Origin of the sequence: Hwangdonia sp., from assembly GCF_048381975.1 — a bacterium.
GTDB classification, from domain to species: domain Bacteria; phylum Bacteroidota; class Bacteroidia; order Flavobacteriales; family Flavobacteriaceae; genus Hwangdonia; species Hwangdonia seohaensis.
In genome coordinates this window covers 57672-288357 of the sequence record NZ_JBLWYT010000001.1, presented here as the reverse complement: position 1 = coordinate 288357, position 230686 = coordinate 57672, and the positions used below count along the sequence as shown (strand labels likewise).

General features: G+C 37.0%; 209 protein-coding genes and 1 pseudogene (2 of these 210 only partly in view). 106 read left to right on the top strand and 104 right to left on the bottom strand.

The window, feature by feature from the left end; genetic code table 11:
• Nucleotides 1-1928: the 3' portion of a penicillin-binding protein 1A gene (locus ACN5J7_RS01255; RefSeq protein ID WP_418602349.1), read on the top strand. Its footprint begins 427 nt before the window's first position; 1928 of the gene's 2355 nt are visible here — the last part of the coding sequence; its start codon lies off the left edge, out of view; it ends in the stop codon at nucleotides 1926-1928.
• Here ACN5J7_RS01255 and bioA read toward each other — a convergent pair.
• From bioA to ACN5J7_RS01235, 4 genes are all read right to left on the bottom strand, one after another.
• Nucleotides 1925-3190: an adenosylmethionine--8-amino-7-oxononanoate transaminase gene (gene bioA, locus ACN5J7_RS01250; RefSeq protein ID WP_418602348.1), complete on the bottom strand. Its 1266-nt coding sequence runs from the start codon at nucleotides 3188-3190 to the stop codon at nucleotides 1925-1927. The genes ACN5J7_RS01255 and bioA overlap by 4 nt on opposite strands.
• A gap of 84 nt (nucleotides 3191-3274) precedes the next feature.
• Nucleotides 3275-3889, bottom strand: a complete 615-nt coding sequence (gene bioD, locus ACN5J7_RS01245) for a dethiobiotin synthase (protein ID WP_418602347.1) — start codon at nucleotides 3887-3889, stop codon at nucleotides 3275-3277.
• A 51-nt stretch (nucleotides 3890-3940) separates the two neighbouring features.
• On the bottom strand, nucleotides 3941-4354 hold the full coding sequence (locus ACN5J7_RS01240) for a DUF2007 domain-containing protein (protein WP_418602346.1): 414 nt from the start codon (nucleotides 4352-4354) through the stop codon (nucleotides 3941-3943).
• The gene (locus tag ACN5J7_RS01235) at nucleotides 4351-5487 is read right to left on the bottom strand and encodes an aminotransferase class I/II-fold pyridoxal phosphate-dependent enzyme (protein WP_418602345.1); all 1137 of its coding nucleotides are present in this window, start codon (nucleotides 5485-5487) and stop codon (nucleotides 4351-4353) included. Before ACN5J7_RS01235 ends, ACN5J7_RS01240 begins: the two co-directional genes overlap by 4 nt.
• A 182-nt stretch (nucleotides 5488-5669) precedes the next feature.
• Between ACN5J7_RS01235 and ACN5J7_RS01230 the strand changes: the two genes are divergently transcribed.
• The 5 genes and pseudogenes from ACN5J7_RS01230 to ACN5J7_RS01210 all read left to right on the top strand — a co-directional run bounded on the left by ACN5J7_RS01230 (nucleotide 5670) and on the right by ACN5J7_RS01210 (nucleotide 7737).
• A complete protein-coding gene (locus tag ACN5J7_RS01230; RefSeq protein WP_311936940.1) occupies nucleotides 5670-6194 on the top strand; it encodes a DUF2975 domain-containing protein in 525 nt (174 codons plus the stop codon).
• A gap of 3 nt (nucleotides 6195-6197) precedes the next feature.
• A complete protein-coding gene (locus tag ACN5J7_RS01225) occupies nucleotides 6198-6404 on the top strand; it encodes a helix-turn-helix transcriptional regulator (RefSeq protein WP_311936938.1) in 207 nt (68 codons plus the stop codon).
• A complete protein-coding gene (locus ACN5J7_RS01220; RefSeq protein ID WP_418602344.1) occupies nucleotides 6391-6945 on the top strand; it encodes an N-acetyltransferase family protein in 555 nt (184 codons plus the stop codon). The genes ACN5J7_RS01225 and ACN5J7_RS01220 overlap by 14 nt, the downstream gene beginning before the upstream one ends.
• A gap of 33 nt (nucleotides 6946-6978) precedes the next feature.
• Nucleotides 6979-7116: pseudogene (locus ACN5J7_RS01215) on the top strand (SOS mutagenesis and repair protein UmuC); the annotation flags it as partial.
• A 180-nt stretch (nucleotides 7117-7296) separates the two neighbouring features.
• A complete protein-coding gene (locus ACN5J7_RS01210; RefSeq protein ID WP_418602826.1) occupies nucleotides 7297-7737 on the top strand; it encodes a LexA family protein in 441 nt (146 codons plus the stop codon).
• 106 nt (nucleotides 7738-7843) lie between these two features.
• On the opposite strand, the gene ACN5J7_RS01205 is transcribed toward ACN5J7_RS01210, so the two are convergent.
• The 7 genes from ACN5J7_RS01205 to ACN5J7_RS01175 form a co-directional block, all read right to left on the bottom strand.
• Nucleotides 7844-8137 carry a F0F1 ATP synthase subunit epsilon gene (locus ACN5J7_RS01205; protein WP_311936934.1) on the bottom strand — a complete coding sequence of 98 codons (294 nt, stop codon included), beginning with the start codon at nucleotides 8135-8137 and terminating at the stop codon, nucleotides 7844-7846.
• 68 nt (nucleotides 8138-8205) lie between these two features.
• Entirely contained in the window at nucleotides 8206-9714 is a 1509-nt protein-coding gene (gene atpD, locus ACN5J7_RS01200) for a F0F1 ATP synthase subunit beta (protein ID WP_311936932.1), read from the bottom strand.
• A 178-nt stretch (nucleotides 9715-9892) separates the two neighbouring features.
• A complete protein-coding gene (locus ACN5J7_RS01195; RefSeq protein WP_418602343.1) occupies nucleotides 9893-11485 on the bottom strand; it encodes a G-D-S-L family lipolytic protein in 1593 nt (530 codons plus the stop codon).
• 13 nt (nucleotides 11486-11498) lie between these two features.
• Nucleotides 11499-14285, bottom strand: a complete 2787-nt coding sequence (locus ACN5J7_RS01190; protein ID WP_418602342.1) for a TonB-dependent receptor — start codon at nucleotides 14283-14285, stop codon at nucleotides 11499-11501.
• A 215-nt stretch (nucleotides 14286-14500) separates the two neighbouring features.
• The gene (glmS, locus tag ACN5J7_RS01185; protein ID WP_418602341.1) at nucleotides 14501-16348 is read right to left on the bottom strand and encodes a glutamine--fructose-6-phosphate transaminase (isomerizing); all 1848 of its coding nucleotides are present in this window, start codon (nucleotides 16346-16348) and stop codon (nucleotides 14501-14503) included.
• Between the two features lie 156 nt (nucleotides 16349-16504).
• A complete protein-coding gene (locus ACN5J7_RS01180) occupies nucleotides 16505-18172 on the bottom strand; it encodes a DUF4270 domain-containing protein (protein ID WP_418602340.1) in 1668 nt (555 codons plus the stop codon).
• Nucleotides 18173-18230: 58 nt separating this feature from the next.
• On the bottom strand, nucleotides 18231-19040 hold the full coding sequence (locus ACN5J7_RS01175; RefSeq protein WP_418602339.1) for a glycogen/starch synthase: 810 nt from the start codon (nucleotides 19038-19040) through the stop codon (nucleotides 18231-18233).
• Nucleotides 19041-19184: 144 nt separating this feature from the next.
• Here ACN5J7_RS01175 and panC point away from each other — a divergent pair, with 144 nt between their 5' ends.
• The 10 genes from panC (at nucleotide 19185) to ACN5J7_RS01125 (ending at nucleotide 35229) form a co-directional block, all read left to right on the top strand.
• Nucleotides 19185-20036, top strand: coding sequence for a pantoate--beta-alanine ligase (gene panC / locus ACN5J7_RS01170; protein WP_418602338.1), 852 nt, complete (start codon nucleotides 19185-19187; stop codon nucleotides 20034-20036).
• A 13-nt stretch (nucleotides 20037-20049) separates the two neighbouring features.
• Nucleotides 20050-20400 carry an aspartate 1-decarboxylase gene (panD, locus tag ACN5J7_RS01165; RefSeq protein WP_072400238.1) on the top strand — a complete coding sequence of 117 codons (351 nt, stop codon included), beginning with the start codon at nucleotides 20050-20052 and terminating at the stop codon, nucleotides 20398-20400.
• 3 nt (nucleotides 20401-20403) lie between these two features.
• A complete protein-coding gene (locus ACN5J7_RS01160; protein WP_418602337.1) occupies nucleotides 20404-21372 on the top strand; it encodes a lysylphosphatidylglycerol synthase transmembrane domain-containing protein in 969 nt (322 codons plus the stop codon).
• 91 nt (nucleotides 21373-21463) lie between these two features.
• Entirely contained in the window at nucleotides 21464-22615 is a 1152-nt protein-coding gene (locus ACN5J7_RS01155; RefSeq protein WP_418602336.1) for an alpha/beta hydrolase, read from the top strand.
• A 90-nt stretch (nucleotides 22616-22705) separates the two neighbouring features.
• Entirely contained in the window at nucleotides 22706-24064 is a 1359-nt protein-coding gene (radA, locus tag ACN5J7_RS01150; protein ID WP_418602335.1) for a DNA repair protein RadA, read from the top strand.
• 328 nt (nucleotides 24065-24392) lie between these two features.
• Nucleotides 24393-28661, top strand: coding sequence for a LamG-like jellyroll fold domain-containing protein (locus ACN5J7_RS01145; RefSeq protein ID WP_418602334.1), 4269 nt, complete (start codon nucleotides 24393-24395; stop codon nucleotides 28659-28661).
• A 110-nt stretch (nucleotides 28662-28771) separates the two neighbouring features.
• Nucleotides 28772-32176 carry an isoleucine--tRNA ligase gene (ileS, locus tag ACN5J7_RS01140; protein ID WP_418602333.1) on the top strand — a complete coding sequence of 1135 codons (3405 nt, stop codon included), beginning with the start codon at nucleotides 28772-28774 and terminating at the stop codon, nucleotides 32174-32176.
• Between the two features lie 4 nt (nucleotides 32177-32180).
• On the top strand, nucleotides 32181-32561 hold the full coding sequence (locus ACN5J7_RS01135; protein ID WP_311936899.1) for a TraR/DksA family transcriptional regulator: 381 nt from the start codon (nucleotides 32181-32183) through the stop codon (nucleotides 32559-32561).
• Between the two features lie 75 nt (nucleotides 32562-32636).
• Nucleotides 32637-33263 carry a lipoprotein signal peptidase gene (locus ACN5J7_RS01130; RefSeq protein WP_418602332.1) on the top strand — a complete coding sequence of 209 codons (627 nt, stop codon included), beginning with the start codon at nucleotides 32637-32639 and terminating at the stop codon, nucleotides 33261-33263.
• Nucleotides 33264-33342: 79 nt separating this feature from the next.
• On the top strand, nucleotides 33343-35229 hold the full coding sequence (locus ACN5J7_RS01125) for a hypothetical protein (protein WP_418602331.1): 1887 nt from the start codon (nucleotides 33343-33345) through the stop codon (nucleotides 35227-35229).
• Here the strand turns inward: ACN5J7_RS01125 and ACN5J7_RS01120 are convergent.
• The 4 genes from ACN5J7_RS01120 to ACN5J7_RS01105 are packed head-to-tail and all read right to left on the bottom strand — an operon-like array spanning nucleotide 35226 to nucleotide 38120.
• Nucleotides 35226-35789 (bottom strand): 5-formyltetrahydrofolate cyclo-ligase, encoded by a 564-nt coding sequence (locus tag ACN5J7_RS01120; RefSeq protein WP_311936890.1) that lies wholly within the window; start codon nucleotides 35787-35789, stop codon nucleotides 35226-35228. The two genes, ACN5J7_RS01125 and ACN5J7_RS01120, sit on opposite strands and share 4 nt — an antisense overlap.
• A 32-nt stretch (nucleotides 35790-35821) precedes the next feature.
• A complete protein-coding gene (locus tag ACN5J7_RS01115; protein WP_418602330.1) occupies nucleotides 35822-36793 on the bottom strand; it encodes a succinylglutamate desuccinylase/aspartoacylase family protein in 972 nt (323 codons plus the stop codon).
• Between the two features lie 27 nt (nucleotides 36794-36820).
• Nucleotides 36821-37696 carry a 30S ribosomal protein S6--L-glutamate ligase gene (rimK, locus tag ACN5J7_RS01110; RefSeq protein ID WP_418602329.1) on the bottom strand — a complete coding sequence of 292 codons (876 nt, stop codon included), beginning with the start codon at nucleotides 37694-37696 and terminating at the stop codon, nucleotides 36821-36823.
• A gap of 1 nt (nucleotide 37697) precedes the next feature.
• Nucleotides 37698-38120, bottom strand: coding sequence for an ATP-dependent zinc protease (locus tag ACN5J7_RS01105; RefSeq protein WP_418602328.1), 423 nt, complete (start codon nucleotides 38118-38120; stop codon nucleotides 37698-37700).
• A gap of 323 nt (nucleotides 38121-38443) precedes the next feature.
• Here ACN5J7_RS01105 and uvrC point away from each other — a divergent pair, with 323 nt between their 5' ends.
• From uvrC to ACN5J7_RS01035, 14 genes are all read left to right on the top strand, one after another.
• The gene (gene uvrC, locus ACN5J7_RS01100; protein ID WP_418602327.1) at nucleotides 38444-40237 is read left to right on the top strand and encodes an excinuclease ABC subunit UvrC; all 1794 of its coding nucleotides are present in this window, start codon (nucleotides 38444-38446) and stop codon (nucleotides 40235-40237) included.
• Nucleotides 40227-40673 carry a hypothetical protein gene (locus ACN5J7_RS01095; RefSeq protein ID WP_418602326.1) on the top strand — a complete coding sequence of 149 codons (447 nt, stop codon included), beginning with the start codon at nucleotides 40227-40229 and terminating at the stop codon, nucleotides 40671-40673. The genes uvrC and ACN5J7_RS01095 overlap by 11 nt, the downstream gene beginning before the upstream one ends.
• Nucleotides 40674-40767: 94 nt before the next feature.
• A complete protein-coding gene (locus ACN5J7_RS01090; RefSeq protein WP_418602325.1) occupies nucleotides 40768-41046 on the top strand; it encodes a hypothetical protein in 279 nt (92 codons plus the stop codon).
• A gap of 76 nt (nucleotides 41047-41122) precedes the next feature.
• The gene (locus ACN5J7_RS01085; RefSeq protein WP_418602324.1) at nucleotides 41123-43360 is read left to right on the top strand and encodes a patatin-like phospholipase family protein; all 2238 of its coding nucleotides are present in this window, start codon (nucleotides 41123-41125) and stop codon (nucleotides 43358-43360) included.
• A 205-nt stretch (nucleotides 43361-43565) separates the two neighbouring features.
• On the top strand, nucleotides 43566-44720 hold the full coding sequence (locus ACN5J7_RS01080; RefSeq protein WP_418602323.1) for a homogentisate 1,2-dioxygenase: 1155 nt from the start codon (nucleotides 43566-43568) through the stop codon (nucleotides 44718-44720).
• A 269-nt stretch (nucleotides 44721-44989) separates the two neighbouring features.
• Complete coding sequence (gene hppD, locus ACN5J7_RS01075) at nucleotides 44990-46147, top strand: 4-hydroxyphenylpyruvate dioxygenase (protein WP_418602322.1); 1158 nt, start codon at nucleotides 44990-44992, stop codon at nucleotides 46145-46147.
• A gap of 383 nt (nucleotides 46148-46530) precedes the next feature.
• Entirely contained in the window at nucleotides 46531-47313 is a 783-nt protein-coding gene (locus ACN5J7_RS01070; RefSeq protein WP_418602321.1) for a DUF3108 domain-containing protein, read from the top strand.
• Between the two features lie 4 nt (nucleotides 47314-47317).
• Nucleotides 47318-48238 (top strand): tryptophan 2,3-dioxygenase family protein, encoded by a 921-nt coding sequence (locus ACN5J7_RS01065; protein ID WP_418602824.1) that lies wholly within the window; start codon nucleotides 47318-47320, stop codon nucleotides 48236-48238.
• A 26-nt stretch (nucleotides 48239-48264) separates the two neighbouring features.
• The gene (locus ACN5J7_RS01060) at nucleotides 48265-49521 is read left to right on the top strand and encodes a peptidoglycan DD-metalloendopeptidase family protein (RefSeq protein WP_418602320.1); all 1257 of its coding nucleotides are present in this window, start codon (nucleotides 48265-48267) and stop codon (nucleotides 49519-49521) included.
• A 1-nt stretch (nucleotide 49522) separates the two neighbouring features.
• A complete protein-coding gene (pgi, locus tag ACN5J7_RS01055) occupies nucleotides 49523-51142 on the top strand; it encodes a glucose-6-phosphate isomerase (RefSeq protein ID WP_418602319.1) in 1620 nt (539 codons plus the stop codon).
• A 166-nt stretch (nucleotides 51143-51308) separates the two neighbouring features.
• Nucleotides 51309-53849, top strand: a complete 2541-nt coding sequence (locus ACN5J7_RS01050) for a TonB-dependent receptor (RefSeq protein WP_311936844.1) — start codon at nucleotides 51309-51311, stop codon at nucleotides 53847-53849.
• A 12-nt stretch (nucleotides 53850-53861) separates the two neighbouring features.
• Complete coding sequence (locus ACN5J7_RS01045) at nucleotides 53862-54971, top strand: hypothetical protein (RefSeq protein WP_418602318.1); 1110 nt, start codon at nucleotides 53862-53864, stop codon at nucleotides 54969-54971.
• A gap of 82 nt (nucleotides 54972-55053) precedes the next feature.
• Nucleotides 55054-56409 (top strand): Ig-like domain-containing protein, encoded by a 1356-nt coding sequence (locus tag ACN5J7_RS01040; protein ID WP_418602317.1) that lies wholly within the window; start codon nucleotides 55054-55056, stop codon nucleotides 56407-56409.
• 97 nt (nucleotides 56410-56506) lie between these two features.
• On the top strand, nucleotides 56507-56944 hold the full coding sequence (locus ACN5J7_RS01035) for a hypothetical protein (RefSeq protein ID WP_418602316.1): 438 nt from the start codon (nucleotides 56507-56509) through the stop codon (nucleotides 56942-56944).
• Nucleotides 56945-57020: 76 nt separating this feature from the next.
• On the opposite strand, the gene ACN5J7_RS01030 is transcribed toward ACN5J7_RS01035, so the two are convergent.
• A complete protein-coding gene (locus ACN5J7_RS01030) occupies nucleotides 57021-58073 on the bottom strand; it encodes an endonuclease/exonuclease/phosphatase family protein (RefSeq protein WP_418602315.1) in 1053 nt (350 codons plus the stop codon).
• A gap of 120 nt (nucleotides 58074-58193) precedes the next feature.
• Here ACN5J7_RS01030 and ACN5J7_RS01025 point away from each other — a divergent pair, with 120 nt between their 5' ends.
• The 3 genes from ACN5J7_RS01025 to ACN5J7_RS01015 are packed head-to-tail and all read left to right on the top strand — an operon-like array spanning nucleotide 58194 to nucleotide 62876.
• The gene (locus ACN5J7_RS01025) at nucleotides 58194-60998 is read left to right on the top strand and encodes a carboxypeptidase regulatory-like domain-containing protein (protein WP_418602313.1); all 2805 of its coding nucleotides are present in this window, start codon (nucleotides 58194-58196) and stop codon (nucleotides 60996-60998) included.
• 11 nt (nucleotides 60999-61009) lie between these two features.
• Nucleotides 61010-62455 carry a DUF5689 domain-containing protein gene (locus tag ACN5J7_RS01020; RefSeq protein WP_418602312.1) on the top strand — a complete coding sequence of 482 codons (1446 nt, stop codon included), beginning with the start codon at nucleotides 61010-61012 and terminating at the stop codon, nucleotides 62453-62455.
• A gap of 43 nt (nucleotides 62456-62498) precedes the next feature.
• The gene (locus tag ACN5J7_RS01015) at nucleotides 62499-62876 is read left to right on the top strand and encodes a hypothetical protein (protein WP_418602311.1); all 378 of its coding nucleotides are present in this window, start codon (nucleotides 62499-62501) and stop codon (nucleotides 62874-62876) included.
• A 12-nt stretch (nucleotides 62877-62888) separates the two neighbouring features.
• On the opposite strand, the gene ACN5J7_RS01010 is transcribed toward ACN5J7_RS01015, so the two are convergent.
• Both ACN5J7_RS01010 and ACN5J7_RS01005 read right to left on the bottom strand, forming a co-directional pair.
• Entirely contained in the window at nucleotides 62889-63548 is a 660-nt protein-coding gene (locus ACN5J7_RS01010; RefSeq protein WP_418602310.1) for a helix-turn-helix domain-containing protein, read from the bottom strand.
• Between the two features lie 130 nt (nucleotides 63549-63678).
• Nucleotides 63679-64647, bottom strand: coding sequence for an endonuclease (locus tag ACN5J7_RS01005; protein WP_418602309.1), 969 nt, complete (start codon nucleotides 64645-64647; stop codon nucleotides 63679-63681).
• Nucleotides 64648-64697: 50 nt separating this feature from the next.
• On the opposite strand from ACN5J7_RS01005, the gene hflX reads away from it, so the two are divergent.
• Together hflX and ACN5J7_RS00995 are read left to right on the top strand one after the other, a co-directional pair.
• Nucleotides 64698-65912, top strand: coding sequence for a GTPase HflX (hflX, locus tag ACN5J7_RS01000; protein ID WP_418602308.1), 1215 nt, complete (start codon nucleotides 64698-64700; stop codon nucleotides 65910-65912).
• Nucleotides 65913-65927: 15 nt separating this feature from the next.
• Nucleotides 65928-68183, top strand: coding sequence for a penicillin-binding protein 1A (locus tag ACN5J7_RS00995; protein WP_418602307.1), 2256 nt, complete (start codon nucleotides 65928-65930; stop codon nucleotides 68181-68183).
• A gap of 79 nt (nucleotides 68184-68262) precedes the next feature.
• On the opposite strand, the gene ACN5J7_RS00990 is transcribed toward ACN5J7_RS00995, so the two are convergent.
• The 23 genes from ACN5J7_RS00990 to ACN5J7_RS00880 form a co-directional block, all read right to left on the bottom strand.
• Nucleotides 68263-68418: a hypothetical protein gene (locus ACN5J7_RS00990; RefSeq protein ID WP_311936809.1), complete on the bottom strand. Its 156-nt coding sequence runs from the start codon at nucleotides 68416-68418 to the stop codon at nucleotides 68263-68265.
• A 44-nt stretch (nucleotides 68419-68462) separates the two neighbouring features.
• Nucleotides 68463-69713, bottom strand: coding sequence for a YaiO family outer membrane beta-barrel protein (locus ACN5J7_RS00985; protein ID WP_418602306.1), 1251 nt, complete (start codon nucleotides 69711-69713; stop codon nucleotides 68463-68465).
• 15 nt (nucleotides 69714-69728) lie between these two features.
• Nucleotides 69729-72149, bottom strand: a complete 2421-nt coding sequence (locus ACN5J7_RS00980) for a sulfatase-like hydrolase/transferase (protein ID WP_418602304.1) — start codon at nucleotides 72147-72149, stop codon at nucleotides 69729-69731.
• A gap of 35 nt (nucleotides 72150-72184) precedes the next feature.
• Nucleotides 72185-73612, bottom strand: coding sequence for a glycosyltransferase family 2 protein (locus ACN5J7_RS00975; RefSeq protein WP_418602303.1), 1428 nt, complete (start codon nucleotides 73610-73612; stop codon nucleotides 72185-72187).
• A complete protein-coding gene (locus ACN5J7_RS00970; RefSeq protein ID WP_418602302.1) occupies nucleotides 73605-74708 on the bottom strand; it encodes a HEAT repeat domain-containing protein in 1104 nt (367 codons plus the stop codon). Before ACN5J7_RS00970 ends, ACN5J7_RS00975 begins: the two co-directional genes overlap by 8 nt.
• Before the next feature lie 3 nt (nucleotides 74709-74711).
• Nucleotides 74712-75077 (bottom strand): response regulator, encoded by a 366-nt coding sequence (locus ACN5J7_RS00965; protein WP_311936796.1) that lies wholly within the window; start codon nucleotides 75075-75077, stop codon nucleotides 74712-74714.
• 213 nt (nucleotides 75078-75290) lie between these two features.
• Nucleotides 75291-76220, bottom strand: a complete 930-nt coding sequence (locus ACN5J7_RS00960) for a DUF3078 domain-containing protein (protein WP_311936794.1) — start codon at nucleotides 76218-76220, stop codon at nucleotides 75291-75293.
• 77 nt (nucleotides 76221-76297) lie between these two features.
• Nucleotides 76298-76804: a DUF2480 family protein gene (locus tag ACN5J7_RS00955; protein WP_418602300.1), complete on the bottom strand. Its 507-nt coding sequence runs from the start codon at nucleotides 76802-76804 to the stop codon at nucleotides 76298-76300.
• Between the two features lie 62 nt (nucleotides 76805-76866).
• Entirely contained in the window at nucleotides 76867-77193 is a 327-nt protein-coding gene (locus ACN5J7_RS00950; RefSeq protein ID WP_311936788.1) for a DUF59 domain-containing protein, read from the bottom strand.
• 117 nt (nucleotides 77194-77310) lie between these two features.
• Nucleotides 77311-77733, bottom strand: a complete 423-nt coding sequence (locus ACN5J7_RS00945; protein ID WP_418602298.1) for a SufE family protein — start codon at nucleotides 77731-77733, stop codon at nucleotides 77311-77313.
• Between the two features lie 38 nt (nucleotides 77734-77771).
• On the bottom strand, nucleotides 77772-78200 hold the full coding sequence (locus ACN5J7_RS00940) for a hypothetical protein (RefSeq protein ID WP_418602296.1): 429 nt from the start codon (nucleotides 78198-78200) through the stop codon (nucleotides 77772-77774).
• Nucleotides 78201-78281: 81 nt separating this feature from the next.
• Complete coding sequence (locus ACN5J7_RS00935; RefSeq protein ID WP_311936779.1) at nucleotides 78282-79349, bottom strand: zinc metalloprotease; 1068 nt, start codon at nucleotides 79347-79349, stop codon at nucleotides 78282-78284.
• Between the two features lie 168 nt (nucleotides 79350-79517).
• Nucleotides 79518-80732, bottom strand: coding sequence for an aminotransferase class V-fold PLP-dependent enzyme (locus ACN5J7_RS00930; RefSeq protein WP_418602295.1), 1215 nt, complete (start codon nucleotides 80730-80732; stop codon nucleotides 79518-79520).
• Between the two features lie 139 nt (nucleotides 80733-80871).
• Nucleotides 80872-82185, bottom strand: a complete 1314-nt coding sequence (sufD, locus tag ACN5J7_RS00925; RefSeq protein WP_418602294.1) for a Fe-S cluster assembly protein SufD — start codon at nucleotides 82183-82185, stop codon at nucleotides 80872-80874.
• A gap of 77 nt (nucleotides 82186-82262) precedes the next feature.
• Nucleotides 82263-83015 carry a Fe-S cluster assembly ATPase SufC gene (gene sufC, locus ACN5J7_RS00920; RefSeq protein ID WP_311936771.1) on the bottom strand — a complete coding sequence of 251 codons (753 nt, stop codon included), beginning with the start codon at nucleotides 83013-83015 and terminating at the stop codon, nucleotides 82263-82265.
• Nucleotides 83016-83017: 2 nt separating this feature from the next.
• Nucleotides 83018-83440: a hypothetical protein gene (locus ACN5J7_RS00915; protein ID WP_311936768.1), complete on the bottom strand. Its 423-nt coding sequence runs from the start codon at nucleotides 83438-83440 to the stop codon at nucleotides 83018-83020.
• Between the two features lie 82 nt (nucleotides 83441-83522).
• Nucleotides 83523-84971 carry a Fe-S cluster assembly protein SufB gene (gene sufB / locus ACN5J7_RS00910; RefSeq protein WP_311936765.1) on the bottom strand — a complete coding sequence of 483 codons (1449 nt, stop codon included), beginning with the start codon at nucleotides 84969-84971 and terminating at the stop codon, nucleotides 83523-83525.
• Nucleotides 84972-85005: 34 nt separating this feature from the next.
• Complete coding sequence (locus ACN5J7_RS00905; protein WP_418602293.1) at nucleotides 85006-85401, bottom strand: four helix bundle protein; 396 nt, start codon at nucleotides 85399-85401, stop codon at nucleotides 85006-85008.
• Nucleotides 85402-85434: 33 nt separating this feature from the next.
• Nucleotides 85435-85764, bottom strand: coding sequence for an iron-sulfur cluster assembly accessory protein (locus ACN5J7_RS00900; RefSeq protein WP_311936759.1), 330 nt, complete (start codon nucleotides 85762-85764; stop codon nucleotides 85435-85437).
• Nucleotides 85765-85903: 139 nt separating this feature from the next.
• Nucleotides 85904-86950: a cytochrome-c peroxidase gene (locus tag ACN5J7_RS00895; RefSeq protein ID WP_418602292.1), complete on the bottom strand. Its 1047-nt coding sequence runs from the start codon at nucleotides 86948-86950 to the stop codon at nucleotides 85904-85906.
• Between the two features lie 25 nt (nucleotides 86951-86975).
• A complete protein-coding gene (locus ACN5J7_RS00890; RefSeq protein ID WP_418602291.1) occupies nucleotides 86976-87743 on the bottom strand; it encodes an MbnP family protein in 768 nt (255 codons plus the stop codon).
• 59 nt (nucleotides 87744-87802) lie between these two features.
• Complete coding sequence (locus tag ACN5J7_RS00885; RefSeq protein WP_418602290.1) at nucleotides 87803-89110, bottom strand: hypothetical protein; 1308 nt, start codon at nucleotides 89108-89110, stop codon at nucleotides 87803-87805.
• A gap of 45 nt (nucleotides 89111-89155) precedes the next feature.
• Nucleotides 89156-90541 (bottom strand): choice-of-anchor B family protein, encoded by a 1386-nt coding sequence (locus tag ACN5J7_RS00880; protein ID WP_418602289.1) that lies wholly within the window; start codon nucleotides 90539-90541, stop codon nucleotides 89156-89158.
• A 292-nt stretch (nucleotides 90542-90833) separates the two neighbouring features.
• Here ACN5J7_RS00880 and thiL point away from each other — a divergent pair, with 292 nt between their 5' ends.
• Nucleotides 90834-91880 (top strand): thiamine-phosphate kinase, encoded by a 1047-nt coding sequence (gene thiL / locus ACN5J7_RS00875; protein WP_418602288.1) that lies wholly within the window; start codon nucleotides 90834-90836, stop codon nucleotides 91878-91880.
• Here thiL and ACN5J7_RS00870 read toward each other — a convergent pair.
• The 3 genes from ACN5J7_RS00870 to ACN5J7_RS00860 all read right to left on the bottom strand — a co-directional run bounded on the left by ACN5J7_RS00870 (nucleotide 91870) and on the right by ACN5J7_RS00860 (nucleotide 93304).
• Complete coding sequence (locus ACN5J7_RS00870; RefSeq protein ID WP_311936740.1) at nucleotides 91870-92118, bottom strand: hypothetical protein; 249 nt, start codon at nucleotides 92116-92118, stop codon at nucleotides 91870-91872. The genes thiL and ACN5J7_RS00870 overlap by 11 nt on opposite strands.
• 81 nt (nucleotides 92119-92199) lie before the next feature.
• Complete coding sequence (locus ACN5J7_RS00865) at nucleotides 92200-92466, bottom strand: hypothetical protein (RefSeq protein WP_311936737.1); 267 nt, start codon at nucleotides 92464-92466, stop codon at nucleotides 92200-92202.
• A 61-nt stretch (nucleotides 92467-92527) separates the two neighbouring features.
• Nucleotides 92528-93304 carry an alpha/beta hydrolase gene (locus ACN5J7_RS00860; RefSeq protein WP_311936734.1) on the bottom strand — a complete coding sequence of 259 codons (777 nt, stop codon included), beginning with the start codon at nucleotides 93302-93304 and terminating at the stop codon, nucleotides 92528-92530.
• Nucleotides 93305-93338: 34 nt separating this feature from the next.
• Here ACN5J7_RS00860 and brnQ point away from each other — a divergent pair, with 34 nt between their 5' ends.
• The 4 genes from brnQ (at nucleotide 93339) to ACN5J7_RS00840 (ending at nucleotide 96823) form a co-directional block, all read left to right on the top strand.
• Nucleotides 93339-94625, top strand: a complete 1287-nt coding sequence (gene brnQ / locus ACN5J7_RS00855) for a branched-chain amino acid transport system II carrier protein (protein WP_418602286.1) — start codon at nucleotides 93339-93341, stop codon at nucleotides 94623-94625.
• A gap of 8 nt (nucleotides 94626-94633) precedes the next feature.
• Entirely contained in the window at nucleotides 94634-95476 is an 843-nt protein-coding gene (locus tag ACN5J7_RS00850; protein WP_418602285.1) for a helix-turn-helix domain-containing protein, read from the top strand.
• 353 nt (nucleotides 95477-95829) lie between these two features.
• Nucleotides 95830-96390, top strand: a complete 561-nt coding sequence (locus ACN5J7_RS00845) for a carboxymuconolactone decarboxylase family protein (RefSeq protein WP_418602284.1) — start codon at nucleotides 95830-95832, stop codon at nucleotides 96388-96390.
• Nucleotides 96391-96436: 46 nt separating this feature from the next.
• A complete protein-coding gene (locus ACN5J7_RS00840; protein ID WP_418602283.1) occupies nucleotides 96437-96823 on the top strand; it encodes a cupredoxin domain-containing protein in 387 nt (128 codons plus the stop codon).
• 60 nt (nucleotides 96824-96883) lie between these two features.
• Here ACN5J7_RS00840 and ACN5J7_RS00835 read toward each other — a convergent pair whose 3' ends face one another.
• Nucleotides 96884-97540 carry a hypothetical protein gene (locus tag ACN5J7_RS00835; RefSeq protein ID WP_418602282.1) on the bottom strand — a complete coding sequence of 219 codons (657 nt, stop codon included), beginning with the start codon at nucleotides 97538-97540 and terminating at the stop codon, nucleotides 96884-96886.
• A gap of 190 nt (nucleotides 97541-97730) precedes the next feature.
• On the opposite strand from ACN5J7_RS00835, the gene ACN5J7_RS00830 reads away from it, so the two are divergent.
• The gene (locus ACN5J7_RS00830; RefSeq protein ID WP_418602281.1) at nucleotides 97731-99053 is read left to right on the top strand and encodes an aspartate kinase; all 1323 of its coding nucleotides are present in this window, start codon (nucleotides 97731-97733) and stop codon (nucleotides 99051-99053) included.
• Between the two features lie 152 nt (nucleotides 99054-99205).
• Here the strand turns inward: ACN5J7_RS00830 and ACN5J7_RS00825 are convergent, their stop codons facing one another.
• On the bottom strand, nucleotides 99206-100498 hold the full coding sequence (locus tag ACN5J7_RS00825; protein ID WP_311936710.1) for an aminopeptidase P family protein: 1293 nt from the start codon (nucleotides 100496-100498) through the stop codon (nucleotides 99206-99208).
• A gap of 168 nt (nucleotides 100499-100666) precedes the next feature.
• On the opposite strand from ACN5J7_RS00825, the gene ACN5J7_RS00820 reads away from it, so the two are divergent.
• From ACN5J7_RS00820 to ACN5J7_RS00795, 6 genes are all read left to right on the top strand, one after another.
• Entirely contained in the window at nucleotides 100667-102538 is a 1872-nt protein-coding gene (locus tag ACN5J7_RS00820) for a T9SS type A sorting domain-containing protein (RefSeq protein ID WP_418602280.1), read from the top strand.
• A gap of 85 nt (nucleotides 102539-102623) precedes the next feature.
• Nucleotides 102624-104399, top strand: a complete 1776-nt coding sequence (locus tag ACN5J7_RS00815; protein WP_418602279.1) for a T9SS type A sorting domain-containing protein — start codon at nucleotides 102624-102626, stop codon at nucleotides 104397-104399.
• A gap of 160 nt (nucleotides 104400-104559) precedes the next feature.
• Nucleotides 104560-107403 carry a WD40/YVTN/BNR-like repeat-containing protein gene (locus tag ACN5J7_RS00810; RefSeq protein WP_418602278.1) on the top strand — a complete coding sequence of 948 codons (2844 nt, stop codon included), beginning with the start codon at nucleotides 104560-104562 and terminating at the stop codon, nucleotides 107401-107403.
• A 109-nt stretch (nucleotides 107404-107512) separates the two neighbouring features.
• The gene (locus ACN5J7_RS00805; RefSeq protein ID WP_418602277.1) at nucleotides 107513-108199 is read left to right on the top strand and encodes a succinate dehydrogenase cytochrome b subunit; all 687 of its coding nucleotides are present in this window, start codon (nucleotides 107513-107515) and stop codon (nucleotides 108197-108199) included.
• A gap of 2 nt (nucleotides 108200-108201) precedes the next feature.
• A complete protein-coding gene (locus ACN5J7_RS00800) occupies nucleotides 108202-110217 on the top strand; it encodes a fumarate reductase/succinate dehydrogenase flavoprotein subunit (RefSeq protein WP_311936695.1) in 2016 nt (671 codons plus the stop codon).
• A gap of 10 nt (nucleotides 110218-110227) precedes the next feature.
• Nucleotides 110228-110968, top strand: coding sequence for a succinate dehydrogenase/fumarate reductase iron-sulfur subunit (locus ACN5J7_RS00795; protein ID WP_311936692.1), 741 nt, complete (start codon nucleotides 110228-110230; stop codon nucleotides 110966-110968).
• Nucleotides 110969-111056: 88 nt separating this feature from the next.
• On the opposite strand, the gene ACN5J7_RS00790 is transcribed toward ACN5J7_RS00795, so the two are convergent.
• On the bottom strand, nucleotides 111057-114479 hold the full coding sequence (locus tag ACN5J7_RS00790) for a hypothetical protein (protein WP_418602276.1): 3423 nt from the start codon (nucleotides 114477-114479) through the stop codon (nucleotides 111057-111059).
• A gap of 121 nt (nucleotides 114480-114600) precedes the next feature.
• On the opposite strand from ACN5J7_RS00790, the gene ACN5J7_RS00785 reads away from it, so the two are divergent.
• From ACN5J7_RS00785 to ACN5J7_RS00760, 6 genes are all read left to right on the top strand, one after another.
• Nucleotides 114601-115362 (top strand): exodeoxyribonuclease III, encoded by a 762-nt coding sequence (locus ACN5J7_RS00785; protein WP_418602275.1) that lies wholly within the window; start codon nucleotides 114601-114603, stop codon nucleotides 115360-115362.
• Nucleotides 115363-115394: 32 nt separating this feature from the next.
• The gene (locus ACN5J7_RS00780; protein WP_418602274.1) at nucleotides 115395-116354 is read left to right on the top strand and encodes an OmpA family protein; all 960 of its coding nucleotides are present in this window, start codon (nucleotides 115395-115397) and stop codon (nucleotides 116352-116354) included.
• Nucleotides 116355-116621: 267 nt separating this feature from the next.
• Complete coding sequence (locus ACN5J7_RS00775) at nucleotides 116622-117659, top strand: aldo/keto reductase (RefSeq protein ID WP_418602273.1); 1038 nt, start codon at nucleotides 116622-116624, stop codon at nucleotides 117657-117659.
• 258 nt (nucleotides 117660-117917) lie between these two features.
• Nucleotides 117918-118154 carry a FeoA family protein gene (locus ACN5J7_RS00770; protein WP_311936677.1) on the top strand — a complete coding sequence of 79 codons (237 nt, stop codon included), beginning with the start codon at nucleotides 117918-117920 and terminating at the stop codon, nucleotides 118152-118154.
• Nucleotides 118147-120246 carry a ferrous iron transport protein B gene (feoB, locus tag ACN5J7_RS00765; RefSeq protein WP_418602272.1) on the top strand — a complete coding sequence of 700 codons (2100 nt, stop codon included), beginning with the start codon at nucleotides 118147-118149 and terminating at the stop codon, nucleotides 120244-120246. Before ACN5J7_RS00770 ends, feoB begins: the two co-directional genes overlap by 8 nt.
• Before the next feature lie 64 nt (nucleotides 120247-120310).
• Complete coding sequence (locus ACN5J7_RS00760) at nucleotides 120311-120451, top strand: FeoB-associated Cys-rich membrane protein (RefSeq protein ID WP_311936672.1); 141 nt, start codon at nucleotides 120311-120313, stop codon at nucleotides 120449-120451.
• Nucleotide 120452: 1 nt separating this feature from the next.
• Here ACN5J7_RS00760 and ACN5J7_RS00755 read toward each other — a convergent pair whose 3' ends face one another.
• Complete coding sequence (locus ACN5J7_RS00755) at nucleotides 120453-122480, bottom strand: S9 family peptidase (protein ID WP_418602271.1); 2028 nt, start codon at nucleotides 122478-122480, stop codon at nucleotides 120453-120455.
• Between the two features lie 121 nt (nucleotides 122481-122601).
• On the opposite strand from ACN5J7_RS00755, the gene ACN5J7_RS00750 reads away from it, so the two are divergent.
• The 7 genes from ACN5J7_RS00750 to ACN5J7_RS00720 all read left to right on the top strand — a co-directional run bounded on the left by ACN5J7_RS00750 (nucleotide 122602) and on the right by ACN5J7_RS00720 (nucleotide 128956).
• The gene (locus ACN5J7_RS00750) at nucleotides 122602-123261 is read left to right on the top strand and encodes a metal-dependent transcriptional regulator (RefSeq protein WP_311936668.1); all 660 of its coding nucleotides are present in this window, start codon (nucleotides 122602-122604) and stop codon (nucleotides 123259-123261) included.
• The gene (locus ACN5J7_RS00745) at nucleotides 123248-124051 is read left to right on the top strand and encodes a transporter (RefSeq protein WP_418602270.1); all 804 of its coding nucleotides are present in this window, start codon (nucleotides 123248-123250) and stop codon (nucleotides 124049-124051) included. Before ACN5J7_RS00750 ends, ACN5J7_RS00745 begins: the two co-directional genes overlap by 14 nt.
• Nucleotides 124052-124094: 43 nt before the next feature.
• The gene (locus ACN5J7_RS00740) at nucleotides 124095-125006 is read left to right on the top strand and encodes a metal ABC transporter solute-binding protein, Zn/Mn family (protein ID WP_418602269.1); all 912 of its coding nucleotides are present in this window, start codon (nucleotides 124095-124097) and stop codon (nucleotides 125004-125006) included.
• A gap of 46 nt (nucleotides 125007-125052) precedes the next feature.
• Nucleotides 125053-125850 carry a metal ABC transporter ATP-binding protein gene (locus ACN5J7_RS00735; protein ID WP_418602268.1) on the top strand — a complete coding sequence of 266 codons (798 nt, stop codon included), beginning with the start codon at nucleotides 125053-125055 and terminating at the stop codon, nucleotides 125848-125850.
• Nucleotides 125851-126231: 381 nt separating this feature from the next.
• A complete protein-coding gene (locus ACN5J7_RS00730) occupies nucleotides 126232-127353 on the top strand; it encodes a metal ABC transporter permease (protein WP_418602267.1) in 1122 nt (373 codons plus the stop codon).
• The gene (locus ACN5J7_RS00725; protein WP_311936654.1) at nucleotides 127346-128506 is read left to right on the top strand and encodes a metal ABC transporter permease; all 1161 of its coding nucleotides are present in this window, start codon (nucleotides 127346-127348) and stop codon (nucleotides 128504-128506) included. Before ACN5J7_RS00730 ends, ACN5J7_RS00725 begins: the two co-directional genes overlap by 8 nt.
• 90 nt (nucleotides 128507-128596) lie before the next feature.
• Nucleotides 128597-128956 carry a YraN family protein gene (locus ACN5J7_RS00720; protein ID WP_418602266.1) on the top strand — a complete coding sequence of 120 codons (360 nt, stop codon included), beginning with the start codon at nucleotides 128597-128599 and terminating at the stop codon, nucleotides 128954-128956.
• A 102-nt stretch (nucleotides 128957-129058) separates the two neighbouring features.
• Here the strand turns inward: ACN5J7_RS00720 and ACN5J7_RS00715 are convergent, their stop codons facing one another.
• The 7 genes from ACN5J7_RS00715 to ACN5J7_RS00685 all read right to left on the bottom strand — a co-directional run bounded on the left by ACN5J7_RS00715 (nucleotide 129059) and on the right by ACN5J7_RS00685 (nucleotide 138448).
• On the bottom strand, nucleotides 129059-130387 hold the full coding sequence (locus tag ACN5J7_RS00715; RefSeq protein ID WP_418602265.1) for a TlpA family protein disulfide reductase: 1329 nt from the start codon (nucleotides 130385-130387) through the stop codon (nucleotides 129059-129061).
• A 31-nt stretch (nucleotides 130388-130418) separates the two neighbouring features.
• Complete coding sequence (gene mfd / locus ACN5J7_RS00710) at nucleotides 130419-133835, bottom strand: transcription-repair coupling factor (RefSeq protein ID WP_418602264.1); 3417 nt, start codon at nucleotides 133833-133835, stop codon at nucleotides 130419-130421.
• Nucleotides 133836-134153: 318 nt separating this feature from the next.
• Nucleotides 134154-135596 carry a pyruvate kinase gene (gene pyk / locus ACN5J7_RS00705; RefSeq protein WP_418602263.1) on the bottom strand — a complete coding sequence of 481 codons (1443 nt, stop codon included), beginning with the start codon at nucleotides 135594-135596 and terminating at the stop codon, nucleotides 134154-134156.
• The gene (locus ACN5J7_RS00700) at nucleotides 135596-136084 is read right to left on the bottom strand and encodes an IPExxxVDY family protein (RefSeq protein ID WP_418602262.1); all 489 of its coding nucleotides are present in this window, start codon (nucleotides 136082-136084) and stop codon (nucleotides 135596-135598) included. Before ACN5J7_RS00700 ends, pyk begins: the two co-directional genes overlap by 1 nt.
• A gap of 119 nt (nucleotides 136085-136203) precedes the next feature.
• Nucleotides 136204-136944: a ribonuclease III gene (gene rnc, locus ACN5J7_RS00695; RefSeq protein ID WP_311936637.1), complete on the bottom strand. Its 741-nt coding sequence runs from the start codon at nucleotides 136942-136944 to the stop codon at nucleotides 136204-136206.
• A gap of 7 nt (nucleotides 136945-136951) precedes the next feature.
• Nucleotides 136952-138202 (bottom strand): beta-ketoacyl-ACP synthase II, encoded by a 1251-nt coding sequence (fabF, locus tag ACN5J7_RS00690; protein ID WP_311936634.1) that lies wholly within the window; start codon nucleotides 138200-138202, stop codon nucleotides 136952-136954.
• A gap of 12 nt (nucleotides 138203-138214) precedes the next feature.
• Nucleotides 138215-138448, bottom strand: a complete 234-nt coding sequence (locus ACN5J7_RS00685; protein ID WP_007647141.1) for an acyl carrier protein — start codon at nucleotides 138446-138448, stop codon at nucleotides 138215-138217.
• A gap of 274 nt (nucleotides 138449-138722) precedes the next feature.
• On the opposite strand from ACN5J7_RS00685, the gene ACN5J7_RS00680 reads away from it, so the two are divergent.
• The 7 genes from ACN5J7_RS00680 (at nucleotide 138723) to ACN5J7_RS00650 (ending at nucleotide 144162) form a co-directional block, all read left to right on the top strand.
• Nucleotides 138723-139289: a phosphoribosylglycinamide formyltransferase gene (locus tag ACN5J7_RS00680; RefSeq protein ID WP_418602261.1), complete on the top strand. Its 567-nt coding sequence runs from the start codon at nucleotides 138723-138725 to the stop codon at nucleotides 139287-139289.
• The gene (locus ACN5J7_RS00675; RefSeq protein ID WP_311936597.1) at nucleotides 139282-139605 is read left to right on the top strand and encodes a hypothetical protein; all 324 of its coding nucleotides are present in this window, start codon (nucleotides 139282-139284) and stop codon (nucleotides 139603-139605) included. The genes ACN5J7_RS00680 and ACN5J7_RS00675 overlap by 8 nt, the downstream gene beginning before the upstream one ends.
• Before the next feature lie 29 nt (nucleotides 139606-139634).
• Entirely contained in the window at nucleotides 139635-140276 is a 642-nt protein-coding gene (locus ACN5J7_RS00670) for a viroplasmin family protein (RefSeq protein WP_418602260.1), read from the top strand.
• 60 nt (nucleotides 140277-140336) lie between these two features.
• The gene (locus tag ACN5J7_RS00665) at nucleotides 140337-140654 is read left to right on the top strand and encodes an AAA family ATPase (RefSeq protein ID WP_418602259.1); all 318 of its coding nucleotides are present in this window, start codon (nucleotides 140337-140339) and stop codon (nucleotides 140652-140654) included.
• A 38-nt stretch (nucleotides 140655-140692) separates the two neighbouring features.
• Entirely contained in the window at nucleotides 140693-141136 is a 444-nt protein-coding gene (locus ACN5J7_RS00660) for an AAA family ATPase (RefSeq protein ID WP_418602258.1), read from the top strand.
• A 76-nt stretch (nucleotides 141137-141212) separates the two neighbouring features.
• Nucleotides 141213-142139, top strand: coding sequence for a PfkB family carbohydrate kinase (locus ACN5J7_RS00655; RefSeq protein WP_418602257.1), 927 nt, complete (start codon nucleotides 141213-141215; stop codon nucleotides 142137-142139).
• Between the two features lie 124 nt (nucleotides 142140-142263).
• On the top strand, nucleotides 142264-144162 hold the full coding sequence (locus tag ACN5J7_RS00650; protein ID WP_418602256.1) for an amidophosphoribosyltransferase: 1899 nt from the start codon (nucleotides 142264-142266) through the stop codon (nucleotides 144160-144162).
• A 634-nt stretch (nucleotides 144163-144796) separates the two neighbouring features.
• On the opposite strand, the gene ACN5J7_RS00645 is transcribed toward ACN5J7_RS00650, so the two are convergent.
• On the bottom strand, nucleotides 144797-145798 hold the full coding sequence (locus tag ACN5J7_RS00645; RefSeq protein WP_418602822.1) for an NAD(P)H-dependent glycerol-3-phosphate dehydrogenase: 1002 nt from the start codon (nucleotides 145796-145798) through the stop codon (nucleotides 144797-144799).
• Between the two features lie 131 nt (nucleotides 145799-145929).
• Here ACN5J7_RS00645 and ACN5J7_RS00640 point away from each other — a divergent pair, with 131 nt between their 5' ends.
• On the top strand, nucleotides 145930-146865 hold the full coding sequence (locus ACN5J7_RS00640) for a nicotinic acid mononucleotide adenyltransferase (RefSeq protein ID WP_311936584.1): 936 nt from the start codon (nucleotides 145930-145932) through the stop codon (nucleotides 146863-146865).
• Nucleotides 146866-147191: 326 nt separating this feature from the next.
• Entirely contained in the window at nucleotides 147192-147677 is a 486-nt protein-coding gene (lysM, locus tag ACN5J7_RS00635) for a peptidoglycan-binding protein LysM (protein WP_311936581.1), read from the top strand.
• A gap of 115 nt (nucleotides 147678-147792) precedes the next feature.
• On the opposite strand, the gene ACN5J7_RS00630 is transcribed toward lysM, so the two are convergent.
• The 3 genes from ACN5J7_RS00630 to metG form a co-directional block, all read right to left on the bottom strand.
• Nucleotides 147793-148497 (bottom strand): OmpA family protein, encoded by a 705-nt coding sequence (locus ACN5J7_RS00630; protein ID WP_311936578.1) that lies wholly within the window; start codon nucleotides 148495-148497, stop codon nucleotides 147793-147795.
• Between the two features lie 53 nt (nucleotides 148498-148550).
• A complete protein-coding gene (locus tag ACN5J7_RS00625) occupies nucleotides 148551-149021 on the bottom strand; it encodes a lipocalin family protein (protein ID WP_418602255.1) in 471 nt (156 codons plus the stop codon).
• A gap of 191 nt (nucleotides 149022-149212) precedes the next feature.
• Nucleotides 149213-151297 carry a methionine--tRNA ligase gene (metG, locus tag ACN5J7_RS00620; protein ID WP_418602254.1) on the bottom strand — a complete coding sequence of 695 codons (2085 nt, stop codon included), beginning with the start codon at nucleotides 151295-151297 and terminating at the stop codon, nucleotides 149213-149215.
• Between the two features lie 244 nt (nucleotides 151298-151541).
• Here metG and ACN5J7_RS00615 point away from each other — a divergent pair, with 244 nt between their 5' ends.
• The 3 genes from ACN5J7_RS00615 to ACN5J7_RS00605 all read left to right on the top strand — a co-directional run bounded on the left by ACN5J7_RS00615 (nucleotide 151542) and on the right by ACN5J7_RS00605 (nucleotide 153919).
• Entirely contained in the window at nucleotides 151542-152171 is a 630-nt protein-coding gene (locus ACN5J7_RS00615) for a hypothetical protein (protein WP_311936574.1), read from the top strand.
• Nucleotides 152172-152174: 3 nt separating this feature from the next.
• Nucleotides 152175-153161, top strand: a complete 987-nt coding sequence (locus ACN5J7_RS00610; RefSeq protein ID WP_418602253.1) for a S66 peptidase family protein — start codon at nucleotides 152175-152177, stop codon at nucleotides 153159-153161.
• Nucleotides 153162-153535: 374 nt separating this feature from the next.
• A complete protein-coding gene (locus tag ACN5J7_RS00605; RefSeq protein ID WP_418602252.1) occupies nucleotides 153536-153919 on the top strand; it encodes a GreA/GreB family elongation factor in 384 nt (127 codons plus the stop codon).
• 237 nt (nucleotides 153920-154156) lie between these two features.
• Here ACN5J7_RS00605 and ACN5J7_RS00600 read toward each other — a convergent pair whose 3' ends face one another.
• Complete coding sequence (locus ACN5J7_RS00600) at nucleotides 154157-154933, bottom strand: TerB family tellurite resistance protein (protein ID WP_418602251.1); 777 nt, start codon at nucleotides 154931-154933, stop codon at nucleotides 154157-154159.
• A 280-nt stretch (nucleotides 154934-155213) separates the two neighbouring features.
• Here ACN5J7_RS00600 and ACN5J7_RS00595 point away from each other — a divergent pair, with 280 nt between their 5' ends.
• The 3 genes from ACN5J7_RS00595 (at nucleotide 155214) to ACN5J7_RS00585 (ending at nucleotide 158864) form a co-directional block, all read left to right on the top strand.
• Nucleotides 155214-155624 (top strand): BrxA/BrxB family bacilliredoxin, encoded by a 411-nt coding sequence (locus ACN5J7_RS00595; RefSeq protein ID WP_311936565.1) that lies wholly within the window; start codon nucleotides 155214-155216, stop codon nucleotides 155622-155624.
• 143 nt (nucleotides 155625-155767) lie between these two features.
• Nucleotides 155768-157888: a Tex family protein gene (locus tag ACN5J7_RS00590; protein WP_418602250.1), complete on the top strand. Its 2121-nt coding sequence runs from the start codon at nucleotides 155768-155770 to the stop codon at nucleotides 157886-157888.
• Between the two features lie 106 nt (nucleotides 157889-157994).
• On the top strand, nucleotides 157995-158864 hold the full coding sequence (locus ACN5J7_RS00585; protein WP_418602249.1) for a DMT family transporter: 870 nt from the start codon (nucleotides 157995-157997) through the stop codon (nucleotides 158862-158864).
• Between the two features lie 147 nt (nucleotides 158865-159011).
• Here ACN5J7_RS00585 and ACN5J7_RS00580 read toward each other — a convergent pair whose 3' ends face one another.
• The 3 genes from ACN5J7_RS00580 to ACN5J7_RS00570 all read right to left on the bottom strand — a co-directional run bounded on the left by ACN5J7_RS00580 (nucleotide 159012) and on the right by ACN5J7_RS00570 (nucleotide 161255).
• Nucleotides 159012-159443 carry a TerB family tellurite resistance protein gene (locus ACN5J7_RS00580; RefSeq protein ID WP_311936556.1) on the bottom strand — a complete coding sequence of 144 codons (432 nt, stop codon included), beginning with the start codon at nucleotides 159441-159443 and terminating at the stop codon, nucleotides 159012-159014.
• Nucleotides 159444-159709: 266 nt separating this feature from the next.
• Nucleotides 159710-160354: a porin family protein gene (locus tag ACN5J7_RS00575; RefSeq protein WP_418602248.1), complete on the bottom strand. Its 645-nt coding sequence runs from the start codon at nucleotides 160352-160354 to the stop codon at nucleotides 159710-159712.
• A 118-nt stretch (nucleotides 160355-160472) separates the two neighbouring features.
• The gene (locus ACN5J7_RS00570; RefSeq protein ID WP_418602247.1) at nucleotides 160473-161255 is read right to left on the bottom strand and encodes a hypothetical protein; all 783 of its coding nucleotides are present in this window, start codon (nucleotides 161253-161255) and stop codon (nucleotides 160473-160475) included.
• A gap of 241 nt (nucleotides 161256-161496) precedes the next feature.
• On the opposite strand from ACN5J7_RS00570, the gene ACN5J7_RS00565 reads away from it, so the two are divergent.
• Together ACN5J7_RS00565 and ACN5J7_RS00560 are read left to right on the top strand one after the other, a co-directional pair.
• Nucleotides 161497-161967 carry an Lrp/AsnC ligand binding domain-containing protein gene (locus ACN5J7_RS00565; RefSeq protein WP_311936547.1) on the top strand — a complete coding sequence of 157 codons (471 nt, stop codon included), beginning with the start codon at nucleotides 161497-161499 and terminating at the stop codon, nucleotides 161965-161967.
• Between the two features lie 33 nt (nucleotides 161968-162000).
• On the top strand, nucleotides 162001-162603 hold the full coding sequence (locus ACN5J7_RS00560; protein WP_418602820.1) for a DUF3575 domain-containing protein: 603 nt from the start codon (nucleotides 162001-162003) through the stop codon (nucleotides 162601-162603).
• Between the two features lie 79 nt (nucleotides 162604-162682).
• On the opposite strand, the gene ACN5J7_RS00555 is transcribed toward ACN5J7_RS00560, so the two are convergent.
• Nucleotides 162683-164209 (bottom strand): CotH kinase family protein, encoded by a 1527-nt coding sequence (locus ACN5J7_RS00555; RefSeq protein ID WP_418602246.1) that lies wholly within the window; start codon nucleotides 164207-164209, stop codon nucleotides 162683-162685.
• A 94-nt stretch (nucleotides 164210-164303) separates the two neighbouring features.
• Nucleotides 164304-165845: a glycine--tRNA ligase gene (locus ACN5J7_RS00550; RefSeq protein ID WP_418602245.1), complete on the bottom strand. Its 1542-nt coding sequence runs from the start codon at nucleotides 165843-165845 to the stop codon at nucleotides 164304-164306.
• Between the two features lie 129 nt (nucleotides 165846-165974).
• On the opposite strand from ACN5J7_RS00550, the gene ACN5J7_RS00545 reads away from it, so the two are divergent.
• Entirely contained in the window at nucleotides 165975-166655 is a 681-nt protein-coding gene (locus tag ACN5J7_RS00545) for a ComF family protein (RefSeq protein WP_311936538.1), read from the top strand.
• Between the two features lie 190 nt (nucleotides 166656-166845).
• Nucleotides 166846-168456 (top strand): Ig-like domain-containing protein, encoded by a 1611-nt coding sequence (locus ACN5J7_RS00540; RefSeq protein WP_311936535.1) that lies wholly within the window; start codon nucleotides 166846-166848, stop codon nucleotides 168454-168456.
• On the opposite strand, the gene ACN5J7_RS00535 is transcribed toward ACN5J7_RS00540, so the two are convergent.
• The 3 genes from ACN5J7_RS00535 to ACN5J7_RS00525 form a co-directional block, all read right to left on the bottom strand.
• Nucleotides 168443-169222: an amidohydrolase gene (locus tag ACN5J7_RS00535; RefSeq protein WP_418602818.1), complete on the bottom strand. Its 780-nt coding sequence runs from the start codon at nucleotides 169220-169222 to the stop codon at nucleotides 168443-168445. The genes ACN5J7_RS00540 and ACN5J7_RS00535 overlap by 14 nt on opposite strands.
• 5 nt (nucleotides 169223-169227) lie before the next feature.
• A complete protein-coding gene (locus ACN5J7_RS00530) occupies nucleotides 169228-169704 on the bottom strand; it encodes a hypothetical protein (protein ID WP_311936532.1) in 477 nt (158 codons plus the stop codon).
• A gap of 63 nt (nucleotides 169705-169767) precedes the next feature.
• On the bottom strand, nucleotides 169768-170910 hold the full coding sequence (locus tag ACN5J7_RS00525; protein ID WP_418602244.1) for a methionine aminotransferase: 1143 nt from the start codon (nucleotides 170908-170910) through the stop codon (nucleotides 169768-169770).
• 78 nt (nucleotides 170911-170988) lie between these two features.
• Here ACN5J7_RS00525 and ACN5J7_RS00520 point away from each other — a divergent pair, with 78 nt between their 5' ends.
• Nucleotides 170989-173076, top strand: a complete 2088-nt coding sequence (locus ACN5J7_RS00520; RefSeq protein WP_418602243.1) for a S46 family peptidase — start codon at nucleotides 170989-170991, stop codon at nucleotides 173074-173076.
• Nucleotides 173077-173203: 127 nt separating this feature from the next.
• Here the strand turns inward: ACN5J7_RS00520 and ACN5J7_RS00515 are convergent, their stop codons facing one another.
• Nucleotides 173204-173899: a LytR/AlgR family response regulator transcription factor gene (locus ACN5J7_RS00515; RefSeq protein ID WP_418602242.1), complete on the bottom strand. Its 696-nt coding sequence runs from the start codon at nucleotides 173897-173899 to the stop codon at nucleotides 173204-173206.
• A gap of 37 nt (nucleotides 173900-173936) precedes the next feature.
• Nucleotides 173937-174908 carry a sensor histidine kinase gene (locus tag ACN5J7_RS00510; protein WP_418602241.1) on the bottom strand — a complete coding sequence of 324 codons (972 nt, stop codon included), beginning with the start codon at nucleotides 174906-174908 and terminating at the stop codon, nucleotides 173937-173939.
• A gap of 182 nt (nucleotides 174909-175090) precedes the next feature.
• Here ACN5J7_RS00510 and ACN5J7_RS00505 point away from each other — a divergent pair, with 182 nt between their 5' ends.
• Nucleotides 175091-175978 carry a thioredoxin family protein gene (locus ACN5J7_RS00505; RefSeq protein WP_418602240.1) on the top strand — a complete coding sequence of 296 codons (888 nt, stop codon included), beginning with the start codon at nucleotides 175091-175093 and terminating at the stop codon, nucleotides 175976-175978.
• Nucleotides 175979-176033: 55 nt separating this feature from the next.
• Here the strand turns inward: ACN5J7_RS00505 and ACN5J7_RS00500 are convergent, their stop codons facing one another.
• The 4 genes from ACN5J7_RS00500 to ACN5J7_RS00485 form a co-directional block, all read right to left on the bottom strand.
• The gene (locus ACN5J7_RS00500; protein WP_418602239.1) at nucleotides 176034-177803 is read right to left on the bottom strand and encodes a MutS-related protein; all 1770 of its coding nucleotides are present in this window, start codon (nucleotides 177801-177803) and stop codon (nucleotides 176034-176036) included.
• 145 nt (nucleotides 177804-177948) lie between these two features.
• Nucleotides 177949-178647, bottom strand: coding sequence for a zinc metallopeptidase (locus tag ACN5J7_RS00495; protein WP_418602238.1), 699 nt, complete (start codon nucleotides 178645-178647; stop codon nucleotides 177949-177951).
• A 98-nt stretch (nucleotides 178648-178745) separates the two neighbouring features.
• Nucleotides 178746-179000 carry a SemiSWEET transporter gene (locus ACN5J7_RS00490; protein WP_311936508.1) on the bottom strand — a complete coding sequence of 85 codons (255 nt, stop codon included), beginning with the start codon at nucleotides 178998-179000 and terminating at the stop codon, nucleotides 178746-178748.
• A 363-nt stretch (nucleotides 179001-179363) separates the two neighbouring features.
• A complete protein-coding gene (locus ACN5J7_RS00485; protein ID WP_418602237.1) occupies nucleotides 179364-182342 on the bottom strand; it encodes a leucine--tRNA ligase in 2979 nt (992 codons plus the stop codon).
• Between the two features lie 371 nt (nucleotides 182343-182713).
• Between ACN5J7_RS00485 and ACN5J7_RS00480 the strand changes: the two genes are divergently transcribed.
• From ACN5J7_RS00480 to ACN5J7_RS00460, 5 genes are all read left to right on the top strand, one after another.
• Nucleotides 182714-183592 (top strand): cell division protein FtsX, encoded by an 879-nt coding sequence (locus tag ACN5J7_RS00480; RefSeq protein ID WP_418602236.1) that lies wholly within the window; start codon nucleotides 182714-182716, stop codon nucleotides 183590-183592.
• Between the two features lie 73 nt (nucleotides 183593-183665).
• Nucleotides 183666-183932, top strand: a complete 267-nt coding sequence (locus ACN5J7_RS00475; protein WP_311936499.1) for a DUF3098 domain-containing protein — start codon at nucleotides 183666-183668, stop codon at nucleotides 183930-183932.
• Between the two features lie 51 nt (nucleotides 183933-183983).
• Nucleotides 183984-184781: an undecaprenyl-diphosphate phosphatase gene (locus tag ACN5J7_RS00470; RefSeq protein ID WP_418602235.1), complete on the top strand. Its 798-nt coding sequence runs from the start codon at nucleotides 183984-183986 to the stop codon at nucleotides 184779-184781.
• 1 nt (nucleotide 184782) lies between these two features.
• A complete protein-coding gene (gene truB, locus ACN5J7_RS00465; RefSeq protein ID WP_311936493.1) occupies nucleotides 184783-185499 on the top strand; it encodes a tRNA pseudouridine(55) synthase TruB in 717 nt (238 codons plus the stop codon).
• Nucleotides 185500-185540: 41 nt separating this feature from the next.
• Entirely contained in the window at nucleotides 185541-186269 is a 729-nt protein-coding gene (locus ACN5J7_RS00460; protein ID WP_418602234.1) for an energy transducer TonB family protein, read from the top strand.
• Here the strand turns inward: ACN5J7_RS00460 and ACN5J7_RS00455 are convergent.
• The gene (locus tag ACN5J7_RS00455) at nucleotides 186253-186870 is read right to left on the bottom strand and encodes a thioredoxin family protein (protein WP_418602233.1); all 618 of its coding nucleotides are present in this window, start codon (nucleotides 186868-186870) and stop codon (nucleotides 186253-186255) included. The two genes, ACN5J7_RS00460 and ACN5J7_RS00455, sit on opposite strands and share 17 nt — an antisense overlap.
• Nucleotides 186871-187001: 131 nt before the next feature.
• Between ACN5J7_RS00455 and ACN5J7_RS00450 the strand changes: the two genes are divergently transcribed.
• Entirely contained in the window at nucleotides 187002-187565 is a 564-nt protein-coding gene (locus ACN5J7_RS00450) for a DNA-3-methyladenine glycosylase I (protein ID WP_311936477.1), read from the top strand.
• Here the strand turns inward: ACN5J7_RS00450 and ACN5J7_RS00445 are convergent.
• A complete protein-coding gene (locus ACN5J7_RS00445) occupies nucleotides 187546-187701 on the bottom strand; it encodes a winged helix-turn-helix transcriptional regulator (protein WP_376717811.1) in 156 nt (51 codons plus the stop codon). The two genes, ACN5J7_RS00450 and ACN5J7_RS00445, sit on opposite strands and share 20 nt — an antisense overlap.
• A 64-nt stretch (nucleotides 187702-187765) precedes the next feature.
• Here ACN5J7_RS00445 and ACN5J7_RS00440 point away from each other — a divergent pair, with 64 nt between their 5' ends.
• Nucleotides 187766-188068, top strand: a complete 303-nt coding sequence (locus tag ACN5J7_RS00440; protein ID WP_311936471.1) for a monooxygenase — start codon at nucleotides 187766-187768, stop codon at nucleotides 188066-188068.
• A 334-nt stretch (nucleotides 188069-188402) separates the two neighbouring features.
• Here the strand turns inward: ACN5J7_RS00440 and ACN5J7_RS00435 are convergent, their stop codons facing one another.
• The 7 genes from ACN5J7_RS00435 to ACN5J7_RS00405 all read right to left on the bottom strand — a co-directional run bounded on the left by ACN5J7_RS00435 (nucleotide 188403) and on the right by ACN5J7_RS00405 (nucleotide 192470).
• Nucleotides 188403-188861 (bottom strand): YHS domain-containing (seleno)protein, encoded by a 459-nt coding sequence (locus ACN5J7_RS00435; RefSeq protein ID WP_418602232.1) that lies wholly within the window; start codon nucleotides 188859-188861, stop codon nucleotides 188403-188405.
• 12 nt (nucleotides 188862-188873) lie between these two features.
• On the bottom strand, nucleotides 188874-189260 hold the full coding sequence (locus tag ACN5J7_RS00430) for an SPW repeat domain-containing protein (RefSeq protein ID WP_418602230.1): 387 nt from the start codon (nucleotides 189258-189260) through the stop codon (nucleotides 188874-188876).
• Between the two features lie 12 nt (nucleotides 189261-189272).
• The gene (locus ACN5J7_RS00425) at nucleotides 189273-189626 is read right to left on the bottom strand and encodes a SnoaL-like domain-containing protein (protein WP_418602229.1); all 354 of its coding nucleotides are present in this window, start codon (nucleotides 189624-189626) and stop codon (nucleotides 189273-189275) included.
• Between the two features lie 112 nt (nucleotides 189627-189738).
• Nucleotides 189739-190314 (bottom strand): Crp/Fnr family transcriptional regulator, encoded by a 576-nt coding sequence (locus ACN5J7_RS00420; protein ID WP_418602228.1) that lies wholly within the window; start codon nucleotides 190312-190314, stop codon nucleotides 189739-189741.
• Between the two features lie 134 nt (nucleotides 190315-190448).
• Entirely contained in the window at nucleotides 190449-191078 is a 630-nt protein-coding gene (aat, locus tag ACN5J7_RS00415) for a leucyl/phenylalanyl-tRNA--protein transferase (RefSeq protein WP_418602227.1), read from the bottom strand.
• Between the two features lie 92 nt (nucleotides 191079-191170).
• Entirely contained in the window at nucleotides 191171-191548 is a 378-nt protein-coding gene (locus tag ACN5J7_RS00410) for a DUF3127 domain-containing protein (protein WP_311936441.1), read from the bottom strand.
• Nucleotides 191549-191600: 52 nt separating this feature from the next.
• Nucleotides 191601-192470, bottom strand: coding sequence for a flavin reductase family protein (locus ACN5J7_RS00405; protein ID WP_418602226.1), 870 nt, complete (start codon nucleotides 192468-192470; stop codon nucleotides 191601-191603).
• A gap of 210 nt (nucleotides 192471-192680) precedes the next feature.
• Between ACN5J7_RS00405 and ACN5J7_RS00400 the strand changes: the two genes are divergently transcribed.
• Together ACN5J7_RS00400 and ACN5J7_RS00395 are read left to right on the top strand one after the other, a co-directional pair.
• Nucleotides 192681-193838: a sensor histidine kinase gene (locus ACN5J7_RS00400; protein ID WP_418602225.1), complete on the top strand. Its 1158-nt coding sequence runs from the start codon at nucleotides 192681-192683 to the stop codon at nucleotides 193836-193838.
• Between the two features lie 13 nt (nucleotides 193839-193851).
• Nucleotides 193852-194202 (top strand): hypothetical protein, encoded by a 351-nt coding sequence (locus tag ACN5J7_RS00395; protein WP_311936428.1) that lies wholly within the window; start codon nucleotides 193852-193854, stop codon nucleotides 194200-194202.
• On the opposite strand, the gene ACN5J7_RS00390 is transcribed toward ACN5J7_RS00395, so the two are convergent.
• Entirely contained in the window at nucleotides 194197-194586 is a 390-nt protein-coding gene (locus ACN5J7_RS00390) for an HIT family protein (RefSeq protein ID WP_418602224.1), read from the bottom strand. The two genes, ACN5J7_RS00395 and ACN5J7_RS00390, sit on opposite strands and share 6 nt — an antisense overlap.
• Nucleotides 194587-194709: 123 nt before the next feature.
• Nucleotides 194710-195183 carry a transcription elongation factor GreA gene (gene greA / locus ACN5J7_RS00385; protein WP_311936421.1) on the bottom strand — a complete coding sequence of 158 codons (474 nt, stop codon included), beginning with the start codon at nucleotides 195181-195183 and terminating at the stop codon, nucleotides 194710-194712.
• Nucleotides 195184-195378: 195 nt separating this feature from the next.
• Here greA and ACN5J7_RS00380 point away from each other — a divergent pair, with 195 nt between their 5' ends.
• Nucleotides 195379-195804 carry a hypothetical protein gene (locus ACN5J7_RS00380; RefSeq protein ID WP_418602223.1) on the top strand — a complete coding sequence of 142 codons (426 nt, stop codon included), beginning with the start codon at nucleotides 195379-195381 and terminating at the stop codon, nucleotides 195802-195804.
• Nucleotides 195805-195855: 51 nt separating this feature from the next.
• Here the strand turns inward: ACN5J7_RS00380 and ACN5J7_RS00375 are convergent, their stop codons facing one another.
• From ACN5J7_RS00375 to ACN5J7_RS00340, 8 genes are all read right to left on the bottom strand, one after another.
• On the bottom strand, nucleotides 195856-198045 hold the full coding sequence (locus tag ACN5J7_RS00375) for a TonB-dependent receptor (protein WP_418602222.1): 2190 nt from the start codon (nucleotides 198043-198045) through the stop codon (nucleotides 195856-195858).
• A 415-nt stretch (nucleotides 198046-198460) separates the two neighbouring features.
• Nucleotides 198461-198868 (bottom strand): alternative ribosome rescue aminoacyl-tRNA hydrolase ArfB, encoded by a 408-nt coding sequence (gene arfB / locus ACN5J7_RS00370; RefSeq protein ID WP_311936408.1) that lies wholly within the window; start codon nucleotides 198866-198868, stop codon nucleotides 198461-198463.
• Complete coding sequence (locus ACN5J7_RS00365) at nucleotides 198865-200418, bottom strand: DUF4301 family protein (protein WP_418602221.1); 1554 nt, start codon at nucleotides 200416-200418, stop codon at nucleotides 198865-198867. Before ACN5J7_RS00365 ends, arfB begins: the two co-directional genes overlap by 4 nt.
• Complete coding sequence (locus ACN5J7_RS00360; protein WP_418602220.1) at nucleotides 200418-200987, bottom strand: AAA family ATPase; 570 nt, start codon at nucleotides 200985-200987, stop codon at nucleotides 200418-200420. Before ACN5J7_RS00360 ends, ACN5J7_RS00365 begins: the two co-directional genes overlap by 1 nt.
• Nucleotides 200948-201580, bottom strand: coding sequence for a nicotinamide riboside transporter PnuC (gene pnuC, locus ACN5J7_RS00355; RefSeq protein ID WP_418602219.1), 633 nt, complete (start codon nucleotides 201578-201580; stop codon nucleotides 200948-200950). Before pnuC ends, ACN5J7_RS00360 begins: the two co-directional genes overlap by 40 nt.
• A complete protein-coding gene (locus ACN5J7_RS00350; RefSeq protein ID WP_418602218.1) occupies nucleotides 201564-201824 on the bottom strand; it encodes a thiamine-binding protein in 261 nt (86 codons plus the stop codon). Before ACN5J7_RS00350 ends, pnuC begins: the two co-directional genes overlap by 17 nt.
• A 102-nt stretch (nucleotides 201825-201926) precedes the next feature.
• Nucleotides 201927-202658 carry a geranylgeranylglyceryl/heptaprenylglyceryl phosphate synthase gene (locus ACN5J7_RS00345; protein ID WP_418602216.1) on the bottom strand — a complete coding sequence of 244 codons (732 nt, stop codon included), beginning with the start codon at nucleotides 202656-202658 and terminating at the stop codon, nucleotides 201927-201929.
• Between the two features lie 108 nt (nucleotides 202659-202766).
• On the bottom strand, nucleotides 202767-203390 hold the full coding sequence (locus ACN5J7_RS00340; protein WP_311936385.1) for a 4'-phosphopantetheinyl transferase family protein: 624 nt from the start codon (nucleotides 203388-203390) through the stop codon (nucleotides 202767-202769).
• A 132-nt stretch (nucleotides 203391-203522) separates the two neighbouring features.
• On the opposite strand from ACN5J7_RS00340, the gene ahcY reads away from it, so the two are divergent.
• Nucleotides 203523-204839, top strand: coding sequence for an adenosylhomocysteinase (ahcY, locus tag ACN5J7_RS00335; RefSeq protein ID WP_311936381.1), 1317 nt, complete (start codon nucleotides 203523-203525; stop codon nucleotides 204837-204839).
• A gap of 324 nt (nucleotides 204840-205163) precedes the next feature.
• The gene (locus tag ACN5J7_RS00330) at nucleotides 205164-205709 is read left to right on the top strand and encodes a very short patch repair endonuclease (protein WP_382301401.1); all 546 of its coding nucleotides are present in this window, start codon (nucleotides 205164-205166) and stop codon (nucleotides 205707-205709) included.
• A 10-nt stretch (nucleotides 205710-205719) separates the two neighbouring features.
• Here the strand turns inward: ACN5J7_RS00330 and ACN5J7_RS00325 are convergent, their stop codons facing one another.
• A complete protein-coding gene (locus ACN5J7_RS00325) occupies nucleotides 205720-205989 on the bottom strand; it encodes a hypothetical protein (protein ID WP_311936373.1) in 270 nt (89 codons plus the stop codon).
• Between the two features lie 80 nt (nucleotides 205990-206069).
• On the opposite strand from ACN5J7_RS00325, the gene ACN5J7_RS00320 reads away from it, so the two are divergent.
• Nucleotides 206070-206543, top strand: coding sequence for a DUF1569 domain-containing protein (locus ACN5J7_RS00320; RefSeq protein WP_418602215.1), 474 nt, complete (start codon nucleotides 206070-206072; stop codon nucleotides 206541-206543).
• Between the two features lie 76 nt (nucleotides 206544-206619).
• Here the strand turns inward: ACN5J7_RS00320 and rpmA are convergent, their stop codons facing one another.
• The 3 genes from rpmA to ACN5J7_RS00305 form a co-directional block, all read right to left on the bottom strand.
• Entirely contained in the window at nucleotides 206620-206880 is a 261-nt protein-coding gene (rpmA, locus tag ACN5J7_RS00315; protein ID WP_311936367.1) for a 50S ribosomal protein L27, read from the bottom strand.
• Between the two features lie 42 nt (nucleotides 206881-206922).
• Nucleotides 206923-207594, bottom strand: a complete 672-nt coding sequence (rplU, locus tag ACN5J7_RS00310) for a 50S ribosomal protein L21 (protein WP_311936365.1) — start codon at nucleotides 207592-207594, stop codon at nucleotides 206923-206925.
• A 75-nt stretch (nucleotides 207595-207669) separates the two neighbouring features.
• The gene (locus ACN5J7_RS00305) at nucleotides 207670-208122 is read right to left on the bottom strand and encodes a DUF4199 domain-containing protein (protein WP_418602214.1); all 453 of its coding nucleotides are present in this window, start codon (nucleotides 208120-208122) and stop codon (nucleotides 207670-207672) included.
• Between the two features lie 434 nt (nucleotides 208123-208556).
• On the opposite strand from ACN5J7_RS00305, the gene ACN5J7_RS00300 reads away from it, so the two are divergent.
• A complete protein-coding gene (locus tag ACN5J7_RS00300; protein WP_418602213.1) occupies nucleotides 208557-209057 on the top strand; it encodes a heavy-metal-associated domain-containing protein in 501 nt (166 codons plus the stop codon).
• 60 nt (nucleotides 209058-209117) lie between these two features.
• On the opposite strand, the gene gldD is transcribed toward ACN5J7_RS00300, so the two are convergent.
• The 4 genes from gldD to mutY form a co-directional block, all read right to left on the bottom strand.
• Nucleotides 209118-209699, bottom strand: coding sequence for a gliding motility lipoprotein GldD (gene gldD, locus ACN5J7_RS00295; RefSeq protein WP_418602212.1), 582 nt, complete (start codon nucleotides 209697-209699; stop codon nucleotides 209118-209120).
• Nucleotides 209699-211003: a gliding motility-associated protein GldE gene (locus tag ACN5J7_RS00290; protein WP_418602211.1), complete on the bottom strand. Its 1305-nt coding sequence runs from the start codon at nucleotides 211001-211003 to the stop codon at nucleotides 209699-209701. Before ACN5J7_RS00290 ends, gldD begins: the two co-directional genes overlap by 1 nt.
• Before the next feature lie 59 nt (nucleotides 211004-211062).
• A complete protein-coding gene (locus ACN5J7_RS00285; protein ID WP_418602210.1) occupies nucleotides 211063-211515 on the bottom strand; it encodes a single-stranded DNA-binding protein in 453 nt (150 codons plus the stop codon).
• Between the two features lie 90 nt (nucleotides 211516-211605).
• The gene (gene mutY, locus ACN5J7_RS00280; protein WP_311936344.1) at nucleotides 211606-212646 is read right to left on the bottom strand and encodes an A/G-specific adenine glycosylase; all 1041 of its coding nucleotides are present in this window, start codon (nucleotides 212644-212646) and stop codon (nucleotides 211606-211608) included.
• A 139-nt stretch (nucleotides 212647-212785) separates the two neighbouring features.
• On the opposite strand from mutY, the gene ACN5J7_RS00275 reads away from it, so the two are divergent.
• The 9 genes from ACN5J7_RS00275 to ACN5J7_RS00235 all read left to right on the top strand — a co-directional run bounded on the left by ACN5J7_RS00275 (nucleotide 212786) and on the right by ACN5J7_RS00235 (nucleotide 222901).
• The gene (locus ACN5J7_RS00275; protein ID WP_109681930.1) at nucleotides 212786-213076 is read left to right on the top strand and encodes an HU family DNA-binding protein; all 291 of its coding nucleotides are present in this window, start codon (nucleotides 212786-212788) and stop codon (nucleotides 213074-213076) included.
• 411 nt (nucleotides 213077-213487) lie between these two features.
• Entirely contained in the window at nucleotides 213488-215035 is a 1548-nt protein-coding gene (locus tag ACN5J7_RS00270) for an Rne/Rng family ribonuclease (RefSeq protein ID WP_418602209.1), read from the top strand.
• Nucleotides 215036-215536: 501 nt separating this feature from the next.
• Entirely contained in the window at nucleotides 215537-215821 is a 285-nt protein-coding gene (locus tag ACN5J7_RS00265) for a hypothetical protein (protein ID WP_418602208.1), read from the top strand.
• Nucleotides 215822-215993: 172 nt separating this feature from the next.
• Nucleotides 215994-217157, top strand: a complete 1164-nt coding sequence (locus tag ACN5J7_RS00260; protein WP_418602207.1) for a beta-ketoacyl synthase N-terminal-like domain-containing protein — start codon at nucleotides 215994-215996, stop codon at nucleotides 217155-217157.
• Between the two features lie 31 nt (nucleotides 217158-217188).
• Nucleotides 217189-218289 (top strand): serine hydrolase, encoded by a 1101-nt coding sequence (locus ACN5J7_RS00255; protein ID WP_418602206.1) that lies wholly within the window; start codon nucleotides 217189-217191, stop codon nucleotides 218287-218289.
• 182 nt (nucleotides 218290-218471) lie between these two features.
• Entirely contained in the window at nucleotides 218472-219092 is a 621-nt protein-coding gene (locus ACN5J7_RS00250) for a hypothetical protein (RefSeq protein ID WP_418602205.1), read from the top strand.
• Nucleotides 219061-220503: a flotillin family protein gene (locus ACN5J7_RS00245; protein ID WP_311936326.1), complete on the top strand. Its 1443-nt coding sequence runs from the start codon at nucleotides 219061-219063 to the stop codon at nucleotides 220501-220503. The genes ACN5J7_RS00250 and ACN5J7_RS00245 overlap by 32 nt, the downstream gene beginning before the upstream one ends.
• A 57-nt stretch (nucleotides 220504-220560) precedes the next feature.
• Complete coding sequence (gene bioB / locus ACN5J7_RS00240) at nucleotides 220561-221658, top strand: biotin synthase BioB (RefSeq protein ID WP_418602204.1); 1098 nt, start codon at nucleotides 220561-220563, stop codon at nucleotides 221656-221658.
• A gap of 373 nt (nucleotides 221659-222031) precedes the next feature.
• Nucleotides 222032-222901, top strand: a complete 870-nt coding sequence (locus tag ACN5J7_RS00235) for a cupin-like domain-containing protein (protein ID WP_418602203.1) — start codon at nucleotides 222032-222034, stop codon at nucleotides 222899-222901.
• Here ACN5J7_RS00235 and ACN5J7_RS00230 read toward each other — a convergent pair.
• Nucleotides 222894-223367, bottom strand: a complete 474-nt coding sequence (locus ACN5J7_RS00230; RefSeq protein ID WP_418602201.1) for a regulatory protein RecX — start codon at nucleotides 223365-223367, stop codon at nucleotides 222894-222896. The two genes, ACN5J7_RS00235 and ACN5J7_RS00230, sit on opposite strands and share 8 nt — an antisense overlap.
• Before the next feature lie 64 nt (nucleotides 223368-223431).
• Here ACN5J7_RS00230 and ACN5J7_RS00225 point away from each other — a divergent pair, with 64 nt between their 5' ends.
• Entirely contained in the window at nucleotides 223432-225786 is a 2355-nt protein-coding gene (locus ACN5J7_RS00225) for a T9SS sorting signal type C domain-containing protein (protein WP_418602200.1), read from the top strand.
• 191 nt (nucleotides 225787-225977) lie between these two features.
• The gene (locus ACN5J7_RS00220; protein WP_418602199.1) at nucleotides 225978-227888 is read left to right on the top strand and encodes a T9SS sorting signal type C domain-containing protein; all 1911 of its coding nucleotides are present in this window, start codon (nucleotides 225978-225980) and stop codon (nucleotides 227886-227888) included.
• Between the two features lie 141 nt (nucleotides 227889-228029).
• Here the strand turns inward: ACN5J7_RS00220 and ACN5J7_RS00215 are convergent, their stop codons facing one another.
• Nucleotides 228030-230441 carry a TonB-dependent receptor plug domain-containing protein gene (locus ACN5J7_RS00215; protein WP_418602198.1) on the bottom strand — a complete coding sequence of 804 codons (2412 nt, stop codon included), beginning with the start codon at nucleotides 230439-230441 and terminating at the stop codon, nucleotides 228030-228032.
• A gap of 3 nt (nucleotides 230442-230444) precedes the next feature.
• On the bottom strand, nucleotides 230445-230686 hold the end of the coding sequence (recO, locus tag ACN5J7_RS00210; protein WP_418602197.1) for a DNA repair protein RecO. Its footprint extends 478 nt past the window's final position; the window shows 242 of its 720 coding nt (coding positions 479-720); the start codon falls outside the window, past its right edge; it ends in the stop codon at nucleotides 230445-230447.

Sequence of the window (230686 nt, the reverse complement as noted above, 5' to 3'; positions counted from 1 at the left end):
TTGTGGGCGTTAGAACCAACAATATATTTGAAACTATAACCCAAAAAATAAAAGAATGGGTTATTGCCATTAAATTAGAACGACAATATACCAAAGAAGAAATTATAGCACAGTATTTTAATGTTTACGATTTTGGTAACAATGGCGATGGCATACGCAGTGCCTCCAGAATATACTTTAATAAAGAACCCAAAAATTTGGATATTAAAGAAGCCGCTATGTTGGTGGGTATGTTTAAAAACTCTTCCTTTTATAATCCAATACCAAGCAGAAATCCAGTTGGCGTAAAAAACAGACGTAATGTTGTTTTGCTTCAAATGGAAAAATACGGATATATTAATGAACAGGTTAAAGACTCCTTACAGAAAACCGAACTGGATTTAGACTTTACCCCGGAATCGCATCGCGAAGGCCTTGCTACTTATTTTAGAGGATACCTTGCTGGTTTTATGAAAGATTGGATAAAAAACAATCCAAAACCAGACGGCACCAATTGGAATTTATACAACGATGGCTTAAAAATTTATACCACCATCGACTCGCGTATGCAAAAGTATGCTGAAGATGCGGTACAGCAACACATGCCTAAGTTGCAAGCAGAGTTTTTCCATCAAAACACGCCCGATAGAAACCCAACGGCACCGTTTCTGGATTTAACCAATGGCGCCATTGATACTTTAATGCAGCGTTCAATGAAACAATCCGAACGTTGGCGACACATGAAATACGACTTAAAAAAACCGGACAAAGAGATAGAAGACTCATTTTACAAACCGGTACAAATGACTGTTTTTGAATGGAAAAACGGCAAACCTTCAGAGCGGGATACCATTATGAAACCTATCGATTCCATGCGTTATTACAAATCGTTTTTAAGAACCGGCATGATGTCCATGAATCCGCAAACCGGTCATGTAAAAGCTTGGGTTGGCGGCATGAATTACAGGCACTTTCAGTACGATATGGTTAAGCAAGGTAAGCGTCAAATAGGCTCTACGTTTAAACCTTTGGTTTATGCTACGGCAGTAGATCAGTTGCACTTATCGCCCTGCGACGAGCTTCCAGACACACCGTTTTGTATTGAAGCCAACAAGCACGGCAACCCAGAAGAATGGTGCCCAAAAAACTCCAATCTTAATTATGGCGGTACGCGAACATTAAAAAATGCGTTGGCTAATTCTGTAAATACCATTACAGCTAGATTAATCGATAAGGTTGGTCCGCAAACCGTTATCGATTTAGCACGAAAATTAGGCATAGAATCTGATATTCCTCCGGTGCCATCCATTGCCTTAGGGACACCCGATTTAAGCGTTTACGAAATGGTTGGTGCTTACGCCACTTTTGCCAATAAAGGCGTGTACACCAAACCTGTTATGGTAACCACTATTGAAGATAAAAACGGCACCATTTTATATCAATTTTCACCTGAAACCAACGATGTATTAAGTGCAGAAACAGCTTATGTAACGGTAAAACTTATGGAAGGTGTAACACAATCTGGTTCGGGCGTTCGCTTACGTACAAAAGGCGCCGACGCTAACAGAGCAGACTATAGAGAAGTGGTTACGGGCTACCCTTACGAGTTTACAAATCCTATTGCCGGAAAAACAGGAACCACACAAAACCAAAGTGATGGCTGGTTTATGGGCATGGTACCAAATTTGGTTACTGGCGTTTGGGTTGGTGGCGAAGAAAGAGCAGTCCATTTTAAAAGCATTACTTACGGTCAAGGTGCGGCCATGGCGTTGCCTATTTGGGGCTTGTACATGAAAAGCTGTTATGCCGATGAAAGCTTAAATATCTCTAAAGAAGATTTTGAGGAACCAGCAAACCTTTCAATATTAGTTGATTGCTCTAAAGCCAATGAAAAAACCGTTATTGATGATGATAAAGATGAAATACCTGATGATTTAGATTTTAACTAAATCATTTCTAATGCATCCTCAATAACTTGATAGACTTTTTCCAATTGTTTTTTGGTGATTACATAAGGCGCTTGAATGTAAATGGTGCTTCCTAAGGGACGTAAAAACACGCCATTGTCCATAAAAAATTTAAAAAGCTTATCGCGTAAATTACCGTAGCGTTCCATTTCTATGTTCAAATCGAGGGCAAAAATAACGCCTAATTGTCGTGTGGATTTTACTTTAGGATGCGTTTTTATACGACTCTCAAATGCCTGGTGCGAAGCGTTAATAGCTTGAATTTGTTTTTGAATATCATCGGATTGCAACAATTCCACACACGCCAAAGCTGCGGTACAGGCCAGCGGATTTGCTGAATACGTATGCCCGTGAAACAAGCCTTTGCTCATATCGTCACTATAAAAAGCCTCATAAATATTTTGCGTACACGTGGTTAAAGCCATGGGCAATAACCCGCCGGTTAAAGCTTTGCTCAAACACATAATATCTGGTTTGGTTTCCATATAAAGCGACGCAAAATGTTTACCCGTTTTTCCGAAGCCCGTCATCACCTCGTCGGCAACGGTAATGATATTTTGGTTTTTGCAGAATTCAAGAATCTCATTTAACCCCTCGGCGTTGTGCATTTTCATGGCCGCTGCACCTTGTACCAAAGGTTCGTAAACAAATCCAGCGACTTTATTATTAGATACTATGTCTCGCAACATTTTTAAAATGGCATCGTGATTTTTTCCATTTGGGACAGGAATACGTTTTACGTTTAAAAAGAAATCCTCAAAAGGTCCGTTGTAAATCGATAAACCGGAAACGCTCATCGCGCCAAAAGTATCGCCGTGGAATCCGTCTTCAAAAGCAATTAAGGTATTGCGCTTTTCGCCTTTGTTAAAATGGTATTGTAACGCCATTTTAATACCGATTTCAACAGCCGTTGAACCATTGTCGCTAAAGAATATCTTGTTCTGGTTTTCAGGGAGTATTTTAATAAGGGCTTCGGATAATTTTATAGCGGGCTCGTGTGTGAATCCGCTAAAAACCACTTGGTCCAATTGTTGCATTTGTGCCGAAACCCGACTGGTTATATACGCGTTGCAATGCCCATACATACAGGTGTACCAAGAGGCAATAGCATCGATATACGCGTTGCCATCCTCATCGGTTAAAATACAGCCTTTTGCTTTGGTTATGGCAATGGTTTCCGGGTGTAATTTGTGCTGTGTTAAGGGGTGCCACAGGTGTTTTTTATCGCGTTCTTTTAAATTCATTTTTTTTGTCATTCTCGCAAAGGCGGGAATCTATTTTTTAACTTTTAGTTGCATAGTGGATTCCTGCTTTCGCAGGAATGACAGCTACAAGTTATCTTTAAACAATTCAGCATATTCCTTTACTACATTTTTATCAAAATAAGGCTCTTCATCTATACGCCCAATAACAGGGACATTTGTCATTTTTTTAATGATGCTTTCTGTTGATTTGTGTTCGTTTCCGCTAAAAACCAAAAAAACATCGAAGCCTTTTTGTTTTAAAGCATTAATGGTTAAAAGCGTGTGGTTAATGCTTCCTAAATAATGCCTTGAAACCACTATAACCTTATAATTAGGTTTTATTAAATCGAAAACCGTTTGTGTATTATTTAAAGGCACAAACAACCCGCCAGCGCCTTCAATAACCAAATGGTTACTTGTTTTTGGAACTTTAATTTCTTTAATATCAATAGTAATATTGTCAATTTCTGCAGCTGCGTGCGGACTCATTGGCGTTTCCAACGCATAAGCATTGGGGTGGAACTTGGATTTGGAATTCGACACCAATCGTTCCACTTTATCCGTATCGCCATGGTCCAATTCGCCTGCTTGAACAGGTTTCCAGTAATCGGCTTCCAAAGCTTCAGTAATTATTGCCGATACTATGGTTTTACCAACTTCGGTTGAAATTCCTGTTATAAAATATGTGTTGTTTTTCATTGAATATTTTAACAATAAACCGCTCCCGAACTTTCGGTAACGGCTAAAAAATCATTTTAAATCGAATTCAGTATTACAATCTTCACATTTATATTTATGTTTTGCGTGTAAAGGCAGTGCACCGAAAAGAAACCCAAAGATAAAGGCAAAAAAGGATTTTAGGTCTTTTATTGTAGAAAACAGCTCTATTCTTTCACTTTTGCAATTCGGGCAGTTTAAGGTGTTGCCTTCGTCATCAACCGAATACTTGTGTATGGCATTCAAAATATGTTGTGCTTTCATAGCTTGGGTGGACAGCACTTTTAATTTAACGCCACCAATGGCATTGCTAACCAGCGGGTCGGTATCGATGGTAAGATTATCGGATAAAAAAACTTGAATGCCTTCGGCTTCTAATCTGCCCTTTATAATTTGGGCTTCAGAAGAATACTGAAATCTGGCTATGGTTTTAAAGGTCTCGCTCATATATTTACAAATGTAGTTAAGAGCCGTAATACTTTCGATATTTCGTTTTCCGAATTATCACTATGCAAACAAAAGCGTAAGCGCTCTTCGCCTTTTGCGACTGTTGGCGACAAAATGGGTTTTACATTAAAACCGTTTTCTTGAAGTTTTTTTGCCATTGATTTCACTTTTTCATTACCTGAAATAATGCAGCAATGTATTGCAGAATTGCTTTCAATAAAATGATTTTGAAGTTTGTTTTCAACAATTTCTTTTTTAAAATGCTGAATGTTTTGATGCAACTTTTCTATGTTTTTCGTAGAAACCAACGCATTATAAGCCGAATGAACAGTAGCGAGCGTGTGTGGTGGCAAAGCTGTTGTGTAAATAAAACTGCGGGCAAAATTGACTAAATATTGTTTTAAAACAGCCCTTCCTAAAATAGCGGCACCGTGACAACCCATGGCTTTTCCAAAAGTTACCAAACGTGCAAAAACGTATTCTTCTAAGTTTAATTGTTGAATTAAACCAACGCCGTATGTGCCAAAAACACCAATAGCATGGGCTTCATCAACCACCAAAAAGGCTTTGTGTTTTTTGCTTAATTGGCACATGGCAACCAAATCCGGGGCATCGCCATCCATAGAGAAAACAGACTCCGTAACAATGTATGCGTTGCCTTTATACTGAACGCGTTCCAACATCTCATCCAAGGCTTTCACATTATTGTGCTTAAATTTATAAGCTTTTGCATTGGAAAGTAAAACACCATCGCGAATGGAAGCGTGTATAAATTCGTCGTAAAAAATAACATCATCGCGTTGCGGCACACTGCTAAAAAAGCCAAGGTTGGCATCGTAACCCGAATTGAAAATCAATGCCGATTCGCTATTATGGAAATCGGCAACCAAGGATTCTACAATGTTATAAAATGAATGATTGCCCGAAAGCAAACGCGAACCCGTTGATCCATTTTGCTTCATATTATGCCCAATTAAAAGGTTGTGCGTAGCGTTAAAAATAGATTCGGATTTGGCAAACCCTAAATAATCGTTTGATGAAAAATCTACCAAACCATTGCTTGAATCAAGTTGACGTAAGGCATTATTCGCTTTGCGCTCTTCGAGTTTTTGATGTAATTTTTGAGGTAGCATTAATCAAAGATAGTCAAGACCTGTCAGGTTTTCAAAACCTGATAGGTCTAATTTCAAAAATAAGTTTTTAACACAATATTATTGTTTATCGATAATTTTTATATATTTGTTATTGTTAAACGATAATATTTCTACCTAAGGCGACTTGAAATGCAGTCGTAAAACGAATTAACCATATAATTATGAAAGACAATACGCAAACTTTAACCATCGTTACCTGGGCTGTTTTAATTTCAGCAGTTTCAATATTACTTAATGATTTACGCGAGTTTGATTTTAACCAATTTGAAACGTTTCAAAATTGGGTAAAATCAGCAGATAAAAATGAATCTTGGTTTACTTCAAAAAATGCAATCCAATGGAGTTATTACGCGATTAGTGCAGGATTGTTTTTTTGGAAGGCGTATCTTATTTATGGTTTTTCTTATTTTTTATCGATTCTGAAAGAAATTGAAAACGGAAACTACTTTAGCGATAATAATATTAAGTACTTTAAAAAGATAGGTAACATTTTTATTTTATATACCATCAATATTTTGGTATTGCGATTTCTTTTAGCCGCGATTGGCAAATCTACTTTTAACTTTTTTAACGAACTTAAAGCGGAATTCACCTTTTTAATCCCAGCAGGATTGGCTTTTTATCTTCTTGCCGAAATTTTTAAACGAGGAAAACTAGCTGAAGAAGAAAACGAATTAACCATATAACCCATGCCAATAATAGTAAATCTCGACATCATGCTCGAAAAACGAAAAATGAAAAGCAAGGAGCTGGCGGAAATTATTGGTATTACCACGGCAAACTTATCGATATTAAAATCCGGTAAAGCCAAAGCTGTTAGATTTTCCACACTCGAAGCCATTTGTAAAGCACTCGATTGTCAACCTAGTGATATTTTAGAATATGTTGAAGACTGACATAACATACCATAGAGCATCAACTGCTGAAGACTTACATCAAATTTTAAATCTTCAAAAAAAGAATCTATACGATGCCATTTCTAAAGATAGTAAAGAAAAAGAGGGCTTTTTAACTGTAAAACACGATTTTGAACTACTAAAAAAAATGAACGATGCCTGTCCACATTTCATTGCAAAATATAACGCTAAAGTGGTGGGCTACGCCCTTTCAATGGTAAGGGAATTTAGAGACCAAATTCCGGTACTCATACCCATGTTTACCGAAATAGACAAAGCTATCAACGAACAAAACCGTCCATTAAATTATATGGTAATGGGGCAAGTGTGCGTCGATAAAGAAGCAAGAGGCCAAGGGGTTTTTAGGGGATTATATCAATATATGGCGCAAGAGTTAAAACACAAGTTCGACGCCATTATTACCGAAGTAGACATTAAAAACAAACGCTCATCTTATGCCCATAAGGCCATTGGCTTTAAGGTGTTAAAAAACTACACATCCAACGGTCAGTTTTGGGAAATTATTAGTTTAAACACTTAAAAACCGAGCACTATTTCCAGTATCTTTACAGCTATGTTTGCACTTGTAGATTGTAATAATTTCTATGCTTCTTGCGAACGTGTTTTTAACCCTAATTTACAAGGAAAACCAGTTGCTATTCTCTCCAATAACGATGGTTGTAAAATAAAGCCCACTAAAAGGTCAAAATCTTATAAATAAAAACTAAATTTAAACAAAATAAATAATTTTATTTGGGCGTTACCACAACCCTTCGACTGCGCTCAGGGCAAGTGGTCGGGCTTTCCGCTATATCTTTTGCGAAAAAGCAAAAGGATGCCGCATCAATCCCTAACGCAAACCAACGTGTCAATTAAAAAAACAGATAAACAAATGCAGCTTCACAAATCCAACACACTAACCTTATTTGCGCCAAAAACCCATAACAATTCTGGAGCACATTTTTTCGATGCTGGCATTTCAGCAGGCTTTCCTTCGCCAACCGAAGATGTTAAAGAACAGCGCCTATCCTTAGACCGGGAACTCGTAAAAAATAAAGAAGCCACTTTTTTTGCTCGGGTAAGCGGGCAATCTATGATAGGGGCCGGACTGGACGATAACGATTTACTGGTTATAGACAGAAGCTTAGAGCCTACGCATAACAAAATAGCGGTATGCTTTCTCGATGGTGAGTTTACCGTAAAACGTTTAAAAGTTAATGCAGAAGGTATTTGGTTACAGCCCGAAAATCCTAACTACCCCATTATAAAAATCACAAGTGATAATAATTTCGTTATTTGGGGCATTGTTACCAATGTTATTAAAAAGGTATAAGTTCTCGATACCATTTCAAACTCGTTTGAAATCACTCGAACAGACAGGAAACAAAAAACGCTTCAGAAATTCTGAAGCGTTTTTTTATAAAATATGTGTTTTGTAATTAATCTGCCAATACAATCACTTTATTATCCTTCATCTCCAAAGTACCGGATTTTATCTTTAAAGTCAGTACTTTTTGGTCGTCATTATGAGGCGTTACCTCGGCGTGAAGCTCATCAAATACCAAATGACTTTGTGTATGGGTTTTAATTTTAATAGTACCTTCTTTTAACAAAGAGACTATAGGCGCGTGGTCTTTTAGCATTTCAAACTCACCATTTATCCCAGGAACAACTACAGAATCAACTTCACTACTAAATAAAGTGGCTTCGGGTGATACAATTTCTAAATACATCTTTTTAAGTCTTCAGTTTGCAGTCTTCAGTCTTCAGTCTCTGCGGACTGTGGACTGTGGACTAAATTTTACGCTTCAGCTAACATTTTCTCACCAGCTTCAATAGCTTCTTCAATAGTTCCTTTAAGGTTAAACGCTGCTTCTGGTAAGTGGTCTAATTCACCATCCATAATCATGTTAAATCCTTTAATGGTTTCTTTAATATCAACCAATACTCCAGGAATACCGGTAAACTGTTCTGCTACGTGGAACGGTTGCGATAAGAAACGTTGTACACGCCTTGCTCTACCTACAGCCATTTTATCTTCTTCAGACAATTCTTCCATACCAAGAATGGCAATAATATCTTGTAATTCTTTATAACGTTGCAATAACTCTTTTACACGTTGTGCACAATCGTAATGCTCTTTTCCTAAAATATCGGCCGTAAGAATTCTTGAAGTAGAATCCAATGGATCTACCGCAGGATAAATACCTAGCTCAGCAATTTTACGAGATAGTACGGTTGTTGCATCTAAGTGGGCAAAAGTTGTTGCAGGTGCAGGATCGGTTAAATCATCCGCAGGTACGTAAACCGCTTGTACCGATGTAATAGACCCTCTTTTTGTTGAAGTAATACGCTCTTGCATCGCACCCATTTCGGTTGCTAATGTTGGTTGGTAACCTACCGCAGAAGGCATACGACCTAATAATGCAGATACCTCAGAACCAGCTTGTGTAAAACGGAAAATGTTATCTACGAAGAAAAGTACGTCTTTCCCCTGGCCTTCGCCAGCCCCATCACGGAAATACTCAGCAATGGTTAATCCTGAAAGTGCCACACGAGCACGTGCTCCAGGAGGCTCATTCATTTGCCCGAATACGAAAGTTGCTTTTGATTCTTTCATTTTAGATTTATCAACTTTAGATAAATCCCATCCGCCTTCTTCCATAGAATGCATAAAATCGTCACCATAACGGATAATTCCTGATTCTAACATTTCACGAAGTAAATCATTCCCTTCACGAGTTCTTTCACCAACTCCTGCGAATACTGAAAGTCCACCGTGTCCTTTTGCAATATTGTTAATCAACTCCTGAATCAATACCGTTTTACCTACTCCGGCACCACCAAATAAACCAATTTTACCACCTTTTGCATAAGGCTCAATTAAATCGATTACTTTAATACCTGTAAATAAAACTTCGGTAGATGTTGATAAATCTTCAAATTTTGGTGCCTCTCTGTGGATTGGCAAACCAGCTTCTCCAGCTTTAGGCAAATCTCCAAGGCCATCAATAGCATCTCCAATTACATTAAATAAACGGCCATAAACATCATCGCCAATTGGCATTTGAATAGGTGCGCCAGTAGCAGTAACCTCTGTTCCTCTACTCAACCCATCCGAAGAATCCATAGCAATAGTACGCACCGTATCTTCTCCGATGTGAGACTGTACTTCTAGTACTAAAATAGAACCGTCGGTTTTTTTAATTTCTAATGAATCATAAATTTTTGGAAGTTCAGCACCAGCTCCGAATTCAACATCGATAACTGGACCTACTATCTGTGCAACTTTACCTGTAACTTTAGACATTACTTATGTGTTTAATATTATGCGTTTTAATTCTATGAAAACACTCTGAGTTTTCGCGTGCAAAGATATATTTTTTAATTTAGAATGAAAGTCGTTTTTGAAGCTTTTTTACATAAAAAAACACCTTCATTCCGAAGTTCGAGAAGAAGGTGTTTTAAGAATGTATTATTTTTAATATTTATTGAAGTGTTGGATGGTAATTAGTTGGATAATCGCCAGCATTTACCAAGTTTCCTGAAGCTTCAAAATTTGATCCAAATGCAGCATCAATAACTTTTAAAATCTCATTTGCCATTACCGCATATCCCCTTGCTGTTAAGTGAATACCGTCCAGCCCCACAGCACCACCAGTTACTAAATTGGTAGTTAAAGTAAAATCCCCAGACGAAAAACCAGTTGTTGAAGCTTCACCTAAAATACTATTTAAATCAACCAAAGCAACATTTTCATTGGCATTTGCAATCGCAGCTATTGTTGCATTATAAGCATCAGTGGCGTTTTTTATTTCGGCAAGTTCGTCACTATCCAAAGCATCTCCGTCATCAATACCGTTAACAGCCCCAATAACTAAAGCACCCTGTTGTGGCGTTGGTGTACCGCCAGCTTGTAACAAGCCCAATACTTGAAGCACTTCATTTGATAAAGCAACAGACCCATAACCTTGAGCCAATGCATCTTGATCTATAGTTAAAACGAGCAATTCATCTTCAGTCATTTGTCTAAACCCTAATGGGTTTGTTTGTGTAACAGGTACGTCTATAATCCACCTGTTTTTCCCTTCACTGAAAGGTATGGCGTATTGGCTAGCAATAGCCTGTGCCTGTGCTGGTGGTACCATTTGTGCAATTAATACTTGAGTAAATATTCCTGCAACTGCTTGAAAAAAGCCAGTTAATTGGCCTGCTGTTGCAGCATCTATCTCCAACGCATTATTGGGTACGGTTGTAAAATGAGGTAAATCGGTAACATAAGGAACGTTAGTAACAATGCCTTTTGCTCCACCAGAGGTTAAGGTTGATACTAGAAACCCGAATGTTTGATCGAAACCAACTCCAGGAGGACCAGCTGAAGGCGTAATGGTATTTGAACCATCGCCACCAGAAGTTGCATAGCCCAATACATCGTTACCACCAATTTCTGATAAGGTAAAAAATGTTGGGTTTTGTGCCATCGCATCACCTAATATAGTGGCCGTTGGACTTGATGCCATTCTGATAAAATACGGATTGGCCAACCCTAAATTTAGGTTTCCAAGGTTTCCGTAGCCATCAAATAATAAATGAAAACTTTTAGCACCTGGAACTCCCATATTATTAAAAGGACCCGTTGGATTATTAATCAATAAGTCTGTGGTAGAGGTCACTGGACCTATTACAGAGGATAAGGGAACCGGACCGGCGCCACCAAAAACTAATCTTGGACCAACTGATGACCCAGGGAGTTGAACCCCTCCAACAGCAATTCCACCAATATTGTCATTCATTAGGGGTTGCGTAAAAGCGCCTCCTCCTATATTTGAAAATTGTTGAGCTAAAATATTGGGAAATGAGTTTTCTTGAGACGCCTTAAATAAGGCACTATCTGTAAAGCCAGCGGTAAATGAAGCTCCTATAGCCACATAATTTGAAAAATCTGCTGATCCAGCTGTAAGTGCTGGCAATTCTACAACAACTTCTGGTTCTTCACTGGTTCCTTTAAGAACATCTTCAGGTTCGTTACATGCTGAAAACCCAATTAGGATTATTAATAGCCATATATATTTAGTATTCATAATAGTTTTCATTTTATAAGTTGTTAATTGTCCATGATAGATAATACATCGACCCTATATTTCCGGTTCCAAATGCCGTATAGTATTCGTCACCCAAAAGGTTTGTTGCCCCCGCTTTAAAAGTAGATTTAAAGCTTGGAACTTTAAGATTGATTTGAGCATCAACTACGTGAAATTCTGGCACTAAACCATTACCAAAAGTGGCTTCCCAGAAATAATCATCACTAAATCTATAAGCTATGTTGAATCCAAAGTTTTTAAACAATTCCGTATTTCCAAAAGACGCTTTGAACTTATGTTCTGGCGTGTTGAAATTGGTAGCGAAATTAGGATACTTCTCTTGATCAAAATCCAATTTAGCATAAGTATAACTACCACTTATATCAAAATTCCCAAATACTTTTGTAGATAAACCAATGGAAGCTCCGTAAGAGTTAACCTTTGCTTCAGAATTTGTGTATGCACTGTAACCTTGAAAATCTCCATTAGCTATAGCCGCTACCGATAATCCGCCATCTCCGGCAACCCCGTAATAAGGAGAAGCAACGCGTTGTTGAGAAATAAAATCTTCATAACTATTGTAGTACATACTAAAATCTACAATAAACTTATCAAGTTTACCTCTATACCCTGCTTCTGCAGACGTTACTTTTTCAGGTTTTATTAAATCTGGATTTGCTACCTGTAATAATGTAGGATCACCTGTAGCTCCAAATGCCTCTAATGAACTCGCTGTATATGAATTGGTATATGGAGCGGCTCCTGTTTGTGTAATAGTTGCTGGTTGCCCTAACAATTGACCTTGACCACTAACATCTAAAGGCCTTGACCATCGTTCTAAATTTGAAGGAGCTGAACCTACTAAAAAGCCTTGGCCAGAATCTAATCCAATAAATAAATCTTGAGTTGTTGGGTTTCTAAATCCTGTTTGCACAGATGTTCTAATATTATGGTTTCTATTTATAGTTAAACCTGCTGATATTCTTGGTGAAACAAACCCGTCAAAAAATTCAGATTTATCATAACGAGCAGATCCCGTTAGTTTAAGCTCTAAAGACTCATTTAGTTCGAAGCTCTTTTGAATTTGAGTATAAACACCAAATTCCGAGTAGTCTATTGGACCAGCGGCATCAGTATAGATCGTACCCCCAGAGTTTAAACTGTAGCTTCTGTAAGAACCACCAACTTGAATTTCAGCAAAGTCAATTAAATGGCTTAAATTATAGTTTCCATCAGCGTGGTAATATTTTGAAGCATCTTGAAATTTAGAACCCGTTATTAAGTTAGGGTCATTGATACTTCTATTAAATGCCGCTTTATATTGTGGAGTTCCAGGTTCAAAACGACCAGATTCAGCTTGTGCTCTTGCTGCTAAATGAGCTTGGTCGTTAGTTGCCCCTCCAAGGGTTGCTTGAACATATGCTCCTGTATATTCACCGAAATAGGTAACATGGTCTTTCCATTCATTTAAAATCTGGATACCTGTTACCGTCATATCGTACGAATCACCAGCTTTATCAGAAACCACATAGCCTCTTAAAAAGAAATGGTCATTTTTAACTTCTAGCTTATGTTGCTGTTGGAAAAAACCATCAATATTATATCTGTTTAATCCTTGGTAAATTGTTGTACCTGTTCCTACCTTTCCAACATACTGAATTTCAAAATCATCCTCCCAAGGTCTAAAATATAAACCCCAGTCCGCTTTAACACTTTCAGCGTTATAATCGGTTAAATCACTTTCATTATACCCAATTCTACTTACTTCTTCCGATGGCACTAGTGCACTTGCACCAGCCGGCAATAAACCTAAGCCTTCCATGGTTATCGCGACACTATGGATGTTTCTTTTAAAATCATCACCATATACGTTGACACCGTTATAACTTAAATTGGAAGCCCTTGTCCCACCTTGAGAATCTTTATCTTCTAAACTATTTGCTGCCCAATCCGTTCCTTTTAAGTATCCAAAATTAACTTTAGCAGCAAATTTGTTGCTAAACTTATGTGCAGCACGAATACTTAAATCGGTATATTCGTTATCTCCTGCCGCTTCTTGAGAGGTGATTCCTTTTTTAAATGAAGTGCTTATACCTGCATGGTCAAAAGGATTTTTACTTCGCATAAACAAAATACCGTTAAAGGCATTTGCACCGTATAATGCCGATGATGCACCTGGAAGCAACTCCACACTTAAAACATCGGTCTCCGTCATACCCACTAAATTTCCTATAGGGAAGTTTAAGGCTGGAGTTGAGTTGTCCATACCATCAACCAATTGCATAAAACGGTTGTTGGCAAATGTTGCAAAACCTCTTGTGTTAACCGATTTAAACGTTAAACTGTTGGTGTTCACATCAACGCCTTTTAGGTTTTCAAGTCCATCATAAAAATCCGCGGAAGCGGTATTCTTAATTTCCTTCAATCCGAAACGCTCAACAGTTACGGGCGATTCAAAAATTCGCTCAGGTGTTCTGGATGCCGAAATTACAACTTCATCTAATGCTGTACCTTCGTTAAGAACAAAGTTAAGTACTTGATTGTTTGTGGTCACTTCGATAGTAACGGTTTCAAAACCAATCATACTAGCTTGCACAGAAAAAGGCGGATTTTGGCCGACACTTAAGTTGAAAGCACCATCAAAATCTGTTACCGTTCCTGTGGAAGTACCTGTAACAATAATGTTTGCTCCTGGAAGTGGTTGGCCGCTGTCATCAACGACTGTTCCAGAAATTGATGTTGTTTGAGAATAAGTCAATCCACAAAACAACAACAGTAAAAAGGGGAGAATAGTTTTCATGTATAAGAGTTAGTTTAATTTATTGTTTAGCAATATAAATATATATAACATTATTACAATATAAAAACATAAAAAAATTATGCGCGCATAGTAGTTTTTAACAAAAATCACTTTAAATTTTTGAATAATACGTTATAAATTGGGTGTTTATTTGAGAATGAAAGAGAATATCTCCCGTGCAATTTATAAATTAATAATTTGCACGAGAAGCATTTTTACTCTACCGTAACAGATTTTGCTAAGTTACGTGGTTGGTCTACATTACAATTGCGCATTACAGCTATATGATACGATAAAAGTTGTAATGGTATAGTAGTTAATAAAGGTGAAAAAGCTTCCTCGCAATCTGGAATCTCAATAACATGATCGGCAATTTCCTTTACGGCAGTGTCTCCTTCGGTTACAACCGCAATGATTTTACCTTTTCTTGATTTTATTTCCTGAATATTACTCACTACTTTTTCGTAATGCCCCTTACTTGTTGCAATAACAATTACTGGCATCCTATCGTCAATTAAAGCAATAGGGCCGTGTTTCATTTCTGCTGCAGGATAGCCTTCAGCATGAATATAAGAGATTTCCTTTAGCTTCAAAGCACCTTCCAACGCTACGGGAAAATTATAGCCTCTACCTAAATACAAACAATTGGTTGATAGTAAATATTGTCTGGCAATGTCTTTTACGTGTTCGTCTACCTTTAATAATTGTTCTACTTTTTGCGGGATCAATTCCAATTCCTGTAAATACATTCTAAAAGTTGAACTTGACATCGTGCCTTTGGCTCTAGCCAAACGTAATGCAATTAAGGTTAAAACGGTAATTTGTGTTGTAAATGCTTTGGTTGAAGCCACGCCAATTTCCGGTCCTGCGTGTGTATAAGCACCAGCATGGGTTTCTCTGGCAATAGACGAACCTACCACATTACAAACCCCAAAAACAAAAGCTCCTTTGGATTTTGCAAGTTTTATGGCTGCCAACGTATCGGCAGTTTCACCAGATTGCGAAATGGCAATGACCACATCATTATCGGTTATTACGGGGTTTCTATAACGGAATTCTGAAGCGTATTCAACTTCAACAGGGATTCTAGAAAATTCTTCAAAAATATATTCGGCCACTAAACCCGCATGCCACGACGTGCCGCAGGCCACAATAATAATACGATTGGCATTTAAAAACTTTTTCATGTTATCTTCAACACCGGCCATTTTTATAATAGCCTCGTCTCTTAATAACCTGCCTCTATAAGTGTCTCTAATGGCTCGAGGTTGTTCGTGTATTTCCTTAAGCATAAAATGCTCGTAACCGCCTTTTTCTATTTGCTCAAGATTCATTTGAAGCTCTTGTACATAGGGAACCACTAACGAATCGTCTTTTATTTTTCTAACTTTTATGCCCTTCCCCAATCTAATAATTGCCATTTCTTCATCTTCTAAATAAATAGCATTTTTAGTGTATTCTAAAAAAGGCGAAGCATCACTTGCAATAAAAAACTCATCTTCGCCAATTCCCACGGCCAACGGGCTTCCTAAGCGGGCAATAACCACTTCACCGGGTTTGGTTTTATCGAAAACAGCAATGGCATAAGCGCCTATTACCTGATTTAATGCAATTTGTACGGCTTTACCAAGCTTTACGTTTTCGTTCTTTTTTACGTCTTCAATTAAATTAATTAAGACTTCGGTATCTGTATCTGATTGAAAGGTGTAACCTCTGGAAATCAACTCTTTTTTTAGCGCATCATAATTCTCAATGATACCATTGTGAATGATGGCCAATTCGCCTGAATTTGAAGCGTGGGGATGCGAGTTTACATCGTTAGGCACACCATGGGTTGCCCATCTGGTATGACCAATACCTAAACTACCGTTTTTGGTAATTTCTTTTTCCGATCGCTCTTCTAAGTCCGATACTTTTCCCTTGGTTTTCGAAATTTTAAGGTCGGTGCCATCAAACAAAGCAATACCGGCGCTATCGTAGCCACGGTACTCTAAGCGTTTAAGCCCTTCAATAATAATGGGGTAAGCTTCTCGATGTCCTATATATCCAACAATTCCACACATAAGTAATTTGGGTTTTAATTAACGTGGAGCAAATATGTAAAAAAAATATCAACAAATGCTAAAATAGTACATGAAGTTGATATTTTTTACGATAAAATCCATCGAAACTTAAAAAATTATGTGTTTCTATATAAAATAAGGATTTATAAAATGAATTTATAAATTAGGTTCTGTAAAAAATATTTCAAGTTTTATTTTTCTGTTTTCCGGTACGTTTTGATGATTCCCGTATAAAATAGTACCTCTAGGCGCTAACAAAACAGTTGATGGAACCTCAGTTACTTCATCTGCACTTTCTAAAATTTTAGAAAGGCTTGTTAAATTAACATTTGTAGATAACGTTAGCCCTAGCTTCGTGTTAGTTGAATCTTTTAGTAGAATATTATTAAGATGCTCGGTAAGGCGTATTTTGTATTTTGAAACACCATTATCATCAGTTATGCGTTGCCCCAGGTTAATAATTTTAGAGTTTGCCGGATCTGAAGTGTCTTCAGTCGGGTCGAACACATAATCAATGGTTGGCGCATTGTTTTTTATATCGTAAGCGTAAATTCTATCGTATTTATGATAATCAGGGTTCCCGCCATTCGGCATGGTTTCGTCTTCATAAATAACCAAATGCGCTTCATTGATTATTTTTTTTAACGGATAATTACCATTTACCTTTGGCAAATAATTGCCGTTTTCATCCAATTTCCTATAGGTTTTTTTAAAGCAATCCAGCGCTGTTTCAGGTGTACCATCGCAATCTACCATACCATTAAATAAATCAACAACGGCCATAGAACCTTCTGTTCCTTTTAAATACAACCTTTCGTCGCCATCGATTTTGTTTCCATTAGCCAAAGCAATGTTGAAATCATTTACAAAAGTGTTCAGTCTAATACCGGTAAGGTTTATGGTAAAAGTATCTTGTAATCGGTCGCCATCAATTGTAGAATCTTTTGAATAATAGATTACAATATTGGCGTTTGCCATATTAAAAAACACCATGTTACCACTACCGTTTATAGCCTCCGCTTTAAAGTACAGGCCTCTAAAGTAATCTTTAAAATTATTCGCATTACTTAAAACCGGGTCGTCTTGTTTATCAATAATTGTTGTTTTCCAATAATCTTTATCTAAATGCACTCTTAAAGCAGGAGTTTGTCTATCAAAGACATCTTGATCACCTTCAGTTGTTTTTAAAACAATGGTTTGGCTACTCGGAACATACTGGTCTTGTTCGTAAATGACATCGGTTTTATGGTCTTCAAAATTTATAACACCATTGCCGTCAAGAGCCGAATTCATGGTGCTACTTGCATTGGAATAATACCTTTGGGTTTCGTTAAATCCTGAATTTGGATTGAAATCCCTTAAAAAATAATTGTTCCTGTAAACCGTTAATTTTATTGGCGCGCCACCATATAAAGAATCTTTAATGGTGTACACTTCGTTTCCATTTTCGTCTGGCGAATCGGCACTTACTTTACTAAAATAAGGCACTTTTAAAACAACAGAATCTATTGCTGGATTGTCGCCAAAATTAGGATTGGAAACAGATGGTGTTACTTGCGTTATAATGCTCGCTGTAGTTAAACCGTAGGCAGGATCATTAAAAACACCAAACAAGTTTGATGACAAGTTGTTTATTTGTAAAGAATCCAGTTTTTTATTGTAAGCTAAAATCTGGAGATTTAAATTATTGGTGTTGAAATTAGCGTTGTCTTTTCCTAAAACATCACTTTCAATAGTATTAAAATCTTTATCGCAGGCAATAAACAATGCCATAACTAATAGAAATATACTGGAAAATTTAAGGGCTTTAAATATGTTTTTCATGTGCTTGTTTACAAAATGCCAAAATGGGCTTTCATGTTTTTTTTAGATGATATCCAGATTAAATACAAACTTTCGTATTAAAAAACTCTGTATAAGCTTCGCCAAATTCATCTTTACTTTTGAATTCTAAAATAGGTTTGTCCGATGCTTCTAAATACGTATTTAAATCTTTAGGTATATTTTCAGACCCTATAATCAAGGCATCGGAATTATCAATAGCAACCTTCATTAAGTTGTTGTATGATGGATCTTTAAGCGTTTTAATAGCCTCTTCATCAATATTATCAAACTTAATTTTATTAATCATATCTTTGTTTAACGCGCCATCAAAACTTTGATTGTACACCGAGGTAACAATTTTACTTTCGTTAAATAAAGGCTCGTCTTTGTAATATTGCTTTAAATAAAGGGGTAGTAACGACGCCAACCAACCATGAACATGGATAACATCGGGCGACCAGTTTAGTTTTTTAACCGTCTCAATAACACCTTTTGCAAAGAAAATAGCGCGTTCGTCGTTATCGGAAAACAAATCACCATTTTCATCGGTAAGTGTGGCTTTACGCTTAAAATATTCGTCGTTATCGATAAAATAAACTTGAATACGCTCTTTTGGAATTGAAGCTACTTTAATAATAAGTGGCATATCCAAATCGTTAATAACCAAGTTGATTCCTGATAGTCTTATAACTTCGTGCAATTGATGCCTTCTTTCATTAATATTGCCGTATCGAGGCATAAAAATTCTTATTTGCCCCCCTTGTTGATTTACCAATCTTGGCGCTTCAAAAGACATGGACGAAATTTCCGTCTCAGGTAAATAAGGCACTACTTCAGATGATACGTATAATATCCTCTTATCTTTCATATGTTAGTTTTTTGCTGTCTTTTTATAGCTATGTAATTGAATAGCTTTTTGAGAATTCAAAATAAAAAACACGCAAAAGTACAAAATTTTATGCGAATTGGCAGTAAAATATTAAGTTTGCAAGCGTTAATTTTTTATTAAATAATGAAGGTTTTTTCACAAAAAGTGCTAATTGCAGCAGCAATTGATAAATTAAAAGCAAAACAGCTTACGGTAGGTTTGGTGCCAACCATGGGCGCATTACACCACGGGCATTTGGCCTTGGTTAAAAAAGCTTTAAATGAGAACGATACCGTAGTGGTTAGTATTTTTGTGAATCCCACGCAGTTTGATAATAACGACGATTTAGTAAAATACCCCAGAACCTTAGAGGGCGATGTGGCCTTGTTAAAAACCGTATCAGAAAACAAGATTTTAGTTTATGCGCCAACCGTTGATGATATTTACGAAGGCCATACCATCTCGAATAAATTCGATTTTGATGGTTTGGAGTTTGAAATGGAAGGTAAATTCAGAACAGGTCATTTTGATGGCGTTGGCACCGTTGTAAAACGCTTTTTCGATATTGTAAAACCGCATCGGGCTTATTTTGGAGAAAAAGATTTTCAGCAATTGGCCATCATCAAAAAACTGGTTGAAAAGCATCATATTCCTGTTAAAATTATTGGTTGCCCCATCCATAGGGAAGCTAACGGGTTAGCCATGAGTTCGCGCAACACCCGACTAAAACCCGAATATAAAAAAGCTGCGCCTTTTATCTATAAAACCTTAAAAACTGCCAAAGAAAAATTTGGCACAAAAAGTGCTAATAAAATAACGGAATGGGTTGAAAAAGAGTTTGCTAAACACGATTTATTAAAACTAGAGTATTTTATTATTGCAGACACCAAAACCTTAAAACCAGTAAAAAGAAAATCAAACCAAAAAGCATATAGAGCGTTTATAGCGGTATATGCAGATGATATTAGACTTATAGATAATATCGCATTAAATTAATTATCTTTGCCGCATGCAAATTCAAGTAGTAAAATCTAAAATCCACAGAGTTAAATGCACGGGTGCAGAACTCAACTATATAGGCAGTATCACTATTGACGAAGACTTAATGGATGCCGCCAACATTATACAGGGCGAAAAAGTCCAAATTGTAAATAACGACAATGGCGAACGCTTGGAAACCTATTGTATTCCCGGTCCGCGTAATAGTGGCGAAATTACTTTAAACGGAGCGGCCGCTAGAAAAGTATCGGTTGGCGACACCCTTATTTTAATCACTTATGCCTTTATGGATATTGAAAAAGCAAAAGTGTTTAAACCATCGCTTGTGTTTCCAGACGAAGCCACAAACTTGTTAAAATAAACTTTGAATCAAAAGACAAAAAACATACTAAAAACAGCACTCCCATTATTATTGGGAGTTTTTTTGGTCTGGTTTGCGCTGTCTAAAGTTTCGGTTGAGGAATTATTGGTATACGCCAAAAATGCCGATTATACTTGGATAGTTTTGGGCATGTTTTTAGGACTTTTAAGTCATTTGTCGCGCGCTTACCGTTGGCGTTTTCAATTAGAGCCTATGGGCTACAATATTAAATTGGGCAATAGCATTATGGCGGTTTTTGTTACCTATTTAATTAATTATACCATTCCCAGAGCCGGCGAAGTCGCCAGAGCATCACTACTCACAAATTACGAAGGGGTGCCTTTCGAAAAAGGTTTTGGCACCATAGTAGCCGAACGTATTGCTGATATGATTGTCATGTTGGGTATAATTACACTGACACTTTTTCTTGAATTCGATTTTATCTATAATTTTTTAATCGAAAAATTCAATCCCGTTAAAATTGCCATTGCATTCATTGGGCTTATTGTTTTAATGCTTGTATTTTTTAGATATATAAAAAGAAGCAACTCTAAAATCGCATTGAAAATCAAAGCCTTTGTAAACGGACTAATTGAAGGTGCGCTAAGCATTTTTAAAATGGAAAAAAAGTGGGCCTTTATTTTTCACACCTTGTTTATTTGGGGCATGTACGTGTTGATGTTTTACGTTACTTCTTTTGCACTCGAAGAAACCAGTAACATTCCTCTTGCAGCCATATTAATTGGTTTTATAGCGGCAAGTTTTAGTATCGCGGCAACCAATGGCGGCATTGGTTCGTATCCGTTGGCTATTTACGCGGCGTTTTCAATTTTCGGCATTGCCGAAGAGCCAAGTATCGCATTCGGTTGGATTATGTGGGCATCCCAAACCCTTATGATTATTGTTTTTGGCGGTCTATCATTAATTTATCTGCCTATTTATAACAGAAAGAAATCGTTAAACGATAATTAACATTTTCAGTCTTATAAAACCTGTTTAAACACTTTTTTTTAGTTTTAACATATTTCATACCTTGCCCCTATTAAATCTCAAATCATTTGAAATGAAACATCCAATCATTTTTTTATTAGCATTATTCTGCATTACAAATACTATTGATGCCCAAGTAAAATACGAAACCTTTGAGTCTTCAAAACTAGGAGAAACCCGAGAACTGAAAATTCAACTACCAAGAGGTTATAATTCCAACGAAGACAAAAAATATCCGCTGTTTATCGTTTTAGATGGCGATTATTTATTTGAAGCCGTGGCAGGAAACGTTGATTATTACTCGTATTGGGAGGACATGCCCGAAGCTATCGTGGTTGGCATCAATCAACTCGAAAAACGATTTGACGACTGTATGTATTCCGAGCAAAACTCGTTGCCCATAGAAACCGGTGCTGCTTTTTTCGAGTTTGTTGGTATAGAACTCATTCCGTACATAGAAAAAACATACCGAACCGAAAATTTTAGAGTGGCCGTTGGGCACGGAGAAACTGCAAATTTTATCAATTACTTTTTACTGAAACAGCAACCGTTGTTTCAAGGTTATGTGGTTATCAGTCCGGAATTAGCGCCAAATATGCTCGATTATATTCCAGAGCAATTGGGCAAATTAGAATCTAAAATTTTCTATTATTTGGCCAATACGAAAAACGACTCGAAGTCCATTAAAAAAATGACCGAGGCTTTAAATACCGATATTTCAGCTTTAGAAACCAAAAACATCTTTTATAATTTCGATAGCTTTGAAAGCGGTTCGCATTACTCTGTGCCGGCACACGCTTTGCCAAAAGCCATGGAAAGTATTTTTTATGTGTTCCAGCCTATTAGCATAAAGGAATACAAAGAAGTTATATTGGAATTGGACGGCTCCCCGGTTGAGTATCTCCAGGAAAAATACAAAATGATTAATGAGTTATTCGGCATTGAAAAACAGATTCTTATTAACGACTTTAAAGCCATTTCTGCAGCCATAGAAAAGAATGAAAATTTTGAATATTACGAAGCCTTAGGAAAAATGGCCCGTAAAGAATATCCCGATACTTTATTAGGAAATTACTATTTGGCACGTTTTTACGAAGAAACCGGTGAACCCAAAAAAGCTATGCGCACCTATCAATCGGCTTATATGTTAGATGAAATTGCAGGCATTACCAAAGATTTAATGATTGAAAAAGCAGACTTAATAAAGGCAGATTTCGGTTACTAAAAAACAAGGTGTAAACTGGATATTTAATTAACTATTATTTAATCAAAACCTTTAATAACTCCATAATTTTTCAACCCAATAACTTAAACAATGGCTAAAGTTAAAACTACTTTTTTTTGTCAGAGCTGCGGCATTCAATTCGCAAAATGGCAAGGGCAATGTACAGCTTGTAAAGCTTGGAACACTATTGTTGAAGAAGTTATTCAAAAACCAGAAAAAAGCGATTGGAAATCGCCAACCACAATTGTAAAACGTGCATCTGTTCCCTTACGGATTAACGAAATAGACACCTCTAAAGAAGCGCGACTCGATACCTTTGATACCGAATTCAATCGTGTTTTGGGTGGCGGTATTGTTCCCGGATCTTTAACCCTTTTAGGGGGCGAACCCGGAATTGGAAAAAGTACATTATTGCTTCAAATTTCATTAAAATTACCGTATAAAACCTTATATGTTTCGGGTGAAGAAAGCCAGAAACAAATAAAAATGCGTGCAGAACGCATCAATCCGAACAACAACAATTGTTACATTTTAACCGAAACGAAGACTCAAAATATTTTCAAACAAATAGAAGCTTTAGAGCCCGATATAGTTATAATTGACTCTATACAGACTTTACATAGCGATTATATTGAATCCTCGTCGGGTAGCATTTCGCAAATAAAAGAATGCACAACCGAACTGATTAAATTTGCCAAAGAAACCGCAACGCCCGTTTTGTTGATTGGTCATATTACAAAAGACGGCCATATTGCCGGCCCAAAAATATTGGAACATATGGTCGATACCGTTTTACAATTTGAAGGCGACCGCAATCATGTTTTCAGAATTTTACGCGCCAATAAAAACCGCTTCGGCTCAACAAACGAATTGGGTATTTACGAAATGCAAGGTTCTGGTTTGCGCGAAGTTTCCAACCCATCCGAAATATTAATCTCCAAAAAAGACGAAGAACTTTCCGGAAACGCCATTGCCGCCACTTTAGAAGGTATGCGCCCGTTAATGATTGAAGTGCAAGCCTTGGTAAGCACTGCAGTTTACGGGACACCACAGCGAAGCGCCACGGGTTTTAATGCGAAAAGACTAAATATGTTGTTGGCCGTTTTGGAAAAACGTGCAGGTTTCAGGCTTGGTGCAAAAGATGTGTTTTTAAATATTACCGGAGGCATTACGGTTGATGATCCCGCGATAGATTTGGCGGTTGTCGCTTCTATTTTATCATCAAATGAAGATGAAGCCTTGCAAAAAGATTTTTGCTTTGCAGCCGAGGTTGGTTTGTCTGGAGAAATTAGGCCCGTACAACGTGTGGAACAGCGTATCTTAGAGGCCGAAAAACTTGGGTTTTCAACTATATTTGTATCGAAATACAATAAAATTTCACTTAAAAACACCCAAATTAAAATTCAATTGATTTCCAAAATTGAAGATGTAGTTGATGTTTTATTATAGCCAAAAAGCTATTTTGTTAAAAATCATTCACATCTTAAAATAACCGTTTATCTGATAATTTTGTATTTCATCTACTTTTTTATTGCTTTTATCGATTTTTTCTCCTATAATTGCAATATTATTTTGTACCAATACATAGGTGCTTAAAAGTTAATTATTCTTCCCTCACCGTAGTTCAAATACGTTTTATTTTAAGCGATAACCAATAAAAAATGAAGTTGAATGCATTTCATCGATTTCATTAAACAGAAATTTTAAGAGTTTTAACGAATAAAAAACATAACCATTTGATTATAAATTAATTTTGCATTGCCCAAATCTATTATTTATGAAAACAAAATTACTTTTAAGCTTACTATTGGTATGTATTAGTTTAACCCTAGGGTATGGACAAACAAATGCACCAAGCATTCAAACAGGTGTTAGTTTTCAGTGGAGTGACACTCAAAACGCTTCAACAGACCCTGCTACCATTAAAAGCGTTACGGTAAACAATAACGTTTATCTTAATTATGGATTGCCAACGGGCTATCAAATGACCCAATTAGGACCTAATGGGCATTCAGCAAATAACATTAGATTAAATGGTGGATACACCGAAACTACGAGTGCAAGTTTAACATGGAATTTGTCCGCACTTGCTTCATTTCAAGATTTAAATCTAAACCACTATTTTGAAGCCAATGGAAACGGGCGCAATATTTGTGATGACTACACCACCGAACAAACTACAACGGCGCAAAGACAAACCTTAACCTATGGAACAGGAATTTTTGCGAGTTCCAGCGGTGTTATTGCCGTTACAGAGCGAAATGCAAACAACTGTTATCATTTAGAGCTTTTTGGTATTCCGGCAGGTGGCGGTGCAGAACAATCTTTAGGAGAAACTTTTGTTAACCAAACCTCAACAAGATGGGGTTTTGGTGGCACAGGAACGAGTGGCAATATGGGCACACCCGGAGCAGTTAACCCACCTCCTTCGGGCTCGGATTATTGGTTAAGCGACCGTGTACTTGAAAATAACGGAACAGTTGGGATTGCCTTGTTTTATCTAGATGATATTGCTCCGAATGGTTCAATTATTACTAAGGCGCAATTAACAGCGTCTACAAATGATCATGCCGATGGTAAATTATTCATTTTGACCCTTGATGACGAAGATGAAGATGGATATAGCGATGTAGACGATTTAGATGATGATAACGATGGCATTAAAGATACTGATGAGTCTGGAGGGATTGACCCTTCAGCAGATGCCGACACTGATGGTATTCCAAATTATAAAGATCCAGATTTTTGCACCTTAAATGCTTATGGTGTTTGTTCAAATTTGGATGCTGATTCTGACGGAATTCCAAATCACCTAGACTTAGATAGCGATAACGACGGCATAACCGATGTGAGGGAATCTGGTGGCACCGATTTAAACAACGACGGTATTGCCGATGGCTCAATAGGGTTAACACCAACAACAAACGGCATACCAAGTTCTGCTGGCACAGGAACAACCCCCATTAATACGGATGGCGATGTTAATGGTTCCGGTAATCGATATTTAATTTATGATTTTTTAGATATCGATTCAGATAATGATGGTATTCCAGATAATGTAGAAGCACAACCTACCATTGGCTATGTGGCACCAAGTGGCACTTATTCCAGTACAGGAATTGATGTTAGTTATGGTTTAGGCATTATGGTTGAAGACACTGATGGTGATGGGATTCCAGATTATATTGATTTAGACTCTGATAATGACGGCATACTAGATGAAGCAGAAAACGGTTTGCCAATTCCAACTACTGATCAAGATAAAGATGCTGATGGCTTAATAAACCCCTTTGAAACAACAAATATTGATGACCCTATTTGGGATGTAAATGAGGACATAGAAGACCCTACCGATCTATCAATATTACCGGATGCAGATGGCGACTTAAACTCCGGTGGCGATTTAGATTATCGGGATATGTTCAGCACTAATCCGCCTGCTATAGCTTCTATAGATTTTGATGGGGTCGACGATTATTTATCAAGAGCATCCTTTATAGATGGTTTAGGTACGGTTACCATAATGGCTTGGGTAAAGTCTGATGCCGGCAATTCAACCAACATGGTTATTGCAGGCGAAGACACTGGCTGTAAACTATGGCTCGAAAACGGCAACATACCTAAATTTACGGTAAAAACTGCAGGCAATTCAGAAGCCTCTGTAAGTTGTACCGCTATTAATTTTAATGAATGGCATCATATCACAGGAATTTATAATAGTACCTCTGGCACCATCACCATTTATGTAGATGGAGAATTATTAAGCTCTAGCAATGTAGGAAGCACGGGGGCAGTCATTGAAACTACGAGCGATTCCAATGGAAATTTTGAAGTTGGCAGACTCTCAAGCAACCTAAGCAACAAGCTATACTTTAAAGGTGATATTGACGAATTGAGGGTGTTTAATACAGCATTAACAAGCGAGCAAGTAAGAAAAATGGTGTATCAAGAAATTGAAAAAAATACAGTCACCAATAATGTAAAAGGTGTCATTGCGAAAAAAGATATTGAAGACACCACTTCAGGAGCTAAAGTACCATGGGCAAACTTAATAGCCTATTATCCAATGACGGATATTAAAATGGGCACAACCTCGGATTATTCCAGTAATAATGAAAAGCTTTATTTAAACTATATCACTTCCGTACAAGACCAAACGGCGCCCATACCTTATCAAACAGCGTCTAATGGTGCATGGACATCTCAATCTACATGGTTGCATGGCGGTGTGTGGGATATTGAAAATACAGCAAACAATAAAGATTGGAGTATTGTAAAAATAGGTAGCGATGTGTCTGCTAGCCATACCATAAAAACAGTTGGACTCGTTGTTGATTCGGGGTATTCATTAACAGTTCAAAGTGATAATTTAGTACAAAACTCCTGGTATTTGGAGTTAAACGGAACACTTGATTTAGAAGGCGACTCGCAATTAATTCAAACCCAACATAGCGATTTAGTAACCTCTGCCGTTGGTAAAATTTTAAGAAGGCAAGAAGGAACATCCAGCTTGTACAGATACAATTATTGGGCATCGCCGGTGGGAGCCATAGGCGCAACAACCTTAAGCAATAATAATGCAACCACAAACAATACAAATAACAGCGCTTACACCCTTAACACGCTAAAAGATGAAATGGGAATCAACTTCTCTTTCACGTCCAGTCACCATGAGGTTGGTAAAATAAGCACCTATTGGCTATATACCTATATTAACGGATTAACTTATTGGGATTGGGCGGTTTTAGACACTAATACACCCATTGAGCCAGGAGTGGGCTATACGCAAAAAGGCACCGGAAATGCTGGCTTAGAACAGCAATATACTTTTGATGGAAAACCAAACAACGGTACCATTTTAGTAAACGTTACCGATAAAGGAGGCGCAGGCTCGGAACCATCGGTCTCAAAAACCGAATATCTTTTAGGAAACCCTTATCCATCGGCATTGGATATCCATAAATTTATAGATGACAATGCAGGTGTTATTGATGGCACCTTGCAGCTATGGCAGCAATGGGCTGGCAATTCTCATCAGCTCAGGGATTACGAAGGCGGTTATGCTCAAGTAAATAAAACAGGATCAATTCGAGCCTACCAATTTGTAGGTATTGAAGGCGCAACTAATGGTTCGCAAGACGGTACGTTAACACCGTCTAGGTATTTGCCCGTAGGTCAAGGATTTATAACCGAAATTGTTGGAAACGGTAATGTGGAGTTTAATAACTCGCAGCGTGTATTTATAAAAGAATCAGATGCCGATGGCACTTATAACAACGGATCTTCGTTTTTCAAAAATGGAAATGACAAAACGAAAAACAAAGATGCTTCAGCAAAAAACAATGAGCAAAATGAATTTAAAAAGATTCGTTTGGAGCTAAACGCGGTATCGGGTCCTGCAACAAGAAGGGAATTGCTCTTAGGGTTTAGCAACACCACCACGGATGGATTCGATTATGGCTATGAAGCTGAATGTACAGATTCCAATAACAACGATTTGAATCTAGACTTCGAAGGTAAAAACATGAACATTCAAGCGTATAGCGACATTACCGACGATAAGATAGTGGCCCTAAACTTTAAATCTTCTGACACGAATACCTTCGAAATTAAAATGACGGAAACCGAAGGTATCGATGACACTCAAGACATCTATCTCAGGGATAATTTAACAGGCACATACTTCGATTTAACCAAAAATAAAGCGTACAGCTTTACATCGGAGCAAGGAAAATTCAATAAAAGATTTGAAATAGTATTTCAATCCGAACAAAAAAGCCTGAGCGTTGAAGAAAACAAACACAGTGCGAACTTTGTGTACTACCAAAACAATACAAATACACTGTTTGCAAAAAAACTGAGCGCTCCGGTAACTAGGTTAGCTGTAATTAACATGAAAGGACAAACCGTTTTCGAGATTAAAAATGTTTCTCAAACCACTTTAAACAACGGACTTAAATTAGCTAATTTGTCTACAGGGACCTATGTAGTTTGTTTAAGAACAGAGGACCATCAGGTAATTACCAAAAAAATTATATTTCACTAGTTTTGGAGTAAATAAAAATGAATGGGCCAAAACCTAGGTTTTGGCTTTTTTTTATAATAAAAATTATATATAATTCCTTAAATTCGCATCCTTATAAGAATCCATAGTAAATGAGCGCTAAATTTCCTGAATATAAAGGACTTGACTTACCAAATGTAGCTAACGAGATACTACAATATTGGCAAGAAAATAACATCTTCGAAAAAAGTGTAACCACCAGAGAAGGCAACAAACCGTATGTGTTTTACGAAGGGCCGCCATCGGCAAACGGTCTACCGGGAGTGCATCACGTTTTAGCACGCGCTATCAAAGATATTTTTCCGCGTTACAAAACCATGAAGGGTTACCAAGTAAAGCGTAAAGCAGGTTGGGATACACACGGTTTACCTATTGAATTGGGTGTTGAAAAAGAATTAGGGATAACAAAAGAAGATATTGGCAAAACCATTTCGGTTGAAGATTACAATGCCGCTTGCCGTAAAGCGGTAATGCGTTACACCGATGTGTGGAACGACCTAACCGAAAAAATGGGCTATTGGGTAGATATGGACGACCCCTACATTACCTACGAGCCAAAATACATGGAGTCGGTTTGGTGGTTGTTAAAACAGATTTACAACAAATCGTTGCTTTATAAAGGCTATACCATTCAGCCCTATTCACCAAAAGCCGGAACAGGATTAAGCTCGCATGAGTTAAATCAACCCGGAACCTATCAAGATGTTACCGATACTACGGTTGTTGCTCAATTTAAAGCCAATCAAGAATCGTTACCTGATTTTTTAAAAAACAACGGTGATGTTCACTTTTTAGCTTGGACCACCACACCGTGGACCTTGCCAAGTAATACGGCATTAACCGTTGGTTCAAAAATTGATTATGTGTTGGTTGAAACCTACAATCAATATACATTTGAGCCCATAAATGTTATTGTAGCAAAGCCATTGGTTGCCAAACAATTTGCAGGAAAGTTTAAGCAAGTTGAAGAAAAATCAGAAATAGAGGCTTATAAAAAGGAAGACAAAAAGATTCCTTATAGAGTAATTGCCGAGTGCAAAGGAAAAGATTTAGTAGGTATCACTTACGAGCAACTTTTACCGTTTGCATTGCCAAACGACAATCCTGAAAATGCCTTTAGAGTTATTGCTGGCGATTTCGTAACCACTGAAGATGGTACCGGAATAGTACATACCGCACCAACTTTTGGAGCCGATGATGCTTTGGTTGCAAAACTAGCCACACCAGAAGTACCGCCCATGTTGGTAAAAGATGAAAATGGCAACTTAGTACCATTGGTTGATTTACAAGGCCGTTTCCGTCCAGAAATGGGCGAATATGCCGGTAAATATGTGAAAAACGAATATTATAATGATGGTGAAGCTCCAGAACGTTCGGTAGATGTGGAGTTGGCCATTCAATTAAAAACAGAAAACAAAGCCTTTAAGGTTGAAAAATACAAACACAGTTACCCCAACTGTTGGCGTACCGATAAACCCATTTTATACTATCCGTTAGATTCTTGGTTTATAAAGGTAACCGATGTTAAAGATCGTATGTACGAGCTTAACGAAACCATCAACTGGAAACCCAAAAGTACGGGCGAAGGACGTTTTGGAAATTGGTTGGCCAATGCCAACGATTGGAATTTATCGCGATCGCGTTATTGGGGTATTCCGCTTCCTATTTGGAGGACTGAAGATGGCAAAGAAGAAATCTGTATCGGTTCGGTTGAAGAGTTGAAAGCCGAAATGGAACGTGCCGTACAGGCAGGCATCATGGAGGCCGATATCTTCCAAAGTTTCGAAGTTGGAAATAATTCCGAAGACAACTACGCAAAAATCGATTTGCACAAAAATATTGTTGATGACATTGTTTTAGTTTCTAAAAGCGGGCAAAAAATGCTCCGCGAAAGCGATTTAATCGATGTGTGGTTCGACTCCGGAAGCATGCCTTATGCACAGTGGCACTACCCCTTTGAAAATAACGGTTTAATTGATAAAGGAACTACATTCCCCGCCGATTTTATAGCCGAAGGTGTCGATCAAACCCGTGGATGGTTTTATACATTACACGCCATAGCGACAATGGTTTTCGATTCTGTGGCATACAAAAACGTGGTATCCAACGGATTGGTATTGGATAAGAACGGACAAAAAATGTCCAAACGTTTAGGGAATGCCATCGACCCGTTTGAAACTTTAGGAAATTACGGTGCCGATGCGACGCGTTGGTATATGATTAGTAACGCCAATCCATGGGATAATTTAAAATTCGATTTAGAAGGTATTGAAGAAGTAAAGCGCAAGTTTTTCGGAACGCTTTACAATACGTACTCATTCTTTCAATTGTATACAAATTTGGATAATTTCACCTATTCTGAAGCCGACATTCCTTTAGCTGAACGCCCAGAAATAGACCGTTGGATTTTATCCGAATTGCATTCCCTTATCAAAAAAGTGGATGCGTTTTATGCCGATTACGAGCCCACTAAAGCAGCAAGGGCCATATCTAACTTTACGCAAGATTATGTAAGCAATTGGTTTGTGCGTTTAAGCCGAAGACGTTTCTGGAAAGGCGATTACCGACAAGATAAAATTTCAGCCTACCAAACGCTTTATACCTGCATGGAAACCATTGCAAAATTAGGTGCGCCTATTGCTCCGTTTTTTATGGATAGGTTGTATCTGGATTTGAATGCGGTGACTAAAAAAGAATCATTTGAAAGCGTGCATTTGGCTGAATTCCCAAAATTTGACTCAAATTTTGTAGATAAAAGCTTAGAGCGCAAAATGGAAGCTGCCCAAACAATATCTTCATTGGTATTATCGTTAAGAGCCAAGGAGAAGATTAAAGTGCGTCAGCCACTTCAAAAAATAATGATTCCTGTTGTTAGCGCACAACAAAAACAAGAAATCTTAGCCGTTTCAGAATTAATAAAACACGAAGTAAACGTTAAGGAGATTGAGCTTTTAGACGATGCTTCAGAGATATTGGTTAAGCAAATAAAACCTAATTTTAAAACCTTAGGACCTCGTTTTGGAAAAGACATGAAAGCCATTGCCAATGCCGTAATTAAGTTTACTGCAGAAGATATTAACAAAATGGAACAAAATGGTAATTTAGATGTTGCAGTTAACGGAAAATTGATTACTTTAGAACGGGCAGATGTAGAAATTATCTCGCAAGATATTGAAGGTTGGTTGGTTGCAAACGAAGGCGCATTAACAGTAGCTTTGGATGTAACGCTAACCGAAGATTTAAAAAGAGAAGGGGTCGCCAGAGAGTTGATAAACCGTATACAAAATTTACGTAAAGATTCTGGCTTTGAAGTCACCGATCGCATAGATGTAACGCTTCAAAAAGATATTAATATTGAAAACGCTGTAAAACATAATATAGAATATATCAAAACAGAAACCTTAACCGAGAAATTAGAAATTATGGACCGATTAGATAATGGTATAGAAATTGCCTTTGATGATGTAAATACCAAATTATTTATTCAAAAACATTAAGACCATGAGTACAGACACAGTAAGATATTCAGACAAAGATTTAGCCGAATTCAAAACGCTAATTTTAGAAAAAATAGAAAAAGCTAAGCACGATTTAGAACTTATTAAAAGTGCTTACATGAACGACCACAACAACGGTACTGAGGATACATCGCCGCAATTTAAAGCTTTTGATGAAGGCAGTAATGTAATGAGTAAAGAATCGAACTCGCAATTAGCCATTCGTCAAGAAAAATTTATCCGCGATTTAAGAAATGCATTAATACGCATTGAAAACAAAACCTATGGTGTTTGTCGTGTTACCAAAAAACTAATTAACAAAGAGCGCTTAAAGTTAGTGCCACACGCCACATTAAGCATTGAGGCTAAAAACATGCAACAATAATCAAGTTAAAAAACATAATTTAAAACGTCTCTCCCGACAACTATCGGGATTGAGACGTTTTTTATTAAAAACCTCATGTCGCGAAAAAAATCCATTCTACTGATACTAATTATTTTGCTCATCGACCAGGTTAGTAAAATTTATATAAAAACCCATTTTGCACTTCAAGACCATATTGAAGTTTTTAGCTGGTTTAAAATTTATTTTATTGAAAACGATGGAATGGCCTGGGGCACAAAAATAAGTGATTTTGCATCGTTTATGGACGATAGAACAGCCAAAGTAGCCTTAACTCTGTTTAGGATTGTAGCCATTTTTGGCATAGGGTATTGGCTGTACGACGTAATAAAAAAACAAAGCCCCAAAGTGTTGATATTAGCCATTGCTCTCATTTTCGCAGGCGCCATGGGCAACATTATCGATTCGGTTTTTTATGGTGTTTTGTTTGACGACAGCTACGGTCAAGTCGCTACGTTTTTACCCGAAGCAGGTGGTTACGATTCTTTTTTACACGGTAAAGTAGTCGACATGCTGTACTTCCCCATTTGGAAAGGCTACTTACCAGAATGGATGCCTTTTTGGGGCGGCGATTATTTCACGTTTTTCGAACCTGTTTTTAACATCGCCGATATGGCCATAAGCACAGGTTTTATAATGCTTATTGTGTTTAATAAAAAGGCGTTTCAGAAAAAGGAAGTTTAATCCTGTTTTTTTTTAAGTAAGTATTTTTCTACCTCAAACGGATTTGCTATATTTAAATTTTCTACCAAACCCTCAATTAATGAAAATTAAGTATTTGCTATTAATACCATGCTTATTATTTGTTTCACAAGCAGCTTTCTCTCAAAACACCTTCAATATTATTTTTAATGCCAATGATAGGGATCAGGAATGTAAGGCCTGTATTCATGCGTTTCGTCAAAAACCCAAAGAGGTCAGGTATTCGATTAAAAGAGAAAACGACGATCTTTATTTTGAAATAAACGATAAAAACTGGTTTAATTCGGTATTTAAAAATGTCGGCGATGGCCTTGCAGTAGATGTTGTGTCGAAAGACAGATACGCTTGTCAGGTTCAGTCTATAGACAATTACCAAATCAAAGGGCTTTTGCTTGAGCCCGTTTATGCCGAAGCATTAAAAAGGGGCTTAACAATTAACACAGAAAACATATTTAGGGTAAAGGTTGGTAAAATTCCTAAAAAACTCCTTAAACACGATTTAGAATACAACATCCTGTTTTTGGGCAATAAAAACCTGTGTCGGTATTATGTAACTTACGATTTGGATTACTATTCGTGGGATTTACTAGATATGGGTATGTACTTGGATTTTTTAACCTACGGTACCAAACAAATAAGGGCATCAGCTAAAGAAGGCTATGCGATTAGAAATAAAACTTTAAAATTTGTAATTCCCTTCAAAAAAAATAAAGCAAGTTATTCCCAAGCCGATATAAAACCCATTTACGATTCGTTAAGAATAACAGATTTCGATATTAAGTCTTTAAATATCAAGGCTTACTCTTCCATAGAAGGGATTTCGAAACGAAATGTCGAATTGCAAGAACAACGTGCAAATAGCATCGTTGCCGCATTGCAAACCTTTCAAAAACCAACCATTAAAACCGTTGTTTCTGCTTCGGAAAACTGGGTGGAATTTTTTAACGATATTGACGGAACCCCATATGAGAATTTAAAAACGCTGACTAAAAACGACGTAAGGAAAAAAATAGCAGGAACGGTATCGAGGGAAATGGAATATCTTTTAAAGAACCACCGAAAGGCCGTTGTTGAATTAGAACTGGAAAAGAAAGAAAAAAACATTGGCAAGTCTGCCAATACGCTGTTAACGGAATTTAATCGGGCCATTACCGAAAATAAAGTTGATCAAGCAAAAACAATTCAAAATTCAATTTTCGAAAAGATTAAATCAAATGAAACCACGCCGGCCATTTTACAGAAAATGGATATCCCAAAACAGGCTAAATACGCTAAATTGATTAATAAAAATGCGGCCTATAAATATATGTTAAATGAAAGACAGGCATTAATTGTTTACAACGAATTGCTCGATCTTGAAAAACTAGCGCCTAACGATAAAGAGATAAAGTACAACATCGCTGCAATTGAAATAATACTATGGCGGCACAAGGCTATTGATATTGATGAATCTGAATTGGTAAAAAACATAAATGCCTTGAAAAAACACGGCATACACAGGTCGCTAATTTCAAGAATGATGGCAAATTTCCATATTGTTATAGCCGAAAAATTAATGAAAAACAGGGATTTTGACAACAAAGACAAATCGGTTGATTATGTAAATAAAAGATATAAAAAGTTTCCGTTGTCCGATTACGATTATTTGAGTTTAGCTCAGTTTTTCAGCATTTATGGTAACTCTAATTTGGCTGTTAAGTTATTGGAAAGAAAAGCCAGAACCATTGATATTGATGAAGATTTACTATTCTATTATTTAAACCTAACCTTAATTGACGAAAGCTTAACAAACGACCCCAATTACCGAACCATAATGCTTAATGCGATAAATATGAATAAAACGCGTTTTTGCAAGTTGTTCAATGCTGTTGAAAATGGCGGTGTAACCTTCCAGTTATTGGATAATGAATATTTAAGAAATACCTATTGCGAGAATTGCAATGACTAAAACGTGTAAATGGTATCTGGCGTAACGCAGTAATCCAGTTTAATATCGCCTTGGTAAATCCCTTCAATGTTCTCTTCAACACTAAAAAGGGACAAACCAATTTTAATGGTTTCCGGTTTGCAGTTGGCCAAAAAATTATCGTAAAATCCTTTGCCGTAGCCTACCCGATTGCCTTGTTTATCAAATGCCAAAAGCGGTACAAAAACCACATCTATTTTTTTATCGTCAATTTCTATGCCATCAACAGGTTCGGGGATACCCCAAGCGCTTTTCTTAATTACCGTATTGTCGGTCAATAAATAATTGATTAAAGACGTGTCTTTAAATTTACATTTAGAGATGACAATGTTTTTGTCTTTCCCGGAAAGAATGTTTAAAATATAATCGGTGTTAATCTCTTTCAGCTCTTTAATCGATAAAAATATATGGTAGAAAGTGTGTTCCCAAATAGGCAAACTTAAAGTTTGGTTGGCAATAGCCATACTAAAATCGTCTATCTGTTTAAGCGATAAATCTTCGCGAAGCGCTTTATACTTTTTACGTAATGCTGGTTTGTCCATACTTGATTAATTTGAATTGAGAGCTGGCTCTTTTAACGTTTCAATTTTGTGGTAATATGAAAAAGTGCATCGCCTTGGTACACCACTGGCGATTGGTTTACATTAATAATATACCCTGTATGGTCAGCTTTTACAAAATAATTCATCTTGCCGTAAGGGTCGGTTATATTACCTAACAAATCACCTTTGTCTACTTTCGCATTTATTTTAACGGACGCCTTAAACATGCCTGAAAATTTAGCCCGAATCCATTTGCTTTCCTCAATAAAAACACAATCTTTTTTTGGTGTAGACACTTTAAACTTCGAACTTAACATGCCCAAATGATGCAGCACCCTTTTGGCACCGTTAACACCGGAATTGGTTACAATATCATCAATATAAAAAGACTTTCCGCCTTCAAAAAGCAACAAAGGCTTACCCAGTTTATAACAGGTATTTCTAAACGATTTATTTAGGTTTTTTGAGTACAGCACAAAGGGCGCGCCAAAAACCTTTGCCAATCCATTAAGCTGTTTATTGGCCTTTGCGATACGCAATTGCGGGGCATTAAAACGTCCCGAACCACCTGTATGAAAGTCCATAACATAATCTACATGCGGTACAATTTCCGTTATTAGTTTGTGGGCCACACGACTTGCCAACGACCCGTTTTTAGACCCCGGAAACACTCGGTTTAAATCACGGCCATCGGGGAATTCCCGTTTTAAATTTATAAACCCAAAAATATTAATGATGGGCATACAAATAATGGTTCCGGACTTTGGTTTGTTAATGCCTTTGGCAATTAACTGCCTTACAATTTCAACGCCATTTACTTCGTCGCCATGTATGCCAGCAGTAAATAAAACCGTTGGCCCCGGCTTTTTTGAGCGCTCAATAATAATGGGCACATTTACAGGCGATGAGGTGTGCAAATTGGCAACCACAAAATTCACTTCTTTGCGCTCTCCAGGTTTAATAGGTTTGCCTAAAATGGTAAGTATATTGGTTTCGGTACTCATATTACAAATATCATTTATTAAATGAAATTAGCGTCTGTTTCGTTCAATAAAAGTAATAATAGCTTTGGCAATATTCCGTCCGGTAGCGCCTTCAATACCTTCTAAACCCGGTGTTGAATTCACTTCTAAAAGCAATGGCCCACGTGCCGATTGCAACATATCAACCCCACAAACCGGAAGCTTTAAAGCCTTAGAGGCATTCATGGCTAATTTAAGCTCGTCGTGGTCCAGTTTTATAATATTTGCCGATCCGCCACGGTGCAAATTAGACCTAAACTCGCCTTCCTTTCCTTGGCGTTTCATCGCGCCAACCACTTGTCCGTCAACCAACAAAACCCTTATATCGGCACCTTTGGCCTCTTTAATAAATTCCTGAACAATAACACGGGCCTGCAAGCCATTAAAGGCTTCCAAAACCGATTCGGCCGCATTTTTGGTTTCGGCCAATACCACACCCAAACCCTGTGTGCCTTCCAGTAATTTTATAATTACGGGCGTACCGCCAACATGTTCTATAACTTCTTCCACATCGCGCGAGTAATTGGTAAAAACGGTTTTTGGCATACCAATTCCCGCTTTACTTAAGCGTTGTAAACTTCGCAGTTTATCCCTAGAGCGCTGTATGGCATCAGAGGTTACAATAGTAAACACACCCATTTCCTCAAATTGTCGCACCACAGCGCACCCATAAAAGGTTACCGAAGCTCCAATTCTTGGTATTATCGCATCTACATAATCCAAATATCTGTCCCTATAATATATGGTCGGTTTTTCGCGCTCTATTATAATATCGCATTTCAAAGGGTCAATCACTTCAACTTTATGCCCGCGCTTTTCACCTTCTTCAACCAAACGTTGGGTCGAGTATAAATGCACATTTCTAGAGAGTATTACTATATTCATTCTACTTTTTTAAATTAAAGGACACATTTTCAACATCCACATCCACCAAAAATTTGCGTTTTAAAAACTGTCTCCCAATAAGCACCGGAAATTTCATATCCTCGCGCGTGCTTAAAGTTAAGTTAATCTTATAAGACTTTCCAAAAAATATAACTTCCGACTTTATTTTATACCTATTTTCCTTAAAACCATTACTACTTTTTACGTTGGTGCGCCAAAACTCATTAAACACAATTTCGGTTTTACCAAAGTTTTTGTGCACCTCGCTGTTAAAAATACATCGCAAGCTTTCGCCCTCTTCAATAATCTCAGAGCAATGTATCGCCGATGTGTAAGCACCGGTATCAATTTTTACATCAATATGGTTCAAGCCCAGTTTCGGGAAATCCACAATATCAATACGTCCTATAACTTTTTTGGTCATTTTTTTATTTATAATTTGGGCGTTACCTAAAGGTCGGGCTTTCCGTTTCAAGTCCGCGCTCGTGCCTCGCTGTGGGCTTTCCTCTGCAATCCCTAACGCGGGTTAGTCCGCGGTTTTCAGTGCTCAATCGCAAGTTAAAACCTTGTTTGTCATCGTAATAACTTCAATCAACTATCAACCGTCTTTTGTTGTTTAAGTTTTTTAAAAAGTGGCGCAAGGTAGTAAATTAGTTATTCCAAAAAACCATTTTACATTAAAAGTTTAACACATTTATATAATTGTATTTTCAGTCCTAAAAAATTAAAATAATTACCTTTGGGAAAATGAGTAAACCTACACTAGACATACAATTAAAAACCTTACCAAATGCTCCCGGTGTGTATCAATATTTTGATGCCGATGGCACCATTATTTACGTAGGAAAGGCTAAAAACCTAAAAAAGAGGGTCAGTTCCTATTTTACCAAAACACACGACAATGGCAAAACCAGAGTACTGGTAAAAAAAATAGCCAACATAAAACACATTGTGGTCGATACCGAAACCGATGCTTTATTACTCGAAAACAACCTGATTAAAAAACACAAACCACGCTACAATGTGCTGCTGAAAGACGACAAATCGTACCCGTGGATCTGCATAAAAAAAGAGCGATTTCCCAGGGTGTTTTCTACCCGACGCGTTTTTAAAGACGGTGGCGAATATTTTGGCCCCTACACCAGCATGAAAACCGTTTCAACACTGTTGGATTTAATAAAAGGCCTCTATAATTTACGCACGTGCAACTATCATTTATCCGAAGAAAAAATACAAGCCGGCAAATATAAAGTCTGTTTAGAATACCACTTGGGAAACTGTAAAGGCGCTTGCGAAGGTTTGGAAACCGAAGCCGAATACAACGAAAACATTAAAGCCATTCGGGAAATTTTAAAAGGAAATTTTAAAGATTCATTACAGCAATTTCGAGTGCAAATGAAACAATTTGCTAATAAAATGCAATTTGAAGACGCCCAAAAAATAAAGGAAAAAATAGAGGTACTGGAAAATTACCAAGCAAAATCCACCATTGTAAATCCAAAAATAAGCAATGTTGATGTGTTTTCCATAATGAGCGACGAGAGTTATGGTTATATCAATTTTTTGCAACTGTCTTATGGCTCCATTATCCGGTCGCACACCTTGGAAATTAAAAAGAAATTAGACGAAACCGACCAACAGCTTTTAGAATTGGCCATTACCGAAATACGGCAACGTTTCCATTCAAAATCAAAAGAAATCTATGTGCCCTTTAAAGTAAATTTGGGCGACGCTGTTAAAGTTACCGTCCCTAAATTGGGCGATAAAAAACATATTTTAGACTTATCGTTGCGCAACGCCAAGTATTTTAGAATGGAGCGTTTTAAACAAGATAAAATTGTAGACCCCGATAGGCACGTAAACCGCATTATGGCACAAATGAAAGCCGATTTAAGGCTTTCTGTAGAACCGCGGCACATTGAGTGTTTCGATAATAGCAACATACAAGGCACGCATCCGGTGGCTGCCTGTGTGGTTTTTAAAAACGGAAAACCCAGCAAAAAAGATTACCGCCATTTTAATATAAAAACCGTTGAAGGACCAGACGATTTTGCATCGATGGAAGAAGTGGTGTATCGGCGGTACAAACGCTTGTTGGACGAAAACCAACCCTTGCCACAGCTTATTATTATTGATGGCGGAAAAGGGCAACTTTCTTCGTCATTAAAAAGTTTGGATGCTTTAAATTTAAGAGAAAAAATAGCGATTATCGGTATTGCCAAACGTTTGGAAGAATTATTCTATCCAGACGATCCAATTCCCTTATATTTAGATAAAAAAAGCGAAACCCTAAAAATTATACAGCAATTGCGTAACGAAGCGCACCGTTTTGGTATCGAGCATCATAGAAATAAACGCAGTAAAACAGCGTTAAATACAGAGCTTGAAACCATTGCTGGCATTGGCGAAAAAACGGTTGTGGAATTATTAAGGCATTTTAAATCGGCCAAACGCGTTTCCAATGCCAAATTGGATGAGTTGGAAGCTGTGGTTGGGGTGTCGCGTGCGGAAAAGATTTATAATTATTATCATGGGAAGTGAGAGCGTTTTTGATATGAAAAGCTTAATAAAAAAAACATTAATAATATTTTGCTTACTTACTTTTTTAGTAAGTTGCTTTCAAGTTGAAACAACTAATCCTGATAAAGCTTATTCATATTGGGCTGGGGCAAAGCCTCCAAAGGACATTCAACTTATAAACGGAGAATATTATCAATCTCCTCATTTTACTCTCGAATATGAACTTTTTTTAGAATTTAAAGCAACAGAAGAATGGAGGCAAGAATTCATTAATTACAATGACTTAAAAATTGATATTCAGAATGAAGACTGGTCGAGATTTACAAAACTGCCTGAATGGTTTAAACCGAATGGCAATTATAAAGTTTACAGTAGAAATGATGAGTATGACCGGTCAAGATATTTTATTGAGCCTAAAAGTGGAATATGTTATATTTATGAAACTGTTGGAATGTAATGAGCTAACTATTTCTAATAAATTAAAATGGCAATTTTGAACCCCAAAGAAGCGCTCTTTTGCAACGAGGAATATTTATTTTAGTTGAAGAAATATGAGAAAAAGAGTAATTAAAATATTAATAGTAGTAATTGGTTTATTCACAATCGGGTTTATCTATATAAACTCATCCTTTTTTATAGAAAAGCAAGAATGGAAATATGCTGAAGGTACTCATATTGGAGACTGGTTAAACAAAAGTAATATGGAAATTAACGATAGAATAATTTATTCTTTCCAAAGAAAAGCAAAAATAGTTTTCTCGACTGGCTCAAGTCTTGTAATTGAAAATATCGAAACAAAAGAAAGGGGAATTTATATTAATAAAAGTTAAGCAAATAATAAAACTATAAATATGAAACCGCGTAATGTTTCAAACATTAAAAAAGTAGTAATACTAAAACAACAACTTGAACAATAAAACAATCATATTAGCCCTATTTCTAATCGCGTCACTTTCCGCGAAAGCGCAAGCTCGAGCCACCCAAAAACACGATGTAAAAGTCGGTTTGGTATTAAGTGGCGGTGGCGCAAAAGGGTTGGCGCATATTGGCGTGCTTAAGGTTATTGATAGTTTGGGCGTTAAAATAGATTATGTTGCCGGCACAAGTATGGGCGCTATTATTGGGGCCTTGTACGCTTCGGGATATTCTGGAAACCAATTGGATTCCATCTTTAAAAAGGTAGATTTCGATAAAATTATAAGCGACGATTTACCAAGGTCGTCCAAAGCCTTTTACGAGCGCAATAACTCCGAAAGATACGCCATAACGCTGCCGTTTAATAAGCTGAAAATTAAATTGCCGTCGGCACTTTCAAGAGGTCAAAACACTTACAGTTTACTGTCTAAATTAACATTGCACGTAAGCGAAATTGAAGATTTCAGCAAGCTGCCCATTCCGTTTTTCTGTATTGGCACCAATGTGGAAACCGGCGAATCGGTGATGTTGGATCGCGGCAACTTAACCCAATCTATAATGGCGAGTGGCGCGTTTCCGTCGTTATTTCAGCCTGTAATTATCAACAATCAAGTGCTTATTGATGGCGGCGTTGCCAATAATTATCCCATTGACGAACTCAAGGCAAAAGGCATGGATATTATCATTGGTGTTGATGTACAAGACGGATTGGCCAATAGAGAAGAGCTTACCTCGGCACCCGAAGTATTGTTGCAAATCAACAACTTTAGGACCATAAAAGACATGAGAATAAAGGCTGAAAAAACCGATATTTATATAAAACCCGATATTACGGATTTTACCGTTGTATCTTTTAGCGAAGGTGAAAAAATTATAAAACGGGGCATAACGGCAGCTTATGGCAAAATCCATGCGTTGAAGGATTTATCGAAATACGATGAAAACAAACCGAAGTTTAAAGTGAATTTACACACCCAAGATTCTATCAGAATTAATTCGGTAACCCTAAACGGAAACGATAAATATACACGGGCTTATGTTTTAGGTAAGCTGAGGCTGAGATTGAATGAAAAGATAGCTTTTAAAGAATTTTATAAAGGCGTTAACAACCTGGTGGCAACCAACAACTTTGATGCGTTTCAATACCAATTCAACAAATCTCAATATAGCGATGGGTACGATTTAACGGCAACCGTTAACGAAACCAACATTACCACCTTTTTAAAATTAGGGCTGCATTATGACGATTTATACAAAAGCGCAGCGCTAGTAAACGTGACCAAAAAAAGGTTTCTTTTTGATAACGATATCGCGTCTTTAGATTTGGTTTTTGGAGACAACGTGCGCTATAATTTCGAGTATTTAATCGATAAAGGATTTTATTGGAGTATTGGTGTGCGGTCTCGCTTTAATCAATTTCATAAAAACGTAAACGCCCAATTGTTTTTTGATGATAATGAAATTGCAACAACGGGATTAAATAAAATAGATATCGATTTTCAAGATCAAACCAATCAATTTTATTTGCAAACCCTAATAAAAAAAGATTTCGCCTTTAGTGTTGGCGCAGAGCATAAACGTTTGGAGATAAAATCCGAAACAGTTCTCACCAATAATAGCGAATTTGTGTTTGAAAACACCGATTATTTTAGCGCTTTTGGCACCTTAAAACTGGACACTTACGACCATAAATACTTCCCCAAGCGCGGTGTGCATTTTAATGGCGACTTACACATGTATTTATTAGCTTCAAGTTTTAACGGCGAGTTTGACGATTTCTCAATGGCCAAAGCAGATATGGGCTACGCCTTTAGTGTATCGGATAAATTAGCGATTAATTTAAAAACAAGCGGCGGTTTTAAAATAGGCGATAAATCTACACAATCCTTAAATTTTGCCCTTGGTGGTTACGGCAATAATTTGGTTAATAATTTTATTCCGTTTGTAGGTTACGATTTTGTGGCTTTAACTGGCAATAGCTACGTGAAGGCTCATTTAACGGCCGATTACGAAATATTTAAAAACCAGCATATTACTTTAGAAGGCAATTGGGCAAATGTTGATGACGATATTTTCGATACCGGCGAATGGTTTACACTACCCGACTATCGCGGCTATGCGTTGGGCTATGCTCTTGATACTTTAATCGGTCCCATTCAAGCAAAATTCAGCTACTCGCCCGAAGCCAAACAAAGCGTTTGGTTTTTTAACGTAGGGTTTTGGTTTTAGTAAGTGATTGTTTTTTACGATATTTGTAACATGATAGCACCATTTTGGGCAGATTTATTACAGTTTCTACACTACCTCATCAAGAGAAATCCTGAGTGAGAGCGCATTGTCATTCCTGCGAAGGCAGGAATCTTTTTAAATTCATTATCTTTATTTGAGTTTTAGTTATAAAGCCTTACAACTTTTCATTTTTAATATTTAAATTATGCCTTTTTATCATAAACTAGGAAACATTCCGCATAAACGTCATATTCAATTCAAAAAACCAGATGGTAGTTTGTATTACGAACAGCTCTTTGGCACCATTGGATTCGATGGCATGTACACAAATAGCTACCACGAACAGCGCCCCACACAAGTAAAAGAAATAAAAAAACAATACAGTGTCGCCCCAAAAATAGCGTTAAAGAACAATCTAAAATCATATCGTCTAAAAGGCTTTCAAGTAAAACCGGAAAATGATTTTTTAGAAAGCCGAAAAACCGTGCTAATCAATAGCGATTGTGCCATCATTTTGGCGGCTCCAAAACAATCCACACAAGATTATTTTTATAAAAACACCGATGCCGACGAATTGATTTTTATCCACAAAGGCACCGGTAAATTACGCACCATGTTGGGCAATCTCGATTTTAAATATGGCGATTACTTGTTGATTCCACGTGGCATTATTTACAAAATAGATTTCGACACTGAGGATAACAGACTGTTTATTGTCGAGTCCCGCCGTCCCATTTACACCCCAAAACGCTACCGCAATTGGTTTGGACAATTATTGGAGCACGCACCATTTTGCGAGCGCGACATCAGGCAGCCCCAAGAATTGGAAACCAATAATGAAAACGGCGACTTTTTAATCAAAGTAAAAAAACAAGACGATATTATTGAAATGGTTTACGCATCGCACCCCTTCGATGTGGTGGGTTACGATGGCTATAATTACCCGTATGCCTTTTCAATACACGATTTCGAACCCATCACGGGGCGTATCCATCAACCGCCTCCGGTGCATCAAACCTTTGAGACCGACGCCTTTGTGGTGTGCAGTTTTGTGCCGCGTTTGTACGATTACCACCCGCTGTCCATTCCGGCGCCTTACAACCACAGCAATATCGATAGCGACGAGGTGCTGTATTACGTTGACGGCGATTTTATGAGCCGAAACGATGTCGAGGCAGGCCATATCTCATTGCATCCCGCAGGCATTCCGCACGGGCCGCACCCCGGAGCCGCAGAACGCAGTATCGGCAAAACAAAAACCGACGAGCTGGCCGTTATGGTCGATACCTTTAAACCCCTAATGGTAACCGAAGAGGCCATGAAAATAGCCGATGAAAGCTACCACAAATCATGGCTGTAAACCAGCCTCCCCTAACACCTCCAAAGGAGGGGGACTAACAGCTAAAAAAATCATATTATTACTTGTTGTATAGTCAAAACGTTCATTAAAATAATTATTAGAAGCTATTTCCTGCTTTCACTACTCGCTGTTTCGTGCCTCAACGAGCTCAAACATGCCGTTCAATCAGGGCTAAGCCTATTTGCAAAGGCAATAGCTTCATAAAACAAAACACTCAATTACCCGAATTGGGTTTCTCCCCGTTTGGGGAGATTAAGAGGGGCTTCGTTATGAAAAACATAAAATCAGTAAACTACGGTTTAGAAAAAATATTTGGAGGCGCACAAGATTTCTTGCCGCTTTTAGGAACAGACTATGTAGAATTCTACGTAGGCAACGCCAAACAGGCAGCGCACTTTTATAAAACCGCATTTGGGTTTCAATCGTATGCCTATAAAGGTTTGGAAACCGGCTCGAAAGATACGGTAAGCTATGTGCTAAAGCAAGATAAAATACGCTTGGTTTTAACCACGCCATTAAACAGTAAATCCAAAATAAACGATCATATTGTAAAACATGGCGATGGCGTAAAAGTAATAGCCCTTTGGGTAGACGATGCTAGAAAATCTTACCAAGAAACCACAAGTCGCGGTGCAAAATCGTACATGGAACCAATCGTTGAAAAAGACGAGCACGGTGAAGTGGTTCGTGCAGGCATTTACACCTATGGCGAAACCGTGCACATATTTGTGGAGCGCAAAAACTATAACGGTACGTTTTTACCGGGGTTCCGCGAATGGAAATCAGATTACAACCCCACACCGGTGGGCTTAAAATATATTGACCATATGGTTGGAAATGTAGGTTGGGGACAAATGAATACTTGGGTAAAGTGGTACGAAGACGTTATGGGGTTCGAAAACTTTTTATCGTTTGATGATAAACAAATCCATACCGAATATTCCGCACTAATGAGTAAAGTGATGAGTAATGGCAACGGACGTATAAAATTTCCCATTAACGAACCGGCAAAGGGAAAAAAGAAATCGCAAATAGAAGAATATCTCGATTTTTACGAAGGCGCCGGTGTACAACATATTGCCGTAGCGACAGATGATATAATCAGTACGGTATCTCAATTGAGAGCAAGAGGTATTGAGTTTTTATCAACGCCACCAGAAGCTTATTACAAAGCTGTTCCGGGGCGTTTGGAAGAACACAGCCATGAGTTAAGAGAAGATATTGAAACCCTTAAAGGCTTAGGCATTATGATTGATGCCGATGAGGAAGGCTATTTATTGCAAATATTCACAAAACCTGTGGAAGACAGACCCACGCTATTTTTTGAAATTATTCAACGTATGGGCGCACGCGGATTTGGCGCAGGAAACTTTAAAGCCCTTTTTGAATCTATTGAACGCGAACAAGCCAATAGAGGTACGCTTTAAAAAGCAAATTGCACGTTTACAACTCCAGTAAACGTGCAGTTATCAACTAAACTAATTCAAATAAAACCTATAATATTTCAATAGGTAATCCCTACTAATAAATATTCAGTACTTAAATTATTTCACATTTTCAAGCATATAATTTAAGCTAGCACTTCACAACCTATAAAAACCTAGATTTTAATTAATTATACCCTTTCATCGAAAAAGAAATAAAATGTGAGCATAATTTTTAGCTCGATGTAACAAAAAAACGTTAAGAGCTTCTTATAATAACAGGCTGTGTAAAGAATTTTTATATTTTTGGAACAGTAATTGTAATTTCTTGCATACAACAATAAATGTAAACTCTAAGAGTTACAATATCTATCACCCAATAAAGCATGAAAAAAACACTACTTATAGTACTCGCATTTGGCACAATACAAATGGCTTTTTCCCAACAGGAGTCTGCGTTTGGTGATGGCGAATGGTTTAAATTCAGAATGAGTTACAGCAACTGGCTGAAAGCTGGAGAGGCCACACTTACCGTTAAAGACTCCAAATTAAACAACAAAGATGTTTACCATGTGGTTGGAAAAGGGAAAACCACGGGTATGATAAAGTGGTTTTTTAAAGTGAAGGACCGCTATGAAAGCTACTTCGATAAACACACCCTTTTGCCTTACAGGTTTATTAGAGATATAGATGAAGGCGGGCATACCAAAGATATTGAAATTGACTTCGACCAAAAAAACAATAAAGCCCACGTAAACGATAAAAAACACAACAAAAAAACAGTTTGGAACACCAAGCCTAATATACAGGACATGGTGTCAACCTATTACTATTTGCGCAACAACATCGATGTGAGCAAGTTAAAAATAGGCGATGAGTTTAAAATTGACATGTTTTTTGATGAAGAAACCTACGGGTTTAAATTACAGTATTTGGGCGAAGAAACCATCAGTACCAATTTTGGTAAAATTGAAGCCCTAAAATTTAGGCCTTATGTTATGGCAGGTCGCGTTTTTAAAGAAGAAGAAAGTTTAACACTTTGGGTGTCGAAAGACAAAAATAAAGTACCTTTGCGCATTAAAGCAGATTTAGCCGTAGGGTCTTTAAGAGCAGACCTTGAGGCTTTTAAAGGCTTAAAACATCCATTCCAAATAGTTGTTGAAAATTAAATAGATTTTGAGTACAGATATTACCAACCAGCTTAAAGAAAAATACGAGGCGATTGACCAAGATTTAGAGGTTCATCTTGAAGGTCTTTTATATAGCAAACCCATAAACTATTGGGACTATATTCAAACCGATGCCTTATTGAATTTACAAGTACAGCGCACCACCTTGCCAGACGAGATGGTGTTTATCATGTACCATCAAATAAACGAGCTGTTGTTTAAAATGATACTTGGCGAGATTGAACAAGTGGCAAAACACGACGCTGTTGATGCCGAATTGTTCACCTCGAAACTAATGCGTATTAGTCGTTATTTTGATATGCTCACATCGTCTTTTACTATTATGAAGGATGGAATGGACGTCGATCAGTACAATAAATTCAGAAAAACATTAACCCCGGCAAGCGGATTTCAAAGTGCGCAATACCGAAAAATTGAGTTTGCTTCAACAGAGCTCATCAATCTTATAGACAACAGGTTTAGGGATTCTATCGACAGAAACACCTCTTACGAACATGCCTTCGAACATTTGTATTGGCAAGCCGCCGGAAAAGATTATAAAACAGGAAAAAAAAGCTATACTTTAACAGCTTTTGAAGAACGATATAAAGAAGAGTTTATTAGATTTACCAAATTTTACAACACAAACAATTTATTATCAAAATTTAGAAAACTTCCAGAAGCAGTTCAAGCTGATAAAAGCTTAATAAAAGCCATGCGTCACTACGATTATACAGTAAACATAAAATGGGTGATGGCGCATTACAACACCGCAAACCACTATTTAAACATAGGCGGTAAAACAGCCGAAGCTACGGGCGGAAGTGAATGGGTGAAATACATGCACCCGAAATATCAAAGAAGAATATTTTTTCCAGAATTATGGACCGAAAAAGAATTACGAGAATGGGGAACAAATGTTTAGTATGGGCTTTACTAGCCCTAACCTTTATGGCTTGCAAAAAAGACAAACCCGAGCCAACACCAGTTTTACAAGAAGAAGTTGCTATAGTTGAGAAACCAAAGGAAGTTTATGAATTTGGCTTTAATTTAAACGACTATACAGTTAAAAGAGACACCATAAAAAAGGGAGATACTTTTGGAGTTATTTTAGAGCAAAACAACATAGGCTACCCAAAAATATTTCATATTGCTGAAAAAGCAAAAGATACTTTTGATATTCGTAGACTCCAAGTGGGTAAACCGTATACCATGTTGTTTTCCAAAGACTCTTTAGAGGTTCCAGAGAGTTTTATTTATCAACCCACAAAAGAGGAATATGTGGTTATAAACTTCAAGGATTCCATTCACGCTTTTAAAAGCCGGAAACCCATCACTTATGTTGAAAAAACATTGTCTGGCGTTATTACAAGTAGCATTTCTGAAACTTTGGACGAAAAAGGGATAAGCGCAGTGTTAACCAATAAATTAGCGGACGATATTTATGCTTGGACGATCGATTTTAGGAGACTTCAGAAAGGCGACCGTTTTAAGGTAATTTATACTGATAAGTATATTGACGATTCTATATACGGCGGCATACACGACGTAAAAGCAGCTTATTTTGAGCATAATAAAGAACCTTTTTACGCTTTTCAATTTGAAACAGATTCAACCAAGGGCATCATAGATTACTTTAATCATGAAGCTAAAAATTTACGAAGGGCTTTCTTAAAATCACCTATTAAATTTGGCAGATTATCTTCTCGATATAATTTAAAGCGAAGAATTGCATATTATGGCTATAAAATAAGACCACATAGAGGCACTGATTTTGCTGCCCCTGTTGGAACCCCCATAATGGCGACTGCCAATGGAACCGTTACGGCTTCAACACGAAGAGGTGGTAATGGTAAATATGTAAAAATAAGACATAATGCCACCTACGAAACCCAATATTTGCATATGAGCAAACGCTTAGTTAAAGTAGGGCAGTTTGTAAAACAAGGCGATATTATTGGAAGAGTAGGTATGACAGGTAATACCGGCGGACCTCACGTGTGTTATCGCTTCTGGAAAAACGGAAAGGAAGTCGATCCTTTTAAGCAAAAACTTCCGGAGGCAAAACCCATTTCGGATTCATTAAAATTTCAATTTTTAGAATATATCAAACCTATAAAATATAAATTGGACAATATTCAATTTGAACCGGAAATTCCTGAAAATCAAGACCCGGAACAAACTATAATTACTCCAGCAAATTCATAATATGTCACTACCAGCTATAAACCCAACCGCAACCAATTCTTGGAAAAAACTACAAGAACATTACAACAAAATCAATCGTGTTCACATGAAAGATTTGTTCGCTCAAGACAGCGACCGAGCCAATAAATTCACCATTAAATGGGATGATTTTTACGTTGATTTTTCTAAAAACAGAATTACCGAAGAGACGTTTAAATACTTGTTGGAGTTGGCTGATGATGTTAAATTAAAAGACGCTATTGCAAGTCAGTTTTCAGGTGAGAAAATAAATCAAACCGAGGGACGTGCCGTTTTACATACCGCATTGCGCGCTCCAAAAAATGCCCAGTTTTATGTTGATGGCGTTAACGTTATGCCCGAAATTCACCAAGTAAAACAAAAAATTGAAGGGTTTACCAACGAAGTTGTAAATGGCAACAGAAAAGGCTTTACAGGCAAACCATTTACCGATATTGTAAATATTGGTATTGGCGGCTCGGACTTGGGACCAGCTATGGTTGTGGAATCTTTGCAGTATTATAAAAATCACCTAACCACACATTTTGTTAGCAATGTTGATGGCGATCACGTCAACGAGGTCATTAAAAAACTAAACCCGGAAACCACACTTTTTGTGGTGGTTTCAAAAACATTTACCACCCAAGAAACCTTATCAAATGCAAACACCATTAAAGATTGGTTTCTAAATACAGCAAATCAAGATGCCATTGCAAAACACTTTGTTGCCGTATCTACAAATATTGAAAGCGTTAAGAGTTTTGGAATTGACGAGAACAATATTTTCCCCATGTGGGATTGGGTTGGTGGCCGTTTTTCGCTGTGGAGTGCCGTTGGTTTAAGCATCAGTTTAGCCGTGGGTTATAATAATTTTGACAGTTTGTTAAAAGGCGCCCATAAAATGGATAACCACTTTAAAACCGAGGATTTTAAAACCAACATTCCAGTGGTTTTGGCCTTGATAAGTATTTGGTACAACAATTTTTTTAAAGCTGAAAGTGAAGCTGTAATAGGCTACTCGCAATACCTAAACCAATTTGCAACCTATTTGCAGCAAGGCATTATGGAAAGCAACGGGAAAAGTGTAGATAGAAACGGAGATGCAATAGATTACGAAACAGGGACTTTAATTTGGGGCGAACCGGGAACCAATTCGCAGCACGCCTTTTTTCAACTCATTCATCAAGGCACAAAATTAATTCCTGCAGATTTTATTGGGTTTTTAAAATCGTTACACGGCAATCAAGATCACCAAGACAAATTAACGTCTAATTTTTTAGCGCAAACCGAAGCCCTTTTAAACGGAAAAACCAAAGACGAAGTTATTGCTGAAGGCACTGATGCATCCATAATCCCATTCAAAATATTTAAAGGCAATAAACCGACAAATACCATTTTTATAAACAAGCTAACACCCGAAAGTTTAGGGAAATTAATTGCAATGTACGAGCATAAAATATTTGTGCAAGGCATTATTTGGAATATTTTTAGCTACGACCAGTTTGGGGTTGAATTAGGCAAGCAATTGGCCAGTAAAATATTAATAGAATTTGGTGCAAGTGCAATTGGCAATCACGATTCTTCCACAAGCAACCTATTGAATTATTACAAGAATTTATCTTAATTTATTGCGATATCATTAAAATCAACATCAAAAAGGTAAATATTGTTAATATTTGCCTTTTTTTGTTTATAACTAAATGTTAAGTTTGTTAACATTTAGTTAATATTAATTGCTTAATTATATGTATTTTTGCGTCGACTAATTTCAAAATAATTAATTTAAAATTATGAAAAAAACTTCTCAATTTTTATTGCTGACTGTAGCGTTTTTATTTTCTACAGTAATTATGGCACAAAGTACTTTAACCGGTTCGGTTTTAGAAGCAGGAAGCAATATACCACTTCCAGGAGCTAATATTATCGAAAAAGGTACTACCAATGGTGTAACATCAGACTTTGATGGAAACTTTACACTTAAAACACAAGCTTCTTCTGGCGAAATTGTAATCACTTTTGTTGGTTACAGCTCGAAAACCTTATCTTTTTCTGGAGATGCCGATCTTGGAAAAATCTTCCTGGAATCTAGTCAAGTAGGTCTTGAAGAAATACAAATTATTGCTTCTGTGGCTGTTGATAGAAAAACGCCAGTAGCCGTATCAACTGTAAAAGCAGCCGATATAGAGCTAAAATTAGGAACACAAGAATTTCCTGAGATTTTAAAATCAACTCCAGGCGTATATGCAACCAAAGCAGGTGGTGGTTATGGTGACGGTAGAATTAATGTACGTGGTTTTAAATCTGAAAACGTAGCCGTTATGATTAATGGTGTACCAATTAACGATATGGAAAACGGTCGTGTATTTTGGTCTAACTGGGCTGGATTAGCCGATGCAACAAGATCTATGCAAGTACAAAGAGGTCTTGGAGCTTCAAAGGTTGCCGTGCCATCAATTGGTGGAACTATTAATATCTTATCTAAAACTACCGATGCAGAGGCAGGTGGAAATGTTTCTACTACTCTAGCAAACGACGGGTATTTAAAATACGGATTAACGTATTCTACAGGATTAAACGAGAACGGTTTTGCTGCTACAGTATCTGCTGCCAAAACTTCTGGAGATGGTTATGTAGATGGCACCGAATTTACTGGAGTTTCTTATTTTCTTAACCTTTCAAAACAATTCAACGAAAGCCACACCTTATCATTTACAGCTATTGGTGCGAAACAACGTCATGGTCAAAGACAAAATCGCCACACTATAGAAACCTATAGAAGTAGTGAAAGAGGTATTAAATACAACTCTGATTGGGGTTATAAAAATGGACAAGTAACCCATATTGAAGATAACTTTTACCACAAACCTCAAATTTCATTAAATCACTATTGGACACTAAGTGATAGAACAAGTGTGTCAACCGCATTATATGGCTCATGGGGCTCTGGTGGTGGTGGTGGAACCGCAGGATCGGATAGAAGTAAATTTTCTAGTGACGATTATAAAATTGGAAACTTTGGACCCGTGGATTTAGATCGTATTGTTGATGAGAATATTGAAAATGGCGCTCTTGGTTCTACTACATTCTTAAGAGCATCGCGTAACGATCACAACTGGTACGGGCTTTTATCTACATTAAAAACAGACTTATCTGATAATACCGTTTTATTAACCGGATTAGATTGGAGAAGCTATAAAGGTATTCACTTTAGAGAAGTTACCGATTTATTAGGCGGGCAGTATGCGACTGATGACAGCGATGTGAACGACCCAAATAAAGTACTTCAAGTTGGCGATAAATTCTCATATTTTAATGATGGTATCGTAGGCTGGTTAGGTGCTTTCGGACAAGTAGAGCACGATATTAATGAGAACTTTAATACCTTCGTTTCTTTATCTGTTTCAAATACATCTTACAAAAGAGTTGACTATTTTAACTACTTAGATAGCGACCCATTACAAGAAACAGATCGTTATAATTTCTTAGGCTATAGTATTAAAGGTGGTGCTAACTACAGGTTAGACGATAAACATAATGTGTTTGCCAACGTTGGTTATTTTGAAAAAGCACCAGGTTTCGATAGTGTGTTTTTACAATTTGATAACGAGCATATCAATGAAGATGCAGCAAATCAAAAAATTACAAGTTTCGAGTTGGGTTATGGTTATAGAGGCGACAAGCTTTCTGCAAACGTAAACTTATACTCTACAAGATGGAATGATAGAAGTGAAACAGCTTCGTTCCAACAACCAGACGGATCGTTTTTGGCAGCAAACATTTTAGGTGTAAACGCGCTTCATAATGGTATTGAACTTGATTTTGTTTACAAGGCTTCTTCAAAAGTAAAATTCACAGGTATGGCATCTTTTGGAGATTGGAGATGGGATAGCAATGTAGAAAACGTTGATATTATTGACGAAGAACAAAATGTTGTAGACACGGTTAATTTATTTATAAAAGATTTACACGTAGGTGATGCAGCACAAACAACTATGGCTTTGGGTATGAATTATAGCTTATCGCCAGAAACCACATTGTTATTAGATTACATCTATTATGATAATTTATATGCAGATTTTGATCCGAGTGATAGAGGAACTCCTGGACCTGAAACATGGGTAGTACCAAGTGTGGGGTTATTTGATATGGTATTAAAACACGATTTCGATTTAGGTCCTTTTAGAGGAACTTTAACAGGAAGAATTAACAACCTATTTGATACAGAATATATTTCTGATGCTAACGATGGTACAAATTCAGACGCAGATACTGCACTAGTTTGGTTTGGTAACGGAAGAACCTTTAGTGTTGGGGCAAAATTTAATTTTTAAAAAACTTTGAAAATGAAAAAAATAATTTATTTAATGGTAGTATTAGGAGTAACCCTTACGGGTTGTAATCCTATGGAAGACATCTATAACGACATAGATGCAACAGTAGACCCTATAGTTGGTGATGCTGTTATAACCTTATCGGACGAGGACTATGATGAGCTTGAATTGAATTTTGGGAATTTTAATTCTGTAGATGATGCAAAATCAATGTTGCCTAGCTTTTTATCAGATAAATATCCAGTATGGGGAGCAGGCTCTACGGCTTTGGTAACTTTTAAATGGTACAATCCCATTGAAACTTACGAAGCAGCTGTTTACGAATTATCGGATGCAGAACATAATGCCATTACCGGTACAACTTACGGTAACTTTGATGAAAGTGGGCACATCTATGATTATTTAGACGCTACGTATCCAAATCCAGAAGAAGGCGACTTTGTTTCTTTAAGATATCGTTTTTATAACGGAGGTGAAATGACATTAACCGATGGTTTTGCTTTTGAAAATGGATCTTGGGTAAAATTCACAGGGTTTACTGAAGACCAATATAATGCCATGGGTGAAGGCTTTCCTAACTTTTCTAGTGAAGATGAGGCCAACCAAAAAATTCCAATTGCATTATTAGACGTCTATAAATTCAACCCAAAGAGTGCTGGAGATATCGTTTTATCAATGTATGAATTATATGTTGGTGGCGGTGTAACAGAAAGTTATACAGCGGCCTATATTTTTGATGGTGAAGCATTTTCGGCTTACAACAATGTAGCAGAAGAAACAGTGCAATTTGGACATGATGGAACAACCTGGGTTCCAGACAATACCATTAAGTACACATTCACTAGTGCTGATGTTGATTTTATTTCCAATGCCCTTATGGCAACATATCCTGGACCTGCAGATAATGTTGGCTTCTTTGGAAGTTTTGACAGAAGAGAAAGCAGTAGCAATTACTGGAGTGATGCCATGCTTTTAGAAGCATTTAACTTACTGTTGGATAACAAACACCCTAGTGCCGAAGAAGGACAAAAATACGTGCTTACTTACATTATTTATAACGGCTCTACAACTAACGAAACAAAAAGCGTTATTAAAACTGGAGGCGTTTGGGTTTATCAATAATATTGTATATTGTTAAAGAAAAAAAACCATCTCAATCGAGGTGGTTTTTTTTCCTCAAAAAATTAATACATTTATTAATATTATGAAAAAAATCTGTTTATTATTACTTGTTGTCTTAGCCTTTTCCAATTGTAGCTCAAGTGGCAACGATGCGCCACCACCAACCCCAACACCAACTGATGATGGTAAGCCCGTAGCTGTGAACGACACAGCAACAACTGTGGAAGATGCCAAACTAATTATAGGCAACCTTTTGGATAACGATACCGTAGTTGATAATGCAAGAATAACCTCTTTTGATACCGCATCAACAAACGGCGGAACTATTGAAGACAATAGAGACGGAACCTATACCTACACACCGGCAAATAATTTTGTAGGCACCGATACCTTTACTTATACACTTTGTGACGATGATGATCCTAAAAACTGTTCTACCGCAACCGTTACAATAACGGTAACCGACGAAGGCAATCCCACAGCAGAAGACGATGCCATTAATGTCCTGGAAAATAGCACGAAAATAATTTCAACGCTTTTGGATAACGATGTCGTTATCGATGGTGCAGTATTAACTTCTGTTGATAACACCTCAACGCAAGGTACGGTGGTTTTAAATACCGATGGCACCATTAGCTATACACCTCCAACCGATTTTACTGGTTCAGATAGTTTTGTGTATACCATTTGTGATGACGATACACCAACTAATTCTTGCGATTCGGCAACCGTTACCATTACGGTACTTGCCGCTATAAACTTTAACATTCCTGCAGAACTGGTAGACTACTATTCTGGAGTAATATTTTCGGAAGACACCGATTTAATGTTTACGGAATTAGATGAACTAACAAAAGAAAAGCATACCACAATACTGTCTTATGGCCAAAGACACCAATATTTATACAATGCCGATGAAGACGAAAACAATGCGGATAATGTTATTTTGATGTACTCCGGGGAAAGCAGATATTGGGAAGAATATACCTCGGGAACAAATTCATATTCGCCGCAAACTTTTAATACCGAACATATTTATCCACAGTCTAGACTTGAAGCCAATGATGCCGTAACTGATTTGCATCATTTAAGAGCCTGCGATGCAACTGTAAATAGCAATAGACTTAATTATCCTTTTACAGACGGAACCGGTTCTTACGCATTGGGAACAGAAGAATGGTTTCCTGGTGATGACTGGAAAGGGGATGTCGCCCGTATGGTTATGTACCTAAATATAAGATATGGTGAAACTTTTGAAAAGGTAGGCACTCTGGAATTATTTATTAAATGGAACATTGAAGATCCGGTCTCGACGTTCGAAGAGCAGCGAAATAACATTATTTATGCCGCTCAAGGCAACAGAAATCCATTTATAGACAACCCGTATTTGGCAACACTGGTTTGGGGTGGCAATGATGCCGAAAACAAGTGGAATTAAAAACCCATAAACTCTAAAAAAACCGCTACCAACAAAGCGGTTTTTTTAGGTCTTTTATTATTACTTTTGCTATAATCAAATTTCAAAAAATTAAATTATGTATACTACGCTTTTAAATTTGCACTCCTATTGGGCTTATCTTGTTTTATTGGTTTTAATTATTGCTGCGGTTAATGCCCTATTTAAAACATTCGGTGATAAAGAATATACAGCCATAGATTTCAGAATATCGCTTTTTACATTAATCGTATCCCATATTCAATTATTAATTGGATTGATACTCTATTTTGTATCGCCAAGATTTGAATTATGGAGCGAATTGGGAGGTAAAGTTATGAGCAATTCCGTAGCACGCTTATTCCTTGTTGAGCATCCTTTTGTAAATATTATAGCAGTTGCTTTAATTACCATAGGCTATTCCAAACATAAAAAGAAACTAACATCGGCTTCTAAATTAAAAACAATAGCTGTTTTTTATACCATTGCCCTCGTGTTATTTTTATCAAGAATTCCGTGGAATACGTGGATGGGTTAAACACAAAAACAACCATTATATTACAAAACCTGACAGATTTTAAACCCTTGTCAGGTTTTCTGTTTTATGAAGATTTTTAATCTGCAACTTCTTTGATTATATATACATAAACAGGAAAGTGATCGCTAAAACCGTCGGTAAACGTCCCATTGGAAAAACTTCTTTTCGGATACCCTTTATATTGCCCACGGTTATTTATCAAATAATTTTTATTGAAAATGCCCGCTTTATAAAATCGGAATGACGAATAATCTTTTTCCAACAAAGGTTTGGTCATCAAAATTTGATCGAACAAACTCCATGTATCTCGGTACGCATTCGAACCCAATCCTTTTTTATAAAACCCTTCAAACGGATTATAAATCCCTTTTAACCCTACTTTTTTTCTGTCTTTTTTAGCTTTCAAAATACCTTTAACACTTTCGTTGGTTGGGTTGTCGTTTAAATCGCCCATAATAAATATTTTAGCATAAGGATTTATGGCTTGTACCGAATCTATTAAATGCTTACTCAATTTTGCGGCTGCAACTCGTTTGGGTCTGCTTCTCGCCTCCCCGCCTCGTCTAGATGGCCAATGGTTTACAATAACATGAATCACATCGCCATCTAAATTACCGGTTACTAAAAGTTGGTCTCTGGTATAAACCCGTTGTTTACCGGTATCGTCATAAATTTTTAGTGCATGGCTACTTGTATGCGTGGGTGTAAATATTTTTTTTTGAAACAATAAAGCCACATCAATGCCTCGTGTATCTGGCGAGTTGTAATGCACAATACCGTAATCTTTTTCAAGTAATAACGAATCGTTTACCACATCTTCAAGCACTTCTCTGTTTTCAACCTCAGAAACTCCAATAATTGCGGGGGCGTTATTTGCAATATCAGCACCAATATCTGCAATTACTCGGGCCATATTTTTTACTTTCTTTTTATAAATGGCAGAACGATTGGTTTTTAGTTCCATCATCGGGCTAAATTCATCAAATTTATTCGGGTCGTTTATAGTGTCAAATAAATTTTCTAAATTGTAGAAGGCTACAGTGTGGATTTTGAATTTTTTTTCTTGAGCATTTGCAGTCCAAATAAGCCCAAAAAATAAAATAGAAATGCTAAGTTTAATAATACTCATTTTTAATAACAAACTAACGGATTGCATTAGCTATAATACAAAACCTAAGCCAAAGTTATTCTAAATGAATTAAATTATTTTTAGATGTTTCTATGTCTAATCATTTGTTTCTAAATAGATATGAAGAAAATTGTACTGTTTTTTTTATTTGGATTTATTACAGTTTCATTAAGCTTTGGGCAACAAACAAGTATAAAAGGCAGCGTTTTGGATGCCATTTCTTTTGAACCCATTTCTAATGTCACCATTACTATTGAAGCAACCAAACAAACCGCGCAAACCAATGCTTTGGGCGAATTTGTTTTTGCTTTAAATGTGCCCTTGGGCGAACAGGTTTTAAGGATTTCCAAAATAGGATACATTACCAAAAGGTATCCCATAGTTGTAAATGAAAACAAAACGGTAAACATTACGGGCATGACTTTAGAAACGGAAGCCTCCAGAAACCAGGATTTATTTACCATTACACTTAGCGATGACGAATTGAACGATGATACCAGTGGCGCCGATAATATTTCGGGCTTGTTGGCATCGTCATTAGACATATTTCAACGTACCGCGGCATTCGAGTTTAGTGCATCCTTTTTTAGATTGAGAGGTTTGGATTCTAACCACAGCTCCGTTCTAATCAATGGTATTGAAATGAACAAAACCTATAACGGACGACCGCAATGGAGCAATTGGGGCGGAATAAACGATGTGTTGAGAAACCAAGAATTGGCAGCGGGATTAACGCCATCAAACTATAATTTTGGCGGTGTTTTGGGCAGTACAAATATAAACACGAGAGCCTCAGAAGCGCGGTCTGGCGGCCGTATAACCTACTCGTCTTCAAACCGTAGTTACACCAATCGGTTTATGGCAACCTATGCTTCGGGTTTATTAAAAAACAATTGGGCCTATACCATTTCGGTTGGGCGACGCTGGGGAAACCAAGGCTATCAAGAAGCGACGCATTATAATTCAAATTCGTTTTTCACTTCCGTGGAAAAAAAAATCAGCGATACCCATAGTTTAAACCTTACGGCCGTTTACACACCCAATCGTCGCGGTAAATCGTCTCCCAATACACAAGAAATTTATGATTTAAAGGGCATAAAGTATAATGAATATTGGGGTTGGCAAAACGGTGAAAAACGCAACAGTAGAATTAAAGAAGTTAACGAACCCATAATCATGTTAAACCATTATTGGGATTTCAATAGCAAAACCCATTTAAATACTAACATAGGTTACCAATTTGGAAAACTGAGCAATAGCCGATTGGATTATAATGGCACCGATTTGGTTAATGGCTTTCCCCAAGGCGGTGGCGCAAACCCAAGTCCGGCCTATTACCAAAAGCTCCCAAGCTATTTTGAAAGAAACTTTCCTAACGATTTGCAGTTTGCCTACTTAGCCTTAAATAAATTTTTGGATGATGGCCAAATAGACTGGAACGCCATGTACAGCACCAATATCAATAATGCCCAACAAGGCGGCAATGCTATTTATGCCTTGTATGAAGATCGGGTTGATGATTCGCAACTTACCCTAAATTCTATTTTAAATACCCAATTAAACGAGCATACCACCTTAAATGCGGCCCTAAATTATAAAACTTTAAAGTCTGAAAACTTTGCCCAGGTTTTAGATCTTTTAGGTGCATCAACCTATTTGGATATCGATGGTTTTGCCACAACTATCGAAGAAGCACAAAACAACTTGTTAAACCCCAATCGCGTGGTAAGTCAAGGCGACACCTTTAAATACCATTACAATATACTGGCGAGCGAATTGAGTGCCTATGCGCAGGCGCAATTCAAATTTAAAAAGACCGATTTTTATGTGTCTGCAAGTGTAAAGAACACCCAATACCAAAGAGACGGCAAGTACCAAAATGGTGGGTTTCCAGATAATTCCTTGGGCAAAGGCGACAAATTAAACTTCACAGGTTTTGGTGCCAAAGGAGGTCTTACCTATAAACTTACAGGAAAACATGTATTTGATGCCAATGCGGGTTTCATTTCCAGAGCGCCTTCCATACAAAACACCTATTCAAATTCAAGGGAAAACCATAATATAGTGCCTAATATTTCCGAAGAAAATATAATGAGTGTCGATGGCAGTTATATTTTCAGATCGTCCATAATAAAAGCAAAACTAACGGGCTATTTTACTAAGATAACCGATGCCAGCGAAATATCATTCTATTTTGCCGATGGCGTAGGAGGCGATAATACAGCCTTTGTTCAAGAGATTTTACAAGGCATAGATAAAAAGCATTTGGGAATTGAAGCAGGTATTGAAGCCCAAGTAACCCCAACCATAAAATTGAAAGGCGTGGCATCGGTTGGCCAATTTACGTATGCCAATAATCCAGATTTATTTTTATCGACAGAACCCGACGACGAATCTGTTGCCGCTGGTTTTATTAATGGATTTAAAGGTTTTGGACAGTCCAATTTAAAAAATTACAAACTGGCTTCGGGACCGCAACATGCGTATTCGGTGGGCTTTGATTATCGCGACCCCGATTTTTGGTGGTTTGGCGCTACGGTGAATTTTTTCGCCAACACCTATGTGGATGTCAATCCCTTAACTCGATCCTCAAATTTTACAACAGATTTTGATGGGAATGTTTTTAATGATTACGATGAAGATTTAGCACGAACCTTATTAAAGCAAGAACGTTTTGATGATTATATGGTTATAAATTTGGTCGGTGGAAAATCGTGGAAGCTCGGTAAATACTATGTGGGGCTTTTTGCAAGCGTTAATAATCTTTTAGACGAAACCTACAAAACCGGTGGTTTCGAGCAAGGTAGAAATGCCAATTACAGAGAGTTAAGGGATGATAAAGCGTTGGACAAACCCGTTTTCGGATCGAAATACTGGTACGGCCGTGGCACGACCTATTTCTTAAATTTGAATCTTAGATTTTAAAAAAGTTAATTATGAAAAAAAATAGCAAAATCAGAATACTTTTAAGTGTTGTTTTAATGCTTTTGGTTATATCGGCTTGTGTAAAAGACGACGATTACAGTGTACCCAATATTTCGGTGACCGAACCCCAAATTCCGCAAGATAAAATAACCACATTTAAAGCCATTAAATCGCTTTACGAACAGGCCGAAAACAATGGGAATTCAACCGTTGTTATCGATGACGACACCGATTTATATATTGTAGGCTATGTGATTTCTTCGGATAAATCCGGTAACTTTTTTAAAGAACTCATCATTCAAAATAAAACAGATGACAGCAGTCCGGATAACGACCCGAGGTTGGGTTTTAAGATTGATATCAATGTGAGTAGTTTATCAGACACCTATCAATTCGGACAAAAAGTTTACGTAAAACTAACGGGGTTAACCGTTGGCGAAAGCAATGGCGTTTTAACCATTGGAAAAGGCGATGCCGTAAGTGTGAAACAGATACAAGCTGCCGAGTATAAAGATGTGGTAATTAGAAGTAACGACATCGCAACAATAACCCCAAAAATTGCCGATTTATCAGAATTAAATGCATGGGATAAAAACACCTTAATTCAATTAATTAACATGCAACTAAACCGGTTTGAATTGGGCGCCACTTATGCCAGTGAATCGTTCGACGAGTTTGATGGGCACCGTTTGCTGGAAAGCTGCGACTCCGGTATTTCCATGATTTTACAAACCAGTACGTTTGCCGATTTTAAATCGCTAATTGTTCCGCAGGGAAAAGGTTCCGTTACCGGTATTTTTAGTAGGGATTTTGGCGACGATTTTAATGTGTTAATCATCAACAGCACCCAAGATATAAATTTTGATAGCGATCCCCGTTGCGACCCAATGGAATTGAATTGCGGTTTGGCATCAACCGTTGGCTCAGGAAATTTATTTATGGAAGATTTCGAATCTCAAAAAAACAATAAACCCATTGAAATTGACGGTTGGACCAATTATATTGAAGCAGGCACAGTAGCTTGGGAAGGCTATTCGTCAACATCGTCCAATGCTTCTTTGGGGCGTTCTGCGAGGTTTCAACCCGCCAGTTCCGGAGACGATAGTAGCATTGGTTGGTTAATTACACCGGCTATTGATTTAGATGCTTATGAGGGCGTTACGCTGCGTTTTAAAACATCAAATAGTTTAGCCGATAGTAGTTTTATGGAAGTGTTATATTCACTGGATTGGAATGGTAATGAAGCTAATATTACCACGGCAACTTGGGGCGTGCTGTCTGCGGCTTATGTGGTAAAGGATACCGATTCGTTTGTGCCCTGGTTTAATTCCGGAACTGTCGATTTATCATGCGCAACCGGCACCATGCACGTCGCATTTAAATACACGGGCAGCGGACAGGATACTTTTGATGGGGTTTACGAATTGGATGATATTAGCGTAGATTATGTTGAGTAATTAAAATAGCATAAAGTCATTAAGAAAACATTAAATTCGCCAAATGACAGTTTTCGACCAATTTTACTACGCAATATTTTCGTTTTATAAAAAGCGATACAAACAAAAGGCAAATACTGTGGCGCTGGTTTATGTAACTATACTTCAAATAAGTTTAGCGTTTCTTTTAGGTTGTTTTTTTGCCGCCTTTTTTAATAAAATGCATGCCGATACGATGTCGAGCACGAGCGCCTGGACATTATTTATTTTGGTTTCCATTGGTATCCATTTTAAAAACTGGATACAATACACGGGTAAAAGACGCATGATGATAAACGCAAAAATGATTAAAAAGAAAAAACCACAAACCAATATTTGGCTGCTTTGGGTTTTACCCTGTGTTGTTTTAGGATTGGCTTATGTTGTGTTTCAGGCTGTTTAGTTGCCATCTCAATTAAACTTTAGAATTTTTATCTACAACAACAGTTTTAGTTAGTTTATCATACAAGTTTTGATTTTTTTCATCCCATAAAATCCATATAATAGGTATAATAAAGAAGCTGAAAACACCCTTTAAGAGCTCTCGAATAGCTCCATCTGATGCTTTATTAAAATCCTTTCCTGTTTCACTAGATATTACTTTTAAACCAAAAATGAGATGTCCTAAATTACCAGTAAATATCGGATAAAAAATAGCTCCTACAATTAAACCAAAAATTGCAGCAAATTGAATACCAATAGGGTTGCTATCTATATTATGGAATTCTTCTAATGAAGATAAAGTATAAAGAGTATATGGAATAAAAATAATAACGCTAAATATTAAAGTTTCTATAAGATTAGCTAAAAAACGAGTTCCTTTTGTTGCCAATGTGTATCCATGTATTAAGTTATTGGCTGTATAGTTAGTCTCATTTTTAATATTCAATAAGTCTTCAACGTTAATATCTAATACTTCACAAATTAAAATTAACGTTTTTCCACGTGGTTCGTTTTCATCATTTTCAATTCGTTGTATTGTTCTTAAATTTACTTTAGACAACTCCGCTAGTTCTTCTTGTGTAAGACCTTTTGCTTTTCTACGTTCACTAATTTTATTTCCTATTATGCTCATGTTATTTTTAATTTAATTCACTTCAAAGTTATACATGAATGTATTTTTTGATAGCGGTTTATTTACGACATTCTTACGGCATTTACCCGCAAATTCATATTGTCGTGTTTGAATTACTGGGTGTAAACTATCACTTCTTAAAAACAGCATATACCGGAAAATGGTCGCTGTAACCGCCTTGATATTTTTTGCCAATATAAGTTCTAAAAGGCGAGCCTTTAAATTTGCCGTTAAAAAGCTTTAAAAAATCTTCATCAAAAATATTGGCCGTGTAATATTCGAACAGTTTATCAGAAGTTTTAAAAAAATTGGTCGATATTAAAACTTGGTCAAACAAGTTCCACTGTCTACGGTGATAAGAGCTACCCCGACTGTACGAGCGCAATGTTTCCATAGGATTAAACAAATTAAACCCGTTAACCAACTGCTTTATGCTATGGCTATGCGGGTCGTCGTTAAAATCGCCAATTACAATAATTTTAGCGTTTTCATTGTCTAATCGTAACGTTGTAATAATCTCGCCAACTTTGGCTGAAGACGCCATGCGTTTAAATTCGGTTTCCTTTTCGCCTTCCCGTCTCGACGACCAATGATTCACGATAACATGTACAAGCTCGCCATCAAGTAAACCCGACACCAACAATATATCTCTGGTATAATCAGGAAAACCATCGACGTTAGTCAATTGAATGGTAAACGTTTCAGAATGGGTCACTTTAAAAGCCGTAGCATCGTAAAGTAAGGCCACATCAATCCCGCGTTCGTCCAAAGAATTGTAATGCACATACTTATAATTGCAGTTTTCCAAATGTTTCGAGGCTATTAAATCTTCAATAACCTTTGCGTTTTCAACCTCGCATAATCCCACAATAGCAGGCTGTTTCCCTGTTTCTTTTCGTCCTATATTCGAAATGGCAAACCCCAGTTTTCTAAGCTTGTTTTTGTAGCGTTTCGGTGTCCATTTTTTAACCGATGTCGGTAAAAAATCGTTATCGTTGGTATGTCTATCTTCGTTTAAATCGAATAGATTTTCAAGATTATAAAATGCAACCGTCTGCATATCGTCTCTAATCGGTAGGTCTTCAAAAGTGTCTAACATACTTCAAAAATAGAAAAAATAAAATGCTTGTAATTACGTAACTTTGCATTATGATAGAAGAGAAAGACCTCAGCTTAGAACGTGCCGTTTTAATTGGCATTATTACTAAAGATCAAGATGAAGAAAAATCTAAAGAATATTTAGACGAGCTTGAATTTTTAACCTTTACCGCCGGCGGCGATGTTATAAAACGCTTCACCCAAAAAATGGATATGCCAAATCCAAAGACCTTTATAGGCAGTGGAAAAATGGAAAATGTGCGCGAATTTATTGAAGAAAACGATATTGGCACCGCTATTTTTGATGATGAATTATCGGCCGCCCAAGAACGAAACATAAGTAAAATACTTAATGTAAAAGTATTGGATCGAACCAATTTAATACTCGATATTTTTGCACAACGCGCCCAAACCAGTTACGCCAGAACGCAGGTAGAACTGGCCCAATGCGAATATTTACTGCCACGATTAAGAGGGATGTGGACCCACCTTGAACGCCAAAAAGGGGGTATTGGCATGCGAGGACCGGGTGAAACCGAAATAGAAACCGACAGACGTATTGTACGCGATAAAATAGCACTTTTAAAAAAACGTATAGAAACCATTGATAAACAAATGGCCGTACAGCGCGGTAACCGTGGTAAAATGGTAAGAGTGGCATTGGTGGGCTACACCAATGTGGGCAAATCCACACTCATGAACGTGATAAGCAAAAGCGACGTATTTGCCGAAAACAAACTGTTTGCCACACTGGATACCACGGTTAGAAAAGTGGTTATTCAAAATCTGCCTTTTTTGTTAACCGATACGGTTGGGTTTATCAGGAAGTTGCCAACGCAATTGGTTGATAGTTTTAAAAGCACACTGGATGAAGTTAGGGAAGCCGATTTATTATTGCATGTGGTAGATATTTCGCATCCCAATTTTGAAGAACATATTGAATCGGTAAATAAAATTTTAGGTGAAATAAATAGCAGCGATAAACCCATTATAAAGGTGTTTAATAAAATTGACGCTTACAAGCCAGAACCTTTTGACCCAACAGATTTGGAAATCGAACGCAGCTCTGAGCACTACTCGTTGGAAGAATGGAAAAAAACGTGGATGAACAAATTAGGCGACAACGCCCTGTTTATTTCGGCACTAAACAAAGAGAATTTAGAAGATTTCAAAAAACGTGTTTACGATGAGGTTCGCGACATTCACGTAACGCGTTTCCCTTACAACCATTTTTTATATCCGGATTACGACGATATACAGCAATAAACCAGACTGTTTGGAATGAAACGTATAAGATTGGTACTAAAAAACAGATGGGTTAGGTGGTCTTTAATGGCAGCGGCAAGCATCGTCCTTTTTTTTACAATCATTTATGTTAGTGTATTTTTAGGAGCTTTTGGAAAACTTCCTACGGAACAGGATTTAGGTTCCATCAAACAAGCCGAGGCTACGCAAGTGCTGGATGCCAACGGTAAATTGATTGGGAAATATTACATTTATGACAGGCAGCCATTGAATTTTAAAGATTTCCCCCAGCATCTTATCGATGCGCTTATAGCTACCGAAGATGTGCGGTTTTATGAACACGACGGAATCGATAACGTAAGCTTAATGCGCGTGTTTGTTAAAAACATCATTTTTCAGGATAAATCTGCTGGTGGTGGCAGCACCATTACGTTGCAATTGGCAAAAAATCTTTTTGGGCGTAAAAAATATTTCGCTTTTAGCATGTTAATTAACAAGTTTAAAGAGTCGATTATTTCTAAACGCATTGAAACTATTTATACAAAAGAAGATATTCTTACGCTTTACCTTAATACGGTACCTTTCCCAGATAACACTTATGGCGTTGAAAGCGCTGCACGAAAGTTTTTTAACAAACCAGCTTCAAAATTATCTTACTCAGAAGCCGCCACTTTGGTTGGTACTTTAAAAGCAACCACCTATTTTAATCCACGGATTAATTTAGAGCGCAGTCAATCACGACGCGATGTTGTGTTTCAGCAAATGCTTAAATATGAATACATCTCGCAAGACTCTTTAGAGGCTTATACCAATCAAAATATTGTTTTAAATTATAAATCTTTTAATCACGATGTAGGGTTGGCACCTTATTTTCGTGCCCAAGTAAAAAAAGAGTTAACTGCTATTTTAGACACGCTAAAAAAACCAGACGGCAGTGTTTATGATTTGTATAAGGATGGCTTAAAAGTACACACAACATTAGATTCTACCATGCAATCTTTTGCTGAAAAAGCCATGCGCGAATACCTTATGGATTTGCAAAGTGTGCACGAAAAATCTTTTGGAAAAACAGCGCCGTGGAACTCTAATAAAGCCATTATCCAAGCTGCCATTAAAAACTTGCCTAAATATAAGTCCTTACAAAAAGCGGGATTAACTGAAGCTCAAATTTTAGATTCGCTTTCCGTAAAACGAAAAACAGAAATGTTTAATTGGATGGGCGATACCATTCAAAATATATCGGCAATAGATAGTTTAAAGCATTATTTAAAATTTTTAAACACAGGAATGCTTTCTATTGCCCCAAAAACCGGTGCTATAAAAGCCTATGTTGGCGGTATTGATTATAGGTTTTTTAAATACGACCATGTGTCGCAAAGCGAACGTCAGGTTGGTTCTACCTTTAAACCTTTTGTTTACACTGCCGCAATTGAAAATGGCATGAAACCGTGTACCTATTTTTCGTTACAAGAAGTCACTTACACTAATTTTGATGATTGGACGCCAACCAACTCCGGTGTAAAAGAAGAAGATCCGCACCTCAATTATAATTTAGAAATGGCTTTGAGCAATTCCGTTAACACCATAGCTGTAAAAGTTTTAAATGAAGTTGGTATTGATAATGTTGTACAGCAAATAGAAAAATTAGGCATTAGTAAAGCACTTCCTAAAGAACCTTCGCTGGCTTTGGGCGTAGCAGAAATAAACCTAAAAGCACTTACAGGAGCTTATGCTAGTTATGTAAACAACAGCAAAGGCGTTAAACCGTATGCGATAACAAAAATTGAAGATAAAGCAGGTCATATTATTGCCGCATTCGAACCACAAATTATAGAAAAACCTGCTTATAGCAATTATACAAGGCAGGTGATGCTACAAATAATGAAATCTACCGTTAATAGCGGAACAGCCTCTAGATTGCGATCAACCTATAATTTAAAAAACGAAATAGCAGGCAAAACAGGAACCACGCAAAACAATAAAGACGGTTGGTTTGTGGGTATTACCCCTAATTTAGTAACCGTTACTTGGGTTGGGAACGATAACCATAGCATTGGATTTAAATCTACAAGCCTTGGGCAAGGTGCAAATTCTGCATTACCTATTTTTGCTAAATTTTATCAGAAATTAAATGCCGATACGCATTTTAATAGTATTACGAAAAGCAATTTTGAAACACCTTCACAAGAGGTTATTAGTGATTTAGACTGTAATCCGGAAAAACGAGATGGGTTTTTTAAAAGGCTTTTTGGAAGAAAACATAAAAAGAAGAAGTTTAAAGGTGATGAATAAAAAAGAAGCTGTATAAAAAGTCAATTTCTACTCTAAATGTCACATTGAGCGCAGTCGAAATGTTTTGGTTTTCAGAATATTAAAACTTATAATTAAGTCCGAACACCCAATACGATTGTAGTTTGTTATCGGTATCTTTTAATTGCGCATTCGCACTCCCTGGTTGACTTTGTTGGTAGTTAAACGCTTCTTGTTTATTTTGCCTTAAACCAAAATCGAACCCAACGCCAATCATTTTTCATATCCGACTTACAATGATGAAGAAATGGAATGATGGTTTTATTTAAATTTCATATTCCAAGATAATCCCACATCAAAAATCCAAAAATACGAACCCGGGTTGAAACTAACCTCTTGATGCACAATGCCACTTCTTATGCCCCATGCATTTTTGTTGTTCTTCGATGTGAAAAAGTAGCCTAAATTTAATTTTTGGGATTTAAGGTTTATGATGGCGTTTTCATTGCCTTCAAATTCGAATCTGTAAATTTCGGGAGAAAAACCCATGCCCGCATCAATGCTAAAATAGTTATCGGAATTAATTCTATACTTTCTGTAATTAAGGGTTCCTGACATGCTCGCGCCAGAATCGCCAGGGGTAATGTAGGTTCTAAACGACCAATAATCATTACCGGTGTACCAACCTACAGAACCCGTATAAATGGTTGTGGTTTGCGAGTATTTTAAGGCTCTTAATCCGAGTGATGCCTCAAAACTTTTTGGTAAAGATTTGTATAGTTCGAATCCGTAGCGAATATCTGGAAACAGTGATGAACCGGATACGCCAACATTTAAATAAGCGTATAAACCTTTGGTTATTTTTGGATATAAATCAACTTCAAATTGTACACCATTTGAAGCAAACCTTCTGTTAAAATTAACTTTACCATGAATACTACCATATTTTGTTTGTCTTGAATATTTAAATAGATAATACTGCATGGGGTCGAATACTTCTGAATATATCTCGACCGACGACCGTAACCCTATGGTGTTTAAACTTAATTTATCAACTAAACTGGTTTTAAAGGATTGTGCTTTTTCATGGTTTGGATTTGTTTTTAGCAATGCCTCAATGGTTTGTAAGGCTTCGTTTTGCTCGTTGGTACCCTCTTGGGCACTCGCTTTTAAGTATAATAAATCCGGGTTGTTAGGAAAATAGGTTAATGCCTCGTTCGCCATTTTTAGGGCACTAAAAGGCACTTCGCTATACAACTCATTTTTAATGGCAGCCTCCCAAGTACCCAATCTATTGGAATCTTTTTTTAGAACATACTCAAAAGCTTCTCTTGCTTTTTTATATTCTCCATCCCAAGAATACGTGCTTCCTAAAAAGTCTCTGATATCGTGATAATCGGGATACTTTGTTAAAATCAACAACAAGGTGTCTTGTGCTTGCTTTCGTGCATTGTTAAATGCTAATTCCCGAGCTACTTCAAAAGCTCTGTCGGGGTCACCCTTAAAAACATTTTGCTGGCTAAATGCGCCAAAACTGATAAGAAATATTAATATATAATTGAGGTTTTTCATGATTTGAAACGGCCTTTACTGTAAGGTTTTTTTAAACGTTAAATAATTGGTGTTATTGGGGTGTTTATTAATAATACTATCCATTAATTTAATGGCTTGTTTGGTGTTTTGGTTTCTTAAATACGCTTGGGCCATTTTAAAACTAAGCTCTGGTTCTTTTATTTTATTTTTTATAGCTTTTTTAAATATAGCTTCAGATTTGTGCTCTTGACCAGACCACCAATACATATCTAAAAGCGCTAAATAGCTATCGTAATAAAAAGGCGATCTTTTAACAACATTCAATAATTCGGCTTCGGCTTTTTCAAAATACCCATCCCATGCTAAAGTTCTGCCTTTTAATGTGCGGGCATCAGCATGATTGGGAAGCTCGTTTAAAATATAATCGCATAACAATCGTGCCTTTTCACGTTCTTTATTAAAAGCTTTTTCTCTGGCTATTTCAAATGTTTCATCTAAAGATAATTTATTCGCCATAGCTTTTATTGATGCCAATTGCGCTTCAGAAAAATCGATTCGGGATTTCATGTATATATTTAGTGAATCGGGGAAAATCTTATTTTGCTGAGTTACATAAGCATTCATTTTTTTAAATGACATCAATGAATCTGACAGTTGGTTAATCAATACCTCATCGTCGATTATAGACGTATTAAAATTCTCTTTTATTTTGAACAATTCACCATCAGAATACAAATAATCTTGATACATATAATCGTTAATGCTTCCTTTGTAACGCATTAATGGAATTTTATGAATGTTTCTAAACTGCCGTGCCGTATCTAAGCCTTCGCCCATCCAAGCGGTTTCTTCTAAATTATTGAGCTTGTAGTTTTTCGCCAAAAAAGCAAGTATACTTGGTGCAACATCCCAGTGTGAAGACACAGATTTAAACCTTTCGGCTTTCTTTAAAAGAGGACTGTAAATATATAAAGGCACATGAAATCGACACAGTTTGTCTTTTTGTGAAATCGGAATTAGTCTGTGATCGCCTGTAATAATAAAAATAGTATTGTTGTAATCTTTACGTTTTGCATAGGCCGTCATAAAATCTTTGATAGACGCATCAGTGTAGTTTAAAGTGGCGTAAATATCTTTATGATTTAAAACCTCTTCTTTTGATATTTTTAGGTTTTTATTAGCGCTTAAAATACTGTCTACCTTTAACTCGTGAAGTTCTTTATTAGGGAATTTAAAAGGCTCGTGATTAGAAAGCGTCATGATTATATCTAATCGCGGTTGTTTTTTATCATCTAAAGAAGCTAAGGTTTTCTTGAAAATTTCGGCATCTGGATAGCCCCACGAAAAGCCACCGGAATTAGTTTCGGTTTTTATGTATTCCTGCTCGTATTTACTCTCGTCAACAATGTTTTCAATCTCGTTATATTCAAGAAAATTAATTTTTTTATCAAATCCAGATCGATCTCCAGAGTAATAAGAAGTCGTGTATCCATTAGCTTTTAAAACACTAATTAATGATATATGGGATGGTGTTTGAGGCACTTCCATAAAACCAGTGTCTCCAAAAGGCAATGACCCTAACAAAGAAGGTAGAACACCAAAGGTTCGCCCTGTGGTGCTTACAAAATGGTCCCAGTACAAAGATTTTGAAATTAAACCGTCTAAATATGGCGTAAAGCCACCGTAGGTTCTATGGCCAATAAATTCAGTACCCAAACCTTCTACAATTAAAACTACAATATTGGGCTTCTCTTCCTTCATGTTGAAGAATGGTGACAACACATCTTTAGACGTATGAAATGGTTTTAATAAAGGGTAATCGTTCCTGTTAAAAGCAGTTGTGCTGAGGTTGATTTTTTCACTCTGATATTTTATGATATCGGCCGTTAAATACGCTATTTTATTTTGATTTTTTTTGTTAGAAGTATTGTTGTACGATATTAACATGGCACTGCCAAATAGCACGATAAGTATAATGCCTCCGCCGGTTAACTTACGTTTGCTGACAAACTTTTCGATTAATTTGAAAAACAAAATCAGCAATATGGGAAATAAAATATACGGTATAAAATAGGTGACAGACAAGGACTCTGAAGCAGAAACGGTTTTATAAATATCATCAAAAGAATAGCCTAAAAGATCGGCACCTAAATTTAAAAGTGTTGTTACACTGTATTTTACAAGCGAAAACTGTATGATTATTATGATTACAAACAGGGCTTTGATAATATTAAGCGCATATTTTTTTGATAAATAATGAAGTAATAGATATACCGGAAACAATAAGATACCAACAATTAAAGCCACCCAAAAATCATTAATGAACTTAAAAAAAATCGTATTAAATAAAGTGTCGTGGGCAGTGGTTTTTAAAGACAAAGCTTCAAAAAGACTGATACACCAGAACACTCCAATTAAAGATAAGGTTGCACATGCGTACCCATAAAAATCCTTATTCTTAAAGTTAAACTTCATACCTACTTTATAATTAAATTTATCGGGATTAGACTTTAGCCTGTTAATCCTTTACGCGTCATTTTACCCCATTTTTTATTTTTGTTAAAATAGTAATCAATATTACCTCTTACAGCCGCATACAATATAAATGGGTGTAAAATAAACGGTTCAATAGCGCTTAATAATACAAGTTTTATGCCCATGCCTTTCTTCTTATATTGGTGAAATGATAATTCTTCAGAATACAATGCAAGGATTGATAGCAATACAGAAAATAAATAGGCCAATAAAAAGAAGGATAAGGCATACTCCCAACGTACGGCATTTAAAAACAATAATATTATAAAATATACAAGGCCAACAACCTCTATAACGGGCGCTAAACGCTCAAATATTAACCAATACGGATAGCTAATCATTCCAAAAGACCCATATTTGGGATTAAACGCTATTTTTCGATGTTTTCTCATGGTTTCAATAGTACCTCGAGTCCATCTGTTTCTTTGTGATATAAAATCTTTATAGTTATCGGGTGCTTCCGTCCAACATAAAGGATCGGGAATATATGATACTTTGTACTTTCTGTTACTTTCTTCCATGTAGCGTCGCATCCGCACTACAATTTCCATATCTTCCCCTACGGTATTGGTATCGTAACCGCCAACCTCTATCGCAATTTTTTTCTCAAATATGCCAAAAGCTCCCGAAATTACCAATAATCCGTTTAGTCTACTCCATGCCATTCTGCCCAGTAAAAATGAACGAATGTATTCTAATATTTGAGATTGAACAAGCAAATTTTTAGGAAGATTTACGTCTAATAATTTACCGCCGCTAATGGTACAAGAGTTTGCAATGCGAATTACACCTCCAGATGCAATAACCGTGGTTTCGGTTTCTTCAAGAAACGGTTTTATCATTTTCTGTAAAGCGTCTTCTAACAACAAACAATCTACATCTATACAAGCTACATATTTACTATTGCTTATATTAAGTCCCATATTTAAGGCATCGGCTTTACCACCGTTTTCTTTATCGACTACTATTAACTTTTCAAAAGCAGGATTTTTAGATTTAAAAACACCAGCCCGAAGTGGTTCGGTTTGTAGCTTTTCATTTATTAAAAACTCCGCTTTTTCTAAATCGTAAGCGGCAATTAATTTCTCTAAACTATCATCGGTACTCCCATCGTTTACAATAATAACATCGTAATTAGCATAATGATTGGACAACAACGACCGTACATTTTCAACCACATTAAGACTTTCGTTATAAGCTGGAGCTATAATACTTATTGACGGTGAAATGGAAGACGATAGAATATCTTTATAATTTATAAAGCTCTTTTTTTTAAGATACTGTGTGGTTTCTTTTGCAGAAATTACAGATAGTATAATGTATGATACTATGGCTAAAAAAGCGAAAGCAAAAAACAAATAATGAAATATTTGAATAATGATTTGTGCCGTAGTATTATCCATTATTTACAAATTTATACATGTCAAACTTATCCTTGTTTGTTGCCAATTCTTTTAACCCTAAAAACTTATCAAGGTTAATGGACTTTAATATTTTAAGCGCTAATAGTTGTATTTCAAAGTCTTTGTGAAACAGGTGTTTTTCAATAAAAGGCTCATCCGTTGGGACCACTAATTTTTCTAACATCTCAAAAAAGCAAAGCTGCTCTTCAATACTTAATTCGTTAAAATTGGTTTTTAATACCTCTTTAGCTTCGATACCGTATAAACTTGTTAAAACTTCTATGGTACAAATTCTAATGTCTTGGTTTTCATGTGAAAGCAAATCAATTAGTACATCTTTTACTTCAAATTGATTGTAAACCTTAGCGAGTTTTAAGGCAAATAAAACAACCGTATGGTTTGACGATTTTAACCAAGGCTTAATGTCGCAGATATCTTGTTTATCAAACCGTTGCAATATTCCGAGAATTTGCAATTGATCCCATTCCGATAGTGGGGTTTTTATTTTGTTTAAAAACATGAGGCCGTCAAACTGAAATAAACTCACAAAATACAAATGTGCTTCTTTACGAACTTCACGCACAGGATGTGTAATTAATGGCATTATTTCGTTTTGTATCTCAACAACCTGAAACCTCCTAAGTTCTCCGATAGCTTTTGAAATGATATGCCATTTTTTAGTTTTTAAACCCTTTAAGGCAAACTCAAATAAACCGGTTTTAAAATAAAATATTTTTGCGGCTTCAGACATTTCACCAGAAACCTCACTCATTAATTTATAAAGAATTAAAACAATAATTTTTCTTCTCGATTTAATGGTTGCTTCTTTCTTTAATCTTGAAATTATAGATAATTGATTCTCCGTTAAATGTTCTGTACTGCTTCCAGAATACAGGTATTCTACCAATAAAGTTTCGTATTCACTTTTAAGGGTTTTAATTTCGTTATCCTTTATTCTTAAATGTAACCGAATGAGCCGTAGATAAAGGATTAGTATTATTATGAGCAAAGCTAAAATACCACTAAACCACAAAGTAGATTTAACCAAAAATGGAAAATCTTCAATATAATTGAAAATGTAGTTTAGGCTATCCATCTTCTAATTAATTAGTCTATTGACTCTAATCATTAATTCGTTTGGACTAAAAGGTTTTCCCATAAAATCGTTGGCACCTAAACTGAAAGCTTTTAAAACCATTTCTTCTTGACCTGCAGACGAGAATACAATTATAGGTGTGTTCGAATCCAGTTTAATTCGTACATGACTAATAACCTCTAAACCGCTAACAAACGGCATCATAATATCGGTTATTATTAAATCTGGTTTTTCGGTTTCAATGAGTTCCAAAGCTTGCTTCCCGTTTACTGCAGATAGTAAATGGTATCCCTCTTTTTCTAGACGGAATTTTAATAGCATTGATAGTGTAGAGTTATCCTCTGCTAGTATTATTTTCTTGGTGGCCATAAGTAGTTAATAAAGTTGGGAGCTTAATTGGGGGCAATATAAATAAAATTATCGATTAAATACAAATAAAACAGATAAAATGCATTAATCTCAATTTTTGAAAGAAATTTATTTAGGTTACAATATTTGCATATATGCTTAAAAATGAAGTTTATAAACAAAAAAAGACTATCTAACAGATAGCCTTTTTGCGTGGTATATTTTTTAAATGGTCTAAAACTTATAATTAAGTCCGAACACCCAATACGATTGTAGTTTGTTATCGGTATCTTTTAACTGTGCATTTGTACTTCCTGGTTGACTTTGTTGGTAGTTAAACGCTTCTTGTTTGTTTTGTCTTAAACCCAAATCAAAACCAACACCAATCATTTTCCATAAGGTATATCCAAAAGAGTTCGTCCAGGTCCAGTTCGATAGATCTCCAGATTTATAACTTTGGAACATCGATAAATTGGTTTTGAAACTTACAGCATCAATTTGTCGCGTATAATCAACAAGGATTTTAGCACCCATAGACGACTCAAAATCTATAACCGAATTGCTGCTAAACACAAAGTTGTAGTTTAATGGATGCACAACAACCACTAAATCTTTAGCCGGTGTCCAAGTGGCACCAACACCCAAATCCAAAAATCCGGGATCGTTAAAATTGCTTAAAATGGTTGTTCTGTATTCGGCTAAACCGGAAATCGCGAATTTTTCGCTTAGTTTGTGCCCGTATAACGAGTTGATATTAAAAACATCGGTAGCTTCCCTAAATTTATCGCTATCCGTTGGGTCGTCTTTGTCATCCAATTTTACCCAAGATAAGTTTACGTTTGCCGCATTTCTCCAAAAGAATTTATCCTGATTTAAGTTTGCAAAAGCATTAACCGTAAAGCCAATGTTTCCGGAATTATTATTGGGTGTGCCTTGAGCGTACCAGTTTTTAAAACTGGAAATGCTTCCGCCAATGGTACCAAAAGCCCCTTTTTTCCAACCGGGCAGTGCATCAATTTGCCCTTGAATGGCATTAACGCGCCCTTGAATGGCTGCAATAGAATCTTTTTTTTCCTTTTGAGTTGCTTTTAACTCCTCTAAAGTTTGAGCGTTTATAGAAATTATTCCAATAAGAAAAGTAAAAAATAATAGCGTTTTTTTCATTTTAATTGTGGTTAAATTATATGTTGTTACATGTTTAGACACCAACTTATTAGTTTAAGTCACAACAAAAGTAAATCTTATTTTTTTTTGAATAAAGGCACCGAAGAACAGGCTTCGCCATACATAATAGATTTAGCCACTGGTTTTAGTTTAGTCGCCAACATAATATACGCGTTTTGCGGCACTGGTTTTTTAGAGCAGCCTTTAATAATAATAGGTTTGTCTGCGTATTCCGAAACATCGAGTGATTTAAGAACATCTTGATAGATGGAAGTTTCTAAATTCTCAAGATTACCGATAATAGTCTTTTTAGCAAAAGGCTCTAAATGAAAACTTAAAAGCATAAACGCCCAAGCCGGAACAATGGCATCGGTACTGCAAGTTAACGCCACATAGCTGCCTTGATATTGCGACCAATCGTGTTCTGAGGCTTTTTGCCTAAAATCTTTTTCGCGCAAAACGAAACCTTCAAACAACCAATCTTTGATATCAAAAAGCACACGTTTGCCATCGGGATAATAATCCTCAAGGTTAACGGTTATTAACTTGCTATTCGCTACGCGATTTATAATTTCGTCTTTCAAAAAAGTAGGCGTTAAATTGTTTAATGTTAAACTGAAAACTGAGACTGAGACTGCAACCTAAATTACAGCATGCCCAATTCCAACTTCGCTTCCTCGCTCATTAAATCTTGGGTCCATGGCGGATCGAAAGTGATTTCAACCTCGGCAGATTTTACCTCGTCCAACGATTTTACTTTTTCCTCAACCTCCAAAGGCAAGGTTTCTGCAACAGGGCAGTTTGGCGTGGTTAATGTCATTAAAATTTTAACGTCGTAATCTTCGTTTACAAATACATCGTAAATTAATCCAAGTTCGTAAATATCAACAGGGATTTCCGGATCGTAAATTGTTTTTATAACATTTACTATTTTTTCGCCTAAGGCGTTTGTGTCTATTGTTGTATCGCTCATAATAACTAATTTTTTTGTCATTCCCACAAAGGTAGGAATCTTATTAAGTGGATTCCCGATGTCTCGGGAATGACAGTTTATTTGAAACCAAAAGTTTTTAACTTTTGGAGTGTTTCTTTAATTTAACTGTGTTTGATATGCGATAGCATACATTTTAAGTTGTTTTACCATACTTACCAAACCATTGGCGCGTGTAGGCGACAAGTGTTCTTTTAATCCAATTTTATCGATAAAATCCGTATCGGCATCAATAATATCTTTTGGGTGTTGATTTGAAAATACGCGAATTAAAATAGCAATAATTCCTTTTGTAATAATGGCATCGCTATCGGCGGTAAATACAATTTTATCGTCGTTCATTTCAGCATGCACCCAAACTTTACTTTGGCACCCTTTAATGATGTTGCTTTCGGTTTTATATTGCTCATCAATTAAAGGTAAATCTTTGCCCAAATCAATCATATATTGGTAACGCTCTTCCCAATCTTCAAACATTGAGAACTCGTCTATTATTTCGTTTTGAATGTCTTCAATACTCATAGATTCAATTTTATACAAAAATACAATAAGAAATGTTGCTATTCAATATTTTTGGTAATAGATAGCATTTCTTTAACAAGTGCAGCGATTTGTTTTGGTGGATTACCGTGATCGAAAGATTGCGACTCGTAAACTTTACCGTTGTATGTGATTTTTAAATTCGCTATGGCGGCACCATCAAAAAAGCGATCTTCGGAAGGTGCTTTTAAATTCGGAATATTTTTAACATCAACGGTTTTAAGAGTTTTCATTAATTGGTTCCAATCTGTTTCGCTACACGTTTTTATGTCTGGTTTAGCTCCGTGCTTATTTACTGTTGAAACTTGCTTTTTATTTATTACAATACATTTGTAAGCACCCCTAGTTTGCGTGGTATATTCCAAAGTAATGGCATCTTGATTTATTTTTGATTGTGTGCAACTATTATCTACAAACACTAAAGAAAGTATTAAAAACAGATGTTTCATTTTTATTGATTTTAAACTATATAAGAATACAAAAAAGACGCCAAAATTGGCGTCTTTTTAACTTTTATTAATGAATACAATTTAGCTGCCTATCATTGAGGATCTTGCGCCGCCCGGTGCAAAAATAGCTCTCATTCTGTTACGTTGGCCATCTGTAAACATATACATGCAAGAATCGTAAGTATAGTCCATATAATTCATTGTCATGTCGGCAGATTTACAATGTGTGGTTGGAAACGTAGGACAACCCCCATTGGATCTATCAGATTTAGGTGTGTCAGCAACAAAATCATCTCGATTACATCTACCATCACCCCAAATATGGCGCAGGTTAAAGTAGTGCCCAACTTCATGCGTTGCGGTTCTACCCAAGCCGTATGCACCACTTGTGTTTCCAAAATAGTTACCACCTAACACGACACCATCTGTTGATGAATTGCCACCCGGAAATTGCGCATACCCTAAAATGCCACCTCCTATTTCACACACCCAAATATTTAAATGTGTTTCTGGTGTAATTGGCGGATAAGCACTTTTTATAGCATCATTTGTTCCCCAAGAAGACCTTGAATCGTTATGTCTAAATGTCCCTGCCAACGAAAAACTAAAACCTGCATCTGTAGCATCATTGGCAAATGTAGTTCCCGATGGAAGTAAGTTGGTATTAATATCTCTAAAATCAGCATTTAAAGTAGCCATTTGAGAATTAATTTGAGAAGTAGAAATACTGTTTGCATCGGGATATACGATGTGTATATAAACCGGGATATTAATAATACCTAAATTGTCCTGGATTGGTAATACGTCAACATCCGTATCTCCAGAACCTCCTCCAGAGCCACCGCCCCCTTTAGGTGGTTTTCCTTTTCCGGCGAGAAATTTTCGGGTATGATACTCAACATCATACATTTTTTTCTCTAAACCTGGGTTTTGGTTTAATTGGCGATTTAAATTTTCCATTGCGTAACAAAACTTGGAATTGCCCTTTCCTTTGTTTTCCTTTGAAGCTAAATCGTCATTCGAATCTGTGTAGACATAAAAATCACTCATGTCGATGTTTTGTTCTTCAACGATAGCTTCTTTAGAATCGTCGCTACAAGCTGCAAATAAAAAGGCTACAGCGGCCATGCTTAAAAATACTTTTTTCATTTTTAAAAATTATTTGAATTAGTCGTTGCACAATGTATAATTTTTTGTGTAAAAATTAACAATTCAATAAATTAATCGTTAATTATTAGACAAAATACATTGCGCTGTTAATTATTTAACAATAGGAAATTTTAAAAAATGAAATATGTAGATATATAAAAGTGTACCCTATGAAAGCATCATTTTAGCCTTTTTCACCCCTTCAACCAACGCATCAATTTCTGCTTTTGTGTTGTAAAACGCAAAGGAAGCGCGAACGGTTCCCGGGATTTTATAAAAATCCATAATGGGCTGCGCACAATGGTGGCCCGTACGAACAGCAATGCCCAATTTATCTAAAATTGTGCCCACATCGTAGGGATGAATGCCCTCTAAATTAAACGAAACAACCGATGTTTTGTTTTTTGCGGTGCCATAGATTTTTAAACCTTCTATCTCCAGAAGTTTTTCTGTGGCATAATCCAACAGCTCGTGTTCGTAGTTTTCAATGACATCAAAACCAATTTGGTTCATATAATCGATGGCTGCCCCAAAGGCTATACCTCCACAAATGTTTGGTGTGCCGGCTTCGAATTTATGTGGTAAGTCGGCATAAGTGGTTTTTTCGAACGTAACTTCGGCTATCATTTCGCCACCACCTTGATAGGGCGGTAATTTGTTTAACCAATCTTCTTTTCCGTAAAGCATACCAACGCCCGTTGGTCCACACATTTTGTGTGCCGAGGCAACATAAAAATCGACATCCAATTTTTGAACGTCTGGTTTTACATGCGGACAAGCCTGTGCGCCATCAATTAAAACGGCGGCGCCAACGCTGTGTGCTTTTTCAATGATATACACGATGGGGTTTATAGTCCCCAAGGCATTTGAGATATGATTTACAAAAACAAGTTTTGTGTTTTTTGAAAGTAATTTATCGTATTGTGCCATTTCCAATTCGCCGGCATCATTCATGGGAATCACCTTTAAAATGGCACCCGTGCGCTCGCAAAGCATTTGCCAAGGCACAATATTACTATGATGCTCTAAAGCTGAAACAATAACCTCATCGCCTTTTTTTAATAGTGACGAAAAGCCGTTTGCGACTAAATTTATACCATCGGTTGTACCTGATGTTAAAATGATTTCGTGCGCGTATTTGGCATTAAAATGGGCTTGTATTTTTAAGCGCGCTTGCTCGTATAAATCGGTAGCTTCTTGACTTAAGGTATGCACGCCGCGATGAATGTTGGCGTTGTATTTTGAGTAATACTCCACAATAACATCGATAACCTGTTGTGGGGTTTGCGAGGTTGCTGCATTATCGAAATACACTAAGGGTTTTCCGTTTACTTGTCTGTTAAGTATGGGAAAGTCTTGTCTTATGTCGTTTACCTTGAACATGGCTGATGGTTTAGCCCCGATAGAAACGGCATCCTTTTTTGAGGCACGAAAAAAAGATACAGTGGATAGCGGGAAATAGCTTCAAAAAAAATTGTTTAAATATCATAAGATTCCCTCCTTCGAGGGAATGACAAAGTTGTTACAAATCGAACCCAATATTTACGCCTAATTTATTGGCGATTATTTTGGTGATGCGCTGTTTTATCTCAGGAATTTTAACCGAGCTTAACACGTTGTTGCTAAAGGCGTACATTAAAAGGGCTTTGGCCTCTTTTTCTGGAATACCGCGCGAACGCATGTAAAACATAGCGCTTTCGTCGATTTGCCCTATGGTACAACCGTGCGAGCATTTTACATCGTCGGCAAAAATTTCGAGTTGCGGTTTGGTGTTTATGCTGGCTTTGTCGCTTACCAAAATGTTGTTATTGGCTTGAAAGGCATTGGTTTTTTGCGCTTCTTTTTCAACAATGATTTTTCCGTTAAATACACCGGTTGAATTTTCGGCAAAAATACCTTTGTAATCTTGATGGCTCTCGCAATTTGGCTCGATGTGGTGCACCAAAGTGTTGTGATCGACATGTTGTTTGTTGCCAATGATGGTAACCCCTTTTAAGATGGAGTTGATGCGCTCGCCTTCTTGATAAAAATTAAGGTTGTTGCGCGTTAATTTACCGCCAAAGGCAAAGGTGTGCACCGATGCGACACTTTCGCGCTTTTGCTTAATAAAGGTATTGTCTATTAAGGATGCGTTGGCGTTGTCATTTTGTATTTTGTAATAATCTACAATGGCGCGTTTATTGGCAAAAATTTCGGTAACGCTATTGGTGAGCACCGCGTTATCGGTTAAACTTTGGTGGCGCTCTATAATTTGCACATGCGAATTCTCGTCGACCACTACCAAGTTACGTGGTTGCAACATGGTTGCCGACTCGTTTCCGGTAGATAAATGTATGATTTGAATAGGCTTTTCAACCAACTTATTTTTTGGAATATGAATGTATGCCCCTTCTTGGGAAAACGCCGTGTTTAGTGATGTTAAGCTGTCTTTTTCGGCAGCTTTGTTGAAATAATTTTCAATCACCAATCGGTATTTTGGTTTTGATAAAGCTGATGACATTAAGCACACATCGATACCATCGTGCGTGGTTTGCGAGAGGTGCGATGAATATTTACCATCGATAAACACTATTTTATAGCTGTCTATATTATGGATGAAATATTTTTTAATATCGTTGTAATCTATAGTGCTTTCTTGTTTTGGGAAAACACTGTAGTCTTCTTTAAGCAGCTTGTTTAACGAGGTGTATTTCCAAGCTTCTTCCTTTTTAGTGGGAAATCCTTTTTCTTCAAATATTTTAATAGCATCGTTTCTAACATTGTGCACATAGGTGTCAACATCAGCTTGGTCTTCAAATACGATGAAGGATGATACTAATTTTTCTTTTAAATCCATATTAATAAGTATTCAGTTTGCAGTCTTCAGTTTACAGTTAAAAAGACTGCTTACTGTGGACTGTGGACTAGTTACTGTTATGCGTTCGCTTTTTCTTTAATCCAATCGTAACCTTTTTCTTCTAGCTCGTGTGCCAATTCTTTTGTTCCGGATTTTACAATGCGGCCTTCGTGAATAACGTGTACAAAATCGGGTACGATATAATCCAATAAACGTTGGTAGTGCGTAATAACGATTACGGCGTTGTCTTTACTTTTAAACTTATTTACACCGTTGGCAACAATGCGCAAAGCGTCAATATCCAAACCAGAATCAGTTTCGTCAAGAATGGCTAATTTTGGTTCGAGCATGGCCATTTGAAAAATTTCGTTTCGTTTTTTTTCACCACCGGAAAAACCTTCGTTTAACGAGCGCGATAAAAACTTTCTGTCTATTTCCAACAAATCGGCTTTTTCACGGATTAGTTTTAGCATGTCTTTTGCCGGCATATCTTCCAAACCTTTTGCTTTTCGGGTTTCGTTAATAGCGGTTTTAATAAAGTTTGTTACCGAAACCCCTGGGATTTCCACCGGATATTGAAACGACAGAAAAATGCCTTTGTGTGCACGTTCTTCGGCCGAAAGCTCGTTGATGTTTTCATTTTGTAAAATGATTTCCCCTTGGTCCATTTCATACTCTTCCTTTCCGGCAATAACCGATGCCAATGTACTTTTTCCAGAACCGTTTGGTCCCATAATAGCGTGTACTTCTCCTGGTTTTACCTCAAGGTTTACACCTCTTAAAATGGCCTTGTCTTCAACACTTGCGTGTAAATTCTTTATCTTTAACATAATTACTCTTTTCCTAGTTTTACTAAATTATCGTTATCGTTTTTTGAAGCTGTAACGCTTAATATTTCTTTTATTTCTACGCGGTTGTCCCAACCTTCTTCACCTTCTGGTTTTTGGGTTATTTTTCCGCGAATCTCAACTTGTACAAAATCGGTTGGTTCTTTTTTAAATGCTTTTGCTTTATTGTTTAATTCTTCAACCTTATCGTTAAGAATTACACCGTAAATTTGGGCATGCGTTTGTAAAACAGCAGCATCGGCATAATACACAAACTCACCTTTTAAAAGGGTTAACCCATCGCTTTGTTTTGCTGTCCTTTCTTCACTATCCAAACTGATGGTTTCTTCGGATTTCTGAGATTCGGCATCTTTTTTACAGCTAATAAATACTGTTAGAACTAATGCGATAAAAAATACTCTTTTCATTTATTTAAAATTTTTGGTTGGATTACTGAGATTCCTGCCTTACTGAAACAAGTTCAGCACAGGTCGCAGAAATAACAAAAGATTACCCAACACTTCCTTCTAAACTTATTTCCAATAGTTTTTGAGCCTCAACGGCAAACTCCATCGGGAGTTTATTCAACACCTCTTTACTAAACCCGTTTACAATTAAAGCAATCGCTTTTTCGGTATCAATACCACGTTGATTACAGTAAAAAATCTGGTCCTCGCCAATTTTACTGGTAGTCGCTTCGTGCTCGATTATTGCGGTTTTGTTTTTCGCTTCAATGTATGGGAAGGTATGTGCACCACATGCGTTGCCCATTAGCAAACTATCACATTGCGAAAAATTACGTGCATTTTCGGCTCTTGAATTTATTTGAACCAACCCACGATAACTGTTTTGTGATTTTCCGGCAGAAATACCTTTTGAAATGATAGTGGATTTTGTGTTTTTACCTAAGTGAATCATTTTCGTTCCCGTATCGGCTTGCTGATAATTGTTTGTTACTGCGATTGAGTAAAACTCACCAACAGAATTATCGCCTTTTAAAATACAGCTCGGATATTTCCAAGTAACGGCAGAACCTGTTTCCACTTGTGTCCACGAGATTTTAGCGTTTTTTTCGCATAAACCACGCTTGGTAACAAAGTTATAAACACCACCTTTTCCTTGGTCGTTTCCAGGATACCAGTTTTGTACGGTTGAATATTTTATTTCGGCATCATCTAAAGCGATCAACTCAACAACGGCGGCGTGCAATTGGTTTTCATCTCTGCTTGGAGCCGTACAGCCTTCTAAATAACTTACGTAGCTACCTTCGTCTGCAATAACAAGTGTACGCTCAAACTGACCAGTTCCCGCTTGATTGATTCTAAAATAGGTTGACAATTCCATGGGGCAACGCACCCCTTTTGGAATGTAACAGAAAGAACCATCGCTAAATACAGCCGAATTTAAGGCGGCATAAAAGTTGTCTTTTTGTGGTACAACGGTACCTAAATATTTTTTCACAAGCTCTGGGTGCTCTTTAATAGCTTCAGAAATACTCATAAAAATAATACCTTTCTCACCCAATGTTTTCTTGAATGTGGTGGCCACCGAAACGGAATCAATAACTACATCCATGGCTACGCCAGCAAGTTTTTTTTGCTCGTCTAAAGAAATTCCCAGTTTTTCAAAAGTTGCCAATAATTCGGGGTCAACCTCATCAATACTATCGTATTTAGGTTTGGTATTTGGTGCCGAATAATACGAAATGCCTTGAAAATCCGGCTTTTCGTAATTTACATTGGCCCAGTCCGGCTCTACCATTTCTTTCCAAACTTTAAAGGATTCCAATCTCCAATCGGTCATCCATTGCGGTTCTTCTTTCTTTTTGGAAATAGCGCGAACCACATCTTCATTCAATCCGTTAGGGAATGTATCCGATTCTATATCGGTATAAAAACCGTATTCGTATTCTTTGGTTTTTAGCTCTTCGCGTAAATCGTCTTCAGTATACTTGTTCATATTCCGAGTTTAAAATTTAAAATTCAAAGTTAGGCTAATTTGCTTTGTACTTGCTTCCCTTTAAATCACTTTTCTTAAGATAGTTCATAAACCCTCCAATCATTTTTCCTAGAATAATCGTTTGATCATAAAGTTTATTAAACTCATCTTTATTAATATAATTTCTATCAAAAACCCTGTATAATTGAGATCTTGTCTCACCACAGGAGGCCTTTGATATAGATAGAAATTGAATAAATTCTTTATTTCCATTTCTTTCAAATCCTTCAGCAATATTATCCATTACAGATCCTGAAGAACCATCTATTTGACTATACAATTTATAATCTTTTCTTAATTCTGTACTGTTTGCAATTTTGTTGATGTCTTTGCAAAGTATTCTAGCTAGTTTCCAAATATCTAAATCTTCAAATTGTTTTACAGTTGCCATAACCTTGAATTCAGAATTTTAAATTTTGAATTTTTACAAGGAAAAGCTCTCCCCACAACCGCATGTACGGTTTGCGTTAGGGTTATTAAAAACGAAACCTGTTCCGTTTAATCCGCCTGAATATTCCAGTGTCGTCCCAATGAGGTATAAAAAGCTTTTTTTGTCAATGATGATTTTTACGCCATTGTCCTCAAAAACCTTATCGTCGTCTTGTTGTTCTTTGTCAAATTTTAAATCGTAAGACAATCCAGAACAACCACCACTTTTTACGCCCACACGAACATAGTCGGTCGCAGCATTATAGCCATCATCTGCCATAAGCTCCACCACTTTTTTCTTAGCTGTTTCAGATACTTTTATCATATTCTTGTTTATTAGATTTAGTGTCGCCTTAACCGTGTTTTATTAAGACAGTTTCTAAATAGAGTGCAAATATACAATATAAGTCATGGATTACCATACAACCTAACATTATATTAGCATATAGTTTTATAGGAATTTTTTATTGGTTTAGGAAGTCTGGATTACTTATAAATTCATCATCTGAAAGGGATAGTAAAAAGGCTTTTAAATCGGCTTTATCTTGAGCTGATAATTGCACGCCGCCTTGGGCGACTTTCTTCATTAAGGGATCGATGGTTGACGAGTTTTGCAAGCCTTCGCTATAATGGTTTATCACTTCGTCCAGTGTGGCAAAACGGCCATCGTGCATGTAAGGTGCGGTAAAAGCAAGGTTGCGTAATGATGGCGATTTGAATTTACCGTTGTCTGCCGGATCGCCGGTTACCGCGCCCAAACCCAAATCGGTAAACGTGGCATCCAAACCGTTGTTATGAAATATATTATCGGTCCAAAGCGGGTTTTTATCGCTGCCGTGGCAATGAAAGCAATCGCCTTTGGTTTCGTCCATAAATACATTAAACCCGTTGAGTTCTTCGGGCGTTAAAGTAGCTTCGCCCAAAAGGTACTTATCGAATTTTGAATTGGACGAAATTAAAGTACGTTCAAATTGTGCAATCGCTTTGGTAACCAAAGTTGAATCGATTTTTGAGGTGCCAAAAGCCTGTTGAAATAAATTGGGATATTCTGGATGTTGCTGAAGCTCGGTTTCCAGTTGTGTCCACGAACTTTTCATTTCAATGGGGTCTGAAACCGGCACAAAAGCTTGATGTTCCAAACTGAATGAACTGCCGTCCCAAAAGAATTTTTCATCGTAATTCCAAGCGAGATTAAATAGCGGCATCGAGTTTCTGTTCCCACGAATACCGTCAATGCCATCGCTAAATCTATCGGCATCAGAAAAAGCATTCCCCGGTGCATGGCAATCGGTACAAGCTTGGGTGTTATCTCCCGATAAAATAGGATCGAAAAACAGCTTTTTACCTAAAGCTACACCTTCAACGGTTTGCGGATTATCAACTGGGATTACGGGGTTTAGGATGTTGTCTTCAAATAATTGGGGAATTTGTAACGGACTCGGTGTTGCCACGTAAGTTTCCACACTTTCATTTGAACACGACCAGCCCATGAAAATGAAAATACAACTCATATGTGCTATCCATTTTTTCAATATATTATGGTGCAACAGATTTTAAACCAAATACATGTTGCCCGTTTTCATACATCATAACTTGGGCATTAAAATTAGGCATCAACATATTGTTCAATACATTCAAATCCCAAGTATTTGGGTTTTTAAACCATTCGGCAATATTCATTTCAATATTAAAAGTGGTATGGTTTGTAATGGTAACCGCGCCCAAATCAACCTCGAAAAAAGTATCTTGAAATTCTTGTGGTGTTTTAGAATTATCGACAGCTCTAATGGCATGATAAGCGTAACCCGTTTCGGTTGTTGTGTTATCGATAAACTTGCCTTCTAATTGCATAAAATGATAACCGCCACCAAGCATTGAAGGGACATTCCATGAGGCCGAATTCAAGTCTGGGTAATTCCCGTTATAATTGGCGTCGTTATCAAATCCGAAGGTAAAATATACATGACTATAGTTCCCTGAAGGAATTGTTGCCGTTGGTGTAAACGACAGATTCGTGCCGTTGGTAACATCCACTAAATTATAACCATCTAATAGGGTTTTTTCACCGTTTGATTTTTGAAAAGTGATTTTTGAAATTAAATACCGGAGCTTTGTAATGCTTAATTGCTCGCCGTTGGCATTGGTATATTGAATGCTGTTGAAATTTACATTTGAAACTGAAGTGCCATCCCAATTGTGGGTAAAATTGAAGGTTATATTTACTTGAGTTGCGGTGTCATCATTATCTTCACTACACGATGTGATGAGCAAACAAGTAAATAATATGGGAATTATGTTTTTCATTTCTTTCTTTTTTTCAGATCTACAGGGTTTTTAAAACCTTGCAGGTCTCTGTAATGGTGTTATTTTATTTTAAAAATCAACACATCGGTAAACCCTTTGTTTTCTGGAATATCAACATCCGCACTATTGGTTTCGCCAACCACAATTATAGATTTATCGTTTAACTCCACAGCATCGTAAGCAAAATCTATGGCGCTGCCGCCAATGGTTTTTTGCCATTGTAAATTGGCATTTGCATCTATCTTTAACAACCAAGCATCGTTTTGTCCGTTATTCGTTGTCACATCACCATCGCTGCTTCTTGAGCTTCCGGAAATCAAATAGCCATTGTCTTGGGTTTTTGTGACCGATCGCGCCACATCAAAACTGCTGCCTCCAAAAGTTTGCTCCCATATGATATCGCCCAATGGCGACATTTTAACCACCCACAAATCGGCTGCTCCGTTGTTTTGAGAAACGTTTTGATCGTTACTTCTAGTATCTCCAACAACAATAAAATTGCCGTCGTTTGTGCTTGTAATGCCTCTAGCTTCATCGATTTCTGAACCTCCAAATGATTTTTCCCAAAGTAAAGTTCCCGTTTCCGAAATTTTAATCACCCAAAAATCATAGGAGCCTTTATTATTTGAAATATCGACATCGTTACTATCTGAAGAACCCACCAAAATATAACCGTTATCGCTGGTTTGAATGACATCGTAAGGTGTATCGGTAAACGACCCGCCGTAAAATCTGCTCCATTGTTTGTCGCCAATGGCGTTAAGTTTTATGGCCCAATAATCGCCGCCGGCATGTTTAGTTGCCAACGCTTTACTGTTTCCTAAACCGCCGGAAGCCGTAACATCCAAAACACCTGTTATAAGATAGCCATTGTCGGTTGTTTCAATAATGGAAATACCATCGTCTGCTCCAGAAAACCCATACGATTTTTGCCAAGAAACAACTCCTGAAGCATCGAGTTTTACAATCCAAAAATCACTAGCGCCAGCGTTTGCGGTAACATCGCCATCGTTACTTTGGCTAAATCCGAAAATAGCGAATCCGCCATCTGTGGTTTGTACCATATCGGCACCTCTGTCGTCGTCACTTCCGCCGTAGGTTTTTTGCCATTGAAGGTTGTTGGCGGCGTCAAATTTAAGCAGCCAATAATCGAACAAGCCATTTTGTTTATTGGTTACATCGCCGTCGTCACTTTGTGTATAACCAAAAACGGCATACCCATTGTCTTGGGTTATAACGACTGCTTTGGCGCTTTCATTTTTAGAACCCCCAAAGGATTTTACAAATTCTATTTCGGGTTGAAACGGAGGGGTTTCTTTTGCATCATCTTCATTTTTAGAACAATTTCCAAAGAAGAAAACAAGCATATAAAGACATGAAATTTTAAAACATTTTTTCAGCATAAAACTGGATTATGTGCCGCTTTTTCTAACAATAAACAATCCGCCTTCAATATCGCTAATTACAATATTTCCGCTTTCAAAATACGGATATACATTCCAAACCCCATTAAAATTGGCACTATCGCTTGACGGATAGGTATCGAAAAAACCCACTTCGGTCATAGCGTTAGATGAGGCTGCTATGTTGGTAATATCCAATACCCGTAATCCGGCTCTGTAATTGGCCAAATAATAAGTATTTCCTTTTACGTAGCCGTTATGGTCTATGGCAAGCGTTGGCCCAAAATAAGTAGATGATAATATGGGATTGTCTAAATCGCTAAAATCGAAAACCATTGTTTTGGTATTGTTACCAAAAAACTGTTCGTCGAGTTCATCACCTAAAATAAAATGCTGTTGATTTTCGGTAAACCAGCCTTGGTGCGTATAACCCGGATTTGAGTAAGTTACATTTGAAATAAATTGTGGGTTTGCTTTATCTGAAACATCAATAATTACCACCTTATTCGTACCCGAAGAACTGCCGTTGCTGCCTATATAAATTTGTTTGCCAGTGTAATCGGTATCGGGACCATTATAGGTTATAACTTGCGCGTCGTGCGAGTATCCATCGGCAGCATAACCACCAGCACCTACAGGGTTTTTAGGATTAGTTATATCAATAAAATTTGGCCCACCGCTAAAGGTATTGCACCCAACCAAATAAGCAAAACCTTCTTCTTTGTTAATTACAATGTTATGGCAACTATTTACGCCCGTGTAAACCGCATCGGCAGAAAAGGTTTCTGGCGGATTAGCAACATTTCGCAAACGCGTTAAGTCGAATACTTGCATGCCATGGGGACCAACATTATCGGCAACTATAAAGGCGTGATCATTATAAACCTTTACATCGCGCCAAGAACTGTTTACGGTTTCAGTTGGTATATTACCCAAATAAATAGGGTTTGTTGGTTCGGTAATATCAATAAAGGCAACGTTGGTATTGGTTGCCAATAAAACATACTCATTACCGGTAGTTGGGTCTGTCCAACCCCAGGAATCATTTCCGGAAACGGCGCCAAAAGTAGCTATGGGTACATGTGCCATTAAATCGTAATCGTTACAAGGATAAATACCGGCAAAGCCATTTTCGCAAATCGCCATGGGTGCGTTAGAATCATCAAAATCGCTATCGCACAAATTACCTATACCATCACCATCGGCATCTGCTTGATCTGGATTTGCAATAGATGGGCAGTTGTCTACACTTTCTTCAATGCCATCATTATCCGTGTCAATAAAAACCGTTGTAAGTTCTACAGTTTCGTTCTCGCAAGAATAGGTTAGTGATAACAAAATACACCCTAAAATTATGGTTTTTAGGATATTTGTACTTTTTAGAGACATACTCATATTTGCAATTTTTTAATTATTCTTTTTCAATCTTTTCAATCTGTTTTAATATCATAGCATTGTATTAAAACGAATTAGTGAGTCACATATTTTAATCTTAAGAAACTAATAAATAATGATTTATAAATATAAGATTAGAAGCAAAATTAGTTTAATATTAATTAAAAAGACGGCAACTCAACGATTTTAATGTTAAAATTGAATGATTGTTTTTTGAAGAAACCAACATCTTTTTAACGTTATAATACACAAAGCATGTTGGTTAATAAGAATTGCTTCTTATTTTTGCAACATGATAGAAGATAAAAATCAACAGAGCACGCCGTTAAGCGATTTAGGTGAATTTGGACTTATTGACCATTTAACCAAGAATTTTAAAATTAAACACACATCCACCATTAAGGGTATTGGTGATGATGCCGCGGTTTTAGAATTTAAAAATAAAAAAATCGTTGTTACTAACGATTTACTAGTTGAAGGTGTGCATTTCGATTTAAGCTATATGCCCCTTAAACATTTGGGTTACAAAGCTGTAATTGTTAATTTATCCGATGTGTATGCCATGAATGCCAGCGCTACGCAAATTACGGTTTCCATTGCGGTGTCTAACAGGTTTCCGCTTGAAGCACTCGAAGATTTATATGCCGGAATTGAAACTGCTGCCAACATTTATAACATTGACGTTGTGGGCGGAGACACCACATCGTCTACAACAGGCTTACTAATTTCGGTTACTGCTATTGGCGAGGTTGAAGCTGGCGCAGAAGTTTACAGATCTGGCGCAAAACCAAATGACTTGTTGGTGGTTTCGGGCGATTTGGGCGGCGCATATATGGGATTTCAGGTGCTTGAACGCGAAAAAGAAGTGTATAAAGTAAACCCAAATAGCCAACCCGATTTAGAACCTTATTCCTATATTATTGAGCGTCAATTAAAACCCGAAGCTCGTAAAGATGTTGTTAAACTATTAAGCGATTTAAAGCTGAAACCAACCTCGATGATTGATATTAGCGATGGGTTGTCTTCTGAAATTATTCATATATGCAAACAAAGCAAAGTAGGTTGCGATTTGTATGAAGAGAAAATTCCGTTGGATCCACAGGTGATTTCAACTTGTGAAGAATTTAATATTGATAGCACTACCGTGGCTTTAAATGGCGGCGAAGATTACGAACTGTTGTTTACGATTTCTCAAGATGACTATCCAAAAATTAAAGCAAACCCCAATTTTTCAATAATCGGACATATAAAAGAGGAAAGCGAAGGCATGCATTTAGTAACCCGAGCAGAAACAAGAATACCAATTAAGGCACAAGGCTGGAAAAACTTTAATGCTTAAAAACCAATAAATTAGGATTGAGGTTTTTGCAAGTGGTTTTAGAAATACGCTTGTTATGGATGTATTCTAAAACGCTGTTAATCTCTTTATACTTTGAGGTAAGCTCGGTTAAATTCCCTGAGCTGCTGGTTGTAAATTCTTTTCTGCAATACTTACAGGCGTATTCTTTAACATGATAGGTTACATTTCGTGATACTTCCAAATCATGTCCAAACACCTTGCAATGAATGTTTTTCATTTAACTTTAACTATTAATTAATACTATTTTAAGGGAGAGGTTTAAATATATTAAAAAGCCGTTAAAGTTACATTCAAGTGGTTAATAAATCGACGAAACGGCTGGTTTCTTCTTTAAACGTTGCATTCTTGAAGCATGTATGCGACTCAGTATCGCGTTTATCTCTCTAAATTTGGGAGTAAGCTCTATTAAATTGCCGTTGCTGTTTGTGGTTAATTCCTTTTTGCAGTGTCTGCACGTGTACTCTTTTACGTGGTAAGTTACTTTTTTACTTACTTGATAATCATGCCCAAAAAGATTGCAGTACATTTTTGGGATAAAAGTAGGTTTGTTGGTAGTTTTTTCCATGGGTTAAAGATTTAGGGTCAATAAACATAGTAAAAAAAAACAATAAAACGATAAAGTGCTATTAATTTTCGATGAAATACAATATATTGCGTAAGAAATCCTCTTTATTTTCAATATGAGACATATGTCCATCAGGAAACTCAACCACTTTTATATTCGCTTTTTTTGCTTGTAATATTAGTGCGTTATAATCTAAAACAGGGTCTTTTTTGCTAATTATCATCATTACTTTATAGCTTTTGGATTTTAAAACAGCTTCTCTGTTTGGTCGAATTTTCATGCCTTCCAACGCCGCAATAATACCTTGTAAAGGTGTTTGCAAAGCTTCAATGATTATTTGTTTTATGGTTTCAGAAAAAATGGTTCTGTTTTTTGGTCTGAATAAATTATTAATCGCAATCCTAATAAAAACTTTATGGTTTTTTTTAACGGCAATTACGGCTCTATCCCTATTTTCTTTTTTTTCTGTTGAATCCGCTTCGGCCGTAGAATTCATTAAACACAAGCCCGTTAACGCATCTGGGTTTCTTTCCGCGAAAGCGAGCGCCACATAACCGCCCATGGAATGCCCGATGAAGGTGGATTGATTGATTTTTAAATGATTTAAAACCGCCGAAACAGCATCGGCCATAAGTTCCATGGAATGGATGTACCCTATGCAACCCGTTTGCCCATGACCCAACAAATCTATACAAATAACCCTATTGTTTTTGGTCAATTGTGGCAGAAACACATCCCACATGTTCGAGTTTTCCAAAAACCCGTGCAGCAGCACTAGGGCTTGCCCTTTACCTTTATCGGTATAAAAAATATGAATCCCTTTGTATTCTAAAATCATTTTTAAACTATATTAGACAAAGATAAACCAACCAATGAATAAAACGAAACAGACCTTTGTATTTGGCTTTGCCTTATTTGCTGGTTTTTTTGGCGCCGGAAATTTAATTTTACCTCCATTATTGGGATACAATGCAGGCACAGATTGGTGGATGGTTACCTTGGGTTTTGTAACATCGGCAACCGTAATTCCGTTACTGGCCATTTTCGCACATGCCAGATTACAAGGTACCATGTTCGATTTTGGCAAAAAAGTATCACCGCTTTTTAGTCTTGCTTTTTGTTTTTGCATGTATGCCATTACCATTGCACTGCCCTGTCCCAGAACGGCGGCCGTAGCCCACGAAATGGCCATAGCGCCTTTTTTTGATACAAGCGCGTTACTTACCAGTGTTGTTTATTTTGTATTGGCATTTATTTTTGTGATGAATCGGAATAAAGCACTAAGCATACTTGGTACATACTTAACGCCGATAATTGTTTTAATCGTATTATCGATTATTGTTATTGGTGTTTTTTCTGCTGAAACAACAATAAATCCTTCAAATTTTGAACTTCCAATAATAAGCGGTTTGTTGGAAGGCTACCAAACCTACGACGCTATGGCAGGAATGGTTATGGGTGGTGTTGTGCTGGTTTCAATAAACAGCTCTAAAAATAATTTATCCTTTTTAGAAAAAAGAAAAATGGTTGCTAAATCAGGTTTGATTGCCATGACCGGCTTGTTTACTATTTACGCCGGTTTAATTGCCATTGGCGCATTTTACAATGGGCAATTTGATGCTGATATTTCTAGAACGGATTTACTTTCTGGTTTAGCCACAAAAACCTTAGGAAACATTGGGTCTACTTTTTTAAGTGTATTGGTAGCTTTAGCTTGCTTTACCACAGCCGTAGCCATAATTGTAAGCATTGCCGATTTTTTTAAAGCCTATTTTAAAGCCTCTAAAAACGCCTATTTAATTACAAGTATTATATGTTGTTTAGTGGGCATATTGGTTGGGCAAATGGAAGTTAAGTATATTATAGATGTGGCACTTCCTGCCTTAATGTTTATTTATCCGTTGTGTATCGTACTTATTTTGTTGAATGTAATTCCAGAAAAAATGGCAACAACACAAGTTTTTAGAGGCGTTGTTCTCATCACTTTTGTTTTTAGCATACCGGACTTTTTAGGATTTATTATTGATCCCATTTATCTTGAAGGTATTAAAAGCAGCCTGCCGTTAGCCAATCAAAATTTGGCTTGGGTGCTACCCGCATTAATTACATTTTTAGTGTTAAATATTAAAATTTTTACGACTAAAGGCCCAACTAATTAATTTGATAAATGGCTGTTCAAGAAATTTCAACCTATTCCTATAAAGACATTTTTTCTTTAAGCATCATCCAATTTGAAGAGGCTTGTGTATTTAATAAGCCCGAACAAATAAACGCTTACAATATCTATTGGATTAAGGAAGGTAAGGGCGTTTATAATATCGATTTTGAAAGCTATGCCTTTAACGATAATGTATTGTTTTTTTTATCGCCGGGGCAAGTGTTTTCGGTTGAATCGGAAGAAATAAAAGAAGCTTACAAACTAACTTTTGTTCGCGATTTTTACTGCATTCAAACGCACGACCAAGAAGTGGCGTGCAACGGAATACTCTTTAACAATGTATACGAAACCCCTTTTGTAAGCCCTTGCGAAAGCGACACAAATAAGCTCAATTTTATTTTAGAAAGTTTGATAGATGAGTTTAAACGCGATGACGTTGCAGCGCAATACGATATGCTTCAGTCTTATTTAAAACAGTTTATCATTCATTCTGTTCGCATAAAAAAAGAAAACCATATTATAAAAGATGACGCCGAAACAAAACTCTTTAAAGATTTTAGTGTTTTGGTTGAGCAGAATTACAAAACCCTACATACGGTAACCGATTATGCCAATCGTTTGGGGCTTTCTCCAAAATCGTTAGCCAAACATTTTCAAAAAACAGGAAATCAAACACCAAGCGATTTTATAAAACAACGAATCATTCTTGAAGCTAAACGTAAATTAATTTACAGCACCTCTTCTGTAAAACAAATCGCTTATAAATTGGGTTTTAACGATCCTGCATATTTTACACGTTTCTTCAAAAAAGCGACTACAAAATCGCCTCTTCAATTTAAAAAAGACTATTAGTTTTATTTGGGTGTGCCTTTGCAGGTTAGCTGTAAGTTTATCTTGAGCGTAGCCGAAAGGTTGTAACTTTTTCACGCGCATCAAAAAAGGACGCCACTCCCATCCTTTTCGTAAAAAACCAGTGCTAAAGCGCAACAGTCCAAGCATAAGGAACCTTTGTCCATTTTTTCAGCCTACTATCGGTTGCATCTTTGCATTGTAATCAAAACAACGCATTATGAAAACAATACAAAACGAACAATGTCCAAATTGTTGGGGCTATCAAGAGTATGATGAAAACCATCCAGAGCGCCAATTGTGCGAATGCAAAAACATGAATAAATAAATTTAATAATAATTAATACATAGAAATTATGAAAACAAGAATTGAAACATTAAACCCAGAGACCACAACAGGTAAATCGAAAGAATTATTTAACGCCGTTCAAGACAAATTAGGCTTTATTCCAAATTTGGTTAAAGTATTTGGCAACTCACCGGCAACCCTTCAATCTTATTTAAGTTTAGGCGAGTTAACCGTAAGCGGGAACTTTAGCAACAAATTCAGAGAGCAATTGGCACTGGCCATTGCCGAAGAAAACGCTTGTAACTACTGTTTATCTGCGCACACTGCCATTGGTAAAATGAATGGTTTAACCATTGAGGAAACCGAACAAAACAGACAAGGTGTTGCTGCCGATACTAAAACCCAAGCAGGCTTACAATTTGCACAAGCGGTTACAAAAAACAGAGGGCAAGTATCTACCGAAGCTATTCAAGCTGTTAAAGCAGCAGGTTACAACGATGGTGACATTTTAGAAATCATATTAAACGTGGTGTCTAATACCCTAACAAATTATGTTAACCATATTGCGGAAACCGAAGTGGATTTCCCAAGTGTTGAAGCTGGAAAATTTACAGTTACAACAAGCTAAATATTTTTATAAAACAATAATTAAAATTGAATTAAAAATGAAGACAATGAAAAATTTAATAGTAGGATTATTTTTAGTCGCCTTTACGTTTACCGCTACGGCGCAAGACAAAATGGCAAAAGCTGATGCTGTAAAAACAATATCGTTAGAGCAAACAAAAGGTGAGTTTACCCAAAAAACATTAACACTTTCTGAAGGGACTTATATTTTTGAAGTATCAAATAACAATGCTGCCCCTGAAGTAGGGTTGGTTTTAATCGAAGATGGGAAAGATGGCTCGAAACCAGAAAACCATATTACCGAGGCTTACGTGTCGCAAATGGTGAAACATGGCAAAACAGAATCTTCAAAAGAAGTCACTCTAAAAAAAGGAACGTATAAATATTTCTGTCCTTTTAACGAAACACCCGAATACACTTTAATAGTAAAATAAGTTATTGACTGTGACTAATTTACTACCCAAAAGGCGTGCTGATTATTTAGCACGCCTTTTCTAGTTTTTCACCCTTTTTATGGCTGTAAATGCTTTATCGACATACTCATCTTCAACCAAAATAGTAAACTCGTTTGTGGTAGAAATTACCTCGTAAAGCACCACACCTTCCCAAGCCAATCGCTTAAAAAAGTGATAATACAGCCCTGCAATTTTAGAGTTATCCTGTGGTAAGTTTATGGTTATTGCCGATAAATTATCCTGTACCGCAAGAAATGTTTCATGTTGCAATTGTGTGGTAATGTAATCTTTTAAACTGCTCGAAATAATCATATTGCTTTCGTGGATACCTCTGGTAAAGGTGTAAAACAATTTAGATTCATCATCTATTTTTTCCAAAACCTTAGCGTGGTTGTGTATTAATGTATTCGAGTTTTTTACGGTAAAATCGGTTAGGTTGGAGCGCACGGTAATATCGCCCAAATTCTGTAGCATCCGTTTCATTTTTACAGAATTTGACAAGGTTACCGGCGGATTGTAACGCCTTAACGCCATCATAATCGCACCTGGTTTTACTTCTTTTTTTAGCATCTCGCTAATGGGTTGGGTGAGCTCGATAGCCAACGCACTAAAATTTATAATGTTTCTCGACAGAGCTTCCTCTAAGTAAGGTTGCGAAATTAAAATGTCTTCTACACAGTTTGATACAGTTTTCATGTGATAGCTTTTATAGTCTTTTTTTAAGAACGCATGTAACATCAATATTATAAGTTTCCAAAAAGTAAACTTTCTATTTTTGATGCATCATGTTAATTATATAACAATTTGTGTAAATATAAACATTTTTTTTAAAAAATATCTTTATTGCAAGAATGAATTATAATTTTACACCATAAATAAATGAACAATGAAAGTATTAAAGTTTGGTGGTACATCGGTTGGGTCTATAAAAAACATGATAAATGTTAAGAATATAATTAACGACGGTAATAAAAAAATCGTGGTTTTATCTGCCATGTCCGGAACCACAAACGAGTTGGTTGCCATCGCCAATCATATCAAAGAAAGAAACTCGAACGAAGCGATTGATAAAATACATAAGCTTCAAGAAAAATACAGCCTTACCATTGATGAGCTTTTAACTAACAAAACTCTAAATAAAGAGGCCAAACTATATGCGTCAGATATTTTTAGTTTGTTAATAGACTCCACGTACAAAGCGTTTTCAAAAGTGTTGGAAAACAAAATTTTAGCACAAGGCGAATTGCTTTCAACCTTTATGTTTAATAGTTATTTGCAACAAGAAGGGATTCGTTCTACTTTATTGCCAGCATTAAGTTTTATGCGCATTGATGCTACTCACGAACCCGATTTGCCTTATATAAAATCCCATTTTGAAACTGTTTTAAATTCCGCTGAAGCGTCAGATATTTATATCACCCAAGGTTTTATTTGTTTAGATGCCAATGGCGACATATCGAACTTACAGCGCGGTGGCAGCGATTACACAGCAACCATAATAGGCGCTACGATTAAAGCTGAAGAAGTACAGATTTGGACCGATATTGACGGCATGCACAACAACGACCCAAGGTATGTTGAAAACACCAAACCCATTTCAAATTTATCTTATGATGAAGCCGCGGAATTGGCCTATTTTGGCGCTAAAATACTGCATCCTCAAACGGTTACTCCCGTAAGGGCAGATCATATTCCCGTGAGCTTGAAAAACACCATGAATCCTAATGCTCACGGTACTTTAATCTCCAGCCTAACATCAGAAAACGGCATTAAAGCCATTGCGGCAAAAGACAATATTACGGCCATAAAAATTAAATCAGGGCGCATGCTGCAAGCCCATGGCTTTTTAAAGAAAGTTTTTGAGGTTTTTGAGATTTACGAAACGGCTATCGACATGATTACAACCTCTGAAGTTGCGGTGTCGCTTACCATTGACGATGATAGAAATCTGGATAAAATTGTTGCGGAACTCGAAAAATTCGCATTAATTGAAGTCGACAAAAACCAGAGTATTGTTTGTTTAGTTGGACATTCGGTTGTAAATCATCAATATACGTATAAGCTATTCAAAATTTTAAAAGATGTAAAAATCAGGATGATCTCTTATGGCGGCAGTAACAATAACATCTCCCTTTTGATACATTCCAATGATAAAATTGAAACCCTAAAACGACTTAATAATTATTTATTTGAGTTGGTAACGGTATAAAAAAAGAGATACGGCTGTATAAAAAGTTGATTTCTACTTTAAATGTCACATTGAACGCAGTCGAAATGCTTTGGTTTTCACAATATTAAAACTTCGACTGCGCTCAGTTTGACACAGGATAATCACTATTATATAGCCTCATCCCATTTGTTTTACGAGTTCATTAAATCTTCAATTTCATCGGCCTCAATAGGAATGTTTCGCATTAAATTAAAAGGGGCACCAGTTTCTTGGATAACCACATCGTCTTCTAATCGAATTCCAAAACCTTCATCCGGAATGTAAATCCCAGGCTCTACCGTAAACACCATATTGGCTTGCATTGGTTCTGTTAAAATGCCGTAATCGTGTGTATCTAATCCCATGTGGTGGCTTGTTCCGTGCATAAAATATTTTTTATAAGCGGGCCAATTTGGGTCTTCGTTTTGCACATCGGCTTTGTCGAGCAAACCCAACCCTAGCAATTCGCTCGTCATTAATCTACCTACCTCAACATGGTAATCTTCCCAAATGGTTCCGGGAACCAGCATTTTAGTCGCTTCATTTTTAACGCGATTAACAGCGTTATAAACGGTTTTTTGCCTTTCGGAAAATGTACCGGAAACCGGAATGGTTCGCGTCATATCGCTTGAATAGTTTGCATATTCGGCACCAACATCCATCAAAATTAAATCGCCCGCGTTACAAGGTTGATTGTTTTCTATGTAATGTAACACATTGGCGTTATTTCCGGAAGCCACAATGGGCGTATAGGCAAATCCTTTTGAGCGATTATTTAAAAACTCGTGCATAAATTCGGCCTCAATATTAAACTCATAAACCCCGGGTTTTACAAAGTTTAAAACACGTCTGAACCCTTTTTCGGTAATGTTACAAGCCTGTTGGATTAAATCAATTTCTACTTGATCTTTAACCGATCGAAGCCGTTGTAAAATTGGATTGCTTTTGGCTACCGCATGCGCGGGATATTTATCCTTTAACCATTTTGTAAAGCGCGCTTCTCGGGTTTCGGTTTCTATGGATGCGCGGTAATGCTCGTTCGTATTTATATAAACGGTGTCGCATTGTGTCATGATTTCAAACAGGATTTTTTCTAGGTCTTGCAACCAATAAACCGTTTTTATTCCACTGGTTTCAAAGGCTTTTTCTTTGGTCAATTTTTCGCCTTCCCAAACCGCAATATGTTCGTTGGTTTCTTTTAAAAACAGAATTTCACGATGCTTTTCCTTTGGGCAATCGGGGAACAAAACCAAAATGCTTTCTTCTTGATCGACACCGCTTAAATAAAAGATATCGCGATGTTGCTCAAAAGGCATGGTGCTGTCCGCCCCTATTGGATAGATGTCGTTGGAATTGAAAACGGCCAAGCTATCGGGCTTCATCTGAGCGGCGAAATTTTTTCTGTTTTTTATAAAAAGGTTTGAGTTAATTGGATGATATTTCATAATAAGTATTGAATTAAGTGGATAAATGTAGTAATTCTAAGCAAATTATTGGCTGTAATTTGCTATATTTGGTATTCTCCCCAGATTTTATTTTAAAATCTATTAGCTTGATTTTGAAGCCATAAGATTTAATTTACAGCATTTATATTAACACTAAAACTTAAGATGATGAAGAAAATTACTTTATTTATGGCATTGTTGTTTTGTTTAATAACTACCGGTCCATTATTGGCACAAGCCAGCCTCAGAGAAATACCGTTACAACAGCAAGTAGAAGCATCTGGTTTAATAGTGGAAGGAAAAGTTATATCACAAAAATCTTTTTGGGATTTAAAAAGTAAAAATATTTATACCTCTAACATTATTGAAGTATATAAAGTTTTTAAAGGAGAGAAAGTTGAAAATGTTGATGTGATTACCTTAGGTGGCGTTGTAGGGCTCACTGCTCAAATTTCATCTCATAGTTTGCAATTATCAATTGGCAGACAAGGTGTTTTTATGCTCAATCCAACAAATAAAGTGGAATTAGCAGACAAAGGGACTACTAAAAGATATGAAGCCTACAGCGGAATTCAAGGGTTTTACAAATATAACATTAGGGCTAATTCCGCTAATAATGTGTTTAAATCTTATAAAAAGATAGAAAAAGGATTTTATACACATGTAGAAAATTTGACCCAACAGAAAATGGTTGAAGTAAAACCGAACGCTATTGTACTACACAATGGCAATAAAAACAATTCTGGTTTAGCAGTAGCGATTTCAAACATATCTCCTACTTCAATAGTAGCAGGAGAAAAAGCGATTTTAACAATCACGGGCACTGGATTTGGCACAGCTAAAGGAACAATTGGGTTTCCAAATGCAGATGATGGTGGCGCAACATTGACCAGTGAATTATTAGCTCCAGATAATTCGCCAGCACCTATACCAATAGCATCACAAATAATAACATGGAATGATACAACAATTGAGGTCGAGGTGCCTACTGAAGCCGGAACAGGCCCTGTGACTGTATTTCATAATTCCAATGCTACCCAAGCTACTTCTTCTCAAACGTTAACGGTAACTCACGCAGAATTAAATGTGGTTTCTGCCGGAAATGCCTATCAAGTACAGCATGTAAACGACAACGGAAGCGGAGGCTATACATGGGAAATGTTTACGGATTTTTTTAATGATACCGAACACCCTGGAGCAAAAGCGGCATTTGAAGCGGCTTTAGATAATTGGAGATGTGAAACCAAGGTAAATTGGATTGTTAGCGGCGTTGCTACCACCGTAGATGTAATTGGTGTTGATGGCGATATGCCACCAGACGGCAACCTTGATGCCGATGGGACCAACGTGGTAAGATTTGACAATGGAAGTGAACTAGAAGTTGGTGTTTTAGGGCGCTGTACGTCTTGGTACTCCGGTTGCGCAACTGGAGGAACACCTGATGCTAATTGGTTTGTAAGCGAAATAGATGTTGTTTTTGACGATGCAACCGATTGGTATTTTGGCAGTGGTTTTCCTGGGTTTTTTCAGTACGATTTCCATAGTGTAGCACTTCACGAGCTAGGGCATGCGCATCAATTAGGACATGTTATAGATAATTCTGCTCAAGTAGATAATAATAATGATGTTATGATTTATGCATTGCAAAACAGCGAACAACAGCGGGTTTTAAGTAATGACAATATAGCAGGAGGAAATAGTGTACAAGATAGAAGCACTTCTCTTGTACCTTGCGGAGGAACATCTGTTATGGTAGACTCTTCTATTTGTAACTTAAGTATTGAAGAAGATGAATTAAACAATGCCATAAGCCTGTACCCGAACCCAGCAAAAAATCAATTTTATATTAACAAAGCGTCTTATATCAATTTAGAAAAAGCCGTGATTTACGATATTAGCGGTCGATTAATTTCCGAACACGATATTTCAAATCAATCAAACACAAAAACCATTAAAATGAATGGTGCTTCAAAAGGTATTTATTTTGTGAATATTCATTCTGATTTGGCGGTAATTACAAAAAAGATGGTGCTAGATTAATTCACGTTATTGCATTGAAGAATTAACAAAAAAACTAGCATATGCTAGTTTTTTTGTTATTTTTGATAAAAAAATTTAATAAATTATGAATAAAACTACGCTGGCAAGCATTGTTTTTACAATGCTTTTTTTTCTATCCTTCACGTCCAAATTACAGGCTCAAGGCGCTTTAATTGAAATGCCTTTAAATGATCAAATTGAAAACACACAATTAATTGTTGAAGGTAAAGTTATTGCTCAAAAATCATTTTGGAATACCGATTACACAAATATTTTCACGAGCAATACAATCGAAGTTTACAAAGTGTTTAAAGGTGATGCACCTGGTCAAATAGAACTGATTACCAAAGGTGGTTGGGTAGGAGATATGGGGGAAACAGTTACACCCAGTTTGCAGGTAAAACCAGGAGAAACAGGTGTTTTTTTTCTGTATGACTCTAAAACAGAACTTGTAAACAGTATTAGCACTTTACAAAAATACAACCCATATAGCGGGGCACAAGCATTCTACAAGTACAACACACAATCAAATACGGTAAATAATGTTTTTAAATCGTTTAAAGGCATTGAGGATAATTTTTACACCTCCATTACCTCAAAAACCAAAACCAATTATAAGGAATTAGCAAGCAAAAGTTTTAAGCCTAAAGCAAACTCAGCAAGTAAAGCAAAAGGGCCTACCATTGAAATTACCGGTGTATCTCCTACAACCATTACGGCAGGAACATATTCCGTATTAACAATTACAGGAAATGATTTTGGAGCAACTATGGGTAAAGTATATTTTCAAGATGCCAATTCAGTTTCTGGTCAAATTACTGCATTAGATACTCAAATAGTAAGCTGGACGAATACTGAAGTGCAAGTACAAGTACCAGGAGATGCAGGAACAGGATCCATCCAAGTAGAAGACGCCGAACCAACACCAAACAAATCCAACTTTAGTGGGCTAGCATTTATTACTGTGCCATATGCTCAAATAACGATTTTAAGTGGAGGTTTTGAATATCAAACACAACATGTAGATACTAATGGTTCTGGAGGCTATACATGGCAAATGTTTACTGATTTTGATGCCAATGCTGCCGCAAAGGCATCCTTTTTAAGAGCCTTTGATACTTGGAGGTGCGAAACAGGTGTAAATTGGGATATTGGCGCAACAACTATGGTAAACTCCCAACAAAGGGACGGCACAAATATTATACGATTTGATGTAGGAAGCGAACTTGAAGCCAGCACTTTAGGTGTTTGTTATACCTATCCATCAACCTGTTCGAGCACTGGGACCACTTATGTGATAGTAGATGAATTGGATATTGTGTTTAACGATGATACAAATTGGGAGTACGGAACAAAACCGGCTGTGAGTCCAAAAACAGATTTTGAATCTGTAGCCGTGCACGAGTTAGGTCATGGACATCAATTAGGCCATGTTATAAATTCAAGTGCCATAATGCACCGTTCAATAGGTGCTGGTCAAAATAATAGAACATTGAGTAGTGATGATATTAATGGTGGAAACGATGTGCAAAGCAGAAGTATATCGATCGATGCCGGTTGCAGCAGTAACTTAATGACCAACCACTCTTGTTCTTTGAGCGTTGCGGAAGATGAACTAAACAATACCATAAGCCTATACCCGAACCCAGCAAAAAATCAATTTTATATTAACAAAGCGTCTTATATCAATTTAGAAAAAGCCGTGATTTATGATATTAGCGGTCGATTGATTTCAGAGCACGATATTTCAAATTCTTCAAACACGAAAACCATTAAAATGCAAAACGCATCAAAAGGTGTTTATTTTGTAAATATCCATTCAGATTTGGCAGTAATTACAAAAAAAATAGTGCTAGATTAGTTAAGCTTATAAAATAAGATGAAAGCCTGTGAAGTCAAATTTACAGGCTTTTTTTTATTCCAACCCATCAGAAGTTTTCAATAGAATGTAAATAAAAACAGTTAAATTTTGCCACTACAATTAGAATAGTTAATTTTCATAACCATAAAAACCAATCAACATGCGCATTATAAAAAAGCTTACTTTTTGCTTCATTTTATGTTTCTATTTTGGCTTTAGTCAACAGCCATCAACACCATCAAGAGTTTTAGAAAAGGCCATTCAGCAAAAGCAAACCTCAACTCAAAATTCATTGGTTAAAAATGTGTATTTTGAAAATATTGGACCAACCATTATGAGTGGCAGGGTTGTGGATTTAGATGTAAACCCCGAAAACCCAACAGAGTTTTATGTAGGCTACGCTTCGGGCGGTGTATGGCATACAACCAATAACGGTTCTACCTTTGAGCCAATTTTAGATACGTCAAACACTCAAAATGTTGGCGATATTGCCGTAGATTGGAAAACCAAAACCATATGGGCTGGCACCGGAGAAAATAACGCATCGCGCTCCAGTTATGCGGGAATCGGTATTTTAAAATCTTCTGATAACGGCAAAACCTGGGTGCATGTTGGGCTACCTGATTCGCATCACATTGGCAGGATTCTTATTAACCCTTATAACGCCGATGAGGTTGTAGTAGCTGTTACGGGGCATTTATATTCTCCAAATAAGGAGCGAGGCATTTACAAAACCACCGATGGCGGTAAAACTTGGGAACAAAAACTATTTGTTGACGATGTAAGCGGCATTATTGATGTGCAGCACGCGCCAAACAACTACAATATCATGTTTGCCTCCTCGTGGACAAAAGATAGAAAAGCGTGGAATTTTAATGGGAGTGGCAACCAATCCGCAATTTATAAAAGTACCGACGCCGGCAATTCTTGGGTTAAAATATCGACTTCAGAAAGTGGGTTCCCTACGGGCGATGGCGTTGGCAGAATTGGTTTGGCAGTGTTTAACGAAAACATTATTTACGCCTTGCACGACAGTCAATTCAGAAGGGCTTCAGAAAGTAAAAACGACAAAAAAAACGGTTTGACCAAAGAAGATTTTAAAACCATGACCGTTACAACCTTATTAAATATTGAAGACAAAAAGCTTAACGAATTTTTAAAAACCAATGGATTTCAAGAAAAATACCGAGCCGAAAACGTAAAACAATTGGTAAGAAGCGGTAGCGTAAAGCCTATTGATTTGGCTAAATATCTTGAAGACGCCAATTCACTCCTTTTCGATACGCCAGTAATTGGCGCCGAGGTGTACAAAAGTACCGACGGTGGAAAAACATGGCTAAAAACACACGAAAACTATATAGACGATTTGTATTATAGTTACGGGTATTATTTTGGAGAAATACGCGTGGATCCGCAAGACAAAGACGGCATTTATATTATGGGCGTGCCCATTTTAAAGTCTAAGGATGGCGGTAAAACATTTACATCCATTAACAAAGAAAACGTGCATGTAGATCATCAAGCGCTTTGGGTAAACCCTAACAAACAAGGGCATTTAATTGATGGAAACGATGGTGGATTAAACATTAGTTACGATGATGGCGAAAGTTGGGAGAAGCTAAATGTAACATCCGTTGGGCAATTTTATGCTATAAATATTGATCACGAAACACCATATAACGTATACGGTGGTTTGCAAGATAACGGTGTTTGGGTTGGTACCCATAATGCCAAAATGGACAAACAGTGGCAGCAAGAAGGCAAACACCCGTGGCAAAGACTTATGGGCGGCGACGGTATGCACATTCAAATAGATAACAGAAACTCCAATGTGGTTTACACAGGCTATCAATTCGGGAATTATTTTAGAATCAATAGAAAAACTGGCGAGCAAAAATACATTCAACCGAAGCATAAATTAGGCGAAAAACCCTATCGTTTTAATTGGCAAACCCCTATTTTATTATCGCCGCACAATCAAGATATTTTGTATTTGGGCGGCAATAAATTAATGCGCTCCATGAATCAAGGTGATGATTGGACGGCCATTAGCAACGATTTGACCAACGGCGGAAAGCCTGGAAATGTTGCCTATGGAACCTTAACAAGCATTAGCGAATCGCCTTTTCAGTTCGGATTGATTTACACCGGAAGCGACGACGGCTTAATTCACGTCACAAAAAACGGAGGTGGAAGTTGGGAGCATATTTCAAACAACCTGCCAAAAGATTTATGGGTGTCGCGCATTATAGCATCGCAACATAAAAAAGAGCGTGTTTACGTGACTTTAAACGGCTACCGTTGGGACGACTTTTCGGTGTATGTTTACAGCAGCGATGATTATGGAAAAACATGGAAAGACATCGGTTCAAACATTCCACTTTCACCAGTAAACGTGATTAAAGAAGACCCTAAAAACGAGCATATTTTATATTTGGGCACCGATAATGGCGCTTACGTAACCTTTAATAATGGTGAAAACTGGGAGGCTTTTAGCAAGGGATTGCCAGCTGTTGCCGTGCACGATATTGTGGTGCAACCAGATGCCAACGATTTGCTTTTAGGCACCCACGGGAGAGGTATCTACAAAACCAATATTGCACACTTTCAAACCGTGGATGCATCTAAGATAAACCAACCTATAGTGCTTTTTGATGTTGACGATATTAAACACTCCATACGTTGGGGAAGTGCCTATAGCGCATGGTCCAATGTTTTTGAACCATCAATCGGCATTAAATTTTATGCCAATAGTACAGGTGATCAAACCATTAAAATCTTTTCTGAAAACCAGTCTGAATTGCATCAAATAAATATAAAAGCAGATAAAGGATTTAATGTTACAGAATACGATTTAACCATTTCTGAAAAAGCTAAAAAAATGCTAATGAAAGAAAATACAAGTATTAAAATAAACAAAGCCGAAAATGGAAAATATTACTTACCAAAGGGAAAATACGGGGTTCAATTAGGGTCTGAAAAAACTATTATTTCAATAAAATAAAGGGTTACAGATTAAAACCATTCTAAATAGTAAAAACATGACATTTGTTATTTGTCTATAACTCCATCCATAACTACCTTTGTAAAACTATAAACTAACTTTAAAAATAATGAGCGGATTTTTTAAATCTTCGATTGGAAGAAAAGTAGCTATGGCACTTTCGGCTTTTTTCTTAATGTTTTTTTTACTTCAACATTTTGCAATTAATATTTTATCTGTTTTTAGTGCAGATCTTTTCAATGAGGTCTCTCATTTTATGGGAACCAATTGGTTGATTCAATTTGTAATGCAACCCATTTTAATTTTTGGCGTGGTATTTCATTTTGTAATGGGGTTTGTATTGGAAATTAATAATAAAAAAGCCCAAGGCATTGCTTACGCTAGAAATAACGGTGCTGCAAATTCTTCGTGGATGAGTAGAAACATGATTTGGAGTGGCGTTGCCATTTTAGCTTTTGTTGTTTTGCATTTTATCGATTTTTGGTTCCCAGAGATTAACACCAAATTTATACAAGGCGACTGGTCTGGAACAATGCAAGGAGTGGAAGGCCTTCGTTATCACGAAGAACTAACGCATAAATTTCATAGCCATATAAGAACCATAGCTTATGTTATTGCCTTTGTGTTTTTAATGCTTCACTTATTGCACGGTTTTACATCGGCATTTCAATCTATGGGCTCAACGGTTTGGCGTAAAAAAACGCTTCAAAATATAGGTAAGGCCTACTCAATTTTAATTCCGCTAGGATTTATCTTTATAGCACTTTATCATCACCTTAAATACGTATTATCATAGATATGGCAACACTAGATTCAAAAATACCAAAAGGTCCATTACAAGATAAATGGACAGATTATAAAAATCATATCGATTTAGTAAATCCAGCCAATAAACGTCATATCGATATTATTGTTGTTGGCACGGGTTTAGCCGGTGGTTCGGCAGCAGCAACCTTGGCCGAATTAGGCTATAACGTAAAAGCGTTTGCTTATCAAGATTCTCCTCGACGTGCGCACTCTATTGCCGCTCAAGGCGGAATAAATGCCGCTAAGAATTATCAAGGTGATGGCGATTCAACTTACAGATTGTTTTATGACACCGTAAAAGGTGGCGATTACCGTTCGCGTGAAGCCAATGTTTATCGTTTAGCCGAAGTGTCTGGAAACATTATCGACCAATGCGTTGCCCAGGGCGTACCCTTTGCTCGTGATTATGGCGGGTTATTAGATAACCGCTCGTTTGGTGGTGTTTTAGTATCACGAACGTTTTATGCCAAAGGACAAACAGGTCAGCAATTATTGTTGGGTTGTTATTCTGCAATGAACCGACAAATAGCCCGTGGTAAAATTGAAATGTTTAACCGCCACGAAATGCTCGACGTTGTTATTGTTGACGGAAAAGCGCGAGGTATTATTGCCCGTAATTTGATTACCGGTGAAATTGAAAGACACTCCGCTCACGCTGTTGTTGTGGGTTCGGGTGGCTACGGTAATGTATATTTCCTATCGACCAACGCTATGGGCTCAAACGCCACGGCAGCTTGGAAAATTCATAAAAAAGGAGCGTATTTCGCAAACCCTTGCTATACACAAATTCATCCAACATGTATTCCGCGTTCGGGTGATTACCAGTCTAAATTAACATTAATGTCCGAGTCGTTACGTAACGATGGCCGTATTTGGGTACCAAAAAACATGGACGATGTGATGGCCATACGCGAAGGCCGAAAAAAACCAACCGATTTATCGGAAGACGAACGCGATTATTACTTAGAGCGTCGTTATCCAGCCTATGGAAACTTAGTACCTCGTGATGTCGCATCACGTGCCGCAAAAGAACGTTGCGATGCCGGTTATGGTGTAAATGCAACAGGTGAAGCCGTGTATTTGGATTTTGCTTCGGCTATTGAACGCTACGGAAAAGAACAGGCTAAAATTCATAATATTTCCAATCCTTCAAAAGAAAAAATAACAGCATTAGGTGAAGGTATCATTGAGGCGAAATACGGTAACTTATTTCAAATGTATGAGAAAATCATAGCTGAAGACCCTTACAAAACGCCTATGATGATTTACCCAGCGGTACATTACACTATGGGTGGTATTTGGGTAGATTACAATTTAATGACTACCATTCCCGGGTGTTACTGTATTGGTGAGGCTAATTTCTCAGACCACGGCGCAAATCGTCTTGGAGCATCGGCATTAATGCAAGGTTTAGCCGATGGTTATTTCGTATTACCATACACCATTGGTGATTATTTAGCGGACGATATCCGTACCGGAAAAATTTCAACGGACACTAAAGAGTTTGAAGAAGCCGAAAAAGAAGTTAGTGATAGAATTAATTTCTTTGTGAATAACAAAGGCACAAAATCTGTTGATTATTTCCATAAAAAACTAGGAAATGTGATGTGGAATAAGGCAGGTATGTCCAGAAATGCTGAAGGTTTAAAAGAAGCCATGGTAGAAATTAAAGCCATTAGAGAGGAGTTTTGGAAAGATGTTTATGTTCCCGGAACAGCAAACGAAATGAATCCTGAACTTGAAAAAGCAGGTCGTGTTGCCGATTTCTTAGAATTAGGCGAGCTGTTTGCTAAAGATGCTTTAATGCGTAATGAATCTTGCGGCGGGCATTTTAGGGAAGAATCTGCCGAAGAATCCGGACCACAAAAAGGCGAAGCCAAACGCGATGATGAAAACTTTGCATTTGTAGCCGCTTGGGAATATAAAGGCGATCCGGCCAATGCCGTTTTACATAAAGAAGAATTAGAATTTAAAGATATTGAACTTAAACAACGTTCATACAAATAAGATTGACATTATGAATTTAACACTTAAAATTTGGAGACAAAAAGACTCAAATGCAAAGGGTCAAATGGTCGATTATAAAGTTGCTGATATTTCAGAGCACATGTCTTTTTTAGAAATGATGGATGTTTTGAACGAGCAGTTAGTAAACTCTGGCGAAGAACCCATAGCATTCGATCACGATTGTCGTGAAGGCATTTGCGGTACGTGCTCCATGTACATAAACGGAGAACCGCATGGCCCAGACCGAGGCATAACCACATGCCAACTGCACATGCGTTCCTTTAAAGATGGCGATACCATTACTATCGAGCCCTTTAGAGCTGCAGCATTTCCTGTGCTAAAAGATTTGGTTGTGGATCGAACAGCTTTTGAGCGCATCCAACAAGCGGGTGGTTATATTTCTGTAAATACATCTGGGAACACCCAAGACGCAAACTCGCTTCCTATTTCAAAACACGCTGCCGATGAAGCCATGGATGCTGCGGCCTGTATTGGCTGTGGTGCTTGTGTAGCTACTTGTAAAAATTCAAGTGCCATGTTATTTGTTGGCGCCAAGGTGTCTCAGTACGCTTTACTGCCTCAAGGCCAAGTTGAAGCTGCCGATCGTGTTAAAAACATGGTGGAGCAAATGGATTTGGAAGGTTTTGGAAATTGTACCAATACTGGAGCTTGTGAAATTGAATGCCCTAAAGGCATCTCGTTAGACAATATTGCGCGTATGAATAGAGAGCTGATGAAGGCTAATATTTAGTGTTTTGTCATACTGAACTTGATTCAGTATCACATTATAATAAACAAAAAACTCTTAAAATATTCTTTTTTAGGAGTTTTTTTATGGCTTAAAAGTAAGCTTTTAATTGAATGGTTCCCGTGTGGATGGTTTTACTGGTTTCCGTTTTCCTGCCAAAATAATTTAGGTTTAAATCCAAAAAGTCGGTCAGTTTCTTTTGTGCCAACAAACTCCATGTAAAGTTTTTTCCGGGTTGCAAACCTTCTAACATTTGATACGAAACGGGTGTATTCGCATTGCCATTAAACGCATTCGAAAAATAATTAAACTCACCACTTATCGCATGATTTTCTTTATTTGAAAATGCAAACGAAACTCCGTATTTTTGTTGCTTTAAAGTTTCAAAACCACCAATGGTATTTTCTTTTTTAGTGTGCTGGTAAAAGATATCGAAGCGCGAATTATCATTAAACAAATAAGAAATCTTTGGGTTGAAAAGCGTTTCATCAAAATTGTAATTTTTACTTGTAAAATTTTCGCTGAGGCTTTCATTTTTATCAAAAGCCGTTTGAAAGGACAGCAACCAACTTTCTTCAATTTTATGATTAAAATTAAACTGATGGCTTTTCAGGCTATTTTCAATAAAACCGATGGATAAAATATTTCTGGATTGATTGGATAAATACGTGTACGATGTAGTGTAACGCTGTTTTCCGCGATTAAAAAACAACACGTTTCTAAAGTTTAACTGTAAACCCAATTGGTTTTCCGCATCGTTTTCAAAAGGATTTAGGTTAAAACCATGCCCTTCCCTTTTAATTTTTCTGTCGATTAAATAACTGGTTTGATTGTAAAAATGCGACCAAAATTTTCTAGACCTATTCTCGCTAACCGACCACTGCGACGGATTAATAGTCAGTGTTTGGCTCAATCTATTTTGATGTGTTTTTAAATAAATACGATTGGGCAACAAAACCCGAATGTATTTTCCTTGATCTTGAAATTGCGCCAATTCAAACTCTTCCAATTCCTGAATGCCATTGGCGTTGTAATCAATCCACGTGTAATTGCCTTGTCCGGGTTCAACTTCCACATAAGTAAAATCTTGTTGCGGCAACGTGCCCGAATTGGTTTCAAAAACAGTATTCCATAAAATGATTTGTTTAAAAAGTTTTTGGTTGAACTGCAATCTGGAGTTTATAGATTGCTCGTCGCCTGCGCTGAGCGGAGTCGAAGTGGCAATCGTGTCGTTTTCGTTTTTAAGTGTTCTATAATTGGTGAAAAGCGACAAATTGGTGTTGCTGTTTTGAATAAGTTTTGAGTCTAAATAAAAGGTATTGGATGTATTAACCTTTTGCAATGCGTTGTTTCGGATGCTGTCGTTAACCCTATTTTTATATCCAAATTCTGCAAAAACCGCAGTGCTATCGCCAACGCCAAAAAACAGTTCGTACGATTTGAATTTCTGGCTTAAAGGCGTTAAAATTTGTGTGGCATTATCTTTTTGTTCATTATTTTCAATCGCCAATTTAGTACCAATCCAACTGCTTTGCATACCGTAAGTTATGCTGTTGTACGACCTTAAAAATGTTGATGAACTCTTATCCGACTGCGCCTTTAAAAAACTGGAATTAGAATGAATGTTGAATTTATTAAGGAATACATTGATGTTGGCAACATGCCGGTTTCCGTTAAAATTTTCAGAGAATTCCAAATGCTCAAACTGATAATTTACAATGCCCTTTTTAGGGTGAATGAGCTGCAGACCTGTTTTTGTAAATTGCTGATTGCCCAAAGGGTTTTCAATATTCCAATCACGCGAAAATTCAGCATTGTACAAACGTTCAATGGTTTTAAAGTTTTTTTGAATATAATCGCCATCAATAAAAGCGTTTAAATTCCAAAGACTATCTTTTTTAATGATGTTTTGGGTAATCTTTAGTTTGCCGGCAAATCCGTCATTGTCTTCATCATTCAAATTGGAAAAAAGGTTTAAATCGTTTTTACTACCGGCAGCTTCAAAATGAATGGCCGTTTTTTCGGTGGGATTATAGCTTCCGTTAACCACTGCAATTTGAAGTTTTGTGGGCGCAACCAATTGAATAATGGGCGCGTAATCCCCTTGATTAATACCCACATATTCATAAATATTATTGATGGCATTCACACTGCTTAAAATATAATCGCCTTGATTTTGGCCAACTTGCGTAAAGGTAACCCGATACAGTTCGTCGTCCGGATTGTTTGAAAACACAAAGGCTTCATTTCCTCCAATAAGTTCCTTTTTATAAAGAATTCTATTCTCGTTTAAAGCCTCTAAAACCTCAGACGGTGCTACCATTTGTGCTCTATCGTCACCGGCATTTGCAAGAATTTGAACTTGTTCGGTCGATAAATTTTGTTGTAACGGCTGATTTTTTGCATCATTTTCAGAATACACCGAAACACCAAGTTTGAGTTTATCACTTTCAAAACGGCCGCCACCAAAAGCCACCAAACGCGAATAATTGCGTTCGCTTACTTGATAATCTACCGTAATGCGCATTTCGGAAGTGATGGGAAATGTGGAGTTAAAAATGATTTCGCCCGCGTTATAATCGATAATATAATCTTCGTTTTCACCACGTTTTGCGGCAACGCCATTTACGTAAACCGTTTCGCTACCCGATACAATAAGCACAAACAATTCGCCATTTTGCCCTTGCAATTTATACGGGCCTTGGTTGCCTTCTTGTGCTTTAAATTCGCTTCTTGTAAATTGCCCACGTACAAAAGCACCAGCGGCAAAAAGGTTGGTTTGTGCATCGTCGTTGCCCAATTTCGCATGGATATTTAATCCTTGAACACGCTTTGAAAAACTTGCAAAGTAAGAATCGGTATTTACCAAATCGATATCGCCCGCGCGAATGTTCCAATTATCGCTAAATAGTTCGATAAACACTTGATCGAACTCATCCAAACGCTGCGAATAACCACTTTCTTGTAGCGGAATATTAGCGTCTTGGATGGATGCTCGCAACGACACTTTATCGTTTAATTTTCCTGTAATTTGTAAATCCAATTCGCTATTTAACACCGAATTTTGATTGTTGCCAATAGTCACGCCCCTCGAAATACTCCCGGATGTTGTTAGGCCATCAAAAGGAATAAAATTTTTGTTCGCGTTGGGTTGGGATAATTTGTATAGAGTTTGGGCATTACTGTTGTTTTCAACAATTATGTTTTCGTCTAACTGTTTATAGGTTTTGGTTAAAAAATCCGGGAATTTTAAATAATTTATAATGATGGAATCGGTTTCAATCGGCTTTTTAAACGTTAAAAGTGCTTTGGCAAAATCGACACTGTAATATGTGGAATCGATTACAGAGCTATCCTTCCTTTTAATTGAAAACGAATGGGGATTAATACTTACGCTATCAATTCTAATGGTATCGTTTACAGCAACTTTTTTAGTTTTGTAATTAGAATTTTGGTCTTGGGAAAACCCGCAAACACCAATCAAAATAATAAAAATGCATGTAAAAAACTTCATCAGATACTTAAACTGCAATACGCTTAAAATATTTTGTTAATAGCTTCGTTAAAACTCCTGCTAGATTTAATAGTGTAAATGTAACGCATTATTTATTTTAGCTGAAATTCTTATTAAGTTGATGAAAATTATATCCTATAACGTAAACGGTATTCGCGCCGCCATTAACAAAGGCCTTATTGATTGGTTAAAAAGCGCTAATCCCGATGTGATTTGCCTGCAAGAAATTAAAGCGATGAAAGAGCAGTTGGATTTAAGTTTGTTTGAAGATGCTGGTTACAAATACAACTATTGGTTTAGTGCACAAAAAAAAGGCTATAGCGGCGTAGCTATTTTAAGCAAAATAAAACCTAATCATGTGGAATACGGCACAGGAATTGAGTCCATGGATTTTGAAGGCCGCAACCTTCGTGCCGATTTTAATGGGGTTTCTGTAATGAGCTTGTATTTGCCATCGGGCACAAATGACGCACGGTTAAACCATAAATTGGAATATATGGACATGTTTCAAGACTATATAAATACGCTGAAAAAAGACATTCCGAATCTGGTAATTTGTGGCGATTACAATATTTGCCATGAAGAAATAGACATCCACAACCCTAAAATGAAAGGCGTTTCGGGATTTTTACCCGTAGAACGCGAATGGATTGGCGACTTTATAGACAGCGGATTTATTGATTCCTTCCGTTTTTTAAACCCCGAATTACAGCAATATAGCTGGTGGAGTTACCGCGCCAATGCCCGTGCCAATAATAAAGGTTGGCGATTAGATTACGCTATGGTTTCACTTCCGTTACAAGAAAACATCAAAAGAGCCGTTATACTCTCTGATGCCGTACACAGCGACCATTGCCCCATTTTATTAGAAATTGAAATTTAATATTTAACGAACAATAAATTTAACCCATAATCATGATTAAAAAAATTCCATTAGCAGTATTAACCTTAGTGTTGGTAGCTTCTTGCGTATCGCCTAAAGTATATAAAGAATTAGAAGGCAAGTATGCCAATTTAAAACAGGAAAACAGAAAACTTTCAGATGAAAACGATGCTCTTTTAAACGCAAAAAACACAGCTGAAAATGAACTGAAACAACTCACAGCGGCCTATAATGAAGCTGTTGCAGAACGCGATAAACTACAAGCCGATTACAATGCCACAAAATCCAATTTAGATAATTTAAAAGCCTCTTATGATGCTTTAGAGAAAAACAGTTCAGCTTCAATTGCCGAAAACTCCAAAAAAAACAGAGAATTATTAGCCCAATTGGAAGCCAAGGAACAAGCGTTGGCAACCGAAAACGCACGTTTGGCAAAACTTAAAAAAGAGCTGCAAGAACGCTCAGACCGCGTGGCGGAATTAGAAAGTGTAATCGCCTCAAAAGATGCCGCCATGACCGCCTTGAAAAATGCCATTTCAAGAGCTTTAACCGATTTTGAAGGCAAAGGATTAACCGTTGAGCAACGCGACGGAAAAGTATACGTATCCATGGAAAACAAGTTGTTATTCGGCTCAGGAAGTTGGGCCGTAGGCACCGAAGGTCGTAGAGCCGTTCAGCAATTAGGCAGTGTTTTGGGCGTTAATCCAGACATCGCCGTTTTAATAGAAGGCCACACCGATAATGCACCCTATCAAGGCAGCGGTAACTTAAGCGGTAACTGGGATTTGTCAACCAAACGCGCCACGGCCATCGTAAATATTCTTAGAGAAAACCCGTCTATAAATGCAGAAAATTTAACCGCTGCCGGTCGAGGTGAATTTGCGCCAATTGCATCAAACGATACACCCGAAGGCAAAGCAAAAAACAGACGGATTGAAGTTATTCTAACACCAAAGTTAGATGAGCTTTCTAAATTGCTAAATGAACATTAGTATTTGGGCGTTCCCTTTCAGGTCGGGCTTTTCGTTCCCAATCTTTTTGCTCGTGCCTCACAAAAAGGATTTCCACTGCAATCCCTAACGCATAAAAAACCTTTAAAAGCCCTAATAGCTTTTAAAGGTTTTTTATCTTTACATCTTAATTAAAATACGATCGATTTGTTATTCCTGCGCATGCGGGCATCCACAATAAACTTTTAAATTAAAAAAATTCCGTCCCGATAACCATCGGGATTCTCGGGACTATCAAATGCATTATTTATGAAATACACAACACTACCAAACACCAAAATAAAAATCAGTAAAATATGCTTGGGCACCATGACCTGGGGAAACCAAAACAACCAAAACGATGGTTTCGCCCAAATGGACTATGCCTTGGAGCACGGTGTAAACTTTTGGGATACCGCCGAAATGTATGCCGTTCCCTCAAGTCCGGAAACCTATGGCACTACCGAAACCATTATTGGTAATTGGTTTGCAAAAACAGGCCACCGCGACAAAGTGGTTTTAGCCTCAAAAATAGCCGGGAATGGCGATTACACGGCACATATTCGTACCAATGGTTTTGCGCCCGAAGCCCTCAAAGAGGCCGTAAATAATAGCTTGAAGCGTTTGCAGACCGAATATATTGACTTATATCAGTTGCACTGGCCCGAACGCGATACCAATTACTTTGGAGTTCGGGATTATAAACACAATTCGGAAAACGAATGGAAAGATAATTTTAACGAAATCCTGCATACTTTCGATGGTATCATTAAATCGGGTAAAATTCGGCACATAGGCATTTCAAACGAAAAAGCCTGGGGAACCATGCGTTATTTAGAAGAATCCAAAGCGCACAATTTACCAAGAATGGCAACCATTCAAAACCCGTATTCCTTATTAAACAGAACCTTTGAAGGCGATTTGGCCGAGGTTTCCATCCGTGAAAACATTGGTTTATTGGCTTATTCACCCATGGCATTTGGCGTGCTCTCGGGGAAATATATAAAAGGAACGGCAGCAGATAATGCGCGATTAAAACTGTTTCCAAGATTTGGACGATATACGAATCCGCAAGCTACAGAGGCTACAAAAAAATACCTAAAAATTGCAGAAGACAACAACATGAGTTTAGCCCAAATGAGTTTAGCTTTTGTGACCCAACAACCTTTTGTAACCAGCAATATTATAGGCGCTACCAATGTAGAGCAACTCAAGGAAAATATCGATAGCATTAATGTGGTTTTAAGTGATGAGATTCTGTCACAAATAAACGAAGTGCATGATGCCATTCCCAATCCGGCGCCTTAAGCTTATATAAGGATTGTTTTTTTGTATCAAAAAAAGATAAAGAAGCCTAAACGTCGTACCTTAAAAACTGGGTTTGATGCAACTTTTAGTGTGTTGTTTTTCAAATACATAAAAATAGTGACTTCCTAAAGGCAAAACACAAACCCTGAGCGCAGCAGACAGGCTGAAACAGCGCTCAAATAATTATTTACACACCAAAACTTTTAAACCTCTAAACTTTACCTTATTTTTGCTTCTTTAAAATCAATCTAAATAAGCTTGCAAGACACAATAGCAAATTTAAAACGCGGAGAACGAGGCATAATCACTGATGTTTCGTCCATTCATATCCCTTTAAAACTTTTGGAAATGGGGTGCTTGCCAGGGAACCCTGTACAGCTATTACAGGTAGCTCCTTTTGCAGACCCTATGTATTTAAACATAAACGGTACGCATTTAGCGATTAGAAGAGAAACGGCTATTCATATTTTAATAGAAAAAATAGCAAATGAGTAAGCAAATAAATGTAGCTTTAATAGGTAATCCAAACACTGGTAAGACCTCGGTTTTTAATGCTCTTACCGGATTAAACCAAAAAGTTGGCAACTACCCGGGCATTACCGTTGAAAAAAAAGAAGGTATATGTAAATTACCGCGTGGTGTAAAAGCCCATATTATAGATTTGCCCGGAACCTATAGTTTAAACGCATCATCACTTGACGAAAATGTTGTCATTGAGCTTCTGCTAAATAAAAACGATAAAGATTTTCCTGACATTGCCGTGGTTGTTAGCGATGTGGAAAACCTTAAAAGAAACCTCTTACTGTTCACCCAAATTAAAGATTTAGAAATTCCAACGGTACTTGTTATTAATATGGCAGACCGCATGAATTACAAAGGTATTTCTTTAGATATCCCCTATTTGGAAAAACATTTAGAAACCAAAATTGCTTTGGTAAGTACTAGAAAAAATCAAGGCGTTGACCATTTAAAAGATTTAATTGCCAATTATAAAGAGCTTTCCGTAAACCCATGTATTGATGCTTCAGAAATTGACGCAGAATATTTCGACAACCTAAAAAAGGCCTTTCCAAACCAATTATTGTACAAACTATGGTTGGTTATTACACAGGATGTGAATTTTGGAAAAACGGACAGAAAGGAAATTGATGCCATTGCCGGTTTTAAAACAAAAAGTGAAAGCGAATTAAAACGATTACAGCAAAGAGAAACCATTAAGCGTTATCAGTTTATTAACAACGTCCTTAAAAAAGGACAAACCATTGATGCGTCTCAAGCTAAAGATTTGCGCGCAAAACTAGATAGGGTTTTAACCCACAAAGTTTGGGGCTATGTAATTTTCTTTATCATTTTACTCACTATTTTCCAAGCCATTTACGATTGGTCTAGCGTACCCATGGATTTTATTGATAGTGTTTTTGCATCCCTTAGCGAGTGGACTAATGATAAATTGCCTAGCGGGGCTTTTACCAATTTATTAGCTGATGGAATTATTCCCGGCCTAGGCGGCATCGTTATATTTATTCCGCAAATCGCCTTTTTATTTCTGTTTATTGCCGTGCTTGAAGAAAGTGGCTATATGAGTCGTGTGGTGTTTTTAATGGACCGTGTTATGCGTCGTTTTGGTTTAAGCGGAAAAAGCGTCGTGCCATTAATTTCGGGTACAGCCTGTGCCATTCCTGCTATTATGGCCACCCGTAATATTGAAAGTTGGAAAGAACGCTTAATAACCATTTTAGTAACGCCGTTTACAACCTGTTCAGCTCGACTTCCCGTATACCTAATTATTATTGCGTTGGTAATTCCCGATGGTCGATTTTTAGGTTTAAGCTTTCAAGCCTTAACATTAATGTTGTTGTACCTTATTGGTTTTGGAACTGCCGTAGTTTCGGCCTATATTTTAAATAAAATCTTAAAAATAAAAAGTAAATCGTTTTTTGTGGTTGAAATGCCAAATTACAAGCTCCCGCTAATTAAAAATGTAGCTTTAACGGTTGTTGAAAAAACCAAAGCTTTCGTGTTTGGTGCCGGTAAAATTATTCTTGCCATTTCTATTGTGCTTTGGTTTCTGGCCTCTTATGGCCCCGGAGAAGATTTTAATAATGCTGAAAATATTGTAAAAGCGGAGTATGCGTCACAAAATTTAAGTGAAGATGAATTGCATCAACACATCGCATCGTATAAATTAGAACATTCGTTTATTGGTATAACAGGAAGAGCCATAGAACCTGCAATACGCCCATTGGGTTACGACTGGAAAATTGGCATTGCCATTGTAAGTAGTTTTGCGGCTCGTGAGGTGTTTGTGGGTACGTTGGCAACTATTTATAGCGTTGGAAGTGATGAAGAAGAAACCATTAAAAACCGAATGGCGGGAGAGGTTAACCCCATTTTAGGTGGGCCGTTGTTTAATTTTGCATCGGGCATTTCGCTATTGTTGTTTTATGCTTTCGCCATGCAATGTATGAGCACGCTAGCCATTGTTAAAAAAGAAACGAACAGCTGGAAATGGCCCATGTGGCAACTTATTATCATGAGTGCTTTTGCTTATGTAGTTGCCCTAATTGCTTTTCAAGTTTTAAAATAATTCCGTTCCTACAAAAGCAGGAATCGTATGAAATGAAACTAAAATATTTACGACAAAATAAAATATGAATACCATCATACAAAACATACTAGCTTTTACGGTACTCGCTTTTGCGATTAGGTTTTTAGTGTTAAAGTTTGTTTGGAAACCAAAAAAGAAAACAGCCAAAGCTTGCGGTGGTACTGATGGCTGTGGTTGTCATTAAACTATTTATTATACTTTTCAAACCATGCCAAAGTGTGCGCCACTTTGCTAATTAAGTTACTTGGTTTGTTGGCAATACCGTGAGATGCCCCGGGAATTTCAACTAAAACCGTTTCAATTTTTCGCAGCTTTAAAGCGTGATACAATTGTTTGGCTTCACTTGGTGGCGTACGCAAATCGTCCATACCAACCATAACCATAGTAGGCGTTTCAATATTGCCAACCAACGATATGGGTGAAAACTTCCAATAGGTTTCAAAATTTTCCCAAGGTTGCCCCGGATAACGCGAGTTCGCATAACCATAGTAATTATCGGCAACCAAGGTTTTACTAATCCAATTTATAACGGGTTTTGCAACCACAGCGGCTTTAAAACGGTTGTTTTTGCCAATAATCCACGTGGTCATAATACCGCCTGCACTTCCGCCAGTAACAAAAAGTTTTTGATTATCAACGATGCCTTTTTCAACCAAATAATCAACACCATCCATAACATCGTTATAATCTTCACCGGGGTAATTATTGTACAACAAGTTTGCAAATTCCTCACCATAACTTGTACTTCCGCGAGGATTCGGGTAAAAAACCACATAACCTTCGGCGGCATATAATTGAATTTCTGCGGTAAACCGATCGCCATAATTTAGAATGGGGCCACCGTGATTTTCAACCAACAAAGGATATGTTTTCGTAGCATCATAAAAAGGCGGTTTTACAATCCAACCTTGAATATCTCGACCATCGAAGGAAGATTTATACCAAACTTCTTCGGTCTGTCCTAATTGCCTATAATCTAAAACATCGGCATTCAAATTTGTTAATTTTTTTGCTGATTTTTTATTTTGAATAACAGCCAATTCCGCAGGATAATCCGGGGTGGATTCAGTAAAAACAATAGTGCCATTATCAGAAACCGAATATGAGCCAGAAGCATAAGGACGACCAATAGTTGTGCCGCCCATATTATCGGCGAGTTTTGTAACTCTTCCCAAAGTAGTCATATGGGCAATTTTAGAATTTCCTTTATCATCGTAAGTGAAATACAAACCTTTACCCGAGTTATCCCAAGAAATATTGGATACGCTACGGTCTAGATTTGAAGATATAATACGCCGATTGCTACCATCGGCATTCATAATATTTAATTGCATCGTTTGAAAAGCTTGCACTTTATCTTCATAGGACAAAAAAGCAATGGTTTTTCCGTCTGGAGAAACCTTTGGCGAAAAGTCCGGTCCGTTTTGGGAAGTAAGTGCCGTTATGCTTTTGGTATCAATATTAACTTTATAAACTTCGCTGTTCCTAAATTCATACTCCCAATTATCACTTCTATTGGCGGAAAAATAAATGGTTTTGCCGTTGGGTGAAAATGAAAAATTGCCACTATGGTTATAATTTCCCGAAGTGATTTGCCTTGCAGTTCCACCTTCAGCGGGGATTGTAAAAATGTGCGTAAACCCCGGTTCCATATACCCTTTTCCGTCTGCTTCGTGTTTCAATCTATCTGTTATTCTAGCTGGTTTTGCCCAAGTTGCCCCTTTTGGTTTGGTGGGCATTTTTATTACTACCGGTGCTTTTTGAGAAACAAACATGGTAAATGCAAGTTGCTTGCCATCGGGCGACCAAGTTAACGACCCCGGAGAATGTTCTAACTGAGACAGTTTTGCTATGTTACCGGAACTGACCCAATACATGTATAATTCCGAACCTTCTTCCGTGGAACTCGAAAATGCAATTCTATCACCGGTTGGCGACCAACTTGCTTGCGATTCGTTAACTTCTCTAGCGGTTAGTTTTCTATGAAACGTGCCATCCGTATTTATAATCCAAAGATTGCCTTTGGCGGCATCCTTCATGATATCAAACCCATTTCTTTTGTAAACAATTTGTGTTCCATCCGGTGAAATTTGAGGATCTGAGGCCCACTCCAACTCAAAAACATCCAAAGGCTGAAACAGTTCTTTTTTAATTTGACCACAAACGGCATTGACAAAAACGACTGAAACCAGAAAAACAATAACACGATTCATAAATATTTCTTTTTAAAAGTTTAAAGTTAATAATTATAGTGTTTGGTTTGAGAATTAATTTTTTTAGTTATATTTGAAAATTATTTAAGCTTACTTAAATTTTTAATTAACCAAGCAATAAATGTCTACAGCTATTGAAAATTTTGTAAAGGCCATTTACAAAAACGAAAAGAATGATAGTGATGATACCAAACCTGGAAACATCGCCAAAAAACTGGGTATATCTAATGCTGCCGCTACCGATATGGCTAAGAAATTAGCGACTAAAGATATCCTTCATTACGAGAAATACCAAGAGTTAAAGCTCACAGAAAAAGGCACAAAAATGGCACTTAATGTGGTGCGTAAACATCGGCTTTGGGAGTCTTTATTATTTAGAATGTTCGATATGTCGTTGCACGAAATCCATAGGGAATCTGAATTATTAGAGCATCAAACCTCCGATTTTTTAGCCAATAAAATAAGTGAATATTTAGGCAACCCTAAGTTCGATCCGCATGGCGACCCCATTCCAAATGCCCAAGGCGAAATTACGACTAAAGACACCTCGGTAGCCCTTGCAAACACCCAAGAAGGCAAGACGTACACCATTTCCAGATTGATGAGCGACGACAAAGAATTCTTTGACTTTTGTGCGTTAAACGGTTTGAAATACGGAAACACCATTGTGGTTACCAAACAATTTTCAAAAAACAAAATGACTCAAATTCTAATTAACAACAACACCATTATTTTAAACCAAGATTTTACAAATATTATTTATGTTAATGAAACCAACTAACAGCAACATATTTTTAGGCTTAACATTTTTTGCTTCCACTTTTTTATGGTCTCAAGAAAAAAAAGAACTTGAGCCATTAATTACGGACAGACCCGATCAAACTGAGTCGCCCAGTGTAGTGCCCAAAAACTTTTTGCAAGTAGAAACGGGAGCGTTTTACGAGTCGTTTAAAACCAACAATATTAAGACCGAAGATTTTACGTTTAATTCAACTTTATTGCGATATGGGCTGTTGGATAACCTGGAATTGCGTTTAGGTTGGGATTTTGTTGAAGGCAAAACCAAGGTAAACGGAAACACTTTAAACAACGTATCAAGCGGATTTAACCCCTTATTATTAGGCGTAAAAACGAGCATAGCCAAAGAAAACGGATGCTTTCCGGAAATAGGTTTATTGGGTCATTTGTATTTGCCCTTTACCGCAAGTACAGATTATAAGCCAGAAACAACGGGTGTGGATTTTAGGCTGGCGTTTGCGCATACACTCAGCGAAAACAGCAGTTTGTCTTATAATCTCGGTGCAGCATGGGGTAACGATTCACCCGAGGCTTCATATGTTTACACTATTGCCTTCGGACAAAGTATTACAAATCGTTTGGGCGCTTACACGGAATTGTACGGCGACTTGCCAGAAAACAGCAAAGCCAATCATTTATGGGATGCAGGCTTAACTTATTTAATAAACAACAATGTACAATTAGATGCCACCGTTGGCTCTAGTATCACTAAAGGACAAGATATATTAATAAGTGCTGGGATAAGTTTCAGAATACCAAAAACCAATAATTAAATCCTGCAAGGTTTTCAAAACCTTGTAGGTATAAAAAACAACCATGAAGAAAACAATATTAATCATTGCAATAACACTAGCTTTTTTCAACTGTAAAAACAACAAACAAGAAAACGGCAAACCAAACATAGTTACCACAACAACCATGATTACCGATTTGGTTAAAAACATTGGTGGCGACCTGGTTAATGTACAGGGTTTAATGGGAAGCGGTGTCGATCCGCACCTCTATAAAGCAAGCGAAGGCGATGTATCAAAATTGGTTAATGCCGATATTATTTTTTACAACGGATTGCATTTAGAAGGGAAATTGGTTGAAGTATTTGAAAAAATGGAAAGCCAAACAAAAACACCTATTGCTTTGGCCGAAGACATTGATAAAAGCACCTTAATTGGTTCTGATTATTTCGCATCGAACTACGACCCACACGTTTGGTTTAATATCGCATACTTCAAGCAATTTGCTAGTAAAGTAGCTGCGGTATTATCTGCAAAAGATCCAAAAAATTCAGTCTACTATTCCGAAAACAAAAAGCAATATTTAGCAAAATTAGATACGCTTCAGAGCACCATTAAAAGCATCATTGAAACCCTTCCAAAAGAAAAAAGAATATTGGTTACGGCACACGACGCTTTTAATTATTTCGGGAAAAGCTATGGTTTCGAGGTGGTTGGATTACAGGGTTTATCAACAGCAACCGAGGCTGGAGTTCAAGATGTTCAAAAATTAGCAGCATTCATTATAAATAAAAATGTAAAAGCTATTTTTGTTGAGAGCTCTGTGCCAAAACGCACGATTGAAGCCTTACAAGCTGCAGTAAACTCAAAAGGGCATAACGTAGAAATTGGCGGGACTTTATATTCTGATGCCCTGGGAAATGCGGGAACGGTTGAAGGCACTTATATTGGTATGTTCGAATATAATGTGAATACAATTGTGAATGCTTTAAAATAATTCCTGCGAAAGCAGGAATCCCAACAAAAAAATAGTTGAATCTTAAATGGAAAAAAAAACAAAGAAAAATATAAGAGACAGTAATTCTATTAATAAGACTCCTGCCTCCGCAGGAGTAATAGCAGTACAAGTAGACGATTTAACGGTTGCATACAACTACAAACCGGTGCTTTGGGATATTGATTTGGAAATCCCAGAAGGCGTACTTATGGCTATTGTAGGGCCAAATGGCGCAGGAAAATCAACCTTAATAAAAGCCATATTAGGCATTTTAAAACCGATTGCCGGTAGCGTTAGCATATATGGAAAACCATATAACGCGCAACGCAAATTAGTTGCTTACGTACCCCAAAAAGGAAGTGTAGACTGGGATTTCCCAACAACCGCCTTAGATGTTGTGATGATGGGAACCTACGGCAGTTTGGGCTGGATAAAACGTCCGCGGCAAAAAGAGAAAAAAGCAGCACTTGAAGCTTTGGAAAAAGTAGGCATGCTATCGTTTAAAGGACGACAAATAAGCCAGCTTTCCGGCGGACAACAACAGCGTATTTTTTTGGCGCGTGCCTTGGTGCAAAATGCGTCTATTTATTTTATGGACGAACCCTTTCAAGGTGTCGATGCCTCAACCGAAATAGCCATTATCAATATTTTAAAAGCACTGCGAAAAGCCGGAAAAACTGTTATCGTGGTACATCACGATTTACAAACCGTTCCAGAATATTTTGACTGGGTAACCTTTTTAAATGTGAAAAAAATTGCAACAGGTCCGGTTAAGGATATTTTTAACGACGATAATTTAACTAAAACCTACGGTATTAATTACAAAGTAAGTATTCAGGAGTAATACAAGTTGGCAGTCGCAGTCGCGGTTTACAGTACATACTCAAATGGTAAAAACAAAAAGGAACAATAAAGGAGGAAATAAACACAAACATTGCAAAAGTGAGAGTCCCGAGTTCGGACAGCGTCCGAATCGTCAATCTGCAGAAATAATGAACAAAGGAATGGAGATGCGAAACGAAGTTTCAAGCACGTAATTCCGAGAGTGAATGTTCCGCAAGAATTTCCTCAGATTAATATGATTTTTATGGTTTTGTATTTAGTTTGAAATGTCTGCTAGACATTCCTAAAAAAACTAAATAGTGTATCAAGACAAAATGAACAGAAATAGATTCAAAAAGAAAAAAATTAATAAAATAGGTTTCTGCTTCGCAGGAATAACAAAATGAATTTGCAAGAATATTTTTCTTTGGTATTCAGTGATTACACATTGCGAACCATCACACTCGGAACAGCCATTTTAGGTGCAGTAACGGGTATGCTTGGAAGTTTCGCGGTGCTCAGAAAACAAAGCCTTTTAGGCGATGCTATTTCACACGCAGCGTTACCGGGCATTGCAATCGCTTTTTTTATTACGGGCGCAAAAGACAGCAACACACTCATTTTAGGTGCTTTAGTAAGTGGATTAATTGGAACGTTTTGGATTCGGGGTATAATCACCAAAACCCATTTAAAATCTGATACAGCTTTGGGTTTAATACTGTCTTTATTCTTTGGATTTGGCATGTTACTTCTCACCTTTATTCAAAAACAACCCAATGCCAATCAAGCGGGTTTGGATAAATATTTATTCGGGCAAGCCGCTACTTTAGTGGTAAGTGATGTTTGGATGATGACCATCGTAACTGGTATTTGCCTCATCGTGCTTTTGCTTTTCTGGAAAGAATTTAAAATTCTTTTATTTGATGCCGATTACACAAAAACATTGGGTTTCAACACTAAGTTTATTGATGTTTTAATTACCACTTTTATTGTTTTGGCCATTGTTTTAGGCCTACAGACCGTTGGTGTGGTATTAATGAGCGCTTTGTTATTAGCGCCCGCAGCCGCCGCTAGGCAATGGACAAACAGTTTAAGCACCATGATTTTTCTTGCTGCCGTGTTTGGTGCCTTTTCAGGGGTTTTCGGAACCGCCATTAGTGCGAGTCAAAACAACCTTTCAACGGGACCGATCATTGTTTTGGTCGCTGCCGTTTTTGTGGTGTTTTCGTTTGTGTTTTCCCCAAGTCGCGGGTTGTTATTTAAACAAATCCGATTTATAAAAAACAGACGTGATTTAGAGCTTCATAAAACCTTGGCTTTTATGTATCATATAGCTGAAACACACGAAAATATTTCGCATCCGCATGCCATTAAAATATTGAATAATTTTCAAGGCTACACCAAAGGAAGCCTTCAAAAATTAGTGAAAAGAAACTATGTAAAACTAGATGGAAGCATGTGGAGTTTAACTGAAGAAGGCTTTAAAACCGCTTCTAATTTATACAATCAACAAACTGATGAATAGCGCTCAAATCGAAATACAATTAATTGCGAGTTTGGTGGCTGTGGCTTGTGCTATTCCTGGCACATTTTTAGTGCTCCGTAAAATGGCCATGATAAGCGATGCCATTAGTCATTCCATTTTACCAGGTATTGTTATCGGGTTTTTCATTACCCAAGACCTCAACTCGCCTTTGCTCATTTTGCTCGCTGCTTTAACAGGAATTGTTACGGTTATTTTAGTGGAATATATTCAAAAAACAGGTTTAGTAAAAGAAGACACCGCCATTGGTTTGGTGTTTCCGGCACTGTTTAGTATTGGGGTAATTATGATTGCCAAAAACGCCAACGATGTGCATTTGGATGTCGATGCCGTTTTATTGGGCGAATTGGCTTTTGCGCCATTTGATAGATTGCTTATTTCGGGTGTTGATGTTGGCCCAAAATCTTTATGGATTATAGGCAGTATTTTAATAGTTACCGTAGTATTATTAATTACTTTTTTCAAGGAATTAAAAGTAAGCACTTTTGATGCAGGTTTAGCGGCCTCACTTGGTTTTTCACCAACCATTATCCATTACGGATTGATGTCGGTTTCCTCTGTAACCACTGTTGGTGCTTTTGATGCCGTTGGCGCTATTTTAGTGGTTGCCCTCATGATTGCACCCGCTGCAACCGCATACCTTTTAACAACCGATTTAAAGAAAATGCTCGCATTGGCCATAACATTTGGGGTTTTTGGCGCTATTTCCGGATATTGGTTTGCACATTGGCTCGATGCCTCAATTGCCGGCTCCATAACAAGTATGTTAGGTTTGCTGTTTTTATTCGTGTATTTATTTGCCCCAAGAAAAGGTATTATTGCTGTACTTTACAGGGAAAAGCAACAGCGCACAGAAGTATCCTTATTGACTTTTTTACTGCATTTAAAAAACCATAACGAAGAGGAAGAGCGTCATGTCAATCATTTAAACGAACATATTAATTGGCAAAAAATACGCTCTAAAACCGTTTTGGAATTAGCATTAAAAAACAATATGATTTTAATTAAAAACAACATCGTGTCGCTAACCGAAAAAGGCGACGATTTTACCTCGCAAGCCATCGACTATATTATAACCAATGAAGATGCCGAAATTGAACACATGAAAGACGATTTCTTTTTGTTTAGAGGGTAAAGTCTTTCATATTGAGGATGCAATTAAAATAAAAATACTAATTAAAGGCTGGAAAACACTGAAAATATAAAAAACACTAACTTTAGCAGCATGGCACAACACAACGAACTCGGTAAAAAAGGCGAACAATTGGCAGTCGATTTTCTGTTGAAAAACGGATACGACATTATTGAACGCAACTACCGTTTTGATAAGGCCGAGGTTGATATTATTGCCCGAAAAAAAGATGTTCTTGCCATTATTGAGGTTAAAACACGCTCGACGACCGATTTTGGAAATCCGCAAGATTTTGTAAAACCAAAACAAATTCAACGACTTGTAAAAGCTGTAGACGAATATGTTACGGTAAACGATTTAGATGTGGAAGTGCGCTTTGATATTGTCGCGATTGTTAAAGAAAAAAACAGCTATTCCATTGAGCATTTGAAAAATGCTTTTTATCATTTTTAATCGACGATTTTTTTGTCATTCCTGCGGAGGCAGGAATCAATTTTAAGTTGATTGCAATGTTATGGGTTCCTACCTTCGCAGGAATAATAAGCTTTTAGCAAACTATTCTTCTTCAAAAAACATTTTTAAGGTCTCGACGTCTTCAGGTTTTGCCACAATTTCCTTGGCTTTGTTTAAAATAAAATAAGTTGGTGTGGCAGTTACGCCATAAGCATCACCTATTTTATTTTCCCATTTGCCTTCACCGTAGACATGTATAAATTCCGGATAGTTATCAATTAGGTTTTTCCATGCCTGCGGTTCGTCTTCCAAACCTATGGCAATAACTTTCAATTTGCCCGCTTCTTGGGTTTTCACAAAGGTCTGTAATTGCGGGATTTCATCTAAACAATGTGAACACGAGCTGCTCCAAAATACGATGATGTAACGTTCGGCAGTGCTTATTTCGCTTAATTTTTTGTTGGTTTTTACACCTGATTTTTCAATTTGAAATGAAAAATCCGGAGCTTTACTTCCTATTGAGGTGTTCTTAAACAAGCGCAATCCTTTAACCAAGTCTTCATCATTCAGTGTTTTGGCAACATCAATTAAATGCGTTTCAGAAATATAATTGGCTACATTTTCGTATCCTAAATCTACCATTTGTTGCCATAGATCTACCAGTAAAACCCTTTTGGTTTCGGTTGGCGCGTTTTTCATCGCATTGCAAAAAGCATCAATATTGTTTATGTAATTCGTAAATTCATCCACATCGTCATAAGATAACCCAAACACATAATTTAGCATGCGCTCATCAAAAAAATTGGAGCTTTGCAGTGTTTTGTTGGTAAAATCCACATGGTCAAAATAATGTGTTTTTAAATTAGCGACATAGGTTTTTACATCTTCGAATGTTTTGGGGATATACGGTGTATTTGCTTTAATAAACTCTAATGCTATGGTGCCTTTGGCCAACGATTCGAAATTAGATTGTGCTTCGCGCTGGGTCTTGAAAATAGACTTTAAAGCCAAAGTATCTTTGCTTTGTTCTCTATAAAACTTGCCAATACTGTGCGTTATCATAGACATACTATTTTTATAGGATGCCAATAGTTTATTTTCTGATGAGGATTTAAATTCGACACCTGTTTCAGAATTAAACGCGAGTTCAATATCCTCTTTTCCGTTGTAGATTACATCAAAATTATAATCTTCTTGCGGAATCGCATAAACGATTCTGTACATGCCTTTTGTTGCAGTAGCCTCTAATTTAAACTCAAAAACTCCATCCTCAATTTCGGAATTTGTGACGTATTCTGAAACCGTAGGCGTTACTTTATATAACAATGCCACATTGTAATCTTCGGCGGGAGTAAATGTGCCTGTAATGGTGTGTTGCCCAAAAAATACATTTGGCAGTAAAACTGCTAAAGCAACAATTCGTTTTAACATGGGTTATAATTTAATTTTAATAAAACAACAATTAAGCCATAATGGGTTTTAAAACTGCTAAGGCTTGTTTTACAGATTTTATGGATTCAAAAGTAAGTAATAAACGTAAACCATTTCGGGTTTGCTTTTCTTTCATCTTACAAATTCCAGGGTTTGATTGTACAAATTTAAGAACTTTTGTAAAGTTATCGCTTTGATAAAACGGACTTTGTTGGTCGTTTACAAAATACCCGACAAATTTGCCTTTTTTCATTATTATTTTTTCAAATCCTAACTTGGTTGCTATCCATTTTAATTGGACACTATTTAGTAAATCGGTCACTTGTGTGGGCAACTCTCCAAAGCGGTCTATCAGTTCGGTTTCAAATTTTTGCAATTCCGCTTCGGTATTAAGGTTATTTAATTGTGTGTATAAGTTTAAACGCTCGGTAATATTGTTTACGTAATCGTCTGGAAATAGCAACTCAAAATCAGTGTCAATAGTTACCTCTTTTACATAAACCTTATCGGTTTTATCTTCATTGTACAAATCTTTAAACTCGTTTTCTTTGAGCTCTTCAATGGCTTCGTTTAGTATTTTTTGATAGGTATCGAAACCTATTTCATTTATAAATCCGCTTTGTTCGCCACCCAATAAATCGCCAGCGCCACGGATTTCCAAATCTTTCATGGCGATGTTAAAACCACTTCCAAGTTCTGTAAATTGCTCTAAAGCGGTGATGCGTTTTCTCGCATCATCGGTCATTGCCGAATATTCCGGTGTTATAAAATAACAGAACGCTTTTTTATTGCTTCGCCCCACTCGCCCACGCATTTGATGTAAGTCGCTCAACCCAAAATTATTGGCATTATTGATAAAAATGGTGTTAGCGTTTGGCACATCCAATCCACTTTCAACAATGGTAGTGCTCACTAAAACATCAAATTCGCCATCCATAAAAGCCAACATGAGCTGCTCCAATTTTTTGCCTTCCATTTGGCCGTGGCCAATACCAATTTTAGCATCGGGCACCAACCGCTGCAGCATGCCCGCAACTTCTTTGATGTTTTCTATGCGATTATGAATAAAGAATATTTGTCCGCCTCGTTGAATCTCATAACTCACTGCATCCCGAATGGTTTCTTCGTTAAACCGGATAACATGGCTTTCAATAGGGTAACGGTTTGGTGGCGGCGTTGTAATGACCGATAAATCGCGCGCCGCCATTAAACTAAATTGCAAGGTACGCGGAATGGGTGTTGCGGTTAGCGTTAGCACATCCACATTATCCTTTAAAGTCTTTAATTTTTCCTTTACGGCCACACCGAATTTTTGCTCTTCGTCAACAATCAACAATCCCAAATCTTTAAATTTGACGTTTTTATTGACGAGCTGATGCGTGCCGATAATAATATCAACATGTCCTTTTTCCAGACCTTCCAAAGTTTCTCGTTTTTCTTTGGCTGTTCTAAAGCGGTTTACGTAATCTACGGTAACTGGAAAGTCCTTTAAACGCTGCTTAAACGTTCTGGAGTGCTGGTATGCCAAAATGGTAGTTGGCACCAAAACAGCCACTTGTTTTCCGTTATCAACGGCTTTAAAAGCAGCGCGAATGGCTACTTCGGTTTTACCAAAACCAACATCGCCACACACCAATCGATCCATAGGGCGTTCGCTTTCCATATCGGCTTTAATATCGGCAGTTGCCGTACTTTGGTCCGGCGTATCCTCATAAATAAAAGAGGCTTCCAACTCATGTTGCAAATAGCTGTCCGGATTGTACCGATAGCCCTTTTGTGTTTTTCGTTTGGCGTAAAGTTTTATTAAGTTAAAGGCCACGTGTTTTACACGGGCTTTGGTTTTTTGTTTAAGGGTTTTCCAAGCTTTACTGCCTAATTTATAAATTTTTGGCGGCTTGCCATCTTTACCGTTAAACTTCGTGATTTTATGTAACGAATGAATGCTTAAATACAGCACATCGCGCTCGCCATAAACCAACTTTATGGCTTCTTGTTTTTTACCCTCGACATCTATTTTTTGAAGACCACCAAAACGCCCAACGCCATGGTCGATATGTGTTACATAATCGCCAATACCTAAATTAGTAAGCTCTTTTAAAGTAATGGCCTGCTTTTTGGCATAACCGTTTTTAAGATGAAATTTATGATAGCGTTCAAAAATTTGATGATCGGTATAACAAACGATTTTGTTGTCGTGATCTATAAAGCCTTGATGCAACGATAAAATGATGGTTTGGTATTGCTTGACATCGAGATTTGAATCGTCAAAAATATCATGAAAACGTTTGGCTTGCTGCTCGCTAATACAGGCAATATAATTGGTGTAACCGTTTTCGTGGTTGGTGTTTAAGTCTTCTATTAAAAGATTGAACTGCTTATTGAATGATGGTTGTGGTGTTGTTTTAAATTCAATTTGGTTTACGTCATTTCGAGGAGCTTGCGACGTGGTAACCTCTTCCTTTGAAACAGATTGCGACGTTTCACTCGCAATGATGTTATTATTAAAAACCGATGTTGTTCCAAACTCAACAATAGAAAAATCCAATAATTGTTTTTTTAATACAGCTGAATGAGCAAACAATGCTTTGGGTTCGGCGTGTTTTAAATCTGAATTGAGCGCTTTAAAAGCGTCTTCGGCTTTTTCGTAAAAATCGTCTATTCTTGAAAAAAACAAGTCGGCATTTTTAAAACAAACCACTGTTTTTTGAGCGATGTATTTTAAAAAGCTTTGACGTTTTTCCTCAATGAGCTTATTGGCTACATTGGGAATGATATTGATTTTTTTAATCTGTTCGACAGAGAGTTGTGTTTCTACATCAAAGGTTCTGATGCTATCTACCTCATCGCCAAAAAACTCGATACGATAGGGCTGGTCGTGCGAAAACGAAAACACATCCACAATACCACCACGTACCGAAAACTCACCGGGTTCGGTTACAAAATCGACGCGTTTAAATTGATATTCAAAAAGTACTTCGTTTACAAAATCGATGGATATTTTATCGTTTACCGATACTTTTAGGGTGTTGCGCTCCAACTCTTTTCGGGTGACCACTTTCTCGAAAAGCGCATCGGGATAGGTAACAATTATGGCCGGTTTTTTTTGCGAATTAATACGGTTTAAAACTTCGGCACGAAGCAGCACGTTCGCATTGTCGGTTTCCTCTATTTGGTAAGGTCTGCGGTAACTTCCGGGGTAAAACAGCACGTCTTTGGGGTTGCACAATTGTTCTAAATCGTTTAGATAATGTGCCGCTTCTTCTTTATCGTTAAAAACAATTAGAAAAGGTTTTTCGGCCTGCTTAAAAACATTTGAAATAACAAAGGACAAAGAGGAGCCAACGAGCCCTTTTAAATGTGTTTTACTTTGATTTTGGGCAATAGCAGTTTGCAGATTTTGCATGTGCAAAGTCTGTGAATAGGTTTGCGAGAGGATGGATTTACTCACCTAATTATTAGATTTTAAGATTGCAAATATACGGTTTAGAATTATTTTTATAAGGATTTGCCAAAAATTCGAAAATGTTTGTTTTTGAACAGCACCAACGAATTTTTTGGGTACACTTGTGTTTAGGCATTTTTAATCCTGAACTTAAGATTACGTATGTTAGTACTGGTTTTGCGTTAGCGATTGAAACGGCATCCTTTTAAATAGAAAAAAACTGCCTAAAAGCAGTTTTTTCTATTTAAAAGATATAGTGGAAAGCGCGACCCTTTTTATTTTTCTTAAAAAGGGTAACGCCCCAATAATTTGAAATTTATTCGCTTAAAAGCTGCAGCTTGTAATTTCGGTAACCCGAAGTGTGTTTACCATGCCCTTTTCTTTTATTGGCATTGCCGCTAAGCTTATTAACATATCGCCCGTTTCCAAATAGCCTTTTTTACAAGCTATGGCGTTTACGTCTTCAATAGTTTGGTCAGTGCTTACATACTTATCGTAATAAAAAGCCTGAACGCCCCACAGCAAACTAAGGCGTGTTAAAATACGCTTGTTTGAGGTGAATACCAAAATGTGCGATGACGGTCTCCAAGCCGAAATTTGAAACGCGGTATAACCACTATTTGTTAGTGTTGAAATGGCTTTGGCATTAATTTCGTTGGCCATGTTTGCCGCGTGGTAACAGATGGATTTTGTGATGTAGCGATTGGTACGGATATGTGGCGGCAATTGCGGCACTTTAATTAAATCGGAGTTTTCTACGCTTATTAAAATGTCTGCCATTTGCTTAATAACCTGCACGGGGTAACTACCTACCGAGGTTTCGCCCGAAAGCATAACCGCATCTGCACCGTCCATTACCGAGTTTGCAACATCGTTTACCTCGGCCCTTGTTGGGGTTAAACTGGAAATCATGGTTTCCATCATTTGCGTTGCTATAATTACCGGAATTCTGGCTTTTTTGGCACGTAGCACCAATTGTTTTTGGATAAGCGGAACTTCTTCAGCCGGTACCTCAACACCTAAATCACCACGGGCTACCATTAATCCGTCGCAATGCGCTATAATTTTATCAATGTTTTCAACCGCTTCAGGCTTTTCGATTTTAGCGACAATAGGAATTTTGTAATCATTATGTTTACTGATTAAATCGCGCAGTTGCATTAAATCTTCGGCATGACGCACAAATGATAACGCAATCCAATCGACACCCTGCCCAATGGCAAAAATGGCATCTTCGATATCTTTTTCGGTCAAAGCCGGTTGGGAAATATTGGTATTGGGAAGGTTTACGCCTTTTTTCGATTTTAACGGCCCGCCTTGAATTACGCGTGCCTTTACTTCGGTTTTCTTATTGGTAGAAACCACTTCAAAAATTAATTTCCCATCGTCTAAAAGAATGCGTTCGCCCGGGTTTGCATCTTGCGGGAACCTATCGTAGGTCATATAAACACGTTCTTTTGTGCCTTCAAAACGCTCGCCGGTTGCAAATATTATTTCATCGCCTTCATTAACAACAACATCGCCTTTCATGACGCCCACACGAAGTTTAGGCCCTTGCAAATCGGCTAAAATTGCCGCCGTAAAACCAAACTCTTTGTTGAGTTCGCGTATCATTTTTATACGGGCTTCGACATCTTCATATTTTGCATGGGAAAAGTTAATTCTAAATACATTAACCCCCTCTTCAAGCATCCCTTTTAAAATTTCTTTGGTGCTTGTGGCTGGCCCTAATGTGGCTACTATTTTGGTTTTTTTTCTTATCGGCATTAGTTAAAAATTAAATTATCTTTTGATTTTAGTTGATTAACATCAACGCTAAAGGCAGTGGCAACTTGCGGTATATTTAAAATACTATTTAAAATATAAGCTTCTTTACTGAAATTGTTGTCGTTATCTATTTTTAAAAAATAGTTTACACCTTTATGTTCTGGTATTAAATTAAATGTTTTTGTTATTTGCTCTTGTGTGTTAAATAATGATTGTTGGTTATTTTGTGGCACAGCTTCGTGAGTTTTACAAATATTAGACACTAAACTCCAGGTTGTAAGCTGTTTGTTGTCTTCCCATTCAAAAATGGAATACGTCGATTTATCTTTGTTATAATCCAAATCCAATGGCTTTCTAACAAGGCTTATTCCTAAATGTTTATTAAGCATATAGGCTAACCTGTAATCTTCAATGGTGCAATGAATTGCAATTAAGGTGTACAGTGCTTCTTCAAAAACATCATCTAAAACAAGTTTGTGAACAGCCATAACTCTTCATTAATAACTGTAAATATAGTATTTATAATAGTTAATTGTAATAAGTTTGTCTTAATCTTAACGATAAACGCTACTAAAACGTTGTAGTTGATTTTACTGAAAAAGTGTTTTTAAATCATTTTTGACATCCTTTTCTGAAACGCAAAAAAAGCACGCTTAGACGCTTTTTCTTCGGCCTTTTTCTTTGAAGTGGCTCTTGCTTTGGCTATAACTTTTTCGTCGATTGAAAGTTTTACCGAAAAATGCCTAACTTCATCATTCCCGGTATCTTCGTAGACATTGTACCTAAATGTTTTCTTTTCTTTCTGGCACCACTCAATGAGTAAACTTTTGTAGCTAATCACTTTTCCTTCTAAGGTTTCAATATCTACATAAGGAATTATAACGCGTTTGAATATAAACTTCTCGCAGTATTTATAGCCCCTATCCAAAAAAATGGCGCCTACTAAAGCTTCAAATAAATTGCCGTGAATATTATCTCCAAATTGTCCTGACGGAATTTTGCTTTCTACCAAATCTATCAGGTTTAAGTCTCTCCCCAGTTCGTTTAAATGTTCTCTACTTACAATTTTAGAACGCATTTTGGTGAGATAACCTTCATCGCCACTGGGTACTTCGAGGTACAAATGCGATGCAATAACAGAGCTTAACATGGCATCGCCTAAAAACTCTAAACGTTCGTAATTTATAGCATTGCCCTTACCATCTTTTATGTTCATTGAACGATGCGTAAATGCCGTGCTGTAAAACTTTAATTTCTTTGGTTTAAACCCAAGGATTTTAGTTAATTGTATAAAAAAATTCCCGTTGCGTTTAAAACGGGAATTTAATATGTTACGAATGTTTTTCATTCGGGATTCAATCTAATTTCTTGAACAATACACAAGCGTTATGTCCGCCAAATCCAAATGTATTACTCATAGCTACTTTAACATCTCGTTTTTGAGCCTTGTTTAATGTTAAATTTAATTCAGGATCAATGTTCTCATCCACCGTTGTATGGTTAATGGTTGGTGGTACAATACCGTGCTCCATCGCCAATATAACCGATATGGCTTCAATGGCTCCCGCTGCACCCAACAAGTGCCCTGTCATTGATTTGGTTGAATTAATATTTATGGTTTTTGCATGACTGCCAAACACTTTTGAGATGGCCTTAAGTTCTGCCACGTCTCCTAAAGGTGTTGATGTTCCATGTGTATTGATATGGTCTACATCTACTGGTTGAAGCCCTGCATCTTTTAAACAATTTTTCATTACCTCAACAACCCCAATACCTTCTGGATGTGGCGCCGTCATATGATAAGCATCGGAAGATAATCCTCCTCCTGCTACCTCGGCATAAATTTTAGCACCTCTTGCCTTGGCATGCTCGTACTCTTCTAAAATTAAAGCCCCGGCACCCTCGCCTAAAACAAAACCATCTCGGGTTCCATCAAAAGGCCTTGAAGCTGTTTCTGGACTTTCATTTCTGGTAGATAGTGCGTGCATAGCATTAAAGCCGCCCATACCGGCAATGGTTACAGCCGCTTCACTTCCTCCGGTTACCACGACATCGCAATACCCTAAACGTATAGAGTTTAAAGCATCGAACATGGCGTTGGCTGAAGATGCACACGCTGAAACGGTGGTGTAATTTGGCCCCATAAAACCATGTTTTATAGAGATGTTTGCAGGTGCAATATCTGCTATCATTTTAGGAATAAAGAATGGGTTAAATCTTGGTGTGCCATCGCCTTCTGCAAAGTTTAAAACTTCTTGCTGAAAGGTTTCCAAACCACCAATACCTGCGCCCCATATAACACCAACACGCAATTTATCGACTTTCTCAAGGTTTAATTTGGAATCTTCAATGGCCTCGTCTGCAGCTACCATAGCATATTGTGCAAACTTATCCATTTTCCGGGCTTCCTTCCTATCAAGAAAATCTGTTGCGTTAAAGTTCTTAACCTCGCAAGCGAATTTGGTTTTAAACTTCTCGGTATCATAATATGTTATAGGCGCAGCACCACTTTTCCCACTAACTAAACCGTCCCAATATTCATCTTTGGTATTGCCAATTGGTGTTAAAGCCCCTAATCCTGTGACTACAACTCGCTTTATTTCCATAAATTTCAGTGCTTATTTTGCAGCTTCAATATAAGATATAGCTTGACCTACTGTTGCAATGTTTTCAGCTTGATCGTCTGGAATTTGGATATCGAATTCTTTTTCAAATTCCATAATTAATTCTACAGTGTCTAAAGAGTCTGCTCCTAAATCGTTAGTGAAGCTAGCTTCTGTTACAACTTCGTTTTCATCAACTCCTAATTTATCAACGATAATCGCTTTTACTCTTGATGCAATGTCTGACATAATATTTTAATTTTAAGTTTTAATTAGTTGGCAAAAATAAAAAACTTTATTTTTAAAACACACCTTTACTTTAAAAATGTGTCGGTAATTTACTAAAATTACTTTTAAGTATTTATATTTTCGCAGCTAATTGTTAATAATTATTCTTTTTTGTTTGAATAATATTAACATTATAAGCTATAATATGAAATGTGCTTGATAATTTTGCTGAACATTGTTGTAATTTCGATTTACGAATGGCACCCGATATTAATTTTAAAATAAAAACCAACAGATGAAACGTATTGTAATTTTTGCGTCCGGAAGTGGTACTAATGCTGAAAATTTAATTAAGTTTTTTCAAAACAGCCATAATGCGTCTGTTATTCAGGTACTTACCAACAATCCTCATGCCAAAGTTTTAGAACGATGTAAAAAACTGAAAATCAGTGCTTTATCCTTCAACAAAATAGCATTAACAAAAACTGAAGATGTGTTGAATATTTTAAAAGCATCGCAGCCAGATTTAATCGTGTTGGCCGGTTTTTTATGGAAATTCCCCGATAATATTTTAAACGCATTCCCTAATAAAGTGATTAATGTGCATCCGGCTTTATTGCCCAAATATGGTGGCAAAGGCATGTACGGTATGCATGTGCACAACGCGGTGGTTGCCAATAAGGAAAAAGAAACAGGCATTACCATCCATTATGTAAATGAACATTATGATGAAGGCGCCATTATTTTTCAGGCGAGATGCGATGTGGATCCAAATGATTCAGCCGAAGATGTTGCGGCTAAGATTCATGAATTGGAGATGGAACATTTTCCGAAGGTAGTTGAAAAACTTTTAAATGGATAATTCAATGAATGCTGAAAGTATTAAGGGTAAGTTTAAGGTCATTGAAAGTTTTGCAATTAGAACTAAAAAGGAGTTTTACTTGATTGGGAATCTTACAGAAGGACAAATACGAAAAAAATGGTTTGTTTATGTTGTTTTAAGCGGTTCATTATCTTTGACATTAAGAGTTTCTAATATTGAAGAAGTAGAAATATCAGGTGAAAACGAAAAGTATAAATTTTTAACTGTTTCAGGAGATAATGAAACTTTAAATATACTACTTGGGCTTAAAATTGGTAATGAAAACCTTAATATTACGATAGAAGGTAACGATTAATAGATTCCCGCCTTCGCGGGAATGACAAAATGAGCAAAAAAAAGAAAAAATATTATACCGTTTGGAAAGGCCACAAAACAGGGGTTTTTGAAACATGGGACGATTGCAAAGCCCAAATAAAAGACTACCAAGGCGCGGTATACAAATCGTTTTTAACTTTTGATGCTGCAAAAAAAGCCTTAAAAGGGAACTTCAAAGATTATATTGGTAAAACCTCAAAATTTAAAAGTGAGCTTTCTGAAGCGCAATTAAAAAAAATAGGGCTGCCCAATTACAATTCCATTTCAGTTGATGCCGCTTCCAGCGGAAACCCAGGCAAAATGGAATACCGAGGTGTTGATACCAAAACAAGAAAGCAGCTTTTTATTCAGGGTCCTTTTGAAGAAGGTACCAATAACATAGGCGAATTCCTTGCCATTGTTCATGGTTTGGCATTGCTTAAAAAAAACAATAGCGACCGCACTTTGTATACCGATTCCAGAACCGCGATAAGTTGGGTTAAAAAGAAAAAATGCAACACAAAGCTTGAACGCAACGAAAAGAACAAACCCCTGTTCGAACTTGTTGATAGAGCCATCGATTGGTTGAAAACCAACAGCTACAAAACCGTTATTGTAAAATGGGAAACCAAAGCTTGGGGAGAAATTCCTGCGGATTTTGGGCGAAAATAAGCTAATTTAGTAAGCCAACAGGGTTTATTTATGAATGTTATGAGAACCCAAAAATAGCGTATGCCATATTTATCAAAATTACATATCAACACAGATAAAAAACACCCATTCCCTTTTGATGTTCCTGCTGTGAAATATGCCAAAAACATCGACCTATCAAATCCAATTACATTTTTGGTAGGCGAAAACGGCACTGGAAAATCAACATTGTTGGAAACTTTGGCTTGTCGTTTACAACTGCCCCATATAGACGGCTCAAGCTATTCAAAAAACAGTTTTGATGTGGCCAAAACACTATTGCCCTATTTGGAATTATCGTGGAACATGGAGCGGTCTGTTGGCTTCTTTTTTATGGTGAAGATTTTGGAGACTACCTGAACAGCGTCCATAGGGTGGGAACTAAAATTCAAGACCAAATGGGAGATTTACCAGACAGTATTCCGAAACACGTTATTGACCAAATGAAGGAAAGTGCAAATTATCAATTAAAACGAATGCGATTAGATTATGGGCAAGAACTCAATACGTTTTCGCATGGTGAAGCCTATCTGCATATCATGAACGAAATGATAAACAGCAGAGGCATTTATCTTTTGGATGAACCAGAAGCAGCATTATCTCCAGCAAAACAACTTACGCTTATTTACTTTTTAAACAACCATCTTCAACAACACAACTCGCAATTTATTATTGCAACGCATTCGCCCATGTTACTGGCTTATCCCAAAGCATCTATTTATGAAATTACACCGGAAAGCATGAAACAAACAGCCCTTGAAAATACAGATCATTACTCGGTAACTAAATCATTTTTAAACAACCCAAATGCTTTTTTAAGGCATTTTGATTCTGGATATTAAGGTGTATTATTCAAAAAAATATTCGTGTATTCGTGGCTAAAACACTTATATTTGCAAAAAATTATAACACCTTTTTATGGGTAAATTAGTAATAGTGGGCACCATGGCTTTTGATGCCATTGAAACGCCTTTCGGAAAAACCGATAAAATTCTTGGTGGAGCTGCCACTTTTATTGGTCTTGCAGCGTCTCATTTTAATGTTGATGCCACAGCCGTTTCAATTGTTGGTGGCGATTTTCCTCAAGATTATTTAGATTTATTATCAAACAAAAAAATCGATCTCACTGGAGTAGAAATTGTTGAAAATGGTAAAACGTTTTTTTGGAGCGGACGTTACCATAACGACATGAATTCCAGAGATACGCTTGTTACAGAATTAAATACGCTCGCCGATTTTAACCCTGTTGTGCCAGAAAATTACCGTAATGCCGATGTGGTTATGTTAGGAAACTTGCATCCTATCGTCCAATCTAGCGTGTTAGACCAAATGACTACCAAACCAAAATTAGTCATTTTAGATACTATGAATTTTTGGATGGATTCAGCTTTAGATGATTTGCACAACGTTATAAAACGTGTTGACGTGATTACTATAAACGATGAGGAAGCACGACAGTTAACTGGTGAATATTCGTTGGTTGTTGCAGCCAAAAAAATACACGAGATGGGACCAAAATACGTCGTAATTAAAAAAGGCGAACATGGGGCGTTGTTGTTTCATCACGACCACGTGTTTTTTGCACCCGCTTTACCGCTTAAAGAGGTTTTCGATCCAACAGGCGCTGGCGATACCTTTGCCGGAGGATTTGCCGGTTACATTGCAAAAACAGGAGACACCTCGTTCGACAACATGAAAAACGCCGTGATATATGGCTCGACATTAGCATCGTTTTGCGTTGAAAAATTCGGAACCGAACGTATGGTTAATCTAACGAATGAAGAAGTGCACAAACGCCTATTGCAATTTAAACAATTAACGCAATTTGATATAGAATTAGCATAAACAAACGCGCTCATAAATAGAGCGCGTTTTTATTTTAAGATAAAGCTTCAAAATAATTATATTTTTAAAACAATAAATTGTTATTCCTCCGAAAGCAGGAATCAAAACTCAAATAAAACGCAAAATGAGTGATGCATTAAAACACGAATGTGGCATAGCCATGATAAGGCTTTTAAAACCACTGGAATACTATAAAGAAAAATACGGCAGCGCATTTTATGGTGTGAATAAAATGTACTTAATGATGGAAAAACAGCACAACCGTGGGCAGGACGGAGCTGGTTTTGCAAGTATTAAACTAGACACCAAACCAGGCGAGCGCTACATAAGTAGAGTACGCTCGATAGCGCAACAGCCCATTCAAGATATTTTTGCACAGATTAACCAGCGAATTAATAAAGAACTTACCGAGCATCCTGAATATGCCGATGATGTTGCTGCACAAAAAAAGCACATTCCGTATATAGGCGAAGTTCTTTTGGGGCACGTGCGTTATGGAACTTTTGGTAAAAACAGCGTAGAAAGTGTACATCCGTTTTTAAGACAAAACAATTGGATGCACAGAAACTTAATTATGGCTGGAAATTTCAACATGACCAATGTTAAAGAGCTATTTAGCAATTTAATTGAGTTAGGGCAACACCCAAAAGAATACACCGATACCATAACCATTATGGAAAAAATCGGTCATTTTTTAGATGATGCCGTAAGCAAAATTTATAAAGACCTAAAAAAAGAAGGCTATAATAAGCAAGAAGCTTCTCCGTTAATCGCAGAACGCTTAAAAGTAAGCAAAATATTACGACGAGCTGCAAAAAATTGGGATGGTGGTTATGCTATGGCAGGACTTATTGGCCATGGCGATGCTTTCGTTTTAAGAGACCCTGCAGGCATTCGCCCTACCTATTATTATAAAGATGAGGAAATAGTTGTGGTCGCTTCAGAGCGTCCCGTAATTCAAACGGTTTTTAATGTGGATTTTAAAGATGTTAAAGAATTAAAACCGGGGCATGCAATCATTACCAAAAAATCAGGCAAGGTATCCATTAAAAAAATATTAGAACCTTTAGAAAGGAAATCCTGTTCGTTTGAGCGCATTTATTTCTCCCGAGGAAGTGATGCCGAAATATACCAAGAACGCAAAACGCTAGGGAAGCTATTGATGCCTAAAGTTTTGGAAGCTATTGATGATGATACAAAAAACACCGTGTTTTCATATATCCCAAATACAGCCGAAACATCCTTTTTCGGAATGATAGAAACCGTTGAAGATTACTTAAACGAAAAGAAGACAGAAGCCATTTTAAAAGGTGGTGGTAAAATGTCTGCCAAAAAAGTCACGGAAATTTTAGAAGAAAGACCGCGCATTGAAAAAATAGCCATAAAAGATGTTAAGCTACGAACCTTTATAACCGAAGATAGTAGTCGCAACGATTTGGTGGCCCATGTTTACGATGTAACTTATGGCGTTATAAAACCAACCGATAATTTGGTAATAATTGACGATAGTATTGTACGTGGCACCACTTTAAAAATGAGTATTCTTAAAATGCTGGACAGATTGCATCCTAAAAAGATTGTAGTCGTTTCCTCGGCGCCGCAAATACGCTACCCAGACTGTTACGGCATTGATATGGCAAATCTTGAAACACTCATAGCTTTTAGAGCTGCATTGGCCTTGTTAAAAGACAGAAACATGTACCATATCGTTGAAGATGTTTATAATAAATGTTTGGTACAAACCGAATTGGACGATAAAGACGTTAAGAATTTTGTTAAGGAAATTTACGACCCTTTTACTGATGAAGAAATCTCGGATAAAGCTGCCGAATTATTAAGTGACGAATGTATAGAGGCGGAGGTTAAAATTATTTTTCAGCCTGTAGAAAATTTACATAAAGCTTGCCCAGATCATGCTGGTGACTGGTACTTTACGGGAAACTATCCAACCGTTGGTGGAAACAGGGTTGTAAACAGGGCTTTTATTAATTTTTACGAAGGCAATAAGGAACGGGCTTATTAAGTTATAAAAGTATAACCTACTAGTAGAGGATTATTGCATAAAAACATTTAATCTGAAAAAAACGACCGTTCGTCTAAAAAATAATCGTTTTCTATTAAATACGCATAAATTGGTATCACCATAACATAAGTAGGTTAAGTTCATGGTAGATTTGGGGCAAAAAAAGGTGAACTTCTGTTCGCCTTTTTTTATGCATTTTACTTTTTTATCACACTATAATTGCAACAAGTCTTTTTTCCTTAAACATTCAGTGTTATCTCATTTAAGCCAATATATAAGCCGTTTAACTAAAATATTTTAGCGGGCTGTTTCAACGTTATATATTTGTTCCACCATAACATAAGTAGGTTAAGTTTATGGTAGATTTGGGGCAAAAAGGTGAACATCTGTTCACCTTTTTCATTTTATATCGTCTCCAGAAAATTAGAAGTTTCTTTTTTATATTAATTCACCATTTTCAAATCGTTTATCCTACACTGAATTTAAAATATTGGATAACCTAGTAAAAAGGTCGAGAAACGATGATAATAATCGACTTCAAAAGATATCTATAGCAAAATGGAATGCATAGTCTTATTTTAGAAAGACTAAACCGATTAGATATGTAGCGTAATAACAGGTAGCCCCGTTAAGGTTAATCCAACTTATCCGTTAGTTTAACAAACACTTTTTTAGGGTTTTTGTTTTCATATAAAACCTCATATACGGCATTTATAATAGGGATTTTTGCTTTTTTCCCGTTCTTTTCGTGAAGTAAATGTGCACTTTTTGTAGCATAATAACCTTCGGCAACCATATTCATTTCCATTTGAGCCGATTTTACGGTGTAACCCTTGCCAATCATGTTTCCGAACATACGGTTTCTGGAAAAGACAGAGTAACCCGTTACCAATAAGTCGCCCAAATATGCCGAATTGTTAATGTTGCGTTTCATTTTGTGGCGCTTTTTTATAAACCGTTTCATTTCCCGAATGGCATTGCTCATTAACACACTTTGGAAATTATCGCCATAACCCAATCCGTGGGCAATTCCTGCGGCAATAGCATAAATGTTTTTAAGCATAACGGCATATTCAATACCAATAATATCGTCGCTAATGGTCGTTTTAATGTAATGGCTGGACAAATTATCGGCTATATTTTGAGCCTTTTCAGCGTCGGAACACGATACCGTTAAATACGATAAGCGTTCTAAAGCAACCTCTTCTGCATGACAAGGACCAGCAATTACGGCAATATTATCGTACGGGATTTTATAAACATCATGAAAATGTTCGCCAACCAACAATCCCGTTTCGGGCATGATACCTTTTACGGCCGAAACAATGATTTTGTTTCCAATATTGGTGGTTAATTTCTCCAATTCCGAATGCATAAAAGCCGAAGGAATTACAAATATTAAAACATCGGCATATTCGGCAATTTCATTAATATCGTTACTTAGCTTTAATTGCTCTAAATGAAACTCGACCGAGCTTAAATAATTCGGGTTGTGTTGTTCTTTTAACAAATGTTCTTTGGTATAAACACTGCGCATGTACCAACCCACTTCATCTAAATTTTCGCAAAGCATTTTTACAATGGCAGTTGCCCAACTTCCTGCGCCAAAAACCGCATATTTTAAAGGTTTATCCATAAAAAACATAATTATTTGAATCTCAAAAATACGTAAAAAAACAATCATTTTTAAGCCCATAAAATATTCGCACTCGTTTTTTGGCACGCGTTTTGAAACTGTGTAAATAGAAACCCTAAAAATGTTTGATTATGAAGACTGTAAAAATACTTTTAACCTTTGCTTTATCAGCAACACTATTTACATCTTGTTATGTAGAAAATAATATAATTGATGAGGAGCCAACAATTTCGATAAACCAATTGTTAAGTTCTTACGAATTATGGTATGTAGATATTAATAGCACGAGTGGCTACGGCACCACACCGTTTTTGCAAAAAGCGTTTACCATTTCGTTTAAAAACGGCGTTATGTTTGCTAACAACAATTTGGTTGGTATTGGCAGCAGTGGCAGTGGTTACGGTATTGCAGTTGCCGATTACAATGCTTACGATATGATTTTAGATGTAAACCACGATGTGGATGGGTTTGAAACTTTTGATGTGTATCAAATAGATAATAATACGATTGAATTATACAATCCAAATAATGACACCTCGTATTTTTTAGACGGTTACCAACGTAGTAATTTCGATTACGATTTTGTGTTCTACGACAATATTCATTATTTCTTACAGGAATACGAAGCTTGGGAAAAAACTTATACCAGTGAGTTTGGTGCCATTAACGAATTTGACAACGAAAACTATTTGCAGTTTTTAGCCGGAGGAAGCGACGATACTTTTAGAAGCTCGCAGGACGAAAACGGGACAAGTCTGAATAATCTTGTTTGGGATTACACCGGGTTTTATGGCGTTGGAAATATTACCGGAAATTCAAAACTTAAAACTTTAACATTAGATTATGATTCCTTCGACAATGAACATTTCGAATTAAGCGTTTTAAATGATGCCAAGATAGAATTGTTTCACCCGGCATCTGAAACCGTTTACGAGTTTGAAGGTCGAGGGTACATTCAGTATCTAAAAAATGATGGTGTAAAAAGAAAAGAAACCCTTAAAAGAAACGACATGCGTAAGGAAAGAAAAAATAAAGTAGACAACCCAAGAAAAAACACTAGGGTTTAATAAAAATTTTGGTTGGTTATTTAGTTGAGAAACTGTTTAGGGCACTTTGCTTTAAGCAGTTTCTTTTTGGTTTAAAAACAAGCATGTTGACCAATTAAAATTACTCATATTAATCAGAAATAATTTCAATTTCGTGTTATCTATTTGTTCAATGGTTATAATCAAGTTTATATTCTTGGTTCTAAAAGGCGTAGCGTTCTTAAATCTTTTTTTACTTAATATGTGACTATTAAATTCTTGCTGTGTCTTAACATATGTATCGATAAAATAATGTATTTTAACCTGAACAAAAATTAATTAGTAACACTTAAAAAAACAAAACAAAAATGGGACTATTTTCATTCATTAAAAACGCGGGCGCCAAAGTATTTGGCATTGGGAAAACAGATGCTGAAGAAGCTGCCGAAGCAGCGGCTGCTAAACTTAAAGCTGAAGCAACGGCTGCGGCAAGTTTACAAGAAACAGTTGGAGATTTACAATTACAGGTAGAAAACCTTAATATTCATATTGCTGGCGATACAGCAACAATTACAGGAAAAGCATACAACCAAGCTACAAAAGAAAAAGTAGTTTTGGTAGTGGGCAACTCAAACGGTATTGCGACTGTGGACGACCAAATGACGGTTGAGCACGTTGAGCCAGAAGCACAATTTCACACCGTAGTAAGTGGCGACACGCTAGGGAAAATAGCTAAAAAATATTACGGCAATGCGATGAAATATCCAGAAATTTTTGAAGCTAACAAGCCTATGCTTACCGATCCGGATAAAATTTATCCAGGCCAAGTATTGCGCATACCTGCCTTAGACTAATTTAAAGTACCTACTTTATATGCAAAAAGCCAACTTAAAAATAAGTTGGCTTTTTTGTCTTTTTATCCTTTACTGAAATAAAGTAGCTGCTTTTTCTTTCTACAGAAGTGCTATCCTAATTTTGTGCTTGTTGCTTAGCCTCTTCAATCATTTTTTCGCTCGGTACAATGGCGACGTTTACACGACGGTTTTTTGCGCGCCCTTCGGCTGTAGCGTTATCGTGCATGGGCTGCGATTCGCCAAACCAATTGGTAGTAAAACGCCCAGAACTCAAACCTTTTCCTTTTAAGTAATTTGTAACGGCATAGGCCCTGTTTTTTGAAAGCACCATATTCGATTCATCGCTACCTACACTATCAGTGTGTCCAACCACAAGAATATTGGTATCTGGATATTCTTTAAATACATTCGCCAATTTATTCAAAGTTTCCTGTGAAGCAGAATTGATATTATATTTAGCAGTAGCAAAGTAAACGCCACTATTTTCATCAAAAGTGACTACAATACCGTTATCTACGCGCTCGACTTGCGCTCCAGGAATTTCTTCTTCAATTTTCTGAGCTTGTTTATCCATTTTGTTGCCAATAAGCACGCCTGCACCACCACCAACAACGCCTCCAATAACAGCACCTAATTCGCCATTACCGCCTTTACCAACATTGTTTCCGATAATGGCCCCCAAAATAGCGCCACCCGTTGCACCAATTACAGCGCCTTTTTGTTTGTTGTTTGCATTTTCAATAGCCTTACAGTTAACTAGACTAATAGCCAAAACCAAGCTTAAAAAAGTTATTCCTATTTTTTTTATATACATTTTCATCATTTTATATTTTATATTGTTTTTTTGAAATTAGACCGATTGAATTCAATCTATTATTGTGGGATAAAATTCATGGTAATAACAAATGGTGCACCGTCAAGCATAACGGTCTGCTCCCATTGCATTGAGGTTTCGGACAAGGCTTTCAGCTTTATTCTAAACCCTTGATTGGCCTCCGATTTTCCTTTTTCGTTGGTCGGTTTCAATAGAAAATCATATAGCCCGGTTTGAGCGTCAACTTCTTGAATTGTGAAATTAAAATACCTGTCGCCGGTGGCACATTCCGTATTGTTTATAGCATACGTTCCGGTGTTGTTGTTTGGTACAAATTGCCACGCGCTGCCTTCAAAACATGCTTTTGAGACATCGTTTAGCAAAGTAACATTGTAGGTACCTGATTTATTATAGCTAACCGAGGTTAACGTCCAATTTCCTTTAATTGTTTTATTGGCTTGTCGTACGGTTTTTGATGTTCCGCAAGATACAAAAGTGATTATTAATAGTACTATTAGTAGGTTTTTCATAATGTTTATTGTTTTTAATATGTCATCAAATCTAGATATAAGCGTTAAATTACATTGATGCTTTTGATTAAAATATTAATACGTTTACTAATACATACGATAAATAATGTGAAGTTGGATTTAATAAAATGCTTACAAACAGATTTTCTTGAAAACATTAATTAAACAAGTAAAATGACAGACTAAAATACTTAACTTATTTGCAATCCATTTGAAACTTTAGAATCATCAGGGTTTACAAACACAAGCTTTCCATCAGGGGTTTCGGTCATTAAAATCATACCTTGACTTTCTACACCTCGAAGCGCTCTTGGAGCAAGATTTACCAAAACGGTTACTCTTTTTCCAACCACTTCTTCGGCCGTAAAGCTTTCTGCAATTCCAGAAACTATGGTGCGTACATCAATACCCGTATCTACTTTTAGCTTTAACAACTTTTTGGTTTTGGGCATTTTTTCGGCTTCCAAAATCGTACCAACCCGAATATCCAATTTGGTAAAATCCTCGAAGGTAATGGAGTCTTTTTGTGGCTCAACAGTGGCATTTGCTATTTCATTGGCTTTTTTACTGGCTACTAATTTATCCAATTGCTTTTGAATGGTGTCATCTTCAATTTTAGAAAACAGCAATTCTGCCTTTCCTATTTCATGGTTTGCTGGAAGTAACACGTCTTTGGTACTTACTTCGTTCCATGTGTTCTCGATACGATTCTCTGCTGTCGAATCACTCGAACTGAGATTAAGGATGCCTTTTAACTTATTTGAAGTAAACGGTAAAAACGGTTCGCTTAAAGTGGCCAATGCCGATGCTATTTGAAGCGCAACATACATGATGGTTTTGGTGCGCTCTTCATCAACTTTAATTATTTTCCAAGGTTCTTCGTCAGCCAAATATTTATTGCCTAATCGGGCTAAATTCATAAGTTCTTGTCCCGCTTCCCTAAATCGATACCGTTCAATAGAACTCGCAATCACATCTGGATAGGCTTTTACCGTTGCCAAAGTCTCGTTATCTATTGGCGATAACTCATTGGGCGCAGGCACAACACCGTTGTAATATTTATTGGTTAGCACCACAACACGATTGATAAAATTGCCAAAAATAGCCACCAATTCGTTATTGTTTCGTGCTTGAAAATCTTTCCAAGTAAAATCGTTGTCCTTAGTTTCTGGGGCGTTTGCGGTTAAAACGTAACGCAGCACATCTTGCTGGTTTGGGAAATCCTGCAAATACTCCGTTAACCAAACGGCCCAATTTTTGGAAGTTGATAACTTATTGCCTTCTAAATTCAAAAACTCGTTTGCGGGCACATTTTCCGGTAAAATATAAGAACCTTCCGCCTTTAGCATGGCCGGAAAAATGATACAGTGAAATACAATATTATCCTTACCTATAAAGTGTACCAATTTTGTGTTTTCGTCTTTCCAATAAGGCTCCCAATCTTTCCCTTCGCGAGCGGCCCATTCTTTGGTTGACGAAATATAACCTATGGGCGCATCAAACCAAACGTAAAGCACTTTACCTTCGCCACCTTCGGCGGGTACAGGAATGCCCCAATCTAAATCGCGGGTTACGGCACGCGGACGCAAACCATCGTCAATCCACGATTTTACTTGTCCGTATACATTGGGCTTCCAATCTTTTTTATGTCCTTTTAAAATCCATTCCTTTAAAAAATCCTCATGTTTATCCAAAGGCAAAAACCAGTGTTTGGTTTGTTTTAAAGTGGGAACATTACCTGTAATGGCCGATTTCGGATTTATTAAATCGGTAGCATTATGGCTAGTGCCACAATTTTCACATTGGTCTCCGTAGCTTTCCTCGTTGCCACATTTTGGGCACGTGCCTATAACAAAACGGTCTGCCAAAAACTGGTTGGCTTCTTCATCAAATAATTGCTCGGTGGTTTCTTCAATAAACTCACCTTTATCATTTAAAGTGGTAAAAAATTCCGATGCAGTTTTATGATGAATTTTAGCCGATGTACGCGAATAATTATCAAAGGTTATCCCAAAATCCTCAAAAGATGCTTTGATTATAGCATGGTATTTATCGACTATATCCTGCGGAGAAACACCTTCGCTTTTTGCTTTAATGGTGATGGGCACACCGTGTTCGTCGCTTCCGCAAACAAAAAGCACATCGTTTCCGGTTAAACGTAAATAGCGTGCGTAAATATCGGCCGGTACATAAACACCCGCTAAATGCCCGATGTGAATGGAGCCGTTGGTGTACGGTAATGCAGCGGTAATGGTATATCGTTCTGGTTGATTCATTGTGAAATTCGAATTAAACTGCCATTGTGAGATTTTTGGTAAAAACTATGGTGATCTGCTAAATTTTGAAAAGATTACCACGTCGCTTCTCTCCTCGTAATGACGTTAGATTTTAACAAGCCGTAAAAGTACGCATTTTGAAGGCTATTTAGAAAAAAATATCTGCTTTTCGTGGTAGCAAAAAACTTGTTTTTTCAAACTTACATACATTGCTTTTTTTCCTACATTTGAAATAAAAAGGCTAATGAAAAACCAACTTCTTCTATTTTGTCTATTTATAATTTCATTTTATGGTATAGGCCAAAACGATGCTGATTCTACTCAGGTTAAACAGAACCCTATAATTTATGGCGATTTTATGATAGGTGGCGCTGGAGGAGAAGCTAGAGGATTATCTTTTGTGTTTGATTTAAATTATCAGTTTAACAAAGATTTAATCACGTTTAGAAGTTTACATCTACTCGATAAAAATGAAGATGTGAATTTTTTTGAAGCTATTTTTATATTTCCTATTTATATGGGCGGTGATTCTATGAACGAATTCTCTTTGCTTTATGGCAAACGCTTTATTTTTGATGGGTCTGCACTTAGTATATCTGCCGGGGTATCTCAGAACTTAAGGAAATTCGAAGAAACAATTAACAATACTAAAGTTTCGCAAAGAAGTTCTTATATTGGAATCCCTTTTGAAGTAAACTTTAATTCCTTTAAGAGAGTTAAAAAGAGATACCGAATTGTTTATGGTTTAATCCCGATTGGAAAACCAACTTCTTTTGGAAGATCGATAGGGTTCAAGCTTTTTGGGAATTTTGGCAAGTTTAATTATTTTGGACTTGGTATTAATTTTGGTTGGGGCTGGCACAAAAAATATTAAATTATGAAATTAAAAAAACTAATGGTATGTTTTCTATTATTAATAGGAACATTTGAAGCTTTTTCACAAAACAAATTGATTCAACCACCTTATTTAAAGGCTGGAGATACGGTTGCTATTGTTGCGCCTTCGGGCATTTTAAAAAATAAATTAAAGGAAATGGAAGCCACCAGAACACTTCTTAAAAGTTGGGGCTTGCACACCGTTGTTGGAAAACATGTTTTTAACCAAGCAAATCATTTTGCGGGAACCGATAGCGAGCGTTGTGAAGACTACCAAAACGCTCTGGACGATCCTACAATAAGTGCCATTATGTGTGCTCGCGGTGGCTACGGAACGGTTAGGATTCTTGATAAATTGGATTATACAAAATTTAAAAACCACCCAAAATGGCTGATTGGATATTCTGATATTACGGCTTTGCACAATCAATTGCATAACGAAGGTTTTGAAAGCCTTCATGCTATGATGTGCACGAGTATGATTGATGATTTGGAAGCCATTAAAGAAACAATTTCAACCTTTAAAGATGCTATTTTCGGAAAGCCTTTAAGCTATACCCTAGAAGGTTCTGAGTATAATAAATCGGGCAGCAGTTCGGGACAGTTGGTTGGTGGCAACTTAACTTTATTGCATACCATGTTGGGCTCTGAAACCAGTATAGATGTGTCTGGAAAAATACTGTTTATTGAAGAAGTTGGTGAACACAAATACCACATAGACCGGATGTTACAAAGCTTAAAACGTGCTGGTTATTTCGATAACTGTAAAGGCGTAATTGTGGGCGATATAAATAAGATACGAAAAAACACAACGCCTTGGGGAAGCTCGATAGAGCAGCTTATTTTAGATGCTTTGGCAGATTATGATTTCCCGATTGCGTTTAATATGCCCGCCGGACACGAGGACGATAATCGTGCTTTGATTTTGGGACGAACAATTAAATTGACCGTTGATAAAGATAAAAGTTTGGTTGTTTTTGAGGAGTAATAAAATATAAACACCTAAAAACCAGTATGTTTTGCTAATGTCATATTTAAAGGTTATCTTTGTGCCAATTCGTGATACAACATGACAACAAATTATTTTTTATATAAACAAGCAAGTTCTGTTGAGGTATTTCAATCAATACCTTATTTGCACGATGATATTTTTTTAAATCACTCCAAAGAGTTTATTCTATAATCCCTGTCAAGACTCAAGACAGGGCATTTATACAGTTTTACAGAATACATTTTAATCATTATTTTCCTTTTTTTAATGCTGCTTTTTACGGTTAAACGCCTGCATGATTTATGCTGTGTTTAATGGTTTGGGTCAAAAACAAAAGCCTTAAAAAAAAGAAAGTTTTAAATATCAATATTATGTCAGATCAAGTTATTTTAACAACCGGAATTTACGATATGATCAAAGATCACGTAAGAAGAAAAAAAGTAACCCAACAAGAAGAAGAGCTATTGCTTGAAGAATTAAGAGGGGCTAAACAGGTGCGTCGAAGAGAATTACCAAACGACGTTGTAACGGTAAACCGTAGAGTAAAAATTATGGACCACACAGCGAATAAAGAAGAGGAATACATTTTCGTTTCAACCGATAAAAAGAATAACAAAAAGCGTAAATCTTCAATTTTAAGTGATGTTGCCGTGGCTACAGTTGGCCGAAAAGTTGGCGATTTAATTACTTGGCCTTTTAGAAATGGTGAGAAAAAGTTGGAGATTTTACACGTTGAAGAATTTCACCAAGCTTAAGTATAAGCTACTCTAATATTTTTAAAAAACCTTGGATTTATAAATTCAAGGTTTTTTTGTTTTTAATAAAAATTTCTTGAAACGAACCATCCTCGAGACAGAGTCATAGAGGTATTTCGCTCGTATCATTTTGACCTTAGAATCAAAAACCGAAATTTGTTATTTAGATTCCCGATTTCTCGGGAATGACAATTTCAACGGAAACCCCGAGGCAGAGCCTCAAGGAATCCTTTTCGATTAAAACCCGCGCTCCTTTTGCAACTGCTCATAAGCCATTTGCACTTGCCTGAATTTTTCTTCGGCGCCATTTTGGTGTTCTTTACCTAAATGGATGACTTTATCGGGGTGGTATTTTTTTGCCATTTTACGGTAGGCCCTTTTTACATCATCATTGGTAGCGCTTTTATCAATCTCCAATATTTTATAGGCGTTGTCGCTACTGTTGTAAAACATGGCTTTAATACTCTCGTAATCGCGCGAACTAATACCCAAATAACCGGCGATGGTATAAATTTGTTTCACCTCGTTTTCGGTAACAAAGCCATCGGCTTTGGCTATACCAAATAAAAAATGGATGAGCTGTAAACGCGACGGATGATCCATCATTTGTTTAATTTGCAAACACACCGGCCTTACCGAAATGTTTTGTTTGCTTATATTTTTAAACAATTTAAAAGCTCGATTTGCACGTTCTTTGCCGTACATGTTCAAGAATTGCTGCCGTACGAAATCCAGTTCGCGTTGGTCTTGTTTTCCATCGGCCTTGATAACTACCGATGCCAAAACCAAAAGGCTTACTTCAAAATCGCCCGATTGTGTTTGTGGACGTTGTCTGGGTTGTGTTCTGTAGGTCGATCTTCCGCGACTTCTGGATTGCCTTTCGCCCAAAAGCGGATCGTTACTACCGTTTGTCATTGAATCTATTAGGCTTCCAATGGCTAATCCGATTATGGCCCCAATTGGCCCACCGAACGACCAGCCTAAAGCACCACCTATCCATTTTGAAAAACTCATGTTATTTTCTTGTTTTATTATCGCCCAAATATACTATTGTTAGTTGAACTTTATAGGGTTTTGTTACATTTCGACGGTGACTGTTTTGAGCAAAGTTGAAATGCCCAATGCAAACCCCTGCGTTAAGGATAGAAGCGGCATCCTTTTGCTTTTTTGCAAAAGATATAGCGGATAGCCTGACCTTATAACGCCATAAGCGTTTTAAGGGAACGCCCTAACCCTAATTACACGTTTTTTGATTAACTTTGCAGCATAATTATTAATAATAAAAAATTAAGATATGTATCCAGCAGAATTAGTAAAACCAATGCGCGAAGATTTAACCAATGTTGGTTTTGAAGAGTTACAAACTGCCGAGGCTGTTGATGCTGCTTTAGCAAAGGAAGGAACGACTTTAGTGGTTGTAAATTCGGTTTGTGGTTGTGCAGCGGCCAATGCGCGCCCAGGGGCGAGAATGAGTTTGCAAAATGCCAAACGACCAGACCATATTACAACTGTTTTTGCAGGTGTTGATAAGGAGGCTGTTGATAAGGCACGAGAATATATGATTCCCTTTCCTCCAAGTTCACCTTGTGTGGCCTTGTTTAAAGATGGCGAATTGGTGCACATGTTAGAGCGCCACCACATTGAAGGCAGACCAGCAGAATTAATTGCTGAAAACTTGGTTGATGCCTACAATGCGCACTGTTAAAATTTAGATGTATTTCAATTGGGCTAGTTATGTAGCCTAATAAATAGAATGAACATTAGACCTGTTATGTTAAAACATGATGGGTCTTTTTAGTTAAATTAAGTTTGAAATCGCTTAGATTTGATTAAAATTTAGATTTTTGCATGACCATGATTAAATATATCATCCAGCACACTAAGCTGCCAGAGCAGGCCGTAAAAAACACCATCGAGTTACTTAACCAAGATTGTACCATTCCGTTTATTTCGCGTTACCGAAAAGAACGAACCGGAAATTTAGATGAAGTTCAAATTGGAGACATTGTAAAATACAAAGATCAATTTGAAGCTTTGGAAAAGCGAAAGGTTGCAATTTTAAAAGCACTTGAAGAACAAGCTGTTTTAACAGGGGAATTAAAAGAGAAAATTGAATCGACCCAAGATTTAACCGCACTAGAAGATTTATACCTGCCCTATAAAAAAAGTCGAAAAACAAAAGCTGAAAATGCGCGACAAAACGGTTTGGAACCACTCGCGAAAATTATTATGGGTCAGAATGCAAACGATTTGGAATCCATTGCATTGAGATACGTAAAAGGCGATGTTAATTCGGTTGACGATGCTTTGGAAGGTGCGCGCCATATTATTGCAGAATGGATAAACGAGCGTACCGATATCCGGAACAATATCCGCCATCAATTAGAGCGATTTGCAATGATTTCCACGAAAGTGATAAAAACAAAAGCAATTGAAAACGCTCAAAAGTTTAGAGATTATTTTGATTGGGAAGAAAATTTAAGCAGAATCCCATCACACCGATTATTAGCTATTTTAAGGGCAGAAAAAGAAGGATTTATTCGCGTAAAAATAAATATAGATGACGAGCGCGCTCTAAATCACATGGAAAGACGCCTTATTAAAAGTCATAACGCTTGTGCGGAACACATAAAAACCGCCATTCAAGATGCGTATAAACGCTTGTTGCTACCATCGTTAAGCAATGAAGCACTGCAAATAGCCAAGGAAAAAGCCGATGAATCGGCCATTGGTGTATTCGCTAAAAACCTAAAACAATTGCTATTGGGTGCACCGTTGGGCGAAAAACGTGTGTTGGCTATCGACCCAGGATTTAGAACTGGTTGTAAAGTGGTGTGTTTAGATGCGCAAGGGCAATTAAAATACAACGAAACCATTTATCCGCATCCACCAAAAAACGATAGCCTTGGCGCCATGAAAAAAATAAGTTCGCTTGCTGATGCCTATAAAATTGAAGCCATTGCCATTGGTAACGGCACGGCATCCCGCGAAACCGAAGCCTTAATTAGAAAAATTAGATTTAAAAACGACATTCAAGTATTTGTCGTTAGTGAGGCTGGCGCGAGTATTTATTCGGCATCTAAAATCGCACGGGAGGAATTCCCCAATTACGATGTTACGGTTCGTGGTAGTGTTTCCATTGGTCGGCGTTTGCAAGACCCACTAGCGGAATTGGTAAAAATTGATGCCAAATCTATTGGCGTAGGGCAATATCAGCACGATGTCGATCAGACCAAATTACAAAAGTCGTTAGATACAGTGGTTGAAAATTGTGTGAATTCGGTTGGGGTAAACATCAATACTGCCAGCAAACCGTTATTGAGTTATGTGTCGGGAATTGGCCCCAAACTAGCCGAAAACATTTTTAATTACCGAAACGAAAACGGGTCGTTTACCTCAAGAAACGACATAAAAAAAGTACCGCGTTTGGGTGCAAAGGCCTTTGAGCAAGGTGCTGCTTTTTTAAGAATTAAAGGTGCCAAAAACCCGTTAGACGATTCGGCCGTACACCCTGAAAGTTATGGCATTGTAAAACAGATGGCGAAAGATTTGGGTAAAAACGTTGCGGATGTAATAGGGCATTCCGAATTGCTTAAAAACATAGATTTAAAACCATACTGCACCGATTCGGTTGGCTTACCGACGCTTGAAGACATTGTTAAAGAACTTGAAAAACCCGGTTTGGATATTCGCGAACAAGCCAAAGTATTTACTTTTAACCAAAATATAAAAACAATTAACGATTTGCGCGAAGGCCAATTGCTTCCGGGAATTGTCAACAACATCACTAATTTCGGTTGTTTTGTTGATGTTGGTATTAAAGAAAGCGGTCTCATCCATGTTTCAAATCTATCGGATACGTTTGTAAAAGACGTGAATGAGCACGTAAGTTTACACCAACAAATTATTGTAAAAGTTTTAGAGGTTGATGTTCCGCGAAAGCGCATTCAACTAAAGTTGCATAAGTAATAAAAACAGGATAATATACTATCATAAATTGCCAATTTAGTCTCATGAAAACGCGCTGTAGTCAACTACTTTTGCCGATTTATTTTTAGTCACTAATTTAATTCAAATGAAAAGGGCAAGAATCGCACTCGTTATTGGAATATTTTGCATTTCGGTATTCCCTATTTTGGTTAAGCTTAACTTAACGCCAGGGGTTATTTCGGCATTTTATCGAATGTTGTTTTCGCTGTTGCTACTTTTACCCTATGTATTAATAACACGACAACTAAAAATTCCTAATTTAAAAATAGGGTTATTGGCGGTTTTATGTGGCGTTATTTTTGGTAGCGATGTGGCCGTTTGGAATATTGCCATACAAGAATCTACCGCTACGCAAGCCTCGTTATTAACCAATTTATCGCCTGTTTGGGTGGGTGTTTTAGCGTTGCTATTTTTAAAGGACAAGCCCAAAACCAATTTCTGGATAGGTACCGTAATTGCGGTTTTTGGAATGATTTTGTTGGTTGGTTTTTCGGTTTTTAAAAATTTAGATTTCGATTTGGCCTTTAGTTTTGGAGTACTTTCGGGGGTTTTATATGCATTTTATATGCTAATAAGCAAGGAGGTTTTAAAAAGTATGGACGTTATCACTTTTATGACGATAAGTTTAGCCGCTTCTTCTTTACATTTAGGCGTTGTGAGTTATGCTATAAACGAACCTTTTTCTGGATTTTCAGATGCCGGTTGGTTGGTATTGGTTATTCAAGCTGTTGTTTGTCAGCTTTTGGCTTGGCTTCTTATTAGTTACGCCACTAAGCACATGCGCGCTACAAGGGTTTCGGTAAGTTTGTTGGGTCAAGGTATTTTAGCATCAGCTTTAGCGTGGTTGTTTATTGATGAAACCATTACCCTAAACATGGTGTTGGGTGGTATTATTTTATTAATAGGCATTGGTGTTACTTTTATAGAAAAACAGCTCGTCACTTTTAAAAAATAACACGGTATAATCTTTTTTACAAACCGAAAAAAAATGAAGGGTTTTTAAAGGTTGAAATTTCCGCGAATGCGTATTCCCTTTAATAAATACAAATAAAAAATGCGAACTTTAAAGTTCGCATTTTTTATGTTTCGTTACAAAAGGAAACTATCTGTTCATGTTTTTCATTTCATCTTTAAAGGTGTCCAAATCAACACCGTTGCTTACCAAAGTCAAGGCTTTATCAACAATGTACTTTACGTTTTCGGGATGAAAACCTAAGCCCACACTAATTTTACCAAGCAACACCTCTTCATGGTCGCCCTTTATATGGTCTACATAAACCATACGTGCCAAATCGTACAAACGCTCTAACCGTCTATCGTAAGACATGGGCGGATTTATGGGGTGCGATTGGTAATCTTTTAAGATTTGGTTATAATCGCCTTCACTAATACTTAAATTACGAGCCAATCTATCTAAAAAGGCTTTTTCTCCCTCAGAAATCACACCATCGTCCATGGCAATACGCACAATGGCCGCAAAATGGTTTTTATTGCGCTTTTTAAACCCACTATCAAATAAATCTGAAAACGACATATATTTTTATTTTAAAGGTCATGCAAACCTACATATTTTTTTTAATATTCTAAACCGAAACGTTTATTTTTTTGGGCGTTACCGCAAGGGTCGCGCTTTTTGTTGCAATCTTTTTTTCGTGCCTCAAAAAAGGATTTCCACTACAATCGCTAACGCGGAAATTTGGAGGTTCGTTTAATGTTTTTAGGGGTGGTTTAAAATTTGTAACATTTTCGTAACCACGCTTGCATTAGCAATTAATTTTATAGTTGTGGGACAAATCGTTATTATATTCCAAAATTCCATCCTAACACTAATTTTATAGTATTGGTTTTAATTGTTCCTCCAATTGGTCTAGGAACACCACCTGTATCTAAAATTCCGAAATCATCTCTTATTTCAATTGTTAAGTCATTTTTCTCATTAAGAGAAATATTAGTGCCAATTCCGAGAGAAAGTCCGAAATCAATTTTTTTCAGTTCTGTAATAAGATCACTATCGTCATTTGGGTAATCTGGCTCAATTTTATTGTTTAATAGATAGTTGAAAAACGGTCCGCCATTTATGTAAAAATTTGAGCTTTCAAATTCATATTTTAATAGTATCGGTATATTTATATATTCATAAATTTCGTTGAAATTTTCTCTTCCTGTTTCTTCTGCCTCATAATTAAAGTACGTCAGTTGTATTTTCTTAATTTTCCTTTCGTAATTTATATTAGTCTTCAAGGATAGGTTTTCTTTTAAATAATAATCAAAAGTAACTCCTAACAAATACCCAACCTTAAATTTATTGTATTTTGCATATTCGTATCCTCTAATATCTGGGTAGTTTATTCCAGCATTTAATCCAATTTTAAAATCATTTTGTGCACCTGAATTCAATGAAAACATTAATCCTAATCCGATTAATAATAATTTAATTTTGTTCATAAGGGTATTTTAATTTTGAGTGAGTTTTAATGTTTTTTGAGGAAAGTTCAAAATTCGTGAAGATTTCAGAAGTTAGCGAGAACAAGCAATTGCCCGTGTCTGTTGTTGTACACAATGCTTATTTAGTTAATTCTATTTGAAATTTTGTAGCATCAAATGCCATTTTTAATCCTCTAAGATTAGGTTCTGTTTTATTGGTTTCAAACAATTCATTTAGATATTCGGTTTGCTTTTTTATCTTGTCGTTATCTTTTTGGAAAATTTGATATTTCAAGAGAAGTAAATTCGCCATAATTTTATCTGAGACACTTAAATGGCCTTCATTTAGAATTTCGTTTAACGTGCTTTTTATCGCATTATCATTTTCGAAAAGTTCATCAAATAGATAAGCATTAGCCAAATCAGATTTATTCATCTTTGAGTAATCATTCTGATCAGACATATCTTTTCTATAGGTCATTTTGTTTCCATTTAGAAAATACCATCTCGTGTAGGAGTCATTTTCTATTTTTATTTCTTTCTCAAATTCCTTTTTATTCGCACTCCAATTTGTAAAAGCTATCAAAAGCTCAGTGCCATCATCTTTCTTCAAGATTGCAAAGCGGATTAAGTAATTCCTTTTACCAGGTTTTTCAATTTCAATGTCTAAATTATTTTCTATTGAAACATATTTTTTCAGAGCTTTCAAGATTGAAGAGACATCTTCTGGACTTGCTTCTGGAAATAAATTTTCTCTTAAAAACAAGTCGATGTAAAGATAATGAGTTAAATAAAAATCATCCATTTTCAGATAATTCGACTCATTTAAATGATCCGTTTTTATCTTAATTTTTTCAGATTGAGCATATCCAAAATTTGTGAATATTGCTAATAGTAAAATCGTGATTATTTTTCTTTGCATTCCATTGGTATATATTGTGTACAACTTTTAAGTATACCATTCCGTTTTAATGATTGATACACTGTGCTAAACGAAGATAGAAGATTTTTTCTACAATTTCAAGCAATTATTTTGATTTGCGAATAAGGCTTTTTATAAAAATTTGATTTCAATTTAAAATCAAATGTGTACTTTTATGTTTTAAAATCAAACAAAACAATACGATTTCCTTCTTTTAGGGAATGAAAAAAATAAATTAGTTATGAAAGTTATAAATCAAAACATCCACATTGACGGTATCGATAAAAAGATACTTCGTGCCTTAATGCAAGATGCGCGAACACCAATTCTTGAAATTGCCCGTAACGTGGGTATTTCTGGGGCAGCCATTCATCAGCGTTTACGCAAATTGGAAAAATCAGGGTTAATCTCTGGTTCAAAATTTGTTATCAACCCCAAGGTTTTAGGCTACACCACCATGGCTTTTATTGGTATTTATTTAGATAAAGCCATGAGCAATCCCGAGGCCGTCAAACAGCTTAAAAAAATCCCTGAGGTTTTAGAATGCCATTACACTACGGGTAATTGGAGTGTTTTTATAAAAATTCTGTGTAAAGACAACGAACATTTAATGCATTTGCTCAACAAGGAAATCCAACCTATTTCTGGGGTGTCGCGTACCGAAACCTTTATTTCGTTAGACCAACAAATTGATAGACAGATAAGTATATAACCAAATCATTACAAAAACTTAAATCGATGTAAGATATTTTTTATTATTGGTACAATTATTGATATTATTATATCTAAATTTAAAACCCATCTTATAAAAAGATTACTGTTATTTTCTTTTGTTGCGCTTTTCTTTTATTCTACATCTTTTTCGCAAAACGAAACACAAAATGAAACAGATAATAGTGCAAGTTCACAAAACTTTAACGAAATTAAATTAAACGGTTTATTTTTAATAATAGGTGCTTTAGATGTTACTTACGAACGCACACTTAACGAAGAGTCTGGAGTAGGAATTACAGTTATGCTTCCATTTGACAATGATGTTAGCGATGATATTAAATACATCATATCGCCGTATTATCGTTTTTATTTTGGCGAAAAATATGCTGGCGGTTTTTTTCTTGAAGGCTTCGGAATGCTGAATTCTACAAATCGAGAAATTAATTTTTCAAACAACACCCAAGATTTTAGAACAGATTTTGCTTTAGGAATTGGTTTAGGTGGAAAATGGATTACCAATAGTGGTTTTATTGGCGAATTAAGTTTTGGCATTGGCAGAAACCTTTTTAACAACAACGATACCGATTATGAAATTATAGGTAAAGGTGCTATTTCTATAGGTTACAGATTCTAAAATGCTTTCCATATTAAACAAAAGCCCAAGCTATGCTCGGGTTTTTGTTTTTAGATATATCTGCATTCAGATATATATTTTAAAAGCTACCAATAAGGTTATTCATATACGAAACTCTATCCTCAAGCCATCGTTTCATAACCAACTCATCGGTTACTAAACCATTATTCCACATTTGAAGGTTTCTAGCTTTTGCACCTTTAATAATAAAAGCATGCTCATCTATATAATCCATTAAGTCATCAAGGTGATTGCTTGTGAAATTTAACCAATTCTCTTTAATCAAAGCTTTAGTTTTTGGGTCAGTCATCATTAGTCTTTTAAAGAAAGTGGTACCTGCTTTAGCATCTTCCCAGAATAAATCTTTATTAGGATTGCTAAAATGCCTACCTGTATCTTCAAAACCATAAGCCCAATCAAAATCCCAAAGGGGCCCCATTGTATATTTTCCTGTAGCTGTTTTATGTAAATAAGTGCTTTTCGGATGATTTATTTCTTCATTAGACGTTAGCATATACACAATTAGATATTTGGCAATGGATTCGCCATCTATATAATCAAGATAATTATTATTAGGAAAATCGTCGCTCGCCACCAACGCTTCAAACGCATTCCATTCACTTTGAACTACATCCAATTCAGCTTGCGTATCTAAATCTGGATCTTTTATCATTACAGGCAAGTTGTAGTCGGCTGATCTAAACTTCCAATCTTCATCATAATACTGGTCTAATTCTAACAACACACCATCGTCACCCACATTTACTCTATTTGTTTTAATCTCTAATTGTTCCGTTAATCCGTATACGCCAAGATAATTACCATTTAAAGTTAATTCTATAGGTATAATGGTATTGGTAAATGGCATGTCTAACATGCGCCCTACTGTAAAGGCTACATTATTTAACAAATGTACACCGTCTTGATAATCTGCTAGTAGTACCCAATCTTTTTCAGGTAATAATCGAGAAGAAGGGTCTTTATGAGATACAAGAGTCTCTTTAGTATCTAATTTTATTTTATAAGGCTTTTTTGGCCACGCCCAAGTAGAATTCCCTCTACCTTTTATCCTAGCTTGTTCGCTAAATTCAAAAACCCGATCTTCATATTTAGACTGCCCATCAATGGTCAATTTTGCATTTAAATAATCTTCCTTTGAAACAATTGGTGCGCTTCCTTCAGTGTCAATATAAATATGGGCTAAAGCATCATCCCAAGAAATGTTAACAGCGTATGCTTTATTGGCGCCTGACGTAGATTTTAAATTGTATGTTATTGGCTTTCTAAAATCAACAGCACTACTTGCACTAACTTGCTCTAAATCATTTATTTTTACAGTTTGCGCATTTGTAGAAAACGTAGGAATTGAATTGAAAAAATAGTTTTTGAGCTCCCCGCTAATACTACCATCATTAATATTGAAAACAATATCTTCTTTTAAATAAGGGTTGTTTTTCTTTTCAAAAATAAAGCTTTCAAAAACCAAATCTGCTTCTTCTACTTCTTGTTCAGCTGCAAATTCATTTTTTGAACAACTAACAAGACTTATAAAAAAAACTGTTAAATAGAGATAAACTAATTTTGGCTGTTTCAATAAATTACCCATGGTTTTATAATTAAAAACTTAATTAGGCAAATTTACTTGTTCTGAAATCCGATAAACCTTACTTTTTCGTCAATTAAGATTACTTTTTCGCCAATTACATTTTCATCAACCAAGAACGCACATCCACTTCTTGTTTTATAATTTGGCGTAAATCTTCAATTTTAACACGTTGCTGTTCCATGGTATCGCGGTGACGAATGGTAACGGTGTTGTCTTCTAAAGTATCGTGGTCTACAGTGATACAGAACGGTGTTCCGTTGGCATCTTGACGTCTGTAACGTTTTCCAACGGCATCCTTTTCATCGTAAAACACATTAAAATCCCATTTTAAATCTTCAACAATTTGTTTTGCAACCTCTGGCAAGCCATCTTTTTTAACCAAAGGAAAAATGGCGGCTTTAACCGGCGCTAAAACACTTGGCAATTTTAAAACGGTTCGTGTTGTTCCGTTTTCTAATTCTTCTTCCTGTAATGCGTTTGAGAATACGGCCAAAAACATGCGGTCTAAACCAATCGATGTTTCTAAAACATACGGTGTATAGCTGGCGTTTTCTTCGTGATCGAAATACTGTAATTTTTTCCCAGAGTATTCTTCGTGGGCTTTTAAATCGAAATCGGTTCGCGAGTGGATGCCTTCCAATTCCTTAAACCCAAATGGGAATTTAAACTCAATATCGGCCGCGGCATCTGCATAATGCGCCAATTTTTCGTGGTCGTGAAAACGGTAATTTTCCTCGCCCATCCCTAGGGATAAATGCCATTTTAATCGAGCTTCTTTCCAATACTCGTACCACTCTTTTTGGGTACCCGGTTTTATAAAAAACTGCATTTCCATTTGCTCGAATTCGCGCATTCTAAAAATAAATTGGCGCGCCACAATTTCGTTTCTGAAGGCTTTCCCTGTTTGGGCGATACCAAACGGAATTTTCATGCGTCCCGATTTTTGTACGTTTAAAAAGTTTACAAAAATACCTTGGGCCGTTTCCGGGCGTAAATACAAATCCATGGCCGTATCAGCAGATGCGCCCAACTTGGTTCCAAACATTAAATTAAACTGTTTTACTTCCGTCCAATTTTTGCTTCCGGTTAGCGGGTCGGCAATTTCCAATTCTTCAATAAGGGCTTTTACATCGGCCAAATCTTCGTTTTCCAAAGATTTTGCCATCCGCGAAAGCGTTGTATTTATTTTTTCTTGATAACCTAAAACACGTCCGTTTGTAGCAACAAATTCGTCTTTATCAAACGCATCACCAAAACGTTTTGCCGCTTTAGCTACTTCTTTATCAATTTTAGCTTCAATTTTAGCACAATAGTCTTCAATTAAAACATCGGCCCGATAGCGTTTTTTAGAATCTTTATTGTCAATTAACGGGTCGTTAAAGGCATCAACGTGCCCCGACGCTTTCCAAATGGTTGGATGCATAAATATAGCGGAGTCAATGCCCACAATATTGTCGTTCATTTGCACCATGGCCTTCCACCAGTAGTCGCGTATATTTTTCTTTAACTCTGCGCCGTTTTGTGCATAGTCGTAAACAGCACTTAATCCATCGTAGATTTCACTACTCTGGAACACGTAACCATACTCCTTAGCATGAGAGATTACTTTCTTAAATTGATCGTCTTGATTTGCCATAAATGCAAAAATATGAAACCGTTTAAATTCAATGCTATAAATCGGTTAAATTATTGCTGCTTTTATCAAAGTTTTTGTAAAATCTTTTTTTAATTATAAATCGTTAATTTTATTGAAGAAATTAAATTTATGGGTCTTCAATCTGTTATCAATCTTTTCTTCCCTAAAGTATGCTATGCGTGCCTTAATTTATTGGAAGACAACGCCGATACCATTTGCATTGATTGCCGCCACGATTTGCCCGTTACCAATTTTCATTTTGATGATAACGATGCGGTAAAAAAAGTGCTTTACGGACGTGCAAAAGTTGAAAACGGCACTGCGCTTTTTAGGTTCGAAAAAAAAGGATTGGTACAGCACCTCATCCATGGATTAAAATACAAGGGTTATGATAATATTGGGTATTTCTTGGGAAATTGGCTTGGTGGCGAATTAAAAACGGTTGATAATTACAGTACTATTGATGTTGTAATTCCTGTGCCGCTTCATAAAAACAAGTTGAAAAAAAGAGGGTTTAATCAAGTGGCAAAGTTTGGGCAACAAATTGCGAAAGCTTTAAACACTGATTATAGAGACGATGTTTTGGTTAAAATAACCAATACAAAATCGCAAGTCGATAAAAAACGTTTTGCCCGTTGGAACAATAACGACGAACTGTTTACTTTACAAAAGGCATCAGCCATTGAAAACAAACACATTCTTTTGGTGGACGATATTATTACAACCGGCGCAACCCTCGAAGCTTGCATTGCCGTTTTAAACCAAGCAAAAAACACAAAAATAAGTATTGCAACCATGGCAATAGCCTAAGCAGATTAGCCGTTATAGCTCTAAAATTATGCAGGTTTATTCAGTAAAGTTAAATTTTGCTCCAAAAAACACAATATTTAGTTTCACTTTGGTAACCGTTTCGCTAGTATATAAATTTTCTTATTCTGTTTTTTGTGAATTTCAGAACAAAAAAATTCATGTACTTTTGCTAAAAATTTAAAATGAGTCGATGAGCAAGACCCTTTCTAACTTTATTTTTATCGCATTTATAAGCTTGGTTTTTATTAACTGTGCCAATCGGGGTACACCTGGTGGCGGACCAAAGGACGAAACGCCTCCAAGCATTGAAAAATCGACTCCGGAAAATTTCTCGACCAATTTTAAAGGCAACGAAATCAAGATTGTTTTTGATGAATACATCAAGATAAAAGACTTGCAAAAACAATTGATTATCTCGCCGCCCATGACCTATCAACCCGATATAACGCCACTTGGTAGTGCGAGCAAAGAGATAAAAATCAGAATTAACGATACGCTGAAACCCAATACAACCTACGCCTTTAACTTTGGAAATAGCATTACCGACAACAACGAAGGCAACCCATTTCCTTATTACCGATACGTATTTTCAACGGGCGATTACATAGACTCGTTAACCGTAAAAGGGCAAATTGTCGATGCTTTTAAAAGACAGCCCGAAACCTTTGTATCGGTGGCTTTATACGAAATAGATTCTACCTTTAACGATTCTATCGTTTACAAAGAAGCCCCCAAATACATTACCAATACCCTCGACAGTGTTACCACGTTTTCCATTGAAAACATTAAAGCCGGAAAATATATGCTCATGGCGTTGAAAGATGCCAATAACGACAATAAATTTCAGCAAAAGACCGATCAGATAGCCTTTCATAAAAACTTTATTGAAGTACCCAACGATTCGCTTTACACCTTAAAATTATTTTCTGAAGCACCCGATTTTAAAGCCGTAAGACCGCGTTTAGAAGCTGGCGAAAAAATTGCTTTTGGTTACGAAGGCGATTATAAAGACATGAAAATTAAAATAACTTCTGAAACTCCGGAAGATTTTAAACATCGCATTACCAAAGATGAAAAAACCGATACGCTTTACTATTGGTACAAACCCAGATTACAGGTGGACTCGTTACTGTTTAACGTGTCGCATCCCACTTTTGAAAAAGATTATACCGTGCGCATTAGCGAACAAAAAAGAGATTCCTTAATATTTAAAGCGCAACCGTCTGGAAATATTGGTTACGAAGCGCCTTTTAAGATTTTTGCCAACATTCCGTTTACCGATTTCGACGCTTCAAAAATGCGTATTTTAGATAGGGATTCCACAAATGTCGATTTTACAACAGCCTACGATACGATTACAAATACATACCAGTTCGACTTTAATAAAACCGAAGACAACAGTTATAACATACAAGTGCTGCCCGAGGCGTTTACAGATTTTTTTGAGAATAAAAACGACACCTTAAACTACGCTGTAAAAACTAAAAAAGAGTCTGATTTCGGGTCTGTACGGTTCACCCTTGTAAACGCGAAATATCCTATTATTTTTCAATTAACCAATGCCAATGGCGAAGTTAAATACGAAAAATATGCCACTAAGCCCGAACCCTTGGATTTTTTAACTTTAGATTCTGGAAAATATTTTATCAGAGTGATTTTTGACACCAATGGCAACGGCAAATACGATTCCGGGAATTATTTAAAAAAGATTCAGCCAGAACGTGTAAGCCATTTTGAATTGGATGATGACGTACGATCGGATTGGGGTTTTGTACAGACTTTAATCTTTAATGAAGAGTAAAGGCATCCCTATCATCTAAAAACTTAAGTTTATTTCGGTATTTCGAAATGTGGTTTTTTTCCAAAACAACGATTTCAGTCTGTTCTTTATCGGGTTTAAATGCTGTTATTAAATTCCCTAAAACATCGTAAACCGCTGAGTGTCCTGAATACGCACTAGTCACGCCATCAACTCCAACACGGTTTACCCCAATACAGTAACTCATATTCTCGATAGCGCGCGCTTTTAATAAGGCATCCCACGCCGAAACTCTGGGCTTGGGCCAATTGGCAACATAAATTAAAACGTCGTAATCTTCAGTATTTCTTGCCCAAACGGGAAAGCGTAAATCGTAACAAATTAACGGGCAAATGTTCCAGCCTTTATAATTGACGATGATTTTCTCCGTCCCAGCGGCAAACACTTTATCTTCGCCAACCAAAGTAAAGGTGTGTCGTTTGTTGTAAACCGTTATTTTTCCGGAAGGCTCAACAAACAACAAGCGATTAAAATATTTGTTTTCTTCAGAAATAATTAGGCTTCCAACCATAGCGGTATTGTTTTTTGAAGCTGTATTTTTCATCCACTCTACCGTTTTACCTTGCATGGTTTCGGCTACAGCTTTGGCATTCATAGTAAAACCTGTGGTGAACATTTCGGGTAAAATAACCACATCGACCGCACTGGGAATACTTTCGATTTTTTCAGTAAAATGTTTTCGATTCTGTTCTGGGTTTTCCCAAACCAAATCCGATTGTATCAATGCTATTTTAAGTTGCTCGTGCACCATAACTAAACATGTTTTAATTTCTTTTCGGCTTTTTTATGCGCTGCTTTAAGCTTTTCAATTTTTTTAAGCCACTTTACTTCATCTTCGGGAGATAAATCACCTTTCTTTTCTAGCCTTTCGTACTTTTCAATGGCATGCTCGTATTTTTTAGCGGATTTATCAAAATTCGATTGTGCTTTTCGTTTTCTTTTTAAAGCTTTTTCAGCCTTTTTTTGCTTCTTTTCGGCTATTTTTTGACTTTTTTTAGCCTTTTTTATCTGCTTTTCCTTTTTTTCCGATGCTTTAGCCAACATCCTTTTCTTATTAAAAGCGGCCCGTATTTGCTGTTGTTCTTCAACAGTTAACGTGCTTGTAACATCAGTGCCTTTTTTTAAAATACTTTTCCCTTTTACAGTATACGTATGCCCGTTAAAATTTACCTCTTGGGCATTTAGCAAAAAGCCAAAACCCATCATGAATATGATAATAAATAGTTTCATTTTTTTCTGATTTATATTTTAATATTCTTTTTAGACACCACTTTTACAAATAAGTTACACACTTTAAATCTGGTTTAAAATCTCAGCAGCTTGCTTTAAAGTTTCATCTTTTTTGGCAAAACAAAACCTGAGCATTTTACTTTCAATTTTAGTATCATAAAAAACCGAAATGGGTATCGATGTCAATTTATTTTCAACAGTTAAGCGTTTTGCGAAATCCACATCATTTTCTTGGGTAATCCCTGAATAGTCCAAAAGCTGAAAATACGTGCCTTTTGATGGCGTAAATTTAAATCGCGAATCTTTAATTAAACTTAAAAACAAATCCCGTTTTTGTTGATAAAAGGCCGATAATTCTAAATAACGGTTTTCATTTTGCAAATACGCCGCTAGTGCCTTTTGCATAGGATGGTTAACGCTAAAAACATTAAACTGATGTACTTTTCTTAACTCGCTCATCAAGGGTTGTGGCGCGCAACAATAACCCATTTTCCAACCTGTATTATGGAAGGTTTTACCAAAAGATGCCACTATAAAACTTCTGGATTTTAAGTCGGGAAACAAGCAGGCACTTTGGTGTTTTTCGCCATCAAAAACCATATGCTCGTAAACCTCGTCGCTCAAAATTATAATATCGGTGCCTATGGTTAATTGTTGCAATTGACGCATATCAGCTTCAGAAAAAACAGTGCCGATTGGGTTTTGTGGCGTGTTGATAACCATCATTTTGGTACGACTATTAATTTTCGATTTTACTTCGTTCCAATCCACTTTAAAATTAGGGGATTCCAATGCAACCGAAACTGTTTTTCCGCCGTTTAATGCAATTGTCGGTTCGTAACAATCGTAAGCCGGTCTAAAAATAATAACCTCATCGTTGGGTTTAATAAATGCCGAAATAATACTGAAAATAGCTTGGGTTGCACCCGTGGTTATGGTAATCTCATTTTCGGGATGATAACTTGTGCCATACAACAAATCGAACTTTTTGGCAATCGCCTCGCGCAATCCTAAATCGCCTTGCATGGGCGCATATTGGTTATGCCCGTTTTGCATCGCCGAAGTAACCAAATCGATAAGGTTTTCATCCATTTTAAAATCAGGGAAACCCTGCGCTAAATTTATTGCATGATGCTTTTTAGCCAAAGCGCCCATAACCGTAAAAATGGTTGTGCCAACATCGGGTAATTTAGAAATATGCCGCATTTTATAATTATTATTAGCAGTAAATTTACACAATAAATAAATGCTTTATATATTTGATTTTATTATAAAATGGACACCATGAGATTTCTTAAATTTTTATTGCTTTTTGTATCGCTAAACGCCTTTGCACAACAAGGTGGTATGTGGATTCCTTCGCTTTTGGAAGGGATGAATGAAAACGAAATGACCAGTTTGGGCAGCAAGCTAACGGCCAAAGATATTTACGATGTTAACAACTCCAGCTTAAAGGATGCCATTGGGCATTTTAACGGTGGCTGTACCAGCGAAGTGATTTCGCCCAAAGGATTGATTTTAACCAATCACCATTGCGGGTTTAGCCAAATCCAATCGCATTCCTCACTGGAAAACGATTATTTAAAGAATGGGTTTTGGGCGAAGAATTTTCAAGAAGAACTTCCCAACAACGGCTTGTTTATTGAGTTTATTGTAAGCATTCACGATGTAACCAACGATGTTTTAGCGGCCATAAATGATAACATGACCGAAAAAGAAAAACAGTCGGTTATTGATAAAACCAGCAACGGTATTTTAAAAACATGGCCCAAAGAAACTTGGCAAGACGCTAAGATTAAATCCTTTTACAAAGGCAATCAGTACTTTTTATTTGTTACCGAACGATTTGATGATATCCGCTTAGTTGGTGCACCGCCAACCAGCATTGGCAAGTTTGGTAGCGATACCGATAACTGGGTGTTCCCGAGGCACACGGGCGATTTTGCTTTATTCCGAATTTATGCCGATGCCAACAACCGTCCAGCAAAATACAGCGAAAACAACAAACCGTACACGCCAAAACATTATTTACCCATATCGCTTGATGGCGTTGAAGAAGGCGATTTTACCATGGTATTTGGTTTCCCCGGTACTACCAACGAATATTTACCTGCCGTTGCCATCGAACATATTACAAAAGCCTATAACCCTACAAATATCGCCATTCGTGAAGCGGCTTTAAAAGTGATTGATGAAAAGATGAAAGCCGACGACGAGGTGCGCATTAAATACGCCTCAAAACAAGCAAGAATTGCCAATGCTTGGAAAAAATGGATAGGTGAGAATCTGGGTATTGAAAAAAGTAACGCCGTTGAAAAAAGACGCGCTTTTGAAGCCACTTTTACCAAAGCCTTAAAAGAAAAAGGATTGGAGAAAAAATATGGCGATATCCTTCCTGAATTTGACCGCTTGTACAAAGATTTTGCACCCGTAAACATTAAACGTCGAAATTTTATTGAAATCTTTTTAACTACCAATGAGTTGATGCAAATGACTTTTAGAACGTATCAAATCGTGGAGGCCATCAACAACAACCCCAATGTTTTCGAACCTGCCAAAGCAGATCTTACTGCAAGGTTAAAGAGCATTCATAAAAATTACAATGTCGATGTGGATAGAGGTGTGTATAACAGCGTGATGCCTTTATATACAAATCATGTGGATGCTTCAATTTATGATAAAACGGCCTTTACGGATTTAGATTCGGCTTTAAAATTATTGGAAGGCACCCCGGAAGACGTCTTAAAAAACATTAATAACGACGCCGCTTACCAATACGCCAAACCGCTTATTGATGAGTTTTTCAATGTAATTGACAAAGAATTTCAACAAAAAAACGAGCCGATTACGGCACTACAAACCAGATACATGACGGCTTTAATGAAGGCTTTACCCAATGCGCGTTATTTCCCCGATGCGAACAGTACACTTCGCGTTACTTATGGTCAGGTTCGTGGATATTCGCCCAGAGACGCGGTGTATTACAACCATGTGAGCTATTTAGATGGTGTTATTGAAAAATATATTCCTGGGGATTACGAGTTTGATGTGCCACAGAAACTACGCGATTTATACGCTGCAAAAGATTATGGCCAATATGCCGATACCAACGGAAAAGTACCGGTTTGCTTTTTAGGCACCAATCACACTACGGGTGGAAATTCGGGAAGTCCAGCTATTGATGCGCATGGGAATTTAGTGGGCTTAAACTTCGATAGGGTTTGGGAAGGCACGATGAGCGACATGAATTACGACCCCGAAATTTGCAGAAATATTATGGTGGATGTACGTTACATTCTTTTTATAATCGATAAATATGCGGGTGCCAAACACTTAATTGATGAAATGGAATTGGTGCATCCTAAAAGATAGTTTTTAGTAACATATTATTCAGCTTATCCTGCAAGGTCTCTTTTTGACCTTGTAGGTATTTTGACAAAGATTTCTTTATTAAGCTAAAAAGACCTACAAGGTTTTTAAAACCTTGCAGGTTGAAAAATTATATAATCTTCAACTGTTTTAACAAATTCTGTTTGTAGGTTCTGCCAATGGGAATTTTATTGTCTTTTATAAAAAGTGTATTTCCTGAGATTTTATCAACAAATTTTCGATTGACTATAAAAGATTTATGCACTTGAAAAAACTGGGTCTCAGGCAACTTGGAATGCCAATTTTTTAAGGCATCAATATACGATAGCTTTTGGGTTTCGGTAACCACGGTAATGTAATTCCTATCCGATTCAATAAAAAGTATCGTGTTTAAAGTGAGCTTGTGCAGTGTTTTATCCACATTCAAAAAAATAGAGTCTTCGGCTTTTTCTTCGGTGGCGATTTTTGGCGTTTCAATTCTATCTTTTGCTTTATTGATGGCTTTTAAAAACCTATCGAACGAAAAGGGTTTCACCAAATAATCAACAATGGTATCCAACTCAAAACTAGACACCGCGTAATCGGGATAGGCCGTCGTCATAATAATTGCCGGTGGATTTGCGATGGTTTTAATAAAATCCAGTCCGGAAATATCGGGCAGATTAATATCCAAAAACACCACATCAACGGTGTTGGTATTCAAAAACGAATGCGCTTCAATGGCCGCTTTAAACGTATCGATTAAATTGAGATGAGGCACTTTATCTATAAAATGCCTTAGAATATTTTGAGCAGGAATTTCGTCTTCAATGATGATGCAATTCATATATCCTTTTTTGATGTCAGTTCGAGTGAAATTCTTTTTAATTCAAATTTAATCTTAAATACACTTTAAACGTTTCAGCTTTTAGAATTTTAAACTCGTATTTATCTTTATAAATAAGTTTCAATCGTTTTTCTAAGTTTTGCAGGCCTATTTTAAAATTGGTTTCGCTTACTTTTTCTTTATTGAAATCGTTCTCACAAATACATTCCAAAATCTTGTTTTCAACACGAATAGCTATCGAAATATCGCTGTTTAAAGTACTGTGTTTAAACGCATTTTCTATGATGGTTATCAATAGTAACGGCGCGATTTTATTCTGAAACGCATCAATGTTTTTTGTATAATGAATCTGTTTTGTGCCTTCTGTTCGTAGCTTTTGGAATTTCATGTAATTATCAATAAATTGAATCTCTTTTTCCAAAGAAATCGTTTCAGCATTGCTTTCGTAAAGCACGTGTTTCAAATTGTCGGACAGCATCAAAATAAGGTCGGCGGCTTCGTTTGGTTTTTCTAAAGTGTAGGAATAAATGGTATTCAAATTATTGAAAAGCACATGCGGATTGATTTGCGATTTTAAGAATTTCAGTTCCATTTCGGTATGTTCTTTTTTAATCTGCACCACTTCGGCCTGTTCGTCCAAAAAACGATAGAGCATCCAAATAAACGAGAAAAAAATAAGTGGCACCAGGGTTTGCCACAGGTAGTCGCTCAAACATTTCATAATGGAGCAACCGCATTGGGCAAACACGTTACAATACAATTGGGTTGCCAAAAATGAGATAACGGTAAACACAAAAACGTATAAAATATAAAGGCGCTTTTTAACAAAAAAGGGAAGCAGAATAAAATGGTTGGCGTAAACTATAATGACGAGAATGGATAGGTATTGCAAAAACGGATTGTCGTGCCAATAATAATCTGAAAACAAAAAAAGCGACACAAAAATAAACAGCATCCAAAACAGGATGTGCACCAAAATTTGCGAAGTATGTTTGTGTAAAGTTGGCATTTATTCCTGCTGAAAGTAATCAGAAATGCATAAGCATCAAAAAATTATGTACAAAAAACGGTTATAGTATTGCAAACTGCATAAATGTTGCCGTTTGTAAACTTAAGTACGCTGTTTGTAAACTTTATTGGTGTGGCTTGCATAACTGTTTTATGTTTGAAAATCATCAAAAAAAATCAATAATGAAACGAACCGTTATCTTATCTATCCTTTTACTTAACCTACATGTTGCCTTTTCCCAAACAGGAAACAAACTAATAACCGATAAAAATGGGAACGAACTTTTATTGGGAGAAATCTCGAAATCTGACTTAACCAAAAACACATTCAACATTTGGTTTTCTAAAAATTACGACGATTATTTAGTTAATAAAGGCGTTGTTAAACAATTAAAAGATTCTTTAAAAGCCTATGAAATTAAAGTTTTCTTGGGCACTTGGTGTGGCGACAGCAAACTTGAAGTGCCTAGGTTTTACAAGGTTTTGGAAGCCGCGAAATTTCCTGAAAACCAATTGCAGGTTATTGCGGTTGATAGAACCAAAGAAGCTTACAAGCAAAGTCCGAATGGCGAGGAAAAAGGATTGAACATTCATCGGGTGCCAACCTTTATTTTCTATAAAAACGGTAAGGAAATCAATAGATTTGTAGAGCATCCCAAAGAAACTTTTGAGCGTGATATGTTGGCCATCATAACCAAAAACAAGTACACGCCAAATTATATGGCGGCCAATTATATGCACTATTTACTCAGCTCGAAAACCTTGGACAGCTTAAAATTAGAAGAACCGATTTTGGTTTCAAGATTAGCGGAATTTGTAAAAGGCAGTCGCGAATTAAACACGTTTGGCTATGCGCTTTTACGCTCTAATCAAACGGAAAAAGCCTTGTATGTTTTCGATTTGAACACCAAAATATTTCCTTATAAATACAATGTTTACGATAGTTTGGGTGAGGCTTATTTTGAAACGAAAAACTATACCGAAGCTTTAAAAAACTATTACAAAGTGCTGAGTTTAAAACCAGTTGACGAGAATGCCAGAGAAATGGTTGATAAGATTATGAAGTTATAAGCATGAGAATCATCTAAAAAACAACTTCAAGCTTCAGTCTTCGTGCTTTAAACATTTAAACAATCTCCATTTTTTTCAATAAAAAAGACGCATTCATATTTTGGCAAATGCCTTGTTTCAACGTGTAATCAAAGTGAAGTTCGTCGTTTATAATTTTGGCATCAAAATAGTAGTTTTTCACATCGTCGAGTTCCTTTTCAATGTCGCATAAACTTAAATCATGTGTGGCAATAATACCCGTGGCATTTGAAGCGACCAGTTTTTCGACAAATTTTCTGGAACCAATCGCTTTATCAGTGCTGTTTGTGCCTTTTAAAATTTCATCTAAAACAATAAAATACGGCTCGTTTTTAATGGCATCAACAATATATTTTAAGCGTGTTAATTCTGAAAAGAAATACGAACTATCATCGGTTAACGAATCCGAAGTGCGCATACTCGTTATCAGTTTTACCGGCGAATAACCGCTAGATTTGGCGCAAACGGGCAAGCCCACGTTAGCCATAACAATATGTAAGGACACGGTACGCAAAAAGGTGCTTTTCCCAGCCATATTTGCACCGGTAACAATAAAGAACTGTTCGTTTTCAATAGTTAAATCACTATCCACACGTTTGCTTTTATTTAGTAGCGGATGCCCTAAACCTGCTGCTTTTATAACCGTTTGCGACGTGTTGATTTCCGGAAACACAAATTCGGGATGGTTATATGCAAAACCGCCAAGTGAATTGTAGGCATCAAAAAACGAAACCACCTCAAACCAATCTCCAACCTTAGCGCCATATTGTTTAATCCATTGCTCGATGTGGTAACTGTTTTTTATATCCGAAAGGAACAATCCGTTTCCAAAAATGGCGGAAATCAAATTATTCCTATTGTCCAAAGCATCCAACGATTTTGAAAGTTCGTTAAAAATAGACGAAGCTTTTTTGGTGTCCGATTGAATTTGCTGTTGTTTTTCTTGCAATAATTCCGATGTAAAATCCTCGTTTTCAATTCGCTTTAAAAGCGAGGCATATTGACGAAAGGTGTCTTTTACCCTATCCGAATTCACCGAAAGCACATTGGTTTTTTTAACATAAATCCCTGTAATTCCCAAGCCAACAAACAACCAATAGCCCATAAAAACCATATCGATGAGCTTGAAAAAAGTTAATGCAAACAACGCCAAGGAAAGCAAAGTAAATACCAACGGAAACCAGCGCATCATTTTTGGTAAAAACGGTTTGTAATGTTGCAGCCAATTAATAATATCTTTTGCGGGAGTTTCAACTGCAACCAAACTTGAGGTTGCCGAATACTGTTGGCGCCATTTGGGTTTACTGCTCAATTCTTTAATGGCCGCTTGCCGTAAAATAATATCATCCGTTGCATTTGCCAACAAGGCATCTGCTAATTTTTGGGTACCTTCGTTAATGGTGGTGCGGTTTATAAATTGAAAAAACGAACCGCGGCCAAACAAATCGATATCCAAACTATAAAAGTGGCTGGGGTCTTGAAATTCCAAACCTTCATTTCTATGATGAAAATCGCCCGAAGCTATTTTTATTTCCTCTTCATTAATTTTTACCAAGGCATTATTAAAGTTTCGTTGGGCTTTAAAATCGGTATATTTTGACAGCAAAAACACAAAAGCACCAATTCCAATGATTGAAATTAAAACCGCGAGTTGCCACAAACCAAAGCTTAAATACACGCCAAAACCTGTTGCTAAAAACACAATGACCCTAAGCAGACTTAAAGTTGTCATGCGTTTGTAAAGCTTATCGGCTTTAGCTTTATAGGTTTCTAAATGCTGTTGATAATATACTAAAGGATGATCCATTTTAAATTTTAATTCTGTTTCCCGCAATTGCGAAAAAGATAATGTGATTGACAACCTTAAGACCACGCTTCAAAGCATGATTTTAGGTAAAGAAACAAAAAAGCCCTGAAAATTTTCAAGGCTTTTTAGCTGTATATCTAAAAACTTAATCGCGGCTACCTCCAAAAACTTGTAGCGCCCAATACAACAATGTTGCCAAAGCACCAATGGCGGCCACTAAATAGGTTCGTGCGGCCCATTTTAAGGCATCTTCAGAACCCGCATATTCCTGCTGAGACACCATGTTTTTGTTTTTTAACCACGCTAAAGCACGATTACTCGCATCGTATTCAACCGGTAATGTAATAAAGCTAAATAAAGTTGCAAAACCCATCATTACCACACCGGCAACAGCAACCCACCAGCCTAAACCTAAGCCAGCAGCACCACCCAATATGAGGCCACCAATAATAAGCCATTGCGACATGCCCGAAGTTACACTTACAACCGGCACTAAAGCAGAACGCATTGTAAGCCATTCGTAAGCCTGGGCATGTTGTACGGCGTGTCCACATTCGTGTGCCGCAACCGCAGCTGCGGCCGCATTGCGCTGGTTGTAAACCGCTTCACTTAAATTAACCGTTTTGTTTTTGGGGTTATAGTGGTCGGTTAAACGCCCCGGCGTCGAGATAACCTCAACATCGGTAATACCGTGGTCTGCCAACATTTTTTCGGCAATTTCGGCACCGCTCATCCCGTTGCGCAATTGTACTTTAGAGTACTTCTCAAACTTCTTCTTTAAGGTATTGCTCACCAACCAGCTTACCAAAGCAATCGCACCAATTAATATATAATATCCAATCATTTTTTTAAATTTTAAATTTATTTTTTCAACCTTCTTAAATATAGCAAAAATAACGCCAATTTTACGGTCTGAAGTTTTGTCAGTCTGTTAAAGTATTGCTAATTATATTTCACCTTAAAATAGATCAGCAAAAACGCTGAAACAATGGTTATCGCATTGGCGGTAATCATAGACGGGCTATCAATAAACACCCCATAAACCAACCATAATGCAATGCCCACAAAAAACATAATAAGCATGGGTAACGACAGCCCCGAAACGTCTTTGGTTTGCCACGTTTTAAACACTTGTGGTAAAAAAGCAGCCGTGGTTAAAATGGCGGCTGCAAAACCTATAATTTCTATGTAATCCATAATGTTGTTTCTTCAATAAAATAATTATTTGAGCGTTACCCCAACCCTTCGACTCCGCTCAGGGCAAGAGGGGTCGGGCTTTCACTACTCGCTCCCTCCTGCGTCGGGGAGCTCAAACATACCGTTCAATCCCTAACGCAGACCAAACCGTAATCCATTAGCCTTTTGTCATTCAATCAAATCTGTTATAATAAATTACAGCTTGCACTGAGCGCAGTCGAAGTGTGGTTATCTTTTTATTAGCAACTCAAAACGTCATTGCGAAACTTTTGATAAAAAGTTGTGGCAATCTTTCAGTTTGAAAATACTATTCGACAGATTCCCACGTCGTCCCGATAGCTATCGGGACTCCTCGGCATGACGTTATCCCACAATATTCACGATTTTCCCGGGCACCACAATTACCTTTTTGGGTTCGCGCCCTTGTAATTGGTCCTTGGTTTTCTCGTGTGCCAAAACCGCTTTTTCAATGTCTTCTTTACTCATATCCAAAGGCAATTCCATCGTAAAACGCATTTTACCGTTAAACGAAATCGGGTAATTCTTGCTGCTTTCAACCAAGTGCTTTTCCTCGAATTTCGGGAACGGCGCGGTTGAAATCGACCCGGTATGTCCCAATTGATGCCATAATTCCTCGGCAATATGCGGCGCATACGGCGAAATTAAAATCAAAAACGGTTCGAGTATCTCTTTCGATGTGCATTTTTGAGCCGTTAGCTCGTTAACCGCAATCATAAAAGTCGATACCGAAGTATTAAACGAGAAACTCTCAATATCTTCCTGTACCTTTTTAATGGTTTTGTGTAAAGTCTTAAAAGCCTCCCCTAACCCCTCCGAAGGAGGGGGACTTGTTACGTAAAATGCTCCGTTTTCTCCTTGGTGGTAAAGTCTCCAAAGTTTTTTAAGGAAGGAATGCACACCCGTAATACCAGCGGTATTCCAAGGTTTATATTGCTCCAATGGCCCTAAAAACATTTCGTATAAACGCAAAGAATCCGCACCGTAATCTGAAACAATATCGTCTGGATTAACGACGTTGTATTTGGATTTCGACATTTTTTCTACTTCGCGAGTTGTAATAAATTCGTTGTTGTTCTTACATAAGAAATACGAGTCCTTAAACTCTGGCATCCAATTTTTAAATCCTTCAACATCTAAAGCATCTGATGTACCTTTCAATAAAGATATATCAACATGCTGTTTGATAGTTAAAGTTCCATCTACAAATTCTACCTTGACCTTAGGCGAACTTTGCTTATAAAAAGCAAAAATTTCAGATTTAATTTCTTTAATTAAATTATCAAAAATTTCAGTTACTAAAACACCGCTATCTTCAATGACTATTCTCTTTTTTACAGAAATAATTTCTCTTTCTTCTGTTTTAACTTGAAACTCAATGTTTGTCCAATGAACAAAAGCACTAGTCCCCAAAATCATCCCTTGGTTAATCAGCTTTTTGGCAAACTCATCAACGGGCACCAAGTTTTTATCAAACAAAAATTTCTGCCAAAAACGCGCGTACAACAAATGCCCTGTGGCATGCTCGCTGCCGCCAATGTACAAATCGACATCCTTCCAATAATTTAGTGCTTCTTGGCTTGCAAATTCGTTTTCATTACTGGCATCCATATAGCGGTTAAAATACCAGGAGCTTCCCGCCCACCCGGGCATGGTGTTTAACTCTAATGGAAAAACGTTTTCATTATCAATCAAACTATTTGAGACTACTTCCGCCTTGAGGCGGTCCCAAGCCCAAACGGTGGCGTTCCCCAATGGTGGCTCGCCGGTTTCGGTTGGTAAATATTTTTCAACTTCGGGCAGTTTAATGGGTAAATGCGCGGCATCAATCATTTGTGGCATACCATTTACATAATACACCGGAAAGGGTTCGCCCCAATAACGCTGGCGCGAAAACACCGCATCGCGTAAACGGTAATTGGTTTTTCCTTCGCCCTGACCTATTTTTTCCAATTCGAAAATAACGCGTTTTGTGGCTTTTTTATAGTTTAATCCGTTTAGGAAATCGCTATTCCCAATTACGGTTTTTTCTTTATCGGCAAAGGCTTCTTCACTTATATCAACCCCATCAAAAATATTTGGAATGGGAATTTTAAAATGTTTTGCAAAATCGTAATCGCGCTGATCGCCGCAAGGCACCGACATTACCGCACCTGTACCGTAACCCGCCAACACGTAATCGCCAATCCAAATAGGAATAGGCTCTTTTGTAAACGGATGTTCGGCGTAAGCACCCGTAAAGGCACCTGAAATGGTTTTTACATCGGCCATCCTATCACGCTCGCTACGTTTTGCCGTGGCTTCAACATAAGCGTCCACATCGGCTTTTTGCTCGGGTGTTGTAATTTGCGATACCAATTCGTGCTCTGGTGCAAGCGTCATGAAACTAACGCCAAAAATGGTATCGGGCCTTGTGGTAAACACGGAAATTTTAGATTCTGAATTTTGGATTTTGAATTCGACAGATGCTCCAACCGATTTTCCAATCCAGTTGCGTTGGCTTTCCTTTAAAGCGTCGGTCCAATCTAACTTATCCAAACCTTGTAGCAAACGCTCTGCATAAGCCGAGATGCGCATGCTCCATTGGGTCATTTTTTTACGGATTACGGGATGGCCGCCACGTTCCGAAACCCCATTAACAATCTCATCGTTGGCTAAAACGGTTCCTAAAGCGGGACACCAATTCACCTCGGTTTCGGCTAAATAGGTTAAACGGTATTGCAATAATATTTGTTGCTGTTTTTTAGATGAAAACGATTTCCAATCTTCAGCAGAAAACGGTTCGATATTATCATCGCAAACGGCGTTTACGTTAGTGTTTCCTTCTGAAGAAAATAATTTTTCTAATTCTGAAATATCTTCAGCTTTATCGGTGTCTTTATTGTACCAAGAATTGAACAATTGAATAAAAATCCACTGCGTCCATTTGTAATAATTGGGGTCGGAGGTTCTTACCTCGCGCGACCAATCGAATGAAAACCCGATTTGATCCAATTGACGGCGATAGGTTTTAATGTTTTCAGCAGTTGTAATGGCAGGGTGTTGCCCCGTTTGAATGGCGTACTGTTCGGCAGGTAAACCAAAACTATCGTAACCTTGCGGATGCAAAACATTAAACCCTTGGTGGCGTTTGTAGCGTGCATAAATATCGGAAGCGATATAACCCAACGGATGCCCAACGTGCAAGCCCGCACCGCTCGGGTAAGGAAACATGTCCAACACATAATATTTTGGTTTGTCGCTACCGTTTACGGCTTTAAAGGTTTTGTGGTCGCGCCAGTAATCTTGCCAATCTTTTTCTATTCTCCTAAAATCGTATTTCATTTTCTAACAAAAAATATTAACGTCATTGCGAAAGAGTACCGTCCCGATAGCTATCGGGAATTATCGGAACGACTGTGGCAATCTTTTGATTTGAACTTCAAAATTAACAGATTCCCACGTTCCGCTCGGAATGACGAATTCGATGGCAAATTTAAGCTTATTATAACAATGTTGAAAGTTTAAACGTTGTAATCCTAAAACCTTGGTGATTATTTTAAAAATCCGATTTAAAAATAAAAACGAGAACCTGAAAAGGATGGGATTTCCATAACCTTGGAAATGGCAAATCCAATTGAAATCAAAAGACTTAAGCCTTTTGAAGCATCTTTTCAATTTCTTTACTATTTTTACGGCATTAATCCAATTATTTTATGAGTTCATCTTTCGAAAAACACCAAAAACGCAGACTTATTTCTTCCTATTTTTCGGTGGTATTAAGCATTGCTTTGGTACTGTTTTTATTGGGTTTGTTGGGCATGCTCATTCTAAATGCCAAAAAAGTATCCGACCATTTTAAAGAGCAGGTCGTGGTGACTATTTACTTAAAAGAGAATGCCAAAGATGTTGAAGTAAAACAGCTTGAAAAAAGTTTGGCAATGGCAGATTATGTAAAATCGACCGAATATGTTTCGAAAGAACAGGCTGCCGAATTTATGAAGGCTGAAAACGGCGAGGATTTTATGGATTTTGTGGGTTACAATCCGTTGCAAAACTCTATCGATGTGCATTTAAAAGCCGATTTTGTAACCTCGGAGCATCTCGAAAAAATTTCCGCGGAAGCGTTAAATAAAAATTTTGTTGATGAAGTTACTTACGATAACGACCTGGTTAAATTGATGAACGACAACGTTAAAAAAATAAGTTTTTGGGTATTGGTAATTAGCGGTATTTTTACGTTAATAGCGGTGTTGTTGATTAATAGCTCGATACGATTGGCAGTGTATTCTAAACGATTTACCATTAAAACCATGCAAATGGTTGGCGCTACCAAACAGTTTATTCGTCGCCCATTTGTTTGGAAAAGCGTGCGGTTGGGTATTATTGGTGCGATATTGGCTTTAATTGGTATGGCCATTGTTTTGTTTTATCTTAATAAAACATTTACCGAATTAGAGTTGCTAAGCAATCCTGTTTTAGTAGGCGCATTGTTTGCTTTTATTTTTGCCTTGGGCATTATAATTACTTGGATAAGCACCCATTTTGCAACCCAGCGTTTTTTAAACTTGAAAACCGACCAACTGTATTATTAGGTATTTTACCATGGTATTAACACTTCTATTTAAATAAATCCGTTAATTTGCACTACTTATTTTATTAAGCATTATGGGAGATAAAAAACGTAAAGAAAACACAAAACCAGTTTTTGTTTTTGGAAAGAAAAACTATAAATTCATGTTTATTGGTTTAGCGTGTATCGCGCTTGGTTTTATTTTAATGGCCGGTGGCGGTAGCGACGATCCCAATGTTTTTAATCCTGAAATTTTTAATTGGAGACGTATCCGGTTGGCGCCAACCTTAATTTTGATTGGTTTTGGTATTGAAATGTATGCCATATTATTGAATCCCGATAAATCAAAGTCCAAAAAATAAATCCCAATTGGTTTTCAAACTTTACTATTTCAAATTTAATATTTTTGCCCCATGGATATAATTGACTCCATTATTCTTGGTATTATTCAAGGCCTTACCGAATTTTTACCGGTATCATCCAGTGGGCATTTAGAACTGGGAAAAGCAATTTTAGGCGATAATTCAGTGCCTGAAGAAAGCTTGTTGTTTACCGTTGTTTTGCATTTTGCAACCGCTTTGAGCACCATCGTTGTTTTTAGAAAAGATATTTTAGACATTTTTAAAGGCATTTTAAAATTTGAATGGAACGAAGACTTACAGTTTGTTAGTAAAATTGCCATTTCCATGATTCCCGCCGCCGTAATTGGCTATACCTACGAATCTCAATTTGCCGAGTTATTTGGTGGCAACATTAAGCTTGTTGGCTTTATGCTAATTATTACAGCGCTTTTGCTTTATTTGGCAGACAAGGCCAAAGACACCAATAAAGAAGTGTCTTTTCAAAATGCATTTATTATTGGTATTTCCCAGGCTATTGCGATGTTACCCGGAATTTCACGTTCTGGTGCAACCATTTCAACATCGGTATTGTTGGGGAACGATAAAACCAAAGCAGCCCGTTTTTCATTTTTAATGGTGGTGCCGTTAATCTTCGGGAAAATCGCCAAAGACATTTTAAGTGGCGATATTTCGATGGAAAGCCATAATATCACATCGCTTTCTGTTGGGTTTATCGCGGCCTTTGTAGCGGGTTTATTTGCCTGTACTTGGATGATTGCCTTGGTTAAAAAAAGCAAACTGTCCTATTTCGCTGTCTATTGCGCTATTGTTGGCGTTATTGCTATTATTTTTTCTGCACTAAACTCATAACATGATTTCGAAAGAAGCCTATCTTTCCGGACAAGTTTTACTTATCGATAAGCCTTTAAACTGGACCTCGTTTCAAGTGGTTAATAAACTCCGTTGGGAAATCCGTCAAGCTTTCAACATTAAGAAAATAAAGGTGGGTCATGCCGGTACTTTAGACCCTTTGGCGACGGGTTTATTAGTGATTTGCACGGGAAAAATGACGAAGCAAATCGATACGTTTCAAGGACAGATAAAAGAATACACGGGCACCTTTGTTTTAGGAAGCACCACGCCATCTTTTGATTTGGAAACCGAGATAAATGAAACGTTTCCAACAGAGCATATTTCAAATGAATTAATACAAGAAACCACCAAACAATTTATTGGCGAGATTCAACAATATCCACCAGTTTTTTCAGCTTTAAAAAAGGATGGAAAACGCTTATACGAATATGCAAGAGCTGGCGAATCGGTTGATATTAAAGCGAGAACGGTAAATATTGAAGAATTTGAAATCACTAAAATTGATACTTCAACGGGGGGCAATACCGGCGCAATACATTTAGACTTTAGAGTGGTTTGCAGCAAAGGCACGTATATACGGTCTTTAGCCAACGATTTCGGTAAAGCATTACAGTCCGGTGCGCATCTATCATCACTCCGAAGAACAAGAATTGGGGCGTTTCAAGTTGCCAATGCGGTATCAATTGAAAGCTTCATTGCATCGCTAAAAGACTAAATTGTTTATTTTTACGTATATTTCATATAGAATTGCACTAAATGAACACAGATTTGAACCTAACAAATCAACATAAAGCCCTACTTATCACCTTGCTATTAGCGGGTACCGTAGTACTTTCTATTTTCAATTTAAGCCTTAAAAAACAAAGTGCATTTATGTCTGAAAGCTACTATGAAATGGAGCCCGAAGAAGAACTCACCGAAGAAGAAATAAAAATACTTGAAGCCTTAGAAAACTTAAATGCCAGTAAGGCCGAAACCAATAACGCCTATAACGAAACCAGCAACAATAAGCAGTTTGCCCAGGCCTATAAACCCATTGCACCACCAGAAGATTATGTGCCAAAAAACAGCAGTGTACCCGAGCAGAATGATGCCTTTAAGAAAGCTTATGAAAGCACTGACGATTCTAAATTAAATACCGAAGAACTCTCGTCGTTTAGCAAAGTAAACGACCTGTTAAAAAAACAGCAAGACGAAGGCGCTAACACCAAAAGCACCATTAGTTTTTCGTTGGTAAACCGAAAAAAAGTGTACATTCCAATTCCGATTTATCTTTGCGAAATTGGCGGAAAAATAGTTATAAATATTACCGTAAATGCCCAAGGCGATGTTACTGATGCCTATGTAAACTCGTCTTCATCCACATCAAACGAATGCTTGGTAGAGCACGCTTTGGAGTATGCAAAAAACGCTCAGTTTAGTTCCGATGCCTCTAAAAAAAGTCAGATTGGTTCTATTACGTTTAACTTTATTGGCAAACGCTAGGCTGCAATTCGCACAACAATTCGGTAAGGTCGCTAATTACATTTTGCCCTTTATCGTTGTTGTACCAATGCTGCAAATCTTCTTTAAAATCTGGGGTTAATGTCCCGTATTTCGCCTTAAATCTATTTACATAGTTTGTGGCTTCGGTTGGACGTGGCCCAAAAGTACATACAACATTTCCGGTTGCATTTTCAACCATGATTAACTTCGGGATTGCTCTTCCGCCGTTGGTTAAAAAAGCATTCATTAAATCTGGATTGTCATCACGAAGTACCACTCTTAAATCAATATGGCTGTTTAAATCGGTTACCTTATTTATGGCTGGCACCACATGTGCCGCATCGCCACACCAACTTTCGGTAATGAGCAACCAAGTCATGTTATCCTCAAAAGACTCTATTCTTTTTTTAGCCTCGTCCGAAATTTTTATGGTTTTATCCCAACGGTTCATCCGTCTATCGTTAAGCTTGGTATAGTCTACCATCGCTTCACTTTTATCGTCTCCAGTGGTCGAATTGGCTTCAACCAACTGCTTTACCAAACTTCTGTATTCGGAATACGACATGCTATTCTTCAAACTATTCTTTATAATAGAATCCATGATTTTATGTTTTAATGACAAAATATGATGGCACAAATTTAGTATCTTGGTATTTTATTTAAGATGATATTTGTCATGTTTTAAATTTAAACCTTACAAGTGCCCAAAATGGGCATTAAATACGTTTTAATATGGAAAAACATAAATGCGGTTGGTGTGTTGGCGACGCTTTGTATGAAGCTTACCACGATGAGGAATGGGGCGTTCCGGTTTATGACGATGCGACGCTTTTTGAGTTTTTAATTTTAGAAACCTTTCAAGCGGGTTTAAGTTGGATTACCATTTTGCGTAAACGCGAAAATTTCAGGAAAGCCTTTGATAATTTCGACTATAAAAAAATAGCCAATTACAACCAAGATAAAATGGATGCTTTATTGCAAGATGCCGGTATTATAAGAAACAAACTGAAAGTAAAAGCCACCGTTACCAATGCCCAGGCTTTTATGAAAATTCAGGAGGAATTTGGGTCGTTCTCAAAATACATTTGGGGGTTTGTTGATGGCAAACCCATTAAAAACAAACTTAAAAACTATAAAGACGCACCTGCCAACACGCCATTAAGCGATGCCCTAAGCAAAGATTTAAAAAAGCGTGGTTTTAAGTTTGTGGGCTCAACCGTGGTTTATGCGCACATGCAAGCAACGGGCATGGTAAACGACCATGAAATGGGGTGCTTTAGGTATGCTGAGGTTTGATTTTTGCAGGGTCTTGTCCGTTCGCCCATCGAATGTTTAACTCTAAATAGTTTTTTTCCTTGAAATAACCCCAATCCATTAGTTCTGCAATTAAGCTTTCCAAAGTTCTCCCGCGCTCAGTCAATGAATATTCCACTGTTTATAGTGCGAAAATAATCTGATGTGCTTAAATTTACGGTCTAATTTTTAAATTAAATATTATGGCCGTAATTATGTATGTAGATTTTCCTCATAGGGAGGTTTGGGGAAAAGAAATGGCAGTTCAAATGAAAGAACTTGCACAAAGTATTGTTAATGAACCTGGTTTTGTTTGGAAATTCTGGACTGAGAATAAGAATGAAGAAATGGCAGGAGGTGTTTATATGTTCGATTCTCGGGAAAACGCAGAGAACTATCTTAAAATGCATACAGATAGATTGGTAAAATTTGGATACTCAAATATTAAAGGAAAAGTTTTTGAAATAAATGAAGAACTTTCCAATATTTGTAAAGCTCCTCTTTAATTGATTATAGGGTTTAGATAAATATAAAATCATTTGTTGTTCTTAGTTTGTCTAAATCCTCAAATTAAGTGGAATGTTTTTTTGGAATATGAATCCGTTTTAATTCTGAAACGAGTTCGAAATAAGTGATTCATATTGAAACTTAATCAAAATTATCGCTTTCACGAAAAAGTCAAGTTTCAACTGGAAACAGTCCTTCAGGTACTCCAAAAATCATTACTATTCCCGAACAAATAGATAAATTTTTTACTAAAATTTTTTCATCTAAAATTTTTTTGAACAAAAAAAGGCACTTGAAACTTTCTCAAATGCCTTTTTCAGAATTAGTCGCCTATTAGTCTTTTTTTAATTTAGTCCAATTGTTGTCTGCTTTGGCTACCAGCTCTTTATGATTGCCATCTAACCAAAGTTGCTGTGCATCTACTTCCAAATCATAAAGGAACAAATAATATTTTCCATCTTTTACTACAAATTTATTTGGGTCAACTCTAAATTTTGCTCCAACGGAAATTCCAAAAGCGCAATAACCACCATATTCTGGCAAATACTTTTTTGGGTTGGCTTCAAACGCTTTTTTTTGGTCTTCGCTTGTAAAATAATAGGCCAATCCGCTATAAGTTGCCTTAAATTCTTTCAATCCTTTTTGAGCGATGCCCAAATCTAAATAAGATACCGGACTATAACCTTGTAAGGCTATTTTACTGTCGTCAATATTATGACTGGCTTTGCTTTGTGAAAAACCTATGGTTGTAAAAAGCAGCATTGTTACGAATACTATTGATAATGATTTCATGATTTTTGTGTTTTAATTTGTGAATTTTTTATTTAAGTTTTTAATCTTCGTTGTCGCAGCTGGTTTGTGTAAACCAACTACAGTTAAAATTGTTGCGCCCAATATCCAATAATAGTAAGCATCGGTACCTTTAAATGAAAAGATAAAAGGCACTACGACGAATACCAGACCAACCAGCCCATCAACTATTAAATGGCCTTTGTAGGGAATAATACGGTAAACACCCAAATGATGGTCGGTAAGCAAGGTTAATATAAAAGCAGCAATTCCGGTGGTTACTGAAAGTTGCCATGCCAGAGGCTGCGTGCTTCCCAACCCAAATAGAAATGGCAAAACCATTAGCGCAATGGCTACTGGGTAATCCAGATAAGCGTGCATTGTTTTTGTTACGAATTTCATATTGGTTTCGGTTTAAGATTTAAAATATTGTTCCTCAATGATTTTTCCGTTTTCCCAGACCGAACGGATAATTTCGTGCCATAGAATTTTACTTCCGTCTTTCATATCAAAATCAAAAGTAAATTCGGAAAAAGAAACATTTCCGTTGAGTGAAGCGTGATGTAAAGTTATTCCGTTAACGTTGGTTATGGCACCTGCAAAACCCAGCATTTTTGTAAGCATTTCAGATTTACCGTTCGTTACCATGCCATCAAAATCTATAGTTTTAGCGTTTGAAGCAAAGTATTTTTCGGTAGCATCGACAATCTGTCCTTTTTTTACCATCTCATTCTTTGACGAGAAAATTTCATTTAATGATTGTTCCATTTTAGTTCATTTAAATTGTTTGTCAATATTGACAGTACAAATGTCTATCAATAGCAAGCCAATAAAAATGAAGTAAATCAAGAAATTTTGTTGATGTAGTTCAACTTTTCTGCTAGGTTTTTTTATTTCTGATTCTTGACAGGAACTCTGTTGACATTCCTAAATAGGAAGCCAATGCGTATTGAGGTACACGCTGAACGAAGTTTGGAAAGTTCAACAAAAAGTTTTCATATCGAGCTTCTGCCGAGTGTATGAGATTGAACAATATTCGTCTATGTTCAAAGGCGAGACCCTTTTCGGCCATGATTCGAAAAAAGGTTTCAAATTTATGGTTGGATGCTTTTAACTCTTGTTCCTTTTCATATTCCAGTTGTAGAATAACACTGTCTTCAAGAGCAACGATAAAAAGTGTTGCTGGATGTTGGTAAATGTAACTATTGAAGTCCGAGACCCACCAATTTTCAATCGCAAATTGGAGTGTGTGTTCTTGTCCTTCATCGGATATGGCATAGGCCCTAAAAGCGCCTTTTACAACGAAATTTCTGTATCTATCGGTAAAATTCGGCTGAACAATAAATTGTCTTTTTTTTACTTTAACCTCTTTAAAGCTGGAACAAAACTCCATGGCTTCGTCATCCGTCAGCGAAACAAAGTTTTGTACATAGTTTAAGAGTTGATCTTTGTTCATTTACAGAAGTTGGTTTTTTTTGCATTGCAGGAAATGCTCTAAATCCCGAAAACTATCGGGGCAGCACAAGTAATTTATACTCAACCTTAAACAAAATTATCATTTTTTCCCGAAAAGTCAAGTTACAACTGGACCTAGTCTTTCAAATACTCCAAAAACAAGTCCCTGGAAATCTCCTCGGCACCCAAACTTTCTAGGTGATTGGTGTACACTTGGCAATCTATAAGTTTGTAATTGGTGTTTTGGATAAAGGTTATAAAACCGGCTTTACTGGCATTGCTTTCCTTGGTGAACATGCTTTCGCCACAAAATATATTATTGCCCAAATCGATGCCGTACAATCCAGCAACTAGGGTGTTATCTCGCCAAACCTCAACGGATTTTGCATAGCCCAATTCGTGCATTTTCACGTAGGCTTCAATCATTTTATTGGTTATCCAAGTGCCTGCTTGTCCGCTGCGCTTTATTTTTGAGCATTCGGTAATTACAGCTTTAAATGCTTTGTTAACGGTTACGGCATAATCGCGATGACGCATTATTTGTTTCATGCTTTTGGACACTTTTAGCTTTTTCGGAAACAGCACAAATCGCGGATGCGGCGACCACCATAAAATAGGTTCTTCGGCTTCAAACCATGGGAAAATACCGTTTTTGTAAGCATGCAACAAGCGCTCGACCGATAAATCGCCACCAATGGCGAGCAGTCCGTCTGCGGTGGCTTCATTAGTATTTGGAAACCATATGTCTTTGGTTAATAGTTGCATTTATTGTAAATATAAAAACCTCAACGTTAAAATAAACATTGAGGTTGGTTTTATAAGATTCCCGCCTTCGCGGGAATGACAAACTAGTTTTATTAAAAAGGCAAATCGTCGTGATCGTCTTCTTTTAAATCGCCTGCAGGCTCAAACGCATCCATGGGCGGTACTGGTGGCAAGTTTTCGCCGGTAGCTTCAGTTTGTAAAGCCTCAATTCTCCAGCCTTGAATAGAGTTGAAATATTTGGTTTCCCCTTGTGGATTAACCCATTCTCTACCTCGTAAGTTGATGCTTATTTTAACCTGTTGACCAACTTGATAGCTGTTTAGTAAGTCTGTTTTATCTTGTACAAACTCCACCATAATATGTTGCGGATATTGCTCTTCAGTAGTTACAACTATTTCTCTTTTTCTAAACCCATTGTTTCCAAAAGTTTGAGTTTCTCCTACCATTTTTATTCTTCCTTGAACTTCCATTTAATCTATTTTTATTCTTTATTAATATTCTCTTTTTAGTATGGTTTTTAATTTAAGACAGTAATATTTTCCATGCACTTTCAACATCACCAAAACTTAAATAATTACGTGCCAATTTATGTTTTTGCCTGTGCGTTGCCGTTTTTATATTGGGGTAACGCTCACCCAAATCCTTCACAAATTCATTAACGCTGGCTTCGGTTGGTAAGGCTTCAATATTGCCCAACATGCCTAGGTCGTTTCCTGTTAAAACCATGCTGTTTTTTACAAAATCAGGAAAATTATCTACGCCAATGCCCAATGTTGATAGCGGTTTTGGAATTTCAAAAAAACCTTTTTTAGCACGGGTATAATAACTGCCACCGGCTCGGGCCACCAAATCCAGTTTTTTCTGATTTATGGCGCCATCTTCATTTAAAACCTCATTATCGATATGTAGTTTTACAACTTCGCAAATAATTAAATTGCCTGCGCCACCTTCGGTTCCCAATTTTACAATCTCGTTAACCTTACATTCAAATTGCACGGGCGATTCGGCCACACGAAACGGTTTTACAATATCGGATTTCAACATGGTTAAACCCGCTTTTTCAAACTCGTTAACACCTTCGGCATATTCGGTACTACTCAACGATGCCTGATGCACCATATCATAATTCACCACGTTAATAACCACTTCATTTAGGGCTTCTACATTTTCCAAGGTGTGTTTGGTGGTGTTATCTCTAACCCGACGCGCTGGCGAAAAAATCAGAATGGGTGGATTCGCACTAAACACATTAAAAAAACTAAATGGCGATAAGTTTGGGTTGCCTTCGGCATCTAAAGTACTCGCAAAAGCAATAGGTCGCGGTGCCACGGCGCTTAACAAATAACTATGTAATTTGCCTATTGAAAGGTCTTTAGGTTCAAACGACGTCATTTAACTTTTAAAGTTTCCACAAAACTAATCAAAAAAAACATGATAATTTAAACTAGTTTTCAACATTAATTTGCCGCTGTCAACAATTTACAATTATTTTCGTTCAAGGAAATGAAACAATGCCGGCAAACAACTAAAAACCGATTTACCAACAGCTTGCGCAATAATATTAGCAGATTTGCATTATATTACTGATTAATTAAAATTTGAATGATTTTTACCGAGTACAGAAATACGTTTCGTTGGATTATGATAGCGGCTTCGTTTATAATCGTATCGCTTATCTTATGGAAAACCTATGAGTTTTTTCAGCATTTTAAAGAAGAGGAACGTGTGAAAATGGAAAATTGGTCGTTTGCCCAAACCGATTTACAAAAGATGAACAACCTTAATGCTGATATGGGCAATTTGCCGCTAAAGGTGATAACGAGCAACACAACAACACCGATGATTCTCGTTGATTCGGATGGCAACATTTCGAGTTTTAACAACCTCGACGAAACCAAAGCCGAAGATTCAACTTATGTTAAAAGCCTGATTTATAAATTTGAAAAAGAAAACACACCCATTCAAGTAAAACAAGATGGGAAAATTATAAGCACGATATATTATGGCAATTCGCCTCTGTTAAACAAGCTTGTATACTATCCCTTTGCATTAATTTTAATTGTCGTTTTGTTCGGTGCCGTTATATTTTTCTTTTATCGCAGCAATAAAAATGCCACCCAAAACAAATTGTGGTCTGGTATGGCAAAGGAAACGGCACATCAAATTGGCACGCCATTGTCCTCTTTAATTGGGTGGACGGAGATTTTAAAAAGCGAACAGGTTAACCCCGAGTATATTGTTGAAATTGAAAAAGACGTGGACCGCCTACAAACCATTACCGAACGTTTTAGCAAAATAGGCTCCATCCCCACTTTAGAGGTTGCCGATATTATAAAAGAAACCATTGATGCTTATGATTATTTAAAATCGAGGTCCTCAAAACTTATCGATTTTGAAATTATAACCCCAAGTGGGGATATCCCGGTTAAACTCAATAAACAACTGTACAGTTGGGTTATTGAAAACTTGGTAAAAAACGCTATTGATGCCATGAAAGGCAGAGGAAAACTTACCGTTGAAATCTCTCAGCTTGAAAACAACGTAAAAGTAAGTGTAAGCGATACCGGAAAAGGCATCCCGAAAAGTCAGTTTAAAAAAATATTCGAACCCGGATTTACCTCAAAAAAACGCGGCTGGGGATTGGGCTTATCGCTTACAAAACGTATTATAGAAGATTTTCACGATGGGCAAATTAAAGTGTTGCAATCTGAAATAAACAAAGGAACAACCATACAAATTGCTTTAATGCGAGCCGTTTAAAAATTGTTGATTTATGTCTGAAAAATTTATAACCATAAAAGAAGTTGCGCTAAATAATAACTGCCCTGAATGTTTTAGTAAAGATGGGTTGCGATTAACCTTTAAGCAGAAATTTTTAGATACGAAATTTTACAAATCCATTACTGCCGATGTTAGTCACAGTATAGCCTGTAAAACCTGCAATTCCACCATTTATCCTGTGCAATGGACGGATGACATTGAACGCGTTTTTGAATACCATCAAAGAGCATTCGAACCTAAAAAAGCATCAACCTATTTAAAAAAACTATCTTGGATTGCCATCCTTTTCATAGCCGTAGTTATTGCCGGCATAGTGTTTACCGTGCTTTATGCCAAATTATAAATGCGCCTTTATAGCATCGGCCGTAGCTTGAAATTCTTCAGCAGTCATTTTAGTTTTTTGGATAAAGCGTGCATCTTCCATAGAATGCAACGGAATTAAATGTACGTGCACATGTGGCACTTCCAGCCCAATAACACTCATGCCAACACGTTTACACGGAATGGCCTTTTTGATGGCCAAGGCCACTTGTCTTGAAAATTCCATCAAACCATGGTAAGTGACATCATCCAAATCGAAAATTTTATCCACTTCCTTTTTAGGAATGCAGAGCGTATGCCCTTTACTGTTTGGGTTTACATCAAGAAATGCTAGAAAATCATCGGTTTCGGCAACCTTGTAACAAGGAATTTCGCCATTTACTATTTTAGTGAAAATTGATGCCATAAATCTTGAGGGTTTTGAGAGTATATGTAAATATAAAAGATTCCTGTTTAAGTTAAGCAGGAATCTTTTCAATATATTTTCTTATTTAAAAGATTTCCGCTTTCGCGGAAATAATAAAAATATTTATCTGGAAATCTCGATAATATCAAATTTCATTACGCCATTTGGCACTTGTATTTCGGCTACTTCGCCAACCGATTTGCCCAACAAGCCTTTTCCGATAGGTGAATTTACCGATATTTTACCCGCCGCTAAATCTGCTTCGCCATCGGCAACCAAGGTATAGTTCATTTCCATGCCATTGGTTTGGTTTTTAATTTTAACTTTCGACAGCACCAATATTTTTGTGTTATCCAACTGCGATTCGTCTATAACGCGAGCACCAGCCAAGGCATCTTCTAATTTTGCAATTCGCATTTCCAACATCCCTTGCGCCTCTTTGGCGGCATCGTATTCGGCGTTTTCACTTAAATCGCCTTTATCTCTGGCTTCAGCAATGGCTCTCGACGCTTTTACGCGCTCCACATCCTTTAATTGCTTTAACTCTGCTCTTAATTTTTTTAACCCTTCTGGTGTATAGTATGAAACTTTACTCATAACTTCATCGTTTATTTAATAAAAAGATGCTGAAACCAAAGATTCATGAATATCTGATTTAAATGGATATTTTATGAATAAACAAGTTCAGCACATAAAAAAAATCCCGCGTACACGAGATTGCTTAACAAATATACAAAATATTTGTCTCAATTTCCTTTTTGTTAGTAAATTGCGATTTAATTTTAAAACCTCATGAAGCCTTATTTCTATCTTTTAATTCTTATAATTTTCACGGCGTGCAGCAAAAATTCCGATGATAAAAACTGTAAATTTTTATTGGATGTAAGCGTAAATGTGACGATTAATTTAAATTTACCGCAATACAATCAACTTAATTCGATAGGCAATTCTGTTTATGTGGCCAATCCGGGAAATGGCGGGGTTATTGTTACCAATGCCGGTTCCGGGTTTTTAGCTTGGGATGCTGCCGATCCCAACCACACACCAACCTCTTGCTCGATAGTTTCCGGTTCTGGTTTAGAGGGCACTTGCGGTTGTACTGATGCCAACAAATATAGTTTTGTAACGGGACAGCCATTAGAAAATTCAACACTGCAATGCAGTTTAAGAAATTATCGCGTTGAACAAAACGGGAATACCCTTTTAATTTTCAACTAAAAAGCCCCAGTATAAATACTGAGGCTTTGATGTAAAATAAATCTTCTTTTTTTAGAACTTTAATGTTGCACCGAGCAAAAAGTTGGTAGTTGCTTGCGGATAATAGCCAGCGCCTTCAATAGTTGCGGTAACTCCTGGCACGCTCCAAGTATCATCGTAAGTGTAATAATAGCCGTTTGACACATATTTTTCTCCAAAAATATTATTTACCAGACCAGAAAAGGCAATGGATTTAAAAACAGACTTGGTTTTAATCTCGTAAGTTATATTAAAGTCATTTACAAAATAACTGTCTAATTTTGAAGCTTCCGAATCGTTATTCCCCATAAATTGTTCGCCGACGTATTTACTTAAAAATGACATTTGAAAGTGTGTTGCTGGACTATAAACCAAAGCATTCGCTGCAACCAATTCCGGTGAAAATGAAATGTTTGTTTTGCCCAAGTTTTCCAAAACACCATCGCGCTGAAAAAACGATTCTTTGTTTTTATTCGAACTTATTGTAAAATTTGGTTGAACAGCAAACTGCTCAGAAATCCGTATCGCTGCATCAACCTCTAAACCCAATCGGTAACTATCGCCACTATTGGTTCTAATGGGTGTGCCCGTATTGTCTATGGCGCCTGTTAAAACCAATTGCTCGTTGTATAACATATAATAGGCATTGGCGTTAATTCTGAATCCTCTATTACGGTGTCTCCAGCCTAATTCGAAGTCGTTTAACTGCTCCGGTTTAATATTCGGGTTGCTTTCAAAATCGCTACGGCTTGGTTCTCGATTTGCCCGGGCATAAGAAAAATACAGGTTGTTATTGGTATCCAATTCATAGGTAATTCCTGCTTTCGGATTGAAAAAGTTATACTGCTCATCAACCAATAAATTAATCCTATCTGATGTGAACCCTGTGGTTTTATAATTTACAAAGCGCATTTGCAAATCGCCGTACAAACTCACTTTATCATTAAGTCGATAAGTGGCCTTTGTAAACAGGCTAAAGTCTTTTTTCTTTCCTTGTCCGTTATAATAATGGTTACCAATTTCAGAATCACTTGCAAAACGCGCCCATATTATTTCGCCAAAATGATCGCCAATATAACTGCTGTACGACAAACCGAAATTCATGTCCAATACATTCTTTTTGTAATTTGCGCCCGCATTTACCACATAGAAATTGTTGTCTAACCACCGGCGACGGATTAAATCGGTTTCATCAATGGTTTCGCCACCAATATTAATTGGGGTTAAATCATATTCATCAAAAGGTTCATCTTCTTTATATTGCTCAAAATAACCCCGCCCTTTGGTATAATTCAAAGCTAGGTTTGTAGACCAATAGTTGTTGTAACGCTCGTTCCAATGTAACTGATAATGGTCTTGTTGATAGTTATCCTCTTCGTTTTCATGAAATCGGGTAACGCCATTTTCATCGGTGTATTCGCCTGCGGTATTATAAGTTCTGTGGTTTGCCAAAAGGTCTAAATCTTCCAAACCGTTCCAAGATTGATACGTAATTTCATGGCCGCTAAATGTAATGGCCTTTATTAGCGTATTATCATCTACGTAAGCCCCTTGAAGGAAGTACGATTTTAAATCGGATGAAGCTCTGTCAATATAACCATCGGATTTAATATTAGATAATCGCCCCGCAATTTCTATGTTATTATTGAGTTTACCCGTGCTAAATTTAATACTGTGCTTTCTGGTATTATAACTTCCGAAGGTATTGGATATTTCACCCTTAGCCTCTTCTGAAACCGCATCGGTAAGCACATTGATACTCGCGCCAAAAGCACCCGAACCGTTGGTTGATGTACCCACGCCACGTTGCAGTTGTAAACTTTCAACCGAAGACGCAAAATCGCCTAAATTCACCCAAAATGTCCCTAAAGATTCCGCATCGTTGTACGGGATGCCGTTGAGTGTAATATTGGTTGATTGCGCATTAATACCACGTATGCGAATACCTGTGTAACCCACGCCAGCACCAGCATCGGTGGTGGTTACAACTGATGGCAAATAGTTTAATAAAACAGGAATGTCCTGTCCTAAATTACGTTTTGACAACTGTTTTTTGGTAAGGTTGGAGTGTGTGATGGGCGATGTCGCATTTACACGAACGGCTTTTACTAAAACTTCGTCCAGACTTTCAATTTTTGTTGTGTCTTGCTGGGTTTGATTTTGTTGTGCTGTTGCACGGACTGATAACACTAAAAGTGTTAAAAAAAGAAAAATGTTTTTCATTACGATTATGTTTATAATCGAATAAAAAGAGGCAATTATTCTTTAATTGTTATTGATTTGTTTTTGAGCGTAATACTTATACGATATTGTAAAGTTAATTTCCATTTTGAATCCTTAATTTAAACCAATTAAAATTCAGAAGTAAAAACCAACATTGATGACCTTATCGCACTCGCTAAAAATATCCACTGGATATTTTCTTAACGCTCGATTCCTAAACAGCATTACCTGTTCTAGGTTCAATGGGTATGATCTCAGCCTTTTTGGAAGTTAAAAGTTAAACGTTTTATAGTAAAAGTATACATAGACTGTTTACTGAAAACCGATGACTGCTAACTGAAAAAGCACCCCTTTTTTGAGAACGCTGCAAAGTTAGTTAACAATTAATAATTAACAGAGAAAAAGCAATAGTTTTTTAGTCTAAGTCTGGTTTTTTTCGGTTCGCCTTTTTTTCTGAACGGTTGCGCTTGTTTTTCAATCGTTTTCTAATAACCGATTTTGGAATTCTGGTGGGAATTCTTCTTTTTGGGATAATTAACGATGTTGTTACTAAATCGAAAAACCGCTTAATTACCAAATCTTTGTTTTTGTGTTGGCTGCGGCTTTCATCGCACTGTAAAATTAGCACGCCGTCTTTGGTTAACCGATGTTTTAGCTTGTTTTGTAAGCGTTCTTTTTGATGCTCGTTAAGCGCGAACGATTCCAATACATTAAAAGTCAACTCAATTTTTGAAGACACTTTGTTTACATGTTGTCCGCCAGCACCAGAACTTCTAACGGCTTTAAATGTCAACTCTTGCAAAAGGGCTTCTTTATTAATCATGCCAAATCTTGGTGCTCGGGTTTTAGCAAATCGTTTACCGTTTTTACAGGATTAAAGGTTTCTACGGGCACTTCAACAAAAATGGAGTTCCAATAGGCCATACTGCCATTCCATAGCCCGGGCAGTTCCAGTGCTTTTATATCAACACCGTTTTGGGTTTTCATGGTTATAAAAGCCGCTTCGGGATCGACAAAATTTAAAAGATTGAATTTTTCGCCTTTGTAGTTTTTGGTGCCGCAAACCAAATCGGTTGGGTTAAAATGGGTTGCGTTTTTAACAATTTCGGCTTGTTGGGTATTATCAATATCAATTTGGGCAAACTCCGCTATTTGTAGCGATATGTTGCCGTTTTCGTCCTTAACCCAAAATGGGCCACCTCCAGGTTCGCCTTCGTTTTTAACCATGGCACAAACACGAATGGGTCGGTTTAATTTTTCCTTTAAAAACCGTTTCTTTTTATCTGAAGGTAAATCATCAAATTCATCGCCAATGGAAACATTCATTTTTGTCGATAAAAACATGGCTATGGTAAGCATATCTGCTTCTGAAACAGATTCATCATCTAATTTATGTAAAAACGAAAAAGCTTCCTCTTGGGCTTCAATAAGCACGCCGGCAATGAGTTTTTTGTACTTGACTAGTTTTTTGTTCCGATTAAAAACCACGATATTATCGACGTTTTTAATAAAAATAAGATCGCTGTTTATGGCATTCAAATTTTCAATTAACGCGCCATGGCCTGCGGGACGGAATAAAATAGAGCCATCTTCATTTCTGTAAATCTCATTATTTGTTGTTAAGGCTACGGTTTCGGTTTCTTCTTTTTGATACGAATACGTTACGTTAAAAACCGTGTTTGTTTTTTCCTCTACTTCCTTTTTGATTTTTTCTAATTCTGAATCAAAATACGGATGGTGTTTTTTAGAAACCGTAAAGTGAAGGTTCGCTTTCTTGTTTGATGAAGCGTACAAAGTCGATTCCAATAAACGCTCATGAAACGCCGTAATGGCACCCGTTTTATAGTTATGAAACGGCAGTAGTCCTTTTGGGAAAAAACTATAGTTTAAAGCATCTTCGCTCAACATGGTTTTCACAAAGGCCAAACAGGCTTCATCTTTTGTTAAACTCTCAAAATTGGGGTGTATCGCTTTTGCTTTTGATAAGACTTCGCTGTAAATCGGAAAGCTTTCTAAATTTGAAACAAAGGTTTTTATGAGCCTGTCGTTATGTCTTTCAGCATATTCTTCGATGGTTTCTTTTGAAGGGTTGTAGTTTTTTAAAAACTGAAACAAAAATTTGAACATACGCGTAGCCGCACCCGATGCAGGCACAAACATGACGATGTTTAAACTGTCTCTTTTTGCATCAAATAATGCAACAAAATTCTGGATTTCAGTTTCATTATAACTTTTAATGCCATTTCCAATATTTGCTGCTTCCGCCAAATTAGAATAAGACATCCCGTTTTTTATGCGGTTAACCTGGGCTTCAATCTGCTTTAGGGTTATGCCTTTTTTTTCAATATGTTGAATATCTTTTTCTGAAAACATTAGTTTTTGTTTTTTAGTAATTCATCAATATGTTTTACGGCTTTTTGCAATCGGGTTTGTTTATCGCCTTTTAACAAAACATAAGGTCTGTTGTTGTCTTTTAAAGCACTCTCAAAAGCCCGAAACATTTCTTTTCTATGTTCTGGTTTATCACGCAAATCGTCAGCTTCCCAAGGTGTATCAATATACGTTAAAAAGTATAAATCGTAAGTGTTTTTTAAGGCGTATTTTTCCAAAATCGGGTCGCAGGTGCCTAAATAATAGGTCTCCGAATAGACTTTGGTTTCCAGCAAATCGGTATCGCAAATTAAAACGGTATTGGTTTTTTGTGCCAATTCATTTTCAAGTTTCATTTGGCCTTCGGCTATGGGCAATAAATCTTTTGGTTCGCAGGTTTTGCGCTCGTTATTCCATTTGTTTTGCAAATATTCGCGGGCATATTCGGGCACCCAAACCGAATTGTAATAACGCGCCAACTGGCGAGACAGTGTTGTTTTACCCGTTGATTCCGGGCCAAATAAAACTACTTTTATGCAGTTTGCGGGTTGCTGTTTAAGTTTTTCTTCCATGCTAAATAACCGAATATGGCGATAAAGGTAAAGCCAAAATACTGAAAACTAGTAAATGTAAAGCCTTTGTAAAAATATAACGGTATGGAAATCAAGTCTCCGATAATCCAAAAAACCCAATTTTCAAGTTTTCGTCGTGCCATTAGCCACATGCCAACAAAAAATATGGCAGTTGTAATCGTGTCTATATAGGCTACAATGCTGGTCCATTTATCAAATGTTTTATATACCAAATAAACAAATAAAAGCGTTGCTAAAAATATAAAGGCGCCTATTTTTTTTTCGTTGAAGGTCATTTTGGTAATTGGGGTTACCTGTGTTTCATCCACTTTTCTCGTCCAAATATACCAGCCGTAAACACTCATTATAAAATAATAAGCGTTTATCATCATATCGCCCAACAATTCCCATTTAAACAATAAATACACAAAAATAATAGTGCTAATCATGCCAGTTGGAAACACTAAAACTTTATTCTGTTTTGAAAACCAAACGGAAAGAAAGCCAAAAATAACGGCTATAATTTCTAGGATAATATCAACAGTTTGATAATCGGCATATTGCTCGAATAAAAAATCAAAAATGGGGCTCATAATCCTGTCTATCTGTTTTAACTATTTTCATGTAAAGCAGACCATTTTCAATGAGTTGGAAGGCCTCTTTTATTTCGTTGTTGAGTAAATTCATCACCTCATCGTAATCGCCATAAACCTGTGTGCTCAATGGATTTTCTAGAACCTTGAGATTTGATGCTCTTAATTTTTTTATAAAATGAATGATTGCTGGTTCGAACTCGTCTTGCAACGGTGTTAATGTTAATTCTACTGATATTTTCATAATTTATTTTTGTCATTCCCACGAAGGTGGAAATCTTTATCTATTTAATGAGATGCTAAAATACCGAAACAAGTTAAGTACGGGCACCTTCAGCATGACGTTTTACTTTCTTAAGTCGTCAAAAAACGATTCGTCCTCCTCAAAGGCGGTTCCGATAACCACCATGTCGGCTCCCGATTGGTACGCGCTTTCCAATTGTTGTATGCTTTTTATACCACCGCCAACTATTAACGGAATTTTTATGTCTTGTTTTACTTTTGTAATTATTTCTGCACTTACAGGATTTAAAGCGCCACTTCCTGCTTCCAAATAGATGAGTTTCATACCTAATAGCTCTCCTGCCTTAGCGGTATCCGCTATGTTTTGAGTCGCTTTTCCAGCCATGGGTTGTGTATTTGTGACGCGCTGAACAGCAGTTTCCTTGCCGCCTTCAATTAAAATATATCCTGTTGAAATCACTTCCAAATTGCTGCTTTTTATTTTTGAAATAGACGCCACGTGTTTTCCAATTAAATACTCAGGGTTTCTTCCGGAAATTAGGGATAAAAATAAAACCCCATCAGCTTTATCGGTAATTTGGGATGTGTCTCCGGGAAATAAAATAACAGGTAAACTGGTCTGCTTTTTTATTTCGGAAACCACGTTTTCAGTCGCTTGAGCTTCAACGGTACTGCCTCCAACAAAAATATGAGTGGCAACCGATTGGTTTACTTTTTTAAAGAAACGCACCGCATTTTCAACGGAAAACTTTTCAGGGTCAATTAATACCGCCAATAACCTTTCTTCGGCAGAAATAGACTTTATTATGTTTTGATATATTCTTCTATTTGTCACAAATACACGAATGATGGTTTGAAAATTCCAAAAAGCAAATTCTAAATATCAAAATGCCTAAAAGTATTTTCATTTATCTGTTTTCTTTTCTCTTTCTTCTTGATTCTATTAAATGGCATACGCACAAGTAAAACCTTCAAACTCTAAAAAGCGAATATTGTACCGGTGTTTTCTGGTTTTATAATCAATCCAAGCCACGGTTTCTTCATCATGTAAATTAAAAGGAATAACCAAGCAATGCTTTTTAAAACTCAATCCCGGTGTGGCATAAAGCTTATACAACGATTCTTTTACACACCAAATAGTGGTTAGTTTTTTTATGTAATCGGCATCGTTTTCATCTAAATAATCAAACTCGTAATCAATAAATTTATGCGCGATGATATTAATTTTCTGCCGTTGTTTTTCAATATCTATCCCAACGGCTAAATCACTTACAATTACTGCCGAAAACTGAAACGAATGGGTAATCGAAATCTGTTTCCCATCTTTTAAATGGGGCTTTCCACAGTCATCGTAAAACAAATCGGCATCGGTATAACCGAATGCCTCCAATAATTTCCTAACGCTTAAAAACCCGCGTTGGTGCATTTCGCTTTTCATACCCAAAACACGCTCCAAACTTTTGGGTTTTAAGCTAACGGACTGAAACAAATCGCTATACGGCTCCGAAATCTTCCAGATTTTAACAGTAGTTTGTGAGTTTGGTGTAATGGTTTTATAAAGTGGCATTTACTATTCTGAAAGTTATTGATTATCTTTGCACTGCCTAAGGCAGATTTGGCATTTTTAATGAGCGAATTTAACTAAAATAAGTACCAAATCCCAAGGGCAATCTATATAAAAACATTAAGAAAAAAGAATATGAGCACAAAAACAATTCCTTACGTAGCCAATAAAGTGAAAGATATATCGCTTGCCGATTGGGGACGCAAAGAAATAGAATTAGCAGAAGCCGAAATGCCGGGGTTAATGAGCCTTCGTGAAGAGTACGGAAATTCGCAACCGCTTAAAGGCGCGCGTATTGCCGGCTGTTTACATATGACTATTCAAACGGCAGTTTTAATTGAAACCTTGCAGGCTTTGGGTGCCGAGGTAACTTGGAGTTCTTGTAATATTTTCTCAACACAAGACCAAGCTGCTGCTGCCATTGCTGCTGCTGGAACCGCAGTTTACGCATGGAAAGATATGACCGAAGAAGAATTTGATTGGTGTATCGAGCAAACCTTATTTTTTGGTAAAGACCGCAAACCATTAAACATGATTCTTGATGACGGTGGCGATTTAACCAATATGGTTTTAGATAAATACCCAGAATTAGCTGCAGGAATTAAAGGCTTGTCTGAAGAAACCACAACAGGTGTTCACAGACTGTACGAGCGTGTAAAAAACGGTACGTTGCCTATGCCAGCTATAAACGTAAACGATTCGGTAACAAAATCGAAATTCGATAATAAATACGGTTGTAAAGAATCTGCAGTTGATGCGATTCGTCGTGCTACCGATTTAATGCTAGCCGGAAAACGTGTAACCGTTTGTGGTTATGGCGATGTTGGTAAAGGTACAGCGGCTTCTTTTAAAGGTGCCGGAAGTATTGTAACGGTTACAGAAATAGACCCAATTTGTGCATTACAAGCGGCGATGGATGGTTTTGAAGTGAAGAAATTGGAAACCGTTGTTGCTAATTCTGATATTGTAATCACCACCACAGGGAACAAAGACATCGTTCGCGCTGAGCATTTTAAAGCGATGAAAGACAAAACCGTTGTGTGCAACATTGGGCATTTTGACAACGAAATACAAATGGCTTGGTTAAACGACAACTACGGAAACACCAAAAATACCATTAAGCCACAGGTTGATAAATATACCATTGACGGGAAGGACATTATCATACTAGCCGAAGGGCGTTTGGTAAATTTAGGATGCGCCACAGGCCACCCGAGTTTTGTAATGAGCAACTCGTTTACCAACCAAACCTTAGCACAAATCGAGCTTTGGAACAACGCCGACGCGTACCAAAACGATGTGTATATGCTACCAAAACATCTTGATGAAAAGGTTGCTAAATTACACTTGGAAAAAATTGGTGTTGAGCTTACCGAATTAAAACCGTATCAAGCCGAATATATTGGCGTAACGGTTGATGGCCCTTATAAGCCAGAACATTACAGATATTAATTTTATCATTCCCACGAAGGTGGGAATCTTATTAATCGAAACTATATTATTATAAATTAAATCCCGAGCAGCAATGTTTGGGATTTTTTTTTGCACCGTCATTGCGAGCCAGTAACTAAGCCTGCACTGAGCGAAGTGGAAATGTGCAAACTTTTAAATTGAAACTGTAAATAATTTGGGCAATTTTATTTTGGCAGAAAAAGCCAAAATAAACCGCGCTTTACACTATATCTTTTTAAAACATTTGGGTTAAGGGCAAGCGAGGTAACAATCTGTTATTCTTTTCTCTAATCAAGGTTTATAGTTTTTATATTTTTAAAAAGGATGCCGTTACAATCGCTATCGCACAATCTGCCATGGCTTGCTACACTTCCCTTTTTTCGTTATATTTATTTACAAATGGGCTATAACGAAGAAAAAATAAAAGTGCCTCGGTTTAATGAAGCGTCTGGTTTCTATACCACCAAAAAACGCTCTAAAATAATGAGCCGTATTCAAGGTAAAAACACCAAACCCGAACTGATGTTCAGAAAAGCTTTATGGGCAAAAGGCGTAAGGTATCGCGTAAACTCAAAAAAACTTTTTGGCAAACCCGATGTGTCCATTCAAAGGTATAAGCTTGCTGTTTTTATCGACGGTGCATTTTGGCACGGGTACAATTGGCAGGAAAGAAAAGCTAAACTTAAATCCAATCGCGGTTTTTGGATTCCTAAAATAGAACGCAATATGCAGCGCGATAAAGAAGTAAATTTAGAATTGAAAAATTTGGGCTACACCGTTTTCAGGTTTTGGGACCACGACATAATAAAAGAACTCGACAAATGCATTAATGATGTAATGGTATATATTCATACGGGCGAAAACCCGTGAACGATGAAAATCAATCCACCATATCCTCTTCAAAATACCACCACAAACTAGAGTCGATGGATTGCTTCATTTTATTAATATCTACATCGTCTTTCAAGAAAACCGTAATGTTTTCAGGAACTCGGTTTTGCCCAATACTTTCACTTATTTCAATCATTTCAATCTCGTTAAAATGCTCTAAATGCCTTTTTATCTTAGCACCTGAGGATTCATCACTCAAAAAAATCTTAATGGTTTGTTGGTTCGGAGAGTTTCTAATTTCTGATCTAAACGGTAGCATAATCAATAATTTTAAGTAAAACAATATGCAATAGCCTAAGTTAAGAATTTAATCAATATCTTTTGAAATAAATTTAAACCATGTCGAATAAAAAAATCAAATATTTACATGCTTTATTATCTGAAATAGAGCAACATATACCTCTTAAGGACCAAACCAACCCTAAGGTTACTAAATCTGATATTGGTTGGCAGCTCGACCATAGCTTAAAGGTATTTAACGCCGTTTGCGAATGGACCATAAAATCGAACCCAGCAGATTATGAGCGAAAGTTTAGTTTTTGGCGCACGGTTTTATTCCCCATAGGCTATATCCCAAGAGGGAAGGTTAAAGCCCCAAAAATAGTGCGGCCGCCAAATGTTATTTTAGATGAAGACTTAAAAACCCAATTGCAAACCGCAAAAAACCATATTGATGCTTTAAAACCCTTACCTGAAAAAGCGTATTTCAAGCATTTTATATTCGGGAAATTATCTAAAAAGCAAACGCTACGGTTTTTAGAAATGCATACCAATCACCATTTAAAAATCGTGAGGGATATTTTGAAAGCATAAAAAAAACCTTTCTGTTTCCAGAAAGGTTTTAAATGCCCTGAGACATGCTCAGGGTTAATTTTAAAGAAAGTGTTTATTAAGCATCAAAAGGCTCAATAGAAACGTAAGATTTGTTGTCTTTTTTCTTTGTAAATTTTACAAGACCATCAACTTGCGCGTGCAATGTGTGATCCTTTCCTTGGTATACGTTTTCACCTGGGTGATGCGTGTTACCACGTTGTCTTATGATAATGTTTCCAGCAATGGCAGCTTGTCCACCAAAAATCTTAACACCTAAGCGTTTCGATTCTGATTCTCTACCATTCTTAGAACTACCTACTCCTTTTTTATGAGCCATTGTCTTAAGTATTTATATTGTTAATATTAAGTATATGAAAAACTATTTTTCAATACCGCCTTCTAATCTGTCTTGTAATTCTTTAAGCTCGTCCCATTTTCCATCTGCAGCTAATTTAGCTTGCTTTGGCCAAGTATCAGTCACAATGTGAGCTAATCTTGAACTTGCTTCTGAAAGAATATTACTTAAATCTTCTGGTTTTGCTTTTGCCACCTTAGCAAAAGTATCTAAACCTGCGTTTACTAAAGCTTCTGCCGCTTTAGGCCCTGCACCTTCGATTTTCTTTAAATCGTCAGCTTTTCCTGTTGCTTTTTTAGCAGCTGGTTTTGCTTCGGCCTTTGGTGCTTTTGCTTTTGGTTCTTCTTTTTTAGCTTCTTTTTTTGGAGCAGCTTTTTTAGCTCCCGAAGCAACGATGCTTTCGATTACGATTTCAGATAAAGATTGACGGTGTCCGTTTTTTACACGATAACCTTTACGTCTTTTCTTTTTGAAAACGATTACTTTATCACCTTTAAGGTGCTTTAAGACTTTTGCACTAACCTGTGCTCCGTCTATAGCTGGGGCGCCTACAGTTACTTTGTCGCCATCTCCAATTAAAAGAACGTTATCGAAATCTACTTTCTTACCTTCTTCAGTTTGCAAACGGTTAACAAAAACTTTTTGGTCTTTTTCAACTTTAAATTGATGCCCTGCTATCTCTACAATTGCGTACATAGCGAATTTTTATTAATTAAATTTGTTCAAAAAATGAGTGCAAATATACGGCTAAATAATTAAACTGCAAACGTTTTATTTCTTTTGAAGAATATTTCCGCTGTTTTTAAAAAATTGCATCACGGTTAAGGTTGAAATCACCGTTGTAGCAACCCCCATGATCGCCACAATAAATGTGACCATGCCTATATCAACATTAAAAACACCATCAATGTTTTCCAATAATTGCGATAAAAAGCCAGGGTTGACTTCGGTGGCATAAAACAAGAAGAATACCGTAAAAAAGAAGGTGGCAACAAAGCCGGTAATGATGCCTGTTTTAAAGCCTTCGCCATAAGAAAACGATTCGGTATCCTTAAGCTTTTGCAATCTAACGGCGTCAAAAATACCAAAAACGGTTATAACGGCGTTAAAAAAGCTAAAAACGGGATTTGTATGTTTGTCAAACAAGGCCAAAATTAAAAAATAAGCAATGAGTACCGCACTTGTAACGAGGCCAAAACGAATGGGAAGTGAAAGCGTTTTCATGATTTTATATCTATATATTTTTAGATTTAAATGCGCACTATAATTAGGTGGTTTGAAGATAGATTTCTCTAAATTTCGTAAAAAAAATCGATTAATAATAATTTAGCACAAACTATTTTAAAATAAACGCCTTGGCACAGTACCGAAACGTATTAAAACTCAAAAAAAGAAAAACGATGTTTTGCAAGGCATTTCATTCGTGGTTTTTTAATCCGTTTTAAACAAATTTTCACAGTTAGAGCAAGCCTGAAAAAAGGTATGCATTTTAAATGGACAGGGTTTGGTTTGGGTGTTTATCGAGAATTATAAAATTTTACTTTTTTGTGCATTAACCGTCTTTATTTATTAGCTTTGTAGCTACAATGGGCATGTAACGTTCCTAAGTGAAACCCAATACATCCCATGGATTTTATATTAATTTAAAACACACCCAAATGAAAACATTTAAGAATATTATAGCCATTGCCATAATTACGCTTTTTGCTTTTAGTTGTAAAAACGAAACCAAAGCTGAGATCAAAACGGTTGAAGTAGCCTCGGAGACCGTTAAAACACTAGACCCAAATGCGACTTACGCTAAAGCGGAATTTACTATTGATGGTATGACCTGCGAAATTGGATGCGCAAAAACCATCGAGAAAAAAATAGCCAAAATGGAAGGCGTAAAGTCGGCTAAAGTAGATTTTGACAGAAAACTAGCTATGGTTGAATACAACGACGCTAAGGTTACCCCAACATCGCTTGAAGAAACCGTAACCAAAGTTGCCGATATTTATAAGGTTAGCGACATGAAGACCGTTGAAGGCTTTTCAGCAAAAAAAGCCTGTGATGCAGATTGCGCCAAAGCCTGTTGCGCCAACAAAACCGATGCCGAGAAAAAAGCATGCGCTGCCGATTGTAAAAAGGCGTGTTGTGCTGAAAAGGGCAAGGCTTAATCTGAACTCATTTAAACGTATTTACCTTTTAGAAAGCTTCTCAAAAACTGAGGAGCTTTTTTATTTCCACCTAAGCGTTTCCATAATATGCTTAATGTCTTTTTGCAGATAATTTGCTGCCGGAAGAATAGAATCGTAATTGGGTTTTGCGTTAAAATATAACGAGCCCGTTAAGAAATGATTAACGCTATCGGTTACATAAAACTGTACGGGCGACGCCACATTTCCCTTTACTTCGGATAGCAAACCGTAAACCTTTCTTTTATCATCTTCAAAAGGATATGCAGGAATTTCGTCTGCTTTTTTGGTGTGCTCCAAGGTGAATTTTTGGGCATCCCTTAAAAAGCTTATCAGGTTTTTTTCATCCTTTTCAATAGCCTTATAGGTTAAAAAAATGGTGCCTTTTAACGCTGCGTATTCCAAGTTTATACCGTAACTTTTTGTTGGTGCTTTAAGTTCTTTTAAGACTGTTTTTGAGGATAGTAAATTTTTCTCGAAAGTGAACGGTAATTGCAAATTGGCATCAACATATTTAGCCTTCGGGTATTCTAATCGTAATTCTGCCTTTGGTTTTGGGGTTGTTGTTTCTCCGCAAGACAAACAGACGATTATTAATAGCCAAACATAAAAATTCTTATTCATTAAGTCTTGGTTAATTTTATGCGCTTTATACGTTTATTATCTAAAGCTTCTATAGTAAAAACGTAATTTTCGAAATTTATTTTACTGTTTAACTTCGGAAAACTTTTAGATATTTCCAGAACAAAACCGGCAATGGTTTCGGCTTCGCCTTTATTGTCTTCAAAAAGAGTTTCATCTTCAACTTTAACAACCTTGTAAAAATCCTTTAAAGCGGTTTTCCCTTCAAACACATAATTGTTCTCGTCCAGTTTTGAGTACAATAAATCCTCATCATCAAACTCATCACTAATATCGCCTACAATCTCTTCAATAATATCTTCTAAGGAAATCAATCCCGAAGTACCTCCATATTCATCAACCACAACGGCCAAATGCACTTTTTTCTCTTGAAATTCCGCCATTAAATCATCCAGCTTTTTATTCTCTGGCACAAAAAAGGGCTCGCGCAATAAGGTTGACCAATCAAACTGTTTCCGGTCGATATATGGCAATAAATCCTTAACGTACAAAACACCTTCAATGGTATCAATATTATCTCTATAAACCGGGATTCTGGAGTAACCGTTGGCAATGATTTCGGGCATAATTTCGGCATATTTTTGCTCGATATTAAGCGCAAAAATATCTATTCGCGGCCGCATAACTTGCTTGGTATCGGTGTTTCCGAAAGAGACAATACCTTGCAATATTTTTTGCTCTTCTTTAGTCGTGTCGTCTTCGCTGGTAAGCTCTAAAGCTTGCGACAATTGATCGACACTTAAATTCGATTTTTGCTTGCCCAGTTTTTTATGAATGGCCAATGTAACACCGCGCATGGGCATACTTATAGGCGTAAGCAACACATCTAAAACACGCAACGGATAGGCCATAAACGAAGCAAACTTTAGCTTATTTCTATTGGCATAAATTTTAGGCAATATTTCGCCAAATAATAAAATAAGAAAGGTTACAATTATTACTTCTATGGCGAATTTCAATACCGGAGATGCAATGGCATTAAACAGATTGCCGCCCAAATACGCGAACAAAATAACAATGGCTATGTTTATAAAATTATTGGATACCAATATGGTTGCCAATAATTTTTTAGGGCGTTCTAAGAGTTTTGCTATAATTTGAATGCGTTTAGAATTGGCTGCCAAACCTTCGTCAATATCCGCTCTTGTGAGTGAAAACAAAGCAACTTCGGCACCCGAAATAAGTCCGGAACAAATTAACAGTAAAAAAAGTAATGCAAAACCACTAACAACTGAAAAATCAATTGCCAAAACTAATGCTATAAAACTCGCGGGGTCAGGATCCAATTACCATGGTATTAGTTAAACATAGGTTTCGACACACAAATCGAGAACCACTTTTGATATTAAAACGGAAGGTCATCACTATCTTCTTCAACAGGTTTCGCCGGTCCTGATGGTTTTGCGGCAACATTGGTATTTTGCACTGCAGGTTTATTGGCCGCATTGGTATCGCTTTCTTTTTTAGTACTTAAAAACGTAAAATCGGTACAATGGATTTCGGTCGAGTACCGGTCTGCACCTTTATCGTCTTGCCATTTTCTGGTTTTCAATCGGCCTTCAATATACACTTTATCGCCTTTGCTTAAATATTTTTCGCAAATTTCGGCACCTTTATTACGCACCACAATATTATGCCATTCGGTATTTGTAATGCGCTCGTTGGTTTGTTTGCTGGTATAGGTTTCGTTTGTTGCCAACGGAAAGCGACCAATACATCCGCCGCCTTCAAAATAGTGCATTTTTACCTCATCTCCCAAATGCCCAATAAGCATCACTTTATTTAATGTTCCTGACATAATCTTTTTTAATTTAATACTGCAAAATTACTCTTTTGCATTTGATAAACTTAAAATTAGTAAAAAAATATGACTGTTTAAAATCGAGTATCAAAAATTAAACGCCTCAATAAAGTTTCCTATTATAATTGGCACGGGAAAGTCGTGTATTTTATCAACTGAAATTGCGTTACCATTTAAACGCTCAACATTTACAATCCAGAATTTTGTGTGCAAATGCTGGTGCGATAATTTATGAACCATCACGTCCTTATTATATAACAGCAATTCAAACGGCATACCTTCCAACAAAGTATGGTTTTTTACAAGCGTTTTAAATTGGTTGTAATCTAGGTTTTTATCGGTTTCAACTAAAGGAAATTGATACAGGTTTTGCCAAATCCCTTTACCCTCGCGCTTTTCCAATACGGTTTTCTGGTCTTTTGATACGAATACCAAAAAGTTAAAATGCTTTTTTTTCGCTTTCGCGGATTTAATTTTAACCGGTAATTCGGCTATTCTATTCTTGTTAAAAGCAATGCATCCCTTATTTAAAGGGCAAATGCGGCAATCTGGATTTTTGGGTGTACACTGTACCGCACCAAACTCCATAATGGCTTGGTTAAAATTGGCCGGATCCTCTTTATCGATTAATTCTTGGGCCAAAGCCTTAAATTCCTTCACGCCTTTTGATGAATTTATGGGCGTGTCAATTCCGAAATATCGCGATAACACCCTATACACGTTACCATCAACCACGGCTGTGGCCTCGTTAAAGCAAATTGAAGCGATGGCACTGGCGGTATAATCGCCAACCCCTTTTAGTTTTAGCAATGCTTTGTAGTTGTTGGGAAATTCCCCGTTAAACGCGCTTACAATATACTTTGAAGTCGCGTGCAGATTTCTGGCACGGGAATAATACCCGAGCCCTTGCCATAATTTTAGCACTTCACTTTCATCGGCTTTTGCCAAATCAAAAACCGTTGGATATTGGGCAACAAACGCTTGGTAATAGGGCAATCCCTGTTTAACTTGGGTTTGTTGCAAAATAATTTCAGACAACCAAATAAAGTAAGGATCTTGGGTTTGTCTCCAAGGAAGCATTCGCTTATTAATTGAGTACCAGTGTTTTAGTGTTTTTGAAAAAATCATTGATTCGTTAAATAAAGCAAACAAAAATAAACGTTTATAATCTTAAATTTTAATGAATTAGGTTTGAAATATTGAATTTTAAATTCCTATATTTGCATCCCTTAAAAACTATAATAGTAACTTAAAATAATATATTAAAATGACGAAGGCTGATTTAGTAGCAAAGATTTCAGAGAAATTAGGAATTGAAAAAGGTGATGTTCAAGCAACTGTTGAAACATTTATGGAAGAAGTAAAAACCTCTTTAGAAAGTGGTGACAACGTTTATTTAAGAGGTTTTGGAAGCTTTATTGTAAAAACAAGAGCTGAAAAAACGGGAAGAAACATCTCTAAAAACACAACCATTAAAATACCAGCTCATAACATTCCTGCATTTAAGCCTGCAAAAGTTTTTGTAGAAGGCGTTAAAACAAATGTAGAAGTGAAGTAAACGAGCTTCAAACGAATTATTAATTTAAAAAGACACTATTTATGCCAAGTGGTAAAAAACGCAAAAGACATAAGGTAGCGACGCACAAACGTAAAAAACGTAGACGCGCTAACCGTCACAAAAAGAAAAAATAAACCAAAAAAGTAGTTAGATCAGCTACTTTTTTCGGTTTTAAAAAACAACAAGTTCTTTGAAATGAGTTCATTAAAATTTTTAGCGTCTTTTTTAGATGTTTTTTGAACTCCACGGATTTAAAAATCCTGTGAAATACCTTAGTAAAAGGTTAATCTTAAATCACTTAGATTAGCTTAAGGTATTCAATCCGATAATTAAAAAAACATCAATTATCAGATTAAAAATAATGTATAATCCATCTGTCGCTTATTAAAGTGATGGATTAAAATTAACTAAATGGATAAAGAATTGATCATTAGATCTAGTTCTAACGACGTTGATTTTGCCTTATTAAAAGATGGAAAACTTATTGAATTACAGAAAGATGAAGATAGTAACGACTTCTCGGTTGGCGATGTGTTTATAGCCAAAATACGAAAAGCCGTTCCTGGACTAAACGCCGCATTTGTAAATGTAGGCTACGAGAAAGATGCATTTTTGCACTATCACGATTTAGGGCCAAAACTACCTTCGCTTTTAAAATTCACAAAACGTGTAAGCACAGGTAAACTAAAAGATTTTTCTTTAAAAAACTTCCCATTTGAAAAAGATATTGATAAAGACGGCAAAATTGCCGATGTCTTAAAATCAAATCAATCGCTATTAGTACAAATAGTAAAAGAACCCATATCCACCAAAGGGCCCAGAATTAGTTCTGAGCTTTCTATAGCCGGTAGATATATTGTTTTGGTCCCTTTTTCCAGTCGCATCTCTATTTCTCAAAAAATAGAAGACAAAGCAGAAAAAGACCGATTAAAACGATTGGTTAAAAGTATCACGCCGCAAGGTTTTGGTATTATTGTTCGTACGGTAGCACAAGGCAAAAAAGTAGCTGAACTAGATAAAGATTTGCAAAATTTGCTCCAGCGATGGAATGCAATGTGCAAAAAGCTACACAGAGCACATCATCCAAGTAAAGTATTGGGAGAAATGAATAAAGCCTCGTCTATTCTACGAGACATATTCAACGACACCTTTACAAGTATTCATGTTGATGATGAAGAGCTTTATTATCAAATTAAAGATTACGTGCAGGAAATTGCACCAAAAAAAGAATCAATAGTTAAATTGTATCAGTCTAAAGTTCCAATTTTCGAGAAATTCGGGATTGAAAGACAAATAAAAACCTCCTTTGGTAAAACCGTTTCTATGGCAAAAGGTGCGTATTTGGTAATTGAACATACCGAAGCGCTCCACGTAATAGATGTAAACAGCGGAAACCGCTCTAACAAAGCAAACAACCAAGAGGATACCGCACTTGAGGTTAATTTAATCGCCGCTACCGAAATGGCGCGCCAGTTGCGTTTACGCGATATGGGCGGCATAATAGTAGTAGATTTTATCGATTTAACAAGAGTAGAAAACAGGCAAAAATTGTTCAATCACCTTCGCGATGAAATGAAGGACGATAGGGCAAAACACAAAATACTGCCTCCAAGTAAATTTGGCTTGATACAAATAACAAGACAACGTGTACGTCCAGAAATGAACATTAAAACCCGTGAGGAAAACCCTGACGAGATTATTAATGGTTCTGAGATTGAAGCACCCATAGGATTGGTGCAAAAAATAAATCACGATCTTGAAAAACTATTAAAAAAAGACTATAAAAAGCTGACTTTAAACACACATCCTTTTATAGCGGCCTTCTTAACAAAAGGTTTTCCATCAGTACGCTCAAAATGGTTTTTTGAGCACAAAAAATGGGTTAAAATTTTACCAAGAGATGCTTACACATACTTAGAATACCACTTTTTCGATAAAGACGGTAATCAAATTAAATAACTTAAAACGCCTTTCTATTTATTTAGTAAGGCGTTTTTGTTTTATACGTTATTGCTCAATCTTTTAATTTTTATTTGGGCGTCACCCCACCCATCGACTTCGCTCAGAGCAAGAAGGGTCGGGCTTTCACTACACGCTTCCTCCTATATTGGCGAGCTCAAACATTTAGCCTGCGGTGAGCGCAGTCGAACCGTTCAATCCCTAACGCGGGTTTAGTACTTGCCTCCAAGATTATAGAATTCCATTTACTTTAAACTTACTCTAGCCGCCACTAAGCGGAGCATAGCGCTAGCGGAGGGTTTCTTTTAAAAAAGAAATCTAGAAAGAAATTAGTTCTATCAATCTAAATAATTAAACTTATCAACAGGCAACCAATAATTTATCAACAAATTGTTTCTATTTGTGGCTATCAGTTACAAAAACCTACACCCGTATAAATCAGCACATTGTAGATGTTATATAATTACCCTAGATTTGGTTCTATATAGAAAAACAAAGAACATGATTAATTATTATTTATCAAAAAAAGGCTATTTCACAGATGCAGATTTTGAAAGCCAATTAACTCAAGCATCGATTGAAATTTTGAAACAAAACAATTTATCTTGTGCTGATTTCGAAAGAATTCGGTTATCAAAAAACCAAGGTTATTCAAAATCTAAAAGCAACAAAATAATTACATACTATGGTAATTATTCAGTCTATAAAATATCCAAACAAGAAAAAACTTTAGGTTTTTTAAATTGCTTTCTAGACAAAAACAATCTTTTAGAATTTTTCACATAAGAAAATATTAAATTGATTGGTTTCGTCCCTATTGCTTTCTTTATGCTATAACAAAAGATGAACACCAAGGTTGTTTCCAAAAACAAAAGCACAATCCAAAGTGTTTATATTTTTATATTCGGTTGTTATTATAGCACACACATAAGTATTACTTTTACCAAAACTTAAAACGTTGCAAAAACCAGTCTCCATAACCGCCATGGCATCCATTTCCCCGTTAGGAAAATCGTTGGATCACATTTGGGAAAACTATCAAAACAACCAACATTACATTACCGAGAAAAGGTTAAAAAACGAATCTGTTTTAGTGGCCCAAATTCCTCAAGAAGTAAAACAAGACATTGAAGCTTTACGGCTATCGGACAACAAATACAAATCGCTGGACAATACCGTTTTATATGCGATATACGCCTCACGACAAGCCATAAAAGATGCCCATTGGAAAGCTTCAGACAACTTCGGCATTAACATTGGGTCGTCTCGGGGCGCCACGCAACTTTTCGAAGATTACCATAAAGATTTCCTAAAAAACAATAAAGCAAAAACCTTAAGCTCGCCAACCACAACACTGGGAAATATATCATCGTGGGTGGCACACGATTTACAAACCAATGGCCCAGAAATAAGCCATTCCATAACCTGCTCCACAGCTTTACACGCTCTGTTAAATGGCGTGGCTTGGATAAATTCCGGCATGTGCAATAAGTTTTTGGTTGGTGGCAGCGAAGCGCCATTAACACCGTTTACCATAGCACAAATGCAGGCCTTAAAAATTTATTCAAAAGCCAAATTAGACGAAGAATCTTTTCCCTGTCGAGCTTTAAATCTTTCAAAAAAGCAAAATACCATGGTTTTAGGCGAAGGCGCATCCATGGTTTGCTTGGAATCCGGTAAAACAGAAAACGCTTTGGCTTACATAACCGGCATGGGTTACGCCACCGAGATTTTAACGCACAACATTTCCATTTCTACCGATGCCAAATGCTTTCAAAAATCGATGAAAATGGCATTGGGCAATCTAAATCCAAACGATATTGATATTATCGTCATGCACGCTCCGGGCACCATAAAAGGCGATCTTTCAGAATATAAAGCTATTGAAGCTGTTTTTAAAAACAACCTTCCAGCATTAACAAGCAACAAATGGAAAATAGGGCACACCTTTGGAGCATCCGGCGCATTAAGTATCGAGCTAGCTGTTTTAATGTTACAGCATCAAAAATTTATTGGAATACCATATTTAGAGCATCAAAAAACACCTAAAAAAATTAAACATATTTTAGTGAATGCCGTTGGGTTTGGCGGTAACGCCGTTTCAATCCTGTTAACAAAATAAAATGTTATATTTATTGAAACAAATGGCTACCATGAGATATTTTGTTTTAATCGTTATAATCTTCTTTTCAAGTTGTAAAAACGAAAGCACAGACCCTATTGAAACCGTTTTGGCTTCCAGCAACCCAAAAATTAAAACCATAGCGGATGCTATCGGGAACCACGAGGTTCAAATTTTATTTACTGAAGTTAAAAGGGAAAAGGACTCCGTTTATTTTGAAGATTACAGTTTTCAGGTTGACGACAACATCTATTTTTATCCTGCGAGTACCGTAAAATTACCCATTGCCATATTGGCTCTGGAAAAAATTAAGGACCATGCGCTTATCGATAGAAACACCCTTTTTAATGTTGAAGGTGACAGTACAAAAACAACAGTATCCAATGCCATTAAAAAAATATTTGCCGTAAGCGATAACGCTGCCTATAACAGATTGTTTGAGTATTTAGGTAAAGATTACATTAACAGAAAACTGAAAGAGAAAGGCATAAACGCCAGAATTTCCCATAGATTATCGGTGGATAATTCTACCGATTTAAAAACCAAACCGCTTATCTTTTACAATCAAAATCAGGTTATTTTTAAAACCGATTCCGTTATCAATCAACCCATAAATCCCTTAAACTTAAATAAAATCACCAAAGGCAAAGGCTATATGGTTAATGATAGTTTGGTTAATAATTCTATGGATTTTTCGTTAAAAAACTATTTGTCCGTAACCGCTTTACACCAAATTATGAAACGGTTGATGTTTCCCGAATTATATCCGTATGACCAACAATTTCATTTAACACCAAACGACAGGACGTTTTTAATTAACACCATGAGCATCTTGCCCCACGAAGCTGGTTACATCTCTGATGATTATTACGAAAGCTATGTCAAGTTTTTAGTGTTTGGCGACTCAAAAAAACCCATGCCCAAGCATATAAAAATATACAACAAGGTGGGTAATGCCTACGGTTACCTGACCGATTGCGCGTATATTGTAAATGAAAAAACCAAAAAAGAATACATAATAACCGCAACCATTCACGTTAATAAAAACCAGATTTTTAACGACAATGTTTACGAATACGATACGGTAGGTTTTCCTTTTTTAGCTGAATTGGGCAGACAATTAATTGAGTAATTCCCGTAAAATTTTACATGGTTTTGTAACAAAATACAAATCCCAACTACTTATAAGTAGAAATTAAGCTACACTATATTTTATTTCTGAACAGAAATGTTACGCTTATTTTTCTTTAAAGATAAAGTTGAAAAACTTTATAAAGGTTGTATATTTATTCCGTATTAATTATCGTTTTCACAATGGCAGAATGGTTTTCAAATCTAGATTTACTTTTAAAAATATATTGGCTCATTGCCATTATAAGCTCGCTTGTTTTTACCATTGTAATCATTTTAGCATTTACGGGTGGCGACACTGATGAATTTGAGGATTTAGATGCCGATACCGGTATTGGGTTTCAATTTATAACCTTTAAAAATTTAGTGGGATTTTTTACCATTTTTGGTTGGAGCGGCATAGCTTGTATTGAAGCTGGATTATCAAAACCTCTAACCGTTATCATTTCTTTATTATCCGGAATGGTGATGATGGTCATTATGGCCGCTATGTTTTACTTTATGCGAAAGCTAACCGATAGCGGTACTTTAAACTACAAAAATGCTATTGATGCCATTGGCGAAGTATATTTAACCATTGGTGCCAACCGCTCTAAAATGGGAAAAGTTAGCATACAGGTTCAAGGGTCGTTGCGCGAACTGGATGCGCTTACCGATTCTTTTACACCGCTAAAATCTGGCACCATTATAAAAGTTGTTGATGTTACCAACAACGGTATTTTAATAGTCGATCAAACAATAAAACCAATAGAACCCACAAAACCACACACTTATGAGATTACTGATAATTCAGGAGGGCTTTAATTTCGGACTCCCCATGGCGCTAATTTTTGGCGTATTATTTATATTCCTTTTTCTAATTGTATTAATAAGACGCTACAAACGCTGTCCGTCCGACCGGATTTTGGTCGTTTACGGTAAAGTTGGCGGCGGGCAATCGGCTAAATGTATTCATGGTGGCGCTGCCTTTATTTTACCTGTTATTCAAGACTACGAGTTTTTAGAATTAACCCCAATTTCCATTGAAGTTAATTTAGTAAACGCTTTATCAAAACAAAACATTCGTGTTAATGTGCCATCGCGTTTTACCATTGGTGTTTCAACCGAACCGGGAATCATGCAAAATGCTGCCGAAAGACTTTTAGGCTTAGGGCAAAACGAAATTCAGGATTTGGCACAGGAAATCATTTTTGGTCAGCTGCGATTGGTTGTCGCGTCCATGGATATTGAAGAAATCAATAACGACCGCGATAAATTTTTGGCCAACATTTCACAAAGTGTCGAGACCGAATTAAAGAAAGTAGGGCTAAAATTAATCAACGTAAACATTACCGATATTGTTGATGAGTCTGGATATATTGAAGCTTTAGGAAAAGAAGCCGCGGCACATGCCATAAATGCCGCCCGTAAATCGGTGGCCGAAAAAACCAGGGATGGTTCCATTGGTGAAGCCAATGCGGTGCAAGACGAAAGAACCCAGGTTGCCGCTGCAAATGCCCAAGCCGTTGAAGGTGAAAACACCGCAAAAATCGCGGTTGCAAATTCCGATTCGTTACGTCGCCAACGCGAAGCAGAAGCAGAGCGCGTTGCGATAGCATCAGAAAAAGTACAAAGCGCAAAAGCCTTGCAAGAATCTTATGCTGCGGAACAGGAAGCAGAAACCGCTAGGGCGGAAAGAGAGCGTTCATCACAAATGGCCGATGTAATTGTACCTGCTGAAATAGATAAAAAGAAAGTAGAAATAGATGCGGAAGCCGAGGCCGAAAAAATTAGAAGACGCGCCAAGGGTGAAGCCGATGCGATACTCTTTAAAGCCCAAGCCGAAGCCCAAGGGTTGTACGAAGTACTAACCAAACAAGCGGCCGGTTTAGATCAAATCGTGAAAGCGGCTGGCAACAACTCAAAAGATGCGGTGCTTTTATTGATAGCCGATAAGTTACCGGAATTGGTTAAAACACAAGCCGAAGCGATTAAAAACATTAAAATCGATAAAGTGACCGTTTGGGAAAACGGTGGCGGGAAAGATGGTAAGTCGTCAACCGCAAACTTCCTTTCCGGTATGTACCAATCGGTGCCGCCTTTGCAGGAAATGTTTAATATGGCTGGCATGCAGTTGCCCGATTATTTAAAAGGAAAAGATCTTAAAGAGGAGGTCGTCAAGACAAAAAACGCCCCTTTTAAAGAGGATGTTGATAAATCTGAACATAAAGAATAAAATTAAAATTCCGCTTTTCCAGCGGAATTTTCTACTTTTACACCTATATTTAAGACTATGAGCGCAACCAAACACAACTGGACCAAAGAAGAAATTCTAGAGATATACAATAAACCTTTAATGGAATTGCTTTACGAAGCCGCTACCATACACCGAAAAAACCACGACCCCAATGTGGTGCAGGTTTCAACTTTACTATCCATTAAAACTGGAGGCTGCTCCGAAGATTGTGGTTATTGCCCACAAGCAGCCCGTTATCACACCAATGTTGAGGGCAACGATTTAATGACGGTTAAACAGGTAAAAGCGCAGGCCTTACGCGCAAAATCGACGGGTAGCTCGCGCGTTTGTATGGGTGCCGCATGGCGTAATGTAAAAGACGGCGAAGAGTTCGACCAGGTTTTGGAAATGGTGCGTACCATTAACAAATTGGACATGGAAGTATGCTGTACACTTGGGATGATTACCGAAAACCAAGCGCAGCGTTTAGCCGAAGCAGGCTTGTATGCTTACAACCATAATTTGGATTCTTCGGAAGAATATTATAAAGAAGTAATTTCAACACGTGGTTACCAAGACCGTTTGGACACTATTGATAACGTGCGCAAAACCAACGTTACGGTTTGCTCTGGCGGTATTATTGGTATGGGCGAAAATATTGAAGACAGAGCGGGCATGCTTGTGGCACTTTCCACATTAAACCCGCAACCCGAATCGACTCCCATTAATGCGTTAGTGGCCGTTGAAGGTACTCCGCTAGAAGACCAAGAACCGGTTTCTATTTGGGAGATGATTAGAATGGTGGCCACCACCAGAATTGTTATGCCGGAAACCCAAGTGCGCTTAAGTGCGGGACGCACGCAAATGACGCGCGAAGGACAGGCCATGTGCTTTTTTGCGGGCGCCAATTCTATTTTTGCAGGCGATAAATTGTTAACCACACCAAACCCGGATGTAAACGAGGATATGGAAATGTTTAAGGAGCTGGGTTTAAATCCGCAAAAGCCTTTTACCAAAAAGGTGCAGCCACAAACGGTTGAAGCTGCCGAATCGAAACTTGAAGCCTTGGGCGAAAAACCAAGATGGACACGCCCCGAACACACCATTGCCCGTAACGAAGTTGCCAAGGCTAAGGCCAAAGCGATGAAACAATAACCAGGGCTTGATAAAAACGGCCTTATGGCAAGCCCGCGTTAGGGATTGAAGCGGCATCCTTTTTAAAACTTGAACACAACAAAGATTGAGGGAACTAAAATTTGGCAGATTGCCACGGCCTTCGTCATCGCAATGACGATTTAAAAAGATATAGCGGAAAGCCCGACCGAAGCGATCCTGCAAGGTTTTGCCTATACTGAGCTTGCCGAAGTGAAAACCTTGTAGGTATAAGCGTAGGGAACGCCCAAAACACGATTTAAATTCCTGTTTTCACGGGAATGGCCATTCCAAAAAATACCTTGCGCCAAACTGCAAGGCCTTATTTTATATTTAACAACGTTTTATTAACTTTGATTAACTAAAAGGTTAAGCATTGGCACTAAACTTACAAGTCATTCCGCGGGTAAAAACGATTTCGAAACAGGACTTTTTAACGCAGTATTTTAAACCGCAAAAGCCTGTGGTTATCGAGCGTTTTATTGAGGATTGGCCGGCTTACACCAAATGGAATTTGGAGTATATAAAAAGTGTTGCCGGCGATATTACGGTGCCGCTTTACGACGACCGACCCGTTGATTACAAAGAGGGTTTTAACGAGCCACATGCCAAAATGAAAATGGCCGATTATGTGGATTTATTAAAGCGCGAGCCTACCAAATACCGCATTTTTTTGTGGAATATTTTAAAGGAAGTACCCCAATTGCAAAACGATTTTAGCTTTCCGGATTTTGGGTTGCGACTTATGAAAGGCTTGCCCATGCTGTTTTTTGGCGGCAGGGATTCGTACACCTTTATGCATTACGATATTGATTTGGCAAACATTTTCCATTTTCATTTTGAGGGCAAAAAACAGATTATTCTGTTCGACCAAAAACAGAACGATTATTTGTATAAAATTCCGCATTCGTTGATTACCAGAGAAGATATTGATTTTAACAATCCGGATTTTGAAAAATGGCCCATGCTTAAAAAGGCCCAGGGTTTTAAAACCGAATTAAACCATGGCGAAGTGCTTTACATGCCCGAAGGTTATTGGCATTACATGCGATATATTACGCCCGGGTTTTCCATGAGTTTGCGCGCCATTGCCCGTAACCCCAAAAACTTTGGTAAGGCCGTTTACAACCTTTTGGTTATGCGGAACTACGACAATGCCATGCGCCGCTTAAAAGGGCAACAATGGATTGATTGGAAAAACGAGCAGGCTATTGTTAGAACCCACCAAAAAAACGGTATTACTTAATTAGCTCGTTGGCCTTTTCGTACACCAAAGCCGATTCCCATCCACGATACAGCAGATAATCGATTAATTTTTTCCGTTTCTTAAAAACGTTGGTTTCTGTAATTGTATTGGCTTTTTTTTCGGCTAAACTATTGAAAACCTCGATGTACTCCTCGTTTTCAATAGCATTAAGTGCTTGATTTATATTAACTTTGCTTATGTCTTTTTTCTTTAGTTCGAAAGTTAATCGACGCCGTCCCCATCCCTTAATTCTAAACTTACCACTTACAAATGTTTTGGCAAAACGTGCTTCGTTAAGATAGTTGTGTTTTAATAGGTGTACTATAATTACATCAATAGCTTCGGGTATCATATGCATACTTTCTAGCTTTTGCCTCACTTCTTGATGACAGCGCTCTTGATACGCACAATAATGCTCCAGTTTACTGGTGGCTTCTTGTAGGGTATATGTTTTTTTGGAATACATGTTTCAAAAATAACAATTGGTACATTAATAAAAACCAAATCTTGGATATTAAAACTTAACAGTTATGAAAAAAATTACTTTTACAAAATCCGTTGCTTTATTCTTTACATTTTTGGGTGTGATTGGTTTTGGGTATGGGCAAACTACATTGGCAAAAGAAGACATTGCTATAATTGGAGTAAACACTGATAATGAGGATTTTACATTCTTACTGAGAACTGATATTACTACTGGGACTCAAATCTATTTTTCTGATAATGAGGTAAATGCCGCAGGCACAGGTTTACTAGACACAAATGAAGGATTGGTATTATTTACTGCATTGTCTGATTATAGTTGTGGTACTGTATTAGGTTTTATCGCAAACAGCTCTGAATTTACAGTAATTGACAATACTTTTGCTTTAGCAAATGGTGGTGATGAAGTTCTTGCTTTTCAAGGATATAATGCTATAACCGATGAGTGGACTACATTTTTACATGCTAATGTAGATGCTACGTTAACAAATTTACCAATAGGTTTTACATCTTCTGATATTGTTGATGGAACTCAAGATAATAGAGAGTATAATGGAAGTACAGCTAACCCTAGCTGGACAGATTTAAATTCAATAGCTAATTATGATCAAGCAAATGATTACAGTAGCGTGACTTTAAGTACCGCTGCTTTCGCTTGCGTTGCATGCTCACTAACAGTAACATGGAATGGCACTTGGAGTGGCACACCCAGTTCATCTACAGAAGTTGTTATAGAAGCAAATTACAGAACTGGTAATAGTGTAAATGAAATCAATTTTAGTGCATGTAGTTTAACTATAAACAATGGGGCTATTTTAACCATAGATAATGGAGGGTATGTTGAAGTTGAAAATGATGTTTTGGTTAATGATGGGGCAATTAGAGTAGAATCACAAGGTAATTTTGTGCAAAATGACAACTCAGGTTCTTTTACACTTGGGGTTTCTGGAACAGCCAATGTAAATAAAGTTACCCCTGCCAAACAAGATTGGTTACACTACACATATTGGAGTTCGCCAGTGGAAAATTGGACGATCGCCGACGCCTTCCCTTTTACGCCTACCGATAGACGCTTTTGGTTTAATGCGGCAAATTATTTAGATGAGCACACAGTTAATACAGCCAATGGCGTACCTGATGACATCGACGATAATAATGATGCATGGCAATATGCTTTGGGAACTGATGTAATGCTACCCGGAGTGGGTTATGCAGCAACAGCAGGACCTTTTCATACCCCTGGTGGAACCGACAGTGCGGATTTTTCTGGTGTTTTTAACACAGGGGATAAATCGACAAGCATCTCTTATAATGCATTGAATACATTAGGTAGTTGGAATTTTATTGGTAACCCCTATCCATCTGCCATAGATTTTATAGCCTTTCAAGCCGCGAACTCTACGGTTATTGACGGTGCTGCTTACTTTTGGTCGCAAGCAAGTCCTCCAAGTAGTGCAAATCCTGGAAATCAAGTTCAAAATTTTGATTTAAATGATTATGCTGTATATACTGTTGGCTCTGGCGGAGTTGCAGGTGGTACTCCAGATGAACCAACCCAATATATTCCTTCTGCACAAGGTTTCTTTGTTGCAGGATTATCAAATGGTAGTGTCACTTTTACTAATTCAATTAGAATGGCAGATGGTACGAGCAATACACTGTTTTTCAAAAATGCTAATTCTAAAAAGAATGCTGGAGCTGTAGCTAATAAATTATGGGTTAATTTAACATCTGACAATGGAGTATTTAATCAAATTTTAGTGAGTTATGTAGATGGTGCGACAAAAGGAAATGATGGGATGTCTTATGATGCACCTAAGTTTTTATCAAATACTGTGGCTGTACTATATACATCTATGGAAAATATAGATAAAAAATTCGCCATCCAAGGCAAAGCCCCGAGCGATTTAAATGAAAACGAAATCATCGATTTAGGTTTTAAAACCGCCATTGATGTGGAGACACTTTATACCTTTTCCATTGCGCAATTTCAGGGTGCCTTTTTAAATAACAATCCCGTTTTTTTAATTGATAATCTTTTAAATAAAATCCATGATTTAAAGGTTTGCGATTATAGCTTTACTTCAGAAGTTGGCGAGTTTAACAACCGTTTTCAAATTGCGTTTAGCGATAAAGCATTATCTTCGAACGACTTTGGCTTAAACGACAATGCCCTTAAAATTATTGAATTGGCCAACGATTATGTAAACTTTAAACTATCGGATAATCTAAGAATTAAGTCCGTTACTATTTTCGATCTTTTGGGCAGACAACTTTACAACTTAAAAGGCGCTAACAGCTCTGAAACCTATCAGCTTTCAAAGCTTAAAAACACGGTTTATATTGCCAAGGTGGAATTATCAAACGGTGCTATTATTACCAAAAAAGCTATTAAGCAATAGAACCCTTTCGCTTGTATTCTGTTGATATAGTTTCGTTTAACAGAAAAAAAATAAAAATAGCTTGTGCGATAAATCCTTTTTATATAGTTTTGTTGGCTGAGTAACTTGCCGTTATTCACCAAATTATGATTTTGCCCCAAAAAACCTCTCCAATTTCATAATATCTCTCATTTTTTTTAAAAATTAATATTATGAATGGAATTTCCTATTTCAAAAGGCTAGGCCTTTTATTTGTTTTTTTTATCAGTGCTTTTGGCCATGGCCAATGTGGTACAGAAACCGCAACCTGGAATGGCACAACCTGGATTTGGACTGGCGGCATTACCGTAGGCACCGTACCCACAACCGGAACCGCGCTTTTAACCATAATAACAGGGAATTACACCACAAATGCTACAAACGGTAGTTTTTCTACTTGTAATTTAACCGTTTTAGGCACACTCAACATTGCCAATGGCTATTATATTGAAATTGAAGATGGGGTAACCGTAGATGGCGGTAACATAAATGTAGCCGAACAAGGTGCATTTATGCAAAATGGGGTAAACCTATTGGCGGGTACTTTTATTACCTTAAATTCCGGAAGCGCTTCTTTAACTAAAACAACCCGAAATTATGTAGACAGCGGATTGCATTATACCTATTGGTCGTCTCCCGTAACGAATAACGACATCACAACGGTATTTCCAAATCCCGATGATGGTAGACGATTCTTTTATGACGCCTCTAATTTTTTAGATGAACACACCGTGGGCACTACTAATAACACACCCGATGATATTGACGACGATGGCAACGATTGGCAAGTTGCAACTGGCGCCATGACACCGGGTTTGGGGTATGCCGTAACCGCTGTTGCTCCGCCTTTGTTACCCTTTCCATTTCCGTATAACGACTCCGCAACGTTTACTGGAGTTTTTAACACCGGTGATATTGAGGTGACCATTTATAGAAATGATACCGAATTGATGGATAGCAACTGGAATCTGATAGGAAACCCTTATCCGTCGGCCATTAGTTTAGACGATTTTCTTGATTTAAATACTTATGATCTAGCAACCAACCCAACCGGAACAATTGGCGGTGTTATTTATTTTTGGACGCATATAAGAACTGCATCTGGGGCAAACCCGGGAAATCAAGTGAACAATTTTAGTCAAGATGATTATGCGTCAGTCAATAAATCCGGTGGAACACAAGCGGTTAATGGTGGAGAAGTTCCAAATAAATTTATTCCTTCGGGCCAAGGTTTTTTTGTAACATTTGCCAATGATGCACCCACTACAGGTGGTGTGTTTCCGGTTTTAAGCAATACGGTTAAGTTTAACAACGACATGCGCGTTACCGGAAATAATGATCAGTTTTTTAAGCCTTCAAATTCTAAAAACAACCCAAGCAGCACCAATAGATTATGGATTAATTTAACTTCGGATAACGGTGTGTTTAATCAAGTTTTAGTGGCCTATATCGATTATGCTACCAGTGCTTATGATGGTGAAGCTTTTGACGCGCCCAAAAATTTATCCTCTGGTGCACCAGCGGTTTTATACACGCTAATAGACAGTTCAAATAAAAAATTCGTTATCCAAGGTAAGGCACCTAGCGATTTAAACGAACATGAACTTATCGATTTAGGTTTTGAAACCTCCATTGATACAGCAACGCTTTACACCTTATCTGTGGCACAATTGGAAGGCGATTACTTAACCAATAATACCATGTATTTAAAGGATAACTTGCTTGCTACAACCCATAATTTAACAGCTTCGGATTACACCTTTACATCTGAAACCGGTGAGTTTAACAACCGTTTTCAAATTGCGTTTAGCGATAAGGCCTTGTCTACCAACGACATCATTGAAAATGAAAATAGCCTGACTATTACCGAATTGGAAAACGACCGCATTAACTTTAAAGTGTCAAACCATGTAAACATTAAAACAGTAAGCATTTTCGATCTTTTAGGCAGACCACTTTACAACTTAAAAGGCGCTAATAGCTCTGAAACCTATCTGCTTGCAAACCTTAAAAACACGGTTTATATTGCTAAGGTGGAATTATCAAACGGCGCAATGATTACTAAAAAAGTGGTTAAGAAGTAATTAATGTTTTTACAAACATAGTGAAGCGATCTGTTTATTTATAAATGGACTTTAAATAAACAGATTGCCACGTCGTGCCTCCTCGCAATGACGTTTTGATTCAATAAGAAAGATACCACTTTCTTCGTCATTGCAATGGCGTTACAAACTATATTTTAAAGCCAAAATAAAGTTTCTTCCCGCTGCGGCAATACCCGACGAATAGGTTTTATAGCGTTTATCCGTAATATTTTCTAAACTGGCGGTAAGTGTTGTTGACTTTGTTAATTGGTATTGCGTTCTCACATTTAACGTGCTCCACGAGGGTGCGTACGGATTGCCGTTTTCATCTATAGCATAAATGTAATCTTTCCCAATTTCCGAAGGTGCCAATTGATTAAACGCCAATTCGTTGTTGTAATTGGCAAATACATCAATTTTTAAATCTTTATAATTCCAAATTAAGTGCGTGTTTCCAAAACTAGGGGCCACATGACGAATGGGTACTTCAATATTTTCTTTTTCTTCGGTGCCACCGGTAACGCTGTATTGCGAGGTTAGTTTTAGGCTTTTGGTAATATTCATATTCAAACCCACTTCAAAGCCATAAATCCACGCTTTCGATGCATTTTGTATGGCTTGCACATTACTTAGTTCGCCATCGTACATAATCTGTGTTTCGCCATTTAAGTTGTAGTGGCGGCGTACCAAAGCATTATCTAAATAGGTGTAATACGTGCTCATATCCAAAATAAAATCATCGCTAAAGCTCAGTTTTAAACCCAGTTCGCCACCATAGGCATATTCGGGTTTTAGGTTTTCGTTGGGCACGACCACCGACCCGGGTTCGGAATCGAATACTTTACCAATATCATCAATATTTGGTGCTCTAAAAGCTGATGAGGCATTGAGTTTCCATTGCAAAATCTTGTTGGGCGACCAACTGATTCCCGCGGTTCCGGTAAAAGCGCCTGCCTTATTTTCAGAGGATTCAAAAGGTAAATTCAAATAGGCATTATTCGCTTTAAAATCGGCTTTTGACACAATATGGTTGAAACGTAAACCCGATTGGAAAACAAACTTCGGATTGGGTTTGTATTTAATACTCGAATAGATAGCTGCCGATTGCCAACTCGCCCCGTTTGGGTATCTCGAGACGGTTGGAAATCTTGTGCCATTGCTAATGTTTTCTTCTTCACCGTGAGACATCACCTTGTTGTAAACATATTCCAGTCCGTAGAAAAATTGCGTTTTTGAACCTAGGTTTTTTTCAAAATCCAAATTAAAAGAAAAAGCATCGACGGCTTCCTCCCGTATATTTCTAATATCAGATTGAAAGTCTCTATCTTTTCTGCTTTCCTGAAAATTTTGGTACGCCAAGGTCGCCTTAATTTTATTGTACAAATTAGAACGACTGCTTAGTTTGGTGGCTTGAAAATTAGACATAAACCATTGCTGCGGCCCATAATTCCATTCGGCCGAACGTAAAGCATCATTCTTGTATCGGATCAATCGGTCGTATCTTGGTATATCGGAAGTTGTGGTGTAATGCAAGCCCAAATCGAAACTTAAATTTTCGTACGGCTGATAATGTGCTTTTTGCATCACATTTAATTGATTGTATCCCGAATACCTTTGTTTTAAAGGGTTGTTGTTCTCAATAATAACATCGCCATTATTTGTTGCCAATGCAAATTCTGGCCTTAAATAATTATTGGGGCCATGGCTTCCCATTCTTAAATCGTTAAAATCCGTATAGCTCACATTGGTTAAAAACGCCCATTTTTTGTAGCCTAAATTAAAGTCGAAATGACCTGTTTTTTCTTCGTTTGCCGTAGCATATCGCACAACAGCATTGGCTTTAAACAAAAGGGCATCGGTATTTGACAGTTTGGGTTTTAGGGTATAAAAACTCATTACGCCGCCAATGGCATCGCTACCATAAATAACCGAACCCGAGCCTAAAGTAACTTCGGTATTCTGAATGGCAAAGGGATCGATAGCTATAACATTATGCAAGTTTCCGCCCCTAAAAATAGCGTTATTCATTCTTACACCATCCACCGAAATTAACAACCTATTTGTTGAAAACCCACGAATCATTGGGCTTCCGCCTCCTAATTGGCTTTTTTGAATATACACTTGCCCGGTGTTTCCCAATACATCGGCACTGGTTTGCGGATTTGTAAATTGGATGTTTTTTGAATTCAGACTAATAATTTTCTGTGGAATGTCTTTTTTGTTTTGTTCAAACTTTGATGCTGAAATTACAATCTCTTCCAAACCCTGCATATTGGCATCTAAATACACAATATTGAATGCGTTGATTTGTGATTTTGTGAGCTGTTTTAAAATATGGGACAGATGCTGAAAATAAATGGTTTCGGTATCTGAAAAGACTTCTAAATTAGCCTCTCCGTTAAGGTTGGTAATAACGCTTTTAGTTTTATCGTTATTGTAAATGGCAACGCCATAAATTGGTTCTTCGGTAAGTTTATTAAGCACCTGTACTTGTTGCGCAACCACACTTTGATACACAAAAAACATTAAAAAAACAATGTAACGAAATGGCATACTTTAACTAAAAACTTGATTAAAAATCTGGAGTGATTTTGGGGTTTTAAAACTGCCCAAATGTAATTCAAAATAAAGCAAAATCATACTTAAAAACGATTGTCTTTGTTTCGCGTTAATTTTCACTGAAGATAAGCCATCAAATGTTGTGCCCAATAAGGTTTTTAACAGTGTTAAATTTTCTCCCGAAACCGTGTATTTTCCATATTGTTTGGTTTCAAATTTACCATCCAATAAATTTAAAT

What these genes read in the sequence shown, in the direction of transcription:
- ACN5J7_RS00725 (WP_311936654.1), top strand. Translation starts at nt 127,346, where the DNA reads ATGAATAGCGCTCAAATCGAAATACAATTAATTGCGAGTTTGGTGGCT.
- fabF (WP_311936634.1), bottom strand. Translation starts at nt 138,202, where the DNA reads ATGGAAATAAAGCGAGTTGTAGTCACAGGATTAGGGGCTTTAACACCA.
- ACN5J7_RS01105 (WP_418602328.1), bottom strand. Translation starts at nt 38,120, where the DNA reads ATGACCAAAAAAGTTATAGGACGTATTGATATTGTGGATTTCCCGAAA.
- ACN5J7_RS00825 (WP_311936710.1), bottom strand. Translation starts at nt 100,498, where the DNA reads ATGAAATATCATCCAATTAACTCAAACCTTTTTATAAAAAACAGAAAA.
- ACN5J7_RS00320 (WP_418602215.1), top strand. Translation starts at nt 206,070, where the DNA reads ATGTCGAATAAAAAAATCAAATATTTACATGCTTTATTATCTGAAATA.
- ACN5J7_RS01175 (WP_418602339.1), bottom strand. Translation starts at nt 19,040, where the DNA reads ATGAAAGATAAGAGGATATTATACGTATCATCTGAAGTAGTGCCTTAT.
- ACN5J7_RS01090 (WP_418602325.1), top strand. Translation starts at nt 40,768, where the DNA reads ATGAGAAAAAGAGTAATTAAAATATTAATAGTAGTAATTGGTTTATTC.
- ACN5J7_RS01010 (WP_418602310.1), bottom strand. Translation starts at nt 63,548, where the DNA reads ATGAGCATAATAGGAAATAAAATTAGTGAACGTAGAAAAGCAAAAGGT.
- ACN5J7_RS00945 (WP_418602298.1), bottom strand. Translation starts at nt 77,733, where the DNA reads ATGAGTATTGAAGACATTCAAAACGAAATAATAGACGAGTTCTCAATG.
- ACN5J7_RS00245 (WP_311936326.1), top strand. Translation starts at nt 219,061, where the DNA reads ATGAGATTACTGATAATTCAGGAGGGCTTTAATTTCGGACTCCCCATG.
- radA (WP_418602335.1), top strand. Translation starts at nt 22,706, where the DNA reads ATGGCTAAAGTTAAAACTACTTTTTTTTGTCAGAGCTGCGGCATTCAA.
- ACN5J7_RS00975 (WP_418602303.1), bottom strand. Translation starts at nt 73,612, where the DNA reads ATGGATAATACTACGGCACAAATCATTATTCAAATATTTCATTATTTG.
- ACN5J7_RS01155 (WP_418602336.1), top strand. Translation starts at nt 21,464, where the DNA reads ATGAAACATCCAATCATTTTTTTATTAGCATTATTCTGCATTACAAAT.
- ACN5J7_RS00900 (WP_311936759.1), bottom strand. Translation starts at nt 85,764, where the DNA reads ATGATAAAAGTATCTGAAACAGCTAAGAAAAAAGTGGTGGAGCTTATG.
- ACN5J7_RS00580 (WP_311936556.1), bottom strand. Translation starts at nt 159,443, where the DNA reads ATGTCGTTTTCAGATTTATTTGATAGTGGGTTTAAAAAGCGCAATAAA.
- ACN5J7_RS00350 (WP_418602218.1), bottom strand. Translation starts at nt 201,824, where the DNA reads ATGAAAATATCAGTAGAATTAACATTAACACCGTTGCAAGACGAGTTC.
- ACN5J7_RS01080 (WP_418602323.1), top strand. Translation starts at nt 43,566, where the DNA reads ATGCCTTTTTATCATAAACTAGGAAACATTCCGCATAAACGTCATATT.
- atpD (WP_311936932.1), bottom strand. Translation starts at nt 9,714, where the DNA reads ATGTCTAAAGTTACAGGTAAAGTTGCACAGATAGTAGGTCCAGTTATC.
- ACN5J7_RS00835 (WP_418602282.1), bottom strand. Translation starts at nt 97,540, where the DNA reads ATGAAAACTGTATCAAACTGTGTAGAAGACATTTTAATTTCGCAACCT.
- thiL (WP_418602288.1), top strand. Translation starts at nt 90,834, where the DNA reads ATGATAGAAGATAAAAATCAACAGAGCACGCCGTTAAGCGATTTAGGT.
- ACN5J7_RS00555 (WP_418602246.1), bottom strand. Translation starts at nt 164,209, where the DNA reads ATGGGTAATTTATTGAAACAGCCAAAATTAGTTTATCTCTATTTAACA.
- ACN5J7_RS00400 (WP_418602225.1), top strand. Translation starts at nt 192,681, where the DNA reads ATGATTTTTACCGAGTACAGAAATACGTTTCGTTGGATTATGATAGCG.
- ACN5J7_RS00610 (WP_418602253.1), top strand. Translation starts at nt 152,175, where the DNA reads ATGAAATTAAAAAAACTAATGGTATGTTTTCTATTATTAATAGGAACA.
- ACN5J7_RS01135 (WP_311936899.1), top strand. Translation starts at nt 32,181, where the DNA reads ATGAGTACAGACACAGTAAGATATTCAGACAAAGATTTAGCCGAATTC.
- ACN5J7_RS00940 (WP_418602296.1), bottom strand. Translation starts at nt 78,200, where the DNA reads ATGAAACATCTGTTTTTAATACTTTCTTTAGTGTTTGTAGATAATAGT.
- ACN5J7_RS00810 (WP_418602278.1), top strand. Translation starts at nt 104,560, where the DNA reads ATGCGCATTATAAAAAAGCTTACTTTTTGCTTCATTTTATGTTTCTAT.
- ACN5J7_RS00720 (WP_418602266.1), top strand. Translation starts at nt 128,597, where the DNA reads ATGGCACAACACAACGAACTCGGTAAAAAAGGCGAACAATTGGCAGTC.
- mutY (WP_311936344.1), bottom strand. Translation starts at nt 212,646, where the DNA reads ATGATTTTTTCAAAAACACTAAAACACTGGTACTCAATTAATAAGCGA.
- ACN5J7_RS00840 (WP_418602283.1), top strand. Translation starts at nt 96,437, where the DNA reads ATGAAAAATTTAATAGTAGGATTATTTTTAGTCGCCTTTACGTTTACC.
- ACN5J7_RS00775 (WP_418602273.1), top strand. Translation starts at nt 116,622, where the DNA reads ATGAAATACACAACACTACCAAACACCAAAATAAAAATCAGTAAAATA.
- ACN5J7_RS01190 (WP_418602342.1), bottom strand. Translation starts at nt 14,285, where the DNA reads ATGAAAACTATTCTCCCCTTTTTACTGTTGTTGTTTTGTGGATTGACT.
- ACN5J7_RS01145 (WP_418602334.1), top strand. Translation starts at nt 24,393, where the DNA reads ATGAAAACAAAATTACTTTTAAGCTTACTATTGGTATGTATTAGTTTA.
- ACN5J7_RS00390 (WP_418602224.1), bottom strand. Translation starts at nt 194,586, where the DNA reads ATGGCATCAATTTTCACTAAAATAGTAAATGGCGAAATTCCTTGTTAC.
- metG (WP_418602254.1), bottom strand. Translation starts at nt 151,297, where the DNA reads ATGAATCAACCAGAACGATATACCATTACCGCTGCATTACCGTACACC.
- ACN5J7_RS01220 (WP_418602344.1), top strand. Translation starts at nt 6,391, where the DNA reads ATGTTGAAGACTGACATAACATACCATAGAGCATCAACTGCTGAAGAC.
- ACN5J7_RS00410 (WP_311936441.1), bottom strand. Translation starts at nt 191,548, where the DNA reads ATGGAAGTTCAAGGAAGAATAAAAATGGTAGGAGAAACTCAAACTTTT.
- ACN5J7_RS01230 (WP_311936940.1), top strand. Translation starts at nt 5,670, where the DNA reads ATGAAAGACAATACGCAAACTTTAACCATCGTTACCTGGGCTGTTTTA.
- ACN5J7_RS00425 (WP_418602229.1), bottom strand. Translation starts at nt 189,626, where the DNA reads ATGGAACAATCATTAAATGAAATTTTCTCGTCAAAGAATGAGATGGTA.
- ACN5J7_RS00815 (WP_418602279.1), top strand. Translation starts at nt 102,624, where the DNA reads ATGAATAAAACTACGCTGGCAAGCATTGTTTTTACAATGCTTTTTTTT.
- ACN5J7_RS01095 (WP_418602326.1), top strand. Translation starts at nt 40,227, where the DNA reads ATGGGAAGTGAGAGCGTTTTTGATATGAAAAGCTTAATAAAAAAAACA.
- pgi (WP_418602319.1), top strand. Translation starts at nt 49,523, where the DNA reads ATGTCACTACCAGCTATAAACCCAACCGCAACCAATTCTTGGAAAAAA.
- ACN5J7_RS00745 (WP_418602270.1), top strand. Translation starts at nt 123,248, where the DNA reads ATGAAACCAACTAACAGCAACATATTTTTAGGCTTAACATTTTTTGCT.
- ACN5J7_RS00905 (WP_418602293.1), bottom strand. Translation starts at nt 85,401, where the DNA reads ATGGCAACTGTAAAACAATTTGAAGATTTAGATATTTGGAAACTAGCT.
- pnuC (WP_418602219.1), bottom strand. Translation starts at nt 201,580, where the DNA reads ATGAGCCCCATTTTTGATTTTTTATTCGAGCAATATGCCGATTATCAA.
- ACN5J7_RS00800 (WP_311936695.1), top strand. Translation starts at nt 108,202, where the DNA reads ATGGCAACACTAGATTCAAAAATACCAAAAGGTCCATTACAAGATAAA.
- ahcY (WP_311936381.1), top strand. Translation starts at nt 203,523, where the DNA reads ATGAGCACAAAAACAATTCCTTACGTAGCCAATAAAGTGAAAGATATA.
- arfB (WP_311936408.1), bottom strand. Translation starts at nt 198,868, where the DNA reads ATGATTAATAAAGAAGCCCTTTTGCAAGAGTTGACATTTAAAGCCGTT.
- ACN5J7_RS01030 (WP_418602315.1), bottom strand. Translation starts at nt 58,073, where the DNA reads ATGAGTATTATTAAACTTAGCATTTCTATTTTATTTTTTGGGCTTATT.
- ACN5J7_RS00970 (WP_418602302.1), bottom strand. Translation starts at nt 74,708, where the DNA reads ATGGATAGCCTAAACTACATTTTCAATTATATTGAAGATTTTCCATTT.
- rplU (WP_311936365.1), bottom strand. Translation starts at nt 207,594, where the DNA reads ATGTACGCAATTGTAGAGATAGCAGGGCATCAATTTAAAGTTGAAAAA.
- pyk (WP_418602263.1), bottom strand. Translation starts at nt 135,596, where the DNA reads ATGCCGATAAGAAAAAAAACCAAAATAGTAGCCACATTAGGGCCAGCC.
- ACN5J7_RS00820 (WP_418602280.1), top strand. Translation starts at nt 100,667, where the DNA reads ATGAAGAAAATTACTTTATTTATGGCATTGTTGTTTTGTTTAATAACT.
- ACN5J7_RS00895 (WP_418602292.1), bottom strand. Translation starts at nt 86,950, where the DNA reads ATGAGTTGTATTTTCATTTTCATGGGCTGGTCGTGTTCAAATGAAAGT.
- panC (WP_418602338.1), top strand. Translation starts at nt 19,185, where the DNA reads ATGAAGGTTTTTTCACAAAAAGTGCTAATTGCAGCAGCAATTGATAAA.
- ACN5J7_RS00520 (WP_418602243.1), top strand. Translation starts at nt 170,989, where the DNA reads ATGAGATTTCTTAAATTTTTATTGCTTTTTGTATCGCTAAACGCCTTT.
- ACN5J7_RS00505 (WP_418602240.1), top strand. Translation starts at nt 175,091, where the DNA reads ATGAAACGAACCGTTATCTTATCTATCCTTTTACTTAACCTACATGTT.
- ACN5J7_RS01035 (WP_418602316.1), top strand. Translation starts at nt 56,507, where the DNA reads ATGTATACTACGCTTTTAAATTTGCACTCCTATTGGGCTTATCTTGTT.
- sufB (WP_311936765.1), bottom strand. Translation starts at nt 84,971, where the DNA reads ATGAACAAGTATACTGAAGACGATTTACGCGAAGAGCTAAAAACCAAA.
- sufD (WP_418602294.1), bottom strand. Translation starts at nt 82,185, where the DNA reads ATGGATTTAAAAGAAAAATTAGTATCATCCTTCATCGTATTTGAAGAC.
- ACN5J7_RS00935 (WP_311936779.1), bottom strand. Translation starts at nt 79,349, where the DNA reads ATGAAAAAAGTATTTTTAAGCATGGCCGCTGTAGCCTTTTTATTTGCA.
- ACN5J7_RS00740 (WP_418602269.1), top strand. Translation starts at nt 124,095, where the DNA reads ATGAAGAAAACAATATTAATCATTGCAATAACACTAGCTTTTTTCAAC.
- ileS (WP_418602333.1), top strand. Translation starts at nt 28,772, where the DNA reads ATGAGCGCTAAATTTCCTGAATATAAAGGACTTGACTTACCAAATGTA.
- ACN5J7_RS00450 (WP_311936477.1), top strand. Translation starts at nt 187,002, where the DNA reads ATGGAAAAACATAAATGCGGTTGGTGTGTTGGCGACGCTTTGTATGAA.
- ACN5J7_RS00565 (WP_311936547.1), top strand. Translation starts at nt 161,497, where the DNA reads ATGAAAGTTATAAATCAAAACATCCACATTGACGGTATCGATAAAAAG.
- ACN5J7_RS00435 (WP_418602232.1), bottom strand. Translation starts at nt 188,861, where the DNA reads ATGAAATCATTATCAATAGTATTCGTAACAATGCTGCTTTTTACAACC.
- bioD (WP_418602347.1), bottom strand. Translation starts at nt 3,889, where the DNA reads ATGAAAAACAACACATATTTTATAACAGGAATTTCAACCGAAGTTGGT.
- ACN5J7_RS00665 (WP_418602259.1), top strand. Translation starts at nt 140,337, where the DNA reads ATGCCATATTTATCAAAATTACATATCAACACAGATAAAAAACACCCA.
- ACN5J7_RS00915 (WP_311936768.1), bottom strand. Translation starts at nt 83,440, where the DNA reads ATGAAAAGAGTATTTTTTATCGCATTAGTTCTAACAGTATTTATTAGC.
- glmS (WP_418602341.1), bottom strand. Translation starts at nt 16,348, where the DNA reads ATGTGTGGAATTGTTGGATATATAGGACATCGAGAAGCTTACCCCATT.
- ACN5J7_RS00600 (WP_418602251.1), bottom strand. Translation starts at nt 154,933, where the DNA reads ATGAGTTTTTCAAAATGGATAGGTGGTGCTTTAGGCTGGTCGTTCGGT.
- ACN5J7_RS00380 (WP_418602223.1), top strand. Translation starts at nt 195,379, where the DNA reads ATGAAGCCTTATTTCTATCTTTTAATTCTTATAATTTTCACGGCGTGC.
- greA (WP_311936421.1), bottom strand. Translation starts at nt 195,183, where the DNA reads ATGAGTAAAGTTTCATACTATACACCAGAAGGGTTAAAAAAATTAAGA.
- bioB (WP_418602204.1), top strand. Translation starts at nt 220,561, where the DNA reads ATGAGCGCAACCAAACACAACTGGACCAAAGAAGAAATTCTAGAGATA.
- ACN5J7_RS00760 (WP_311936672.1), top strand. Translation starts at nt 120,311, where the DNA reads ATGAATACCATCATACAAAACATACTAGCTTTTACGGTACTCGCTTTT.
- ACN5J7_RS00650 (WP_418602256.1), top strand. Translation starts at nt 142,264, where the DNA reads ATGAGTGATGCATTAAAACACGAATGTGGCATAGCCATGATAAGGCTT.
- ACN5J7_RS00755 (WP_418602271.1), bottom strand. Translation starts at nt 122,480, where the DNA reads ATGAATCGTGTTATTGTTTTTCTGGTTTCAGTCGTTTTTGTCAATGCC.
- ACN5J7_RS01125 (WP_418602331.1), top strand. Translation starts at nt 33,343, where the DNA reads ATGAAAATTAAGTATTTGCTATTAATACCATGCTTATTATTTGTTTCA.
- ACN5J7_RS00440 (WP_311936471.1), top strand. Translation starts at nt 187,766, where the DNA reads ATGGCCGTAATTATGTATGTAGATTTTCCTCATAGGGAGGTTTGGGGA.
- ACN5J7_RS00365 (WP_418602221.1), bottom strand. Translation starts at nt 200,418, where the DNA reads ATGTTTTCAGAAAAAGATATTCAACATATTGAAAAAAAAGGCATAACC.
- ACN5J7_RS01195 (WP_418602343.1), bottom strand. Translation starts at nt 11,485, where the DNA reads ATGAATACTAAATATATATGGCTATTAATAATCCTAATTGGGTTTTCA.
- ACN5J7_RS00530 (WP_311936532.1), bottom strand. Translation starts at nt 169,704, where the DNA reads ATGAAACTATTTATTATCATATTCATGATGGGTTTTGGCTTTTTGCTA.
- ACN5J7_RS00500 (WP_418602239.1), bottom strand. Translation starts at nt 177,803, where the DNA reads ATGGATCATCCTTTAGTATATTATCAACAGCATTTAGAAACCTATAAA.
- ACN5J7_RS00325 (WP_311936373.1), bottom strand. Translation starts at nt 205,989, where the DNA reads ATGCTACCGTTTAGATCAGAAATTAGAAACTCTCCGAACCAACAAACC.
- ACN5J7_RS01115 (WP_418602330.1), bottom strand. Translation starts at nt 36,793, where the DNA reads ATGAGTACCGAAACCAATATACTTACCATTTTAGGCAAACCTATTAAA.
- ACN5J7_RS00230 (WP_418602201.1), bottom strand. Translation starts at nt 223,367, where the DNA reads ATGTATTCCAAAAAAACATATACCCTACAAGAAGCCACCAGTAAACTG.
- ACN5J7_RS01210 (WP_418602826.1), top strand. Translation starts at nt 7,297, where the DNA reads ATGCAGCTTCACAAATCCAACACACTAACCTTATTTGCGCCAAAAACC.
- ACN5J7_RS00510 (WP_418602241.1), bottom strand. Translation starts at nt 174,908, where the DNA reads ATGCCAACTTTACACAAACATACTTCGCAAATTTTGGTGCACATCCTG.
- ACN5J7_RS00215 (WP_418602198.1), bottom strand. Translation starts at nt 230,441, where the DNA reads ATGCCATTTCGTTACATTGTTTTTTTAATGTTTTTTGTGTATCAAAGT.
- ACN5J7_RS00585 (WP_418602249.1), top strand. Translation starts at nt 157,995, where the DNA reads ATGAAAAGGGCAAGAATCGCACTCGTTATTGGAATATTTTGCATTTCG.
- ACN5J7_RS00950 (WP_311936788.1), bottom strand. Translation starts at nt 77,193, where the DNA reads ATGAGCGATACAACAATAGACACAAACGCCTTAGGCGAAAAAATAGTA.
- ACN5J7_RS00845 (WP_418602284.1), top strand. Translation starts at nt 95,830, where the DNA reads ATGAAAACAAGAATTGAAACATTAAACCCAGAGACCACAACAGGTAAA.
- truB (WP_311936493.1), top strand. Translation starts at nt 184,783, where the DNA reads ATGATTTCGAAAGAAGCCTATCTTTCCGGACAAGTTTTACTTATCGAT.
- ACN5J7_RS00525 (WP_418602244.1), bottom strand. Translation starts at nt 170,910, where the DNA reads ATGCGGCATATTTCTAAATTACCCGATGTTGGCACAACCATTTTTACG.
- uvrC (WP_418602327.1), top strand. Translation starts at nt 38,444, where the DNA reads ATGAGTAAACCTACACTAGACATACAATTAAAAACCTTACCAAATGCT.
- ACN5J7_RS01060 (WP_418602320.1), top strand. Translation starts at nt 48,265, where the DNA reads ATGGCTTGCAAAAAAGACAAACCCGAGCCAACACCAGTTTTACAAGAA.
- ACN5J7_RS00255 (WP_418602206.1), top strand. Translation starts at nt 217,189, where the DNA reads ATGAGATATTTTGTTTTAATCGTTATAATCTTCTTTTCAAGTTGTAAA.
- lysM (WP_311936581.1), top strand. Translation starts at nt 147,192, where the DNA reads ATGGGACTATTTTCATTCATTAAAAACGCGGGCGCCAAAGTATTTGGC.
- ACN5J7_RS00420 (WP_418602228.1), bottom strand. Translation starts at nt 190,314, where the DNA reads ATGAACAAAGATCAACTCTTAAACTATGTACAAAACTTTGTTTCGCTG.
- ACN5J7_RS01025 (WP_418602313.1), top strand. Translation starts at nt 58,194, where the DNA reads ATGAAGAAAATTGTACTGTTTTTTTTATTTGGATTTATTACAGTTTCA.
- ACN5J7_RS00655 (WP_418602257.1), top strand. Translation starts at nt 141,213, where the DNA reads ATGGGTAAATTAGTAATAGTGGGCACCATGGCTTTTGATGCCATTGAA.
- ACN5J7_RS00540 (WP_311936535.1), top strand. Translation starts at nt 166,846, where the DNA reads ATGAGCAAGACCCTTTCTAACTTTATTTTTATCGCATTTATAAGCTTG.
- gldD (WP_418602212.1), bottom strand. Translation starts at nt 209,699, where the DNA reads ATGAATAAGAATTTTTATGTTTGGCTATTAATAATCGTCTGTTTGTCT.
- ACN5J7_RS00470 (WP_418602235.1), top strand. Translation starts at nt 183,984, where the DNA reads ATGGATATAATTGACTCCATTATTCTTGGTATTATTCAAGGCCTTACC.
- ACN5J7_RS00685 (WP_007647141.1), bottom strand. Translation starts at nt 138,448, where the DNA reads ATGTCAGACATTGCATCAAGAGTAAAAGCGATTATCGTTGATAAATTA.
- ACN5J7_RS01130 (WP_418602332.1), top strand. Translation starts at nt 32,637, where the DNA reads ATGTCGCGAAAAAAATCCATTCTACTGATACTAATTATTTTGCTCATC.
- ACN5J7_RS00395 (WP_311936428.1), top strand. Translation starts at nt 193,852, where the DNA reads ATGTCTGAAAAATTTATAACCATAAAAGAAGTTGCGCTAAATAATAAC.
- ACN5J7_RS00405 (WP_418602226.1), bottom strand. Translation starts at nt 192,470, where the DNA reads ATGACGTCGTTTGAACCTAAAGACCTTTCAATAGGCAAATTACATAGT.
- ACN5J7_RS00575 (WP_418602248.1), bottom strand. Translation starts at nt 160,354, where the DNA reads ATGAACAAAATTAAATTATTATTAATCGGATTAGGATTAATGTTTTCA.
- sufC (WP_311936771.1), bottom strand. Translation starts at nt 83,015, where the DNA reads ATGTTAAAGATAAAGAATTTACACGCAAGTGTTGAAGACAAGGCCATT.
- ACN5J7_RS00300 (WP_418602213.1), top strand. Translation starts at nt 208,557, where the DNA reads ATGAAAACATTTAAGAATATTATAGCCATTGCCATAATTACGCTTTTT.
- ACN5J7_RS00930 (WP_418602295.1), bottom strand. Translation starts at nt 80,732, where the DNA reads ATGTTCAAGGTAAACGACATAAGACAAGACTTTCCCATACTTAACAGA.
- ACN5J7_RS00475 (WP_311936499.1), top strand. Translation starts at nt 183,666, where the DNA reads ATGGGAGATAAAAAACGTAAAGAAAACACAAAACCAGTTTTTGTTTTT.
- ACN5J7_RS00980 (WP_418602304.1), bottom strand. Translation starts at nt 72,149, where the DNA reads ATGAAGTTTAACTTTAAGAATAAGGATTTTTATGGGTACGCATGTGCA.
- hppD (WP_418602322.1), top strand. Translation starts at nt 44,990, where the DNA reads ATGAAAAACATAAAATCAGTAAACTACGGTTTAGAAAAAATATTTGGA.
- ACN5J7_RS01225 (WP_311936938.1), top strand. Translation starts at nt 6,198, where the DNA reads ATGCCAATAATAGTAAATCTCGACATCATGCTCGAAAAACGAAAAATG.
- ACN5J7_RS00990 (WP_311936809.1), bottom strand. Translation starts at nt 68,418, where the DNA reads ATGATTGGCGTTGGGTTCGATTTTGGTTTAAGGCAAAATAAACAAGAA.
- ACN5J7_RS01205 (WP_311936934.1), bottom strand. Translation starts at nt 8,137, where the DNA reads ATGTATTTAGAAATTGTATCACCCGAAGCCACTTTATTTAGTAGTGAA.
- ACN5J7_RS00460 (WP_418602234.1), top strand. Translation starts at nt 185,541, where the DNA reads ATGAACACAGATTTGAACCTAACAAATCAACATAAAGCCCTACTTATC.
- ACN5J7_RS00590 (WP_418602250.1), top strand. Translation starts at nt 155,768, where the DNA reads ATGACCATGATTAAATATATCATCCAGCACACTAAGCTGCCAGAGCAG.
- ACN5J7_RS00375 (WP_418602222.1), bottom strand. Translation starts at nt 198,045, where the DNA reads ATGAAAAACATTTTTCTTTTTTTAACACTTTTAGTGTTATCAGTCCGT.
- rnc (WP_311936637.1), bottom strand. Translation starts at nt 136,944, where the DNA reads ATGAAAAACATTCGTAACATATTAAATTCCCGTTTTAAACGCAACGGG.
- ACN5J7_RS00270 (WP_418602209.1), top strand. Translation starts at nt 213,488, where the DNA reads ATGGATAAAGAATTGATCATTAGATCTAGTTCTAACGACGTTGATTTT.
- ACN5J7_RS00305 (WP_418602214.1), bottom strand. Translation starts at nt 208,122, where the DNA reads ATGAAAACGCTTTCACTTCCCATTCGTTTTGGCCTCGTTACAAGTGCG.
- ACN5J7_RS00865 (WP_311936737.1), bottom strand. Translation starts at nt 92,466, where the DNA reads ATGGAAAAAACTACCAACAAACCTACTTTTATCCCAAAAATGTACTGC.
- hflX (WP_418602308.1), top strand. Translation starts at nt 64,698, where the DNA reads ATGATAGAAGAGAAAGACCTCAGCTTAGAACGTGCCGTTTTAATTGGC.
- ACN5J7_RS00225 (WP_418602200.1), top strand. Translation starts at nt 223,432, where the DNA reads ATGAAAAAAATTACTTTTACAAAATCCGTTGCTTTATTCTTTACATTT.
- ACN5J7_RS00715 (WP_418602265.1), bottom strand. Translation starts at nt 130,387, where the DNA reads ATGTTAAAACGAATTGTTGCTTTAGCAGTTTTACTGCCAAATGTATTT.
- ACN5J7_RS00995 (WP_418602307.1), top strand. Translation starts at nt 65,928, where the DNA reads ATGAAACGTATAAGATTGGTACTAAAAAACAGATGGGTTAGGTGGTCT.
- ACN5J7_RS00730 (WP_418602267.1), top strand. Translation starts at nt 126,232, where the DNA reads ATGAATTTGCAAGAATATTTTTCTTTGGTATTCAGTGATTACACATTG.
- ACN5J7_RS00550 (WP_418602245.1), bottom strand. Translation starts at nt 165,845, where the DNA reads ATGGCAAATCAAGACGATCAATTTAAGAAAGTAATCTCTCATGCTAAG.
- ACN5J7_RS01120 (WP_311936890.1), bottom strand. Translation starts at nt 35,789, where the DNA reads ATGGACAAACCAGCATTACGTAAAAAGTATAAAGCGCTTCGCGAAGAT.
- ACN5J7_RS00455 (WP_418602233.1), bottom strand. Translation starts at nt 186,870, where the DNA reads ATGGATTCTATTATAAAGAATAGTTTGAAGAATAGCATGTCGTATTCC.
- ACN5J7_RS00965 (WP_311936796.1), bottom strand. Translation starts at nt 75,077, where the DNA reads ATGGCCACCAAGAAAATAATACTAGCAGAGGATAACTCTACACTATCA.
- ACN5J7_RS00515 (WP_418602242.1), bottom strand. Translation starts at nt 173,899, where the DNA reads ATGAATTGCATCATCATTGAAGACGAAATTCCTGCTCAAAATATTCTA.
- ACN5J7_RS00250 (WP_418602205.1), top strand. Translation starts at nt 218,472, where the DNA reads ATGGCAGAATGGTTTTCAAATCTAGATTTACTTTTAAAAATATATTGG.
- brnQ (WP_418602286.1), top strand. Translation starts at nt 93,339, where the DNA reads ATGAATAAAACGAAACAGACCTTTGTATTTGGCTTTGCCTTATTTGCT.
- ACN5J7_RS01015 (WP_418602311.1), top strand. Translation starts at nt 62,499, where the DNA reads ATGACAGTTTTCGACCAATTTTACTACGCAATATTTTCGTTTTATAAA.
- ACN5J7_RS01045 (WP_418602318.1), top strand. Translation starts at nt 53,862, where the DNA reads ATGAAAAAAATAATTTATTTAATGGTAGTATTAGGAGTAACCCTTACG.
- ACN5J7_RS01235 (WP_418602345.1), bottom strand. Translation starts at nt 5,487, where the DNA reads ATGCTACCTCAAAAATTACATCAAAAACTCGAAGAGCGCAAAGCGAAT.
- ACN5J7_RS00880 (WP_418602289.1), bottom strand. Translation starts at nt 90,541, where the DNA reads ATGAGTATGTCTCTAAAAAGTACAAATATCCTAAAAACCATAATTTTA.
- ACN5J7_RS00870 (WP_311936740.1), bottom strand. Translation starts at nt 92,118, where the DNA reads ATGAAAAACATTCATTGCAAGGTGTTTGGACATGATTTGGAAGTATCA.
- ACN5J7_RS00640 (WP_311936584.1), top strand. Translation starts at nt 145,930, where the DNA reads ATGAAGACTGTAAAAATACTTTTAACCTTTGCTTTATCAGCAACACTA.
- ACN5J7_RS00750 (WP_311936668.1), top strand. Translation starts at nt 122,602, where the DNA reads ATGTCTACAGCTATTGAAAATTTTGTAAAGGCCATTTACAAAAACGAA.
- ACN5J7_RS00790 (WP_418602276.1), bottom strand. Translation starts at nt 114,479, where the DNA reads ATGAAGTTTTTTACATGCATTTTTATTATTTTGATTGGTGTTTGCGGG.
- ACN5J7_RS00645 (WP_418602822.1), bottom strand. Translation starts at nt 145,798, where the DNA reads ATGGATAAACCTTTAAAATATGCGGTTTTTGGCGCAGGAAGTTGGGCA.
- ACN5J7_RS00680 (WP_418602261.1), top strand. Translation starts at nt 138,723, where the DNA reads ATGAAACGTATTGTAATTTTTGCGTCCGGAAGTGGTACTAATGCTGAA.
- rpmA (WP_311936367.1), bottom strand. Translation starts at nt 206,880, where the DNA reads ATGGCTCATAAAAAAGGAGTAGGTAGTTCTAAGAATGGTAGAGAATCA.
- ACN5J7_RS00670 (WP_418602260.1), top strand. Translation starts at nt 139,635, where the DNA reads ATGAGCAAAAAAAAGAAAAAATATTATACCGTTTGGAAAGGCCACAAA.
- ACN5J7_RS00795 (WP_311936692.1), top strand. Translation starts at nt 110,228, where the DNA reads ATGAATTTAACACTTAAAATTTGGAGACAAAAAGACTCAAATGCAAAG.
- ACN5J7_RS00490 (WP_311936508.1), bottom strand. Translation starts at nt 179,000, where the DNA reads ATGGATTACATAGAAATTATAGGTTTTGCAGCCGCCATTTTAACCACG.
- ACN5J7_RS00545 (WP_311936538.1), top strand. Translation starts at nt 165,975, where the DNA reads ATGGGTCTTCAATCTGTTATCAATCTTTTCTTCCCTAAAGTATGCTAT.
- ACN5J7_RS00275 (WP_109681930.1), top strand. Translation starts at nt 212,786, where the DNA reads ATGACGAAGGCTGATTTAGTAGCAAAGATTTCAGAGAAATTAGGAATT.
- ACN5J7_RS00615 (WP_311936574.1), top strand. Translation starts at nt 151,542, where the DNA reads ATGAAAAACCAACTTCTTCTATTTTGTCTATTTATAATTTCATTTTAT.
- ACN5J7_RS00485 (WP_418602237.1), bottom strand. Translation starts at nt 182,342, where the DNA reads ATGAAATACGATTTTAGGAGAATAGAAAAAGATTGGCAAGATTACTGG.
- ACN5J7_RS00735 (WP_418602268.1), top strand. Translation starts at nt 125,053, where the DNA reads ATGGAAAAAAAAACAAAGAAAAATATAAGAGACAGTAATTCTATTAAT.
- ACN5J7_RS00285 (WP_418602210.1), bottom strand. Translation starts at nt 211,515, where the DNA reads ATGTCAGGAACATTAAATAAAGTGATGCTTATTGGGCATTTGGGAGAT.
- ACN5J7_RS00850 (WP_418602285.1), top strand. Translation starts at nt 94,634, where the DNA reads ATGGCTGTTCAAGAAATTTCAACCTATTCCTATAAAGACATTTTTTCT.
- ACN5J7_RS00495 (WP_418602238.1), bottom strand. Translation starts at nt 178,647, where the DNA reads ATGATTGGATATTATATATTAATTGGTGCGATTGCTTTGGTAAGCTGG.
- ACN5J7_RS00780 (WP_418602274.1), top strand. Translation starts at nt 115,395, where the DNA reads ATGATTAAAAAAATTCCATTAGCAGTATTAACCTTAGTGTTGGTAGCT.
- ACN5J7_RS00805 (WP_418602277.1), top strand. Translation starts at nt 107,513, where the DNA reads ATGAGCGGATTTTTTAAATCTTCGATTGGAAGAAAAGTAGCTATGGCA.
- rimK (WP_418602329.1), bottom strand. Translation starts at nt 37,696, where the DNA reads ATGAATATAGTAATACTCTCTAGAAATGTGCATTTATACTCGACCCAA.
- ACN5J7_RS00605 (WP_418602252.1), top strand. Translation starts at nt 153,536, where the DNA reads ATGTCAGATCAAGTTATTTTAACAACCGGAATTTACGATATGATCAAA.
- ACN5J7_RS00700 (WP_418602262.1), bottom strand. Translation starts at nt 136,084, where the DNA reads ATGGCTGTTCACAAACTTGTTTTAGATGATGTTTTTGAAGAAGCACTG.
- ACN5J7_RS01240 (WP_418602346.1), bottom strand. Translation starts at nt 4,354, where the DNA reads ATGAGCGAGACCTTTAAAACCATAGCCAGATTTCAGTATTCTTCTGAA.
- ACN5J7_RS00630 (WP_311936578.1), bottom strand. Translation starts at nt 148,497, where the DNA reads ATGAAAATGTATATAAAAAAAATAGGAATAACTTTTTTAAGCTTGGTT.
- ACN5J7_RS00220 (WP_418602199.1), top strand. Translation starts at nt 225,978, where the DNA reads ATGAATGGAATTTCCTATTTCAAAAGGCTAGGCCTTTTATTTGTTTTT.
- ACN5J7_RS00985 (WP_418602306.1), bottom strand. Translation starts at nt 69,713, where the DNA reads ATGAAAAACCTCAATTATATATTAATATTTCTTATCAGTTTTGGCGCA.
- ACN5J7_RS00430 (WP_418602230.1), bottom strand. Translation starts at nt 189,260, where the DNA reads ATGAAATTCGTAACAAAAACAATGCACGCTTATCTGGATTACCCAGTA.
- ACN5J7_RS00480 (WP_418602236.1), top strand. Translation starts at nt 182,714, where the DNA reads ATGAGTTCATCTTTCGAAAAACACCAAAAACGCAGACTTATTTCTTCC.
- ACN5J7_RS01020 (WP_418602312.1), top strand. Translation starts at nt 61,010, where the DNA reads ATGAAAAAAAATAGCAAAATCAGAATACTTTTAAGTGTTGTTTTAATG.
- aat (WP_418602227.1), bottom strand. Translation starts at nt 191,078, where the DNA reads ATGCAACTATTAACCAAAGACATATGGTTTCCAAATACTAATGAAGCC.
- ACN5J7_RS00960 (WP_311936794.1), bottom strand. Translation starts at nt 76,220, where the DNA reads ATGAAAAAAACGCTATTATTTTTTACTTTTCTTATTGGAATAATTTCT.
- ACN5J7_RS00890 (WP_418602291.1), bottom strand. Translation starts at nt 87,743, where the DNA reads ATGAAAAACATAATTCCCATATTATTTACTTGTTTGCTCATCACATCG.
- ACN5J7_RS00625 (WP_418602255.1), bottom strand. Translation starts at nt 149,021, where the DNA reads ATGAAAAACCTACTAATAGTACTATTAATAATCACTTTTGTATCTTGC.
- ACN5J7_RS01050 (WP_311936844.1), top strand. Translation starts at nt 51,309, where the DNA reads ATGAAAAAAACTTCTCAATTTTTATTGCTGACTGTAGCGTTTTTATTT.
- bioA (WP_418602348.1), bottom strand. Translation starts at nt 3,190, where the DNA reads ATGAATTTAAAAGAACGCGATAAAAAACACCTGTGGCACCCCTTAACA.
- ACN5J7_RS00360 (WP_418602220.1), bottom strand. Translation starts at nt 200,987, where the DNA reads ATGGAAGAAAAACTTAAACAGCAACCCGCAAACTGCATAAAAGTAGTT.
- ACN5J7_RS01180 (WP_418602340.1), bottom strand. Translation starts at nt 18,172, where the DNA reads ATGAAAAACATATTTAAAGCCCTTAAATTTTCCAGTATATTTCTATTA.
- ACN5J7_RS00830 (WP_418602281.1), top strand. Translation starts at nt 97,731, where the DNA reads ATGAAAGTATTAAAGTTTGGTGGTACATCGGTTGGGTCTATAAAAAAC.
- ACN5J7_RS00785 (WP_418602275.1), top strand. Translation starts at nt 114,601, where the DNA reads ATGAAAATTATATCCTATAACGTAAACGGTATTCGCGCCGCCATTAAC.
- ACN5J7_RS01005 (WP_418602309.1), bottom strand. Translation starts at nt 64,647, where the DNA reads ATGTTAGACACTTTTGAAGACCTACCGATTAGAGACGATATGCAGACG.
- ACN5J7_RS00330 (WP_382301401.1), top strand. Translation starts at nt 205,164, where the DNA reads ATGCCGTTACAATCGCTATCGCACAATCTGCCATGGCTTGCTACACTT.
- ACN5J7_RS01070 (WP_418602321.1), top strand. Translation starts at nt 46,531, where the DNA reads ATGAAAAAAACACTACTTATAGTACTCGCATTTGGCACAATACAAATG.
- ACN5J7_RS00595 (WP_311936565.1), top strand. Translation starts at nt 155,214, where the DNA reads ATGTATCCAGCAGAATTAGTAAAACCAATGCGCGAAGATTTAACCAAT.
- ACN5J7_RS00265 (WP_418602208.1), top strand. Translation starts at nt 215,537, where the DNA reads ATGATTAATTATTATTTATCAAAAAAAGGCTATTTCACAGATGCAGAT.
- feoB (WP_418602272.1), top strand. Translation starts at nt 118,147, where the DNA reads ATGAGTAAGCAAATAAATGTAGCTTTAATAGGTAATCCAAACACTGGT.
- ACN5J7_RS00860 (WP_311936734.1), bottom strand. Translation starts at nt 93,304, where the DNA reads ATGATTTTAGAATACAAAGGGATTCATATTTTTTATACCGATAAAGGT.
- ACN5J7_RS00340 (WP_311936385.1), bottom strand. Translation starts at nt 203,390, where the DNA reads ATGCCACTTTATAAAACCATTACACCAAACTCACAAACTACTGTTAAA.
- ACN5J7_RS00885 (WP_418602290.1), bottom strand. Translation starts at nt 89,110, where the DNA reads ATGCTTGTTTTCTTCTTTGGAAATTGTTCTAAAAATGAAGATGATGCA.
- ACN5J7_RS01040 (WP_418602317.1), top strand. Translation starts at nt 55,054, where the DNA reads ATGAAAAAAATCTGTTTATTATTACTTGTTGTCTTAGCCTTTTCCAAT.
- panD (WP_072400238.1), top strand. Translation starts at nt 20,050, where the DNA reads ATGCAAATTCAAGTAGTAAAATCTAAAATCCACAGAGTTAAATGCACG.
- ACN5J7_RS00660 (WP_418602258.1), top strand. Translation starts at nt 140,693, where the DNA reads ATGGGAGATTTACCAGACAGTATTCCGAAACACGTTATTGACCAAATG.
- ACN5J7_RS00675 (WP_311936597.1), top strand. Translation starts at nt 139,282, where the DNA reads ATGGATAATTCAATGAATGCTGAAAGTATTAAGGGTAAGTTTAAGGTC.
- ACN5J7_RS00570 (WP_418602247.1), bottom strand. Translation starts at nt 161,255, where the DNA reads ATGCAAAGAAAAATAATCACGATTTTACTATTAGCAATATTCACAAAT.